The organism is Streptomyces sp. NBC_01546 (assembly GCF_045208355.1).
Taxonomy (GTDB): domain Bacteria; phylum Actinomycetota; class Actinomycetes; order Streptomycetales; family Streptomycetaceae; genus Streptomyces.
The window spans coordinates 6621746-6852431 of record NZ_CP109379.1; the positions used below are offsets into that span (position 1 = coordinate 6621746).

The 230686-nt window shown below is 70.9% G+C and carries 204 protein-coding genes, 3 rRNA genes, 4 pseudogenes and 1 riboswitch (1 of these 212 only partly in view); of the genes and pseudogenes, 102 read left to right on the top strand and 109 right to left on the bottom strand.

Going from position 1 to position 230686, the window contains the following annotated elements:
* Together OHA89_RS30435 and OHA89_RS30440 are read left to right on the top strand one after the other, a co-directional pair.
* On the top strand, positions 1-710 hold the 3' portion of the coding sequence (locus tag OHA89_RS30435; RefSeq protein WP_215150585.1) for a hypothetical protein. It extends 193 nt beyond the left edge of the window; the window shows 710 of its 903 coding nt (coding positions 194-903); its start codon lies off the left edge, out of view; its stop codon occupies positions 708-710.
* A gap of 63 nt (positions 711-773) precedes the next feature.
* Entirely contained in the window at positions 774-5435 is a 4662-nt protein-coding gene (locus OHA89_RS30440) for a hypothetical protein (RefSeq protein ID WP_406367538.1), read from the top strand.
* Between the two features lie 84 nt (positions 5436-5519).
* Here the strand turns inward: OHA89_RS30440 and OHA89_RS30445 are convergent, their stop codons facing one another.
* Complete coding sequence (locus OHA89_RS30445) at positions 5520-5948, bottom strand: hypothetical protein (RefSeq protein ID WP_406367539.1); 429 nt, start codon at positions 5946-5948, stop codon at positions 5520-5522.
* Positions 5949-6333: 385 nt separating this feature from the next.
* On the opposite strand from OHA89_RS30445, the gene OHA89_RS30450 reads away from it, so the two are divergent.
* The 4 genes from OHA89_RS30450 to OHA89_RS30465 are packed head-to-tail and all read left to right on the top strand — an operon-like array spanning position 6334 to position 10552.
* Positions 6334-9060 carry a nitrate- and nitrite sensing domain-containing protein gene (locus tag OHA89_RS30450; RefSeq protein ID WP_406367540.1) on the top strand — a complete coding sequence of 909 codons (2727 nt, stop codon included), beginning with the start codon at positions 6334-6336 and terminating at the stop codon, positions 9058-9060.
* Entirely contained in the window at positions 9057-9494 is a 438-nt protein-coding gene (locus OHA89_RS30455; protein ID WP_215149340.1) for a roadblock/LC7 domain-containing protein, read from the top strand. The genes OHA89_RS30450 and OHA89_RS30455 overlap by 4 nt, the downstream gene beginning before the upstream one ends.
* A gap of 10 nt (positions 9495-9504) precedes the next feature.
* Positions 9505-9945, top strand: a complete 441-nt coding sequence (locus OHA89_RS30460; protein WP_215149339.1) for a DUF742 domain-containing protein — start codon at positions 9505-9507, stop codon at positions 9943-9945.
* Complete coding sequence (locus OHA89_RS30465) at positions 9926-10552, top strand: ATP/GTP-binding protein (protein WP_215149338.1); 627 nt, start codon at positions 9926-9928, stop codon at positions 10550-10552. The genes OHA89_RS30460 and OHA89_RS30465 overlap by 20 nt, the downstream gene beginning before the upstream one ends.
* 170 nt (positions 10553-10722) lie before the next feature.
* Here OHA89_RS30465 and OHA89_RS30470 read toward each other — a convergent pair whose 3' ends face one another.
* The 3 genes from OHA89_RS30470 to OHA89_RS30480 form a co-directional block, all read right to left on the bottom strand.
* Positions 10723-11913 (bottom strand): lipid-transfer protein, encoded by a 1191-nt coding sequence (locus OHA89_RS30470; protein ID WP_406367542.1) that lies wholly within the window; start codon positions 11911-11913, stop codon positions 10723-10725.
* Positions 11910-12371 (bottom strand): Zn-ribbon domain-containing OB-fold protein, encoded by a 462-nt coding sequence (locus OHA89_RS30475; protein ID WP_406367544.1) that lies wholly within the window; start codon positions 12369-12371, stop codon positions 11910-11912. The genes OHA89_RS30470 and OHA89_RS30475 overlap by 4 nt, the downstream gene beginning before the upstream one ends.
* Positions 12372-12433: 62 nt before the next feature.
* The gene (locus tag OHA89_RS30480; RefSeq protein WP_251065480.1) at positions 12434-12772 is read right to left on the bottom strand and encodes a DUF962 domain-containing protein; all 339 of its coding nucleotides are present in this window, start codon (positions 12770-12772) and stop codon (positions 12434-12436) included.
* Between the two features lie 99 nt (positions 12773-12871).
* Between OHA89_RS30480 and OHA89_RS30485 the strand changes: the two genes are divergently transcribed.
* Entirely contained in the window at positions 12872-13384 is a 513-nt protein-coding gene (locus tag OHA89_RS30485) for an NUDIX domain-containing protein (RefSeq protein WP_266610916.1), read from the top strand.
* Here OHA89_RS30485 and OHA89_RS30490 read toward each other — a convergent pair.
* The gene (locus tag OHA89_RS30490; protein ID WP_266610917.1) at positions 13381-15771 is read right to left on the bottom strand and encodes a glycoside hydrolase family 31 protein; all 2391 of its coding nucleotides are present in this window, start codon (positions 15769-15771) and stop codon (positions 13381-13383) included. The genes OHA89_RS30485 and OHA89_RS30490 overlap by 4 nt on opposite strands.
* Before the next feature lie 267 nt (positions 15772-16038).
* On the opposite strand from OHA89_RS30490, the gene OHA89_RS30495 reads away from it, so the two are divergent.
* Together OHA89_RS30495 and OHA89_RS30500 are read left to right on the top strand one after the other, a co-directional pair.
* Positions 16039-18015, top strand: a complete 1977-nt coding sequence (locus OHA89_RS30495) for an acetoacetate--CoA ligase (RefSeq protein WP_406367546.1) — start codon at positions 16039-16041, stop codon at positions 18013-18015.
* Positions 18016-18078: 63 nt separating this feature from the next.
* Positions 18079-19002 carry a hypothetical protein gene (locus OHA89_RS30500; RefSeq protein ID WP_406367547.1) on the top strand — a complete coding sequence of 308 codons (924 nt, stop codon included), beginning with the start codon at positions 18079-18081 and terminating at the stop codon, positions 19000-19002.
* A 74-nt stretch (positions 19003-19076) separates the two neighbouring features.
* Here OHA89_RS30500 and ptsP read toward each other — a convergent pair whose 3' ends face one another.
* Both ptsP and OHA89_RS30510 read right to left on the bottom strand, forming a co-directional pair.
* Entirely contained in the window at positions 19077-20747 is a 1671-nt protein-coding gene (gene ptsP, locus OHA89_RS30505; RefSeq protein ID WP_266610920.1) for a phosphoenolpyruvate--protein phosphotransferase, read from the bottom strand.
* A gap of 75 nt (positions 20748-20822) precedes the next feature.
* Positions 20823-21272: a PTS glucose transporter subunit IIA gene (locus tag OHA89_RS30510; protein ID WP_215149330.1), complete on the bottom strand. Its 450-nt coding sequence runs from the start codon at positions 21270-21272 to the stop codon at positions 20823-20825.
* A gap of 737 nt (positions 21273-22009) precedes the next feature.
* Here OHA89_RS30510 and OHA89_RS30515 point away from each other — a divergent pair.
* The 13 genes from OHA89_RS30515 to OHA89_RS30575 all read left to right on the top strand — a co-directional run bounded on the left by OHA89_RS30515 (position 22010) and on the right by OHA89_RS30575 (position 37325).
* Positions 22010-23533: ribosomal RNA gene (locus tag OHA89_RS30515) — 16S ribosomal RNA — on the top strand.
* A 284-nt stretch (positions 23534-23817) separates the two neighbouring features.
* Positions 23818-26940: ribosomal RNA gene (locus OHA89_RS30520) — 23S ribosomal RNA — on the top strand.
* 77 nt (positions 26941-27017) lie between these two features.
* Positions 27018-27134: ribosomal RNA gene (rrf, locus tag OHA89_RS30525) — 5S ribosomal RNA — on the top strand.
* Together the 16S, 23S and 5S rRNA genes form the textbook arrangement of a ribosomal RNA operon.
* A gap of 138 nt (positions 27135-27272) precedes the next feature.
* Positions 27273-27863 (top strand): CDP-alcohol phosphatidyltransferase family protein, encoded by a 591-nt coding sequence (locus tag OHA89_RS30530; protein WP_406367549.1) that lies wholly within the window; start codon positions 27273-27275, stop codon positions 27861-27863.
* 99 nt (positions 27864-27962) lie between these two features.
* Positions 27963-30458, top strand: coding sequence for a mannose-1-phosphate guanyltransferase (locus OHA89_RS30535; RefSeq protein ID WP_266610922.1), 2496 nt, complete (start codon positions 27963-27965; stop codon positions 30456-30458).
* A gap of 102 nt (positions 30459-30560) precedes the next feature.
* The gene (locus OHA89_RS30540; RefSeq protein ID WP_266612517.1) at positions 30561-31466 is read left to right on the top strand and encodes a DUF881 domain-containing protein; all 906 of its coding nucleotides are present in this window, start codon (positions 30561-30563) and stop codon (positions 31464-31466) included.
* Complete coding sequence (locus OHA89_RS30545; protein ID WP_007262894.1) at positions 31463-31795, top strand: small basic family protein; 333 nt, start codon at positions 31463-31465, stop codon at positions 31793-31795. The genes OHA89_RS30540 and OHA89_RS30545 overlap by 4 nt, the downstream gene beginning before the upstream one ends.
* 5 nt (positions 31796-31800) lie before the next feature.
* Positions 31801-32652 (top strand): DUF881 domain-containing protein, encoded by an 852-nt coding sequence (locus tag OHA89_RS30550; RefSeq protein ID WP_406367551.1) that lies wholly within the window; start codon positions 31801-31803, stop codon positions 32650-32652.
* A 486-nt stretch (positions 32653-33138) separates the two neighbouring features.
* A complete protein-coding gene (locus tag OHA89_RS30555) occupies positions 33139-33681 on the top strand; it encodes an FHA domain-containing protein (protein ID WP_285444627.1) in 543 nt (180 codons plus the stop codon).
* 48 nt (positions 33682-33729) lie between these two features.
* Entirely contained in the window at positions 33730-34503 is a 774-nt protein-coding gene (locus OHA89_RS30560; RefSeq protein ID WP_266610925.1) for a MerR family transcriptional regulator, read from the top strand.
* 52 nt (positions 34504-34555) lie between these two features.
* Positions 34556-35029: a bifunctional nuclease family protein gene (locus tag OHA89_RS30565; protein ID WP_030009777.1), complete on the top strand. Its 474-nt coding sequence runs from the start codon at positions 34556-34558 to the stop codon at positions 35027-35029.
* Between the two features lie 189 nt (positions 35030-35218).
* The gene (locus OHA89_RS30570; protein ID WP_215149695.1) at positions 35219-35857 is read left to right on the top strand and encodes a MerR family transcriptional regulator; all 639 of its coding nucleotides are present in this window, start codon (positions 35219-35221) and stop codon (positions 35855-35857) included.
* A gap of 43 nt (positions 35858-35900) precedes the next feature.
* On the top strand, positions 35901-37325 hold the full coding sequence (locus OHA89_RS30575) for a DNA polymerase IV (RefSeq protein WP_266610927.1): 1425 nt from the start codon (positions 35901-35903) through the stop codon (positions 37323-37325).
* Here the strand turns inward: OHA89_RS30575 and OHA89_RS30580 are convergent.
* On the bottom strand, positions 37322-37687 hold the full coding sequence (locus OHA89_RS30580; RefSeq protein WP_215149697.1) for a PRC-barrel domain-containing protein: 366 nt from the start codon (positions 37685-37687) through the stop codon (positions 37322-37324). The two genes, OHA89_RS30575 and OHA89_RS30580, sit on opposite strands and share 4 nt — an antisense overlap.
* A gap of 112 nt (positions 37688-37799) precedes the next feature.
* Positions 37800-37898: riboswitch (glycine riboswitch) on the top strand.
* Positions 37899-38094: 196 nt separating this feature from the next.
* Here OHA89_RS30580 and gcvP point away from each other — a divergent pair.
* Positions 38095-40980 carry an aminomethyl-transferring glycine dehydrogenase gene (gcvP, locus tag OHA89_RS30585; protein ID WP_406367553.1) on the top strand — a complete coding sequence of 962 codons (2886 nt, stop codon included), beginning with the start codon at positions 38095-38097 and terminating at the stop codon, positions 40978-40980.
* Between the two features lie 79 nt (positions 40981-41059).
* On the opposite strand, the gene OHA89_RS30590 is transcribed toward gcvP, so the two are convergent.
* Both OHA89_RS30590 and OHA89_RS30595 read right to left on the bottom strand, forming a co-directional pair.
* Positions 41060-41266: a DUF5999 family protein gene (locus OHA89_RS30590; RefSeq protein WP_285444628.1), complete on the bottom strand. Its 207-nt coding sequence runs from the start codon at positions 41264-41266 to the stop codon at positions 41060-41062.
* Between the two features lie 272 nt (positions 41267-41538).
* Complete coding sequence (locus OHA89_RS30595) at positions 41539-42159, bottom strand: hypothetical protein (protein ID WP_257557391.1); 621 nt, start codon at positions 42157-42159, stop codon at positions 41539-41541.
* Positions 42160-42653: 494 nt separating this feature from the next.
* Between OHA89_RS30595 and OHA89_RS30600 the strand changes: the two genes are divergently transcribed.
* Complete coding sequence (locus OHA89_RS30600) at positions 42654-44177, top strand: glutamate-cysteine ligase family protein (protein ID WP_266610931.1); 1524 nt, start codon at positions 42654-42656, stop codon at positions 44175-44177.
* Positions 44178-44277: 100 nt separating this feature from the next.
* A complete protein-coding gene (locus OHA89_RS30605) occupies positions 44278-45081 on the top strand; it encodes a CPBP family intramembrane glutamic endopeptidase (RefSeq protein ID WP_215149702.1) in 804 nt (267 codons plus the stop codon).
* Between the two features lie 10 nt (positions 45082-45091).
* On the opposite strand, the gene OHA89_RS30610 is transcribed toward OHA89_RS30605, so the two are convergent.
* Positions 45092-45913, bottom strand: coding sequence for a PhzF family phenazine biosynthesis protein (locus OHA89_RS30610; protein WP_406367554.1), 822 nt, complete (start codon positions 45911-45913; stop codon positions 45092-45094).
* A 189-nt stretch (positions 45914-46102) separates the two neighbouring features.
* On the opposite strand from OHA89_RS30610, the gene OHA89_RS30615 reads away from it, so the two are divergent.
* Positions 46103-46723, top strand: coding sequence for a PadR family transcriptional regulator (locus tag OHA89_RS30615; protein WP_257557406.1), 621 nt, complete (start codon positions 46103-46105; stop codon positions 46721-46723).
* 94 nt (positions 46724-46817) lie between these two features.
* Here the strand turns inward: OHA89_RS30615 and OHA89_RS30620 are convergent, their stop codons facing one another.
* Positions 46818-47246, bottom strand: coding sequence for an SRPBCC family protein (locus tag OHA89_RS30620; protein WP_406367556.1), 429 nt, complete (start codon positions 47244-47246; stop codon positions 46818-46820).
* Between the two features lie 171 nt (positions 47247-47417).
* Here OHA89_RS30620 and OHA89_RS30625 point away from each other — a divergent pair, with 171 nt between their 5' ends.
* Together OHA89_RS30625 and OHA89_RS30630 are read left to right on the top strand one after the other, a co-directional pair.
* Positions 47418-48407, top strand: a complete 990-nt coding sequence (locus OHA89_RS30625; protein WP_406367557.1) for an EamA family transporter — start codon at positions 47418-47420, stop codon at positions 48405-48407.
* Positions 48408-48573: 166 nt separating this feature from the next.
* Positions 48574-49572 (top strand): DMT family transporter, encoded by a 999-nt coding sequence (locus OHA89_RS30630; protein ID WP_406367559.1) that lies wholly within the window; start codon positions 48574-48576, stop codon positions 49570-49572.
* Here the strand turns inward: OHA89_RS30630 and OHA89_RS30635 are convergent.
* Positions 49554-50261: a pyridoxamine 5'-phosphate oxidase family protein gene (locus OHA89_RS30635; RefSeq protein ID WP_266610940.1), complete on the bottom strand. Its 708-nt coding sequence runs from the start codon at positions 50259-50261 to the stop codon at positions 49554-49556. The two genes, OHA89_RS30630 and OHA89_RS30635, sit on opposite strands and share 19 nt — an antisense overlap.
* Before the next feature lie 37 nt (positions 50262-50298).
* On the opposite strand from OHA89_RS30635, the gene OHA89_RS30640 reads away from it, so the two are divergent.
* Positions 50299-51633, top strand: a complete 1335-nt coding sequence (locus OHA89_RS30640; RefSeq protein WP_266610942.1) for an aminotransferase class I/II-fold pyridoxal phosphate-dependent enzyme — start codon at positions 50299-50301, stop codon at positions 51631-51633.
* A gap of 93 nt (positions 51634-51726) precedes the next feature.
* On the opposite strand, the gene OHA89_RS30645 is transcribed toward OHA89_RS30640, so the two are convergent.
* Complete coding sequence (locus OHA89_RS30645; protein ID WP_406367561.1) at positions 51727-52695, bottom strand: DMT family transporter; 969 nt, start codon at positions 52693-52695, stop codon at positions 51727-51729.
* A 74-nt stretch (positions 52696-52769) separates the two neighbouring features.
* Here OHA89_RS30645 and OHA89_RS30650 point away from each other — a divergent pair, with 74 nt between their 5' ends.
* Positions 52770-53669: a LysR family transcriptional regulator gene (locus OHA89_RS30650; RefSeq protein ID WP_215149710.1), complete on the top strand. Its 900-nt coding sequence runs from the start codon at positions 52770-52772 to the stop codon at positions 53667-53669.
* A gap of 56 nt (positions 53670-53725) precedes the next feature.
* On the opposite strand, the gene OHA89_RS30655 is transcribed toward OHA89_RS30650, so the two are convergent.
* Positions 53726-54199, bottom strand: coding sequence for a pyridoxamine 5'-phosphate oxidase family protein (locus OHA89_RS30655; RefSeq protein ID WP_266946912.1), 474 nt, complete (start codon positions 54197-54199; stop codon positions 53726-53728).
* A 76-nt stretch (positions 54200-54275) separates the two neighbouring features.
* Between OHA89_RS30655 and OHA89_RS30660 the strand changes: the two genes are divergently transcribed.
* The 12 genes from OHA89_RS30660 to OHA89_RS30715 all read left to right on the top strand — a co-directional run bounded on the left by OHA89_RS30660 (position 54276) and on the right by OHA89_RS30715 (position 79559).
* Positions 54276-54890, top strand: a complete 615-nt coding sequence (locus tag OHA89_RS30660) for a cysteine hydrolase (protein ID WP_257557420.1) — start codon at positions 54276-54278, stop codon at positions 54888-54890.
* An 18-nt stretch (positions 54891-54908) separates the two neighbouring features.
* A complete protein-coding gene (locus OHA89_RS30665; RefSeq protein WP_302061780.1) occupies positions 54909-55034 on the top strand; it encodes a hypothetical protein in 126 nt (41 codons plus the stop codon).
* Positions 55035-55538: 504 nt separating this feature from the next.
* On the top strand, positions 55539-57488 hold the full coding sequence (locus tag OHA89_RS30670) for a P-loop NTPase fold protein (protein ID WP_406367563.1): 1950 nt from the start codon (positions 55539-55541) through the stop codon (positions 57486-57488).
* A gap of 306 nt (positions 57489-57794) precedes the next feature.
* A complete protein-coding gene (locus OHA89_RS30675; protein WP_406367564.1) occupies positions 57795-58202 on the top strand; it encodes a hypothetical protein in 408 nt (135 codons plus the stop codon).
* A complete protein-coding gene (gene qatC, locus OHA89_RS30680; RefSeq protein WP_406367565.1) occupies positions 58199-59533 on the top strand; it encodes a Qat anti-phage system QueC-like protein QatC in 1335 nt (444 codons plus the stop codon). Before OHA89_RS30675 ends, qatC begins: the two co-directional genes overlap by 4 nt.
* Entirely contained in the window at positions 59530-60279 is a 750-nt protein-coding gene (locus OHA89_RS30685; protein ID WP_406367566.1) for a TatD family hydrolase, read from the top strand. Before qatC ends, OHA89_RS30685 begins: the two co-directional genes overlap by 4 nt.
* A 267-nt stretch (positions 60280-60546) precedes the next feature.
* The gene (gene pglW / locus OHA89_RS30690; protein WP_406368646.1) at positions 60547-65214 is read left to right on the top strand and encodes a BREX system serine/threonine kinase PglW; all 4668 of its coding nucleotides are present in this window, start codon (positions 60547-60549) and stop codon (positions 65212-65214) included.
* Between the two features lie 63 nt (positions 65215-65277).
* A complete protein-coding gene (gene pglX / locus OHA89_RS30695; RefSeq protein WP_406367568.1) occupies positions 65278-69036 on the top strand; it encodes a BREX-2 system adenine-specific DNA-methyltransferase PglX in 3759 nt (1252 codons plus the stop codon).
* 24 nt (positions 69037-69060) lie between these two features.
* Entirely contained in the window at positions 69061-72954 is a 3894-nt protein-coding gene (locus tag OHA89_RS30700) for a phage resistance protein (RefSeq protein WP_406367569.1), read from the top strand.
* A complete protein-coding gene (gene pglZ, locus OHA89_RS30705; protein WP_406367571.1) occupies positions 72954-75872 on the top strand; it encodes a BREX-2 system phosphatase PglZ in 2919 nt (972 codons plus the stop codon). The genes OHA89_RS30700 and pglZ overlap by 1 nt, the downstream gene beginning before the upstream one ends.
* Positions 75873-75993: 121 nt before the next feature.
* Positions 75994-77346 carry a BREX system ATP-binding protein BrxD gene (gene brxD, locus OHA89_RS30710; RefSeq protein ID WP_406367573.1) on the top strand — a complete coding sequence of 451 codons (1353 nt, stop codon included), beginning with the start codon at positions 75994-75996 and terminating at the stop codon, positions 77344-77346.
* Positions 77347-77399: 53 nt separating this feature from the next.
* Entirely contained in the window at positions 77400-79559 is a 2160-nt protein-coding gene (locus tag OHA89_RS30715) for a DEAD/DEAH box helicase (RefSeq protein ID WP_406367574.1), read from the top strand.
* Positions 79560-79584: 25 nt separating this feature from the next.
* Here OHA89_RS30715 and OHA89_RS30720 read toward each other — a convergent pair whose 3' ends face one another.
* The 3 genes from OHA89_RS30720 to OHA89_RS30730 form a co-directional block, all read right to left on the bottom strand.
* Positions 79585-82269: an RNaseH domain-containing protein gene (locus OHA89_RS30720; RefSeq protein WP_406367575.1), complete on the bottom strand. Its 2685-nt coding sequence runs from the start codon at positions 82267-82269 to the stop codon at positions 79585-79587.
* A 76-nt stretch (positions 82270-82345) separates the two neighbouring features.
* Entirely contained in the window at positions 82346-85777 is a 3432-nt protein-coding gene (locus tag OHA89_RS30725) for a hypothetical protein (protein ID WP_406367576.1), read from the bottom strand.
* The gene (locus OHA89_RS30730) at positions 85774-86970 is read right to left on the bottom strand and encodes a hypothetical protein (RefSeq protein WP_406367578.1); all 1197 of its coding nucleotides are present in this window, start codon (positions 86968-86970) and stop codon (positions 85774-85776) included. Before OHA89_RS30730 ends, OHA89_RS30725 begins: the two co-directional genes overlap by 4 nt.
* Before the next feature lie 805 nt (positions 86971-87775).
* On the opposite strand from OHA89_RS30730, the pseudogene OHA89_RS30735 reads away from it, so the two are divergent.
* Positions 87776-88274, top strand: a pseudogene (locus tag OHA89_RS30735) (transporter); the annotation flags it as partial.
* 145 nt (positions 88275-88419) lie between these two features.
* Here OHA89_RS30735 and OHA89_RS30740 read toward each other — a convergent pair.
* The 8 genes and pseudogenes from OHA89_RS30740 to OHA89_RS30775 form a co-directional block, all read right to left on the bottom strand.
* A protein-coding gene (locus tag OHA89_RS30740) for an IS5 family transposase (RefSeq protein ID WP_406367579.1) occupies positions 88420-89228 on the bottom strand; the annotation gives its coding sequence in 2 pieces (ribosomal slippage) (positions 88420-88908 and positions 88911-89228; 807 coding nt in all).
* Positions 89229-89527: 299 nt separating this feature from the next.
* Positions 89528-89896: pseudogene (locus OHA89_RS30745) on the bottom strand (PIG-L deacetylase family protein); the annotation flags it as partial.
* Positions 89897-89929: 33 nt separating this feature from the next.
* Positions 89930-91090 (bottom strand): bifunctional class I SAM-dependent methyltransferase/NUDIX hydrolase, encoded by a 1161-nt coding sequence (locus tag OHA89_RS30750; protein WP_398430025.1) that lies wholly within the window; start codon positions 91088-91090, stop codon positions 89930-89932.
* Between the two features lie 32 nt (positions 91091-91122).
* On the bottom strand, positions 91123-91707 hold the full coding sequence (locus OHA89_RS30755) for a class I SAM-dependent methyltransferase (protein WP_398430023.1): 585 nt from the start codon (positions 91705-91707) through the stop codon (positions 91123-91125).
* An 11-nt stretch (positions 91708-91718) separates the two neighbouring features.
* Positions 91719-93002, bottom strand: coding sequence for an MFS transporter (locus tag OHA89_RS30760; RefSeq protein ID WP_406367581.1), 1284 nt, complete (start codon positions 93000-93002; stop codon positions 91719-91721).
* On the bottom strand, positions 92999-93475 hold the full coding sequence (locus tag OHA89_RS30765) for an NUDIX domain-containing protein (RefSeq protein ID WP_398429972.1): 477 nt from the start codon (positions 93473-93475) through the stop codon (positions 92999-93001). The genes OHA89_RS30760 and OHA89_RS30765 overlap by 4 nt, the downstream gene beginning before the upstream one ends.
* Complete coding sequence (locus OHA89_RS30770; RefSeq protein WP_406367583.1) at positions 93472-94356, bottom strand: phosphotransferase enzyme family protein; 885 nt, start codon at positions 94354-94356, stop codon at positions 93472-93474. Before OHA89_RS30770 ends, OHA89_RS30765 begins: the two co-directional genes overlap by 4 nt.
* 143 nt (positions 94357-94499) lie before the next feature.
* Positions 94500-96269, bottom strand: a complete 1770-nt coding sequence (locus tag OHA89_RS30775; RefSeq protein WP_406368648.1) for an ATP-binding cassette domain-containing protein — start codon at positions 96267-96269, stop codon at positions 94500-94502.
* A gap of 412 nt (positions 96270-96681) precedes the next feature.
* On the opposite strand from OHA89_RS30775, the gene OHA89_RS30780 reads away from it, so the two are divergent.
* The gene (locus tag OHA89_RS30780; protein ID WP_398429968.1) at positions 96682-97233 is read left to right on the top strand and encodes an NUDIX hydrolase; all 552 of its coding nucleotides are present in this window, start codon (positions 96682-96684) and stop codon (positions 97231-97233) included.
* Positions 97234-97248: 15 nt separating this feature from the next.
* Here OHA89_RS30780 and OHA89_RS30785 read toward each other — a convergent pair.
* From OHA89_RS30785 to OHA89_RS30810, 6 genes are all read right to left on the bottom strand, one after another.
* Positions 97249-98078, bottom strand: a protein-coding gene (locus OHA89_RS30785; RefSeq protein WP_326750623.1) for an IS5 family transposase whose coding sequence is annotated in 2 segments (ribosomal slippage) — positions 97249-97748 and positions 97748-98078 — 831 coding nt in all. Because the reading frame shifts where the segments join, the coding sequence is not laid out codon by codon here.
* Between the two features lie 67 nt (positions 98079-98145).
* Positions 98146-98406: a hypothetical protein gene (locus OHA89_RS30790; RefSeq protein WP_326750530.1), complete on the bottom strand. Its 261-nt coding sequence runs from the start codon at positions 98404-98406 to the stop codon at positions 98146-98148.
* Positions 98403-98711, bottom strand: a complete 309-nt coding sequence (locus OHA89_RS30795; protein ID WP_326750531.1) for a DUF6247 family protein — start codon at positions 98709-98711, stop codon at positions 98403-98405. The genes OHA89_RS30790 and OHA89_RS30795 overlap by 4 nt, the downstream gene beginning before the upstream one ends.
* Before the next feature lie 137 nt (positions 98712-98848).
* Positions 98849-99010 carry a hypothetical protein gene (locus OHA89_RS30800; protein WP_398431373.1) on the bottom strand — a complete coding sequence of 54 codons (162 nt, stop codon included), beginning with the start codon at positions 99008-99010 and terminating at the stop codon, positions 98849-98851.
* 451 nt (positions 99011-99461) lie between these two features.
* Positions 99462-100004 (bottom strand): hypothetical protein, encoded by a 543-nt coding sequence (locus OHA89_RS30805; protein ID WP_266479119.1) that lies wholly within the window; start codon positions 100002-100004, stop codon positions 99462-99464.
* 696 nt (positions 100005-100700) lie between these two features.
* Complete coding sequence (locus tag OHA89_RS30810) at positions 100701-101681, bottom strand: winged helix-turn-helix domain-containing protein (RefSeq protein WP_406367586.1); 981 nt, start codon at positions 101679-101681, stop codon at positions 100701-100703.
* 89 nt (positions 101682-101770) lie between these two features.
* Here OHA89_RS30810 and OHA89_RS30815 point away from each other — a divergent pair, with 89 nt between their 5' ends.
* Positions 101771-103087, top strand: coding sequence for an MFS transporter (locus tag OHA89_RS30815; protein WP_406367588.1), 1317 nt, complete (start codon positions 101771-101773; stop codon positions 103085-103087).
* A 378-nt stretch (positions 103088-103465) separates the two neighbouring features.
* On the opposite strand, the gene OHA89_RS30820 is transcribed toward OHA89_RS30815, so the two are convergent.
* Complete coding sequence (locus tag OHA89_RS30820; RefSeq protein WP_326750535.1) at positions 103466-103726, bottom strand: hypothetical protein; 261 nt, start codon at positions 103724-103726, stop codon at positions 103466-103468.
* The gene (locus OHA89_RS30825) at positions 103723-104031 is read right to left on the bottom strand and encodes a DUF6247 family protein (RefSeq protein WP_326750536.1); all 309 of its coding nucleotides are present in this window, start codon (positions 104029-104031) and stop codon (positions 103723-103725) included. Before OHA89_RS30825 ends, OHA89_RS30820 begins: the two co-directional genes overlap by 4 nt.
* Before the next feature lie 238 nt (positions 104032-104269).
* Here OHA89_RS30825 and OHA89_RS30830 point away from each other — a divergent pair, with 238 nt between their 5' ends.
* Together OHA89_RS30830 and OHA89_RS30835 are read left to right on the top strand one after the other, a co-directional pair.
* The gene (locus tag OHA89_RS30830) at positions 104270-104515 is read left to right on the top strand and encodes a hypothetical protein (protein ID WP_326750537.1); all 246 of its coding nucleotides are present in this window, start codon (positions 104270-104272) and stop codon (positions 104513-104515) included.
* Positions 104516-104999: 484 nt separating this feature from the next.
* Positions 105000-105389 carry a cold shock domain-containing protein gene (locus OHA89_RS30835; protein ID WP_326750538.1) on the top strand — a complete coding sequence of 130 codons (390 nt, stop codon included), beginning with the start codon at positions 105000-105002 and terminating at the stop codon, positions 105387-105389.
* Positions 105390-105581: 192 nt separating this feature from the next.
* On the opposite strand, the gene OHA89_RS30840 is transcribed toward OHA89_RS30835, so the two are convergent.
* Both OHA89_RS30840 and OHA89_RS30845 read right to left on the bottom strand, forming a co-directional pair.
* Positions 105582-106130, bottom strand: coding sequence for a GNAT family N-acetyltransferase (locus OHA89_RS30840; protein ID WP_326750539.1), 549 nt, complete (start codon positions 106128-106130; stop codon positions 105582-105584).
* A gap of 376 nt (positions 106131-106506) precedes the next feature.
* Complete coding sequence (locus tag OHA89_RS30845) at positions 106507-107268, bottom strand: class I SAM-dependent methyltransferase (RefSeq protein WP_398431362.1); 762 nt, start codon at positions 107266-107268, stop codon at positions 106507-106509.
* A gap of 377 nt (positions 107269-107645) precedes the next feature.
* On the opposite strand from OHA89_RS30845, the gene OHA89_RS30850 reads away from it, so the two are divergent.
* Positions 107646-107924, top strand: a complete 279-nt coding sequence (locus tag OHA89_RS30850; protein ID WP_406367590.1) for a hypothetical protein — start codon at positions 107646-107648, stop codon at positions 107922-107924.
* A gap of 51 nt (positions 107925-107975) precedes the next feature.
* Here the strand turns inward: OHA89_RS30850 and OHA89_RS30855 are convergent, their stop codons facing one another.
* Positions 107976-108548, bottom strand: coding sequence for a dihydrofolate reductase family protein (locus OHA89_RS30855; protein ID WP_331723336.1), 573 nt, complete (start codon positions 108546-108548; stop codon positions 107976-107978).
* A 1424-nt stretch (positions 108549-109972) separates the two neighbouring features.
* On the opposite strand from OHA89_RS30855, the gene OHA89_RS30860 reads away from it, so the two are divergent.
* The gene (locus tag OHA89_RS30860; protein WP_326750543.1) at positions 109973-110536 is read left to right on the top strand and encodes a DinB family protein; all 564 of its coding nucleotides are present in this window, start codon (positions 109973-109975) and stop codon (positions 110534-110536) included.
* A gap of 11 nt (positions 110537-110547) precedes the next feature.
* Here the strand turns inward: OHA89_RS30860 and OHA89_RS30865 are convergent, their stop codons facing one another.
* Positions 110548-110892 (bottom strand): transposase family protein, encoded by a 345-nt coding sequence (locus tag OHA89_RS30865; RefSeq protein WP_398431359.1) that lies wholly within the window; start codon positions 110890-110892, stop codon positions 110548-110550.
* Between the two features lie 168 nt (positions 110893-111060).
* Between OHA89_RS30865 and OHA89_RS30870 the strand changes: the two are divergent.
* Positions 111061-111919 (top strand): annotated as a pseudogene (locus OHA89_RS30870) (IS5 family transposase).
* A gap of 59 nt (positions 111920-111978) precedes the next feature.
* A complete protein-coding gene (locus OHA89_RS30875; RefSeq protein ID WP_398429748.1) occupies positions 111979-112749 on the top strand; it encodes a transposase in 771 nt (256 codons plus the stop codon).
* A gap of 217 nt (positions 112750-112966) precedes the next feature.
* Here the strand turns inward: OHA89_RS30875 and OHA89_RS30880 are convergent, their stop codons facing one another.
* The 13 genes from OHA89_RS30880 to OHA89_RS30940 all read right to left on the bottom strand — a co-directional run bounded on the left by OHA89_RS30880 (position 112967) and on the right by OHA89_RS30940 (position 122974).
* A complete protein-coding gene (locus tag OHA89_RS30880; RefSeq protein WP_398429750.1) occupies positions 112967-113599 on the bottom strand; it encodes a disulfide bond formation protein DsbA in 633 nt (210 codons plus the stop codon).
* A 55-nt stretch (positions 113600-113654) separates the two neighbouring features.
* Positions 113655-114317, bottom strand: a complete 663-nt coding sequence (locus tag OHA89_RS30885; protein ID WP_383858251.1) for a PolC-type DNA polymerase III — start codon at positions 114315-114317, stop codon at positions 113655-113657.
* 88 nt (positions 114318-114405) lie between these two features.
* Positions 114406-115374, bottom strand: a complete 969-nt coding sequence (locus OHA89_RS30890; protein ID WP_398429752.1) for a phosphoribosylaminoimidazolesuccinocarboxamide synthase — start codon at positions 115372-115374, stop codon at positions 114406-114408.
* A gap of 28 nt (positions 115375-115402) precedes the next feature.
* The gene (locus OHA89_RS30895) at positions 115403-116104 is read right to left on the bottom strand and encodes an HAD family hydrolase (RefSeq protein WP_406367593.1); all 702 of its coding nucleotides are present in this window, start codon (positions 116102-116104) and stop codon (positions 115403-115405) included.
* Positions 116101-116865: a dTMP kinase gene (locus OHA89_RS30900; RefSeq protein WP_398429755.1), complete on the bottom strand. Its 765-nt coding sequence runs from the start codon at positions 116863-116865 to the stop codon at positions 116101-116103. Before OHA89_RS30900 ends, OHA89_RS30895 begins: the two co-directional genes overlap by 4 nt.
* A gap of 74 nt (positions 116866-116939) precedes the next feature.
* Positions 116940-118052, bottom strand: a complete 1113-nt coding sequence (locus tag OHA89_RS30905) for a DegT/DnrJ/EryC1/StrS family aminotransferase (RefSeq protein ID WP_406367594.1) — start codon at positions 118050-118052, stop codon at positions 116940-116942.
* Positions 118049-119083 (bottom strand): radical SAM protein, encoded by a 1035-nt coding sequence (locus OHA89_RS30910; protein ID WP_398429759.1) that lies wholly within the window; start codon positions 119081-119083, stop codon positions 118049-118051. Before OHA89_RS30910 ends, OHA89_RS30905 begins: the two co-directional genes overlap by 4 nt.
* On the bottom strand, positions 119073-119798 hold the full coding sequence (locus tag OHA89_RS30915) for a thymidylate kinase (protein ID WP_406367596.1): 726 nt from the start codon (positions 119796-119798) through the stop codon (positions 119073-119075). The genes OHA89_RS30910 and OHA89_RS30915 overlap by 11 nt, the downstream gene beginning before the upstream one ends.
* Positions 119795-120616 carry a class I SAM-dependent methyltransferase gene (locus OHA89_RS30920; RefSeq protein WP_398429763.1) on the bottom strand — a complete coding sequence of 274 codons (822 nt, stop codon included), beginning with the start codon at positions 120614-120616 and terminating at the stop codon, positions 119795-119797. Before OHA89_RS30920 ends, OHA89_RS30915 begins: the two co-directional genes overlap by 4 nt.
* The gene (locus OHA89_RS30925) at positions 120603-121136 is read right to left on the bottom strand and encodes a phosphoribosyltransferase family protein (protein WP_329283969.1); all 534 of its coding nucleotides are present in this window, start codon (positions 121134-121136) and stop codon (positions 120603-120605) included. The genes OHA89_RS30920 and OHA89_RS30925 overlap by 14 nt, the downstream gene beginning before the upstream one ends.
* 34 nt (positions 121137-121170) lie before the next feature.
* Positions 121171-121794, bottom strand: coding sequence for a GTP cyclohydrolase I (gene folE / locus OHA89_RS30930; RefSeq protein WP_383858226.1), 624 nt, complete (start codon positions 121792-121794; stop codon positions 121171-121173).
* 41 nt (positions 121795-121835) lie between these two features.
* Positions 121836-122567, bottom strand: coding sequence for a 7-carboxy-7-deazaguanine synthase QueE (locus OHA89_RS30935; RefSeq protein ID WP_383858223.1), 732 nt, complete (start codon positions 122565-122567; stop codon positions 121836-121838).
* A complete protein-coding gene (locus OHA89_RS30940) occupies positions 122564-122974 on the bottom strand; it encodes a 6-pyruvoyl tetrahydropterin synthase family protein (protein ID WP_383858220.1) in 411 nt (136 codons plus the stop codon). Before OHA89_RS30940 ends, OHA89_RS30935 begins: the two co-directional genes overlap by 4 nt.
* A gap of 333 nt (positions 122975-123307) precedes the next feature.
* Here OHA89_RS30940 and OHA89_RS30945 point away from each other — a divergent pair, with 333 nt between their 5' ends.
* Positions 123308-124717, top strand: a complete 1410-nt coding sequence (locus OHA89_RS30945) for a Twin-arginine translocation pathway signal (protein WP_383858217.1) — start codon at positions 123308-123310, stop codon at positions 124715-124717.
* Positions 124718-125016: 299 nt separating this feature from the next.
* On the opposite strand, the gene OHA89_RS30950 is transcribed toward OHA89_RS30945, so the two are convergent.
* The 8 genes from OHA89_RS30950 to OHA89_RS30985 all read right to left on the bottom strand — a co-directional run bounded on the left by OHA89_RS30950 (position 125017) and on the right by OHA89_RS30985 (position 131709).
* Positions 125017-126321 carry a M14 family zinc carboxypeptidase gene (locus OHA89_RS30950; protein WP_406367599.1) on the bottom strand — a complete coding sequence of 435 codons (1305 nt, stop codon included), beginning with the start codon at positions 126319-126321 and terminating at the stop codon, positions 125017-125019.
* Complete coding sequence (locus OHA89_RS30955; RefSeq protein ID WP_383858211.1) at positions 126318-126638, bottom strand: hypothetical protein; 321 nt, start codon at positions 126636-126638, stop codon at positions 126318-126320. Before OHA89_RS30955 ends, OHA89_RS30950 begins: the two co-directional genes overlap by 4 nt.
* Positions 126635-127552, bottom strand: coding sequence for a hypothetical protein (locus tag OHA89_RS30960; protein ID WP_390755988.1), 918 nt, complete (start codon positions 127550-127552; stop codon positions 126635-126637). Before OHA89_RS30960 ends, OHA89_RS30955 begins: the two co-directional genes overlap by 4 nt.
* Positions 127549-129372, bottom strand: coding sequence for a glycoside hydrolase family 15 protein (locus tag OHA89_RS30965; protein WP_398429842.1), 1824 nt, complete (start codon positions 129370-129372; stop codon positions 127549-127551). The genes OHA89_RS30960 and OHA89_RS30965 overlap by 4 nt, the downstream gene beginning before the upstream one ends.
* A 62-nt stretch (positions 129373-129434) precedes the next feature.
* A complete protein-coding gene (locus OHA89_RS30970) occupies positions 129435-129632 on the bottom strand; it encodes a DUF5999 family protein (RefSeq protein ID WP_121827709.1) in 198 nt (65 codons plus the stop codon).
* A gap of 50 nt (positions 129633-129682) precedes the next feature.
* Positions 129683-130483, bottom strand: a complete 801-nt coding sequence (locus tag OHA89_RS30975) for a hypothetical protein (RefSeq protein WP_398429771.1) — start codon at positions 130481-130483, stop codon at positions 129683-129685.
* Entirely contained in the window at positions 130480-131052 is a 573-nt protein-coding gene (locus OHA89_RS30980; RefSeq protein ID WP_406367601.1) for a GntR family transcriptional regulator, read from the bottom strand. Before OHA89_RS30980 ends, OHA89_RS30975 begins: the two co-directional genes overlap by 4 nt.
* Positions 131053-131124: 72 nt before the next feature.
* Positions 131125-131709 carry an anti-sigma regulatory factor gene (locus OHA89_RS30985; protein WP_121827706.1) on the bottom strand — a complete coding sequence of 195 codons (585 nt, stop codon included), beginning with the start codon at positions 131707-131709 and terminating at the stop codon, positions 131125-131127.
* A gap of 584 nt (positions 131710-132293) precedes the next feature.
* Between OHA89_RS30985 and OHA89_RS30990 the strand changes: the two genes are divergently transcribed.
* The gene (locus tag OHA89_RS30990) at positions 132294-133376 is read left to right on the top strand and encodes an XRE family transcriptional regulator (protein WP_390755986.1); all 1083 of its coding nucleotides are present in this window, start codon (positions 132294-132296) and stop codon (positions 133374-133376) included.
* Between the two features lie 33 nt (positions 133377-133409).
* Positions 133410-134312 (top strand): phosphotransferase family protein, encoded by a 903-nt coding sequence (locus tag OHA89_RS30995; RefSeq protein ID WP_383858195.1) that lies wholly within the window; start codon positions 133410-133412, stop codon positions 134310-134312.
* A 21-nt stretch (positions 134313-134333) separates the two neighbouring features.
* Here OHA89_RS30995 and OHA89_RS31000 read toward each other — a convergent pair whose 3' ends face one another.
* The 3 genes from OHA89_RS31000 to OHA89_RS31010 form a co-directional block, all read right to left on the bottom strand.
* Positions 134334-134483, bottom strand: coding sequence for a hypothetical protein (locus tag OHA89_RS31000; protein WP_398429777.1), 150 nt, complete (start codon positions 134481-134483; stop codon positions 134334-134336).
* Between the two features lie 119 nt (positions 134484-134602).
* Positions 134603-135049 carry a MerR family transcriptional regulator gene (locus OHA89_RS31005; RefSeq protein ID WP_406367602.1) on the bottom strand — a complete coding sequence of 149 codons (447 nt, stop codon included), beginning with the start codon at positions 135047-135049 and terminating at the stop codon, positions 134603-134605.
* Entirely contained in the window at positions 135046-135378 is a 333-nt protein-coding gene (locus OHA89_RS31010; RefSeq protein WP_383858188.1) for a hypothetical protein, read from the bottom strand. The genes OHA89_RS31005 and OHA89_RS31010 overlap by 4 nt, the downstream gene beginning before the upstream one ends.
* Positions 135379-136001: 623 nt before the next feature.
* Between OHA89_RS31010 and OHA89_RS31015 the strand changes: the two genes are divergently transcribed.
* The 9 genes from OHA89_RS31015 (at position 136002) to OHA89_RS31055 (ending at position 143708) form a co-directional block, all read left to right on the top strand.
* Positions 136002-136304, top strand: coding sequence for a helix-turn-helix transcriptional regulator (locus OHA89_RS31015; RefSeq protein WP_383858186.1), 303 nt, complete (start codon positions 136002-136004; stop codon positions 136302-136304).
* A 191-nt stretch (positions 136305-136495) separates the two neighbouring features.
* Complete coding sequence (locus tag OHA89_RS31020; protein WP_406368651.1) at positions 136496-137623, top strand: tyrosine-type recombinase/integrase; 1128 nt, start codon at positions 136496-136498, stop codon at positions 137621-137623.
* Between the two features lie 76 nt (positions 137624-137699).
* Positions 137700-138539, top strand: coding sequence for a HipA family kinase (locus OHA89_RS31025; RefSeq protein WP_406367604.1), 840 nt, complete (start codon positions 137700-137702; stop codon positions 138537-138539).
* Positions 138536-138919, top strand: a complete 384-nt coding sequence (locus tag OHA89_RS31030; RefSeq protein ID WP_215149714.1) for a DUF3037 domain-containing protein — start codon at positions 138536-138538, stop codon at positions 138917-138919. Before OHA89_RS31025 ends, OHA89_RS31030 begins: the two co-directional genes overlap by 4 nt.
* 121 nt (positions 138920-139040) lie before the next feature.
* The gene (gene fabG / locus OHA89_RS31035; RefSeq protein WP_266610951.1) at positions 139041-139802 is read left to right on the top strand and encodes a 3-oxoacyl-ACP reductase FabG; all 762 of its coding nucleotides are present in this window, start codon (positions 139041-139043) and stop codon (positions 139800-139802) included.
* A 28-nt stretch (positions 139803-139830) separates the two neighbouring features.
* A complete protein-coding gene (locus OHA89_RS31040; protein ID WP_215149716.1) occupies positions 139831-140595 on the top strand; it encodes an SDR family oxidoreductase in 765 nt (254 codons plus the stop codon).
* Between the two features lie 152 nt (positions 140596-140747).
* Complete coding sequence (locus OHA89_RS31045; protein WP_266610953.1) at positions 140748-142331, top strand: ABC transporter substrate-binding protein; 1584 nt, start codon at positions 140748-140750, stop codon at positions 142329-142331.
* 100 nt (positions 142332-142431) lie between these two features.
* On the top strand, positions 142432-143100 hold the full coding sequence (locus tag OHA89_RS31050; RefSeq protein WP_030722329.1) for a uracil-DNA glycosylase: 669 nt from the start codon (positions 142432-142434) through the stop codon (positions 143098-143100).
* Between the two features lie 95 nt (positions 143101-143195).
* The gene (locus tag OHA89_RS31055) at positions 143196-143708 is read left to right on the top strand and encodes a hypothetical protein (protein ID WP_215149727.1); all 513 of its coding nucleotides are present in this window, start codon (positions 143196-143198) and stop codon (positions 143706-143708) included.
* 43 nt (positions 143709-143751) lie between these two features.
* On the opposite strand, the gene OHA89_RS31060 is transcribed toward OHA89_RS31055, so the two are convergent.
* Entirely contained in the window at positions 143752-144291 is a 540-nt protein-coding gene (locus OHA89_RS31060; protein WP_406367607.1) for a hypothetical protein, read from the bottom strand.
* A gap of 139 nt (positions 144292-144430) precedes the next feature.
* The gene (locus OHA89_RS31065; protein ID WP_257557432.1) at positions 144431-144958 is read right to left on the bottom strand and encodes a DinB family protein; all 528 of its coding nucleotides are present in this window, start codon (positions 144956-144958) and stop codon (positions 144431-144433) included.
* Between the two features lie 84 nt (positions 144959-145042).
* Here OHA89_RS31065 and OHA89_RS31070 point away from each other — a divergent pair, with 84 nt between their 5' ends.
* Entirely contained in the window at positions 145043-145948 is a 906-nt protein-coding gene (locus OHA89_RS31070) for a Gfo/Idh/MocA family protein (protein ID WP_257557433.1), read from the top strand.
* Here OHA89_RS31070 and lnt read toward each other — a convergent pair.
* From lnt to OHA89_RS31095, 5 genes are all read right to left on the bottom strand, one after another.
* Positions 145872-147458, bottom strand: a complete 1587-nt coding sequence (gene lnt / locus OHA89_RS31075) for an apolipoprotein N-acyltransferase (RefSeq protein WP_266610957.1) — start codon at positions 147456-147458, stop codon at positions 145872-145874. The genes OHA89_RS31070 and lnt overlap by 77 nt on opposite strands.
* A 44-nt stretch (positions 147459-147502) precedes the next feature.
* A complete protein-coding gene (locus tag OHA89_RS31080) occupies positions 147503-147970 on the bottom strand; it encodes a nuclear transport factor 2 family protein (RefSeq protein ID WP_266610959.1) in 468 nt (155 codons plus the stop codon).
* Between the two features lie 70 nt (positions 147971-148040).
* Positions 148041-148217: a hypothetical protein gene (locus OHA89_RS31085; protein WP_215149723.1), complete on the bottom strand. Its 177-nt coding sequence runs from the start codon at positions 148215-148217 to the stop codon at positions 148041-148043.
* 124 nt (positions 148218-148341) lie between these two features.
* Entirely contained in the window at positions 148342-149220 is an 879-nt protein-coding gene (locus OHA89_RS31090) for an undecaprenyl-diphosphate phosphatase (protein ID WP_266610961.1), read from the bottom strand.
* 48 nt (positions 149221-149268) lie between these two features.
* Positions 149269-149997 (bottom strand): TVP38/TMEM64 family protein, encoded by a 729-nt coding sequence (locus tag OHA89_RS31095; RefSeq protein ID WP_257557438.1) that lies wholly within the window; start codon positions 149995-149997, stop codon positions 149269-149271.
* A gap of 49 nt (positions 149998-150046) precedes the next feature.
* Here OHA89_RS31095 and OHA89_RS31100 point away from each other — a divergent pair, with 49 nt between their 5' ends.
* The 4 genes from OHA89_RS31100 to OHA89_RS31115 all read left to right on the top strand — a co-directional run bounded on the left by OHA89_RS31100 (position 150047) and on the right by OHA89_RS31115 (position 154063).
* On the top strand, positions 150047-150763 hold the full coding sequence (locus OHA89_RS31100; RefSeq protein WP_406367609.1) for a DNA alkylation repair protein: 717 nt from the start codon (positions 150047-150049) through the stop codon (positions 150761-150763).
* Positions 150764-151087: 324 nt separating this feature from the next.
* A complete protein-coding gene (tuf, locus tag OHA89_RS31105) occupies positions 151088-152269 on the top strand; it encodes an elongation factor Tu (RefSeq protein ID WP_215145919.1) in 1182 nt (393 codons plus the stop codon).
* An 89-nt stretch (positions 152270-152358) separates the two neighbouring features.
* Positions 152359-153204: a patatin-like phospholipase family protein gene (locus tag OHA89_RS31110; protein WP_266610966.1), complete on the top strand. Its 846-nt coding sequence runs from the start codon at positions 152359-152361 to the stop codon at positions 153202-153204.
* Between the two features lie 67 nt (positions 153205-153271).
* The gene (locus OHA89_RS31115; protein WP_266612519.1) at positions 153272-154063 is read left to right on the top strand and encodes a spermidine synthase; all 792 of its coding nucleotides are present in this window, start codon (positions 153272-153274) and stop codon (positions 154061-154063) included.
* A gap of 18 nt (positions 154064-154081) precedes the next feature.
* On the opposite strand, the gene OHA89_RS31120 is transcribed toward OHA89_RS31115, so the two are convergent.
* Positions 154082-155356, bottom strand: coding sequence for an MFS transporter (locus tag OHA89_RS31120; protein ID WP_406367611.1), 1275 nt, complete (start codon positions 155354-155356; stop codon positions 154082-154084).
* A gap of 70 nt (positions 155357-155426) precedes the next feature.
* Complete coding sequence (locus OHA89_RS31125; protein WP_266610968.1) at positions 155427-156437, bottom strand: hypothetical protein; 1011 nt, start codon at positions 156435-156437, stop codon at positions 155427-155429.
* Positions 156438-156533: 96 nt separating this feature from the next.
* Between OHA89_RS31125 and OHA89_RS31130 the strand changes: the two genes are divergently transcribed.
* The 4 genes from OHA89_RS31130 (at position 156534) to OHA89_RS31145 (ending at position 160581) form a co-directional block, all read left to right on the top strand.
* Positions 156534-156986 carry a DUF4442 domain-containing protein gene (locus tag OHA89_RS31130; protein WP_257557443.1) on the top strand — a complete coding sequence of 151 codons (453 nt, stop codon included), beginning with the start codon at positions 156534-156536 and terminating at the stop codon, positions 156984-156986.
* A 51-nt stretch (positions 156987-157037) separates the two neighbouring features.
* A complete protein-coding gene (locus OHA89_RS31135; RefSeq protein ID WP_215145956.1) occupies positions 157038-157238 on the top strand; it encodes a type II toxin-antitoxin system VapB family antitoxin in 201 nt (66 codons plus the stop codon).
* A 120-nt stretch (positions 157239-157358) separates the two neighbouring features.
* Positions 157359-159854 carry a beta-glucosidase gene (locus OHA89_RS31140; RefSeq protein ID WP_406367613.1) on the top strand — a complete coding sequence of 832 codons (2496 nt, stop codon included), beginning with the start codon at positions 157359-157361 and terminating at the stop codon, positions 159852-159854.
* A 58-nt stretch (positions 159855-159912) separates the two neighbouring features.
* On the top strand, positions 159913-160581 hold the full coding sequence (locus OHA89_RS31145) for a DedA family protein (protein WP_257557445.1): 669 nt from the start codon (positions 159913-159915) through the stop codon (positions 160579-160581).
* 39 nt (positions 160582-160620) lie between these two features.
* On the opposite strand, the gene OHA89_RS31150 is transcribed toward OHA89_RS31145, so the two are convergent.
* Complete coding sequence (locus OHA89_RS31150) at positions 160621-161172, bottom strand: gamma carbonic anhydrase family protein (protein WP_266610971.1); 552 nt, start codon at positions 161170-161172, stop codon at positions 160621-160623.
* A gap of 131 nt (positions 161173-161303) precedes the next feature.
* Between OHA89_RS31150 and OHA89_RS31155 the strand changes: the two genes are divergently transcribed.
* Positions 161304-162050, top strand: coding sequence for a DapH/DapD/GlmU-related protein (locus OHA89_RS31155; protein WP_257557446.1), 747 nt, complete (start codon positions 161304-161306; stop codon positions 162048-162050).
* Positions 162051-162062: 12 nt separating this feature from the next.
* On the opposite strand, the gene OHA89_RS31160 is transcribed toward OHA89_RS31155, so the two are convergent.
* Positions 162063-162467, bottom strand: coding sequence for a CoA-binding protein (locus OHA89_RS31160; RefSeq protein WP_266610972.1), 405 nt, complete (start codon positions 162465-162467; stop codon positions 162063-162065).
* A gap of 97 nt (positions 162468-162564) precedes the next feature.
* Between OHA89_RS31160 and OHA89_RS31165 the strand changes: the two genes are divergently transcribed.
* The 3 genes and pseudogenes from OHA89_RS31165 (at position 162565) to OHA89_RS31175 (ending at position 167450) form a co-directional block, all read left to right on the top strand.
* Positions 162565-163191, top strand: coding sequence for a YigZ family protein (locus OHA89_RS31165; RefSeq protein ID WP_257557448.1), 627 nt, complete (start codon positions 162565-162567; stop codon positions 163189-163191).
* Between the two features lie 84 nt (positions 163192-163275).
* Positions 163276-164445 (top strand): exonuclease SbcCD subunit D, encoded by a 1170-nt coding sequence (locus OHA89_RS31170; RefSeq protein ID WP_266610974.1) that lies wholly within the window; start codon positions 163276-163278, stop codon positions 164443-164445.
* A pseudogene (locus OHA89_RS31175) lies at positions 164442-167450 on the top strand (AAA family ATPase). Before OHA89_RS31170 ends, OHA89_RS31175 begins: the two are co-directional and overlap by 4 nt.
* Here OHA89_RS31175 and OHA89_RS31180 read toward each other — a convergent pair.
* Positions 167440-167886 carry an Lrp/AsnC family transcriptional regulator gene (locus OHA89_RS31180; protein WP_266610978.1) on the bottom strand — a complete coding sequence of 149 codons (447 nt, stop codon included), beginning with the start codon at positions 167884-167886 and terminating at the stop codon, positions 167440-167442. The pseudogene OHA89_RS31175 and the gene OHA89_RS31180 sit on opposite strands and share 11 nt — an antisense overlap.
* 94 nt (positions 167887-167980) lie before the next feature.
* Here OHA89_RS31180 and OHA89_RS31185 point away from each other — a divergent pair, with 94 nt between their 5' ends.
* A complete protein-coding gene (locus OHA89_RS31185; protein ID WP_215141242.1) occupies positions 167981-168493 on the top strand; it encodes a rhodanese-like domain-containing protein in 513 nt (170 codons plus the stop codon).
* A gap of 75 nt (positions 168494-168568) precedes the next feature.
* On the opposite strand, the gene OHA89_RS31190 is transcribed toward OHA89_RS31185, so the two are convergent.
* From OHA89_RS31190 to OHA89_RS31205, 4 genes are all read right to left on the bottom strand, one after another.
* Positions 168569-170272 (bottom strand): DUF885 domain-containing protein, encoded by a 1704-nt coding sequence (locus OHA89_RS31190; RefSeq protein WP_406367617.1) that lies wholly within the window; start codon positions 170270-170272, stop codon positions 168569-168571.
* Positions 170273-170458: 186 nt separating this feature from the next.
* Entirely contained in the window at positions 170459-171883 is a 1425-nt protein-coding gene (locus OHA89_RS31195; protein WP_406367618.1) for a GNAT family N-acetyltransferase, read from the bottom strand.
* Positions 171884-172031: 148 nt separating this feature from the next.
* Positions 172032-173600 (bottom strand): alkaline phosphatase D family protein, encoded by a 1569-nt coding sequence (locus tag OHA89_RS31200; RefSeq protein WP_406367619.1) that lies wholly within the window; start codon positions 173598-173600, stop codon positions 172032-172034.
* A gap of 106 nt (positions 173601-173706) precedes the next feature.
* Positions 173707-174561 carry an alpha/beta fold hydrolase gene (locus tag OHA89_RS31205; RefSeq protein ID WP_406367621.1) on the bottom strand — a complete coding sequence of 285 codons (855 nt, stop codon included), beginning with the start codon at positions 174559-174561 and terminating at the stop codon, positions 173707-173709.
* Positions 174562-174858: 297 nt separating this feature from the next.
* Between OHA89_RS31205 and OHA89_RS31210 the strand changes: the two genes are divergently transcribed.
* Complete coding sequence (locus OHA89_RS31210) at positions 174859-175641, top strand: GntR family transcriptional regulator (RefSeq protein WP_266610985.1); 783 nt, start codon at positions 174859-174861, stop codon at positions 175639-175641.
* A gap of 95 nt (positions 175642-175736) precedes the next feature.
* Here the strand turns inward: OHA89_RS31210 and OHA89_RS31215 are convergent, their stop codons facing one another.
* From OHA89_RS31215 to OHA89_RS31225, 3 genes are all read right to left on the bottom strand, one after another.
* On the bottom strand, positions 175737-176894 hold the full coding sequence (locus OHA89_RS31215) for an ROK family transcriptional regulator (protein ID WP_257557457.1): 1158 nt from the start codon (positions 176892-176894) through the stop codon (positions 175737-175739).
* 102 nt (positions 176895-176996) lie between these two features.
* Entirely contained in the window at positions 176997-177647 is a 651-nt protein-coding gene (locus OHA89_RS31220; RefSeq protein WP_215141230.1) for a response regulator transcription factor, read from the bottom strand.
* Between the two features lie 4 nt (positions 177648-177651).
* Positions 177652-178830, bottom strand: coding sequence for a sensor histidine kinase (locus OHA89_RS31225; RefSeq protein ID WP_266610987.1), 1179 nt, complete (start codon positions 178828-178830; stop codon positions 177652-177654).
* Between the two features lie 108 nt (positions 178831-178938).
* Here OHA89_RS31225 and OHA89_RS31230 point away from each other — a divergent pair, with 108 nt between their 5' ends.
* Genes OHA89_RS31230 through OHA89_RS31240 form a run of 3 tightly spaced genes read left to right on the top strand, consistent with a single transcriptional unit; the run spans position 178939 to position 181105 of the window.
* Positions 178939-179850, top strand: coding sequence for an ABC transporter ATP-binding protein (locus OHA89_RS31230; RefSeq protein ID WP_406367623.1), 912 nt, complete (start codon positions 178939-178941; stop codon positions 179848-179850).
* 27 nt (positions 179851-179877) lie between these two features.
* Entirely contained in the window at positions 179878-180627 is a 750-nt protein-coding gene (locus OHA89_RS31235; RefSeq protein ID WP_215141217.1) for an ABC transporter permease subunit, read from the top strand.
* A gap of 40 nt (positions 180628-180667) precedes the next feature.
* Positions 180668-181105: a hypothetical protein gene (locus OHA89_RS31240; RefSeq protein ID WP_257557460.1), complete on the top strand. Its 438-nt coding sequence runs from the start codon at positions 180668-180670 to the stop codon at positions 181103-181105.
* Here the strand turns inward: OHA89_RS31240 and mug are convergent.
* From mug to OHA89_RS31265, 5 genes are all read right to left on the bottom strand, one after another.
* On the bottom strand, positions 181102-181647 hold the full coding sequence (gene mug, locus OHA89_RS31245; protein WP_215141251.1) for a G/U mismatch-specific DNA glycosylase: 546 nt from the start codon (positions 181645-181647) through the stop codon (positions 181102-181104). The genes OHA89_RS31240 and mug overlap by 4 nt on opposite strands.
* Positions 181644-183077 carry an adenylosuccinate lyase gene (purB, locus tag OHA89_RS31250; RefSeq protein ID WP_257557461.1) on the bottom strand — a complete coding sequence of 478 codons (1434 nt, stop codon included), beginning with the start codon at positions 183075-183077 and terminating at the stop codon, positions 181644-181646. Before purB ends, mug begins: the two co-directional genes overlap by 4 nt.
* Before the next feature lie 71 nt (positions 183078-183148).
* Entirely contained in the window at positions 183149-183940 is a 792-nt protein-coding gene (locus tag OHA89_RS31255) for an SGNH/GDSL hydrolase family protein (protein WP_266610992.1), read from the bottom strand.
* 58 nt (positions 183941-183998) lie between these two features.
* Positions 183999-185024, bottom strand: coding sequence for a hemolysin family protein (locus OHA89_RS31260; RefSeq protein ID WP_257557463.1), 1026 nt, complete (start codon positions 185022-185024; stop codon positions 183999-184001).
* Complete coding sequence (locus OHA89_RS31265) at positions 185021-186364, bottom strand: hemolysin family protein (RefSeq protein ID WP_266610994.1); 1344 nt, start codon at positions 186362-186364, stop codon at positions 185021-185023. Before OHA89_RS31265 ends, OHA89_RS31260 begins: the two co-directional genes overlap by 4 nt.
* Positions 186365-186578: 214 nt before the next feature.
* On the opposite strand from OHA89_RS31265, the gene OHA89_RS31270 reads away from it, so the two are divergent.
* The gene (locus OHA89_RS31270) at positions 186579-187013 is read left to right on the top strand and encodes a GNAT family N-acetyltransferase (RefSeq protein WP_266610996.1); all 435 of its coding nucleotides are present in this window, start codon (positions 186579-186581) and stop codon (positions 187011-187013) included.
* Here the strand turns inward: OHA89_RS31270 and OHA89_RS31275 are convergent.
* The 4 genes from OHA89_RS31275 to bioB form a co-directional block, all read right to left on the bottom strand.
* Positions 186985-187638: a class I SAM-dependent methyltransferase gene (locus OHA89_RS31275; RefSeq protein ID WP_266610998.1), complete on the bottom strand. Its 654-nt coding sequence runs from the start codon at positions 187636-187638 to the stop codon at positions 186985-186987. The two genes, OHA89_RS31270 and OHA89_RS31275, sit on opposite strands and share 29 nt — an antisense overlap.
* A 206-nt stretch (positions 187639-187844) precedes the next feature.
* Positions 187845-188564: a dethiobiotin synthase gene (gene bioD, locus OHA89_RS31280; protein WP_266611000.1), complete on the bottom strand. Its 720-nt coding sequence runs from the start codon at positions 188562-188564 to the stop codon at positions 187845-187847.
* A 1-nt stretch (position 188565) separates the two neighbouring features.
* Complete coding sequence (locus OHA89_RS31285; protein ID WP_257557468.1) at positions 188566-189888, bottom strand: adenosylmethionine--8-amino-7-oxononanoate transaminase; 1323 nt, start codon at positions 189886-189888, stop codon at positions 188566-188568.
* Positions 189881-191134, bottom strand: coding sequence for a biotin synthase BioB (gene bioB, locus OHA89_RS31290; RefSeq protein ID WP_406367626.1), 1254 nt, complete (start codon positions 191132-191134; stop codon positions 189881-189883). The genes OHA89_RS31285 and bioB overlap by 8 nt, the downstream gene beginning before the upstream one ends.
* 156 nt (positions 191135-191290) lie before the next feature.
* Between bioB and OHA89_RS31295 the strand changes: the two genes are divergently transcribed.
* Positions 191291-192463 carry an 8-amino-7-oxononanoate synthase gene (locus tag OHA89_RS31295; RefSeq protein ID WP_266611006.1) on the top strand — a complete coding sequence of 391 codons (1173 nt, stop codon included), beginning with the start codon at positions 191291-191293 and terminating at the stop codon, positions 192461-192463.
* Positions 192464-192467: 4 nt separating this feature from the next.
* Here the strand turns inward: OHA89_RS31295 and OHA89_RS31300 are convergent, their stop codons facing one another.
* Both OHA89_RS31300 and OHA89_RS31305 read right to left on the bottom strand, forming a co-directional pair.
* The gene (locus OHA89_RS31300) at positions 192468-192689 is read right to left on the bottom strand and encodes a DUF397 domain-containing protein (protein ID WP_215141189.1); all 222 of its coding nucleotides are present in this window, start codon (positions 192687-192689) and stop codon (positions 192468-192470) included.
* A 12-nt stretch (positions 192690-192701) separates the two neighbouring features.
* Positions 192702-193586, bottom strand: coding sequence for a helix-turn-helix transcriptional regulator (locus OHA89_RS31305; protein WP_266612523.1), 885 nt, complete (start codon positions 193584-193586; stop codon positions 192702-192704).
* Positions 193587-193783: 197 nt separating this feature from the next.
* Here OHA89_RS31305 and OHA89_RS31310 point away from each other — a divergent pair, with 197 nt between their 5' ends.
* The 8 genes from OHA89_RS31310 to OHA89_RS31345 all read left to right on the top strand — a co-directional run bounded on the left by OHA89_RS31310 (position 193784) and on the right by OHA89_RS31345 (position 200907).
* Entirely contained in the window at positions 193784-194233 is a 450-nt protein-coding gene (locus OHA89_RS31310) for an ATP-binding protein (RefSeq protein ID WP_406367627.1), read from the top strand.
* A 288-nt stretch (positions 194234-194521) separates the two neighbouring features.
* On the top strand, positions 194522-194824 hold the full coding sequence (locus OHA89_RS31315) for an urease subunit gamma (protein WP_215141183.1): 303 nt from the start codon (positions 194522-194524) through the stop codon (positions 194822-194824).
* Between the two features lie 15 nt (positions 194825-194839).
* Positions 194840-195151 carry an urease subunit beta gene (locus OHA89_RS31320; RefSeq protein ID WP_069919100.1) on the top strand — a complete coding sequence of 104 codons (312 nt, stop codon included), beginning with the start codon at positions 194840-194842 and terminating at the stop codon, positions 195149-195151.
* The gene (locus OHA89_RS31325) at positions 195144-196865 is read left to right on the top strand and encodes an urease subunit alpha (RefSeq protein WP_257557475.1); all 1722 of its coding nucleotides are present in this window, start codon (positions 195144-195146) and stop codon (positions 196863-196865) included. The genes OHA89_RS31320 and OHA89_RS31325 overlap by 8 nt, the downstream gene beginning before the upstream one ends.
* A gap of 15 nt (positions 196866-196880) precedes the next feature.
* Positions 196881-197555 (top strand): urease accessory protein UreF, encoded by a 675-nt coding sequence (locus OHA89_RS31330; RefSeq protein ID WP_257557476.1) that lies wholly within the window; start codon positions 196881-196883, stop codon positions 197553-197555.
* 22 nt (positions 197556-197577) lie between these two features.
* Positions 197578-198273, top strand: a complete 696-nt coding sequence (gene ureG / locus OHA89_RS31335) for an urease accessory protein UreG (RefSeq protein ID WP_266611013.1) — start codon at positions 197578-197580, stop codon at positions 198271-198273.
* A complete protein-coding gene (locus tag OHA89_RS31340) occupies positions 198270-199061 on the top strand; it encodes an urease accessory protein UreD (protein WP_406367629.1) in 792 nt (263 codons plus the stop codon). Before ureG ends, OHA89_RS31340 begins: the two co-directional genes overlap by 4 nt.
* A gap of 247 nt (positions 199062-199308) precedes the next feature.
* On the top strand, positions 199309-200907 hold the full coding sequence (locus tag OHA89_RS31345) for an alpha/beta hydrolase (RefSeq protein ID WP_406368655.1): 1599 nt from the start codon (positions 199309-199311) through the stop codon (positions 200905-200907).
* 28 nt (positions 200908-200935) lie between these two features.
* Here the strand turns inward: OHA89_RS31345 and OHA89_RS31350 are convergent, their stop codons facing one another.
* The 6 genes from OHA89_RS31350 to OHA89_RS31375 all read right to left on the bottom strand — a co-directional run bounded on the left by OHA89_RS31350 (position 200936) and on the right by OHA89_RS31375 (position 206267).
* Positions 200936-201646, bottom strand: a complete 711-nt coding sequence (locus OHA89_RS31350) for a 1-acyl-sn-glycerol-3-phosphate acyltransferase (protein WP_215142226.1) — start codon at positions 201644-201646, stop codon at positions 200936-200938.
* Between the two features lie 146 nt (positions 201647-201792).
* Entirely contained in the window at positions 201793-201951 is a 159-nt protein-coding gene (locus OHA89_RS31355) for a hypothetical protein (RefSeq protein WP_215142228.1), read from the bottom strand.
* Positions 201952-201983: 32 nt separating this feature from the next.
* Positions 201984-202940 carry a cytochrome c oxidase assembly protein gene (locus OHA89_RS31360; protein WP_215142230.1) on the bottom strand — a complete coding sequence of 319 codons (957 nt, stop codon included), beginning with the start codon at positions 202938-202940 and terminating at the stop codon, positions 201984-201986.
* 89 nt (positions 202941-203029) lie between these two features.
* Positions 203030-204055, bottom strand: a complete 1026-nt coding sequence (locus tag OHA89_RS31365; RefSeq protein WP_215142232.1) for a 6-phosphofructokinase — start codon at positions 204053-204055, stop codon at positions 203030-203032.
* 216 nt (positions 204056-204271) lie between these two features.
* Positions 204272-205000 (bottom strand): type 1 glutamine amidotransferase, encoded by a 729-nt coding sequence (locus OHA89_RS31370; protein WP_215142234.1) that lies wholly within the window; start codon positions 204998-205000, stop codon positions 204272-204274.
* A 28-nt stretch (positions 205001-205028) separates the two neighbouring features.
* A complete protein-coding gene (locus tag OHA89_RS31375; RefSeq protein ID WP_030029096.1) occupies positions 205029-206267 on the bottom strand; it encodes a MurT ligase domain-containing protein in 1239 nt (412 codons plus the stop codon).
* A gap of 123 nt (positions 206268-206390) precedes the next feature.
* On the opposite strand from OHA89_RS31375, the gene def reads away from it, so the two are divergent.
* Positions 206391-206945, top strand: coding sequence for a peptide deformylase (gene def / locus OHA89_RS31380; RefSeq protein WP_266611023.1), 555 nt, complete (start codon positions 206391-206393; stop codon positions 206943-206945).
* 100 nt (positions 206946-207045) lie between these two features.
* On the opposite strand, the gene OHA89_RS31385 is transcribed toward def, so the two are convergent.
* Positions 207046-207690, bottom strand: coding sequence for a TetR family transcriptional regulator (locus tag OHA89_RS31385; RefSeq protein WP_266611025.1), 645 nt, complete (start codon positions 207688-207690; stop codon positions 207046-207048).
* 206 nt (positions 207691-207896) lie between these two features.
* On the opposite strand from OHA89_RS31385, the gene OHA89_RS31390 reads away from it, so the two are divergent.
* Positions 207897-209126 (top strand): acyl-CoA dehydrogenase family protein, encoded by a 1230-nt coding sequence (locus OHA89_RS31390; RefSeq protein ID WP_215142240.1) that lies wholly within the window; start codon positions 207897-207899, stop codon positions 209124-209126.
* Positions 209127-209189: 63 nt separating this feature from the next.
* On the opposite strand, the gene OHA89_RS31395 is transcribed toward OHA89_RS31390, so the two are convergent.
* Both OHA89_RS31395 and OHA89_RS31400 read right to left on the bottom strand, forming a co-directional pair.
* Positions 209190-209945, bottom strand: a complete 756-nt coding sequence (locus OHA89_RS31395) for a hypothetical protein (protein ID WP_266611027.1) — start codon at positions 209943-209945, stop codon at positions 209190-209192.
* Between the two features lie 51 nt (positions 209946-209996).
* Positions 209997-210434 (bottom strand): SRPBCC family protein, encoded by a 438-nt coding sequence (locus OHA89_RS31400; RefSeq protein WP_266611029.1) that lies wholly within the window; start codon positions 210432-210434, stop codon positions 209997-209999.
* Positions 210435-210589: 155 nt separating this feature from the next.
* Here OHA89_RS31400 and OHA89_RS31405 point away from each other — a divergent pair, with 155 nt between their 5' ends.
* Complete coding sequence (locus OHA89_RS31405) at positions 210590-210775, top strand: DUF5999 family protein (RefSeq protein WP_215142251.1); 186 nt, start codon at positions 210590-210592, stop codon at positions 210773-210775.
* Between the two features lie 159 nt (positions 210776-210934).
* On the opposite strand, the gene OHA89_RS31410 is transcribed toward OHA89_RS31405, so the two are convergent.
* Together OHA89_RS31410 and OHA89_RS31415 are read right to left on the bottom strand one after the other, a co-directional pair.
* Positions 210935-213037 (bottom strand): ATP-binding protein, encoded by a 2103-nt coding sequence (locus OHA89_RS31410; RefSeq protein ID WP_406367633.1) that lies wholly within the window; start codon positions 213035-213037, stop codon positions 210935-210937.
* Between the two features lie 62 nt (positions 213038-213099).
* Positions 213100-214056 (bottom strand): fibronectin type III domain-containing protein, encoded by a 957-nt coding sequence (locus OHA89_RS31415; RefSeq protein WP_266611034.1) that lies wholly within the window; start codon positions 214054-214056, stop codon positions 213100-213102.
* 182 nt (positions 214057-214238) lie between these two features.
* Here OHA89_RS31415 and OHA89_RS31420 point away from each other — a divergent pair, with 182 nt between their 5' ends.
* The 7 genes from OHA89_RS31420 to OHA89_RS31450 all read left to right on the top strand — a co-directional run bounded on the left by OHA89_RS31420 (position 214239) and on the right by OHA89_RS31450 (position 221402).
* The gene (locus OHA89_RS31420) at positions 214239-215867 is read left to right on the top strand and encodes an ABC transporter substrate-binding protein (RefSeq protein ID WP_266611036.1); all 1629 of its coding nucleotides are present in this window, start codon (positions 214239-214241) and stop codon (positions 215865-215867) included.
* A 46-nt stretch (positions 215868-215913) separates the two neighbouring features.
* Positions 215914-216879 carry an ABC transporter permease gene (locus OHA89_RS31425; protein WP_406368657.1) on the top strand — a complete coding sequence of 322 codons (966 nt, stop codon included), beginning with the start codon at positions 215914-215916 and terminating at the stop codon, positions 216877-216879.
* The gene (locus OHA89_RS31430; RefSeq protein ID WP_257557490.1) at positions 216872-217738 is read left to right on the top strand and encodes an ABC transporter permease; all 867 of its coding nucleotides are present in this window, start codon (positions 216872-216874) and stop codon (positions 217736-217738) included. The genes OHA89_RS31425 and OHA89_RS31430 overlap by 8 nt, the downstream gene beginning before the upstream one ends.
* 47 nt (positions 217739-217785) lie before the next feature.
* Positions 217786-218736 carry an ABC transporter ATP-binding protein gene (locus OHA89_RS31435; protein WP_406368659.1) on the top strand — a complete coding sequence of 317 codons (951 nt, stop codon included), beginning with the start codon at positions 217786-217788 and terminating at the stop codon, positions 218734-218736.
* Entirely contained in the window at positions 218729-219388 is a 660-nt protein-coding gene (locus OHA89_RS31440; protein ID WP_266611038.1) for an ABC transporter ATP-binding protein, read from the top strand. The genes OHA89_RS31435 and OHA89_RS31440 overlap by 8 nt, the downstream gene beginning before the upstream one ends.
* A gap of 98 nt (positions 219389-219486) precedes the next feature.
* Positions 219487-219681, top strand: a complete 195-nt coding sequence (locus tag OHA89_RS31445; RefSeq protein WP_215142255.1) for a hypothetical protein — start codon at positions 219487-219489, stop codon at positions 219679-219681.
* Between the two features lie 152 nt (positions 219682-219833).
* The gene (locus tag OHA89_RS31450; protein WP_406367634.1) at positions 219834-221402 is read left to right on the top strand and encodes a hypothetical protein; all 1569 of its coding nucleotides are present in this window, start codon (positions 219834-219836) and stop codon (positions 221400-221402) included.
* Between the two features lie 144 nt (positions 221403-221546).
* On the opposite strand, the gene OHA89_RS31455 is transcribed toward OHA89_RS31450, so the two are convergent.
* From OHA89_RS31455 to OHA89_RS31470, 4 genes are read right to left on the bottom strand one after another with little or no spacing between them, the layout of a single operon-like run.
* Entirely contained in the window at positions 221547-222656 is a 1110-nt protein-coding gene (locus OHA89_RS31455; protein ID WP_266611040.1) for an aryl-sulfate sulfotransferase, read from the bottom strand.
* Positions 222657-222707: 51 nt separating this feature from the next.
* The gene (locus OHA89_RS31460; RefSeq protein ID WP_266611042.1) at positions 222708-223703 is read right to left on the bottom strand and encodes an ABC transporter substrate-binding protein; all 996 of its coding nucleotides are present in this window, start codon (positions 223701-223703) and stop codon (positions 222708-222710) included.
* Between the two features lie 39 nt (positions 223704-223742).
* Entirely contained in the window at positions 223743-224462 is a 720-nt protein-coding gene (locus tag OHA89_RS31465) for an ABC transporter ATP-binding protein (RefSeq protein WP_266611044.1), read from the bottom strand.
* Positions 224459-225238, bottom strand: coding sequence for an ABC transporter permease (locus OHA89_RS31470; RefSeq protein ID WP_266611046.1), 780 nt, complete (start codon positions 225236-225238; stop codon positions 224459-224461). Before OHA89_RS31470 ends, OHA89_RS31465 begins: the two co-directional genes overlap by 4 nt.
* Positions 225239-225372: 134 nt before the next feature.
* Here OHA89_RS31470 and OHA89_RS31475 point away from each other — a divergent pair, with 134 nt between their 5' ends.
* A complete protein-coding gene (locus OHA89_RS31475; RefSeq protein ID WP_257557496.1) occupies positions 225373-225945 on the top strand; it encodes a helix-turn-helix domain-containing protein in 573 nt (190 codons plus the stop codon).
* Here OHA89_RS31475 and OHA89_RS31480 read toward each other — a convergent pair.
* Both OHA89_RS31480 and OHA89_RS31485 read right to left on the bottom strand, forming a co-directional pair.
* Positions 225942-226793, bottom strand: coding sequence for an NlpC/P60 family protein (locus OHA89_RS31480; RefSeq protein WP_406367636.1), 852 nt, complete (start codon positions 226791-226793; stop codon positions 225942-225944). The genes OHA89_RS31475 and OHA89_RS31480 overlap by 4 nt on opposite strands.
* A gap of 150 nt (positions 226794-226943) precedes the next feature.
* Positions 226944-230633, bottom strand: a complete 3690-nt coding sequence (locus OHA89_RS31485) for a helix-turn-helix domain-containing protein (protein WP_406367638.1) — start codon at positions 230631-230633, stop codon at positions 226944-226946.
* Positions 230634-230686 lie beyond the last annotated feature (53 nt).

Below are 230686 nucleotides of genomic sequence, written 5' to 3' on the forward strand. Positions count from 1 at the left end.
GCGAGGACCCCGCCTTCGGCCGCCTCGCCGACGCCGTCGCCACCGGCCTCGGCCTCGTCGTCCTGGAGGTGTCCCCGCGCGCCGGAATGGCCGTGGCCGCCGGTGAGGACTCCGTCTTCGCCGTCCGCATGGGCGACTACGCCCGCCGTACCGCCGCCGACTCCGCCGACCGCTTCCTGCACGGCCTCGCCCACCTCGCCGTCGCCGCCCTCGCCTTCCCCCGCCCCGAGGACCTCGCCGACGACGGCTACATCGGCCGCATCACCGTCAACGGCGTCGACGCCTTCGTCCGGCAGACCTGCCGCCGCCTCGAGGAGCGGGCCGAGGAGCTCGGAGAGAACACCGACCCCGCCTCCGACGCCCCCGGCCTGGAGGCAGCCTGGCGCGTCTACGCCCGCCGCAGCGCGACCGGCGCCACCAAGGACGCCCGCCGCCTCGCCGGTTCCACCACAGGCATCGTCGGCAAGGCCGCCGCCTTCCTCACCGAGTCCGGCTTCCTCCAGCGCACCGGGGACGACGCCGGAGGTACGTACCGCACCACCCCCCGCTACCAGCTCCAGGTCCGCGACATGGCGGGCAGCGCGGCCATGGCCGAACTCCTGGAACTGGGCGTGGTCCCCGTCAGCGACGGCTCCGCCACCCTGCTGCCGCCGCCCGAGGGCGACGACCTGGAGCTCGCGGCCGACGCCGGCCTGCCGTTCCACGCCTGAGCCACCTGCCCCGCGTACCGAGAACGCACCGAGTACACCGAGAAACAACGAGAGTCCCCCGCCATGTACGAGCTGTCCCGGATCCGCCTCTACTCCATCGGGCCCGCCGGTGCGCGCTACGCCGACACCGTGCTCGACCTGCGCGGAGTCGGCGAGCCGGTGCCCCACCCGGCACCCGCGCAGGCGGAGTTCTTCGAGGACGAGCCCACCGGCCCGCCGCGCCGCCCGGCGCCCGCCGGCGTGCTCTTCCTGGAGAACGGCGGCGGCAAGTCCGTCCTGCTCAAGCTGATCTTCTCGGTGATGCTCCCCGGCCACCGCAACACCCTCGGCGGCGCCAGCTCCGGCGTACTGCGCAAGTTCCTGCTCGCCGACGACTGCGGCCACGTCGCCCTGGAATGGCAGCACACCCAGACCGGCGAGTGCCTGGTCGTCGGCAAGGTCAGCGAATGGCGCGGCCGCCAGGTCTCCAACGACCCGCGCAAGTTCGCCGAGGCCTGGTATTCCTTCCGCCCCGGCCCGGGCCTCGGCCTCGACAACCTGCCCGTCGCCGAGGCCACCGCCGTGCGCCCGCCCGTCGAAGGCGCCTCCGGCGCCCAGGGCCGCCGCCGCACGATGAAGGGTTTCCGCGACGCCCTCACCGAGGCCGGCAAGGCCTACCCACACCTCGAGGTCTGCTTCGAGGAGATCCACGACCGCTGGAACGAGCACCTCACCGAACTCGGCCTGGACCCCGAACTCTTCCGCTACCAGCGTGAGATGAACGCCGACGAGGGCGAGGCCGCCGGCCTCTTCGCGGTCAAGAAGGACTCCGACTTCACCGACCTGCTGCTGCGCGCCGTCACCGACACCCGCGACACGGACGGCCTCGCCGACCTCGTCCACGGCTTCGGCAACAAGCTCGGCCGCCGCGCCGAGCTGATGGCCGAACGGGACTTCACCGCGGGCTCGGTGGACCTCCTGGGACGCATCGTCGAGGCCACCGGGACCCGCTCCCGGCTGCGCGACGTCCACGCGGGCGCCGAGCGCCGCACGCGCACCCTCGCCCGGCGGCTGTCCGCCCGCGCCACCGAGGAGCGCGGCCGCGCCGCCGACCTCGCCCAGCGCGTCACCGGCGCCGCCCACGAGGTCACCGCCGCCGAATCCGCCCGCGCCCGCAGCGCCGCCGTCTCCGCCGAACTCGCCTACCGGCACGCCTCGCTGGCCCTGACCGTCGCCGACAAGGCCGCCGCCGCCCAGCGCCGCGAACTCCTCGAGGCGCGCACGCTGCACTCCGCATGGCAGACCGCCGAGACCGTACTGCGCCACCGCGCCGCCGCCGACCGCTCCGCCCGGGTCGCCGCCGCGATCCTGGAGGCCGAGCGGGACGCCGCCCCGGCACTGGCCGCGCGCGCCACGGCCGCCACCGACCTCGTACGGGCCCTGCACACCGCCGCCGAGCACGGCGAGCGGGTGGCCAACGAGGAGGAAGAACGTTCCGCGGTTCTCCAGGCCACCGGCGAGGCCGCGCACCGCGACGCCACCGCCGCCGCGACGGCCGCCCAGCGGGCCCGCAGCGAGGCCGAACACCTCCGCTCGCGCCTCGGGGAGGTCCAGCAGGAGACCGCCGAGGCCGTCCGCGCCGGCTGGCTCGACGACTCCGCGCCCGACGCCGACCCGGCCCGGGCCGCGCTGGCCGCCACCGACGCCGAGAAGACCGCCGTCGCCGCCTGGGACGAGTCCCGCGAGGCCGCGCGCGCCGCCTCCGACGCCGCCCGCGAGGCCGCCGCCGCGGAAGCCCGCGCCGAACTCACCGCCGCCCGCGCCGCGGACGCCGCCGATGCGGCCGAAGCCGCCCACGACGGCGAACGCCGCACCGCCACGGCCCTCGCGGCCGCACCGCGGCTGGCCGAGCTCCTCGGCCTCCCCGCCGCCGCGGACGCCGAGGTCCCCGGCCCGCGCACGGGCGACGCCTCCGTCGGCGGCACGTCCGCCGTGCGCGGGCAGCACCACCCCGACAGCCCCTCCGGAGGGCTCTCGGCCGAGGACCTCGACCGGGGCGCCGACGAGCTGCGCACCCTGCTCACCGACGGGGTCGCCGCGGCGGAACGGCAGTTGTTCGAGCTGCGCACCGCCGCCGCCGACGACGCCCGCATCCTCGGCGCGCTCGGCGACGGCGGGCTGCTGCCGCCCGGCCCCGACGTCCTCGCCACCGTCGAGTACCTCGGCGAACACGGCATCCCGGCCCTCCCCGGCTGGCGCTACCTCGCCCAGTCCGTGGACCCCGCCGACCACGCGGCCGTCCTCGCGGCCCGCCCCGAACTCGTCGACGGCGTCGTCATCACCGACCCCGACACCCACAGCCGCGCCCGCGAGGTCCTCTCCGGCGCCGCCCTGCTGCCCCGCTCCACCGTCGCCGTCGGTACGGCCGCCGCCCTGCTGGCGCCGGTGGCGCCCGTGGACGGCGATTCGGCGGTGTCCAGCATTTTCATCGTGCCGCCGAACCCGGCCATGCACGACGAGCACGCCGCCGACGAGGAGCGCCAGGCACTGCGCACCCGCGCCACCGCCCGCGACACCGAGATCCGCGAGCTGGCCGCCCGCCTCGCCGGGGACCGCGAGCTCGCCGCCCGCCTCGCCTCCTGGCGCACCGGCTGCCCGCCCGGCCGCCTCGCCGAGCTCGCGCAGCAGGCCGAGGCCGCCCGTGCGTTCGCCGAGGAGGCCGACGCCGAGCTCGCGGAGGCCCGTACCGTACGCGCCGAGGCCGACGAGGCCGCCGCCGACGCCGCCCGCGTGCGCGACGAGCGCCAGGACACCGCCCAGCGGGCCCGCCGCGTCGCCGACGCCCTCGCCGGCCTCGCCTTCCGCCTGCGCGAACGCGCCGGCTGGCAGGCCCGGCTCCGCGAACTCGCCGACGACGCCGCCGAGTCCGAGGCGCGCGCCGAGGTCTGCCTGGACCGGGCCCGCGCCGCCGACGAGGACCGCCGCGCCGCCCAGCGCGCCGCCGACGACGCCCGCCGCACCGCCCGCGCCCTGCGCGCCGAGCGCGCCGACATCGCTGGGGCCCCCGAGCCGCTCCCCGAGGACGACGGCACCGCCAAGGCGCCGCTGCCGGACCTGCGCGAGGCCTACCGCGCCGCCTCCCAGCTCTACGAGAAGGTCGGCGTCGGCGCCGACCTGCGCGCCGAACAGGCCCGCGCCGAGAGCGACGAGAGCGCCGCGCTCGCCGAACTCGACCGCCTCACCAACAAGGTCCGCACCCGGGCCGCCCAGCTCCTCGAGAGCCCGGACGGCGCCGACGGGCCCTCCCGCCAGGCCGCCGCGGCCCGCGCCGAATCCCTCGTCCAGATGCTGGAGACCAGGGCCTCCACCGCGAGCGAGCAGCTCGGCCGGCTGCGCGGCGAGGCCGAACGCCTCGCCCCCGCCGAGGGCGAGGCGCACACCGAACTGCCCGAGGACCTGATCCCCGAGCACGTGGAACACGCGCAGGTCCTGCTCCGTACGGCCACCGCCCAGCTCGCCGCGCACAGCGCCGCCGTGGAGAGCGCCCGGGCCGCCCACGCGGACCTGCTGCGCGCCCACCGCGCCGCCGAGGACGGCGCCGGCGGCTTCGACGAGACCGCTGCCCTGCTGCGCGACCTCCTGCGCGACCACACCCACGCCGACGACGAGCAGGAGCCCGCGCCCCACGCCGGCACCCTGGAGGAGGCCCGCCAGTCGGCCACCGAGGCCCGTCGCGCGCTGCGCGGCTGCGCGGCCGACCTCTCGGCCGCCGAGTCCGCCGTGCGCGAGGCGAGCGACATCCTGGTGCGGCACGCCAACGCCACCCGTTACGAGCAGGTACGCACTCCCGCGCGCCAGCAGATCCGGGAACTGCCCGCCTCCGCCCTGCCCGAGCACGCGGCGGCCTGGGCCGCGGCCTTCGCCCCGCGACTGCGGGTCCTCACCGACGAACTGGCGCAGCTGGAGCGCAACCGCGACAGCATCGTCGACCGGCTGCGCGGCCTCGTGGAGTCGGCCCTGGCCACGCTCCGCTCGGCGCAGCGCCTCTCCCAGCTGCCGGAGGGCCTGGGGGAGTGGTCGGGCCAGGAGTTCCTGCGGATCCGCTTCGAGGAACCGGACCAGGCCACGCTCTCCGAGCGGCTCGGCGAGGTCATCGACGAGGCCACCCGTGCGGCGGTGAAGAAGAACAGCACCGCCTCCTTCGGCGAGGGCCGCCGCGACGGCATGTCCCTGCTGCTGCGGGGCGTTCAGGCGGCGCTGGAACCCAAGGGCATCTCCGTGGAGATCCTGAAGCCGGACGCGGTGCTGCGCGCCGAGCGCGTGCCGGTCGGGCAGATGGGCGACGTCTTCTCCGGAGGGCAGCTGCTGACCGCCGCGATCGCCCTCTACTGCACGATGGCGGCGCTGCGCAGCAACGACCGCGGCCGCGACAAGCACCGCCACGCGGGCACGCTGTTCCTCGACAACCCGATCGGCCGCGCGAACGCCACGTACCTGCTGGAGCTCCAGCGGGCCGTCTCCGACGCCCTCGGCGTCCAGCTGCTCTACACGACGGGCCTGTTCGACACCACGGCCCTCGCCGAGTTCCCGCTGGTCATCCGGCTGCGCAACGACGCGGACCTGCGGGCGGGCCTGAAGTACATCAGCGTCGAGGAACACCTGCGCCCGGGCCTCCCGCAGCAGTCCCCGGAGCAGGAGACCATCCACGGCGAGATCACGGCGACCCGCATGTTCCGCCGGAGCTGACGCCCATCTGCCGGAGCTGATGCCCATCTGACGGACTCCGTCCGCCGGGTGGGCGAGCCGTACTCCCGGCAGGCGCCCGGCCGGTCAGCGCCGGCCGAAGGCCGCGAGGGGGCCGTCCTCGCGGGATATTCGGGCCGGGTCCGCCTTGCGCGCCGCTCGGGCGGCCTTGGCGGCCCGGCGCGCCTCCCGGCGGCGGCTGCGCGCCGTGCTGCTCGGCTCCGACACCACCCCGTACCGCTGGTTCCACGTCTGCCGGGTGATCCACACGTCCAGCACGCCCCAGGTGGCCACGATGGTCCCCGCGACCGCGCCCAGCGCCATCGGGAAGGCCAGCCAGGACCCGGTGAGCGTGAGGAAGAAGGTGACCGTCGCCTGGGTGAGGGTCAGCGACACGATCAGCACCGCCCGCACCGCGGACGTCCGCACCGGGTCCGGCATCCGGCGCCGCCGGGCCGGTTCCTCCACCCACAGCCCGCGCCGGCCCGCGTCGCCGCCGTCCTCGTACCTGCCCATGGTCCGCTCACTCCCCACCGCGCGGTCCGCAATGCCTACCCCACACGTCTACCCCGACGTGCCCCCGTGAACAGAAGACGTACGGCGCCGCCGAGAGATTCCCGGATCGCGGATCCGTCCCCTCGCCCCTTGGATCGCGGAACGAATAATTCCAGCCATCCATCCTGTTGCGGGAACTGACGCCCCACCAAGTGTCATGTGCCACATATCGGGCCGCTCTTGACCGGAAGTATCGGACAACTCGTGATCTTCGTCCAGGGGTCCGGCCGAAAACGTCCGGACACGCCTTCGAAGCCGCTGCACGGCAGTAGTAGGCTCACGCCGTTTAAATGTCGGAACACCGACCCCCGACTTCGGGGCTGAGCTGGGGGAGGCTGGGGAGGCCATGCGCTTTCGCGGGAAGTCCATCCGCCGGAAGATCGTCGCGTTGCTCCTTGTGCCGCTCGTCTCCCTGACCGCACTCTGGTCCTTCGCCACGGTCATCACCGGTCGTCAGGCCGTCCAACTCCTGGACGTCGCCTACGTCATCGACAAGGTCGGCTACCCCATCGAGGACGTCGTCCGCGTCATCCAGAAGGAACGCCGCCAGACCCTCGTGGTCATCGGCGACCCACGCGCCTCCACGGCGACCACCGAACTCGCCAAGCGCCGCGCCGCCACCGACGAAGCCGTCGAGCAGATCAGCGCGAACGCCCGCGACCCCGAGGTCGTCGGCCAGCTGAGCCCCCAGAACGCCCAGCGCCTGCGCTCCATCCTGGGCGCCGTCCACGGCATCAGCGCCCTGCGCCGCTCGGTCGACCAGAACACCCTCGACCCCAGCCAGGCACTGGACCTCTACAGCCGGCTCGTCGACCCCTGCTACGAGTTCCTCATGAATCTCCACGCGCTGGAGAACGTGGAGATGGACAAGCAGGGCCGCGCCCTCGTCGGCATCACCCGCGCCCGCGAGACGCTCTCCCGCGAGGACGCCGTCGTCGCCTCCGCCCTCGCCGCCCGCAACGTCAGCACCATCGACATCCGGCACGTCTCCGACTTCGTCGCCAACCGCAAGCTGCTGTACGACTTCAACCTCGCGATCCTCCCCGCAGCCGACCGCCAGCGGTTCGAGCAGTACTGGGGCGGCCCCGACAGCAAGATGCTGCGCGACACGGAGGAACGGTTCCTGAACGGCGGCCCGGGCAAGAACCCGCGCGTCACCGCCGCCCAGTGGGACGAGGCCGCCACCAAGGTCCTCGACGAGCTCGCCGCCATGGGCACCGACGCCGGCGACCGCTACCAGAAGCGCGTCGAGCCCGTCGCCATGGACGTGCTGGTCCAGGCCGCCGTCGCCGGCATCCTCGGCTTCATCGCCCTCGTCGTCTCCCTGGTCCTGTCCGTACGCATCGGCCGCGACCTGGTCCGCGACCTGTCCCGGCTCCGCAAGGAGGCCCACGAGGTCTCCGGGGTCCGCCTCCCGAGCGTGATGCGCCGCCTCGCCGCGGGCGAGCACGTGGACGTGGAGACCGAGGCGCCCCGCCTGGAGTACGAGAAGGACGAGGTCGGCCAGGTCGGCCTGGCCCTCAACACCCTCCAGCGGGCCGCCGTCGAGGCCGCCGTGAAACAGGCGGAGCTCCGCCGCGGCGTCTCCGAGGTGTTCGTCAACCTGGCCCGCCGCAACCAGGTGCTCCTGCACCGCCAGTTGACCCTCCTCGACACCATGGAGCGCCGTACCGAGGACACCGAGGAGCTCGCCGACCTCTTCCGCCTCGACCACATGACCACCCGCATGCGCCGCCACGCCGAAGGCCTGGTGATCCTCTCCGGCGCCGCCCCCTCCCGCCAGTGGCGCAAGCCCGTCCAGCTGATGGACGTCGTACGGGCCGCCGTCGCCGAGGTCGAGGACTACGAGCGCATCGAGGTGCGCCGGCTGCCGCGCCTGGGCATCGCGGGCCCCGCCGTCGCCGACATCACCCACCTCGTCGCCGAACTCCTGGAGAACGCCACCGTGTTCTCACCGCCGCACACCGCGGTCCAGGTGCACGGCGAGCGCGTCGCCAACGGCTTCACCCTGGAGATCCACGACCGCGGCCTCGGCATGAACCCGGAGGCGCTGCTCGACGCGAACCTCCGCCTCGCCGAGACCCCCGAGTTCGAACTCTCCGACACCGACCGCCTCGGCCTGTTCGTCGTCAGCCGCCTCGCCCAGCGCCACAGCGTCAAGGTCGTCCTCCAGCCCAGCCCGTACGGGGGCACCACCGCGGTGGTCTTCATCCCGGTGGCCCTGCTGACCGAGGCCCCCGAGACCAACGGCACCGGCATCCGGCTGGACGACGGCCCGGCGGGCAAGGCGGCCGCCGGGCGGACCGGCGCGATCCCCTCCGCGCGGTCCGCGACCGCCGCCGTCCAGCGGGCGGTCCCCGCCGGCTCCGGCCGCTCGCTGCCGGTCGCCGAACTGCGCGGCCCGGTCGAGCTGGAGCCCCCGATCGACGTCCTCGGCCTCGACCCGGTGGAGGGCCTCGACGGGGACCCGGCCGCCCGGGACGGCATCGGCGGCCGTCCGGTCATGGCCACCCTGGACGACGAGACCCCGCCCAACGGCACCCCGCGCAGCGCCCTGCTGGGCCTGCGCCCGGCGGACGGCAAGCACACCGACCGCCACCGGGACCGCCCCACCGGCCCGGTCCGGCTCGACGCCCAGCGGGTGGAGACCCCCCGACCCGACGGCCCCCGCTCCCCGGGAGCCGTACCGCCGCCGCGCCGCCGGCCCGCCCCGACCCTGGTCGCCGAGCACGGCCGCCGGGTGGATCCCCGCCCGGTGTCCGCGGTCCCGCAGCCCGCACCCACGCCCGCACCCGCCTCCGGGGTCGCGCCGGCCGGCGCCGGGCTGCCCCGCCGGGTCCGCCAGGCCAGCCTGGCACCGCAGCTCAAGAACGCCGCGGCCGCGGCCGCCGACAACGCCGACACCGCCCCCGTCAGGGACCGCGACGCGGAGGACGTACGCACGCGCATGTCCGCTCTCCAGCGAGGCTGGACCGCGGGCCGCAACCAGCACGCACAGCAGCAGTCCGAGACCGGGGCCGGCACCCCCGCCGCCACCGGTCCCGCGAACGAGAACGAAGGGGACGGTCGATGACCGCACCGCAGACCGGCAACGACACCAGGGGCCGCGGCTCCGGCCCGCTCAACTGGCTCCTCGACGAGCTCGTCGACAAGGTCGGTTCCATCCGCAAGGCGGTGGTCCTCTCGGGCGACGGCCTGCCCACCGGCAGCTCCAAGGACCTGACCCGCGAGGACAGCGAGCACCTGGCGGCGGTCGCCTCCGGCTTCCACAGCCTGGCCAAGGGAGTCGGCCGGCACTTCGACTCCGGCCGGGTCCGCCAGACCGTCGTCGAGCTCGACGAGGCCTTCCTGTTCGTCATGGCCGCCGGTGACGGCAGCTGCCTGGCCGTGCTCGCCGACGCCGACTCCGACGTCGGCCAGGTCGCCTACGAGATGACCCTGATGGTCAAGCGGGTGGGCGACCACCTGGCCACCGCCCCGCGCACCGGGCTGCCAGCCGGAGGGTGAGTCGTACGGCATGAGCGATCCAGGCCAGGACCACCCCGCCACCACCCCGGCCGGAGACCCCGTCCCCGCCCCGGACCACGCGCACTGGTTCGACGACGACGCGGGTCCGGTCGTCCGCCCGTACGCGATGACCCGCGGCCGGACCAGCCACGCGGGCCAGCACCGACTGGACCTGATCGCGCTCGTCGTCGCCGAACCGGCGGCCGACGATCCGGTCTGGGACATGACCCTGTCGCCGGAACACGCCCACATCCTGGGGATGTGCCGGGACCGGCCGCAGTCGGTCGCCGAACTCGCGGCGGACCTCGACCTCGCGGTCGGCGTCGTACGCGTCCTGATCGGGGACCTGGCCGACGACGAACTGGTCCACGTGACCCGGCCGGTACCGCCGGCCGAACTGCCCGATGAATCCATTCTGCGTGAGGTGATCGATGGCCTTCGGGCGCTCTAGCCGCACCGGTGCCATGCATGCCGTGTCACCGGTCGAGCCGCTGACCCTGAAGATCCTGGTCGCGGGCGGCTTCGGGGTGGGCAAAACCACCCTGGTCAGTGCGGTAAGCGAGATCAAACCCCTGCGAACCGAGGAACTGCTCTCGGAGCCGGGCGTCGGCATCGACGACACCGGGGGAGTGGAGGGGAAGAGCACCACGACCGTGGCCATGGACTTCGGGCGCATCACGCTGCGCGAGGACCTGGTCCTGTACCTGTTCGGCACGCCCGGACAGGACCGGTTCTGGTTCCTGTGGGACGAGCTGGCCCAGGGCTCGCTCGGCGCGGTGGTCCTCGCGGACACCCGCCGGCTCGCCGACTGCTTCGCCGCCGTCGACTACTTCGAGCGGCGCGAGATCCCGTTCGTCGTCGCGGTCAACTGCTTCGACGGCGCGGACCGGCACCCCGTGGTGACCGTACGGGAGGCTCTCGACCTCGATCCCGGGGTGCCGGTGCTGCTGTGCGACGCGCGGGACCGGGAGTCGGTGAAGGACGTGCTCGTCGGCGTCGTGGAGCACGCGATGTCGGTGGCACGGGCACGGCGCCGGAGCCTGACGACGGGCACCTGACCCAGCGGGGACGACATGGAGGCGGCCCGTACCCCCGCCGACTGGGGTACGGGCCGCAGCTCTCATGGGGGGATTCGGAGCCCCGGGCGCCGCACGGGACTGTGGAGCGAGTGTGAACCTGCCGCCGGGGGTCGTCAAGCGTTCCGACAACACCCGCCGGTCAGGGCCCCTCAGCGCACCGCGACCACGGCCGACCCGTGGCCGAACAGCCCCTGGTTCGCGGTGATCCCGGCCCGTGCCCCCGGCACCTGCCGCTCCCCGGCCGTACCGCGCAGCTGCCAGGTCAGCTCGCACACCTGGGCGATGGCCTGCGCCGGCACCGCCTCCCCGAACGAGGCCAGCCCGCCACTGGTGTTGACGGGTATGCGCCCGCCGAGTGCCGTCGCCCCCTCCCGTACGAGCTTCGCGCCCTCGCCCTCCCCGCAGAGGCCGATGTCCTCGTACCACTCCAGCTCCAGGGCGGTGGACAGGTCGTACACCTCGGCGAGCGAGAGGTCGTCCGGGCCGAGGCCCGCCTCCTCGTAGGCGGCGCGCGCGATCGAGGCCCGGAAGGAGCCGGCCGCGGGCCGCACGGCCACCGCCGAATCGGTGGCGATGTCCGGGAGGTCCAGCACCGTGCGCGGATAGGTGGGGGTCACCGTCGAGACCGCCCGGATCCGCACCGGGTCGGCGATCCCGCGCGAGCGCGCGAAGTCCATGCTGGTGAGCACCAGCGCCGCGCCCCCGTCGGAGGTGGCGCAGATGTCGAGCAGCCGGAGCGGATCGGCGACCACCGCCGAGGCCGCCACCTCCTCGGCGGAGACGGCCTTGCGGTAGCGGGCGTTCGGGTTGAGCGTCCCGGCCGCCGCGTTCTTCACCTTGACCTGGGCGAAGTCCTCCGGGGTGTCCCCGTGCACGGCCATCCGGCGGCGTGCGTACAGGGCGAAGTACGCCGGGTTGGTGGCGCCCAGCACGCGGAAGCGCAGCCAGTCCGGATCGTCGGGCCGGTCGCCTCCCGCCGGGGCGAAGAACCCCTTGGGCGCCGCGTCCGCGCCCACCACGAGCACCACGTCGGCCAGCCCGGCCAGGATCTGCGCCCGGGCCGTCCCGATCGCCTGGGCGCCGGACGCGCAGGCCGCGTACACGCTGGTCACCCGGGCCCCCTGCCAGCCGAGGGCCCGGGCGAAGGTCGCACCGGCCACGTAGCCCGGATATCCGGAGCGCACGGTGTCGGCGCCGACGATCGACCCCACGTCCGTCCAGTCCAGCCCGGCGTCCGCCAGCGCGGCCCGGGCGGCGGCCCGCCCGTACTCGACGAAGCTGCGGCCCCACTTGCCCCAGGGGTGCATCCCGGCCCCGAGGACGGCGATGTCGGCGCTCACGCGTCCCCTCCCACCGGCTTGAACTGCCAGGTGGTCCAGGCGGTCCCGGCATCCGCGTCCTCGTTCAGCACGCCGCCCACCACCTCGACCTCCATCCCGACCGCCAGGTCGGCGACACCCACCCCGGGCACCGCCTGCCCCAGCACCACCATCCCCTCGGCCTCCAGCTCCACCGCGACCAGCGTGTACGGCTCCCAGGGCGCGGCCGGGTCGGACACGTACGGCGCGGGCGGCCGGTAGCGCCCGTCGGTGTAGGACCAGACCCGCCCGCGCGGGGACAGCGGCAGCTCGGCGAGCTCCCCGCCGCCCGGGCACTGCGGATTGCGGCAGTACGCGTCCTCGCGCGGGAAGAACACCGCGGTACAGGCCGAGCACCGGGTGCCGAGCAGCCGGAAGCCGCCGTCCGCCGCGGTTTCGGTGAACCACCCGCTCACGACGGGTGTACGTGTGAGTGCCAAGACCCCTCCCATGCAGAAACCTGACGCATCGTCAGGAGTGTGTCACGGGTGGGCGGGCCGGGTCACCGGTTCTCGGCGAGCCACTTCTCCGCGATCTCGGCCAGCTCCGCGTCCCGCCCGGCCAGCATCATCCGGATCATCTGCGCGTCCCCGCGCAGCGACCACCCCGGATGGCCGAAGGTGGCCGGGTTGTTCTTCTCGATGAGGAAGTGCGCCGGCCACGCGGTCCCGTACCCGATGAGCGGGAGCGCGGCGAGGTAGCGCTTGCGGCCGCGCGCCAGCCCGTAGGCGGTCACGGCGAGGCCTGTGAGGGTCCCGGTGAGATGGACCCAGCGGGTGGCGGCGCGGGAGTGCATGGCGACGTAATACGGCCAGAACTCCTCGTACGAACTGAAAGTCATGCCCGGCACGGTACTCACGGCCGCGCGGACGCGACAGACGTCACCGCCCCCGACCCGCAACAGCCGCGACACACCCGCCCCTTGGCCTACCATCACGGGATGACGGCACAGCTCAGGGACTCGCACTGCTCCACCTGCGGAGCGCCCTACGCCACCACCACCTGGCCCCGCACCTGCACCTCGTGCGGCGCCACCGCCTACCGCAACCCGCTCCCGGTGGCCGTCACCCTCCTCCCCGTCGAGGACGCGGACGGCACCGGCCTCGTGGTCATCACCCGCACCATCGAACCGGCCCTCGGCGGCATCGCCCTGCCCGGCGGCTTCATCGACTTCGGCGAGGACTGGCGTGACGCGGTCGTCCGCGAACTCCGCGAGGAGACCGGCATCACCGCACCCGCCTCGGAGGTGGCCCTCGCCGACGCCCTCAGCTCCCCGGCCGGCCACCTCCTCCTCTTCGGGCTCCTCCCGCCCCGCCCGGCCGCCACCCTCCCCGCCTCGGCACCGACGGACGAAACCACGGGCTGGCACATCCTGCGCACCCCGACCGACCTGGCCTTCCCCCTCCACACCCAGGCAGCGGCCGCCTGGTTCGCAGGCAAGTACAAGGCCTAAGCCCTGTCCGGGGATTGGAGCCCCCGCACCACCACACCCTCCACCGCGGTCCCCGCCTCCGTCTCGACCACCACCGCCTCCCCGGCCCACCGCACGGTGTACCGCTCGACCGTGCCCGCCTCGAAGCCCGGGCCCGGGTCCCGGATCACCACCCCGCCGCCCGTGCGGCCCCGCGCCGGAGCCCAGACCTCCAGCTCCACATCGCCACCCCCGGCGGAGCGGACCGGCAGCACCGCGCCCGCCCGCGCCAGCACCGGGATCCGGCCCGGCGGCGCGTCCAGCAGGATCTGGCCCGGGCCCTCGTACGCCGCCCCCGTCGCGGTGTCGTACCACCGCCCCCGCGGCAGCCGCACCGCCCGCCGGTCCGCCCCGCACTCCAGCACCGGGGCGACCAGCAGCGCATCGCCCAGCAGGAACGCGTCCTCGCAGTCCCGCAGCCGCCGCTCCTCCGGAGTCCCCCACCACAGCGGCCGTACGTACGGGGCCCCGGTCCGCCGCGCCAGGTGCGCCAGCGTCACGAAGTACGGCCGCAGCCGCTCCCGCTCCGCCATCACCGCGCGGGCATGCTCCTCCGCCTCGGCCCCGAACTCCCACGGCTCCCGCCGCCCCGCCCAGATCGCCGAGTGCGTCCGGAACAGCGGGAGGTACGCCCCCAGCTGCAGCCACCGCAGATACAGCTCGGGGGAGGGCGACCCGCCGAAGCCGCCGACGTCCGGCCCCGAGTACGGCACCCCGCACAGTCCGAGCCCCAGCACCAGCGCCAGCGAGGCCCGCAGCCCGTCCCAGCCGGTCTCCACGTCCCCCGACCACGTGCCCCCGTACCTCTGCATCCCCGCCCACCCCGACCGGGAGAACAGGAACGGCCGCTCGGCGGGCCGCAGCCGGACCAGCCCCTCCCAGCCGGCCCGCGCCATCCCCAGCGCGTACACGTTGTGCCCGGCCCGGTGGTCCCCGCCCGCGCCGTCCATCGAGTGCCGCGCGGAACGGGGCAGCGTCATGTCCCCGAACGGGGTGAAGGACACCGGCTCGTTCATGTCGTGCCAGAAGCCCGCGAAGCCCTGCGCGAGCCGCTCCTCGTACAGCCCGCCCCACCACTCCCGTACCGCCGGATCCGTGAAGTCCGGGTACGCGCACTCGCCCGGCCACACCTCGCCGCGCACCTCCGCGCCCTCCGCGTCCCGTACGAAGGCACCCTCGGCCCCCACCGCGCGCCCCGCCGCGTGCACCGGGTCGCCCGCCTTCACCGCCGGATCGACGATCGAGACCAGCCGCACCCCCTGCTCGCCCAACTCCCGCGCCAGCCCCGGCAGATCCGGGAACCGCCCGCGGTCCACGGTGAACACCCGGTGCCCGTCGTAGTGGTCGATGTCCAGATGCACCGCCGACAGCGGGAACCCGCGCTGCGCATAGCCCCCGACCACCCGGCGCACCTCTTCCGCGCTCCCGAAACCCCACCGCGCGTGCTGGTAGCCCAGCGCCCACTCCGGCGGCACAGCCGCCCCGCCCGTCAGCCCCGACCAGCCCTGCAACACCCGCGCCGGCGTCCCCACCAGCACCCAGCACCTCAGCGGCCCGCCCTCCATGCGCAGTTCGCTCACCCCCGGGCGGTCCACCCCCGAACCCGCGCCCTCCTCGCCCTCGCGCAACACCACCCGGCCGTCCCAGGAGTTGTCGTGGAACACCAGGTGCGTCCCCGCGTCCGCCACCACCATCTGCACCGGCATCGTCACGTACAGCGGATCGTCACCCGGCCCGAACCCGCCCCTCGGGTCCGTGTTCCACAGCCGGTACACCCCGTCCCGCAGCCTCGGCCCCGCCGCCCGCCCGCCCAGCCCGAAGAACCGCGCGTCCGCCGCCACTTCGCTCCGCTGCAGCCACCGCGGCCCACCGCCTGACCCGGCCTCCTCGGCCCCCTCGCCGCCGGACACCGGCTCCCACCAGCGCGGCGGCAGCTCCCGCCGCAGCACCGTCCCGCCCGGGGTGCGCACTTCCACCGCCCCGTGCCGGGACACCGCCACCGTCACCCGCTCCGACACCACCCGCCAGCCGCCCCCCGTGTCCGGCTCCAGCGAGGCCCGCGGATCCGGCTCCGGTCCCGCGCCCACCACCGCGTACGACGGCATCGGCCCGGCCCCGTCCCACCCCCAGAACACCGCGCCGCCCGCGGTGACCCGTACCAGCAGCTCCGAGCGCGCGAACCGCAGCACGCCCCCGCCCGGCCGCGGCTCCGTACCGGTCAGCAGCCCCGGCACCCGCGCCCGCTCCGCGCCCCGGCGCGGGAGCCCCACCGCGTCCGCGCGCCGGTGGCGCCACGCCGAGAGCCAGGCGCGCCGTCCGCGCTCCGTACCGATGTCCTTCACCGCACGCACCAGATCACGACCGTTCATGGAGATCACCCTGCCACCGGCCCCCGCGCGCAGGTGCTGCGTTCAACTGCCGTTCACCCACGGGCGACCGTCCCCGCACCCCCGCGCGTGACCGCCGGCGACTGGTGGCCGACCACATGCCGCCGACCTCGTGAGCGGTGATGGCGACTCTGGTGCGGATGTCGATCACATGGCATGGTCCCTGTGAGCCGCCGCGCACCCACCCCCCGCGCGATGGCACCGTACGCACACGAAGCGCGAGCCGCAGACTTGACCGGGAGCCGACCCATGACCTCAGCCACGCAGCCGGAACCCCTCTGGGCCCCCGGCCCCGACCGGATCGCCGCGGCCCGGATCACCGCCTTCCAGGCCTGGGCGGCCGAGCGTTTCGGAGCCCCGGCCGACGGCGGCTACCCCGCCCTGCACAGCTGGTCCGTCGACGAGCTCGACACCTTCTGGCAGGCCGTCGCCGAGTGGTTCGACGTCCGCTTCACCACCCCGTACACCTCCGTCCTCGCCGACCGCTCCATGCCCGGCGCGAGCTGGTTCACCGGAGCCACCCTCAACTACGCCGAGCACGCCCTGCGCGCCGCCGAGGACCCGGCCCGCGCCGACGACGCCGCCCTGCTGTACGTGGACGAGACCCACGAAGCCACCCCCGTCACCTGGGCTGCGCTCCGCCGCCAGGTCGGCTCCCTCGCCGCAGAGCTGCGCGCCCTCGGCGTACGCCCCGGCGACCGGGTCAGCGGCTACCTCCCCAACATCCCCGAAGCGGTCGTGGCCCTGCTCGCCACCGCCGCCGTCGGCGGTGTCTGGACCTCCTGCGCCCCCGACTTCGGCGCCCGCAGCGTCCTCGACCGCTTCCAGCAGGTCGAGCCGGTCGTCCTGTTCACCGTGGACGGCTACCGCTACGGCGGCAAGCAGCACGACCGCCGCGACACCGTCGCCGAGCTGCGCGCCGAGCTCCCCTCCCTGCGCGCGGTCGTCCACATCCCGCTCCTCGGTACGCCGGCCCCCGCGGGCGCGCTCGCCTGGTCGGACCTGACCTCCGCGGACACCGAGCCCGTCTTCGAGGCGGTCCCCTTCGACCACCCCCTCTGGGTCCTGTACTCCTCCGGTACGACAGGCCTGCCCAAGGCCATCGTCCAGTCCCAGGGCGGCATCCTCCTCGAACACCTGAAGCAGCTCGGCCTGCACTGTGACCTCGGCCCCGAGGACCGGTTCTTCTGGTACACCTCCACCGGCTGGATGATGTGGAACTTCCTCGTCTCCGGCCTGCTCACCGGCACCACCGTCGTCCTGTACGACGGCAGCCCCGGCTACCCCGACACGGGTGCCCAGTGGCGGATCGCCGAGCGGACCGGGGCCACGCTCTACGGCACCTCCGCCGCGTACGTCATGGCCTGCCGCAAGGCCGAGGTCCACCCCTCCCGCGACTTCGACCTGTCCAGCGTGAAGTGCGTGGCGACCACCGGCTCCCCGCTCCCGCCCGACGGCTTCCGCTGGCTCCACGACGAGGTGGCCGAGGACCTCTGGATCGCCTCCGTCAGCGGCGGCACCGACGTGTGCAGCTGCTTCGCCGGAGCCGTCCCCACCCTCCCCGTCCACATCGGCGAACTCCAGGCCGCCTGCCTCGGTACGGACCTCCAGGCGTGGGACCCGTCCGGCAAGGCCGTCGTCGGCGAGGTCGGCGAGCTCGTCGTCACCAACCCCATGCCGTCCATGCCGGTCCGCTTCTGGAACGACCCGGACGGCAGCCGCTACCGCGAGAGCTACTTCGAGATGTTCCCCGGCATCTGGCGCCACGGGGACTGGATCACGATCACCGACCACGGCTCGGTGATCATCCACGGCCGCTCCGACTCCACCCTGAACCGCCAGGGCGTCCGGATGGGCTCCGCCGACATCTACGAGGCCGTCGAGCGCCTCCCCGAGATCAAGGAATCCCTGGTCATCGGCCTGGAGGAGCCGAACGGCGGCTACTGGATGCCGCTCTTCGTCCACCTCGTCCCCGGCGCCACCCTCGACGACGACCTCCGCGCCCGGATCAAGGCGACGATCCGCGAGGAACTCTCCCCGCGCCACGTCCCCGACGAGATCATCGAGGTCCCGGGCATCCCGCACACCCTCACCGGCAAGCGCATCGAGGTCCCCGTCAAGCGGCTCCTCCAGGGCGCGCCGCTGGCCAAGGCCGTCAATCCGGGCTCCGTCGACAACCTCGACCTCCTCCACTTCTACGAGGAGCTGGCCCGCACCCGCGGCTGAGGCCACTGTCAGTGGCGATGATTACTCTGAGTGAGCAAGTGATCGCGCCGCTCAGGGGGAGCCATGCCACAGAAGAACAACAGCACGAGGACCAGCACGACCACGCGGACCGTCGGCACCGACCGGCGCCGCAGGCTGCGCCGCGAGGTCCCCAGCACCGTCGGCCTCCTGGCCGACGCCGGGGACTTCGCGGCCATGCGCGACTACCGGAGCTTCGTCTTCGACGATCACCGGGACTACCTCCGCCACGTGGAGGGCCTGCTCCGGTCCCTCGCGGCCCAGGGCATCCACACCACGGTCGCCCTCTTCGACCCCGAGGAGTACGCCGACTTCTGTGCGGAGTCCGGCCACGACCCGGACACCGCCGAGGCCCGCACCCGCTTCACCGCGGAACTGGCGGGCAGCGGCGCCGTCCTGCCCTACGCGGGCCAGCCCATCGACGATCTCGTCCCCCTCCTCGTGGACGAGGCCGTCCGCCAGGCCACCTGGGAGTACGCCACCATGCTCCTGGCCGAAGCCGGCACCTGCGCCGACTGCGGCGAGGACATCGGCCACGCCTCCTTCGAACGCGCCGCCGCCGCGCTCCGGCGGCTCATGGCGGGAGCCGGCCCCGGCCGGCACCACCTCGTCTGCAGCGTCCCGACCGAGGCGGAACAGCTCGTCGCCGTCCTCCACGCCGAGACCGGGACCGACCCCGAGGCCCCGCCCCGCATCGAGGGCCGCGACGGCCTCGACTTCGTGACCGTCCTGGCCGCCGGACTCGCCCTCGGCGGATCAGGGGGACTGGTCCTGCGGAGCACCACCGAGGACCACCGCGACCGGGTCCACGGCTGGCGGCTGGACCGCGGCCGCCTCACCGTGCTCTCGGCCGCGGCCGTGTTCAACGCCTACTGCACGGACGCCGACACCGGGGAGCCCGTCGCCCCCGAACCGGGCGTCGAGTACTGCCCCGGCTTCGAGGTGGACGGCCCCGGCCCGCACCACTGAGCGGTCGAACCCGGAACAGGAAACGGCCGAGGGGCCCTCGCCGCCGGCGAAGGCCCCTCGGTCGAACACACCGGCTACTCGCCGGACAGCACCGCCTGGGCGGCCACGCGGGCCTCCTCGGCGCTGTCGCACGCACGCGCCGCGGCAGCGGCACGCTCGCACTGGGCGAGGGTGTACTTGGCGAGCGTCGACCGCACGTAGGGAATGGAAGCGGCACCCATTGAGAGAGAGGTGACACCCAGACCCGTCAGCACACAGGCGAGCAGCGGGTCGGAGGCGGCCTCACCACAGACGCCGCAGCTCTTGCCCTCGGCCTTCGCGGCCTCCGCCGACATGGCGATCAGGTCGAGCAGCGCCGGCTGCCACGGGTCCTGGAGCCGCGAGACCGCACCGACCTGACGGTCGGCGGCGAAGGCGTACTGCGCCAGGTCATTGGTGCCCAGCGACAGGAACTCGACCTCCTGGAGGATCGAGCGCGCCCGCAGCGCGGCGGACGGGATCTCCACCATCGCGCCGAACTTCGCCCGGAGACCCGCCTCGCGGCACGCGTCCGCGAAAGCCTTGGCGTCGATCCGGTCCGCCACCATCGGGGCCATGACCTCGAGGTAGACCGGCAGCCCCTCGGCGGCCTTGGCCAGCGCGGTGAGCTGCGTACGCAGCACGTCCGGGTGGTCCAGCAGGGAGCGGAGACCGCGCACACCCAGCGCCGGGTTCGGCTCGTCGGCCGGGGTCAGGAAGTCCAGCGGCTTGTCGGCACCGGCATCGAGCACACGCACGACGACACGGCCCTCGGGGAAGGCCTCGAGCACCTTGCGGTAGGACTCGATCTGCTTCTCCTCGGAGGGAGCCTTCCTACTGTCGTCCAGGAACAGGAACTCGGTGCGGAACAGGCCCACACCCTCGGCCCCGGCCTCGACGGCGGCCGGCACGTCCGCCGGACCGCCGACGTTCGCCAGCAGCGGCACCTTGTGACCGTCGGAGGTCGCACCCGGACCGGACGACGCGGCCAGCGCGGCCTTCCGCTCGGCCGCCGAGGCCTCCAGCTCGGCCCGCTTCTCGTCGCTCGGCTCCACGAACAGGTCACCGGTGCTGCCGTCGACGGCGATGACCGTGCCCTCGGCGATCTCACCGGCACCCGGCAGCGCCACGATCGCCGGCACGCCCAGCGCCCGCGCGAGGATCGCGCTGTGGCTGGTCGGACCGCCCTCCTCGGTGACGAAGCCGAGGACGAGCGCGGGGTCGAGCAGAGCCGTGTCGGCGGGAGCGAGGTCCCGCGCGATCAGTACGTACGGCTCGTCGCTGTCCGGCACACCCGGCATCGGCACGCCGAGCAGCCGCGCCACGATGCGGTTCCGTACGTCGTCCAGGTCGGCCACCCGGCCGGCCATGTACTCACCGGCCCCCGCGAGCAGGTCGCGGTAGGAGGCGAACGCGTCGTAGATACCGCGCTCGGCGGTGCTGCCGACAGCGATCCGCCGGTCGACGTCCGCCATCAGCTCGGGGTCCGTGGCGATCATCGCCTGGGCCTCGAGCACGTGCTGAGCCTCGCCACCGGCCAGCTGGCCGCGCGCGATCAGGTCGGCCGAAACAGCCTCCACGGCTTTGCGGGCGCGCCCCTGCTCGCGCTCCGCCTCAGCCGCGGTGATCTGCTTGGCCGGCGGCTCGAGGACCGCCGTACCCATGTGCCGAACCTCGCCGATCGCCACACCGTGGCTCACGCCGACGCCTCGCAGCGTTGTCTCCATTTCACCCGTCTCCGATTGAGCGGCGGGCCCAGCCGCCGCGGTGGATGTCCGACTCGCCTGTGAGGGCGGACAAGGTCACTTCCAGCTGAAGAGGACCTCTTCGGCCTTCACGTCCCCGGACTCGACGACGTCGGAGAGGGACTCCGCGGAGGCCTCCAGCGCCACGATCGGGCAGATCGGCGACTTGCCGGCTTCTTCGACGGCCTGCGGGTTCCAACGGATGACGGCCTGGCCGCGGCTCACGGTGTCGCCCTTGTTGACGAGCAGCTCGAAGCCCTCGCCGTTGAGCTGAACGGTGTCGATCCCCAGGTGCGTGAGCACACCGTGGCCTTCGCCGTCGACTACGACGTACGCGTGCGGGTGCAGGGAGACGACCACACCATCAACGGGGGACACCGCCTCCGAGGGCTCGCGCACGGGATCAATAGCGGTGCCCGGTCCCACCATGGCGCCGGAGAACACCGGATCGGGCACTGCCGCGAGTCCGATGGCGCGCCCGGCAAGTGGGGACGTCACGCTGGTCATGGGGGCCTCCCAGGGGTGGAGCTTCTCAGTGTCGCCGTCACTACCTGTCGCGAACGGCGTACTCTTCCGAAGGATAAGTCACTAGATGTTCGGGTTCGCCCGATGTCGGTCCCGATCCGGACTGGCCCTTCGGCACGGAGACTAGTGGACTAGACCGGTGGACTAGACCATACGCCTGAATCGATTTGCTTGGGCACCGCACGGCCTGTACTGTCGTGACTCCCGCCACGGTGCTTCGTGTGAACTTTTCGCGAACGCTGGATGGACGGGACTCCTTCCTCTTCAGTCTTGATCTTGATCTCGATTGCTTCCGTCACGCCTTCCGGCAATTCGGCGAGTGGTCAGAGCGACGGAAAATCACTGCTAAGGTCGGAACCGCCGGAAAGGGAAAGCGTGAAAGCGCAGGACCTGGAAAGCGCCGAGGAAATCGGGCCCGAAAGAGTCTGATAGAGTCGGAAACGCAAGAACACAGAACGAAAGCCCGGAGGAAAGCCCGAGAGGGTGAGTACAAAGGAAGCGTCCGTTCCTTGAGAACTCAACAGCGTGCCAAAAATCAACGCCAAAAGTTGATACCCCGTCCACTTCGGTGGATGAGGTTCCTTTGAAAAAGACCTGTGAGGCTCCGTTTCGGGGTGCTTGCAGGCAATTACACAGCGAGGACGCAGTGGTCAGTCGGTCTTATTCCGACCATGACTGGCCCGCTCTACGTGATGTGTGCACCCGATTACGGGTAAACATTCATGGAGAGTTTGATCCTGGCTCAGGACGAACGCTGGCGGCGTGCTTAACACATGCAAGTCGAACGATGAAGCCCTTCGGGGTGGATTAGTGGCGAACGGGTGAGTAACACGTGGGCAATCTGCCCTTCACTCTGGGACAAGCCCTGGAACGGGGTCTAATACCGGATACCACTCCTGCCTGCATGGGCAGGGGTTGAAAGCTCCGGCGGTGAAGGATGAGCCCGCGGCCTATCAGCTTGTTGGTGGGGTAATGGCCCACCAAGGCGACGACGGGTAGCCGGCCTGAGAGGGCGACCGGCCACACTGGGACTGAGACACGGCCCAGACTCCTACGGGAGGCAGCAGTGGGGAATATTGCACAATGGGCGAAAGCCTGATGCAGCGACGCCGCGTGAGGGATGACGGCCTTCGGGTTGTAAACCTCTTTCAGCAGGGAAGAAGCGAAAGTGACGGTACCTGCAGAAGAAGCGCCGGCTAACTACGTGCCAGCAGCCGCGGTAATACGTAGGGCGCAAGCGTTGTCCGGAATTATTGGGCGTAAAGAGCTCGTAGGCGGCTTGTCACGTCGGATGTGAAAGCCCGAGGCTTAACCTCGGGTCTGCATTCGATACGGGCTAGCTAGAGTGTGGTAGGGGAGATCGGAATTCCTGGTGTAGCGGTGAAATGCGCAGATATCAGGAGGAACACCGGTGGCGAAGGCGGATCTCTGGGCCATTACTGACGCTGAGGAGCGAAAGCGTGGGGAGCGAACAGGATTAGATACCCTGGTAGTCCACGCCGTAAACGTTGGGAACTAGGTGTTGGCGACATTCCACGTCGTCGGTGCCGCAGCTAACGCATTAAGTTCCCCGCCTGGGGAGTACGGCCGCAAGGCTAAAACTCAAAGGAATTGACGGGGGCCCGCACAAGCGGCGGAGCATGTGGCTTAATTCGACGCAACGCGAAGAACCTTACCAAGGCTTGACATATACCGGAAAGCATTAGAGATAGTGCCCCCCTTGTGGTCGGTATACAGGTGGTGCATGGCTGTCGTCAGCTCGTGTCGTGAGATGTTGGGTTAAGTCCCGCAACGAGCGCAACCCTTGTCCTGTGTTGCCAGCATGCCCTTCGGGGTGATGGGGACTCACAGGAGACCGCCGGGGTCAACTCGGAGGAAGGTGGGGACGACGTCAAGTCATCATGCCCCTTATGTCTTGGGCTGCACACGTGCTACAATGGCCGGTACAATGAGCTGCGATACCGTGAGGTGGAGCGAATCTCAAAAAGCCGGTCTCAGTTCGGATTGGGGTCTGCAACTCGACCCCATGAAGTCGGAGTCGCTAGTAATCGCAGATCAGCATTGCTGCGGTGAATACGTTCCCGGGCCTTGTACACACCGCCCGTCACGTCACGAAAGTCGGTAACACCCGAAGCCGGTGGCCCAACCCGTAAGGGAGGGAGCTGTCGAAGGTGGGACTGGCGATTGGGACGAAGTCGTAACAAGGTAGCCGTACCGGAAGGTGCGGCTGGATCACCTCCTTTCTAAGGAGCACAGTACCGATTGCAGACAAATGTTCTGCACGGTCAGCTCATGGGTGGAACGTTGATTATTTGGCACCAGACGGTCTGATGGTTCTCGAGTACTGCTTCGGCGTGGAAAGAGGAGACGGAAGACTGACTGGTGCCTGGCACGTTGTTGGGTCCTGAAGGTACGGCCGTGAGGTCATGTCTTCAGTGCCGGCCCCAGTGAACTCACTAGCTTGTCTGGTGGGGTGATGGGTGGCTGGTCGTTGTTTGAGAACTACACAGTGGACGCGAGCATCTGTGGCCAAGTTTTTAAGGGCGCACGGTGGATGCCTTGGCACCAGGAACCGATGAAGGACGTGAGAGGCCGCGATAGGCCCCGGGGAGCTGCCAACTGAGCTTTGATCCGGGGGTGTCCGAATGGGGAAACCCGGCAGTCGTCATGGGCTGTCACCCATGCCTGAACACATAGGGCATGTGGAGGGAACGCGGGGAAGTGAAACATCTCAGTACCCGCAGGAAGAGAAAACAACCGTGATTCCGGGAGTAGTGGCGAGCGAAACCGGATGAGGCCAAACCGTATGCGTGTGATACCCGGCAGGGGTTGCGCATGCGGGGTTGTGGGAATTCTTTTGATCGGTCTGCCGGCCGGTCGGCGAGTCAGAAACCGTTGATGTAGTCGAAGGACATGCGAAAGGTCCGGCGTAGAGGGTAAGACCCCCGTAGACGAAACATCAGCGGCTTGCTTAAGAATCTCCCAAGTAGCACGGGGCCCGAGAAATCCCGTGTGAATCTGGCGGGACCACCCGCTAAGCCTAAATATTCCCTGGTGACCGATAGCGGATAGTACCGTGAGGGAATGGTGAAAAGTACCGCGGGAGCGGAGTGAAATAGTACCTGAAACCGTGTGCCTACAAGCCGTGGGAGCGTCGCCGTTGTTCTTCGGAACAACGGTCGTGACTGCGTGCCTTTTGAAGAATGAGCCTGCGAGTTAGCGGTGTGTAGCGAGGTTAACCCGTGTGGGGAAGCCGTAGCGAAAGCGAGTCCGAATAGGGCGATTGAGTTGCACGCTCTAGACCCGAAGCGGAGTGATCTAGCCATGGGCAGGTTGAAGCGGAGGTAAGACTTCGTGGAGGACCGAACCCACCAGGGTTGAAAACCTGGGGGATGACCTGTGGTTAGGGGTGAAAGGCCAATCAAACTCCGTGATAGCTGGTTCTCCCCGAAATGCATTTAGGTGCAGCGTCGTGTGTTTCTTGCCGGAGGTAGAGCACTGGATAGGCGATGGGCCCTACCGGGTTACTGACCTTAGCCAAACTCCGAATGCCGGTAAGTGAGAGCACGGCAGTGAGACTGTGGGGGATAAGCTCCATGGTCGAGAGGGAAACAGCCCAGAGCATCGACTAAGGCCCCTAAGCGTACGCTAAGTGGGAAAGGATGTGGAGTCGCAGAGACAACCAGGAGGTTGGCTTAGAAGCAGCCACCCTTGAAAGAGTGCGTAATAGCTCACTGGTCAAGTGATTCCGCGCCGACAATGTAGCGGGGCTCAAGCGTACCGCCGAAGTCGTGTCATTGCAGCAATAGGGCCAACGCCTGCTGTGATGGGTAGGGGAGCGTCGTGTGCCGGGTGAAGCAGCAGCGGAAGCTAGTTGTGGACGGTTCACGAGTGAGAATGCAGGCATGAGTAGCGATACACACGTGAGAAACGTGTGCGCCGATTGACTAAGGGTTCCTGGGTCAAGCTGATCTGCCCAGGGTAAGTCGGGACCTAAGGCGAGGCCGACAGGCGTAGTCGATGGACAACCGGTTGATATTCCGGTACCCGCTTTGAAACGCCCAATATCGAATCAGGCGATGCTAAGTCCGTGAAGCCGTTCCGGACCCTTCGGGGAAAGGAAAGTGGTGGAGCCGACGAACCAGACTTGTAGTAGGTAAGCGATGGGGTGACGCAGGAAGGTAGTCCAGCCCGGGCGGTGGTAGTCCCGGGGTAAGGGTGTAGGCCGAGGGGTAGGCAAATCCGTCCCTCATTAAGGCTGAGACCTGATGCCGAGCCGATTGTGGTGAAGTGGATGATCCTATGCTGTCGAGAAAAGCCTCTAGCGAGTTTCATGGCGGCCCGTACCCTAAACCGACTCAGGTGGTCAGGTAGAGAATACCGAGGCGTTCGGGTGAACTATGGTTAAGGAACTCGGCAAAATGCCCCCGTAACTTCGGGAGAAGGGGGGCCATCACTGGTGAGGGAACTTGCTTCCTGAGCTGGGGGTGGCCGCAGAGACCAGCGAGAAGCGACTGTTTACTAAAAACACAGGTCCGTGCGAAGCCGTAAGGCGATGTATACGGACTGACGCCTGCCCGGTGCTGGAACGTTAAGGGGACCGGTTAGTGCGCTTTCGGGCGTGCGAAGCTGAGAACTTAAGCGCCAGTAAACGGCGGTGGTAACTATAACCATCCTAAGGTAGCGAAATTCCTTGTCGGGTAAGTTCCGACCTGCACGAATGGCGTAACGACTTCTCGACTGTCTCAACCATAGGCCCGGTGAAATTGCACTACGAGTAAAGATGCTCGTTTCGCGCAGCAGGACGGAAAGACCCCGGGACCTTTACTATAGTTTGATATTGGTGTTCGGTTCGGCTTGTGTAGGATAGGTGGGAGACTTTGAAACCCCAACGCCAGTTGGGGTGGAGTCGCCGTTGAAATACCACTCTGGTCGTGCTGGATGTCTAACCTCGGTCCGTGATCCGGATCAGGGACAGTGTCTGATGGGTAGTTTAACTGGGGCGGTTGCCTCCCAAAGGGTAACGGAGGCGCCCAAAGGTTCCCTCAGCCTGGTTGGCAATCAGGTGTTGAGTGTAAGTGCACAAGGGAGCTTGACTGTGAGACCGACGGGTCGAGCAGGGACGAAAGTCGGGACTAGTGATCCGGCGGTGGCTTGTGGAAGCGCCGTCGCTCAACGGATAAAAGGTACCCCGGGGATAACAGGCTGATCTTCCCCAAGAGTCCATATCGACGGGATGGTTTGGCACCTCGATGTCGGCTCGTCGCATCCTGGGGCTGGAGTCGGTCCCAAGGGTTGGGCTGTTCGCCCATTAAAGCGGTACGCGAGCTGGGTTTAGAACGTCGTGAGACAGTTCGGTCCCTATCCGCTGTGCGCGTAGGAATATTGAGAAGGGCTGTCCCTAGTACGAGAGGACCGGGACGGACGAACCTCTGGTGTGCCAGTTGTCCTGCCAAGGGCATGGCTGGTTGGCTACGTTCGGGAGGGATAACCGCTGAAAGCATCTAAGCGGGAAGCCTGCTTCAAGATGAGTATTCCCACCTCCTTGAGAGGGTAAGGCTCCCAGTAGACGACTGGGTTGATAGGCCAGATGTGGAAGCCCGGTAACGGGTGAAGCTGACTGGTACTAATAGGCCGAGGGCTTGTCCTCAGTTGCTCGCGTCCACTGTGTTAGTTCTGAAATAACGAACAGCTGTGTCCATAGCCAGCGTTCAAATTTCATAGTGTTTCGGTGGTCATAGCGTTAGGGAAACGCCCGGTTACATTCCGAACCCGGAAGCTAAGCCTTTCAGCGCCGATGGTACTGCAGGGGGGACCCTGTGGGAGAGTAGGACGCCGCCGAACAATCATTGCGGGAAGCCCCGCACCAAACCCTTACGGGTTCGGTGCGGGGCTTTTCTGCGTTCAGGACACGTGTGCGGTCTCCTGTAGGGTCAAGGGACATCGAACGACCATTTCTACCGTCACAGTGGAGGCCCCCGGGTGGAGGTCCAGGAGACTCGGGTTCAGACTGACCGAATTTTCACCATTCCGAACGCCCTGAGCATGGCTCGCCTGGCCGGCGTGCCCCTGTTCCTGTGGCTGATCCTCGCCGAGTACGACGGGTGGGCCCTGGCCGTCCTCATGCTCAGCGGGATCAGTGACTACCTCGACGGGAAGCTCGCCCGGCGCTGGAATCAGATCAGCAAGCTCGGCCGGCTGCTGGATCCGGCTGCGGACAGGCTGTACATCCTGTCGACGCTCTTCGGTCTGACCTATCGCGAGATTCTGCCGCTGTGGCTCACGGGGGCCCTGCTCGCACGCGAGCTGATGTTGCTGGTCATGGTGTGGATCCTGCGCCGCCACGGCTATCCGCCGCCGCAGGTCAACTTCCTCGGCAAGGCCGCGACCTTCAACCTGATGTACGCGTTCCCCTTGCTGCTGCTCAGTGACGGCACGGGTTGGTTGGCCTGGACGGGGTCAGTTTTCGGATGGGCGTTCGCCGGATGGGGTACAACCCTCTATTGGTGGGCAGGAATCCTTTACGTGGTTCAAGTCCGCCGTCTCGTGAAGGCGGACGCCACGGCCGATTGAGCTCGTCAGGCGCCGGATGACGCGGAGGAGTTGCGGAGTCACCGTCCGAGACGGGTGGGGTCGGCTCGACCGTCATCTCTCTAGGAGGACTCTTCCGACATGAAGGCCGTCGTGATGGCCGGTGGCGAAGGTACGCGTCTTCGCCCCATGACCTCGAGCATGCCCAAGCCGCTCCTGCCGGTGGCCAACCGGCCGATCATGGAGCACGTGCTGAGGCTGCTCAAGCGCCATGGGCTCAGCGAGACCGTGGTCACCGTGCAGTTCCTGGCGTCGCTCGTCAAGAACTACTTCGGGGATGGCGAAGAGCTCGGAATGGAGCTCACCTATGCCAACGAGGAGAAGCCACTCGGCACCGCCGGCAGTGTGAAGAACGCCGAGGAAGCCTTGAAGGATGACGCCTTCGTCGTCATTTCCGGCGATGCGCTCACCGACTTCGACCTCACCGATCTGATCCGCTTCCACAAGGAGAAGGGCGCACTCGTCACGGTGTGCCTCACCCGGGTGCCGAACCCACTGGAATTCGGCATCACGATCGTGGACGAGGAGGGCAAGGTCGAGCGCTTCCTCGAGAAGCCGACCTGGGGCCAGGTCTTCTCCGACACGGTCAACACCGGCATCTACGTCATGGAGCCCGAGGTCTTCGACTACGTGGACCCGGACGTCTCGGTGGACTGGTCCGGTGACGTGTTCCCGCAGCTCATGAAGGAAGGCCGGCCGATCTACGGCTACGTGGCCGAGGGCTACTGGGAGGACGTCGGCACGCACGAGAGCTACGTCAAGGCGCAGGCCGACGTGCTCGAGGGCAAGGTCGAGGTCGAGATGGACGGCTTCGAGATCTCGCCCGGGGTGTGGATCGCCGAAGGGGCCGAGGTCAGCCCGGACGCGGTGCTGCGCGGACCCCTGTACATCGGGGACTACGCCAAGATCGAGGCCGGGGTCGAGATCCGCGAGCACACGGTCATCGGGTCGAACGTCGTCGTCAAGAGCGGCGCCTTCCTGCACCGGGCCGTCGTCCACGACAACGTGTACATCGGGCCCCACAGCAATCTCCGCGGCTGTGTCATCGGCAAGAACACCGACATCATGCGGGCCGCGCGGATCGAGGACGGCGCCGTCATCGGGGACGAGTGCCTCGTCGGTGAGGAATCGATTGTCCAGGGCAACGTTCGGGTCTATCCGTTCAAGACGATCGAGGCCGGCGCCTTCGTCAACACGTCGGTCATCTGGGAGTCGCGCGGACAGGCGCATCTTTTCGGGGCCCGCGGGGTCTCCGGAATCCTGAACGTGGAGATCACCCCCGAGCTGGTGGTCCGGCTCGCCGGCGCCTATGCGACGACCTTGAAGAAGGGCGCGACGGTCACCACCGCGCGTGACCACTCCCGAGGCGCGAGAGCGCTCAAGCGGGCGGTGATCTCGGCGCTCCAGGCCAGCGCCATCAACGTACGCGACCTGGAGAACGTACCGCTGCCCGTGGCGCGCCAGCAGACCGCACGCGGCAGCGCGGGCGGGATCGTGCTGCGGACCTCGCCGGGTGTGCCGGACTCCGTCGACATCATGTTCCTGGACGAGCGCGGGGCGGACCTCTCGCTCCAGCAGCAGCGCAAGCTCGACCGGGTGTACGCGCGCCAGGAGTACCGGCGGGCGTTCCCCGGAGAGATCGGTGACCTGCAGTTCCCGGGCAGCGTCTTCGACGCCTACACCGGCTCGCTGCTGCGGAGGGTCGACACCACAGGGATCGCCGACGCCGGGCTCAAGGTGGTCGTGGACGCCTCCAACGGCAGCGCCGGGCTCGTGCTGCCCAGCCTGCTGGGCCGGCTCGGCGTGGACGCGCTGACGATCAATCCCGGGCTCGACGAATCCAGGCCGACGGAGACCGTCGAGTCCCGGCGGGCCGGGCTGGTGCGGCTCGGGGAGATCGTGGCCTCGGCACGTGCCGCCTTCGGCGTGCGCTTCGACCCGGTCGGAGAGCGGATCTCCCTGGTGGACGAGCGCGGGCGGATCATCGAGGACGACCGGGCCCTGCTGGTGATGCTCGACCTGGTGGCCGCGGCCAAGCGCAGCGGCAAGGTCGCGCTGCCGGTGACCACCACGCGCGTCGCCGAGCAGGTGGCCGCGTACCACGGCACGCAGGTGGAGTGGACGACGACCTCGCCCGACGACCTGACCCGGGTGGGCCGTGCGGAGAACACCATCTTCGGTGGGGACGGCCGCGGCGGGTTCATCGTTCCGGAGTTCAGCAGCGTCTTCGACGGGTCCGCGGCCTTCGTGCAGCTGCTTGGGCTGGTGGCTCGTACGCAGCTCACTCTCAGCCAGATAGACGCGAGGATTCCGCGGGCGCACGTGCTCAAGCGGGACGTGCCGACGCCGTGGGCGGTGAAGGGGCTCGTGATGCGCCGCGTCGTGGAGGCGGCGGGCGACCGGCAGGTGGACACCACCGACGGGGTGCGGGTCGTGGAGGCCGACGGGCGCTGGGCACTGGTCCTGCCGGACCCGGCCGAGGCGGTCACCCACCTGTGGGCCGAAGGTCCCGACGACGCTTCGGCGCAGGCCCTGCTCGACGAGTGGGCGGGCGTGGTGGACGGCGCCGGGCACTGAGTGCCGCGCGAGGACCAAAGTCCCGCGGGCCGGGCGGGGAGGGTTCCCCGCCCGGTCTCGCGGGACGGGCGCATTCGGTGTGTGCGCCGCCGACATGCGACGATGTGCGGCATGTCGCAGCCGCCCCACAACCGGAGTTCGGCGTCTCCTGCGCCCGCGCGCCCGGACGCCTCCATGTCGCTGCTGACGCACGTGATGGACCACAGTCTCGACGAGGGCTATGCGGAGTCCGCGGCCCGGCGTGAGGCGGAGGGTACGGCGGGCCTCCCGCGCACCCTCAAGGCCAAACTGGGGCTCGCCGCCGGACTCGTGCTCGCCGCCATGGTCGTCACGCTGGGTGCCGCAGAGGCGCGGATAGCCGCGCCGGTGCTGGCCAAGGAACGTCAGGAGCTGATCGACCGCGTGCAGCGGGCCGACGAGCGCGCGGACGGTCTGGAGCGGGACATCGAGCGGCTGCGGACCGATGTCGAGGACCGCCAGCGGGCCGCGCTCAAGCAGCCCGGCAGCGGCCAGGGCGAGCTCGTCGCGTTGCTGTCCGGTGCCACGGAGGTGCGCGGTCCCGGGATCAAGCTGGTCGTGGACGACGCGAAGGGCGCCTCGTCGGGCGGCGGCGGACCGCGTGAGAGCACCGGCTTCTCGGACACCGGCCGGCTCCGCGACCGCGATATGCAGAAGATCGTCAACGGGCTGTGGCAGTCCGGGGCGGAGGCCGTCTCCATCAACGGGCAGCGGCTGACGGCGCTGTCGGCGATCAGGGCCGCGGGTGACGCGATACTGGTCGACAACAGGCCGTTGGTGCCGCCGTACGAAGTGCTGGCGGTGGGGGACAAGAAGCGGCTCGGCACCGCGTTCCAGGACTCGGCGGACGGCCAGTACCTGCACGTGCTGCAGGAGAGCTACGGGATCCGCTACACCCTGTCCGCCGCGGACGAGGTGCGGTTGCCGGCCGCGTCGAGCCTGACCGTACGTACAGCTACAGCAGCAGAGCAGCAGAAGGGTGCATCGTGATCGCGGTACTGGGCCTCTTGGCCGGAGTGGTGGTCGGACTTCTGGTCCGGCCCGAAGTACCGGCCGTGGTGGAGCCTTATCTGCCGATCGCCGTGGTGGCGGCGCTGGACGCGGTGTTCGGGGGCTTGCGCGCCATGCTGGACGGCATCTTCGTGGACAAGGTCTTCGTGGTGTCGTTCCTGTCGAACGTGGTCGTGGCCGCGCTGATCGTCTTCCTCGGCGACAAGCTGGGAGTCGGCTCGCAGCTGTCCACGGGCGTGGTCGTGGTCCTCGGCATCCGTATCTTCTCCAATGCCGCGGCCATTCGCCGGCACGTGTTCCGGGCGTGAGGCCGATGAGTACGAACGACACTCCGCCGGAGCGGTCCGAGGGGCCGACGGGGCCCGAGGGTTCCGGGACTCCCGTTCCGCCCAGCGCGCCCGCGTCGCCCGATCCGGTGGCTCCGCCCGATCCGGTGGTTCCGCCCGAGGAGACGGGCCGGCAGAGGCTCGCGGCCGGGCTGTGGCCGCCGCGGGTGAGCCGGGCCCAGTTGATCGTCGCGCTGCTGCTGTTCGTCCTGGGCCTCGGGCTGGCCATCCAGGTGCGGTCGACCAGTGACTCCAGTGCGCTGCGCGGGGCCCGCCAGGAGGACCTCGTACGGATCCTCGACGAGCTGGACGGGCGGACCAAGCGCCTGGAGGACGAGAAGCAGCGGCTGGAGGATCAGCGCAAGGAGCTGGAGAGCAGCTCCAACCAGGCCGAGGAGGCCCGGAAGCAGACCGTGGAGAAGGAGCGCCAACTCGGCATCCTGGCCGGTACGGTGGCAGCCCAGGGGCCCGGTATCACGCTGAAGATCACCGATCCCAAGGGCCTGGTGCGGTCCGACCAGTTGCTGGACACGCTTCAGGAGCTGCGGGCGGCCGGGGCCGAGGCGATCCAGATCAACGGTGTGCGCGTGGTGGCGGGCTCGTACTTCTCGGACGAGAACGGCGGGGTCGGGATCGACGGTAAGAAGATCACACAGCCCTACGAGTTCAGGGTGATCGGCAAGCCGCAGGATCTTGAGCCCGCGCTCAACATCCCCGGCGGCGTCGTCCAGACACTGGAGAAGGAACAGGCCACCGTCGCCGTCACACGGTCGGCGAAGATCATTGTGGATGCCTTGCGTGCTGCGAAGCAGCCTGACTACGCTCGGTCGTCATCGTGAGGAAGCGGAGCGGAGTGTGGAGCGGCTCACGCGGGCGGATGCCTGCGGGGGGTCGGCGCACCGAAGTCGCGGTGCGTGGTGGAAACTGTCTGGTGGTTACGGACGTTGTGAGAATGTCCGGGTCGGCAGGTTGTGCATTCGGAGTTCGTCCTGCCCCACGGGCGGGTCTGTTTCGGTCAAGGGGAATCGCCCGTGAAGTTGTTTGAGAAGTTGTTCGGCAAGAAGAACCGCGAGGAAAGCGGTCCGGCACGTCACCGTGCCGGGCACGGCGACGTGGAAGGGCAGGGCGACCGGCCGCTCTTCCGCGACGAGGTCGCGGGCGGGGGTGACATTTCGGGCGGCCACGGCGCGTCGTCTGTTGACCCTGCTGGTACCGGACGCATAGGTTTCGGTGAACCATCAACCTCAAGTACGGGTGGAGGGTTTGCCCCCGATCCGTATGCCACCAATGCCTCCGCGGGGCAGCCGCGGCGCGAGGAGCCGTCCATGTCGGCCGAGCAGGTTTGCAGCAGGTGCGGACACCGCAGCGATGCGGCCAGCCGCTTCTGCTCCAACTGCGGCGCGCCGCTGCGGGCGGGTCTGACGCCGGAGCGTGCCTCGGAGACCACGTCCACCATCTCGATCTCGGGCCTCGAGGCCTACGAGGCCGAGGTGTCCGGACAAGCGCACGTGTCGTCCTCGCTGTCCCCCGAGGCCCAGGCCGCGGTGGAAGCGCTGCCTCCGGGTTCCGCCCTGCTCATCGTGCGGCGCGGTCCCAACTCCGGTAGCCGCTTCCTGCTGGACGGTGAGCTGACCACGGCGGGCCGGCACCCGCAGAGCGACATCTTCCTGGACGACGTCACCGTCTCCCGGCGCCATGTCGAATTCCGCAGGAGCCAGGAAGGCGGCTTCACCGTCGCCGACGTCGGCAGCCTCAACGGCACGTACGTGAACCGTGAGCCGATCGACTCCGTCGCCCTGCACAACGGCGACGAGGTGCAGATCGGCAAGTACCGGCTGGTCTTCTACGCGAGCCTGCGGGGCGTCTGACCTCCCCCAGACTCCGTCCGGGGGTGCCCCCACCAAGGGAAGGTCCCCATGCTGCGTACCCCGGCCGGCGGTGCCCCGAAGAACGGCACCGCCGGCACCGTCGGCCCGGCCGGGCGGCTGGTGAGCATCGGCACGGTGCTCACCACGCTGCGTGACGAGTTCCCCGAAGTCACGATCTCGAAGATCCGTTTCCTGGAGGCGGAGGGGCTCGTCGAGCCCCGGCGCACACCCTCCGGATACCGCAAGTTCAGCACCGAGGACGTGGAGCGCCTCGCGCGGATCCTGCGTCTGCAGCGCGATCACTACCTGCCGCTGAAGGTCATCCGCGAGCAGCTCGACGCGCTGGCCCGCGGAGAGCAGATCCGCATCCCGGCGCCCACGCCGCACGGGGAGTCGGTCGATCCCGAAGGGCCCGCGGCCGTCTACGGGGAGGTGGGCCGGGAGCGGCCCACCGTGGCCCGGGTGGGTCGTGCGGAGCTGATCGCGGCCGCCGGCGCGGACGAGGTCCAGCTCGTCGAGTGGGAGTCGTACGGGCTGCTCGCCGAGGCTCCGGGCGGCGGATTCGACGCCGAAGCGATCACGGTGGCCCGGCTCGTGGCCGATCTGGGGCGGTTCGGGCTTGAGCCTCGGCACCTGCGCGCGATGAAGGCCGCCGCGGACCGGGAGGCGGGCCTGGTGGAGCAGGTCGTGGCGCCCCTGAGGCGGCATCGCAATCCGCAGACCAGGGCGCATGCCGAAGCCACGATGAAGGAGCTCGCGGGGCTTTCCGTACGGCTCCACGAGGCCCTGGTGCAGACCGCCCTCGGGGTCCGGCTGCCGTGAGGGAAAGGGCCCCGACTACCCAAACCTGCCGGGCAGGTCCTAGGGTTACTGTGTGAACGAGCTCGACGTTGTGGGTGTCCGGGTGGAAATGCCCTCCAACCAACCGATCGTGCTCCTGCGTGAAGTGGGAGGCGACCGGTACCTCCCCATCTGGATCGGTCCTGGGGAGGCGACCGCCATTGCCTTTGCGCAGCAGGGAATGGCTCCTGCCCGACCGCTGACGCACGACCTGTTCAAGGACGTGCTGGAGGCGATCGGCGAGGAACTCACCGAGGTCCGGATCACGGATCTGCGGGAGGGTGTCTTCTATGCGGAGCTCGTCTTCGCCAGCGGGGTCGAGGTGAGCGCGCGGCCTTCCGACGCCATAGCGCTGGCCCTGCGGACGGGGACGCCGATCTACGGCAGTGACGGTGTGCTCGACGACGCCGGGATCGCGATTCCGGACGAGCAGGAGGACGAGGTGGAGAAGTTCCGCGAGTTCCTCGACCAGATCTCGCCAGAGGACTTCGGTACCGGCCCGCAGTGAGACGCCGGCCGAGTCGGCCGCGTCGTCCACCGGGAACGGTCAGCCCATTCGAGTAGCCTTTCCCCGCAAAGGGATACGGGAAACCACTCTCAGGGTGATTATCACTCGGCGTGCCGAGTGTGGCGATCGTTGACGCACCCCTGGTGACTGCCTACCTTCAAGGTGGCAGGTCAAGGACGGAGGGTCGGCGTGAGGATCACGGGCGACGGTACGACCGGGGGCATCCCCGCACGGAGTGACGGTGGACCGTACCCGCTGCACGGCAGTGCGGTCGGTTCCGCGCGCCGTCAGCCGGAGTCGACGCCGGTCGGACCGGTGGGCGGCGACCCGGCGCCCGAGCAGATCGGCTACCGCGGGCCGACGGCGTGTGCCGCGGCCGGCATCACGTACCGGCAGCTCGACTACTGGGCGCGGACGGGGCTGGTGGAGCCGAGCGTGCGCCCCGCCTACGGTTCGGGGACGCAGCGGCTGTACAGCTTCCGCGACGTCGTGGTCCTCAAGATCGTCAAGCGCTTCCTGGACACCGGGGTGGCGCTGCAGAACATCCGTACGGCCGTGCAGCACCTGCGCGACCGCGGGTTCTCGGACCTCGAGCGGATGACGCTGATGAGCGACGGCGCCACGGTGTACGAGTGCACCTCGCCGGACCAGGTCGTGAGCCTGCTCCAGGGCGGTCAGGGTGTCTTCGGCATTGCCGTGGGCGTGGTGTGGCGCGACGTGGAGAACGCGCTGTCGCAGCTGCACGGGGAGCGCGTGGACACCGGCGAGACCCTGCTCGGGCACAACCCCGCGGACGAACTGGCCGCCCGCCGCAACCGGGCCGGTTGAACCGGCCCCGGAAATGTCAGTCCCGTAAGGCAGCATCGGTCATGTGAGAGCCGCGCCGACCATCCTGCATCTGGACATGGATGCCTTCTACGCGTCCGTGGAGCAGGCGTCGAAGCCGAGCCTGCGCGGCAAGGCCGTCATCGTGGGCGGGCTCGGACCGCGCGGGGTCGTCGCCACCGCCTCGTACGAGGCCAGGCGCTTCGGGGTGCATTCGGCGATGCCGACGGCGCAGGCGCGGCGGCTCTGCCCGAACGGTGCCTACCTGATTCCCCGCTTCAGCCTCTACCGGCAGGTCAGCGACGTGGTGATGGCCCTGCTGCGGGAGCTGTCGCCGCTGGTGGAGCCGCTCAGCCTCGACGAGGCCTTCGTGGACCTGGAGGCGGGCGGGGTCGCCTTCGACTCGCAGACCGCCCAGGTCACCGGGGAGCGGCTGCGGGCGGACATCAGGGCCGCCACCGGGCTCAGCGGGTCGGTGGGGCTGGCCGGGTCGAAGATGCTGGCCAAGGTGGCCTCCGAAGAGGCCAAGCCGGCCGGGCTGCTGCTGATCGAGCCGGGGACCGAGCGGGAGCTCCTGGCGCCGATGTCGGTACGGACCCTGCCCGGGGTGGGGCCGGCCACCGGCGAGCACCTGCGCCGCGCCGGGATCACCACCGTGGGGGACCTGGCGGAGGCCGGGGAGGACGAGCTGGTGCGGATGCTCGGGCGCTCGCACGGGGTGGGGCTGTACCGGATGGCGCTGGGGATCGACGACCGGCCGGTGGTCGCGGAGCGGGACGCGAAGTCGGTGTCGGTGGAGGACACCTTCGACGTGGACCTGCACGACCGGGTGCGGATCAGGACCGAGGTGCAGCGGCTGGCGGACCGGTGCGTGCAGCGCTTGCGGGGGTCCGGGCACTCGGGGCGCACGATCGTGCTGAAGGTGCGCAGGTACGACTTCTCGACGCTGACGCGGTCCGAGACGCTGCGGGGGCCCACGGACGACCCCGCGGTCGTGCGCGAGGCGGCGGCGCGGCTGCTGGAGGGCGTGGACACCACGGGCGGGGTGCGGCTGCTGGGCGTGGGGGTGACCGGTCTGGCCGACTACACGCAGGAGGACCTGTTCGCCCAGTCGCTGGCCGCTGAGCCTCAGGAGGAGGCGGGGGAGGTCAGGGAGGCCGCTGAGCCTGACGGGGCCGCAGAGCCCGGTGGGGCCCCTGTCGCGGCTCTGGAGGGCCCGGCGGGTGCGGAGGTGCCCGGAGGGCCCGGGGTCGCTCCCGAGCGGCGGTGGACGGCCGGGAGCGACGTACGGCACGCGGTGTACGGGCCCGGGTGGGTGCAGGGCAGCGGGGTCGGGCGGGTGACCGTGCGGTTCGAGCAGCCCGGATCGGAGCCCGGCCGGGTGCGGACCTTCCGGGTGGACGACCCCGAGCTGGAGCCGACCGATCCGCTGCCGTTGGTGGGGGAGGAGCCGCCGGCCGGGACGCCCTAGCCCTCGTCGCCCGCCAGGTGGCCGAAGTCGTGGTGGAAGTCCGTCGGCAGGGTCACGTCGAGGCCGTAGTGGTGGTAGAGCTGCAGCTCCTGTTCGGGGGAGAGGTGGCGGCCGACCCCGAAGTCCGGGGCGTCTTTGATCAGGGAGCGGTCGAAGGGCACCCGCAGGGTGTCGCCGACCATCTCGCTCGGCTCCAGCGGGACGAAGGCGTCCCGGCTGAACAGGCCCGTCCGGACGGCCGCCCATTCCGGGACTCCCGTGGCATCGTCGAGGTAGACCTCGTCGATGGTGCCGATCTTGGTGCCGTTGCGGTCGAACGCCTTGCGGCCGATCAGGCTGCGCGGATCGATGTCGGTCTGCACGGTCCCTCCAAATGGTCGCAACTCCTCCGTAATGACTACAGAAGTGCATTTCGGGAGCTGAGGCCACTCGGGGAGGAGCCAGATCCTCGCTGGTAGGCTGGGTGATGGCTGTCGACCCTGTGCGGGAGAGTCCTCCGAGTGATCTTGACGGAGGCGCCGAAGGAGCAAATCCTCCCCGGAATCTCTCAGGCATACGTACCGCACGGACGAGGCCACTCTGGAAAGCAGGGGCGGGTACCGGGCGCGCAGTGCCGGTTCCCCTCCTCACCGACGGTGAAAGCCGGACCTCGCGGGTGATCCCCGTGCGGCCCGGTGAAACTCTCAGGTTGAGATGACAGAGGGGGAGGCCGTCCGGGTGCCCGCGCCGTGGTGCCCCTCGCAGGTCATACGACCAGGAGGCCTCCGTCATGACCGCCAACCGCATTCCGCTCTCCCAGCTGGAGCGAGGCATCCCCTTCGAGCAGCGCCACATCGGCCCGGATGCCGAGGCGCAGGCGAAGATGCTCGCCCAGGTGGGCTACGGCTCCCTGGACGAACTGACCGCCGCCGCGGTGCCGGATGTCATCAAGACCACCGAAGCGCTGAACCTGCCCGAGGCGCTGACCGAGGCCGAGGTGCTGGCCGAGCTGCGCTCGCTCGCCGACCGCAACCAGGTCCTCTCCTCGATGATCGGGCTCGGCTACTACGGGACCTTCACGCCGCCGGTGATCCTGCGCAACGTGATGGAGAACCCGGCCTGGTACACGGCGTACACGCCGTACCAGCCCGAGATCTCGCAGGGCCGCCTCGAGGCGCTGCTGAACTTCCAGACCGTCGTCGCCGACCTCACCGGGCTGCCGACCTCCGGTGCCTCGCTGCTCGACGAGGGCACCGCGGCCGCCGAGGCCATGTCCCTCGCGCGCCGGGTGGGCAAGGTCAAGGACGGCGTCTTCCTGATCGACGCGGACGCGCTGCCGCAGACCATCGCCGTGATCGAGACCCGCGCCGAGCCCACGGGCGTCGAGGTCGTCGTCGCGGACCTCTCGAACGGCATCCCGGCCGAGATCGCCGAGCGCGGTGTCTTCGGCGTGCTGCTCCAGTACCCGGGCGCCTCCGGTGCCGTACGGGAGATCAAGCCGCTGATCGACCAGGCGCACGAGCTCGGCGCGATCGTCACCGTCTCGGCCGACCTGCTCGCGCTGACCCTGCTGACCTCCCCGGGCGAGCTGGGCGCGGACATCGCCGTCGGCACCACGCAGCGCTTCGGCGTCCCGATGGGCTTCGGCGGACCGCACGCCGGTTACATGGCCGTCCAGGCCAAGCACGCCCGCTCGCTGCCGGGCCGCCTCGTCGGCGTCTCCGTGGACGCGGACGGCAACAAGGCGTACCGCCTGGCGCTGCAGACCCGCGAGCAGCACATCCGCCGCGAGAAGGCCACCAGCAACATCTGCACCGCGCAGGTGCTGCTGGCCGTCATGGCCGCCATGTACGCCGTCTACCACGGCCCGGACGGCCTGCGGACGATCGCCCGCCGCACCCACCGCTACGCCGCTCTGCTCGCCGCGGGCCTGAAGGCCGGCGGGGTCGAGATCGTGCACGGCGCCTACTTCGACACGATCACGGCCCGCGTCCCGGGCCGCGCGGCCGAGGTCGCCGCCGCCGCCCGCGAGGGCGGGGTCAACCTGTACCAGGCCGACGCCGACCTCGTCTCCGTCGCCTGCGACGAGACCACCCTGCGCGCGGACGTCGAGGCCGTCTGGGCCGCCTTCGGTGTCACCGCCGACATCGAGGCGCTCGACGAGACCGCGGCCGACACCCTGCCCGAGGGCCTGCTGCGCTCGGACGACTACCTGACGCACCCGGTCTTCCACCAGCACCGCTCCGAGACCGCGATGCTGCGCTACCTGCGCAAGCTCTCGGACAAGGACTACGCGCTGGACCGCGGCATGATCCCGCTGGGCTCCTGCACCATGAAGCTCAACGCGACCACCGAGATGGAGCCGGTGACCTGGCCCGAGTTCGGCCAGCTGCACCCGTTCGCCCCGGTCGAGCAGGCCGAGGGGTACCTCACGCTCATCACCGAGCTGGAGGAACGTCTCTGCGAGGTCACCGGTTACGACAAGGTCTCCATCCAGCCCAACGCCGGGTCCCAGGGTGAGCTGGCCGGGCTGCTCGCCGTACGCGCCTACCACCGCGCGAACGGCGACGAGCAGCGCACCATCTGCCTCATCCCGTCCTCCGCGCACGGCACCAACGCCGCCAGCGCCGTGATGGCCGGCATGAAGGTCGTCGTCGTCAAGACCGCCGACGACGGCGAGGTGGACGCGGCGGACCTGCGCGCCAAGATCGAGCAGTACCGCGACGAGCTCGCCGTGCTGATGATCACCTACCCCTCCACGCACGGTGTGTTCGAGGAGCACGTCGCCGACATCTGCGCCCAGGTGCACGAGGCCGGCGGCCAGGTCTACGTGGACGGCGCCAACCTCAACGCCCTGGTGGGCCTGGCCAAGCCGGGTCACTTCGGCGGCGACGTCTCGCACCTGAACCTGCACAAGACCTTCTGCATCCCGCACGGCGGCGGCGGCCCGGGCGTCGGCCCGGTCGGTGTCCGGGCGCACCTGGCCCCGTACCTGCCCAACCACCCGCTCCAGCCGACCGCCGGTCCCGAGACGGGCGTCGGCCCGATCTCGGCCGCCCCGTGGGGTTCGGCCGGCATCCTGCCGATCTCCTGGTCGTACGTGCGCCTCATGGGCGGCGAGGGCCTCAAGCGCGCCACCCAGGTGGCCGTGCTCGGCGCCAACTACATCGCCAAGCGCCTGGAGCCGCACTACCCGGTGCTCTACACCGGCCCGGGCAACCTGGTCGCGCACGAGTGCATCATCGACCTGCGTCCGCTGTCGAAGGCGACCGGCGTGAGCGTGGACGACATCGCCAAGCGTCTGATCGACTACGGCTTCCACGCGCCGACCATGTCCTTCCCGGTGGCCGGCACGCTGATGATCGAGCCGACGGAGTCCGAGGACCTCGCCGAGATCGACCGTTTCTGCGACGCGATGATCGCCATCCGCGCCGAGATCGAGCGGGTCGCGGCCGGCGAGTGGCCGGTGGACGACAACCCGCTGGCCAACTCCCCGCACACCGCGGCGGCGCTGGGCGGCGAGTGGAACCACCCGTACACCCGTGACGAGGCCGTCTTCCCGGGCGGGGTCACGGCCGCTGAGAAGTACTGGCCGCCGGTGCGCCGCATCGACGGCGCCTTCGGCGACCGGAACCTGGTGTGCTCCTGCCCGCCGCTGGACGAGTACGACAACTGAGCATGGACAAGGGGCCGGTCCGGGGAGTCATCCCGGGCCGGCCCCTTCGTCGTTGCCGCGGTCGGTGTGCCGCTCGCGTCTAGGCAGCCTTCATCACCTGGGCCGCTGCGAGCGGGCGGTGCGGGGCGATGATCTGGCCGTCAGGCAGCAGCTCACCGGTGTCCTCGAAGAGCAGGACGCCGTTGCACAGCAGGCTCCAGCCCTGTTCCGGGTGGTTGGCCACCGGAAGCGCGGCCTCCCGGTCGGCGGATTCGGCTGACGGGCAGGCTGGCTGGTGCTGGCACATGGATGGGTTCTTTCGCTGCGGTGTGGTCTGCGTGCTACGGCGCGATGCGTCGTTCATGGCCGTCCCCCTGGGTCATCCCCGCACCCGCGGGGAGCGTGTCCTCAGTCTTCCCCCACGACAGCCGCTTCGCAGGTATTTCCCGCAGCTGTCCTCATAGATTGATGACGCATCACTCGTGCGGGCGGTTCAGGCCAACTCCCCTGTCATTTTGGATGGTTCGCCAGTGGCCCGAGCGGGCTAGGCCGAATGGGCAACTCGGGTCACCGGCCAGGTCAGGCCGCAGGGGCGGCCAGCGAGGGCGGGACCGGCGCCGTCGCGGGGGTCAGCCGGTGGGTCAGCACGGGCAGCAGCTCGGAGACCGGATGCGGCCGGTACGCGGCGATGCCGGGCGGGGCCGGGGCCAGCGGCACCAGCAGGTCCTCGCCGGCGGGCAGGCCGGCGGAGGCGTCGGCGCCCACCGCCCCGTGCAGCCACAGGGTCAGCATGTACAGCTCCGGTACGGACAGCAGCCGCGGCTGGTACGCCTTGCCGAGGGACTCGGCCTGGCGCAGGGCACGTTCGGTGGCCGCGACGTACGGTCCCTCGAAGAAGTGGGAGAAGGCCCAGCCGTCCGGTGTGAGCCGGGTGTCGGCGGCCGCGACGTAGCGGTCCCCGCCGCGGATGAGGAACCGCCAGCCGGTGAGGCGGGTGCGGGGCGGCCTGCCGCCGGACGCCAGGTCCGAGATGTTCAGCCGGTCGAGTACGTGGACCGGGAGGGGGAGTTCGGCGGTCACCGGCCCCTGGAGCGCGCGCAGGGCGGGAGTGTGTGCCTCGTGGACGGCGGTGGGGGAACCGAGAGCCGCGAGGACGCTGCGCAGGGCGGGCGCGGGGGCCGGAGGGACATGCAGCGGCATGGTGGGTCGCCTCTCACTTGGGAGACCGGTGGAACGGGGGCAGGTGCGGACGGCGCTGTCGCATTCTGGGGCCAGAGGGGGGCTGAGGGGCAATGGCCGCGCGCCAACTCTCTGCCTCGTTTGCGGAGTTTATACGACATGTGTTCACGCAGTGTTTCGGCTAGCTGTCCCGCCTATTGCGGACAAGGCGCTTACCGGTCCCGCTGACATGGCATTCATGCCGGATGTGCGCGAACATGTCGCGCTGACCTCGGAGGTTACCGGAAAGGGGCTCGGCTGGAAAGCGTCGGTTATCCGGAACAGGCAAAGTCGACGCGGAATTTGCATCCACCGACTTGCCAGGTGAATGTGCCAAAACGCCTGTCGGCCAAACCGGCGCACGCTCCTCGCCACGCACGCCCCCGCCGCGTTATAGATCAAGCTGCCGGGGCATCATCGACCGTACATGCGCGCCTGGGTGCATCGGGCCAGGCCCACTCGAGGAGGGACGCTCGATGGGGGAGAAGGTCGTGGCAGGCGGATTCGACCTGTCCGATCGGCAGCGGTATCGAAGGAAGCTTCACGAGTGCCTGGAGGGACTGGAGCGACTTCTGGCGGAGAAGAGGTTCGATCGCCCCAAGAACATGATGGGACTGGAGATCGAGCTGAATCTCGCGGGTGCCGACGGCTTGCCGAGAATGGTGAATGCCCAGGTACTGGAGCGGATTGCGAGTCCCGATTTCCAGACCGAACTCGGAATGTTCAACCTGGAGGTGAACGTCCTTCCGCACCGCCTCGGCGGCCGGGTATTCGATCAGCTCGCCGAGGAACTCAGCGCGGGTCTCGGTTACGCCCACCGGCAGGCCGCGGAGATCGACGCCGGGGTGGTGATGATCGGCATTCTGCCGACGATCACCCGTGAGGACCTGGTCACCGCCAACCTCTCGGCGGTCGACCGCTACTCGCTGCTCAACGAGCAGATCCTGATGATGCGCGGCGAGGACTTCACGCTCGACATCGACGGCGTCGAACGGCTGGTCTGGAACACCGGGTCGATCGTGCCGGAGGCCGCGTGCACCTCCGTACAGCTGCACCTCCAGGTGACCCCGGCGCGGTTCGCGGACGTGTGGAACGCGGCCCAGGCGGTGGTCGCCGCACAGATAGCCGTGGGCGCGAACTCGCCGTTCCTGTTCGGGCGCGAGCTGTGGCGGGAGTCGCGGCCGCCGTTGTTCACCCAGGCCACCGACACCCGGCCGCCCGAGCTCCAGGCTCAGGGGGTGCGGCCGCGTACCTGGTTCGGGGAGCGCTGGGTGGACTCGGCGTACGAGCTCTTCGCGGAGAACGTCCGCTACTTCCCCGCCCTGCTGCCGATCTGCGACGAGGAGGAGCCGCTGCGGGTGCTCGCCGAGGGCGGGGTGCCCGGGCTCCAGGAGCTGGTCCTGCACAACGGCACCGTCTACCGGTGGAACCGGCCCGTGTACGGGGTCGCCGACGGGGTGCCGCACCTGCGGGTGGAGAACCGGGTGCTGCCGGCCGGGCCCACGGTCGCCGACGTCGTCGCCAACGCCGCCTTCTACTACGGACTCGTACGCACCCTCGCCGACGAGCCGCGCCCGGTGTGGACCCGGCTGCCCTTCGCCGAGGCGGAGGCCAACTTCGACGCCGCCTGCCGGTACGGGATCGACGCGCGGCTGCGCTGGCCGCGCCGGGGGCGGGCCGGGGGGCTGGCCAGTGTGCCCGCCGTCAGGCTGGTCCTGGACGAGCTGCTGCCGATGGCGGCGGCCGGCCTGGACGCGTGGGGCATCGAGCCCGCGGACCGGGACCGCTACCTCGGCATCATCGAGGAGCGCTGCCGGCGGCGGGTGAACGGGGCGACCTGGCAGGTGGACACCTACCACCGGGCGCTCGCGTCGGGGCTGGACCGCGACGAGGCGCTCGCGGCGACCACGCGGCGCTACAGCGAGCTGATGCACAAGGGCGACCCCGTGCACACCTGGCCCGTGGGGCCGGGGGAGGAGGTGGTGCCGGCCGGCGGCTGATCCCCTGGCAGCCCCCCGGCCGCCCGGCGGCCCCCCGAGGAGGCAGTATGGGGTGGTCGCGACGGGTCGTCGCAGTGGGCTGGCAGGACGGGAGTCGGGCGTGCGTGCGGAGCCGGAGCCGGTGGTCGTGGAGCTGGGCGAAGACGCGTCGCGGCGGCGTGTGCTGCGCACCGAGACCCTGCTCGTCCTGGCGCTGTCGCTGGGCGCGAGCGGGTTCTCGGCGCTGATCAGCTTCATCGGCTCGCTCACCAAGCCGGGCGGGCTCAAGGACCAGGCCGCCACGCTCAACGGCTCGTACGCGCCCGGCCGGCCCTGGCTGGACCTGGCCTGGCAGCTGTTCGGCATCGCGACCGCCCTGGTCCCCGTCCTGCTGGTGGCGCACCTGCTGACCCGCGAGGGGGCGCCGGGGCTGCGGGTGCTGGGCTTCGACCGCACCCGGCCCGTGTGGGACCTGGGCCGGGGCGCTCTCGTCGCGGCCGGGATCGGGAGCGCGGGGCTGCTCTTCTACCTGGGGGCGCGGGCCACCGGATTCAACCTCACGGTGGTGCCGGAGGCCCTGCCCGACGTGTGGTGGAAGTTCCCCGTGCTGATCCTCTCCGCGGTGCAGAACTCCGTGGTGGAGGAGATCATCGTGCTGGCCTATCTGCTGCGGCGGCTGGGCCAGCTCGGCTGGTCGCCGATGGCCGCGCTGCTGGCCAGCTCGCTGCTGCGCGGCTCGTACCACCTCTACCAGGGCATCGGCGGCTTCATCGGCAACGTGGTGATGGGCGTCGTCTTCGTGCTGGCCTACCGCCGCTGGGGCCGGGTGGGGCCGCTCGTCGTCGCGCACGCGCTGCTCGACATCGTGGCCTTCGGCGGGTACGCGCTGCTCGCGGGCAAGGTGGGCTGGCTGCCGACGCCGTAGCCGGCCCGGTTCAGGGGGCGGTGAGGAGTTCCCCGTCCAGGACGGTGACCGCGTGGCCGGTCAGCAGGGTGCGCTCGCCCGCCAGGGTCACCCGTACGAGTCCCCGGCGCGCGCCGCCCTGGAGGCCGGTCAGTTCGCTGCGGCCCAGGCGCTCGGCCCAGAACGGGGCGAGCGCGGTGTGGGCGCTGCCGGTGACCGGGTCCTCGTCGATCCCGAAGGCCGGGAAGAAGCCGCGGGAGACGAAGTCGTACCCGCGAGAGGGATCCTCGGCGGGCGCGGTGACGATCACCCCGCGCTTGGCGAAGGCCCGCAGGGCGGCGTGGTCCGGCTGCAGTTCCCGGACGGTCCGCTCGTCGGCGAGCTCGATCAGCAGGTCCCCGATGTGGGCGGCGGTGTCGTGCACGGACAGGATCGGGGCGCCGCCCAGCGCGTGGTCCACGGCGGTCGGAGCCGGGACCGGGGTGAGCGAGGACGTCGGGAAATCCAGGGTGATGGCCCCGTCCGGGGCGGTTTCGGCCGTGAGGATGCCGCAGCGGGCGGTGAAGCGGATCAGCCCGTCGGCGAGGCCGGTCGAGGCGAGGACGTGCGCCGTGGCGAGGGTCGCGTGCCCGCACATGTCGACCTCGGCGGCCGGGGTGAACCAGCGCAGGGCCCAGTCGGCGTCCGAGCCGGGCGGCAGGGGGTGGGCGAAGGCGGTCTCGGAGAGGTTCACCTCGGAGGCGACCTGCTGGAGCCAGGCGTCCGGGGGGAACGCGGCGTCGAGGAGCAGGACTCCGGCGGGGTTCCCGTGGAACGGACGGTCGGTGAAGGCGTCGACGATTCGGATGCGCATGAACCGACGGTAGGGCGATTTCTTGATCATCGACAAAGGCCAATCGGGGGTGACTGGCCTGGTGCAGGGCTGTTCGCTGTAAAAGTTTCCGATATATCGTTGACGCATCGCGATGGGTCATCGATAGTGGAGGCATCGGACAACCGATACGAAACGACGAACTGACGAAATGACGAAAGGAGCGCAGTCATGCGTTCACACGGACAGCACGGACACGAGCACGGGCATGACCACGGCCGGGGCCACGGTCACTGCGGGCCCGATCGTCGGGAGGAGTTCCAGGGGCGGCGCGCCGCCTTCGGCCCGTTCGGACCGCCCTTCGGCGGCGGCCACTTCGGTGGGCGCGGCGGACGCGGTGGACCGCGGGGCCGGGCCCGGCGCGGTGACGTACGCGCCTCGATCCTGGCGCTGCTCGCCGACCGGCCGATGCACGGCTACGAGATGATCCAGGAGATCGGCGAGCGCAGCGGCGGGACCTGGAAGCCCAGCCCCGGCTCGGTGTACCCGACCCTGCAGCTGCTCGAGGACGAGGGGCTCATCACCAGCGAGAGCGAGGGCGGCAAGAAGCTGTTCACGCTCACCGAGGCCGGCCGCACCGAAGCCGAGTCGGGCCCCGACGCCCCCTGGGCGGATGCGGGGCGCGGCGTCGACTTCGAGGCCATGCATGAGATCCGTACGGCCGGCATCGGCCTGTGGGAGGCCTTCGGGCAGGTCTTCAAGACCGGTACCCCCGAGCAGCGGGAAAAGGCCGTCGCGGTCATCAACGACGCCCGCAAGAAGCTCTACCTGATCCTGGCCGACGAGCACTGACCGGTCGGCCCGGACGATCGCAGCGGCGCGCCCCGCGAATGACTCGCGGGGCGCGCCGTCGTGCGTACGGAAGCGTTCGGAAGCGGTCGGGAGGTCAGGCGACCAGGCCGGCCAGCTTGCGCAGCGATTCGTTCAGCGCGGCGGTGGCCGAGTCCTTGAGCTTGCCCGCCATGAGGGAGACCGCCGCTCCGGTGAACTCGCCGTCGATGCGCACTGTCGTGGCCCCGCCGTCCGCTACCAGGGTGTAGCGGGTGAGGACGGCCACGCCCATCGGGCCCTTGCCGGTGATGGCGAAGACGCGCTCGTCCTCCAGCTCCGAGACGGTCCAGACGACCTCGGCCGGGAAGCCCATCATCTTCATGTTCTCGGCGAAGGTGGAGCCGACCGCCAGGGTCTCCGGGCCACCCTTCGGGAAATTGGTGTGGGTCATGCTCCACTGGCCGTACGCGTCCCAGTCCGTCAGCTGGGACCAGAGCTTCGCGGCGGACGCCTCGATGCGTGATTCCGCGGTGACTTCGGCCATGCGACCACCCCTTCTCGTCGGGTACGTGCGGCGGAACGTAGCCCCGGTGGGCGGAACATTCAATACTGACGACCTGTCAGATATTGGAGGGGCGGGTGGCCGTGGTGTCATCTGCGTCTCAACAGGTGTCACGTCCGTGACGCTCCTGACGGGCCCTGCCATGATGGCCCGATGCAAGCGTCAGGGAAAAACGCCGGACTGGGCCTCGCCCTCGTCTCGGCGCTCGCGTTCGGTGGTTCCGGAGTGGCGGCGAAGCCGCTGATCGAGGCGGGTCTGGACCCCCTCCACATGGTCTGGCTCAGGGTGGCCGGGGCAGCGCTCGTGCTGTCGCCGCTGGCCTGGCGCCACCGTGACCTCATCGTGCGCAGGCCTGCGCTGCTCGCGGGCTTCGGACTGGTCGCCGTCGCCGGTGTCCAGGCCTTCTACTTCGCCTCGCTGTCCCGGATTCCGGTCGGCGTGGCCCTGCTGCTGGAGTACCTCGGCCCGGCGCTGCTGCTCGGCTACATCCGCTTCGTGCAGCGCAAGCCCGTGACGCGGGGCGCCGCCGCCGGAGCGGCCGTGGCCGTCGTGGGCCTGGCCTGCGTGGTGGAGATCTGGGCCGGGCTGCGGCTCGACCTGCTCGGCGTGCTGTTCGGCCTCTGCGCGGCCCTGTGCCAGGCCTTCTACTTCGTCTTCGCCGACCAGGGTGCGGACGGGGACGACGCCCCCGACCCGCTCGGGGTGATCGCGTACGGCATGCTCGTCGGTGCCCTGGTGATGACGGTGATCGCCCGGCCGTGGGAGATCGACTGGCAGGTCCTGGGCGGGGAGGCCGCCGTGGGCGGCACGATGGTCCCCGCGCCGGTGCTGCTCGGCTGGGTGGTACTGATCGCCACCGTCTTCGCGTACCTGACCGGCGTGGTCTCCGTACGCAGGCTCTCACCGCAGGTCGCGGGCGTGGTGGCCTTCCTGGAGGCGGTAGTCGCCACCGTGCTGGCCTGGATCCTGCTCGGCGAGCACCTCTCCACCTGGCAGATCGTCGGCGGCGGGCTGGTGCTGGGCGGCGCGTTCATCGCGCAGTCCTCCCGGCCGGCCCCGCCGGCCGTCCCGCCGACCGCCCCGTCCACCGCCCCGGTCGCGGGCGATCCGGCCGTGGTGGACCGCGAGACCGCGAAGGCCTAGGGTGGCGATCATGCCTTCGACCGTGCTTCCGCCTCCCGCCTCCGCCTAGCGCGGGCGGCACTTCCTCCAGCGAGACCCCCTGCCCGGGGAGTTCCCGGGCCGGTGCGCGCTGCCCGCGAAGCGATGACCTGCTTCCTTCATCCTTCACGCATGCGCGGAGAACCACGTGTCGAACCATTCGCCCGCTGCCGGGCGCAGTCTGCTGTACCTCGTCGTCGCCGGAGCCGCCTGGGGCACCGCCGGAGCGGCCGCCTCGCTCCTCTTCCTCGCCAGTGACCTCGGTCCGCTCGCCCTGTCGTTCTGGCGGTGCGCGGGCGGGCTCGTGGTGCTGCTGGGGGTGCTCGCCGTACGCCGGCCGCGCCCCGGGCTCGGGCGGGTCCGGCCGTCGGCCGGCTCGCTGATCGTGACCGGCCTGCTGTTCACGCTCTTCCAGGCCGCCTACTTCGCCGCCGTCCGCGAGACCGGCCTCGCGGTCGGCACCGTCGTCACGCTCGGCGCCGGGCCCGTGCTGATCGCGCTCGGCGCGCGGTACTCGCTGGGCGAACGGCTCGGCAAGGGCGGCGCGGCCGCCGTCGCCGGGGCGCTGGCCGGGCTCGCCGTCCTGGTGCTGGGCAGCGGGGGCGGCGAGGTGCGCCCGCTCGGCGTCGGCTGGGCACTGCTGTCGGCCGCCGGATACGCGGCGATGACCCTGCGGGCCCGCTGGCTCGGGCGGCGCGGGGCGGGCGGGGATCCGCTGGTGACCACCGCCTGGTCGGTCGCGGTGGGCGCGGTGTGCCTGTTGCCGCTCGCCGCCGCCGAGGGGCTGTTGCCGCACACCGCCGAACTCGGGCGGGTGCTCTGGCTGCTGGTGTACGTCGCCACGGTGCCGACGGCCCTGGCGTACGCGCTCTACTTCACCGGGGCGGCGGCCGTGCGGGCCGCCACCGTGTCCGTGATCATGCTGATCGAGCCGGTGAGCGCGGCCGTGATCGCCGTGCTGCTGCTCGGGGAGCGGCTGACCGGCGCGGTGGTGCTGGGCACCGTACTGCTGCTGGCGGCCGTGGGCGCCCTGATCGCGGCGGAGGCGCGGCGGCCGGCGGAACTGCCGGCGGACGGGTCGGCGGACGGGCCGGCGGTCCGGCCCGTCCGCGCTCCCGAAGTCTCGCGTCAGAGCGCCGCGAGGTAGTCCGGGGTCGCGATCCCGGCGGTCAGGCCGGCCGCCGGGATCGGCGCCCCGTACGCCGGAGCGACCGGGACCACGCCCGCCCAGTAGGGCAGCCCCAGGTCCTCGGCGTCGTCGTTCGGTCCGCCCGTACGGATCTTCGCGGACACCTCGGTCAGGTCCAGGCGGATCACCGCGGTGGCGGCGAGCTCCTTGGCGTTGGCCGGCCGGGAGTCGGCGGAGCGGCCCGGGACCACGTGGTCGACGAGGGCGTCCAGGGCCATCCGGCACTCCTCCTCGTCCGTGACCTGGTAGGCGGTGCCGTGCACGACCACCGAGCGGTAGTTGAGCGAGTGGTGGAAGGCCGAGCGGGCCAGCACCAGGCCGTCGAGGTGCGTCACGGTCACGCAGACCGGCAGCCCCGGGTCGGCCTTGCCGGCCGCGAGCAGCGGGCGGGAGCCGGTGGAGCCGTGGATGTAGAGCGCCTCGCCGACCCGGCCGAAGAGCGTCGGCAGCACCACCGGGGCGCCGTCGCGGACGAAGCCGAGGTGGCAGATGTAGGCCTGGTCGAGTATCGCGTGCACCGTCTCGCGGTCGTAGCGCGCCCGGTCGCGGGCGCGGGTCGGCACCGTGCGCTCGGTGGGCTCGTACGCGTCGGGCGAGGTGGTCGGCTCGGACGGCGCGGGCGTTTCCGTGGCGGGCGTGACGGTCATGATGCGAACTCCGTTGCACTAGTGCATACTGTCTTTTGTGCTAGGAGACTACCGGATCACCGGGCGACGTGCATCGGATATCGCGGCCAGCGTCGAAGCGGGTGTGGGAGCGGGCGCGCTGGCGCCGGGCGCGCTGCTGCCGCCGATGCGGGAGCTGGCGGGCGAGCTGGGGGTGAACCCCAACACCGTGGCGGCCGCGTACCGGACGCTGCGCGAGCGCGGGGTCATCGAGACCGACGGGCGGCGCGGCAGCCGGGTGCGCGCCCGCCCGTCGAGCGCGCCGCGGGACGCCCTGCGGATGGCGGTGCCGGCGGGCGTACGGGACATCACCGAAGGCAACCCGGACGTATCGCTGCTCCCGGCGCTGGACGGGGCGCTGGCGGCGGCCGCCCGGAGGTACGCGCAGGCGCCGACCCTCTACGGGCAGGACCCGGTCGACCCGGAACTGGCGCGGCTGGCCCGGGCCGACCTCGACGCGGCCGGGGTGCCGGCCGGGCCGGTGGCGCTGACCTCGGGCGCCCTGGACGGGATCGAGCGGGTCCTGGCCGCGCACCTGCGCCCCGGGGACGCGGTCGCCGTCGAGGACCCGGGCTGGGGGAGCGTGCTGGACCTGGTCCCGGCGCTTGGGCTGCGGGTACTGCCGGTGGCCGTCGACGACGAGGGGCCGAAGGCCGAGGCGGTGGCGCGGGCCCTGGAGGCCGGGGCGCGGGCGCTCGTGGTGACCTCGCGGGCGCAGAACCCCACCGGGGCCGCGGTGAGCGCGGAGCGGGCCGGGGAGCTGCGGGTCCTGCTGGCGGGCCACCCCGGGGTGCTGGTGATCGACGACGACCACGGGCACGCGATCGTGGACCTGCCCCTGCATCCGCTGGGCGGGGTCACCCGGCACTGGGCGCTGGTGCGGTCGACGGCGAAGGCCTATGGGCCGGACCTGCGGCTGGCGGTGCTGACGGGGGACGCGGTGACGCTGGACCGGGTCCGGGGACGGCAGCGGCTGGGCCCGGGATGGGTGAGCCGGCTGCTGCAGTACGCGGTGGTGGAGCTGTGGACCTCGGGCGCGGTGGACCGGGCCGCGGTGGCCCGCTCGTACGGGGAGCGGCGGAACGCGCTGGTCGCTGCGCTGCGGGAGCGGGGTGTACGGGCGCACGGGCGCAGCGGGATGAACGTGTGGGTGCCGGTGGCCGATGAGACGGGGGTGGTGACCCGGCTGCTGGCCGCGGGCTGGGCGGTCACCGCTGGGGCCCGGTTCCGGGTCGAGTCGGAACCGGGCGTGCGGCTGACGGTGTCGCGGCTGGCGGTCGGCGAGGTGCCGGGCCTGGCCGACGCCGTGGCCGCGGCGGTCCGGCCGGGGGCGGCGGGGGTCCGCTACGTCTGACCTCGGCCCCACCGCCTCGGTGGCGGGTCAGGCGAGTTCCGGCAGCCCGCCCAGGACGAAAACGTGTGGTGATCGCCCGGAAGGCAGCAGGCGTCACGCGGGCTTCCGTGGCCCGGGGCGGGTCTGGGTGAGGGCGGCGCCCGCCAGGACGATCGCGGCGCCGGCCGGGGTGTTCCAGTGGAGCTGTTCGCCGAGGACCAGGACGCCCGCCGTGGTGGCGATCACCGGGATGAAGTACGTGACCATCTGGGCCGTGGTCGGGCCGATCTCCGAGACCAGGCCGTACTGCATCTGGAGCGCCATGCCCGTGCCGAGGGCGCCCAGGGCGATCACCGACAGCGTCGGCCAGAGCGGGAACGACGTCGGCGCCGATGTGAACAGGGCGCTGACCAGCCCGAGCTGGAGCGTGGAGAGGATCAGCTGGCCGCCGGTCAGGGCCACCGGGGAGCCCGGGGCCCCGGCCAGCGTGCGGCGGACGTAGATCCAGCCGATGGGGTAGCAGAGCGAGGCCAGCAGGGCGAACGCGGTGCCCTTGGCGTCGACCCCGGAGAAGCCCTGCCAGGCGCCGAGGACGGTGAGGACGCCGAGGAAGCCCAGGCCCAGACCCGCGAAGCGGCGGCGGGTCGGGCGGTCCTCGGACAGCGCGACCAGGGACAGCGCCATCCCCCACAGCGGGGAGGTGGCGTTGCAGATGCCGGCCAGGCTGGAGGGGATGCTCAGCTCCGCGTAGGCGAAGAGGGAGAACGGGGCGGTGTTGAGCAGGAGCGCCGCCACACTGAGGTGACCCCAGGTCCGCAGCCCCCGCGGCAGCGGCTCGCGGCGGACCAGCAGCACGGCGACGAGGGCGAGCGCCCCGAACAGGACCCGGCCCAGGGCCACCTGGAAGGGCGCGTACGCTTCCGTGCCCACCTTGATCAGCAGAAAGCTGAAGCCCCAGACCACCGACAGGATCGCGAAGCGGACGCGCCAGTCCAGGAGGACGCCCCGCCGGGTGGCCGGGGCCGCGGTGGCGGTGAGGGAGGCCGTGGAGAGGGCCGGTCGAGGGGTGGTGGGTGCGCTCATAGCCCTTACTGTGCGCGGATCAACTTCGTAGAACAAGCGAGAGTTTCTCGGAGTGACGGCGTAGCATCGCTTACATGTTGAACCTGGAGCGCCTGCGCACCCTCGACGCCCTCGCCCGCCACGGCTCGGTCAGCGGCGCGGCCGACGGGCTCCACGTCACCACCTCCGCCGTGTCCCAGCAGATGGCCAAGCTCGAACGCGAGGTCGGCCAGCCCCTGCTGGCCAGGAACGGGCGCGGGGTCCGGCTCACCGACGCCGGGCGGCTGCTCGCCGATCACGCCGCCCGGATCATCTCCCAGGTGGAGCTCGCCCAGGCCGACGTGGAGGCCCAGCGGGGCTGCGCGGTCGGCGAGCTGCGCATCGGGGCCTTCCCGACCGCCATGCGCGGGCTGCTGCCCCGGGCCCTGTCCGCCCTGCGCGACGGCCACCCGGAACTGCGGGTGCGGGTGCGCGAGCAGGAGCCCGAGGAGAGCATGGCCGCCGTCGTGCGCGGCGACCTCGACCTGGCGCTGGCCATCGACTGGCACAACAAGCGGATGCCGGTGCCCGCCGAACTCACCCGGACGCACCTGCTGGACGACTCCGTCGACATCGCGGTCCCGGCCGGCCACCGGCTGGCCGACCGGTCGGAGATCTCCCTCGCCGAGTTCGCCGACGACGACTGGATCTCCTGGAACGAGGGGCAGTTCTGCCACGAGTGGCTGGTCTTCACCCTCCGCGGCACCGGAATCGAGCCGCGCATCGCCCACATCGCCGAGGAGCACCACACCCAGCTGGCCTTCGTGGAGGCCGGGCTCGGGGTGTGCGTGGCGCCGAAGCTGGGCCGCGGCCCGGTGCCGGGCGGGGTACGGCTGCTGCCGGTCAGCGACAGCGTGCGCCGGCACGTGTACGCCGTCTGGCGTGCGGACGCCGACCGCCGGCCCTCCATCCGCGCCGCGGTCGAGGCGCTGAAGCAGGCCGCCGCCGGCCTCTAGAGCTCCGGGGACCAGAGCTACGGGGACCAGAGCTACGGGGACCAGAGCTACGGGGACTAGAGCTTGCGGAAGTCCCACGAGACGACCGACTCCGGGGTCAGGCGGATCCAGGCGTGCCGCCCGTCGTGGGGCATCTCCTCGATGCCGAAGTTCTTGACCGGGAAGATCCGCTCGGCCTCCGCCAGTTCCGGGCAGGGTTCACCGGTGCGCGGGGCCTCGCCCACGAAGACGGCGCTGCCGGACAGTTCCACGCCGCGCAGTTCGTCGTACGCCTCGCCGGAGTCCACGACGACCGACATCCGCGGGTCCTTGCGCAGGTCGGACCAGCGCCGGCTGCGGGTGATCGAGTACAGCCACAGCGAGCTGCCGTCCCAGGCGAACCACAGGGCGCCCACGTGCGGGCGGCCGTCCGGGGAGACCGTGGCCACGCGGCAGGTGCGCTGCTCGCGGAGGAAGGCGTCCACCTCCTCGTCGGTCATCATGATCCGGCGGCCCCGCCGCTGTGTCCTCTCCGGGCGTGTCTCGTCCATTCGTCCCGCACCCCTTCACATCTGACTGTGTGTCAGGAATCATGCGGGCTCGTCGGCCGTTACGCCAGGGGGAGCCATGCCGGATCTCGATCCCGCCACCACCGCGCTGCTCACCGTCGAATGCCAGAACGGCGTCGTCGGCGAGGAGAGCGCGCTGCCCGAGCTCGCGAAGGAGGCCCGGGCCTCCGGAATGCTGGGCCGGGTGGCCGCGCTGGCCGACGCCGCGCGCGGGGCCGGCGTACAGGTGCTGCACGCCGTCGCCGAGCGGCGGCCGGACGGGCGCGGGGCCAACAGCAACGCACGGCTGTTCCGCGCGGCCGGGAAGCTGCCCGTGCGCCAGATCGCGGGGACCGAGGCGGTGCAGCTCGCCGCCCCGCTCGCGGTGGCCGAGCAGGACCTGGTGGTCCGCCGCCTGCACGGGCTCTCCCCGATGTCCGGCACCGATCTGGACGCCCTGCTGCGCAACCTCGGCATCCGCACCCTCGTCGTCACCGGGGTCTCCTCCAACATCGCCATCCCGAACACCGTCTTCGACGCCGTGAACCTCGGCTACCAGGTCGTGGTCCCGGCCGACGCCATCGCCGGGGTGCCCGCCTCCTGCACCGCCGAGGTGATCCGCAACTCCCTCGCGCTGGTCGCGACCATCACCACGGCCGAAGCCCTCTTAACGCAGTGGGCTCCCGCGACCTGACCCCCGTAACCTGGGCGGATGCTGTCCGAAGTGATCGCGACCCGTTACGTCACGCCCCTGCGTGAGGGCGGCTCGCTCCCGGGAATCGTCGAGGCCGACGACCTCGGTACCTACGTCATGAAGTTGTCTACCTGGTGGCGCTGACCTGCATCGATGCGACTGTGCCCGCCGCTGACCTGCGCGGATAGATCTTTCAGCGTCTTTCGGGATCATGCTGCGTTACGCAGCCGATTCTCCCCACGCGCTCCCCAGGCCCGTCGATACTCCCCAGCGCCTCCCCAGGGGAAACTGTTGCGGCGGGCTTGGGGGGCACGGGACGTCATGCCGCCGGAGTCGGTGTCAAGGACACGTGGAGTGACTGCCTGCGAGAGCATGGAAGGGACCTCACGCCGAGCGGGCAGGTGCAGGGCGTGATCCTGGGCGCTGGCTGAGCAGTTCGTCTGCGAGGCAGCTGGCGTGCCGATTCTGCGGTGCTGCGCGCTGATGCCCCTGCTCGAGAGGTGAAGTGCGAACCGCATCTCCGTGGCGCGAGGGCCCAGGCGACCAAAAATGCGTATCAACGATTCGGGTCCCATTTCGGCCAGCTGCCCTTATGATCACGCAAACGCAGGGGGCCGCGGCCCCTGCGGTACGTGCGTGGGAGGCGGCATGTGGTCGGACAATGAGACGGATCTGGACCTCCTCGGTTTCGACTTCCTCGTGGACGAAATGGTCGTCGCACTTACCCAGCCACGGCTACTACCGCTGACGATGGGGGTTACTGGCGGTTGGGGATCCGGCAAGAGCAGCCTGCTGAAGATCGTTGCCGCTGAGCTTGCCGGCCTTCCGGAAGGTGAGACCGGACACTTTGTCGTCGTCTCCTTCAGCCCATGGCAATACGAAGGCTACGAGGACATCAAGGCCGCTCTGACGGAGGCAGTTCTCGCGCGACTTCAACAGGAGGTCGAGGCCGATGGCCCACAGGCCGAGCAGGTGGGACGTCTCAGACGCATGGCCACGAGCTTGCGCCGGCCGGTCCAGATGCTTGTAGGAACGGCTCTCCCTGCCGGTGCCGCAATTGCCGCCGGCGCTTTGGACCCAGCCCTAGCGGATACAGCGTCCATGCTTGCGCAGGGCATGGTTGGCTCGATGGAATCGTCTCAGGGCCCCGCCGAGGATAGTCCGGACGCGGAGCCCCAGCCTGTTGCGGCGGGTGCGTTTCGACAGCAGTTCGCTGAACTGATGGAGTCCCTCCACAAGGTTCGGGCCGTGATTGTGATGATCGACGACTTGGACCGGTGTCTGCCGCACACCGTCGTGGACACTTTCGAAGCCATCCGACTCTTCCTGAATGTCGACAAGAGTGCGTTCGTCATCGCGGCCCACGCCGAAGTTGTGCAGGCAGCCATCGACCAGCGCTATCCAGGGCTGAGGCGTTCGGGGACTTCCGGGCTGGGGGCGGAGTACCTGGAGAAGATGCTTCAGGTTGAGATCAATATTCCGGCGCTTTCCGCTCCGGAGGCCGAAACCTACATGCACCTGCTCCTGTCCGAACTGTATCTGTCCCAAGATCAGTTCACGGTAGTGAAGGCAGCGGTTGACCAGCGGCGGCGCGGCAGCGCGCTCGGAGTGGCCTTGAACGTTGGCATGGCGGCGGACACGTTGGGGCCCGAGATGCCGCCGGAGCTGTACCAGGACATGATGTGGGCAGCAGCCGTCGCGCCGGTCCTCGGAAGCGGCTTGAGGGGTAACCCCCGCCAGATCAAGCGGTTCCTGAACACCTTGAAATTGCGACTGGCCAGCGCTGAGCGGCGCGGAACGACATTGGACGCAGCGATCCTCGCCAAGCTCATGGTGTTGGAAACCCAGTACCTGAGCGATTTCCAGAGGCTCTTCGACTGGCAGTCCGCTGGACCAATGAGCGGGGGAGGGAACTGGCTTGTCACAGCCGAACAGCGCTCCCGCGGTACATGGGTGGACGATGCCGATCCCGCACGGAACGAGGCGCCTCCTGGTTCCGGGGCCCGTCGTGCTGGGCAAGGTCAGGCCCGCCGCCCGTCGAGCCCGGAGATCGCACGCGCAGGCACTTTGGATGAAGAAGTGCGTACCTGGGCTGAGCAACATCACATCGACGCTTGGCTCAGGATGGAGCCAGCACTCGGTGGGAGGGATCTCGGTCCGTACTTCACTTTCGCGCGGGCCAAACTGACGCTCAGTGCCAACACGGCCCTCTTGTCGGCCCACATCCAGGAATTGCTCGGGCGCCTTCAGTCTGACGTGGCCTCGCGGCGTCGCGCAGCGGTGAGGCAGGCGGCGGAGAGCGTTGATGCGGCGGACCTCCCGACCCTCGTGGACCACCTTCTGCAGGCGGTCATGCGTGATCCCGCTGGTTCGGCCACGGACGGGGTGGCGGAACTGTGTGAGCGCATCCCCGCCGTTGCACCAGCTGTGTGTGAACGACTCAAAGTCATCCCGTTCGAGATCCTCCAGCCCAAGATCACTACTCTGGTACGTCGACTTCCGGAATCCGACCCCAATGTCAGTGCCCTTCTGGACGGGTGGCAGGCCAACCCGTCTGGGGGCTTCGTCAGGGCGGCTCGCCAGCGAGGACGGCACTGAGTGGGCACTTCCACGGACCGTACGAGTGGCTCCGGCGGGGCTTGGACGCCGCTGAAACACGCCGCCACCGCCTACACGCGTGACCTCAGCAGAGGGTCAGTGGCACGAAACCGAGCCGCGGTGGTCCTCGCTCGTCATGTGCCGGTCTTGGGTGGGGCGGCTGCCGCCTCGGCCAGTGCCACAGCTGGCCGCACCACGGCACAGCGGCTGGGTGGCCTTCTGGCAGGGGTGGCCTCCGGTGGCCTGGGTGAGGCGCTAAGACAAGCATCCCTGAGTGATTTGATCGGACGTGACCGGTTCGAGGTCGTGGACGAACTGGTGACACAACTGGCCGGGGACGGGGGCGACCTGGATGGCCAAGCGGCTCGGGACGCGGTTTGCGATGTACTGGATGAGCTCTTCAGGGACGCCGAGTCCTGGGACGAGCTGGAGAACGAGGCAACCACACGGAACGACGTGGTGCGGCTTCTCGAACTGTTCTTGACGCATTACATCTACAACAGGGTGCCAGTGGTGGCAGCACGGTTGAGCACGATCGCCGATCCTGAGGCGGCTCGCGGCGCGGACCGGCAGATGCGCCAGGTCATCGAGGACTGTGTGGCCATCAGACTGCCCGAGAAGGCGTTGAGTATGGACTGGTCGGGGCCGGAGGGGCGCGCGGTCGTCGAGGAAGTGCTGGGGTTGGCCTACCAAGCGCTGGAAGGGCTGGCATGACACAGTTCACGGTGCGTACCGAGCAGTTTGCGGAGCCAGGCCCGCCGAGTGGTCTCCTCCTCGACTTCATGCCCGGCTTGCCGGGTGCCACGGTGCAGGCCGGTCGAGGGTTCTTCCGGTCCTTCGTGCCCACCCGGCAGGCGGCAGACCTGATGGTCATGGCGTTCGGTGCCTATGTCTCGGACCGAGCGAGCGAGCGCAGTAGAGCCGACGACGCGTGGACCCGGGACTTCGCCCTCGGGTTTCCAGTACATAACGTTGCCGACTGGCCGATCGAAACCGCGCAGGACATGTTGCGGTTCCTGACCGGCGACCGATGGACCCTCCAGCCACGCCCCCAAGACGCTCCGCCATTGCCACCGTACTCGGACGGGCAGGGCCAGATTGCCGCAGACGGTGTGTGTCTGTTCTCGGGTGGCCTGGACTCCCTGTGCGGCGTGATCGACCTTCTGGAGGAAGCGCCTGAGAGGCGGTTGTGCCTGCTCTCACACTACGAAGGCGGGCAGACCTCTGCGGCCCAGACCCGGCTGTTCCGCCGGCTGAAGGCCCACTACGGGCAACGCGTGATCTCTCTACGCCTGTTCTTGCGGCCCGGACCCGCCCACCCAGTCCAGGCCAGACCTTTGTCTACTGGCCGCGAGACCACCACACGGTCACGGTCCCTGATGTTTCTGTGCACCGCCCTCGCGGTCGCCTCCTCCATTGGTCCGCACGTCCCGGTCTATCTGCCCGAGAACGGTTACATCGGCGTCAACGTGCCCCTGACCCGTGCACGGTCCGGCAGCTTCAGTACCCGTACCACCCATCCGCACTACCTAGCACTCCTTGATCAGGCCAAGCAGGCGATTGGTGTGCCCAATCCTCTCGTCAACCCTTACCGGCTGAGGACGAAGGGCGAGATGCTCACCGGTAGCCGCAACCGGACTCTCCTAAGCGAACTTGCGCCCAAGAGCATCTCCTGCTCTCACCCCGAGGTGGCCCGCTACGCGAAGAGGACGCAAGGCAACTGCGGCTACTGCTTTCCGTGTTTGATCCGCCGGGCATCGATGGCCCAAGCCGGATGGGACCGGGCTGAGCAGTACGCCTGGGACGCGCTCACCGACTCCGAACTGCTCGATCCCGACTCAGGACGCAGCTCCGATCTGCGTGCGGTGCTGGCCGGTACCCGTCCCGGCCGTCCCACCACCGACATCCTGCGCAACGGACCTTTGCCCCGTGATGAGCGGCGAGCGTACATTGAGGTCTGGCGCCGGGGCAGTGCCGAAGTCCGAACCTGGATCACCGCAGGTGCTCGTGGACAGCTCGCACAGATCCTGGAGCACACCTCGTGAACCGCCTACTGGACACCCACTGCCACTTGACGGGCTACAAAGACGCCGCCGAAGTCCTGCGCGAAGCCGCCGACGCCTCGGTCGACATCGTGGCCGTCACTGAGGACCCCGGAGAGTACCGGCTGACGCGGACCCGGCTCGGCCGGCGGCCAGGTGTCTATACCGCGCTGGGGATGCATCCACTCCGAGCCCACAGCTTCACTCCAGCGGACCTGGCCCGTTTCATGCGCATGCTGCCCGAGGCCCCTTGGATCGGCGAGATCGGCCTCGACTACTCACCCGCTGGACGCAGTACGCGCCGCGTGCAACTGAGGATCTTCGAGGCCATCCTTGCAGATCCCCGCGCCTTGTCGGTGCCTATGACGGTCCACAGCCGGGGTGCCGAAGGGGATACTCTCACCCGCCTCGCGCAAAGCGGCGCCACCGCTGCAATCCTGCACTGGTATACAGGCCCCGCAAACCTGGTGGACGACGCCCTGGCAGCCGGACTCTGGTTTTCCGTAAACCCCGCCATGTGCCACTCCGCCAAGGCGCGCCGGGTGATCGACGCGCTCCCCGTCGACCGCGTCTTGTTGGAGACCGACGGTCCGTTCGCAAGACACCAAGGGCGGTCGGCCCGCCCTGCAGACCTGTCGGCCGTCATCACTTACCTTGCTGCGCGATGGGCCCTGGCTCCCGAAGCTGTCGTCTGCCAACTCCAGGCCAACCGGCTACAGCTTCTGGAAGGGGGCGGAGGCAGGACGTGAAACGTATCGACGGCGTGGGGCGTGGGGCCTCCGCCCCCTCCGGCAGCCCCAGCTGAGCTTCCTTGCAGAGTCCGTCCTTCCGAGAGCGATCGCTCGGTTTTTGCTGGTCAGATGCCGCGCCGGCCGAAAGCACAGGTTCAATTCCGTCTCCCGCTGTCAGTGCCGCCCTCTAAGATTCATTCTGCGGGGACAGCCCCGTGTTCCTGATCGCGGCGGCAGGGTCACGGCAGGCATAAACGTGTGCAGCAGATACAGGCGGGGAGTCGCATGCGGGAAGACCGGTGGACGACGGTCACCGAGTCCGAGCACGAGCACGAGCGCCGCGGTCTGGAAGCGATCCGCAGGTGTGTGCCGGACGAGGAGCCGTGGCGCGCTTGGTCGAACTTCACGTTCACTGCGAACAGCGGCCATGTCCGCGAGATCGATCTGCTGGTGACCGCACCGGCCGGGGTGTTCCTTCTTGAGCTGAAGGACTGGCACGGCTCGGTGCACGGCGGCGGTAACGACTGGGTGCAGACCACGCCCGGCGGGACCCAGCGGCGACACGGCAATCCCCTGCACCTGGCGAACCGGAAGGCCAAGGAGCTGTCCGGCCTGATCAACGATGTCTCCGGTCGGCCCGGGGAGCGGCCGAAGATTTGGGTGGGTGAGGCGGTCTGCTTCACCGATGACAAGCTTCGGGTGAACCTTCCGGCCGCCGATCTGAACGGCGTTTTCACGGTCAAGCAGCTCGTGGACATGTTGTCCGAGCCGCCCGCGGACGCTCGGCGCCGGATAACGGCCGAGACGTCTCGCCGCGTCGACGCGGCCCTGAAGAAGCTCGGCATCGCACCGATCCGCCGCCAGCACGAGGTGGGCTCCTATCTCCTGGATGCGAAGGCGTTCGACACTGGGCCCACCTGGGCCGACTATCTGGGCCGTCACTCCCAGCTGCACGATCTGGCACGAGTGCGGGTCTTTCTCAGCGAGCGCGGTGCTTCAGACGCCGAGCGGCGTTCCGTAGAGCAGGCCGCTGCTCGCGAGGCGCTCGTGCTCAGCCGGTTCCGGCACCCGGGTGCGGTACAGCTGAAGAGTTATCTGCCGTCGGGGCATCCGGCCGGGCCCACGATCCTGTTCGATTACCACCCGGAGACTCTGCGCCTGGACGACTTTCTGGTGCAGCACGGGAAGCATCTGGACCTGCGGGGCCGCCTCGCGCTCGTACGACAGCTCGCGGAGACGGTGCGCTCCGCGCACTCACGCCGTGTCCATCACCGCACGCTGTCGGCGCACGCGGTGCACATCATTCCGCGTGATCGCGGCCCGCGCGGGCGGGAGCTCAGCGAGGAGCAGCGCTGGCTGGGCTCTTGGCCGCAGATCGCGGACTGGCAGATCGCTACAGGCCAGAGCGCCAGCCGTGGCCGGCCACTGACCCTGGCTCCTACAAATGTGTCCGGGTTCCACGTCTCGGAGCAGGCTGATCCGTATCTGGCGCCGGAGCTCAGGATCCCGAAGGCCGACCCGGTGCGCCTCGATGTGTACGGGCTCGGTGTCCTCGCGTATCTGCTGGTCACTGGGCAGGCACCAGGTGGAAGCCAGAGCGAGGTCATGGCCCGTCTGGAAGCCGGTGAGAGCCTGCGCCCGAGTGCCTTGGTCGACGGACTCAACCCGGACATCGACGACTTGGTGGAGGCAGCCACCGCGTACGAACCGGGCCGTCGCTTGTCCACGGTCGACGACTTCCTGGAGATGCTGGAGTACGTCGAGCAGGCATTCACCGAAAAGGACTCCGTCGGCCCGGCCACAGCCGCAGGCACGGGCGGGGACGGCGGGTCGGGGTCGGAAGCGGAGGAGGATCGGGGCGAGCCGGAGAAGGACCCGCTGGAGGCCGTGGCCGGGGATGTACTGGCCGGGCGCTGGGAGGTTGTTCGCCGGCTCGGCACGGGCTCGACCTCTCGGGCGTTCCTGGTGAGGGATCTCGCGGGCGAGCCGCGGCGCAGCGGCATCCTGCCGGTGGCTGTGCTGAAGGTCGCGCTGAGCGAGGCCAAGCACGCCGTCCTCGACCGGGAGGCCCAGATCTTGGGCCGCATCCACCGGGATTCCAGCATCATCGCGCTGTACGAGCGGGAGCCGATCACTCTCGCGGGACGCCGGGTGCTCGCTCTCGAATATGTCGGCGACAGCCGAGAGCTGAAGGACCAGGACCGTGGTGACGGGAAGGGACCGAGGCGGCGTGAGGACACCGTCGCCCGCCAGCTGCGGGACAACGGCCGCCTGGGCATGGATCAGCTGGAGGCGTACGGGAAGTACCTGTTCGGCGCGGTGGAGCACTTGGAGGCGGAGGGAATCTGGCATCGGGACCTGAAGCCGGACAACATCGCCATCCGGATCCGTCCCAACGGCACCCGACAGTTGGTGCTGATCGACTTCTCGCTCGCCGGATACCCGGCGAAGGAGATCGATGCGGGCACCGAGGGCTATCTCGACCCGTTCGTGGGAGTCATCACGCGCGGCTCGTACGACGGTCATGCCGAGCGGTACGCGCTCGCGGCGACGTTGCACGAGATGGCGTCGAACGAGCTGCCCCGCTGGGGTGACGGTGCTGTCACAGCCCGGCAGACCGATCCGAAGGAGTGGCCGTACCCGCAGCTCGCCGCCGACGCTTTCGAGCCGGCAGTTCGCGATGGCCTGGTCGCCTTCTTCCGCAAGGCTTTGGCGCGGGACGTGAAGGACCGGTTCTCGGACCTGAAGCCGATGGAGCGTGCCTGGCAGGCACTCTTCCTTGACGCGCAGCGGACAACGGCTCCGAGCTCCGGGCACGGTACGGCGGAAAGCGTAGGGACCAAGCAGGAAGCCGGGCCGCAGATCGGCCGGGAGGACGACGATGCGTCCGCCGAGCAGGTTCGTGACCAGCAGGCGGCCAGGGCTGACCGTACGACGCCTCTGTCCGTGGCAGGTCTGACGCTCTCCGCGCAGTCCCAGCTGTTCGCCATGGGTCTGAACACCGTTGGGGACGTACTGGACTACTCGGCGAGGAAGTTCCTCACTGCGCCGGGCATGGGCTCGCGCACCCGGGAAGAGATCCAGCGCCGGCAGAAGGAGTGGAATCTCCGACTCGGCAAAGCGGCCCCCGCACCACTCAGCGCGGAAGCCCGCAAGGCAGCCGGCCAGGAAATCACCGAGCTGGAGCAGGCGGTGGCCCAATCTGTCGCTGCCGGCGGCGGAAATGTCATTGACCCGCAGCTGCTGGGCGCACTGAGCCTGGACGCGCTGGCCGCTCGCCTCGTCCCGAAGCCATCCAGCGGCAATGCCCGATCCAACGCCAAGGAGCGCGAAGCGGTCCGGCTGCTACTGCGGCTGCCCAACGAGATCGGCAAGCTGCCCGAGGGCCTGGCATGGGTTCGGCAGCGGGACGTCGCTGACGCGGTGGGCCTGACCGCGGGCCGTATCCCGCAGATCGTGAGGAAGGCGCGCGAGCGCTGGTACGAGGACGCCGCCCTTGGACTGCTGCGCGAGGAGGTGGTGGAGCTTCTTGCCGAGCGCGGACGGGTGGCCCCGGTGATCGAGCTCGCCGACGCGCTGATCGCCCGGCGCGGCACCCAGCACGTGGAGCGTCGCGACCGGCGCGCGCTCGCATTGTCGCTCCTGCGCGCGGTAGTCGAGCGAGAGAGCTACAACAACGAGTCCCCGCCGCTCTTCCGCTACTTCCATGCCCGGATGCCCAAGGGCGCCGATCCGGTGCTCGGCCTGCTTGCCATCGATGTCCGGGAGGGCGTGGACGGCCCGGATACCCCGACGCTGCCCGCTCTGCAGGAATACGCGCTCAACCTGGGCGCGCGAGCCGACCGACTCGCGGACCTGGAATCCCTACCGACTGCCAGCACCGTCCTTACCGAGCTGGACGCGGTGCGACGGCCGCCGGGAAACCTGGGCTGGGACGAGCGGCGCACCGCCGAGATCGCGGTGGCAGCCTCCAACCGAGCCGCTCTCACCCCCCGACTGGAGATCTACCCGCGCGACCTGGACCTGGTTCGCGCACTGAGGATCACCCAGGCCGGTGTGGTCGCCGTGCAGTCCGGCGTCGAGGAGGAGCGACTGCCGGGCCTCACGGTTGACGCCCTGCACAAGCGAGTCACGACCCGCTTCCCTGACCTGGGCACAGACCCGCTGGTGCCACGCGAGTTGCCCACGGGCAGCGCACTGGTCCGCCACCTGAAGCAGGCCGGCTTCGAGCTGAAGTTGGCGACGCGTTACGACAAGGTGCTCCGTCTCATCCCGGACCGTCCGGCTGGGGACGCAACCGCCGGCCTGACCTCGGCGAGCTGGGGAGCCTCGGCGGCCCGTCGATCCGCCCCCACCCAGTACGACGCGGACGCGGCCGTCGCCACCGCAGTCAAGGCCGAACAGCGGCTCAGCCACTCGGCGCGACAGGACGGCTTCCGGGTCCTGACGGTGCCCCACCGGGGTGCTGAGGACGCGGTGCGGCACCTGGCGGACGAGCCGTACGGTGTGCAGCCGGTGTCATTGACCGGGCTCTTCGTGAACGAACTGCGCAGTGTGATCGGCGAGGCGGCCAGACCGACCTGGGAGACCGTCCTCAAGGCAGACGCTGCCGAACCCGGAAGCCGGGCTCACCAGCAGCTGCGCATCCGTACAGACAAGGCGTGGGGGCGCATCGAGCCGCAGCTGCGAGAGCGACTGCGGCAGGGGCAAGGACCGCTGCTCCTAACCGACACTGCGGTGCTCGCCCGGTACGACGCGTTGGACCTGCTTGTAAGGCTCGCGGAGGAAGCGCGGCAAGGTGGCAGCCCGCTGTGGCTGCTCGTTGCCCAGTCCGACCCGGCGAAGGCACCGCGGCTGGCAGGGCAGAGCGTGCCGTATCAGGCAGGGTTCGATGAGTGGATCGTCGTGCCCGATGCCTGGGTCGCGCGCAAACACCTCGCGCCGGACGCCTGACCCTCTTTCCCTCCTGACCCGGCCTTCTTCCGCCCTCTCCGATCTCTCTCCAGGAGCCGTTCCGTGATCGACCGCAAGAGCCTCCTCGCCGACCTGCAGAAGCAGGTCAAGGCGGCAGAGACCGACCTTGAGCAGCAGGTCAAAGCTGTCCCCGAGGTAGGGACGCGGCTGCGCGGTGAGTATGAGCAGGCCCGGAAGCTGGGCCGTACGGCGGCGACGTGGAACGCCTGGCTCGGGGAGCGGATTACTCAGGTTGCGGTGGCTTGGGTGCTCGGCACCGTCTTCGTCCGCTTCAGCGAGGACAACCGGCTGATCGCTGAGCCGTACATCACGGCGCCGGATGTGGCTGGGCGCGAGACCGCGCAGGCGCGGTACGAGGAGTACCTGGAGAAGGACGCCGACCCGACGTACCGAGGCTGGCTGGAGACGGCGTTCGCAGAGCTGGGCGCCGGGCAGGCAGGGCGGCTGCTCTTCGACTGCAAGCACAACCCGCTCTACCAGATCCCCCTTTCGCACGACGGGGCGGGCGCGCTGCTCGCGTTTTGGCGGGAGCAGCGCGCCGGCGAGGGAGAGCTCAGCGGGGACGGCGATGGCGGTGTCGGCGGCCCTGTTCTCGTACACGACTTCAGCGACCCGCTGAGCAAGGACGGCACCGAGGGCTGGGACACCCGGTTCCTTGGCGACCTGTACCAGGATCTGAGCGAGGCGGCCCGCAAGAGGTACGCGCTGCTGCAAACCCCGCAGTTCGTGGAGGAGTTCATCCTCGACCGGACCATGACCCCGGCAGTGCGGGAGTTCGGTTTCGAAGAACTGAAGATGATCGATCCGACATGTGGGTCGGGTCACTTCGTGCTCGGGGCGTTCCGACGGCTGGTGCGGATGTGGGCGTCGCAGCGACCCGAAGTGGGCCCGTACGAACGGGTGCGGGCGGCGTTGGAGTCGGTGCATGGGGTGGACCTCAACCCGTTCGCGGTTGCGGTGGCCCGCTTTCGGCTGCTGGTAGCGGCGATGGCTTCGAGCGGCATGCGGACGTTCGCAGAGGCGCGGCAGTACGAGTGGCCGGTCCAGCTGGCGGTGGGTGACTCGCTGCTGCCGACGGAGCACAGGCAGGAGGGGCTCTTCGGCGACGAGCAGCTGAGCCTTGGCGACAGTGTGGAATCGGGCGACGCCGAGGACCCGTACTACGCGCTGAGCACGGAGGACGTGTTCGAGTACCCGCAGATCCTGAACCGGGGCCGTTACCACGTTGTCGTGGGGAACCCTCCGTACATCACGGTCAAGGATAAAACGCTCAACGAGCTGTATCGCAAGCTGTACAGCGCGTGCGCGGGTACGTACGCGCTGTCGGTCCCATTCGCGCAGCGCTTCTTCGAGCTCGCGGTTCGGGGCGAGGAGAAGTCCGGGCTCGGCTACGGCATGGTCGGCCAGATCACGGCGAACTCCTTCATGAAGAGGGAGTTCGGGACAAGGCTGATCGAGAGCTTTTTCCGGGATCGGGTCGAACTGACGGAGGTCATCGACACGTCGGGGGCGTACATCCCGGGGCATGGGACGCCAACGGTCATCCTCGTCGGCCGCCCGCTGGATTACACGGGCGCTCGCCGGGCCACTATCCGCACGGTCCGGAGTGTTCAGGGGGAGCCAGCAGCTCCGGAGAGGGCGGAGGATGGACTCGTCTGGCGGGCTATCACTCGCCAGACCGACTCCCCGGGCTCCGAAAGTGACTGGATCAGCGTTCGAGACACGCGACGTGACGACCTGGCAAAGCATCCATGGAGTCTGACAGGAGGTGCCGCTCCGGACATCCTGAAGATCGTCGATAGCACAGGAAAGCGGCTGCGAACTGCGTCACAAGAACTCGGCCTATCTATCGTTACTGGTGAGGACAACGCATTTGGCTCGGTGAACACTGCTGCCGCCCGCCAGCGAGGTGCCAGACCCACCGCTGTCGCCAATGGCGACGAGGTACGGGACTGGGGACTCGCTGGCGCGACCTGGCTCACCAGCCCGTACGGCCACGACATGGAGCTCCTCGAAGGTGCAGAGATTGAGGACTTGCAGCGCTTCATGTGGCCACTTCGTCACGTACTGGAACTTCGCAAGCGCTTCAGCATCACGATGCTAGACAGGGGAATTCCTTGGATTTCATGGCGTGAGGTTTACGGCGCCCGCGTCAAGGCCCAGAAGCTGATCGTTTACGCAAAGGTTGCGACGCATAATCACTTCTACCTCCAGAACGGCCGGCTCCCCGTGAAGGACTCGGCGCAGGTAATCAAGCTCCGTGAGGACGCCACGGCGGAAGAGCATCTGGCGCTGCTTGGGTTGCTCAACAGCTCCACGGCTGGGTTCTGGCTCAAGATGGTCAGCCACGATAAGGGTAGCCAGTCAGGCACCGGTGGGTTCATGCATGACGAGTGGGAACGCTTTTACGAGTTCACTGGCACCAAGCTTCAGGAATTTCCTATCCCCGCCGAATACCCCACCGCTCTCGCCACCGAGCTCGACACCCTCGCGCAGCAGCTCTCGGCCTCAACGCCCGCCGCTCTCTCGGTCGAGGCCGCCCCCACAGCCGCTGCGCTCCGCAAAGCCAAGGACCGCTACAACGCCACCCGCGGCCGCATGATCGCGCTGCAGGAGGAGCTGGACTGGCAGGTGTACTCCCTCTACGACCTGCACCCCGAGAGCTTGCGTCTGCCCGACGTAACCGACGCCCCCGAAATCAGTCTCGGCGAGCGGGCCTTCGAGATCGTGCTCGCGCGCCGGGTGGCAGCTGGCGAGGTCAGTGAGGTGTGGTTCAAGCGGCACGGCTCCACCCCCATCACCGAGATCCCTTCCCACTGGCCTGCCGAGTACCAGGCACTTGTCCAGAAACGCATCGACGTCATCGAGTCGAACCGCGCCATCGGCATGGTGGAGCGCCCGGAGTACAAGCGGCGCTGGGCAACTGAGGGCTGGGATGCGATGCGCCAGAAGGCTCTTAAAACCTGGCTGCTCGACCGGGTTGAGGACCGTGCGCACTGGTTCGACGCGAGCGGCAACCCCACCGTGACCACCCTCGCGCGCCTCGCAGAAGACCTTTCTGCCGACGAGGATTTCGTGTCCGTTGCTGAGCTCTACGCGCCTCGGCAGGACCTCGCGAAGACCGTGCGGGAGCTGCTTTCCGAGGAGCACGTGCCGTTCATCTCGGCGCTGCGGTACAAGCCGACCGGGCTCAGGAAGCGCGCCGACTGGGAGTACGTGTGGGAGAAGCAGCGCGAGGTGGACGCCGCTCCAGACGAGCCCACCAAGCGGCAGATCCGCAAGGAGACGCCCGTGCCGCCGAAGTACACCACGGGGGACTTCCTGAAGCCGAGCTACTGGCGTGCGCGCGGCAAGCTCGACGTGCCCAAGGAGCGGTTCGTGTCGTACGGCATGGCCAACGCGCAGTCGCCAGAGCTGTACGGGTGGGCCGGCTGGGACCACTTGGAGCAGGCCCTCGCACTCGCATCCCATATTCAGCAGGCCGGGCTCGGTGACGACGGCCTCGTGCCGTACCTGGCCGGGCTGCTTGAACTACAGCCGTGGCTGGAGCAGTGGCATGGCGAGTACGACCCGGAGTTTGGGGCGTCGCCGGCTGCCGAGATTCTGGCGTTCCGGCAGCAGAGGCAGGGCGAGCTCGGGCTGACCGACGACGCTCTGCGGGCCTGGCACCCGGCCGCGGCCACCCGGGGAGGCGCGAAGAAGGCAGCTGCGCCCAAGAAGCGAACGGGCGTGAAGGCCGCCGTCCAGACGTCCGTCGCGGACACCGCTACCGATGCCGCAACCGGCGCAGAGTCCGACTGAAACAGGGCGAGGAGCAGACACACCATGGCGTTCATGAGCAGGAACAACGCTCGCCCGGAGGACCGGCCGCTTCTGCGGGAGCTGATCCACATCCCGGAGTCGGTATCCACCTCCGACTTCGTGCTGAAGCTGAACGAGGCGGTCACCCCCGAGGGGGCCGAGGCAGCCCTGAAGGACTACGTCGTCACCGACCGGCTGCTGGGTAACTTCGACGAGGCCCTTGACCTGATCAAGTCGGCGCTCGACAGTCACTCGTCGAAGGCGGCATATCTGCACGGTTCGTTCGGTTCCGGTAAGTCGCACTTCATGGCGGTGCTTTACGCGCTGCTCTCGCGTAATCAGGCCGCTCGGAACCGCAGCGAGCTCGATCCGGTGCGGGCCCGGCACTCCTGGCTGGACGCGGACGACCGCAAGTTCCTGCTGGTGCCTTACCACATGCTCGGCTCCAAGTCTTTGGAGCAGCGGGTGCTCGGCAAGTACGTGGAGCACGTACGCAAACTGCATCCGGACTGCCCGCTGCCGCAGGTCTACCGGACCGACGGGATCTTCGAGGACTTCGCCGAGCAGCGCCGCCGTAACGGCGACGACTGGGTGATCGCACAGCTCGCCGATGCCGGTGGCCAGGAGGACGAATGGGGTGATTCTTTCACCTGGACCAGCAGCCTTCTGGACGAGGCCATGGATGCGGTGGAGGAGCACGAGAACACCAAGAGCCTCGATCTGGACAATCCCTCCACGCCGAGGGACCTGCGGGCTCGCCTCGTGCAGGACCTCACAAGGACGCTGTTCCCCGCCTTCGCGCGCAATGCTTCCGAGGACGTCAGCGGCTTCATCTCCCTCGATAGGGGGCTCAGCGTTATCGCGGCGCACGCCAAGGCGCTGGGCTACGACGGGCTCATCCTGTTCATGGACGAGCTGATCCTGTGGCTGGCCACTCTCATCCACGACCAGAAGGTGCTGGGCAGGGAATCCAGCAAGGTGACGAACTTCGTGGAGGGCGGTGACGAGCGGCGTGCCATTCCCGTGGTGTCGTTCATCGCCCGTCAGCGTGATCTGCGTGAGCTGGTCGGTGAGGAGATGTCGGGTGCCGCCGAGGCGGCAGTGCAGGACACCTTGAAGCTCAACGGCGGGCGTTACGACGAGATCGTCCTGGAGGACCGCAACCTTCCTCAGATCGCGCAGGCTCGTCTGCTCAAGCCCGTGCCGGGGGCCGAGACGAAGGTGGACGCGGCGTTCGCCGAGGCCAAGAAGCTCGGCCCGGATGTGTGGGACACCCTGCTGGGCCACGACAAGTCCACCACCGGCGCGGACGAGGATGCTTTTCGGCGGACATACCCGTTCCCGCCGGCGTTCATGGACACCCTGGTGCACATCTCTGCCGCGCTGCAGCGCTCCCGCACCGGCCTGAAGCTGATGAGTCAGCTGCTCGTCGACCACCGTGACGACTGGCGGCTCGGACAGCTCGTGCCGCTCGGCGATCTGTATCCGGCGATCGCGGGCGGCGGCGACAAGGCGTTCAGCGGGGAGACCAACGTCCACTTCGAGGCTGCCGACAAGCTGTACCGGGACAAGCTGCGCCCGTACCTGCTGAAGACCAACCAGGTTACCGAGGACCAGGTCGAGGCGTACCGACGCTCTCCCGAGAGCCTGGGCGACCCGCAGCTCGCGGCCCGTTGCCGCGACTTCACCGGCGACAGCCGGCTCCTGCAGACCCTCTTGCTGTCGGCGCTCGCGCCCAGCGTGCCGGCGCTCGCCGACCTCACGTTGGCGCGGCTGCACGCCCTCAACCACGGTTCCATCACCACGCGCATCGCGGGCACCGAGGTCGGCCGGCTGGAGCAGAAGGTGAAGGAGTGGGCGGCGACCTTCCCCGAGATCAAGGTCGCCGGTACCGGGCCGGGCGCGGTGGTCCGTCTAGAGCTCACCGGCGTCGACCTGGACGCCGTCCTCGCCAACGCACAGGTCCACAACAACCTGGGCAACCGGCGCGCCAAGATGCGCAGCCTGCTGAAGGACGCGCTCGGGGTTGGCGACGGGCCCGGAGGCTTCGACGCATACGACGTGCTTGACCTTGTGTGGAAGGGCACCGAACGACAGATCGAGGTGGTCTTCGGCCACGTCGCCGACGTTGACTCGCTGTCCGAGGCGACCTTGCGGCCCAGCCAGGACGACGCCTGGCGGCTCGTCGTCGATTTCCCTTACGACGAGGGCGAGTTCGGTCCGATGGACGACCTGCAGCGGCTGCGTGCCTTGCGGGAGAAGCCGGGCGGCGACTCGCGGACCCTGGCCTGGCTGCCCACACACCTGACCGACGCCTCCCGCAGTGACTTCGAGCGTCTCGTTGTCATCGACAAGGCCCTCGCCGACGAGGCACGATTCGACTCCGAATTCGCGCGGAGCCTCAACGCTGACGACAAGGCGCGCGCCAAGAGCATGCTGCAGTCGCAGCGCAACATCCTCACCGAGCGTGTCACCCAGGCGCTGCGGCAGGCGTACGGGCTCGCGCAAAAGCAGGAAGGGGTCGTCGACCTCGGCTTCGACACGCACCTGGTCGCCCAGCAGGATGTGCCCGAGCTTCGGCTTCCGCTCGGTGCAGCGCTGGACGCTGCCGCCCGCGACCTGGTCGGCAGGCTGCTTGCCCACCAGTACCCTGCCCACCCCGACCTGGACCCCGATGGCGCCGGCAAGCCTGTGAAGCCTGCCGAGATCAGGACCGTCTTCGAGTACGTGCGCAAGGCCGCCGAGGACCGCGACGGACAGGTCGAGGTCGATGGCAAGGACCGCAAGACCATGGCGCGGATCGCGGGCGGCCTCGGCCTCGGCACCATGCGGGAGGCGTACTACCGGCAGTCCACCACCTGGCCTGACCACTTCACCAGCCAGGCCCGCCGGGACGGAACCGCCGAGCCGACTCTGGTCAAGCTCTCGGACTGGAGCGACCTTCCCGAGCCGCGCGGACTGCCCGAGCCGCTGCGCCGGCTGCTCGCAGCCGCCTACGCGGAGATGACCGACCGGGTGTGGGTACGCGGCGGTGTCCCCGTCGAACCGGCACCCGCACCGCATGAGCTGAAGCGCGACTACGCCCTGCGCGAGCAGGCGCTGCCCAGTGAGGATGACTGGACCGAGGCGCGCAAGCGGTACGAGACCGTGCTCGGGGACCGGGCGCCGCAACTGCGTCGCGGGCGGATCGTCAACCAGTTCGCTGGACAGATCAAGCAGGCTGCCGCTGTGCTCGCCCAGGACGCAGGGCGGCTCGTTGGGGAACTGGAGAAGCACCGTTCCTTCCTGCGCCTCGACGACGACTCGCCCCGCCTCGTCCTTGCCCGGCGGGCGCAGGAGCTGGTGAAGTCGGTGACGGAGGCCGGCATAGACGCCAAGGCCGTCGTTGACCGGCTCGCACGCTTCGACCTCGGTGACTTCACCGCACACCGCTACGCCATGTCCCTCAAGGGCGCGGGGAAGGTCGCTGCCGCGCTGCAGAACACCAGCTGGGACCAGCTGGGCCTGGCCGACACCCTCGGTGTGGACGGCGCGGCTGTCCTGGAGCGGGTGCGAGATGCCGCCGCCGGCGATCCGGGGGACTACCCCGACCTGCCGGGCGTGTTGCAGGCCAGTGGCCGGGAGGTGCTGTCCCTGCTGAGGTCCCGGCAGACCACGGCCGAGCGGCCCCAAGCTCCCGCCACCCCGTCGCCGAGCTCGGACGACGTGGAGCTGATCGGCGGCTCCGCTCACCCGCAGGTGCTGCCGGAGCCGGTGGCGCAGCCGGGGCCCCGTACGCAGTCTCGGTCCGTAGTCCGCTCCGGCGGTGGGCGGACCACCGCAGCGCGGGCTGCCGCCGAGTTGCAGGCGGAGATCGCGGCGCTCGCGGCCGAGAACCCCAACGCCACCGTCGAGGTCGTCTGGAAGGTTGTCGACTGATGTCCGACACCGTCACCACAGTGCCTGCGTCCGCCGGTCTTGCGCGGCTGCCGGCGGGGACCGTCCGCCAGTATCTCGCCGCCCGCAGCCGGCTCGGTGACGGCACGGTCCGCGTCTTGCTGCTGCGGGCCGATCCGGCCTGGGACGGGCCCGCCGTGCAACAGACAGCGGGCGGGCTGCGGGCGCGCGTGGCCGTCGGGCCCTCGGTATTGGCCGTACACGAGCAGATCCTGAGCCACCTCGACGCGGCAACTGCCCCCGACCCCAAGGTCCTAGTCGTCCTCACCGACCGCGAGGACACCGACCTCGACCCCGGGCTGCTCGCCCGCGCCTACGGCGGCAGGATCCGGTCCGTCGACAACTGGGAGGTCGTGCAGGAGGCGTTCGACGCACGCGGCCTCGACGGGCGACTGCGCAGCGAGACCTGGGCGGCCGAAGCGCTCCTGGACGCGGCAGCCACCCGCGGCTGGCCCTCGCTGGGCAAGGGAGTGCTCTCCCGAGACGAGGCACTCACCCGCCTGGCCAGACGCCGTCTCAGGATCGGCCGTCACGATGCGGATGCGCTGGGCGGGCCGGCCGCACACGACGACGGAGACCGCATCGACCCCGTCGCACTGTTCCGTTGGGTCCTCACCCCTGGCGGTCCCGACCTCCTGCACGACCTGCGCGGACCGGAACGGGCCGGGTTGGCCCGCTTCCTCGCCGAACCCGAGCAGGGCGGCTCCACCGGAAAGATCATCACCGCCCTGGTGAACGCCGAACACGGGGCAGACGCAGCCGCCTACGCGGTCGTCTGCGCCGCCTTGTGGGGGCACGCGGAGGCCGACCACGACCTGTACCGGGCGCGAGGGCGCGCCGAGCGGTGGCTCGGCGAACAGCCTCCAGCCCAGGGCGACGACCTCGACAGATTCCTGACCTCCTTCGGATCCAGTGGCGAGGCGTTCGTCCGCGGGCTTGTCGACCGAGGCGAGCACCGGCTCGCCGACCCGGTCCTGACTCGGGCCGCACAGCTCGTGGCACAATTCGGGGCCCAGGCTGCCGCGACTGCCAGCCCGCTACTCTCGGCCGGACTCGATGCCCGCTTCACTGCGGCTGGTCGTGCCCTTGCCGACGGCGCCACCGACACGATCACCGCTGCCGTCACCGCACTGGCCGACCATGCTCTGGCCGCCGACGGCGCCACCCGCGCGCGAATCGAGCGGGTGAGGATGGCGGCGCGCTTGCGGCAGTGGCTTGTCGGCTCGCCTGAGGCCGATATCGCCTCGGTCGCTGACGGCACCGCCCGCCAGATCTGCGAACTCGGCTGGGTAGACCGGGCCTTGGAATACCTCGAAGCAGGCGGCGACCCGGACGACGTACTCGCCGACGCGTACAGCCGGATCGGCGCGCAGGCGCGGGACAAGCGCCGCGAGCTGGACCGTGCATTCTCCGAGCGGCTTGCTGTGTGGACCGCGGATGGGACCGCCCCCGGCGCCATGCTCACCGTGGAGAGCTTGCTGGACCGCGTTGTCGCACCCGTCGTGGCCAGCCCCGGCCGACGGGTCCTGCTCCTGCTCGTGGATGGGATGAGCGCGGCGATAGCTGCGGAGCTCGGCGAAGAACTTCGGGGACAGTGGGCGGAGTTCGACCCCCTGCCTGCTGCGGCCGGAGCGCCTGTTCGGCGCGCCGTGGCTGCCGCGCTGCCCACCCTCACAGCCGTATCCCGAACCTCGTTGTTCGCGGGCACCCTGATGAAGGGCGATCAGAGCGACGAGAAGCGGCTCTTCCCCCAGCACTCCTGCTGGAACGGGGCACCGGCGGTCGTCTTCCACAAGGATGACCTGCGCGGCCCCGACACCGGCTCGCCCTTCTCCAGCGCCCTCACCGAAGCCCTCGCCGACGAGCGCACCCATGTCGCGGTCGTACTCAACACGGTCGACGACCGCCTCGGCAAGGAGCAGAAACTCGGCGACGGCGCGTGGCAGGCCAAGGAAATCGGCGGTCTGGAACCGTTGCTGCGGGCTGCCCGCGCGTTCGGCATGACCGTGCTACTCACCTCCGACCACGGACACGTAGTCGAGCGGCGCGGCACCAAGCTCGATGCGGCCAGCGGCACAATCGGCTCGGCCCGCCACCGCACTCCTGGTGGACCCGTCGCCCCGGCCGAGATCGAGCTGTCAGGACCTCGGGTGGTCTGGCCAGAGCCCGGATCCCAGATCGTCGCGCTGCGGGACCACGACACCCGGTACACCGCGCTCAAGGCTGGCTACCACGGCGGGGCAACTCTCGCCGAGTTCACCATCCCGCTCCTCGCCCTGCTTCCCTTCGGCGCCGAGCCGCCGATCGGATGGCGGGAGCTGGGCGACCCGACACCCTCCTGGTGGACGGAGGACGCCGAGGGCGGTGTCGTCGTCGAGGCCGGCGCCAAGAACGTAGCGGACGCAGGTGCCATGCCCGACGCCGCCGTCGCGAGCCCGCGCCGGAAGCAGACCAGGAAGGCCGCCCCGCCCGCGCCCGAGGGCGCCATCAGCCTGTTCGGAGAGGACGAGGTGGCGCCCCCCGTACCGCCCGAGCCCGCCGACTCCGCGGCCGAGCCCGAGACCGCATCCACCTTCAACCAGCCCGAAGACCCGGCTGTTGCCCTGGTCGAGCGGCTCATGGCCACCGAGCTGTACCAGGAACAGCTGGACCTGCTCGCCCGTAAGCCACGCGACAAGACCGTCCTTCCGAAGGCACTGGTCGCGCTTGTCGAGGCCGGCACCCTGCCGATGACCGCTCTTGCCGAGCGAGCGGGCCAGTCCGCCACCCGTGCACCCGGCTTCGCAGCGACCCTCGCGCAGCTCCTCAATTACGACGGTGCCCAGATCCTGGAGATCCTCCCTGACAACCGCACCCTGCGCCTGCACCGCGCCCAGCTGATCGACCAGTTCGGGCTGTGAACCAGTGCAGTGCGCCTGCGTCGGGCGGGCCGGTCTCCCGGCCCGCCCGGTCCGCGTGCCGGATGTCAGGCGTTGGCGTCGGAATCCGGCCAGGTGGGCGGCCGGATGGGAGACTGTTCGGGTGAACGCGTTTGGATCTTCAGCATCAGGGGCTGCCGCCCCGGTCGGCGTCGTGCGACGTCGCGCCGTGGTGGATGCGCTGCGGCGCGGCGCTGTCCCCGAAAGCGGCCTCGACCTGCTCGCGACCGGCCTGGGCCGCTTCGAAGGAGCAATCGACGAGGAACTGGACGCCGTCGCCAGCGGCGGCTCGGTGTTCAAGGCTGTGCGTGGCGAGTACGGATCCGGCAAGACCTTCTTCACACGCTGGCTCGGCGAACGCGCCAAACGACGCACGTTCGCCGTAGCCGAAGTGCAGGTGTCGGAGACCGAGACCCCACTGCACAAGCTGGAGACCGTCTACCGGCGGCTCACCGAACGCCTGACCACCGTGAGCTTCCCGCCGAGCGCGCTGCGGCCGGTCGTCGACGCGTGGTTCTACGCGCTGGAGGAGGACGCACTCGCCGACGGAGCGAGCGAGGCCGAGCTGCCGCAGGCCGTAGATCGGCTTCTCACTGCCCGGCTTGCCGAGGTCTCCCGACACGCCCCCGCATTCGCCACCGCCCTACGCGGATACAAGCAGTCCCTGGACGCCGGAGACGAGGCCACCGCCGCCGCGGTCATGGCCTGGCTCGGTGGCCAGCCACACGTCGCCGCAGCCGCCCGGCGCAGCGCAGGCGTCCGCGGCGACCTGGACCACTTCGGTGCCTTCGGCTTCTTGCAGGGCCTGCTCACCGTGCTCCGAGATGCTGGGCACGCCGGACTCGTCCTCGTCCTTGACGAAGTGGAGACCCTGCAACGGGTCCGTTCCGACGCACGCGACAAAGCACTCAACGCGCTCCGGCAGCTCATCGACGAAGTCCACTCCGGCCGCTTCCCCGGCCTGTACCTCGTCATCACCGGAACGCCCGCCTTCTACGACGGACAGCAGGGCGTACAGCGACTCGCACCACTCGCCCAGCGTCTCGCTACCGACTTCACCACCGACCCCCGCTTCGACAACCCACGGGCCGTCCAGATCCGGCTGCCCGGATTCACCGAGCAGTCACTGACCGGCCTGGGCGCCACCATCCGCGACCTGTACGCGGACGGCTCCCAGTCCCCCGACCGGATCAAGCAGCTCGCCGACGACGCGTACCTCACCGACCTGGCACGGGCCGTGGGCGGTGCTCTCGGCGGAAAGGTCGGAGTAGCACCACGGCTGTACCTGAAGAAACTGGTCGGAGATGTGCTCGACCGGATCGACCAATTCCCCGACTTCGACCCGCGCACGCACTACAAGCTCACGGTCTCCGGCGGCGACCTCACCGCCACCGAACGGAACTTCGCTGCGCCCACGCCGACCGCCTCCGCGGACGACCTCGACCTCGAGCTCTGAAGAGCCCTTCCTCGACGCCCCGACCTCAGACGACCAGCGCAGGAGCCAAAGACGTGCAGGACCAGCCGCGCGCCACCGACCCGGTGGAACGCCTCGACCCGGTAGTCCTGCACCACATCGTCAACACGCTCGGATGGCCGGACCTGCGCCCCCTGCAGAAGGCCGCCGTGCACCCGCTGATGGACGGTGAGGACGCGATCCTGCTCGCGCCGACCGCCGGCGGCAAGACGGAGGCCGCCACCTTCCCGATGCTGTCCGCAATGCGGGAAAAGCACTGGACCGGCACCTCCGTCCTCTACCTGGCCCCCCTCAAGGCCCTCCTGAACAACCTGGTGCACCGCGTCGACAGCTACGCCCAGTGGCTGGGCCGCCGAGCCGCGCTCTGGCACGGCGACACCCCCGAGTCCGTACGCCGCCGCATCCGAACAGAGTCCCCCGACTTCCTGCTGACGACGCCCGAGTCCCTCGAAGCGATGCTCATCAGCGTCAAGACCGACCACACGCACATGCTGGGCCGCGTACGCGCCGTCGTCGTCGACGAGGTGCACGCCTTCGCAGGAGACGACCGCGGCTGGCACCTGCTCGCCGTACTCGAACGCCTGGAACGACTGGCCGGCCAACGGATCCAGCGCATCGGCCTCTCCGCCACCGTCGGCAACCCCGACACTCTGCTCACCTGGCTCCAGGGCGCCAGCCCCGCCGACCGCCCCGGCCGAGTCGTCGCACCCGGAGTGACCCTGCCGGGCAGCGGGACCGCAGCAGCCGACGCCGAGAATCTCCCGCGCCCCGCAGGAGAGGTGGAACTCGACTACGTCGGATCCCTCGCCAACGCTGCCAAAGTAATTGCCGCCCTGCACAAGGGCGAAAAACGGCTCGTCTTCTGCGACTCCCGCAGGCAGGTCGAAGAGCTCGGCGCGGCACTACGAGCCCGAGACGTCACCGTGTTCCTCTCTCACGCCTCCCTCTCCACCGACGAACGTGCCCGCTCCGAGCAGGCCTTCGCCGAAGCACGCGACTGCGTCATCGTCTCCACCTCAACCCTCGAACTCGGCATCGACGTCGGCGACCTCGACCGCGTCATCCAGATCGACTCACCCAGCACGGTGGCCTCCTTCCTGCAACGCATCGGCCGTACCGGACGCCGCAGCGGCACCTCCCGTAACTGTCTCTTCCTCGCCACCCGGCCCGATGCCTTCCTCCAAGCCGCCGGCCTGCTCACCCTGTGGTCCCGAGGCTGGGTCGAACCCGTCACCCCGCCTCCCTCACCCCGTCATCTCGTCGCACAACAAATCCTCGCTGTCACCCTGCAGGAACACCGCCTCGGCGACCGCCTGTGGCCCGAACAATGGAACGGTCTGGCTCCCTTCGACCGCTCCGCTGGCCCTCTCTTGTCCCACCTCGTCGAAGGCGGCTTCCTCGACAGCGACGGCGGCATGCTGTTCATTGGCACCGAAGCCGAGAAACACTTCGGCCGACGCCACTTCATGGAGCTGACCGCTTCCTTCACGGCACCGCCTGAGTTCACCGTGCTTGCCGGACGCAAGGAGATCGGGACCACCGACCCCACCGTCCTCACCGAGGAACGCCCAGGCCCGCGACGCCTACTCCTGGCCGGCCGCAGCTGGCAGGTCACCTTTATCGACTGGGCTCGACGTCGCGCCTTCGTCGAACCCGTCGAAGACGGAGGCATCGCCAAATGGCAGGGAAGCGAAGCCCGCGGCCTCTCCTACGCCCTCACCCGCGCCATGCGCGACGTCCTCCTCGGCACAGACCCCGACGTCCGCCTCACCCGCCGCGCGACGGCCACCCTTGCCGAACTCCGCATGGACCGAGCACCCCACGAAGTACACCCGGCGGGCACCCTCCTGGTCCGCAACGCAGACGCCACCCGCTGGTGGACCTGGGCCGGCTACCGCGCCAACGCCACTCTCACAGCTTCCCTCGGAAACCTTGCTGACCCCGTTCAGCGCCCTACAGACACCCACGTCCGTCTCCGCCAGGACCTTAGGCTTGATGACTGGAACACCGCCCGCGCCGAACTCCCCAACTCTCTGACCCTGCCCACCGTCGACCCGCGTGCTGTCCGCGGCCTCAAATTTTCCGCCGCCCTGCCGCCGCCACTCGCCACCTCTACGCTTGCCGCGCGCCTGGCTGACTTCGACGGGGCCCTCGCCGCCGCCCGCGAGCTCGTGAGGGTGGAATGGGGCAGATGAACGCCCCTGCCCCTGGTCCGCCGACTCAATGTGATTCGTCGACGTCCTCCTCCTCGGCGCCTTCTTGCTCAACTGTTCGCCGGTGGTGGGGATGGTCCTCGTCCATCTTGCGGGCCAGGTGTAGTGGTGTTGGGTGGGACTGGCGGTAGTCCCAGGCTGCTGCTTGGTTGGTGAGGATGGCCGCAGCCTTCCCCATCCATTCGGGATCTTCCTCGGGGTCGAGTGCAATGGCGGTGAAATGGGTGCTGGTGTGCGCGTAAAAGATCTTACGGAGGCTGTCTTCCGCCTCAGTTGACCAGCGAGTCCAGTCACGGCCTGGGCGGTGCTTCAGTTCGGCATAGTTTTTCGGAACGTTCGGTAGGGCGAAGCTGGCGGTTCGCAGATGGTCAGGGCCAGGCGCCTGGAGTTGGAAGAGGACGCGTACGGTGTGGTTGTCCTGCTTGGCCCACTGCCCTGTGGACTTGTCCAGCACCCACCGTTCGGTACCTACAGGGCGGGCAAGGCGTCGGGAGAAGGGCAGAACGCGTACGACACCGATGGGACGTTGCGTGGAGGGCAGGGTGCCACCAGGGAGCCATCGCGGGGTGTTCAGTTCCGGGGGCTGTTCGCCGGCCAAGGACAGATCGCGAAGGCCGGTCCAGATCCGTTCCGTGGCATCGCCGTCCACGTAGACGATGTAGGGGCGCTGGTGCGGTAGCTGACGGCGGACTGCGGCGAGGGCGTTGTGGGCGGCCTGTGCAATCTGCTCCTCGTCCATCGGGATGCCGAGGTCGTCGGCGTGGAGTTGGGTGGTGGCCTGGACGTAGGGCTGCCAGCGGTCGCTGCGTGGGGACCATGCCCAGGTCTGCCAGGGCCCGCCGGCGGTGCCGTTCGCCGGACGCATGGCGGTGAAGGTGAGGGTGACGGGTGCTGGCTGCTGGTTTCCTGGGCGGCTGGCTGTTGAGCGGGTGGCGTGGCGTCGCAGCCAGAGGCCGATGTGCCAGACGTCGTTGAGTCCGATGGGCGCGAAGGCGTGGCTGAGGCGGGTGTCTACGAGGCCGTGGCGGCGTAGGAGGTCGCGGACTGCGTTGAGAGCGGTGTGCTGCTTCTTCTTCTGCCAGGCCGCGCGTCGCTTGGCCTCTGCTTGTGCCGAGGGCTTGGCTTTCGGCCTTGCCGCTTGGATGGTTTCATCGCCGGTCTCTTCGCCGACTTGCTCACCGAGCGCAGGCGGCTTCTCGGCCATGTGCTGCAGGTACTGGGTGCCGATCCCGTGCGTGGCCAGGGCGCGCTGGGAGAGGTGCTTGCCGTCCTGCCGTTCAAGCTCTTCTCGCTGGGCGTGCGGGGTGTGGGCGTTGGTCTGAGGACCTTGAGTTTCACCGAAGACGGAGACCGTCCACCCGGGGCGGGGCTGCAGCTCGGGGTGGTGGTGCAGAAGCTCTCGGCGCTGTTCCGAGGTCATCGTGCCGTGAGCCAAGATGTTGTGCTTGTCGTGGCGAAGAACGATTTCGACTCGGTCGTCAGCGCAGCGGTGGGTGGTATTGGGGCCGGTGAGGGCGTCAGCCGGTAGGCCGAACTGTGTGACGAGAGCCTGACGCATGCGGGCGCAGACACTCTCGGTATTCCAGAGCGCGACGATCTTCAGCTTTCTGATGTGTGCCGCGTCCAGGGTGATGGGAATGTCTTCCGGCTGGATGAGTCCCTTGTGGACTCGTTCACCGGGGACATGGGGCAGAGGCAGCTTGGGCACGGCAAGAAAGCGGGGCTGACGTGCCGCCAGTTCGGGATTGACAGCAGCAACCTGTTGCTCGACTTGCCGGTAGAACTCCATGCCCATGCCGCGGCCCAGCGGAGCGGACTCGGTCTTGGGCTGGATGGCCCGTAGAGAACCGAGCGCCGAGAGGCTGATGGTTTCCAGGTCATCCGGGAGGACCGATAGGCCCCTGAGGTCCCGTGGCCTAGGGAGGTCTCCTTTGCCGGCCAGGCGGCGGGCCACTGCGACCATCGGCACATTGAGGCGGGGCGCCGTACGAGGTCCGTCGGTGCGGGCGGCAAGCAATAGTGGCAGACCAGGAAGGTGATGGGTGATCGTGCGCACCTTGTACCAGGAGCGGGCCAGCAAGGTGGCGGACGCGCTGATGTTCAGGACGGGCTCGGACAGGTGACCACTGGTGCCCTGGGAGACGGCGAGGCGTGGCATCTGGTACCGACACTGCCCGTGGCGGTTGGGAGGCCCGGGGATGGTGTGGTCCCACGCATTGAGGACACCGAGGGTGTCCATGCGCCAGGTGATCTCCTGTCCGTCAAGGGTCCACGGGCTTGCTGCTAGTTGTTCGGCGAGGTTCCACGCTGCGAGTTCGGCTGCCCACCAGTGTTCCGTCTGCCCGCCGCGGATAGCTGGAAGCGGGGCCGGTCCTGGGATGGGGGCAGTGCTGGCCGCGATGTCACCCAGCAGCTGACCGAGTTGCTCTCCCGTTTGTCCGGGCAGGACGGCTTCGGCCCAGAAGGTCAGCACGTCCTGCAGGTCCTCGGGATCGATCTGAGTGCGAGCGACGATCCGGATCGTGCCGTCGCTGTGCAGCAGCCAGCGCACCCAGTCCCCGTGGACGGCCCGCAGCACGCTGTCGAGTGCTCGGTAGGGCGGTTGGACGTCCTTCTTACCGACGGTCTTCTCGTAGGCGGCGCTTAGGTCGTACCAGGCGTCGGCGGCGCGCCGGGGCAGGAGGTAGGTCACGATGCGACCGCAGACGGCCGAGGTGATGCAGTAGGCGAGGTGGCGCAGACGCTTGCCGCGGAAGGGAGGAGGTTCGCTAGAAATGACCGGCTCCTGTGGAGGTGAGTCCGCGGCCCTGGTTCAGTCGGTTGATCAGGTCAGAGCTGGCAGCCGCGTAGTGGAGGAAGCTCTCGGCCGTCCGACCATGAACGGCACCGGTCCGGAGGAGCTCGTCCTCCGTATAGGACTCGTACAGCATGCGGAGGAGGGCGGGTAGATCACTTCCCCAGCTGGTGTCATGGAAGGCGCCGTCGAGGAAGTGGAACTCGACGTCGGTCTGCCCACGGCGCCCACGGCCGGCCAGCTGGGTGATGTTTCCGACCACGGTGGCGACGAGGTCGCACTTGAGGTCCGGGTGCAGTGCGGTGAATCGCTTGGGCGAGCCGAGCAGGAGCTGGATGCGTTCAATCGCGAGGGCTCGAGCGTGGCGCAGAGCGCGGGCGAGGTCGTCGTATGGCTGCAGGTGCCGGTAGACGTGGCCCGCGATGTTGGCGGCCATGTCCGCTGGGGAATCCAGCGGCATGACGGGCCGGATAGCGAGGGCGATGAGGCCGATAGCTGATTCTCGACGGCCGTCCGATCCTTCAGCGAGTACGTTCAGGCAACGGGCGCAGCGCGTCAGGGGTGCGACCATCACGTCACCATTAAGTGCGACCAGGTCGACGAAGCGGTCGCGGGTGATGCGCCCGATCTGCTCGGGAATGCGGGGCAGCCTAGCCGTGACGCCGGGGTCGTCGGACTCGGCGGCGAAGATACTCATGCTGATGTCCTCGCGGACCAGCCCTTCGTGGAGGCCGTGGGCGAAGATGCGGTCCTGAACGTAGGAGTTGGTGGCCACCAGTCCGTGGGCACGATGACGTGTGGCGGGGTCAGCCCGTAGTCGGGCAAGCGAGACGGCCAGTTCGGGGGCCCATGCGAATGCCAGGTCGTAGACGTTGTCCTCGCGCTCGGAGAGACGCGTCCCACCCACCGCGATGGAGGACCCGTTGCGCTGCGGGGTGCTGGCGAAGAAGTCGATGCGGCCAGCGTTGTCGTCACACATCCACCAGGTCGGCGGGACAATCAGATGCGTGGCGGCGGCCCGGGGCAGGAATCCGGTAGCCGACATGCCCAGGACTGACCGCTGGTGGCCCGCGGCAGCCAGGGCGACTACGTCACCGAGGTAGGCGGTGTGAATGTGCGGGTCGCCGCGCAGCATTTCCAGGGTCAGCCGGGGCCGACCAGAGGGGTCTTCGATACCGTCGATACGGAACCCGATGATCAAGTGGCCGAGTGGGCCATAGGGAATGACGGTAGCGCCATCGTAAAGCCCGGTCTCATCTGCGAGCTTATGGGCCGAGCGCAGTCCGGATTCGCGGAGCTCATCGGCTTTGCGTGCTAGCTCGAACACGCAACGCTGGAGTGTGGACAGCCAGGTCTTCATCATCAGGCTGTGTAGGGCGCCAGCAGTCTGGATCTCAAGCCAGCGCTCGTGTTCGGCGAGGTCGTCAGGCAGGTTCTCGGCCCAGAACTCCTTGTCGTCACCGTATGCGTCCTCATCGAAGGGGAAGTTCCCCCGGAGGACCGGTAGGAGGCACTCTCGGAGCTGTGCCTTGATGGCGGACGCGTGACTTTCGGCCTGCGAGCCTTCCCGTTCGTCGAGGCTGAGCATGTCTTCCAGCAGGCGCCGAGCGGGCCGCAGGGCGGGTCGCAGTTGATCGAGCGGGACGCGGTCCTTGGGCCGTACTGCCGCGGCGGGCATGAGTGCCGTGAGCTCCTCGCGCTGAGCGGCGTCGGCCTGACTGTCGGGATCGACGCCGATGAGGAGTTCAAGCAGGTCCCGGTCGTAGCGACTGGCTTGGTACCAGTGCTGACGGTACTGGCGGCTGCGCGCCACAGCGCCGGCGTCTTTGCCCGCGGCCAGCAGGCGGGCTTCATGGGGCTCGGGGCGGATCACGGATTCCGCCACCAGGTCGAGGAACTGCTCGGCCAGGTACTTCATGCGGGTTACCGGGCGGCGGAAAGCCAGAGAGACAGCGGGTGCGACATGATCCATGTCCGCTTCCAGATCACGCAGGACCGTGGTGCGGTTGCTGTGATCGGCCAAGACCGCTTGCTTGGTGTTCTGAGTGAAACCGGCAGCCTGGAATTGATCGACCTCGTCGATCGTGACCTGATGAGAGATCCGTAGCAGCAGCTCCTGAGCGCTGATGCTGCTGCGGATGACACCGTCGATGGAGACGGGCACGGAGATACGGCCGGACAGAAGAAACGCATGGTTGGTGACGATCACCGACGCCGTGGCGGCGGCGGTGATCTGATCGAACTTTCCGCAGTCCTGGACATAGCGGCACAGATGGCGGGGATTGGGCACGTCGGGCGGAAGGCCCGGCCGCACCCATGTGCGGCAGGGCTCCTGACCACCGCGGACGCCCGGCTTCACCTCCACCATGTCGCTGACGGGGCATCCGTAACCGGCCTGGTCGATGCGATCCAAGACCTTGGGGCCAAGCAGGCTCAGAGGGACACCATCGTTGTCAGCCTTGACGCTCTTCAGCGTGAACTCATGGCGCCCGTGCGGGGAAGTGAGCGGTGTACAACGACGCCTCGGCGCATCGCCATGACTGCTGAGCCTGTTCAAGACCCCGTCGATGATGGCAGCCTCGACGTAAACGTCGTCGTTCTCACCGGCCACGAAGACGACCGTGTATCCGAGCAGGGCCAAGTGGACACACAGCACCTGGGCTAGAACGTTCTTGCCTGCTCCGGTAGGCGCACTCAGATGCAGCAGCGCGCCGGCCCGTAGACTCATCCTGCAGTGCTGGCCTTCCCGGTAGCCCATAGCGGCGGTCAACAACACCAGCAACTGTCGATGACGGTAGGCGGGGCCATCGACAGTTGAGTCCATAAGGCTCGCGGTCAGCAGCAGGGCGTCCAAGTCCACCATGAGGTCGAGACAGGCGGCCTTGGTCGTGAACTGCGGCGGGTCGTAACGGGGCTTGCCATCAGCGGTGAAATCCACCTGGATGGCACGTCCGCCCAGAGAGGCTTGCCATCGGCCGTTCCCCGCGACGCGAACCTTGGCTGAGCCTCGCTGGGCACGCTCCGCCTGATCCAAGGCGCGGTCGGCGACTTCCAACGGAGCCTGGCCGTGGATGGGCACCAAGGTGAGGAGGCGGCCGGACGTGTCCACCTTGCCAGGCCGATAGCAGGCTTTGATCAGGTTGTCGTCATCGGAGGTCAGCAGCTCCGCCACCTGCTCGCGCATGCGGCTGTAGCTCGCCAGTTCCGGCGTCCGATGACGCAGCATGCGTCCAACACGTTGCTTTTCGGGGTACAGCAGGGATGCCCAGCCCCTCCAGGCAGCGGGGAAGCGTCCGGACAAGAGCCCCGCCGCTTGGCCCAGGTCCACGACAAAGGCGGATGCCTCCTCGTCCTTCGTAGGGAAGTAGTGCTCGGCCAGGGCAAGGGCGGCGACGAGACCACTCACGCCGCAGCTACCTGGGCAAGCAGCTGGCCCTCGGTCAGCACATGCCAGCCGAGTGGCCCCACAATTCCCTCCAACAGCCCTACGTATGACTTGAGATGGTCAGGGATCACAATGAACATGCGCGGGACTGACGTCTCCTTCGCCCGCAAAGACTCAGCAAGGCCATGCGTGTCCTTCCAGACCTTTGCGTCCAGCCGCCAGGTCTGTCCCCCTTTGCTGACATGCAAGTCATAGGCGTCACCGAACGGCCACAGCTCAACGTCTGCCCCCAGACCGAGCAGCTTGTCGCGCAGCGCGACCTCGAAAAGACCCGGCAAAGTGATCCACAGCCACAGCCCGTAGGAAAGGGCAAGGTGTTCCTCAGCGAGCAGCGGCTGGGGAAGGTTCACCCGAAGCTCGCCACTGAAGGTGAGGTGTGGCCTCGCGTTTGTGATCAGCATGCCGAACTCGGCACCACGGTCCCGATGCTCTTGCCAAGCGCAGCGGAAGGTCGCCCCGCCATCACGGTCTGGGAACGCGTGCATCGTCCACTGGCAGAACGGGCAGCGCGCACACCACCCGAGGAAGCTCCGGTCAGCAGGGATCTCGGTGTAGACGCACAGCTGGCGCAGTACCTGCGGCAAGCGGGCTACGGCCCGCCGCTTCTGCACCGGCGCCAGAATCAATCGTTCGCGTCCAGCGACATACTGCTCCTGTCCAGCAGCCATCAAAGCCATAACGAGACTGTGCTGGACAATCTCTGGTGACAGTCGAGCGAGGGGCGTGCCTGGCCGATACTTTGATACGGCGCGCATCACGCTGCGCAGATGCTGTACGTCGACATCGAGCCCGGAAGCTGATCCGAGAGGGAGCTCCTCGAACGCCAGCTGCAGCAAGGCGGCAGAGGCACGGCCCTCCGCGTCAAGCAACGTAAGGCCCTGAAGATCTTTGGGAACTCGGCCTCCGGGAAGGAGCTCTTCCAGCGGACCCGACAGCCCGCGGCGAAAGGCACCGAACCGCAGCGCACCCGCGCCCGGTCCATGTGCCCGCAAGTACCTGCCGTGGCTTTCCAGCAAGACATCCAACTTGGCCCTTGCCTCCCCCTCCGCCGTGGAGAGGTTTGACGCGGCAATCACGCATGCCTCCAGTGCCAGGCGCTGGGGAGCGCTGAGTTCATGCGCGCTGACCAACACGTCAGAGCCAGGCAAGGTCATACCTAATCCTCTACAGAAGAGCGATACGCACCGTTCGGCATCGATTCCTACCGCAGTGGAGGGTGCAACTGCCGCTTCCTTCACCCAAAGAGAGCAATCCCTTCCTCCGTCATGCCCCTCCTGCACCTTCAGCGACGTACGGATGGCGAACGATTGTTCCTGATCGTGTCTCTGGGTGCGGTCCGCTCCGACCTGTGAGGTCGGAGCGCCGGCTTTCTTGCATGGAAGGCATGCGTCACCAGTCGGCCCAGTGGTGTCCTTATGCGCGTCTGTTCCAGGCGTGAGGAATCTCCCCTCGACACTCGCCTTCCGGTCGTGCGTCAGAGGTCGCGCGTAGCGCCCATCGTGCACGTAACGCACATTGACCTTGCGTCCCTTCTGCGTCTCGCGTGCCGCTGACCAGGGGTCTTCTTTAACCTGTTATGCCTAGACCTGGTTCTTGTGACCCATCATGTCGACTGCGTCGCGATCCTTGAGCCTGCTGAGAAGGGCCGTTGACCTGCAGTTTTGTTGAGTGTGCATTATGTGCGTTACGGGCGATATCTTCACGCATGTCTGACGCACGTGACGCACGTTTGACGCACGCCCGGCTTGTTTGCTGACGTGTCGTCAGCAACAGAAAGCCGCCCTCCCAACCGGTATGACATCCGGGCTGGAGGGCGGCTTTCTGCTGTGCGGATACCCGTGGTGTGCCGTCTCCCGCTGCACCCACGGCCAACGGTGAGCTGCCACGCTCTGTAATCACCTCCCGGTGAGGAAATATGCCTGCGATGCTGAGCGTTAGGGGCATCCACGGAGAGGGGAGGTGTTGGAGCTGCGGTTGTTCCAGACAGCGGACGGGAACGTGAGCGAGTTCGCACCACGGCTTGCTGAGGCCGAAGCAGACGTGCAGCGCCTCGTAGAGGCGAACATGGAGGCGCTGTTGGGGGTTCGGTTCTTGGCGTCCGAGTACGGCACAGGACCCGTCCACGCCGGCCGAATCGATTCGTTGGGCCTCGACGCGAACGGGGCTCCCGTCGTTGTCGAGTACAAGCGCGGCACGGATCCAGGCGTGATCAACCAGGGACTCTTCTACTTGAGCTGGCTCGTGGACCATCGCAGCGAGTTTGAGCAACTGGTCCGCGACAGGCTCGGATCGGACGCTGCGGCCCGGGTGCTGTGGAGCGAGCCCAGGTTGATCTGCGTGGCCGGCGACTACACCCGTTACGACCTCCACGCTGTGCGTGAGCACTGGCGCAGCATCGACCTGGTCCGCTATCGCTTCTTCGGCACCCGCCTCATCGGACTGGAGACTCTGGCTGCTGCCACCGGGCGTTCGACGCACCGCAGGCGGAAGCAGCGCACCGAGCCGGTGGGGGCGGGGTGCAAGTCGATCGTCGAGCTGGCAGCAGCGGCGGACGAGGCCCTTCTCGGCCTCGGCGACGGCATCACTAAGAGCTCGTAACACGATCATGAATCGGGCTTGGTGAGGCGTCGCCAGCAGATGAGGCTGCAGGCGAGGGAGACGAACGCGTCATGGAGCTCGGTGCGGCGTTCCCATCGGACGGCGAGGCGTTTGAACTGGTGGAGCAGGGCGAAGGTCTGCTCCACGACGTAGCGGAGCTTGCCCATGCCCTGGATGTTCGGGGATCCCTTGCGGGAGATGACAGGCAGGATCCGGCGTTTGCGCAGCTCATCGCGGTTGGGGTTGGAGTCGTAGCCCTTGTCGCCGAGCAGGGCGTCCGGGCGTCTGCGGGGACGGCCGGGGCGGCCCGCCACGGGTGGGATGCCGTCGACCAGGGCGAGGGTCTGGGTGACGTCGTTGACGTTGGCCGCGGTCGTGATGACTTTCAGTGGGGTACCGCGTCCGTCGCAGATCAGGTGGTGCTTGCTGCCCGTCTTCCGCCGGTCGACCGGCGACGGGCCGGTGTCGGTGCCCCCTTTTTCGCGCGGACGTGGGAGCCGTCCACGCACGCCCTCGACCAGTCGAGCCGGCCGGCCGCGTTCAGCTCGGCGAGCAGGATCCGGTGAAGCTGGTCGAAGACCCCGGCCTGCTGCCACCGCTCCAGGCGCCGCCAGCAGGTCTGCCCTGAGCCGAACCCCAGCTCAGGGGGGAGAAGTTGCCACGCGATGTCATTGCAGAGCACGTACAAGATGCCCTGCAGACACAACCGGTCTGCCACCGGCCGCGGCCCTGGCGACCGCGTAGGCCAGGGCGGCAGCAGCGGCTCGATCAATGCCCACAGGTCGTCGTCTACGATCCACGGCCGAGTGCTCACGCATTCACGAACGGCCGAATCATCACACCGGTTACGCCCGACCAGGACATCTCAACAAGATCCTGTTACAAGCTCTAAGCACGGCCCCCGGAACTCACACTCCAGGGGTCTCCGCAGTTTTGACCTGGATTCCGCCTCAGCGCCGCCCTCAGATGAAAGAAGGGGGAAGATACTCCTCCCCGCTACCCCCCAAAGCGTTCTCGGGGCACGCAGGCCCGCCGAGGCCGGACCCCTCGGGTCGTCACAGGAGCCGTCGGCCAGCGGTGACGAAACTCAAAAGTTGAACACATCAACTTGACAGGGAACCCGGTCAGCTGACCGTACGCGTCGTGGGTGATCAGGATCTGCGGGCGTACCGCCCTGATGTGGGAGTCGACCGCCTCGACCAGCTCGTCGATCGGCGCATCGCACAGCCGCGGCCGGCCCGGGGCTGACTCGGGGACGCGCGCATCGGCATAGCTGAGCATCCGCAGTTCCCCGGCGCCTAGAACGGTCAAGGCATCGGCCAGCCCCGTGGCTCGACGGGTACCGGAGGCCCACGTCGCAGTGACGACGGCCGTGTCCGCTCCTGCGGCGGCATGCTGCGCCAGGACGCCCCCTGCCGGGAGCGCTTCGTCGTCAGGGTGGCCGAAGACGGCGAGAAGTGAAGGGCGCGACGGTCGGGCCATGACGGAGCTCCATTCCTGAGGGTGGCCGTCGGACTAAGCGAGGTGGGTGCTGTAGGGCTGGAAGTCGGCCGGCGGGTGGTCGAGGGGGAGTTCCTGCTTCCATGCCGTCAGGCACTGGCTGCTTGGCACGGAGAGGGGCTGGGGCAGCGCGTCGAGGCTCCAGAACCGCCACGAGCCGATGGTCCTCTCCAGCTCCCGTGGTGTGCCGGACCAGCGGGTGACCAGCGCGGGCACCGTGAGTCGGAGGACGCCGCCCACATGGTCGAGAAGCGTGCCGAGCACCTGCACGTCGGCCGGATTCGCGATCAGTCCCGTTTCCTCGGCGAGCTCTCGGATCACGGCCTCGGCGAACGTCTCGCCGGGCTCCAGTGCTCCGCCGGGTACTTCCCACGTGCCGAGTCGATGGCGCCCCAGCAGGACACCGTCCGGGCCGTGCACGATGATGCCGACCCCCAGCGCTGCCTGCGGTGCGGGCGACGCCGATGTCCGGGGCCGGCTGGGGATCCGTCCGGGGCGGCGAGCCGCGTACAGCCGGTACGACAACGGCTGGTCGGCCTGCGGGGAGTCGATCGGCGTGACCGTCTCCATGACGAGACCGTTGTCGACGAGGAGGTCCTCCCACAGCTGCGGTTCGAGGACCCACATGAGTAATGGGTGTTCGGTGTCCGTGCCGGGGAGCCGCAGGATCTCGGGGCGAGCGGTGACGGAGCCGGAGGGGCTGTCGCCGTGCGAGTTGGTGTGCAGCGCGGTGAACAACAAACGCCCGCCGGGCTTGAGGCCGTTGGCCAGGGCGGGCAGCAGGCGGTGCGGATCTAGGAAGGGGACTCCGCTGACAGAATAGATCAGGTCATAGGGGTCGGTTTTCCGCAGGTGGTCGACCGCGTCGGCGCACACCAGGCGCAGGCCGGGGACGTCAGGATAGCGGGCGAGGGCACGCTGGTGCTGGGTGGGGGAGGCGTCGACGGCGGTGATGTCGGCGCCGAGGGCGGCTAGGTGAGCTGCGTGTCGGCCAACTCCGGATCCCAGGTCCAGGACGCGCAGGCCGGCGACCTCGCCGAGCACGCTGATTCCGGGCCCGGCCTGCGACAAATCCCAGGCCCATTCGCCCAGCTCCGGCAGGTCGAACGAGCGGTCGAGCTGATGGCAGCCGTAGAGGCTCCAGATCTTGCCGATTTCCTTCTCGACGTCCAGCACGATGGACTTCCTTCCGTTCGCGGGGCGGATGATCAGGGGCGCAGGGCGTAGCAGTGCAGGACGTCGAGGTCGGCGGTCCGCGCGACGGACCAGCCGGCCGTGAGCAGTTCGGCGTCCGCGGGCGAGATGCCGAGGCCGAGGAGGCTCGGGTCGGTGGTCGCGCGGCGGCCGGCGATCTCGGTGACGACCCAGAAGGTGCCGCCGGGCGCGAGCAGGCGACGGACACGGCTGAGGAAGCCGGGCTTGTCGTCCATCCACCGGTAGACCAGGCGGCAGGTGATGAGGGCGTAGGCGGCGTCCGGGAGCGTCGTGAGGTCGCCGGTGGCGATGTCCAGGCACTGCCACGTCGGTCCGGGCCCGGTGTCCTGGGCGGCGGCGAGGGTGATGGCGCTGGGGGAGCAGTCGATGCCAGTCGTGCGGTAGCCGAGCTCGTGGTGGAGGCGGCGGGCGAGGCCGCCGTCGCCGCTGCCGATGTCGAGGGCGGGGCGGCCCTCGCCGGGGCCGAGGTGCTCGGCCATCAGCTGTTTCTCGGCCTGGCACAGCGGCCGGTAGCGACGGCGGCTGTGCCAGAGCGGCTCCCAGTAGGCCGGGCTCGCGGTGGATGCGGTGGCGGTCACGAGGTTCCCTCTCAGGCGGGCGGCACGGCCGCGGGGGTGGGCAGGATTGGCATGGTTCGCAGAGCGCGTACGGGAGAGGCCAGCAGCAAGAGGACCGGCACGATCTGGAGCAGGGCACCGACGGCGAGGACGACCGGCACATCCAGGACGAGTGCGAGTGCGCCGGCGCTCGCGGCGGCCAGCGGACGGCTTCCGGCGGTCACGGTGGTGCTGACCGCCTGCATCCGCCCCTGAAAGGCCGGGGCACACAGGATCTGCCGCAAGGTTCGCTGGCTGACTCCCGCGGCCGTCGCCCAGAACAACTGGGCGGCGAGCGTCGCGGCCAGGACGATCTGCCAGCCGCGGCCGGGCCCTGCCAGAAGGAGCGGCACCTGGGCGAGGGGGCTGACCGCGAACCCGATGATGATCACCGGGCCCACGCCGAACCGGTCCGTCATCCGTGAGGTGAGCAGCGCACCGGCCAGACTGCCCATGCCTCCGGTGCCCATGATCACCCCGAACGCGGTCGGGGAGACACCGAGCGCGGTGAGCAGGTAGTACGCCCAGAAGGTGTTCATCAGCGCGAGGCCGAAGGACAGCACGGCCAGGGCCGCGATCACCGTGCGGATCGTCGGTTGCCCGATCACGTAGCGCACGCCGGCGGCGATGTCCCGGATGAGGCCGCGCGACTTCTCGGCCCCGACGGGGGACACGTGAGGCTCGGGCGCGCGGATGCGCCAGACCAGCCAGGCGGAGGCGAGGAAGGAGCCGGCGTCGACGAGGAGTGACCGCGCGGCGCCGACGGCGCCCACGAGCGCCGCACCGACGTTGCTGCCCGCGCTGTCGGCCACCGAGGAAGCCGCGCCCAGGCGGGAGTTGGCGTCGTGCAGCAGGTGCGGGGCGACGATGGCCGGCAGGAGACTGATGGCCGCGGCGTCGCGGACCACCTTGGCCGCGCCCACCGCGAGCGTCACCCCGTACAGCTGGCCGATGGTGAGCACCCCGGCCAGAGCGGCGGCCGGGATCGTAGTGAGCACCGCGGCGGCCACCAGGTCCGAGACGAGGAGCTGGAAACGCTTGGCGTGCCGGTCCGACAAGGCCCCGGCCCAGAGAGCGAGCGTGCTGGGAAGCTGGCCGAGGAACGCCAGCGTCGCCACCTGCCCGATGGTGGCGCGCAGTTCCAGGACCGCGAGCGCGGGCAGAGCGACGGCGCTCACCCCCGACCCGGCCAGGGTCACGGCCTCGCTGCCGAGTAGGTACCGGTAGGCCGGCAGCGCCCAGGCGGTCGTCTTACGGGGCCCGGCGGCGACCGTCACCGGGGTTCACCCCCCACGGCCAGCTCAGGGGCGACCACGTTGGCGTACCGGTGCCCGGCGGCGAAGAAGTGGAGGATCTCGCGGGTGAAAGGGTGGCAGTCGTCGGGCGGGCTGGCGGGATCGACCCAGACAAGCTCGCTGTGGGTGTCCGGCTCCCTGTTGTACGGCTCGCCCTCCCACTCCCTGGCCAGGAAGACGACGCCGGTCACCCGTTCCCCGTCCGCGGCGTGAAGGTGGACCAGCTGGCAGAACTCGAGACGGCCCGGGGTGATGAGGATGCCGGTCTCCTCAGCGAGCTCGCGTGCGGCGCCCTCGTCGAAGAACTCGTCGGCTTCGAGTCGGCCGCCGACGACGGTGAGTAGCCCGGGGGAGTGCCACGACCGCGGCTGGTGCCGGACGGTGAGAACCCGGCCGTCGGCTGGATGGTGCAGCAGGACCATGACGTGCGTGATGCTGCGATGGACGTTGCTCACGGCCGGTCCTCCTTCATGAGCCGCTCCAGGGTCCGCCGGCCTCTAGCGGCGACCTCGGGATGGCCGTTATCCGGGCCCCAGGCCAGGCAGTTGACCGCGTCCAGCGCGGTCAGGCAGCGCAGTACATGCCGTTCGGCGCCGGTGAGGTCGCGCCCGTACGCCCGCAGGAACGCTCTCTCGCGGTCCGGGTGGTCGAGCCACTCGGTGACGGCGAGGATGACGAGGTCCTGCACGCGGGCGGCCGGGCGGGTGCGCTCGAAGTCGACGAGCGCGAGTCCCGCCTCGGACCACAGCCAGTTCCTCGGCTGGTTGTCGCCGTGGATGTAGCCGAGCGGCACCGGTCCGACGCGGCGGAGCTGAGCCGCGTAGTCGCGGACCAGCTGCTGCTCGTCCGCGGTGAGCCGGTCCCCAGCGCGGCCCAGGTACTTCTCCGCGCCATCGGCCGCGGCCACCAGCGACGCTTCGGCTTCCGTTCGGTCGCGGGGGTCGAGCGCACCGGCGTCGTGGAGCCGGGCGCACAGCATGCCGGCCTGCGCGTGCACGGCCCGCCACTCGGCGGCGGTCAGCCCCAGCCCAGGTGCCGGGCCACCGGGCGCCACGGTGAGCAGCAGCGCCAAGTCGTCCGCGCGGCTGGCGAGGAGACGGGGCGCCCGGCTGTGCCCGAGCGCGGGAACGACTCCTCGGTAGGCCCGGGTCTCACGGGCGAAGAATTGCCCCGAGGGCGCGACCTTCACGTACCAGCGGGCCTCGCTCTCGCCGGTGAGCTCCCATACCCGGGAGCGGTGCCAGTCGTGCGAGGCGTCGCGCACGGTCACGACCGGCCCGGTGAACTGCTCCGCCCAGCGCTGCACGGCGATGGGCAGGGATTTCGTCTGCCTCACGCCGTGCACCTCGTGCTCGGGTGCGACGAGTACGGGGAGCGCAAGTCACGGGTGGCACTGGTGGCGGGGGACGGGGGCATGGGTCCTCCTTGATGTGGCCTGTCTGCCTGGCAGGGCGCGGCAGGGGGGCGCGGTGAGGTCGGTCAGCGGTCCTGGGAGAGTTCCAGGAGTTCGGCGAAGGTTCCGCCGCCCTGGGTGAGGTCGTCGTACCGGCCCTGTTCGGTGATCCGGCCGTGCTCCATCACGATGATGTGGTCGGCGATCTTGGTGTTCTCCAGGCGGTGGGTGACCACGATGGTGATGCGGTCGGCGGCGATGGCCTTGATCTGCTCGAAGATCTGGTGTTCGCCCCGGGGGTCCATCTGGGAGGTGGGCTCGTCGAGGATCAGCAGTTCGGGCCGGCGGTACAGGGCCCTGGAACACGCGATGCGCTGCCACTGACCGCCGGAGAGTTCTGTGCCGCCCCACAGGTCCCGGGCGAGGAGGGTGTCGAGACCAGCGGGGAGGTCTTCGACGGCGTCGCGCAGCCCGACCGCGTCGATGGCCTCCCACACCGGGGCGTCGTCGTGGGTACGCGGCTGGCCGAGGGTCACGTTCTCGCGCAGGCGCAGCGGCCACTGCCCGAAGATCTGCGGCACCAGGCCGGTCAGGCGCCAGACCGTGGCCGGGTCGGCGTCAGCGAGGTCGGTGCCGTTCCACGAGACCGTGCCCTTGTCCGCCAGGTAGATGCCGGTCAGCAGCCGGGTCAGGGTGCTCTTCCCGGAACCGTTCGCCCCGACGATCGCGAGGATCTGGCCGCGCCGCAGGGTCAGCGAGACGCCGTCGACGGCGGGCTTGTCCTTGCCTGGGTACTGGTAGGCGACCTCTTCCAGACGGATCTCGTCTACCGGCGCGGCCAGACGGCAAGGACCCCGCTGGGGCGCGCGGTCGGCGGCCTCGTCAAGGAAGCTCTGCATGTCGCCGAGGTACAGGCTGGTGTGGAAGACCGCGGCGCCGCCGGTGACGACCTGGGTCAAGGCGGCGAGCATGGTCTGCACCGCGATCACGGCCGTCGCGGCGACCGCGAGGTCGATCCGGCCGGAGACCGCCAGCCACGCCAGTGCACCCCACGTCGCCGCCAGGCAGATGCCGCCGGCGAGCGCGGACAACAGAGCGATCCGCAGGGTTCGTGGCGCGGCGGCCAGGGTGCGCCGATCGCACCGGTCCGACAGCGCCCGGTACCAGTAGACGAGATAGTCGACCATGGAGTTCGCGCGGACCTCGTCGCTGTACTTGGACTCGGTGGCCCACCAGCGCATCATCCCGCGTACGTTGCGATCCGCGATGTTGCCGTAGTGGATCTCGTAGTCCACCCGCGCGCTCAGCACGGCCCCGACACCGGACGGCAGCACGGCGAGCAGCAGCAGCGGCAGCATCAGCGGGTTCAGCACCGACAGCACGCCTCCGGCGGTGACCATGCGGATCACCGCCGACACGAACTGCTGCGCGTCGGCCACCATCACATGGGTGCGCATCACCCCCATCTCGGCCGCCTCACGCCGGTCGGAGAAACCGTCCTCCGCGTACGCAGCCGCCTCCACTCGGCACACCGCCTCGACCAGCGCCGAATCCATCTCCGTCGTCAACCGCGGCGTGATCCGCCGCCCCGCGTACGAGGCCACCGCTCTCGCTGTCCGAGCCACGGCGGCGGCGACCGTCACCACGAGCAGCGCCGGCAGGGCACCCCGCAGGCGGTCTCCGGCGGAACCGGCTCCGAGCACGGGTGCCATGGCGCGGGCGGTGGCCGTCAGCAGCACGGCGGCCGAGACGCCAGTGACCAGCTGGCAGCCGAGAAGCAGCTGCACGGCCCCCCGGTCGATCCGCCAGGACAGCCGCGCGATCCGGCCCAGGACGGCGGGGATCTGCGCGCACATCCGCCGGAAGGACACCTCGGCGAGCGGGTTGATGGAGTACTGCCCGGTGTAGGTGATCTCCGCCGGCGACGGAGGAGGCGGTGTGGTCTTGTGCTGATCGTTCACGGGAGTCGAGGTCAACGGCGGTTCCTCCTGGACGGTCGCGTGGGGCGGTCGGGTAGCTCAACGACCGCGCCGGGATATCGAACTGGTGTCTTTCGGTCTCAGCGGGATCCCCGAGATTCGGCGCGTGTCGGAGCGTGGCGGGTGCATCGACCCGGGTCTTCCAACGGCGCTGGCGGGTAGGGAGGTTGGCCGAATCGCCGATGGCGACACCCTTTAGCGCGAGACCGGGCGCGTTGTGGAACAACAGCCCCCGCCGGACTTGTAGAGTGCGAACCTCCCCGCACGAACACCTCGCTGGAGCCGCTTCGTGGCCATCACTGATTCCGACATCTCGGACGCTCTCGGTGCTTACCTGGAGCGCCACCCGGACGAGGCCGAGCAGCTGTCCAAGCCCCTGCAGCTCCTCGCGGAAGGCAGGAACTTCGCCTCTCGGCGCAGCTTCCCCATGCACGTGACCGTCGGAGCCCTGCTCGTCCGCGACGGCGCCGAGATCCTGCTCATCGAGCACCTCGCATACGGCCTCACCCTTCAGCCCGGCGGTCACCTTGAGCCGAACGACACCTCGCTGGTCGAGGCGGCGGTGCGCGAGCTGACGGAGGAGACCGGCATGGACCCCCGGCAGGTCTCCGTGGTCTCGCCGACGCCTGTCTACGTCGAGTACGGCAAGGTGCCGGCCCGGCCCGAGAAGGACGAGCCGGAGCACTACCACCTGGACATCGGATATGCCTTCACCACGGTCCGCGGTGATGTCGGACGCATTCAGGAGTCCGAGGTGACCGGCGCCGGCTGGTACCCGCTGGAGGTGGCCGAGCGTCTTGTCGGACACCGCATCAGGCGAGCGGTCACGGCACCGGCCTAGGTTCTGTCTCTTTGGTCAGTGTCGGGTCCAGATGAGGATGCCGGCGAGGTGGAGTGCGGCCTGGTAGGCGATGGCGAGTTTGTCGGTTCGCGTGGCCAGGCCGCGCCATTGCTTGAGGCGGTTGATGCAGCGTTCGACGGTGTTTCGTTGCTTGTAGGCCTCGCGGTCGAAGCCGGGCGGGCGGCCTCCGTGACGGCCTCGCCGTTGGCGGTGGCCGATCTGGTCGGACGGCTGCGGGATGACCGCGCGGATTCCCCGGCGCCGCAGATGGGCCCGGATCGCGCGTGAGGAGTAGGCGCGGTCGGCCAGGACGACCGCGGGCCTGGTTCGGGGCCTGCCCGGACCGGTGCGGGGCACGCGGATACGGTCCATCACCGTCTCGAAGGCAGGTGCGTCACCGGCCTGGCCTGCCGTGACGGTGAAGGCCAAGGGGCGGGCCCGGCCGTCGGCCGCGAGGTGGACTTTGGTGCTCAGGCCTCCGCGGGAGCGTCCGAGTGCGTGATCGGCCGGCTCCCGGCGTCCCGCCGCCCCTTTTTGAGTGCTCCGGCGGCGTGCTGGTGCGCTCGGACGACGGTCGAATCGACGGAGACGGTCCAGTCGATGTCGTCGGCGGCGTCCGCCGCGGCCAGGACCGAGGCCAGGATCCGTTCCCAGGTTCCATCGACGGCCCATCTGACCAGCCGTTTGTGAGCGGTCTGGAACGACCCGAGCTCGTCGGGCAGGTCCCGCCAGGGCGAGTTGGTGCGGTACTTCCACGCGATGGCTTCCAGGGTGCGCCGGTGGTCGGCCCACCGCCGTCCACGGACCGGATCGGCCGGCATCAGCGGCTCGATCCGGTCCCACATCGCATCAGTGATCACTAATCGGACAGACACATCCGATCAACTGACCAACCCATCAAAGAGACACGCGCTAGCCGAGCCAGACGATGTCCAGGACGGACAGGTGTCGCAGCATCCGGTTGGCGAAGTAGACGACGGACAGGCGGCCGGCGGACGCGATCCGGACGTCTTCACCCTCCAGATCGTCCGGGTCCCACTGGCGGAACCCCCACGGGTCGACCGCGGCGGCGTCGAGCAGGTCCCAGACCGTCTCCTCGGCGTGCTCGGGAAGTTCGGCGATGACCTTCCCGGCCGGCGTCGAGAGGCGAACCGCGTACGAGGGCAGGCTCACCGGCGCCGCCGGCCGCGGACCTCGGCCATGTCCACGAACCCCGTCTCCTCGTGGCCGGAGGTCATGAACGCGTCGACCGCGGGGGCGGAGGCGAGACGGGCCTGCCAGACGTGGACGACCTCGTAGAGGGTGTTCAAGGAGAACGTCCGGCGCGACTCCTCCAACGCGGCCGCCCACTCCCGTTCGAAGGCCGGCACCCACCGCTCCGCACGCCGGTCAGCCCGGAGCTGGGTGAGGAGTTCCGCCGGAGCACCGGGCGCGGGCGCGTACGGGGCGGCGGGTGTGTGGTCGGGCTGGGCGCTCATCGGCTCCTCCTCGGCGGGGTGCTACCGCCACCGTAGAACGACGGAAGCCGGACCGTGCAGGTTCGGGCGGACGAGGAAACCCGAACCGCCGTTGGACCGGCAGCCGTTCCCCGCTCGCCGGCGCGTCTGCGCCTGGTCTACGGGGCGGCGGGGAACTCCACGTCGGTGCCGCCGCAGCCCGCCCCGATATCCAGCAGGCGATCACGTTCCAGCTCGTCGACCACCAGGCCCCAGCGGAGCTTGGTCGCGGTCCACTCCGCGCCGTACCGGCACAGCACATCGGCGCCGGCAGCAGCCACTCCGCCGGATCCTGGTCCGACTTCGACCGGTTCGTCCGGGCCGTCAAGGGCTCCCTCGGTCACGGGTCAGCGCGTACGTGACGGGCCCGGCGGGCCGGGATCCGAGCGCGGCCGGACCGGTACACCGGTAACGGGCCCGGTGGTCGGCAGGCCACGGCCCGCCGCACGCACCACCCCGACCGGTACGCGGCTTCGTCGTCGGTAGCGCGGCGTCGGTCAAGCCTGCTGCTTCCCGCAGCACCGCACCCCCGTTCCACATACGTGTGGGCCGACGGCAGACGGGATGGGAGCTGGAGTGAGTGTGGCCCATGCCGGGGGACCGTTGGCCCAAGACCGCTCCACCGATCTCGTCACCCTTCAACGGCGCCGCAACCAATACCCCGGCGTGGGAATCCCATCCGGCGCCACGACCTGCAGGCGAAGAACGGGCTGCCAGTCCTGGCCGTGCTCGTCACCGGCCCTGACGGCCTGTGCTGTCGATCGCCGTGGAAGTGCCGTCGGCACGTCGGTGGGGGGACCGGCCGGTGTGGGTGGGGGTGCCGTGGCAGCGGACGAGTTCTCGCGTGGCCCGGTGCAGGGCGAGCTCCATGGCGCGGGGTGTTGTCAGGGCGCCGCTTCCGTCGGGCGGTACAAGCCATCGCAGGTCTCCCCAGCGGCAGTGAGGGGCAGGGGCGGCGATCCATCCTCCCTGGGTGATGTGGCGGGTGCCGTCACCGACCCAGGTGGCCCCGGGGTCGGGTGGCAGGAAGAAACCGACCTCACGCCGCCGGCCGTCCAGCAGTACAGGGCCGGGACCGACGCGAGGAAGGTCGTCGAGCATGTCCGCAGCGCGCAGGCCCAGGCAGGCGGGAACGATCAGCACGTCCCATAGACGTCCGGCAGCTAACAGATGGATGCCGGCGCCGCCGCGGCGGCAGTCACGCTCGTAGGCTTGCGGGTCGTCGGCGGCGGCTGCCAGCCACTCCATCGCCTTCGTCCACCGTGTCAGCGCCATCACAAACCTCCAGTGTGGGCGGGCCTTGTGAGCCCGGTAGTCAACGTCAGGTCCGCCCACCCTGGCGCTCTGCCGGAAGGCCGGGAAGGGAGGCGGAGGACGATACGTGATGTTTCGGCGCACTCAAGGGGCAGGCATACGCCGAACGCACACCAGAACATTCATTCCCCGGCGATTGCTCACCGAGCCACGGCCGACGCCCCTACCAGCCCGATCCATCCGACCCGCGGTGCAGAAGACCGGGCCGGCTGGTAGGTGCAGTTCCCCTATCTGGCGGAGCCGCCCAACATTCATGGTTTAGCCGGTCGGCTTCCGGCCGGCGGACACGTTGTACATGTCGGCGACGGCTGAACCCAGACCCCTCTGACAGCACATCAAAAGTGACCCACTTGGTGATCTTCATCCGACTCCGGCCTTGGTGCTCAAGGTCGTTGCGGTCTGCCGGGGCGGGCCGTCGTCGAGCGGCTGCCCGACGGCACCGAACAACGCACCGGCATTGGATCGGCAACCAGAAAACTCGCCGCGACCGGCTCGACGCGGCGCAGCTCGCCGCGCTCGCCGACCTCGGTGTGGACTGGGCTGCTGGATAGTGGTGGGGGCGGCCCGTAGGCGGGCCGCCCCCACGCTCAACGCGGTCTGATCAGCTGCCGGGAGACACCTCCCCGGATACCTACAACTGCGTCTGGAGCTGGACTACTAGCCACCCGTACCGGCGACCAGTGCCTCGCCGAGCGGGGTGCGCCGGTAGAGCACCGAACGTCCGGACCGGGCGCGGACGAGCAGCCCCGCGTCTCGCAGGATGGCGAGGTGGTCGCCTACCGCGCCGGGTGCCATGGCGAGGCTTCGGGCGAGGTGGCTGGTACTGGCCGGGGCGTCCAGCGCCAACAGCAGCCGGGCTCGGGCCCGGCCGACCAGAGCGGTCAGCGCGTCCGGTTGGGGGACGGTCTCCTGTTCGTCCCACAGGGCGGCGGTGCCGCGGGCCGGATAGACCAAGGTCCTGGGCCAGGGGTCTTCCAGGTGGGCGGCGATATGCCCGACGAAGACCGAAGGGATCAGCAGGAGCCCGTCGCCTGCGAGGCGGACCGTTCCGCCTCGGAAGAAGCCGATCTCGATACCGCCGGCGCGCCAGGCGATGCCCGGGTGCAGGCTCTCGATGGTCGTGGCCCACCCGTGTTCGCCGATCACACCCACCCGGTGCACGACGTCGCGCTCACAGATCGCGCGTAGTTGCGGCCAGTCCGGGGCGAGCAGCTCGTGCCACGCCCGGTCCATCGCCTCGGCGATCCTGGAGACGGCGTCCGCCGAGTCCAGCACCGCGCGTACGTGGGGATCACGGGCGGACGGGCCGGTCGCGGTGGTGGCGAATTCATGGCGGGCCGCTTCCAGCGGTGTGGCCCGGATCACGGCCAGGTCGTCCGCCCAGGTCTGCTTGAGGCCGCGCGGCGGCGGGGCGACGAAGTTCGGCCCGCCTTGCGGGGCCTGCAGCGCGAGGGCGGCGTCCAGTTCGGTCTCGCGGCGAAGCCGTTCAAAGGCCGGCAGGAGCCGGGCGGCCCAGGCTCGCGGCAGCGGCTGGCCTTGGCCGGCGAGCGAGCGCAGCAGCAAACAGAGGTCCAGTGCGGGCGACAGTGCGAAGCGGCTGCGCAGCAGGTCCTCGACGGAGACTTCGAAGCGCAGCACCCTGCCATGCTACCCCGGGACGTCCGTTCCGATTCGTCCAGCGACGAATCATTGGTGAGTGGTGTGGGCGCACGGCGAGGCTGGGCGTCATGACCCCAACCGCCGAACCCGCGCAGGTCAACCACCGTGCCACCTACCGGGAGGTGCTGGCCGAGCCGCGATTCCGGCTGCTCTTCTCGACCCGCACCGTCGCGATCACTGCGGACGCGATGCGGATCACCACGTTCTCGGTGCTGGTCTTCTCGGCCACCGGCTCCGCGCTGTTGAGCGCACTGGCCTTCGGCATCGGCTTCATCCCGCAGCTGTTCGGCTCGCTGCTGCTGGGCTCACTGGCCGACCGACTGCCGCCCCGCGCGCTCATCACCGGCGGCTACGCCTTGACGTGCGCCGCCGCCCTGCTGATCGCCCTGGTGCGGATGCCGGTCGCGGCAAGCCTCGGTGTCGTGGCGCTGGTCGCCCTCGCCACACCGGTGTTCAGCGGCGCGTCGAGTCGGCTGGTCGCGCAGTGCCTGGAGGGCGACGCCTATGTACTGGGCCGTTCACTGAACAACATCGCCTCCTCCGGCGCGCAATTGTTCGGTCTGGCGCTGGGAGGTGCGGTCGTCGCGGTACTCGGCCCGCATCGGGCGCTCGCGGTGAGCGCCGCCCTCTACCTCGGCTGCGCGCTCGCTGTCCGCATCCGGCTACCCCGGCTAAAGCCGGAAGAGTCCGGCGGCACACCCGGCGGCGCTCGGGGCGATGGCGGGGCCGTCCGGGCAAGCCTGCACGGTGCCGGCCTGCTGCTGCGCGGACGCACGGTGCGACGACTGATGCTGGCCCAGTGGCTCCCGCCCGCGTTCGTAGCAGGCGCGGAAGGCCTGGTCGTCGCCTACGCCGGAGGACACCACTTCGCGCCCGGCTGGTACGCGGTGCTGATGGGATGTCTGCCGGTCGGCATGCTTGTCGGTGACCTTCTGGTGGGTCGACTGCTACGGCCACCCACCCGGGAGCGCCTGGTAGTCCCGTTGATTGCGCTGATGGGACTGCCGCTGGTCGGCTTCGCTGCCGAGCCCGGAGTGGGCGTCTCGTCCTGTCTGCTGCTGCTCTGCGGCTTCGGATTCGCCTACGGTCTCGGCCTGCAACGGCCGTTCCTGGACGCCCTGCCGCAGGACGGCCAAGGCCAGGCCTTCGGCCTGCTCGGCTCCGGCGGCATGACGCTGCAGGGCGTCGGGCCGGCCTGCTTCGGCTCGGTGGCCGCAGGCATCGGAACAGGCGGCGCAATCGCCCTGGCAGGCGGCGCGGCGGCACTTACCGCCGGCTGGATTCTCACCTGGCAGCCGCACGCCTCCCCGGTCCCCGTCCCGAACTGCTCGACGGGATCGGAGAACGACACCGAACAGCATGCCTGTAGTTCTCCCGCGCAGTAACCGGCCGCCGGTCGAGTCGGCCGCGAGCCGTCACGCACCCCAACCCCACCACGCCTCTCTGACAGACAATCATTCCACCAATCGGAATCAGCCGGAGAGCCGACCGGGGAATCGGTTCTCACAAACGGGGGGATCTCCAGAAGGAACCGCCCGGCGGCGTCTTCGTCGAGCCGGCCGACCAGGGCTAGGCGGCCTGCCCAGCAGAATCCACCTCGCCGTCGAGCAGGGGCAAAAGCCCCTGTCCGTTGTGAGCACGGCGGGGCGGTGAGGTGACTCGCCGCAGATCGAGCCCGTCCTGGAAGCGATCCGGGTGCCCCGGCTCGGGCTCGGGCTCGGCAGGCCGCGCCGGCGGCCGGACCGGGCACGGGCCGACAAGGCCTATCCGAGCCAGACGATGTCCAGAACGGACAGATGGCGCAGCGGTCGGTTGGCGAAGTAGATGACGGACAGCCGGCCGGCGGACGCGATCCGGACGTCTTCGCCTTCGGGATCGTCGGGATCCCACTGGGCGAAGCCCCACGGGTCGGCCGCGGCTGCGTCGAGCAGGTCCCAGACCGTTTCCTCGGCGTGCTCGGGAAGTTCGGCGATGACCTTCCCGGCAGGTGTCGAGAAGCGGACCGCGTACGAGGGCAGGCTCACCGGCGCCGCCGGCCGCGGACCTCGGCCATGTCCACGAACCCCGTCTCCTCGTGGCCGGAGGTCATGAACGCGTCGACCGCGGGGGCGGAGGCGAGACGGGCCTGCCAGACGTGGACGACCTCGTAGAGGGTGTTCAGAGAGAAGGTCCGGCGCGACTCCTCCAACGCGGCCGCCCACTCCCGTTCGAAGGCAGGCGCCCACCGCTCCGCACGCCGGTCCGCGCGGAGCCGGTCGAGGAGTTCGGCCGGCGCACCGGGCGCGGGCGCGTACGGGGCGGCGGGGGTGTGGTCGGGCTGGGCACTCATCGGCTCCTCCTCGGCGGGGTGCTACCGCCACCGTAGAACGACGGGAGCCGGACCGGGGGACGGCGTCGGCTTCTGCGGTGTGCGGGTGCTCAAGTCAGCACCGCAGCCGCCACGGGCCTTGGGCGTAAAGGGCTGACGTACCCGGCAAATGGGCATGACTCGCTGAACCGAAGACACAACGCCCCCGGCGCCTCAACACCCACGCCTACCACGAGAGGTCAGCAGCATCGTGTACGAGATGACCCACACCGAACGTATCCGGTACAAGCGGCGCCAGGACGCCGCCTACCAGGCCGGCGAAGATGCCGTCACCAGCCTTCAGGCGGCGCTCGCGCTCGCGGGCATGACACTTCCCTCCCTGAGCAACGACGGGCCGGTGGCCGGCCACGGCTTCGTCCGGCTCGGAGGATGCAACGCGGCCTTCGCCAACCGGCTCGCCGAAGTCATCGCCGCCGGTGCCGATGCTCTGCAACACCAACGGTGAAGTGCCGACAAGGTGGAACGCCCTCAGGCCGCGTCGTGGCGAACGCCGACGCGGCCCGGCCGACCCCGGGGGCTTCCGAAGGGCGAGGTCGAAGCACGCTCCGGGGGTCAGGGCACGGCGCCCGCGTTCCGGCGGCAAGGGGGCTCACGGGGTCGGAGACCCTGCTCCACTCCGCCGCCCGACGTATGCCGGTGCCGGGCACCTGGCACCAGAATGCCCTGGTGCGTCTGATCGGTGACGGCTGAGGAACGGCGAGAGCATCGGCCAGGCCCGGCACGCCCGGCTCGCCCCCATAGGACGACCGGGCCGAAGCGGCGTTGTCGGCGAGAGTGCGCCGCTGCTGCGCGTTGTTCGCCACAGGCGCCCGCAGGCTGCCGTCACGCCGGGCTCCGCTGCTTCACGCCCCTGCTCAAGCCCTCCCCCTCGGTGAGGATCGAGCGGACAGTGACGACTTCCGAATCCGACCCGAGAGGAAAGGGGAAGCGTGTCGCCCTGCGGTGTCGTGAAGTGGTTCGACCCTGACCGAGGCATCGGTCTCATCAGCCAGAAGGGCGCCGGACCGGACGTCCAGGCGGAAGCCTCGGCCATCCATGGAACGGATGGCCGCCTCCGCCCGGGCGAGGAAGTCCTCTTCGACGTCACCCTCGACAGCGCGGGACTACGGGCCGACAACATCCACCGTCCGATCCGCACCGAGACCCAGCCCCCCAACCCATCGCACACGGTGACCCTGCACAAGGGAGTCTTCCGCCCCTGGCCGGCGGTGTCACGCGTCCCAGAGGTCCTCCAGCGCGAACGCGGTCCGGGCACCTGCCCGGAGCCGTGCCGTGATCTGCGGGCACAGGACATCCAGGAAACAGCGGGACGACCGTGACGCCGCCGTGGGACGCCGTGAGGCAACTGCGCCTCGGCGGCCGCGACCAGGCCCTGACCATCCTCCTGGTCAGCCACTGCCGGCAGCCCATCCCCATGCTCTTGCCCTCCGACGTGTTCCACGAGGCCCAGTGGCGCGCCCAGGCCGGCGATCGATCAGTGCCCTCGTGGATCCGCGCTGCCGAGCGAGAGCTCAGCCGGACGGCGTGCCCGGGAACCACACGCCGAGCCACTGCTCCGCGCCATAGTCCTCGAACCGCTCCACCTCGGTGAACCCCAGCTTCGCCGCGACGCGCATCGAGGCCTCGTTGGCAATCTGGGTGGAGAGCACCACCGGCTCGCCGGGATGCGCGTCGGCGAACCAGTCGAGCGCCGCCGCGCTCGCCTCGGCGGCGTACCCGCGTCCCCATGCCTGCGGCAGGAACATGTAGCCGAGCTCGGGCTCGCCGCCTTCCGGACGTATGTGCCCCTTGCGCTCCGGGTCGCGCCGATCGAGCGTGATCATGCCGATCGCTGTTCCGTCGTGCTCGACCACGAAGAAGCCGAAACGCTGCCCGGGCACCTCGGGCATCGTGCGCTCGAGCTCGTCGCGCGGACGAGCGCCGCCGACGTAGGTGCCCACCTCGGGCGAGGCGAACAGCTCGATGAGCGCCGCACGGTCCCGGGCGTCGGACTCTCGGAGCAGAAGCCGCTCGGTCCTGATCGGGGCTGGTGGCCAGGTGATGGTTCCAAGATCATTCATAGCGGGAAACCTATCGGCAGGCGCCTCAGCGGCGCTGCCGGGCGGCATACGCGCGTACGGAGCCCCCGCGTAGACCTCACCCGCCTGCCTCGACGCTTCTGGTCGCCTCTACGCGCCCCGCCGCGCGATGCACGCTGCCCCGGAATGGTTACCTAGACCAAGTCGAGCCGGTTGGTCATGGCGGGTTCGAACCGACCGTAGGGGTTGACGTGGGTCCAGAAGGCGGGGACAGCGCCCGCCGGTCGGCGTCGGTGAGCCTGTCGATCCACTTCGGTTCGGCCAGCACCTCCTGCAGCAGCACGGTGCGACGCGCACCAGGGGGGCTTGCAGCAGGTGCAGGACGAGCGGCGGCCCCTGAGCCGACCGCAGGTGCTCGTTACTCGGCCGAGCCGGTAGCCGGGGGCACCTCCAGAACGAAGAACAGGTAGCACATCGTGGTCGAGAAGCGTTGGAAGTCGTCGGGGTAGAGCTCGCGGGCGGCCGGATCGGGCTGGGGCTCGCTGATGACGGCCAGACGGAAGCCGGAGGCGGAGAAGGCGTCGGTCATGGCGTGCAGCGGCCTGCGCCAGAAACTCATCCGGGCGTTCTGCCCCACCAGGTCGGTCCATTCCTGGGTGTAGCTGGTGGTCGCGTGATAGTCGGGCCGAGGGTCCTGGATGGCGTAGTCCACGAAAGGATGCTGCACCGACGCGATCAGGCGACCGCCGGGCCTGAGCACTCGCCGCATCTCGGCCAGCGTCGGCCCCCAGTCCTCCAGGTAGTGCAGCACCAGCGAGGCGAGGACATCGTCGAACGCACCGTCGGCGAACGGCAGCGGGTCACCCAGGTCGGCCACATGCAGGGCCGCGTCGGAACCCAGCCTCCGCCGTGCCAGCTCCACCATTTCGGCGCTGGAGTCGAGGCCGGTGACGAGAGCACCCCGATCGCGTAGGGCACCGAACAGGGGACCGGAGCCGCAGCCGGCGTCAAGGATCCGCCGGCCGGCCACGTCCCCGGCGAGGGACAGCATCGCGGGCCGCTCGTAGTAGGCGTTCAGGAGACTGGTCTCGCTCAGGGCCGAGTACGCCTCGGCAAAGCTGTCGTAGTCGTTCACCCTGGCCGCAAGTGCGGGCTTGGCATGGTCTTCGGCGGTAGGCATGCTGCGGTCTCCGTCGTGTCTTCTCGGCATATCGCACCGGTGTGTCGTTCTGATGATCGACGTGGATGCAGCGCGCCCTGGTTCCGGTGTCGGAGACGACTGGATCGTTTCGTCTGGATCACCCGCCCCATGGCCGAAATACGCCGTTGCCTGAAGTTCAGTGGACGCGGATCGAGCCGCGCCCATCTGACCCGACGCGGAGTGGGGCCCTGGTCACGCGGCGATCCGACGCGACCACCGCGACCGCCTCCCAGCGCGCCGGCCCATCCTGCCTCCTCTCTTCGTGAGGTTCTCGGCCATGGACGGGGGTTGAGGGTCCTCGGCCTTCCCCCTTTCGGGGAGATGACGCCAGTCCCCTGGGGTCGTTGAATGCGGGGATGTCTTCCGAGCGGACGGATCCGGACGTGCCGGACGGCCGAGACGACCATGGTTGGGCCCCGTCTCGGCCGTCGGCCGTACCGCAGGGCAGCGAGTTGCTCATCGACCGGATGGTCCTGGCGGTCAGGGCCGGCGACGATCCAGCGATCCGGGGCTTGCTGGCCCGCCTCGCCCAAGTTGCCGATGTCGCGGTGCTGCTGCGACTGCGTCAGCGCCTCGATGAGGACGTCCATGGCCGACCGGGTTCGGACGGACAACGCACCCCGGTCGAGCGGTGAGCCACCGCGTGCCGGCCAGGACGAGTGCCGCGCCGGCGGAGGCGCGGGAGGTCAGCGGACGACGTCGAAGACGTTCTTCTGCAGCCCGTTGGCGTAGGCCTCGTGCTCGACGAGCTTCAGCTTCTGGGTGTCCTTGTCGGTGGCGCTGAAGAGCCGCTTGCCCGCGCCGAGCAGCAGGGGGAAGACGACCAGGTGGTAGCGGTCGATCAGGCCTGCGTCCGAAAGGGCCTGGTTCAGGGAAGCGCTGCCGTGGACGATGATCGGGCCGCCCTCGGTCTCCTTCAGCGCGGCGACCTCGTCGAGCGAACGCAGGATCGTCGTCTCGCCCCAGTTCGACACCAGGTCGTCCTCGGTGAGGGTGGTGGAGACGACGTACTTCGGCATCACCTTGTAGTCGGCGAAGTCCGCCATGTCGGGCCACACCTGGCTGAACGCCTCGTAGCTGGTCCTGCCCAGCAGGATCGCGGAGGCTTCCTTCTGCTCCCGGCCCTTGATCTCGAACGCCTCGGGGAGGAACTCGACGTCCTTGAAGGTCCATCCGGAGTTCCGGTACCCGGGCTCGCCGCCCGGGCCCTCCACGACGCCGTCGAGCGATATGAAAGCGGTGCTGATCAGGGTACGCATCTCAAGTTCCTCGGTGTCTCGTGTCCGGTTCTCGGCGGGTTCGGCCGGGTCCACACTTCGACCCCACCCGTGGCCGCGGTGCAGCAATCATGATCTATGACTGTGGATCACGGGGAAACTCATCGGTCGTGGCCCACCCGTTCAGACGGCATCGGCCATCCGGCTCACCTTTGAGCCAAACACGTGCCCGGCCCCGCCCCACGCCCCGGGTAGGACGGCATCCTCGCCGGCACGCCCCGGCGCGCGATCTGCCGCAGGAAGATCGCACAGCGACTGACGGGCGCCGGATCCCTCGCGGCGCGCGACGAACACGGCAGCCGGTGGTTCCTCCACCCCGGCAGCAGTTGCCCGACCACGCCGACCTGTTCGCCGTTGGAGGCCCTGGCCCGAGGCGCAGGCAGGACGCCGCGAACTCCTCGAGCGTGGCGAGCACCTGACGCCGGTGGGCGGTGTACCGGCGGACGATGCGGATGAGCGCGCGGCACCTTCGGTCTGCGCGCCCGCGCCCGCGTCCGTGCCGGACCCCTGCGCGGACGGATCGCTCCAGGTCCTCCGGGCGTAGGGGATGCAGGCAGGGGAAACAGTCGGCGCCGACAGCCCGCAGGCATCCGGCCGGGGTTCACCAGCCGTGCTCCGGGGGGTGGCGGGGCAGGGGCCGGAGCGGGCTGGATGCTGTCGACCGGGACGGTGACCGGCAACGTGTGACGGCAGCCGGGGTCCTGCCCGCGGTCGACAGCGCCACGGGGCCGGGAACAGCCCGTCCGAGGGCAGCTCCCCGCAGTGGCCATTGCACCCCGCATCCCAGTGGGTTCTGCAGTTGACGCGCTCGAACGAGGCGGCGTCCCACCCGGACAGGGCGCTCGCGTCCGGGTGCGCCTCGGCGGGAATCGACAGGAGGGGTCGAAGCAGTCGATGTGGGTGAAATCGACTTCGAGCTGGTCGGCTCGGTTGCCGCCGTCCTTGAAGCAGATCTCCTGCAGTCCCTCGGCGACGATCGCGCGCAGTTCCCGCTCGTCGGCGCGCACCCTGGGCCCGGGCGTCGAACAGTGGGTGTAGGCGGCGGGGAGGTGAACGGTGAAGCGGCGCCGGCGGCCGCCGGCCCCAGGCGCGCGGCCTCGTCCGCGCCCAAGTTCCAGCGCGGGTGGGCGAATGCCTGCGCTGAGTCTTCGCCATCTTCGAACATGCAGGTCGGAAGCCCTGGCGTGGCGCTCGCTCGGGATACTCATGCTGATCTCGGGCGGGAGTCTGCGGTCTTGATCATCCGTCATGTCATCGGTCGAGGCTGAGCCGCTCGCGGCGGCGCGGCCCGAAGGGCACATCAGGCCCCAGCGTCACCTCCCGGTGCGGTACGTCTCGCGGCCCACGGCCGGCGACGGCGTCCGCGAGGGGCGCAGCCAGGTCTCCGTTGTATGTAGTGTGCGGAAATGACAAGAAGCGAGCGACTCGCGGACCAGTTGGACTGGTACTGGCACAAGAACCTGCGGCCACGGCTGGAGGGTCTTACCGACGAGGAGTACTTCTGGGAGCCGGTGCGCGGCTGCTGGAGCATCCGCCCACGTGGCACGTCGGCCGCACCGATATCGGAAGGTTCGGGGGAATGGACGATGGACCTCGCCTCCCCAGCCCCGGTGCCTGCGCCGGTGACCACGATTGCCTGGCGGCTGGGGCACATCATCGTCTCCTGCCTGGGCTATCGGGTCGGATGGTACTTCGGCGACCAGGACCTCGAGCCCCAGGCAATCGCCTACGCGGGGACCGCTGACGAGGCGCTGAAACAGCTCGATGAGATGTACGGGAGATGGAACGCAGGGGTCCGCGAGCTCTCGGACGCCGACCTGGACAATCCGCCCACGCTGGGTCCCGAGCGGTTTCCCATGGAGAACAGGGTCCTGCACGTCAACAGGGAGCTGATCCATCACGGCGCCGAGATTTCCCTGCTGCGCGACCTCTACCGCTGGCAGGACGGAGCCGTACCGCGCCGAATATGACTGATCGTCTGTCAGCTTGAGAGCTCGAGGTTCGAGAGGACCAGGAGAGCGCGCAAAGTTCGGTGGGGCGAGCGGGCTCGGTGCGGAGTTCGGGTGAGGATGCGCCAGGTCTTCAGGTGCGCGCAGCCGTGTTCGACGGGAGCGCGTGCGGCGGCCAGGACCCGGTTGGCCTGCTTCTCGCCGGGGGCGAGCTTGCGGGCGCGGGTGGCCTTGAAGCCGGTGACGATCACCGGGTCGTCGCTGCCGTCGGTGAGGCCGAGGAAGCCAAGGTCGGCCAAGGCGCTGAGGCCGGCCGCGCGCAGGTGGGATCGGGCCGAGGAACGGGTGCGTGCCACGCTGTAGAAGGAACTGGACATGTCCCAGGAGTACCTTCGCCAGGCACACGAGATACTCGCGCATGCCCGACGCGCCGAGGAGAGGGCTCACCAGCTGTGTCTGGCCGCAGAGGCGAGGGTGGTCCGCGAGCATGCTGCTGTCCGTCGACTAGCGCGTGTCTCTTTGATGGGTTGGTCAGTTGATCGGATGTGTCTGTCCGATTAGTGATCACTGATGCGATGTGGGACCGGATCGAGCCGCTGATGCCGGCCGATCCGGTCCGTGGACGGCGGTGGGCCGACCACCGGCGCACCCTGGAAGCCATCGCGTGGAAGTACCGCACCAACTCGCCCTGGCGGGACCTGCCCGACGAGCTCGGGTCGTTCCAGACCGCTCACAAACGGCTGGTCAGATGGGCCGTCGATGGAACCTGGGAACGGATCCTGGCCTCGGTCCTGGCCGCGGCGGACGCCGCCGACGACATCGACTGGACCGTCTCCGTCGATTCGACCGTCGTCCGAGCGCACCAGCACGCCGCCGGAGCACTCAAAAAGGGGCGGCGGGACGCCGGGAGCCGGCCGATCACGCACTCGGACGCTCCCGCGGAGGCCTGAGCACCAAAGTCCACCTGGGGCCGACGGCCGGGCCCGCCCCTTGGCCTTCACCGTCACGGCAGGCCAGGCCGGTGACGCACCTGCCTTCGAGACGGTGATGGACCGTATCCGCGTGCCCCGCACCGGTCCGGGCAGGCCCCGAACCAGGCCCGCGGTCGTCCTGGCCGACCGCGCCTACTCCTCACGCGCGATCCGGGCCCATCTGCGGCGCCGGGGAATCCGCGCGGTCATCCCGCAGCCGTCCGACCAGATCGGCCACCGCCAACGGCGAGGCCGTCACGGAGGCCGCCCGCCCGGCTTCGACCGCGAGGCCTACAAGCAACGAAACACCGTCGAACGCTGCATCAACCGCCTCAAGCAATGGCGCGGCCTGGCCACGCGAACCGACAAACTCGCCATCGCCTACCAGGCCGCACTCCACCTCGCCGGCATCCTCATCTGGACCCGACACTGACCAAAGAGACAGAACCTAAAGGGTGTTGCAGAAGGCTCAGTTTCGGGCATTTCCCTTGTATGGGTGGGGTGTTGCGGGCTGAGCCGGTGTGGGTGGAGACGTTCACGGGCTTGCGGATCGACCGGTTCGCGAAGCTGGTGAAGGCGGTGCGCGAACGCGGTGGGAACGGGCCTGGTGGTGGCCGTCCGTGGTGTCTGCCGCTGCCGGACCGGGTCCTGCTGGGGGCCGTGTACTACCGCACGAACCTCACCATGCGGCAGCTCGCGCCGCTGTTCGGCATCTCGCCGGCGACGGTGTGCCGGGTCGTCCAGCGACTCCGTCCGCTGCTGGCGCTCGAGCGGGCTCCGCGGCCGGTGGCGGACACCGAACGGTTGTGGATCGTGGACGGCACCCTGATCCCGGTCCGCGACCGGAAGGTCGGCGCCTCGTCCCGCAACTACCGGTTCTCGGCGAACGTGCAGGTCATCATCGACGCAGACACCCGCCTGGTCATCGCGGCGGCCCGGCCGGCGCCGGGCAACAAGGCCGACGCACATGTCTGGCGCGAGTCGGACCTGCCCACCCTGGCGGCGAGTACGACAGTGATCGCGGACGGCGCCTACCTCGGCACCGGCCTGATCGTCCCGCACCGCAAGAGAGCCGGCCGCCCCCTCCTGCGCGGGCAGGAGGAGGACAACGCCGAGCACCGACGCGTCCGTGCCCGCGTCGAACACACCTTCGCCCGGATGAAGAATTGGAAGATCCTGCGCGACTGCCGCCAGCGAGGCGACGGACTGCACCATGCCGTCCAAGCCGTCGCCACCATGCACAACCTCGCCATGACACGGTGAACCAGCAGCTCAAACGCCAATCAGGCCTGCCCGAAGCGGACCTTCTGCAACACCCTTTAGTCGGGCTGTACCGGAGCACCGGTGGTCCCGGGCTCTCGTGCCAGAGGCGCACCAGTCAGCACGCCGGCGGCCCTGCTCGCCTCGGTGCCGGACCACAGGTGTCAGCCTCCGTGCTTGGGGACGGTCGGGGTGTGGTTCCTGCAAGGGGCGGATTCGCTCATTCGAAAGAGGGCTTGCTGTCCCGGCTTCGCTTGAGCTCGTAGAACCCGTCCGTCGCTGCGACGTGGAGCAGGCCGTCCCAGAGCTGGCCGGCGGCCTCGCCGCGGGGGGCCTGCCGGAGCACCGGGCCGAACAGGGCTGTGCCGGCGATGCGGAGGACGGGGGTCCCGACATCGAGGCCGACCTCGTCGAATGCCTGGTTGTGCGAGTCCTTGATCAGGCGGTCGAACTCCGTGCTCGTTGCGGCGGAGGCCAGTGAGGTGGGCAGGTGCGTTTCGGCGAGCGCCTCCGTGATCACGGTGGGGTCCTCGCGGCGCCGCTGGTTGTGCAGGCGGGTTCCGATGGCGGTGTACAGCGGGCCGAGGATGTCCTGGCCGGCGTGCTCGGCGGCAGCCGCGCAGACCCGGACCGAGCCCCATGCCTTTTCCATCAGCGCGCGGTAGTCGTCGCTGAGTCCCTTCCCCTCGCGCTGTTCGAGGTTGAGGTAGGCCAGCGACATGATCCGCCAGTCCGCGCGTACGGGCCGGACCGTCTCGACCTCCAGGAGCCATCGGGAGGTCACCCACGCCCAGGGGCACAACGGGTCGAACCAGAAGGGCACTTCGGTCAGTCCTTGCTCTTTCTTCGTCATCGAGTTGAGCACGTCCTTTCTTGGATCGGTCGTACGGCGGTTCGTGTACCGGGGGTCAGACGTCGAAGAGACCGGCCTGCACAGGGAAGTTGGCCTTGGCGGTGCGGCCGGCGGTCTTCACGAGTGCCGCGAGGCTGGCGACCCGCGGGTCTTCGTCCGCGGCGCTGATGAGGCGCAGGAAGACCTTCGCGGTGACGTCGACGTCGGCCGGGGCGCGGTGCCGGTCCGTGGGTTGCGGGATGCCGAAGTGGGCCAGCAGCGTGTCGAGTTTGTAGTTCGGCAGGTTCGGGATCAGGCGTTTGGCCAGCGGGATCGTGTCGAGTAGGTCCGTCCTGGCCAGCGTCGGGCTGTGTTCGGCCTGGTTGTGGAGGACGTTCGCCTCGGTGGCCGCGTGCTGGGCCACCAGCAGATACGGGGTGCCGGCCGTGAGCCGCTGGTCCAGCGCCCCCAGTGCTTCGGCCGGGGTGGGAGCCTGCTGGAGCTGCTCGGCGGTCAGCCCGGTCTGAGCGGTGTCCGCCGGGGTCACGGGGGCGAACTCGGGCGGCCGGATCAGGGACGTGTAGCGCCCAGTCTCCGTCCACGCGCCGTCCTCGAACCGCAGGGCGAGCGCGGCGACCTCGATGGGCTGGGCCGGGTAGCCGGTGGGGGTCGTCGTCTCGAAGTCGATGACGACGAACGTCGTGGCCCGGAAGGCGGGGTCCTGGGTCAAGCCGCCCATGAGTTCTCCCTTCGCGTACGTCCCGTGCTGCCCTGACCTGCGGCTGCGGTGAGGAGACGGCTGGGGTTCCGGCCGCAGTGGCGCGCGGTCATCGGCCGACGAGGTCGGTGACGGCCCGGGTCGCGGTCTCCAGATCCGGTGCGCTCCAGGGCCGCTCTCCCGTCCAGGTCTCGCTCAGGGACTGGTAGAGGTCCGTCATCACCGCCACGTACTCGGGCGGCAGCGGCGCGGGCTGCGGCCACCGGTTCCTGGGCACACCGGCGGCGATCAGCCTGCCGACCGGCACCTCGTTGCCCGTGTTGACGTACCAGTCGCGCAGGATCTGCTTGCCGCAGTGGACACCGGCGAACATCAGGCGGCTCTCGTCCGGCGTGCCGGGGCTGTCGGCGAGTACCAGCTGCTGGTCGCTGGTCACCAGGTACTCGGCCTTGCCGTCGCAGTGGCTCAGTCCGACCTTGGCGGCGTGGTTGGTCAGCACCGCGTTGACCTTCCAGGTGATCTCCCGCAGGGCCGCGAACTGCTCGTCGTCCAGACCCGCGAGGCGCTGGGCCTCGCCGGGGGCGATGAAGCGGTTCACGTCTTCCCGGGTCGTCGCGTACTCGATGAGCGGTCGCTCCAGCTTCGCGCCGACCGCGGGGACAGCGTCGAGTCCGACGTCGGCCGGGGCGAGATCGCCGGTGGCGAGGCGCCGGTGGACGGAGCTGCCCGGCGGGAGCTCGTTGCGGAAGAGCACCTGCAGGGGCAGCAGGTAGCCGCCGCCAGCAGGCGTGAGGGGCTGGCGGACCTGCTCCGGAAGGCGCGCGAGGGTGAACTCGATCCGGTTCGGTGCGATGAACCGGCGGAAGTGCGTCCGCACTCCGGCCTCCTCCAGCAGCGCGAAGTTGAAGGCGGCCATCCGGCAGGTCGCCTCGCCCTTGCCGGGGATCGGATCCGGCATCCGTCCGTAGTGGAAAACGGTGTAGTGGTCGGTGTACTCGAAGACGCCGACGCCTTCACGCGTCGCGGTCGGCTCCTCGATGACGTGCAGGTTCTTGGTCGAGTGCAGGACGGGCATCATGCTCCCGGGGTCGGACGGCGTCGTGCCGTCATCGGATGGGCTCGGTCTGCTGGCGCGATGCGACGGGCTGCGCCGGCTGTCCGCCGACGGGCGCCAGGTGGCCGCCGACCACCGTGATCACCTGCATGCCGGCGGCGCGGGCGGAGGCGATGCCGTCGGGAGCGTCGTCGACCGCGAGGCAGCGGTCCGGCGCGACGCCCAGGCGGCGGGCGGCGGTGAGGAACAGCTCCGGATCCGGCTTGCCGTGGACGACGTCCTCACGCCGGACCACGGACCCGAACGCCTCCTTCAGGCCCAAGGCGTCGAGCCCCGGATCGACGAGCAGCCGGCTGGCGCCCGACGCCACGGCGCACGGCACCCCGGCACGCAGGGCCTGACCCAGCAGCTCCACGACGCACGGGATCGGCGTGATCGTGTGCACCGAGGCCAGCAGATGACCGCGGCTGCGCTGGACGATCTCGTCGTGAGGCAGCGACCGGCCACCGGGCAGCGCCGCCAGGAGGTCATGGATGGACAAGCCGACGCGGTGGCTGTACCAGCCGGAGTCCAGGGCGACACCGTACGGCTGCAGGGCCGCGCGCAGAGCGGCCTCGTGCCGGCCGACGGTGTCGGCGAGGACGCCGTCGAAGTCGAGGACCAGAGCCTCCACCCCCTCGGGGACCGTCGGGGAACACCGGTTACCTGCGGACCGGTCGGCCGGGCAGAGCGGCAGACGGGCAGCCGTGCTCACGCCGCCTCGGCCTTCGTGGGCTGCCCGCAGCACATGCAGCCCGCGCCCGGCCCCTGCCACGGCTCCACCAGACAGGCGAGATCACCACCGGCGCCCTCGATCCACTCCCGGATCAGGTCGGCAGCCTCGTACTCGTCGACGTGGCGCCGGTCCACGACCCGGTAGCGGACCGGATCGGTGGCGGCGAGACGCTCGAAGAGCACGCACGCCTTGCGCATGAACTCCGCCTGCTCATCGGTGAAGACGCACCTGTCACGCCACTGCGCACGCTCCAGGGCCTTCGAGGCGTCGTCGGTGACGAGGATCGTGAGGTCGGGCAGCGGCCGGTAGGAGGCCGCGAGGCCCAGCAGGTCGACCGCCGTCTTCAGGGCCGCGTCCGGGGCGTCGGGGTGCAGCAGCAGCGCCTGGCACACGGCGGTGGTGTCCACGCTGCGGCCCTCGACCACCGTCCGCCCGTGGACCAGGTCGGGCAGGACGGTGTCGAGGTCGTGCCGCTTGATGGCCATGAGGAGCAGAGCCTCGGCAATCGGGGTGCCACCGCGCAGGAACGGGTCCCCGGCGCTGGCCTCGCGCAGGGACTGGAGGAGCGCTTCACCCAGGCCCGGGCGTCCGTTCGCCCGCTGGGAGAACTCGTCCAGCATCAGCGGCTTCGTCTCGATGGCTTCGACGGCGCGGTTGGTGAGGTAGGTCTTGCCGACGCCGTTGAGGCCCTCGGCGGAGATCAGCGGGCCACGGCTGCACAGCGAGCGTGTGGTGGTCATGCGGTTTCCGTTCGCAGACGAGGACGGAGGGCCGCCGGCGGGAATGCCGCCAGCGGATCGGTTCGGGGCGCCGGTCATGAGCGCCATGCGGCAGCCTCCCGGGTGGTGACGGTGGCGTAGTGGTCGAGGACCGTTTCGTCGTCGCGCTCGGTGAGAACGAGGGCGAGGGTGCGGTCGAGGATCTGGGCGGTCCCGCGGCACGGAGTCCGGTCGCTGGCGGCGAACATGGGCCGTGTGTCGCACGGCACGAGCCGGAAGGTGCCGGTGGAGCTCGGCACTCCCTGCCGGGCGAGGTGCTCGGCGAAGGCCCGTGGCTCCGGCAGGCTGATGTGCAGGAGCGGGGCGTAGTGGTTCCACACCTCGTCCTTCGCCGGCGTCAGCGGCGTGAGACCCCGGACACCGGCCAGCGCCTGGAGCAGGTACCCGGTTTGGGTACGGCGGCGCTCCAGCAGGTCCGGGAACCTGCGCAGGTTGGCCCGCGCGAGAGCCGCGAGCGGCTCGGCCAGGCGCCCGTTGACCGCGAGCCGTTCTTGAGGGCGGCCACCGGGAGGGGGCGTCAGCCAGTGGCCGCGGAAGGCCCGGACATGGGAGGCGAGAGCCGAGCCGTCGGTCAGGACGTACCCGCCCTCCCCGCTCCAGAGGATCTTGCCGTCCTTCATGCTGAAACACCCGGCTTCGCCGACCGCGCCGGCCGGAACGCCGCCGCGCGACGAACCGGCGGCCTGGGCGGCGTCCTCGACCACGGCCAGCCCGTGCTGCGCGGCGAACGAGCGGAGGCCGACTGGGTCGCCCATCCTGCCCCACAGGTGGACCGGGACGATCGCTTTCGTCCGGGCCGTCACCATCGCGGTGACGTCGTCGTAGTCCAGGTCGAGGGTGTCGGGGTCACTGTCGACGAAGACCGGGGTGGCGCCGAGCTGGGCAATCGGCGAGGCGGTCATGACGACGGTCAGGGCCGGTACCAGGACTTCGTCGCCCGGCCCGACGCCGACGGCGGACAACGCGGCGTGCAGCGCCGTCGTGCCGGAGGACACCGCGACCGCGTGCCGGCGGGTGAACCTCTCGGTGAGGTCCTGCTCGAACCGGTCGGCGAACGACGCTCCAGCGGGGTCCGGCATGCTGGCCAGCGCGGCCAGCATGCCCTCGCCCAGACCTTCCGTCGCAGGGACCGGTGGCAGGGCGGTCACGTTGCCTCCCGGGCGAGGAGGCGCGGCATGCCGAGCACGAGCGGGCCCATGTTCACGCAGTCCCTGGAGAAGTGCGAGCAGTCCGTGCACGCCGGGCGGTTGGTGAACAGGGTTCGCGCGTCGGCGCCGACGATGCTGCGCTGTTCGGAGGCGGCGGTGGCGGCGATCCGGCGGTCCGAGGGGCAGTCCCACAGCGAGCCGTCGGGCTGGATGAAGAACAACTGCGCCCCGCCGAAGCAGTCCTCGACCCGACCGCTGTCCTGGGTGGCGATCGAGGCGAGGAACTGCCGCGTGTAGGAGGGGCCCGGGAGGGTGAGCCCGCGCGGGTCCTCCTGGAGGCGACGCAGCTGGTCCTCGACGGCGGGGACATCCTCGGCGGTGTGACAACGCTCGGCGAAGAGCTTGTGGTCGGCCGGGAGGGAGATGGGCTGCGGCACGTAGTAGTCGACGCCGGTGTCCGCCGCGAGACGGGCGACGTCGGTGATCTCCTGAGGGCGGTCGCGCATGACCACGGTGTAGATGCCGACCCGCGGGCCCTGACCGGAGCCGCGCTCGTCGAGCAGGGTGCGGATGCCGGCCAGGACCTCGCGGTGTCCGACCCGCCCGGACCGCGAGGGCCGCAGCCGGTCGTTCGTGGCCGCATCCGCGCTGTCCAGGGAGACCGAGACCCCGTCGACGCCGAGGGCGACGAGCCGTCGGGCGATGCCGGGCCGGGTCAGCGGCACGCCGTTGGTCGCCACGACGACCTCACACCCGGCGTCCTTGATCGTCTTGATCAGGCTGAGGGTGGGCAGCCAGTCCAGCGGCTCGCCGCCGGCGAGGACGACCCGCTCGACCGGCGAGTCGGCCAGGGTCCGCGCGAACGCCTCCAGCACGGTGCGGTCGAGGTCGCGGACGGGGATGTGGGACAGCACGCCGAGTCCCTCGGGCAGGGCCTTCTTGTGCTCGTCCAGCTCCCCGAAGTAGCAGTGCGGGCAGGCGAACGAGCAGGGGGAGCGCAGCGCCCACAGCAGGGTGATGTCACGAGGCACGATCGACCTCCCGGTGCTCCACGATCGCGCGGACGGCGTCCTCGACGGCCTTGCCGGTCTCGTCCGGGGCGTAGCCGGTCACGTCGATCACCGTGTACCGCTCCGGCTCGGCGGCGGCCAGCTCCCGGTAGAGGTGCTCGGTCTGCTCGATGATCTCCCGGGCGTCGGCCGGGACGGCGCGGCCGATCCGGGCGGCGAACCGGGCCAGGCACGTCTCCCTGTCGCCGGTCAGCAGGATCGTGGCGTCCGGCATCGGGCGCCAGCGGCGGGCAGTGGCCAGGATCTGGTCGGCTACCGCCCGAGCGGGCGTGGCCGGGTGCTCGGTGTGCAGGATCGCCCCCTGGCACACGGCCACGCTGTCCACGCCCCGGTCCTCGACGATCACGTCGACGCCGGCCAGCAGCTCGGGCGTGAGGTGCTCGACCTCCCGGAACTTCAGCGCCAGCAGCGCAAGCGTCTCCACGACCGGGTGCCCGGTCCGCAGGCAGACGTCCTCCGCTGCAGAGAGGGCCGTGATCACCCGGCCGGGCAGCGTGTCGGCGGCCTGGTCGGTCAGCTCGTCCAGCAGCAGGCACCGCGCACCGAGCGCGGCGGCCGTGGCGCGGGCGGCGGTGGTCTTCCCGACCCCGTTGATGCCCTCCACGCTCACCCACAGCGGCCGGCCCCGCTCCTCCCCGGCCGCCTGTCGGGGCCCCGGAACCGTACGGGCGGTCATGCCGGCCTCCGGCAGACGAAGAGCAGCTCGGTCGCCCGGTCGGGCACCATCATGGACGACACCGTGTCCAGCAGCGCCTTCGGCACCCGGGCAGCCAGGTCGCGGTACCAGTCGACCGCTCCGGTCCCGTACCGCTCGGCGAGCTCGGTGGCCACCTCGTCCGGCTCGGGCGGCAGCAGCCCCATCACGTCGTCCACGATCAGGCCGGCGTCCTCGACCGCGCTCACGACTTCCTCGCACGACCACTCGTAGACGTGGACGCGGTACTGCAGCGGACGCGGCGGCGGGCCGAACGCCTGCGGGGTCGACAGGTACAGCACCCCGCCCGGGGCGAGCGCGGCGCCGGTGGCGGCCAGGCTCTTCACCCCGAGCTCGTACGGCAGGTGCTCCAGCGCGGAGGTGTAGATCGCGACGTCGAACGGCGGCAGCTGCGGCCACGGCTTGGACACGTCGCACTCGACGAATTCGAGCGGGAACAGGACGCCGTACTCCCTCCGCAGCTCGACCAGCCGCGAGCGCGCCTCGGCGAGGTTGGCCGAGCTGATGTCGAGGCCGACGTAACGGCCGATCTTCGGCGCGTAGCGGTGCAGCAGCGGGAGGGCCAGCCCGCGCCCGCAGCACACGTCGAGCACGTTCGCGCCCTCCGCGCACCGCTCGGCGGCGATGAGGTGCTGCATCAGGTTCATCAGACCGGACGGCGTGGCCTCACCGCGGGCGAGCGCGGCGTAGAAGTCGTCCATCTGGTTGGTGCTGTACGGGCCGATCATCGGGGTGCTGGGCCGCGTACGGTACTGCTCGTCCAGGTCAGAGCTGGTCATGCTGTTCCTCCCAGGGGAAGACGACCCAGGTGGTCGTCAGTCGGGCGATGTGGTCGATCCGGTCGTGGGGCTCGGACCCCGCGGGCCAGTTGGCCCGGTTCACGGCGAGCACCGCGGTACGCACCCGGGCGGGCCCGAGGTCGCGAACCATCTGGGCCGTGTGGGCGAGGGTGGTCCCGCTGCCGGCGATGTCGTCGACGAGCAGCACGTCCAGGCCGGTGAGGTTTCCGATCGACGCGGGGTTCCGGACGGTCGGCAGGGGGGTCTTGGCGGCGTTGACGGCGTCGCTGGTGGTGCGGGTGACCTCGATCGTTCGGACGTCGTGGACGCCGAGCCGGTGGGCGATCCACACGGCGGGGATCAGACCGCCGCGCACGATCCCCACCACGGCCTGCGGCACACCGGCGGCCAGGGTCTGCTGGGCGAGCTCGGTCGTCGCGAGGCCGATGTCGTCCCAGGTCAGGTACAGCGGGCCCGCTTGGTCGGCGCCCTCGGGCGTCGGCGCGGGGGATGCACTCATGGCTTACACCTCCTTCTAGGTCCGCTCGCAGGGGTCAGGCCGCGTGCAACTGGTTGGTCGCGAGGAGGAGGAACTGCTGGCTGAGGATCGGGTCCGTGGCGAAGCGCCCGCCGGAGTGCAGGGTCGTGGTGCGGGCGTCCTCCATCCGCACCCCGCGCATGCTCATGCACAGGTGCAGGCCCCGCACGGCGACCGCGATGTCCTCGCTGCCGATCACCCCGGCGAGGTGCTCGGCGACCTCGTGGGTGTAGCGCTCCTGGACCTGCAGCCTGCCGGCGAAGTGCTGGGCGACGCGGCCGAACTTGGACAGCCCCACCACCTCGCCCGCCGCCAGGTAGCCGACTGCGACCTGCAGGTTCATGGGGATCATGTGGTGCTCGCAGAGCGACCAGACGCTCATGCCGCCCACCACGACCAGCTGGCCACCCAACTGCGACTCGGTAAAGCGGGTGGCCGCCGGCGCGCTGCCCGGGGAGAGGAAGTCGTTCCACCAGGCTGCGACCCGCTTCGGCGTCTCGGCCAGACCGTCCCGCTGCGGGTCCTCGCCCAGCTCGACCAGCAGCTGGCCGATGAGGTCGGCGACCCGGTCGGTGTCGATGCCGGGCCGCTGCTGGCGGGGTACGGCCGGCGTCGGGCGGGCGACGGTGGTACTCGTCATGTGAGATCTCGCTTTCGCAGGGGAAGAGGGGGGCCGGGCGGTCAGCGGCCCTTGGGATCGGCGAAGGCCAGGACGTGGAGCCTGGTGGTGAGGTGCCAGTGCCTGGAGGCGACCGCGTCCGCGAGGACCCGGGTCGTCGACGTGATCGCCTCGGCGGTCGTGCCCTCCGGCATCACCCACACCGGCGCCAGACCGTGCTGGTCCGCCAGCTCGGCGATCCGGTCGATGTCGGCGACGGAGGAGGCGACGAACTTGAACGCGGCCCGCCCGGAGGAGGCGAAAACTCGGAGCGCGGACGGCACGATGCTCTCGGCCTCGTCCATCCCGAAGCTCGCCAGCTTCGGCGATACGTTGAACCGGACACCGTCGACCAGCAGCGCGGGGTCGGGCATGAACGTGCCGTTGGTCTCGAACTCGACCCGTCGGCCCTCATCCAGCAATCGCCGCACCAGGGGGACCAGGTTCCGCTGCTGGATCAGCGGCTCTCCGCCCGTGATGACCACGAGCTCGACCGGCGACTGCAGCGCCCACGCCACGAGGTCCGACACGGACTGGCGCGTCGAGACTTCCTGGGGCTTGAACTGGCTCCAGTCCCACGTCTCCTTCGTGTCGCACGCCGTACAGCTGAGGTTGCAGCGGGACAGCCGGATGAAGATCGCCGGGTGGCCACAGCTCGGTCCTTCGCCCTGGACCGTGGGCACCTCGACACCGAAGCGCTCGGCGACGATCAGCTGCCCCAGAGGCGCGCGCGCGGTTGCAGCGGTGCCGGTCACGTGGCAGCCACGTCGAACCGGGCCCAGCTCCGCTGGGTCTCGCGGACGCGGACGGCGGCCAGCTGCCCAGCGATCCCCGGCGGCATGTTCGCGATGAACCAGCCCGCCAGGTACTGCGCGAGCAGCTCGGACGTCGGTTCGAAGTCGAAGACCTCGTGCAGGTTGTGGTGGTCGAGCTCGCTGTCGAGGTACCGCTTGAACGGGCTGAGGTCACCGAAGTCCTTCACGAATCCCGGCCCCTGGAGGGAGGCGGCGGAGAGCACGACCTCGACCTGGTAGGTGTGACCGTGCTGCCGGGAGCACTTGTGCTCGGGCGGGAGGGTGGCGAGGCGGTGACCAGCCTCGAAGTCGAACGTCTTGCCGATGCTGAACCTGCCGGAAGGCAGCGGAACAGGGGCAGTCTCCACGGAGTCCCTTTCTCGTGACGGAGGGGGCGAGGGCGCCTGCAGCCCTCTCTGACGCCTTGCTCGGGAAGCGCTACGGATTCCTGGGGGCGCCGGTGGACCCCGCGCGGGCGGCAGACGCGTCCCGACGATTGCGGCCAGCACGATCCGCCTGCGGCCATGGGCTGGTTCGGCGAAGTGGTGTCGTTCAGGGCAGTTGGAGCGCTGGCTCCTACGATGCGCCTCGTGCTGAACTAGCGTCATTGACCGTGTGCTGTAGGAACATTGACTGCTGCGGTCAATTCCTGTCCGCATCCCAAGGGCTGCGGACGTGGCAGAGCGACGAGGGGGCGGACGGTGGGGAAGGTATCGCGAGCGCGTCGTGCGGAGATCCAGCGTGAAGCGATCCGGCTGCGGGCTCAGTGCCAGCGGGCCAGCGACAGCCAGGAGCGGACCGTCACCGTGCTCCGGGCGGCGCTTCCCGAGCTGACGGCGCTGGAGGCTTGGCGCTTGGCTCTGGGGTGGTCCCGAGCGCAGGCGATCCGGGAGGTCGCCCAGGTCTACCTGGCTGACGGCCTGCTGCCGCCGGCCCTGTCGCAGGCCCTGCTGTGCCGGTACGAGCACGGGCAGGCGCACCCCGGCGACGAGTACAGGATCATGATCTGCCGGGCGTATGGGGCAGACCCCGAGCAACTCGGGCTCGCCACGACCCACCTCTGGTGCAGTACGTGCGCGGCCCCACTGCCTGTCGACTACGGTCGGCGGCAGCGCGAGGAACAGGGCATCGAACGAAAGGCATCCATGACGACCGCGAGCGGACTGCCCGCCATCCGTGAATCCGTTCAGTGGGCCGTCCAAGACGCGCCCGAGGGCTCGCCGTCGCTCGTGGCACTCGCCGAGGCGGCAGTGGAGCACTACGCCCTCAACTACAGCAAGCACCCTCCGGCCAGCTTGCACGACGAGGTGCGCGCGACCCGTAACCTGCTCTCCACCGTGGTGCCCGCCGCTGACCGCGCCACCGCACGCGACCTGCGCCGACAGGTCGGATGGCTCTCCGCGCTCCTCGGAAACCTCGCCTTCCACCTCGACGACCGCGCCGGAGCCCGCGCCCACCTGACCCTGGCCGGAGCCATCGGCGACTCCACCGGAGAGGCCGCCCTCACCGCCTGGTCCAGCGGCGCCCTGGCCATGGTTGCTACCGCCCGCCAGGACTGGGACCACGCCCGCGGACACGCCGAACACGGACTCCAACACGCCCTCGCCGGCCTGCGCCGCGCTCAGCTCCTGGGCTGGGCCCTGCTGCCCACACTCGCCGCTCTCGGACACGCTTCCCGGGCGGACGACGTCGTCAGCGAGAGCGACGAGATCATGCAGTCCGCCACCGAACTGCCCGGACGCTTCGGCTACGACCGCGCCGAACACCGCCTCCACGTCGCAGAGGCCCACTTGACCCTGGAGCGCTACGATCGCGCCGCCGAAGTCGCCCGCACCTCCATCGCCGCAGCACCCGAACACACACCGGGATGGGTGGCCGCCACCCTCGTTCTCGCCCTCGCCGAGGCCCGCGACGCTCCCGAGCAGGCCGCCGACCGCGCGCTGGGCGTCCTGGACCTCATCCCGCCCGCACGACTTCGCGCCACGGCACGCACCCGCCTCGCTCGTCTCGCCCGCGGTCTCGACCAGGCGGCGAACGGGGCGGGCGCCGAGCTGGTCGAGCGTCTGCGCGTTCTGCCCGCGCCGATTCGCACAGACGGCACCGCTGCGTAGGCATCCGGCTGGCGAAACCCTCCACCGTTGAGAGGCGTTGCCTTTCACTGGGCCCCCTCGTTCATGGCGGGCAGGCGCAAGACGGGGGAGCGCCACAGTGTCCACACGGGCATCGGGAGGATGAGGACGCCGACCGCCATGACGGTGGGGATGCTGAGCACGGCCGAGGAGAGGCGGTCTCGGATGGATCTCGGGTGCCGCTGTCACAGAAGGAGCTCCGGGAGAGATGGGGGTGGTCAAGGGCACAGGCAGGCCAGCCCCGGTGTGAGCCGGGCACCGGTGAGTGGTGCGGCGGCGGGTCAGCGGGTGGCGCTGCTGGCCGCGTCGATGCCGGCCGCACGCCCCGGCAGAAGCGTCCTGGCCATGGTCAGGACGAGGTCCGCCTGGTAGCCGGCAGTACGGAACAGCGGCAGGGGCTGGGGACGGAGGGCCTTCTCAGCACGGTGGCACCAGGCGAGCAGGACGGCTTCGGTCTTCGCTCGCGTCTCGTGCAGCCGGTCGCTGTACGGGTTGGCCGCGAGGAGCTGGTCATAGTGCCGTAGGAGCATGCCCGCGGCGCGTACCGGGACGAGGAGGACGAGGTCCTGTCCGCTTCCGGATACGGGCTGGTGCTGGACGTTCCTGATCATGACGGGAATGATCGAGCGGATCTCTTCCGCGGCCGTCAGGAATCTGGCTTCTACGTTCGGGGCATGGGTGTGTTCGGCGATGAGGTCGCCGAGCACGTGCCGCGCGTCCTCGAGGACGCCGATGGCTTCCTGGGGCGAGAGCCTGAGGGGAGTGGACGCCCATATCGGGACCTCTGGGAAGAGGCCGAGGCCGTGCTTGGCGGTGTAGTGGGCGCTGCTGGCTCCGGCCGGCTTCCACTCGTGCTTGCTGTCCACGCCACTGTCTCCGACCGCTTCGGCGTCGAGAGGAGGTGCCAGGAGGTAGGTGCCGGTCCCGATGGAGGGGAGACCGATGCAGTCTGAGGGCGTCTCCTCGACGGGCAGGCCGTATCGGGCTGCGATGTCCGCCATGACTGGGGCGAGAGCGGGCTCGTCGTGGGAGGCCATCGCCCACACCCCGCCGGTGTCGCTCCCGTGGAGCGAGACGGTCAGTGCTGGCCGCACATCGTCGATCACTCCCATAAGGGCACGGGTCTCCGGCAGGGTCGCGGTGAACGACTTCGTGGGGAACGTCCACTCGGGCTGCTCGGCGGCCGGGGGACGGTACATGCCGCGGTGGTACGACTCCATCGTCGGCGGCCATGTCGACGACCACCAGTCCTCGTTGGCCGCGACGCCGTCGGGGTCCGCGCATCCTACGAGGTGCCAGGAGAGTGTCGCGCGGTCCTCGGGGTGTTCGGCGAGGTACCGGGCGAGCGCGGGGATCACCGCGAGGCCGATCGGTTCGTTCGGGTGTGGGGCGCCGATGACGAGGACGTGCTTGTGGCCGCCGGGGATGGTCAACATGGTCATGGGGCGGCCGGCGCGGGAGCGGCCGATCTCGCGCAGCGTGGAGACCTGTGGGTGCTCGGCGGCGATCTTGCGCAGCTCCCGCTCCAACTCGTCCAAGGTGGGCGGCCGGTCGCCGATGAACGGGGCGAACGTCTCCGGGGTCACGACCAACCCTCCTTGCCGTGGCCGGGACCGGTCAGCGGGTCGGTCTGGGACGGGTCCGGCGTGTGGGGCGCGTAACGGTAGGTGTGGGTGCTTGCCGTGGCGATGGCTGCGTCGTGCAACTGCTCTTCGGCCTGCTTGTCCAAGTCCGGAACGGAGACGGCGGCGAGTCCGCGGGTGCTGTCGAACTCGTCGGTGACCAGGGTTCCGGTCAGGACGAGGCCGGTCGCGTTCATGCCGAGGAGCACGAGGCCCGGGATGGACTCGGCGTCGAAGCGCCCAAGTCTGAAGGGGGCGGGTAAGCGTGCCTTGCGGATCACGTCTGCTCCTTTGCGATGGCGAGGCTGGTGAGGGTGGGCAGGAGGCCCCAGGCGGCTGCCAGGGCGATGAGATGCGCGTCGGTCCGGGCGGCGCACCGCTCCCGGAGTTCGTCCACGCGGTCGAGGAATGTGCCGGTCGGCCGCAGTTCGACGGGGAGTTCGGCGTCCCGGCTGACGCCGGCGAGAACGCGCAGCACGGCGAGGTCGACCGGGGCGAGGTCGGGGGCGGTCATCTGGACCGCTGGCGGCGGCAGATGACCGCCGGCGAGCAGAGCGGCGGCCTTCAGAGCCTGGTTGGGGGCGTTGAAGAGGTTGCCGATCTGCCGCAGATTTGTCCGAACCGTGGTGACGGTCCGGGACAGCTCCTTGGCGATCTGTGCGTCTGAGTGACCGGTGAGGAAGAGTTCGCCGACATTCAGCAGGGCCGGGGACAGCGGACGCGGGCGTCGAGGCGGGGCCGAGGCAGGGCTGGTGGCGGAGGATTGTCCGCCGGACCCGTGCGCCGGAGCGGTTGGCGGAAGAGGGCCGGTCAGGATCCGTTTCAGGTCGTCGGCGTAGGTGGTGCCCTGGCCCGGGGGTACGGCCCAGTGGATGTCCCGGCCGCCGGTCGCTCCGATCGGGGGGATGCCTATGGCCGCGCCGCGAGGCATGACCCGCACTCCCAAGGCCCACCGCCCGGGCGGTGCGGAGCCCGGCGGTACCAGGAAGACCCAGGTACGCGTCGTGTGGTTGGCGAGGACCGGTCCCGTGTACGGCCCGAGGGCGGCCAGCGCCGGCGCGGCCAGGTCGGCAGCGACGCGGACGGCGTCGAAGTCCTCACCACAAGCGCGGCGGACGGTCTCGCCGTTGGTCGGCATCCAGTGCGGCGTGTCCCAGTCGCCCGGGACGGATCGGGTGCGTGTCCTGGCAGTCACGATCCCGCTCCCGCCAGGCGGAGCGTGCTGAAGGCGTTGGGGCCCGCGATTGCGGCGGTCGCGCCCAGGTGACCGACGTGGCTGAACCCCTGCGGGAAGTTTCCGAGGTGGCGGCCGGTTCGCGGGTCGTACTCCTCGGCGAGCAGGCCGAGGCCGGTACGGATGGCGAGAAGGCTGTCGAGGACGGTGCGAGCATCACCGGGACGTCCAATGAAGACGAGGCCCTCGACCAGCCACCCGCTGCAGAGCAGGAACCGTCCTTCGTTGCCCGGAAAGCCGTCGAGCCCGATGTCGTGACCGGCGGTGCAGTATCTGAGGACGAGCCCGTCGTCGGTGGTGAGTTCTCGCTGGATGGCCTCCACCGTGCCGATGACCCGCTTGTCATCGGCTGGCAGGAATCCGGAGAGCAGGGCGTGAAGGAGGGAGGCGTCGAGCTGCTGCGACCCGTAGGACTGGGTGAAGGAGTTGAGGTCGTTGTCGAAGCCGTTCTCGCACACCTCGGCGTGGATGGTGGCGCGCAGAGTCCGCCACCGCTCCAGCGGCCCGTCGGCGTGGCCGGCCTCGATGGTGCGGATGGCCCGGTCGATGGTGGCCCATCCCATGATCTTGGAATGGACGAAGTGGCGGGCGGGACCGCGGATCTCCCAGATGCCCGAGTCTGGCTGATCCCAGACCTGCTCCAGCTCCTCGGCGAGCGCGACGATGACCGGGCCGAGCCGCCGGGCGGAGCTGCTGTCCGCCTGGATGAGGTCGTAGAACTCGATGGCGAGTTCGCCGTAGATGTCGACCTGGAGCTGGTCTGCGGCGGCGTTGCCGATGCGGACCGGAGCCGACCGCTCGTATCCGGGCAGCCAGCCCAGTTCCATCTCCGGGAGCTCGGTTTCGCCGCCGACTCCGTACATGATCTGCCGCCGGCCTGTCCCGCTGTGGCTGGCCTGCACCGCCCAGCACGCCCAGGCGATCGCCTCACGAAGGTAGCCGTACTTGCGCAGGACGCCGGCGGTGAGGGCGCCGTCCCTAAGCCAGGCGTAGCGGTAGTCGTAGTTGCGGACGCCGCCGATCTCCTCGGGCAGTGAGGTGGTCGGCGCGGCCACGATGGCGCCCGTGGGTACGTAGATGAGGGCGCCCAGGGTGAGCAGGGAGCGGACGACCGCCTCGCGGTCCGGACCGGTGTAGGTGCAGCGGGCCGCCCATGCCTCCCAGAAGTCCAGGGTGAACTTCAGCAGACCGTCGTCGATCGGCCTGGGCGGTGGGCTGTCCACGCCCTCCCGCCAGGAGAGGGCGAAGGCGACAGTCTGTCCGGCGGTGACGGTGAAGTCCGATACGAGGTCAGCCCACTCGAGGTGCACGGGGGTGTCGGCGTCGAGCCACAGCCTGCCGCCGTCGCCCTCCGGGAGGTCGATCGCGTGGAGCCGGTCGACCTTGGTGATCCGGGGCACGGTGCTTCCGTAGTCGGGGCGGGCCCGCAGCAGCGACCGCATGGTCATCGTGCCCGAGAGCCCGGTCACGACCCGCACCAGGCGCGGAGCACCACCGCCGGGCACCATGAAGTCCCTGACGACCGCGCTGTCGTTGCCCCAACTCCACGCGCTCTGAAGGATGAGCGAGTCGCCCGCGTACTGGCGGCCGGAGGCGGGGACGGCGATGCCGTCCATGAGCATCGTGGGAGCGATCTGCCAGAACCCGTGCTGCTCGGTACCCAGGAGACTGGTGAAGACGGCGGCGGAGTCGAACCGCGGCAGGCACAACCAGGGAATCGAGCCGTCGCGGCGGACCAGGGCACCACCCCTTTGGTCGCCCACGTACCCGTGATCCTCGATCCACGGGCCGGCGGCGGGTGCGCGGTCGGCCGTGTGCTGCTGAAGGGGGGTGGGGAAGAGGGTCACGCTGCCACCGCCGCGGGGGTGGGGCGGTGCGGGGCGATGATCTGGCCGTCGGGCAGCAGCTCACCCGTGTCCTCGAAGAGCAGGATCCCGTTGCACAGGAGGGACCATCCTTGCTCGTAGTGGGAGGCGGTCGGCTTGGCCGCCTCCCTGTCAGGGGAGTCTGCGCCCGGGCAGGCGATCGGGTGCTCGCACATGGTGGAGTCCTCGCTGGAGATGTTGGGGAAGGGATGCGGCCGGGCGTCGGTCAGGCGCGTTGGGTGAGACAGAACTCGGCGTCCCTCGACGGCGGGATGGGCCCGGCGCTGGGCCGCGAGCGGAGTGCCGAGTGCGGTCGGCCCCAGCTGACGCGGACCGGGTCGCCGGGTTTCGCGGGCTGGGTGATCCACAGCGGTGCGAAGCCCGGACGGCCGGAGATGAACCTGCCAGCAGCGTCGGCCGCCTCCTGGTCGGGGACATCGAGGTGCCTGGTGGGCTGGGGGCCGCCGGCCGGGGCTGCGAGGCGGTAGCCGCTCAAGAGCGGCACGATGACCCATCGCCCCGCTTCCGGCGGCTGGGGGCCTTCGACGTGCAGGCCGGCCAGGTCCATGGCGAACTGCGTCGGTCCCAGGATCTGCCGCTGCCACGCCCGCCGAATCATGGAGGCCCGCGACGTGGCATTCAGCCTGGCCCGGGTCTTCTTCAGCAGGTACTGGGCCTGGTAGGGCTTCAGACCCAGGAGCCGGGCATAGGCGTTGACCGGCCTGCCAGCGGCGAGCGTGCGGACCAGGCCGTACGCGTTCGCCTCCAGAAGTAGTGGATGGAGAACGGCGGGAGCAGCCAAAGCGCCGTGGGTGTACGCGTGGTCCACGAGCTGAGGCCGGACGACAGCACCGAGCCGGAAGCGGCGCGCGATCCGGGCCAGCCGGTACTGCACGTGCCTGTCGGTGCCCAGGCCGAGCCGGGATGCGATCTCCGGATCCTCGTAGCCCTCAGCAACGAGCTCCAGGACCTGTTGCTCCAGATGGGGCAGCGGCACCTCGGAGAGCGCGGGTACGCGGGCGCTCATGCGGCACGCGTCTCGGTCGAGCATACGGTGATCGCCTGTTGCTGGCCGTGCCGACTCACGTGTGCACTGACGGCCACGACGGCGAAGCATCCGTTGGCGCTGACCTCTACCAGCCCGGTCGTGGCGAGGTCCGCGAGCGCCAGGCGGACGGACGAGGCCGGTACCCGCAGAGACCTCGCCAGCCTCCGCCCGCGGAGCCGGGAAGACGGGGCCAGGGCGCCGCTCGCGATGCGCTGCTGGATCTCCTGGGAGACAGAGCCGACCGAGCGGCCGGGCACGAGGGCCTCAATCAAGGCCCACAACATGTCGCGGCCCTGGCCGGCGAGGAGACACGCCTGGGCCCAGGTGCCCCGGATCCCGTGGGGAGACGGGGTGAGGGCCGCGATCCACACTTCCCATCGGAGCTGATCGGCCGGGGAGTCGCTCGCGGTGCGTTGTGTTCGGGCAAGGCCGAGCCACGGCTGGGTGGAGGAGTACACGAGGTGGTATGCGTCCTCGACGGACTTGCCCGGCACCACGGTGCGTCGGGCCTTGAGTGACTGCAGCCTGCTGATGTCCCGCTTCAGCATGCTTGCGGTCCGTGAGGCAGAGGCTGCCGGAGGACGGCGGCGGATCAGGAGGAAGGCGGTCCTATCCACGGTTCAAAGCCCCCTCACGCCGACAAGCACTCGGCCGAGGAGAGTGGGGTCGACCTCACTCGTGCGGGGCAGCGCACTGCGTACGGTCTCCGAAGGCTGAGCAGGACGCGACTGAGCCCGTTCGTGCCTCCGGGGTTCGGCCGCAGGCGCGAGGCTGACCTGGGCCCACACGACCTTTCCGGTCTTGTTGCCGTTGCGGACGGGGTAGTGCCCCCACCTGCTGCTCACGGCAGCGACGAGGAGAATCCCCCGGCCGCTCGTTGCGTCGGCCCCGGGCTGCTTTAGGACGGGCGCCTGCTCGTCGTTGTCGAACACCGACACACGGACCACCCCGTTGCCGACCTGAAGCACCAGATCGAAGGTCCTCAAGGTCGACAGAGAGGAGTACGGCGAGACCCGCTCGCCCTCCTCGGAGTGCTGCACCGCGTTCGTGGTCAGCTCGGAGACGATGAGTTCCGCCGTCTCGATGACCTTGGCCGGCACCCGCCATCGAGAGAGGACGTCGGTGGTGTGCAGCCTCGCCCAGCGCACGGCGTTCGGCGTGGTCGCCAGCGTGAGGCTGTCGCTCAGGGGTGGTGCCTGGGACACGATGTGCCTCCCGAGTTGGGAGAAGGGACCGTCGAATGGCCGGGCCGACGAGCAGCGTGTGAGCTCGGGGCCGCGGGGAGGGCAACGTTCGCTCTCCGAGCCCAGGAGCAGCAACCGCGACGGCGCACGTAAACGTGACGGGCGTACGTGACCCTTCACGTATTTCCAGGCCCTTGGCCGATGGAGTCACGCTTTTCTCTCACCGGCCGGTTGGCTGGTCAGTACGCTGGCGACCGAGTCGGAAGGGGATCGTCTTCATGAGAAGTGGCCTTGAACCTCACGGCCCGTCCTGCGCACGTCGGTTACGCGAGAACGGCGTCGAGCGAGGACGCTCAATCGGCGAAATCGCCCACTCGATTCATACACATTGCTCGGTCTCTCAACTGCGTTCGCAGCGTCTGGCCAGGGGCCTCACCCTTGTCGACGCTGCGGAGCAGCTGCGCCGTCTTGTCACCGAGCGGGACGGAGCCCCGCGGGTCACCGTGGAGCAGCTACGCCTGTGGGAGACAGGAAAGCACCGGCCACTTCGCTCGACAGTTCTCGTGCTGGCCGCCTTCTACGCCTGCTCACCAGACGATTTGGACTTGGACGACACCCGGGCGGTCGAGGGAATCGTTCTTCAGGTACGGCCCCCGCACACGCCTCGCACCGATCAGTACAGCGTGCCCGATCTTTCCGAGCGTGTTCCGACTGCTGCTGGATCCCTCGTCGACAGGGTCGATGTCGTACGCCAAGCCGTGGACCGCACCCTTGCCTCGGCCACGGTCACCCCCACCCAGCTGGACCACATTGAGGAGATGGTCCTGTGGGCCAGCCAGGAGTACGTCTCGACGCCGCCGACCTTGATGCTCAGCCGTCTTCTGGACCTGCTCTCGGAGGTCCAGGGGTTGGCCGCGTCCCGGCAGCCGGCAGCCGTTCAGGTCCGCCTCTCTGAACTGTCCGCCATGATCTCCACGTTGACAGCGGACGCGCTCATGAAACTTGGCGACCTGGCGCGGTCACGCTCCTGGTACGCCACGGCACGCACCGCCGCGGATGACAGCGGGAACGTCGAGCTTCGCGCCCGTGTCAGGGCTCAGGCCGCGATGCTGCCCTTCTACTACGGTCCGATCACCAGCGCGGTGAGCCTCTGCAGAGAGGCCAGGGTGATCAGCAGCAGAGTCCGGGCTTCTGCCACGCATGCCTTCGCGGCAGCAGCGGAAGCGCGGGCTCTCGCCAAGCTCGGTGCCCAGACCGAGGCCGAGGAGGCGCTGCGGTACGCGGCCAAGGCGTTCGAGCACTTCGGAGGGGACTCGTCCAATGACGCCTTCGCCTTCCCGGAGCGCCGCTATCTGCTCTACAAGAGCGGCACGTTGACAGCACTGGGACGCACCCGTGAGGCACGCGTGGTCCAGGAGGAGGCTCTTGCCCTGTACCGAGACAAGAGCGGAATCGACCCGGCGCTCCTCCGGCTTGAGGCCGCGATCTGCTTCGCGCGGGATCGCAGTCCTGCCGAAGCCTGCCAGCTGGCCGGCACCACCTTCCTGCGGATGGACCCCGCCCACCGCACGCCCATCGTGGAGGAAAGGGCCCGTGAGGTCGTAGAGGTCCTTCCGCCGGCGATACGTACAGGCCGGGCGGCACGCGAGCTTCTTGAGATCATCGAGCTTCCGCCCGGACGGATGTGACAGGACGGGCCTTCGTCGGTCAGCCTGTGTGGCATGACAATCACGCCGGCCCCCGGTGGGTTCGACGATTTCGAGATGTACCAGGTGCTGGAGCGGGCCTGCGAGAAGGCCGGCCTCGACAGCCGAGACGCGCGTCTCCTCCGCGGCCACACCAATGCGGTCCTCCTTCTGGAGAAGGAGCAGGTGGTAGCCAAGATTGCGCGGAAGGGGACGGACGTCGATAGCGTCATGCGCACGGTTTCCTTCGTTCGCTGGCTGATCGAAGCAGACTTCCCCACAGTCCCTCTTCACCCTTGCGATCAGCCGCTGATCATCGACGGACACGCTGTCACCTTCTGGACCTACCTGCCACAGCCGGAGAGCCCGGTGCCGGCATGGCAACTGGCAGGGCCCCTCAAGGCGCTCCACACCCTGCCTCGACCCCCGATCGCCCTAGCCGAGCACAACAACATCCGCGCGATCCGCCGCTCGCTGAGCGCGATCACCTGCCTCCCTGTCGCTCGAGTCCGCTATCTGGAACATGAGGCGGACCGGCTCGAAGAGGCGCTGGAGGGAGTCCCGTTTGCCCTGGATCCAGGACTGATTCAGGGCGACCCGCAACACCGAAACGCGCTGCACACTGCCGATGGATCTGCGGTGCTGTGCGACTGGGACACGATCGCCCAAGGCCAGCCGGAATGGGACCTCGTCACCGTCGAAGTCCACTGCCGGCGGTTCGGGTACGGCGAAGCCCACTACCAAGCGTTCGTGGACGCCTACGGGTTGGACATTAGGGAAAGCGCTGGCTACTCGGTTCTACGCGACATCCGCGAACTGCGCATGGTTACGACAAATGCCCGGAAGGTTCGGCATGCCCCCGAATCTCTGAGTGAGATCCAGCGCCGGGTTGACGGGCTCCGGAGGCGAGACGGGCAGCTTCGCTGGAATATTCTCTAGATGTAATGTCCCGCTATGTCTTCAGCGGTGCGCCGACGCCTTGCAGTCGCAGGTGTCCCCGCCGGCGGTCTTCGACCCGCAGGTACAGGGGGCGCGGCGCTGTCCGAGCCACCAGGTCCCGGGGGCGAGCACGGCCAGGACCACGGCGAGCGCGGGCAGCCAGCCCGCCACCGTCCCGGCGCCCGTTGCCGACGATGCCGACAGTGATCAAGACGGGCAGCGCGCAGCACGCGACACAGGCAAGAGCGCCAGCCCGCCCAGGGGCCTTCGGGGTGCGGTGGGGGTGGGGGTCAGCAGCAGGGCCCGGCATGGCGGTTCTCCTCGGCGAGGTCGGTGAAGGGGATGGGGCAGTAGGCGCTTCCGGTGCAGGCGGTCAGGTCGTCGCACCCGGCCTCGGTGGCCGCGGCCAGGGCGGTGCGGATGGTGGTGAGGTCGGAGATCTTTGCGTCGATCTCGGCGAGCTTCACGCGCGCCCGCTCCTGGAGACCGGCGACGGGACGGCCGTGCCGGTGACGTCCCGCCTCCAGCAGCTCGGCCACCTCCTCCAGCGTGAACCCCAGCCGCTGCGCCGCCTTGATCACTCGCAGCGCGGTCACTGCGTCCTCGCCGTAAAGGCGGTGGCCGCCGATGCTGCGCTCCGGTTCGGCCAGCAGGCCGCGCCGCTCGTAGTAGCGCAGGGTCTGGACGTTCACCCCGGCCGCCTCGGCAACCTGCCCGCTGCGCAGCCCCGCGCTCACCGCCGGCCCCCGGCGGCGGTCCGCTCGGCCAGGGCATCCAGGACCGCAGCGTGCTCGTGGTCCACCGCGATGTCGAGGCCGACCAGGGCCTCGCCCGGGGTGACGGTGAAGGTGAAGAACGAGCAGCAGCCAACCTCTCGGTCCGCCAGGTCCCGCATACGCTCCTCGACATCGGGTCCGCCGGCCAGGTCCAGGCGCAGCCGCAGCGGCCCGGACCGTGACACCGCGGTCAGCCGCTCGGCGAACAGGCCGTCCCACTCCGCGACCCGCAGCGGCTGGGCTTCGGTAGGCAGCGTGCAGGACTGCGGCACCCACGCAAGATCATTCATCGCGCTCACTCCCGTCGTCGCATCCCCAGAAGGGGGACACCTCCGACGGTAAACCTGTACCTAGGTACCGGTTGCAAGTCATCCTGTGCGACTGGCCAGGCCATGACCCGGACTGATCGTCGGACGCTCCACCCGAGAGTCGTATCCGCACGTGGGCTGGAGCGTCGTGTGGGGAACCGACGTGAGCAGCTCTGGCGAGCTGTGGGTACCGGGTGGGGACAGGAACAGTAAACGAGCCTCATCACCCCGGGCGAGAGATTTCGGGCGGGAGGCTGGTCGGCTAGCGTCCTTCGGCCTCCAGGGGCTCTCCGCCCCTGTGCCCTTCTCGGCTGCGTAGAGCTGCATTCGCCTAGGGCAGACAACAGAATCCGGCTTATGGCTGGAGACTCGGCTGCACGGCATGTCAATCTTCAACGTCCCGCAAAGATGTCAGGGACGGCGTGCAGGGAGAAAGAGGTCGAGGAATCGAGCGCAACATAGCCCATCATCGCCGGTTAGCCTAACCGGCGATCGCGTGGACCATTGACCTGTTCGTGTGCGACTGCGCTTGGCGGTGGAGTCGTCGCGAATCGGGCTGTACATGCCCTAACCCTTTGGTTCCCGCAGAGAGCACCCTCATACCCATGCCGCGATCGCAACGCGCTCCTCTGGCTGAATCGGCCCCGACGGGCGCAGCCCGAACGTCGTTCCTCAACGTCAAGGATGCCGCTGAGTACCTTGGCCTCGCATCACAAACACTCTATGTCTGGCGCCATCGACGGCAGGGGCCTCCCAGTTTTCGCATGGGCCCCCGTGGGCGCGTCATGTACCGACGCGAAGCCCTGGACGCCTGGATCCACGAGCAAGAATGCGCAGACTCCCGTTCCAACCCTGCTTTGGACCCGTTGAACGCGCAGCCGCAGCGACGCGTGAGCTCCGGCGCATGATGCTCCGGATTCACCGCGCGGCATTTACATCCTTTTGAAGGGGGGCTGGATTGGCCGGCTATATCGAGGACCGTTGGATCAGGAAGAAGAAGGATCCCGTCACCGGGAGGAGGGAGAAGACCGCTCGCTACGGCAAGGGCAAGCGGTACAAGGTTGCTGGCATACCGGGGGTGCGGGACCGATCCTTCGATGTGCTTGAGGACGCGAAGGCGTGGCTTCGTCGCGCAGCCACGGACGAGGAGCGAGGCGAGTTCGTAGACCCGCGTGATGGATCTATCACGCTGGCCGACTACATCGCGGCGCACTGGGCGCCGGGGCGAGGGGGTGCTCCGAAGACCCAGGACAGCCAGGAACGAAGAACGCGTCTCCATATCGTCCCGCACCTGGGCCAGCTCCCGCTCCGCAACATCGCGGCGACGGACCTAAGGGCGTTCATAACCAAGCTGGGGTCAACAGTCTCGTCGATCGACTATCAACGTGGCATCCTTTCCGAGCTTTCCTCCATTCTGGAAGCGGCTGTTGACGACAAGCGTCTTGTCCGCAACCCGATGCATGCTAAATCTGTGCGGTGGCCAAAATCGCCACGGGAGCGGCGCGATGCGTGGCCGATGAGTACGGCACTTCGAGTCCGTGACGTCATCAATCCGCGAAATAGGATCGCCGTCGTAGTCGGCCTGGGGTGCGGACTTCGGCAGGGCGAGGTGTTCGGGCTCAGTCCAGAGGATATCGACTTTGAACGCGGAGTGCTTTACGTCCGGCGACAGGTTCAGGCTATCCACGGAAAGCTGTACTTCGCCCTGCCGAAGGGCAAGAAGGTCCGCACTGTAGATATGCCCCGGTCGGTCGCCGAGGAATTGAGGCGTCACGTGGAGGCGTATCCGCCTGTAGTGGTGGAGCTTCCATGGGGAAGGCCAGATGGAGATATGAAGAAGGTTGCGTTGCTGCTTACCACGCGCTTCGGGAATGCCGTCGCGGTGAACACATGGAACACCTACACCTGGAAGCCCGCACTGGCCAAGGCGGGCGTCATACCGCCACGCGCCGAGGGGGCGAAAGCGTGGCAGTGGGCCGCGGCCCCTAAGGACGGTTTCCATGTGCTCCGGCACACCTACGCCTCGATCATGCTGGAGGCCGGGGAGTCCGTCGTGACCCTGGCTCGGTGGCTCGGGCACTCTTCGCCCGCGATCACCCTCGGTTACTATGCTCACTTCATGCCGGAAGCTGGCGCTAAGGGGCGCGGCACCATCGACGGGCTGCTGGGGGAGCAGGAGGGGCGGCTCGCCGGCCGGAACTCCCCAGATTCTCCCCAGCCCACTTGATCGGCGATTCCCGCCTCTACGTCTTGCTGAAGTCGTTCGTGGATTCTAAGGCAAAAGAGATGGGTGGCCTGGGAAAGTGTTGAACGAGGTCGTAGCGACCCGCTATGTCACACCCTTGCGTGAGGGCGGCTCGCTACCGGGGATCGTCGAGGCCGACGACCTCGGTACGTACGTCATGAAATTCACCGGAGCCGGCCAGGGCCGCAAGACCCTGGTCGCCGAGGTCATCTGCGGCCGCCTGGCCCAGCGGCTGGGCCTGCGGGTCCCGCGGCTGGTGCAGATGCAACTCGACCCCGTCATCGGGCTCGGCGAGCCCGACCAGGAGGTCCAGGAGCTGCTCAAGGCCAGCGGCGGGCTCAACCTCGGCATGGACTACCTGCCCGGGTCGATCGGCTTCGACCCGCTCGCCTACCAGGTGGACCCGGTCGAGGCGGGGCGCGTGGTCTGGTTCGACGCCCTGATCAACAACGTCGACCGGTCCTGGCGCAACCCGAACATGCTGGTCTGGCACGGGGACGTGTGGCTCATCGACCACGGCGCCACCATGATCTGGCACCACAACTGGCCCACCGCCCAGGCCGCCGCCGCCAAGCCCTACAACGCCTCCGACCACGTACTGGCCCCCGTGGGCCCGGACATCGCGGCCGCCGCGGCCGCGCTCGCGCCGCTGGTCACCGAGGAACTGCTCACCGAGGTCGCGGCCGACGTGCCCGACGAGTGGCTGGTGGACGAGCCCGGTTTCGACTCCACCGACGCGCTGCGCCGCGCCTATGTGGAGGCGCTGCTGCCGCGCGCGGCCACGATCCACGAGAGGATCTCGATGGCGGCCGAGGTGAAGGCCCGGTCGGGTCCCCCCGGCTGGCTGGCCGACCGCCTCGACCCCCGCCCCCGGAAGAACAAGAGCGACGACGAGTGACCAAGCGGGACGTGTTCGAGTACGCGCTGGTGCGTGTGGTGCCCCGGATGGAACGCGGCGAGTGTTTCAACGCCGGCGTGATCGTCTACTGCCGGGCCCGCTCGTACGTGGCCGCGCGCACCCACCTCGACGAGGCGAAGCTCCTCGCCCTGGACCCCGGAGCCGACGTGGCCGGGGTGCGGGCCGCCCTGCGCGGGGTGGAGGGCCTGTGCACGGGCGGCGAGTCCGCCGGTCAGGCGGCGGGTGATGACCCGGGGCGGCGGTTCCGGTGGCTGATCGCCCCGCGCAGCACGGTGGTGCAGCCGGGTCCGGTGCACACCGGCCTGACGGCCGACCCGGCCGCCGAGGTGGAGCGGCTGCTGGATCTGCTGGTCCGCTAGCGCGCCGGGCCGGGGCTCCCGTTGACACCGGGTGCCAGGGCTCCTAGCGTCTCCTCAGCTGAAGCTACTAAGCGGTTGCTCACCTCTGGGCGGCCGCCTCTCAAGGGCGAGGAGATCCAGCATGTCCACCACCGAGCAGCGCGTCGCGATCGTGACCGGGGCGGCCCGGGGCATCGGCGCGGCCACCGCCGTGCGCCTGGCCGCCGAAGGCCGGGCCGTCGCCGTACTCGACCTCGACGAGGCGGCCTGCAAGGACACCGTGGAGGCGATCACGGCGGCCGGCGGCAAGGCCCTCGCCGTCGGCTGTGACGTCTCCGACGGCGCGCAGGTGGAGGCGGCCGTCGCGCGCGTCGCGAGCGAGCTGGGCGCCCCGACCATCCTGGTCAACAACGCGGGCGTGCTGCGCGACAACCTGCTCTTCAAGATGAGCGAGACCGACTGGGACACGGTCATGAACGTGCACCTGCGCGGCGCCTTCCTGATGTCCAAGGCCTGTCAGAAGTACATGGTGGAGGCCAAGTTCGGCCGCATCGTGAACCTCTCGAGCAGCTCGGCGCTCGGCAACCGCGGCCAGGTCAACTACTCGGCCGCCAAGGCCGGTCTGCAGGGCTTCACCAAGACCCTGGCCATCGAGCTCGGCAAGTTCGGCGTCACCGCCAATGCCGTCGCCCCCGGCTTCATCGTCACCGAGATGACCGCCCAGACGGCCGCCCGCGTCGGCATGGGCTTCGAGGACTTCCAGGCGGCCGCCGCCACCCAGATCCCCGTCCAGCGCGTCGGCCGTCCGGACGACATCGCCAACGCCATCGCCTTCTTCACGGGCGAGGCCGCCGGCTTCGTCTCCGGCCAGGTCATGTACGTGGCCGGCGGCCCGCTCAACTGACGAGCTCACGAGAGGCAGGGCATACGCCATGACGACGTACAACGGCATCGACAGCGGCAAGGTCGCGCTGATCACCGGAGCGAGCCGGGGCATCGGCTACGGAATCGCCGAGGCGCTGGTCGCCCGCGGCGACCGGCTTTGCATCACCGGACGCAACGAGGACGCCCTCAAGGAGGCCGTCGAGCGGCTCGGCGCGGACCGGGTGATCGGAGTGGCCGGCAAGGCGCACGACGAGGCCCACCAGGCCCATGCCGTCGAGCGCACCATGGAGGCCTTCGGCCGGGTCGACTTCCTGGTCAACAACGCCGGCACCAATCCGGTCTTCGGCCCGATCGCGGACCTGGACCTCGGGGTCGCGCGCAAGGTCTTCGAGACGAACGTGATCTCCGCGCTCGGCTTCGCCCAGCGGACCTGGCACGCCTGGCAGAAGGAGAACGGCGGGGCGATCGTGAACATCGCCTCGATCGCCGGGGTCTCCGCCTCGCCCTTCATCGGCGCGTACGGGATGAGCAAGGCCGCCATGGTCAACCTCACCCTCCAGCTCGCCCACGAGATGGCGCCCGGGGTCCGGGTCAACGCGATCGCCCCCGCGGTGGTCAAGACCAAGTTCGCTCAGGCGCTCTACGAGGGCCGGGAGCAGGAGGCCGCGGCCGCCTATCCGCTCGGCCGGCTCGGGGTCCCGGAGGACATCGGTGGCGCGGCCGCTTTTCTTACATCTGCACAAGCGGAATGGATCACAGGGCAAACTCTCGTCGTTGACGGCGGAATGTTCCTCAATGCCGGAGTGCACTGACCGATAATCGGACGCATTTGCCACCGAAAGGGAGGCAAATGCGTACCTAATGTGCACGGAACCGGTCAAGTGCCCCACGAAACCTACCCATTGGATTCGTGGGGCACTGCGGTAGGGTCTGCCGCACCCCTGGCTGATCGAGGAGCGTGCACGTGTTCAACCGGACCAGATGCCTGCAGATCACTGCGGCCCTTGCGTCCATATCCCTGCTCGCCGGTTGCGGCCTGCTTTCGGACGACAGTGCCGCCGACACGAAGCCGATCATCGTCGGCACGACGAGCGCACCGAGCACCCTCGACCCGGCAGCGGCATGGGACGGCTCCTGGGAGCTGTACCGGAACGTCTACCAGACTCTGCTGGCCTTCCCCACGGGCTCCACCAAGCCCCAGCCGGACGCCGCCCAGAGCTGCGAGTTCACGGACGCGGCGAACGAGTCGTACCGGTGCACCCTGCGCAAGGGCCTGAAGTTCTCCAACGGGGAGCCGCTCGACGCCAAGGCCGTCAAGCACTCCCTGGACCGGATCCGGACCATCGGCTCCAAGGTCGGCCCGAAGGACCTCTTCGGCTCCCTCGACAAGATCGAGGCCGCGGACGAGCTGACCGTCGTCTTCCACCTGAACACTCCCGACGCCACCTTCCCCTTCGTCCTCGGCTCGCCGGCCGCCTCGCTGGTCGCGCCCAAGGACTACCCGGCCGACAAGGTGCGGGAGGACGGCAAGGTCACCGGCTCCGGCCCGTACGTGCTCGACTCGTACAAGGAGGGCAACGAGGCCGTCCTCGGCCGCAACGAGGGCTACACGGGCTTCGCCAACCGCCGGAACAACGGCGTGACCATCCGCTACTTCACGGACTCCGCGAAGATGGTCGCCTCCCTCAAGGCCAAGGAGATCGACGCCACCTACCGAGGCCTGTCGGCCCCGGAGGTCAAGGACCTGCAGAGCCCCGACGCGCACGGTCAGGGCGTCCAGGTCGTCGAGAACGTCGGCGCCGAGATCCGCTACCTGGTCTTCAACCCCAAGGACCCGGCGGCCAGCAAGGCCCCGGTCCGCCAGGCCATCGCCCAGATCGTCGACCGCGGGGCGCTCGTCTCCAAGGTCTACCAGGGCACCGCCGAGCCGCTGTACTCGATGGTTCCCAAGGGGGTCGTCGGTCACAAGACGCCCTTCTACGACAAGTACGGGCACGCGGACGTCAAGAAGGCCACGAAGATCCTCAAGGACGCCGGGGTCCCCACGCCGGTCGACCTGACCTTCTGGTACACCACGGACCGGTACGGCTCCTCCACCGCCGAGGAGTTCACCGAGCTCAAGCGCCAGCTGGACGAGAGCGGCCTCTTCAGGATCACCCTGCGCAGCCAGCCCTGGAAGGCGTTCCAGGAGGGCTACAAGGGCCAGGAGTACCCGGTCTTCGGCCGAGGCTGGTTCCCCGACTTCCCGGACCCGGACAACTTCATCGCGCCGTTCGTCGGCAAGGAGAACGCGGTCGGCACCCCGTACGAGCCGGCCGAGATCCTGACCGACCTGCTGCCCAAGACCCGGCGCGAGGGCGACCGCGCGGCCGGTGTCCACGAGTTCGAGCGGGCCCAGCAGATCTTCGCCGAGGACGTCCGCCTGCTGCCCCTGTGGCAGGGCAAGCTGTACGTCGCCGCGCGTGACGACATCGCGGGCGCCGAGCGGGCGCTGGACCCGCAGACCGTCATGCAGATGTGGGAGTTCTACCGCAAGACCAGCTGGTAGCGGTGGCGGCGATGCGGGCGGCTGAGGCGTTGTCAGTGGCCCCCGGTAGGTTCTGGAGCAGTTGCACGAACATGTACCGGAGGTTGTCGCCGTGACCCAGATGCTGCCCGAGTCCTGGCTCCCCGTCCTCGGCGGGGAGCTGGACCAGCCCTACTTCAAGGAACTCACGGAGTTCGTCGAGAAGGAACGGGCGAACGGGCCGGTCTACCCGCCCCGCGAGCAGGTTTTCGCGGCCCTGGAGGCCACTCCCTTCGACCAGGTGAAGGTGCTGGTCCTCGGCCAGGACCCCTACCACGGCGCCGGCCAGGGACACGGCCTGTGCTTCTCCGTGCAGCCCGGGGTCAAGACCCCGCCCTCGCTCCGCAACATTTACAAGGAGATGAAGGAGGAGCTCGGCCTCCCGGTCCCGGACAACGGGTACCTGATGCCGTGGGCCCGCCAGGGCGTCCTGCTGCTCAACGCGGTGCTCACCGTCCGCGAGGCCGAGCCCAACTCGCACAAGGGCAAGGGCTGGGAGAAGTTCACCGACGCGGTGATCCGCGCGGTGTCCGAGCGGCCCGACCCGGCCGTCTTCGTGCTCTGGGGCGCCTACGCCCAGAAGAAGATCCCGCTGATCGACGAGGAGCGGCACGTTGTCGTCAAGGGAGCCCACCCCTCCCCGCTGTCGGCCAAGAAGTTCTTCGGCTCCCGCCCCTTCACGCAGATCAACGAGGCCATCGCAGCGCAGGGCCATGAGCCGATCGACTGGCGGATTCCGGACCTGGGCTGACGGCCCACCGCGCCTCGGCGCCATTGCCGGTGCCTCCGGCTAGCTTCTTGATGATCAGACCGGAGCAGGTCTGGCGGAACAAGCCGGAGGCCGCGGTGACGGAGCAGCAGGAGGCGTCGGAGGACGCCGTCATGACCAGGATCGGCCAGGCGGTCATCCTGCTGCACGCCGGAGACCGCGAGGAGGCCCGCAACCGGCTCGGTGCGATCTGGTCCGAGATCGGCGAGGAGGGCGACTCCCTCCACCGGTGCACGCTCGCCCACTACATGGCCGACGCCCAGGACGACCCCGCCGACGAGCTGGCCTGGGACCTGAGGGCCCTGACCGCCGCCGAGGCGCTCAGGGACGGGCCGCCGGCACCCCGGGAGCAGCATCCGGCGATGCGCGTGTTCTACCCGTCCCTGCACCTCAGCCTGGCCGCCGACTACGTGAAGCTCCAGCGGCCGGAGGCGGCCCGGGTCCACCTGGCACGGGCCCGCGCCGCCACCGGCGCGCTGTCCGACGACGGGTACGGGAACGGCGTACGGGCCGCCATCGCCCGGCTGGAGCGGCGGCTCGCCGCGGAACCGGGCACCGGGCCCCGGCCGTTCCCGGAGCAGTCCCCGTGAGCGCGTAGGGGGCGGCTGAGGGCGTCCTGCCGGCCAGGCCGGATCATTCCCCCGTGACGCCCCCGCAGATGCGGGCCTCCGGGCTGTCCGGGTGCCATCCTCCGTGCCGCCGGCCCAGCGCGCACACGTCGGCGGGCCGTACCGGCAGCTCCTTGATCAGCTCCCGCTCCGCCTTCGCATCGGACCGAGGGCGGTGCGGGCGGCCGCCGCTCTCACGGCCGGAGGACGCTTGTGACGGCCTGCGCGGCTCCGGGATGTCCGGGACCGGCGGCGGTGCCTGCGCGGGCCCGCCGGAGGCGCCCTGCGCCGTGGGCTCGGCGGACCGGCGGGCGGGGGCGGAGGCAGCGGGCCGTGCCGACTGCTCCGGGACCGCTTTCAACGCCTCCAGCGCGGGCGCCTGGACGACCACGGGGGCGGACCCCGGCCCGCCGCGCGGCTCGTGGTGCGGCGGCAGTCCGGCGGAGGGGGCCCCGCCGGACTGTCCGGCACCGGGGCCGGGGCTCACGTTCACGCAGCCGGAGACGGCCGAGACGGCACAGGCGACTCCGAGCAGCAGCTTTGTCGTGGTTCGGGTTGGATGCACCCGCGCAACTCTGCTCCGCGACGACCGCGTTGTGAAAACCCGGAGCCCATATTGACCCCGCACGGGTGACGGGTAGGGGCTATCCGACCCCGACCCCGATCCGGATCCCGACCCGGATCCGCGCGGCGCCCGCACGGGCTTACTCGCCGGTGGCGCCGTCGATCTGCTCGCGCAGCAGGTCCGCGTGGCCGTTGTGGCGGGCGTACTCCTCGATCATGTGGGTGTAGACCCACCGCAGGCTGAACACCTCGCCGCGGTGGTGGCTCTCGGCCTCCGACACCAGGTCCAGCGAACGGCCCGCGGCGGCCTGGCGCGCCAGCTCGACCTCGGTCTGCCACACCTGCTCGGCCTCGGCCCAGGTGGCCTTCTCGCTGAAGTGGAAGTCGCCGTCCACGTCTTCGCGCGTGGAGTACAGCTCGGGCAGGTCCTCGCCGAGCATGATCTCCCGGAACCAGTACCGCTCCACCTCGGCCATGTGCCGTACCAGGCCCAGCAGGCTCAGTTCGGAGGGCGCCAGCGGCGTGCGGCGCAGCTGCTCGTCGGCGAGCCCCTCGCACTTCCAGGCGAGGGTGGCGCGGTGGTAGTCGAGCCAGCCGTCCAGCATGCCGCGCTCGTCCGCGGTGGTGGAGGGCTCTGTGCGATGTGATCCGGAACTCGTGGTCGTCATGACCGCCATCCTCAGCGAACAAGCCCCCCACCACCAGGGATTAAGCTGCGAGCGTCCCACAAGGAACGAACCAGGAGGCTCCCGGTGAAGGTCGGCTGCATCGGACTCGGCGACATCGCGCAGAAGGCGTACCTGCCCGTCCTCACCACCCGCCCGGAAATCGAGCTGCACCTGCAGACCCGAACCCCGGCCACCCTCGAGCGGGTCGGCGCGATCCACCACGTCCCGGCCGGGCGCCTGCACACCGATCTCGACGCGCTGCTCGCCGAAGGGCTCGACGCGGCGTTCGTGCACGCCCCGACCGCCTCCCACCCCGAGATCGTCACGCGGCTGCTGGAGGCCGGCGTGCCGACGTACGTGGACAAGCCGCTCGCCTACGAGCTCGCCGACTCGACGCGGCTGGTGGAACTGGCCGAGGAGCGCGGGGTCTCGCTCGCCGTCGGCTTCAACCGCCGCTACGCGCCCGGCTACGTGCAGTGCGCCGACCACCCGCGCGAGCTGATCGTCATGCAGAAGAACCGCGTCGGGCTGCCCGAGGACGTCCGCACGCTGGTGCTGGACGACTTCATCCACGTCGTCGACACCCTGCGCTTCCTGCTGCCGGGCGAGGCCGACCACATCGACGTCCGGGCCGTGGTGCGCGAGGGACTCATGCACCAGGTGGTGCTCCAGATCTCCGGAGGCGGCTTCACCGCGCTCGGCATCATGAACCGGCTGTCCGGTTCCACCGAGGAGATCCTCGAGGTGTCCGGGCAGGACACCAAGCGGCAGGTCGTCAACCTCGCGGAGGTCATCGACCACAAGGGCCAGCCGACCGTGCGGCGCCGCGGGGACTGGGTGTCGGTCGCCCGCCAGCGCGGCATCGAGCAGGTGGTGGACGCCTTCCTGGAATCCGTGGAGACGGGCAAAACGCTCAGCGCACGCGACGCGCTGCTGACCCACGAGCTGTGCGAGCGGGTGGTGGGCTCGGCTCTGGGGCAGGCCTCCTGAGCGAGCGGAGGCCTTCCACGACGCAGTAGGCCGCCAGGGCGGCGAGCGCCGCGGCCACCGGCCAGTCCCCGTGGCGGACGTAGAAGGTCGTGCCGCCGGCGAGCGGGACCTCGTACACCCGCGCCGTGCTCGCGGAGGTGGGCAGGGCGGGGCCGATCCGCTCCCCGGAGGGGCCGTGCACCGCGCTGACACCGGTGAGGGTGGCGTGCACCATCGGGCGGCCGGTCTCGGCCGCCCGCAGCGCGGCCAGCGAGGCGTGCTGGGCCGGGGCCCAGCTGTCCTGGAAGCTGGAGGTCGCCGACTGGGCGACGAGGAGGGCGGCCCCGTCGCGGGCGAGGTGCCGGCTCATGTCGGGGAAGGCCGACTCGAAGCAGACCAGCGGGCCGAGCCGGACCCCGGGCCGGCCGTCCGGCCGCCCGGGCAGGTTCATCAGCACCGGGGTGTCACCCGGCACGCGGTCCTCGGCGGCCGCCTTGCCGACGGAGGTGGCCCAGCCGAGCAGGGCCCGGGCCGGTACGTACTCGCCGAAGGGGACCAGCCGCATCTTGTCGTACCGGTCGCCGGTCAGGCCCTGAGGGCCGACGAGCACCGCGCTCTTGCGTATCCCGGGGCTGTCGGCCGCGCGGGCGTCCACGTTGACCAGCAGCGGAGCCCCGACCTGCGCGGACAGCGAAGCCAGCCGCCCGGCCAGGTCCGGGCGGGCAGTCAGGTCCCCGCCGACACTGCTCTCGCCCCACACCACCAGGTCGACGGACTGTCCGGCCAGGCCCCGGGTGAGCCGTTCACCGGCGGCGAACCGCCGCTCCGCACTGTCCGGGCCGTCGGCCACCAGGCCCGGCTGTACGACGGCCACCCGCAGTTCGCCCGACGGCTGCGAGCGAGGCGCCCACAGCCACACCAGCCCCGTCAGCACCGCGCATCCCGTCACCCCGGCCATCGCGGGCACCCTGGCCCGGGGCACGGCGATCAGCAGCACCAGCGCACAGTTCACCGCCACGACCAGGAGGCTTACCAGCCACACCCCGCCCACCGAGGCCAGCCGCAGCGCGGGCGGCACCTGCCACTGGCTGGCCCCCAGCAGCCCCCAGGGCCCGCCGAGCCCCTGCCAGGACCGGGCCAGCTCCGACAGCAGCCATCCAGCCGGTACGAGGACCAGCGCGGCCGCCGCCCGGCCCGCCGCCGGGATCCCGCCGAGAAGTTCCCGCACCAGGAGTGCCCAGGGGATCCAGAGCAGGCCCAGCAGTGCGGCCACCGGCACCAGGAACACGTGCAGGCTCGGCAGCAGCCAGTGGTGGACGGCCAGGATGAAGGCGGCGCCGCCCAGCCAGCCCTCCAGCACGGCCCGCCGCCCGGTGGGGGCGGACCTCAGCAGCAGCATCCAGGGCACGAGCGCCACGTACGCGAACCACCAGAGCGCGGGCGCGGGGAAGGCGAGGGCCGGCAGTGCCCCGGCGGCGACGGCGGCCGGCGCACGCCAACGCGGGAACCACCCAGCCCGGATCGAGACCATGGCGCGCCTCCGCTTCCAGTGTGGGACAGACGGGGTGGAGCGGCTCAGGCGGACATGTGCCGCCACTTCTCGTGCACGGTGACGCGGGTCAGCCGCCAGCCGTCGTACGTGCGGGCCAGCACGAAGGAGTAGCGCCCTGCGGCGACGAAGTTGGGGGCCGTGACCGTCCCGTCGAGCTCGTCCCCCGCCAGCCGCATCGGATTGAGGAAGTCCGCCCGCACCTCGGCCCGGTCGCCCGGGGAGCCGCCCAGGTCCTCCAGCCGGATCAGCCGGTTGACGATCAGGTGCTGACGCACCGGGAAGAGCTTCATGGTTTCCGCGAGCCAGTCGGCGACCTCCCCGGCGGGACCCTCGATCCCGCCCGCCGAGCTGTAGTCGGCCCGCCCCGCCGAGGTGAACAGGGCGCGGTAGGCCGCCCAGTCGCCGTCGTCGACGGCCACCGCGTACCCCGTGACCACCTCGTCGATCGCCAGCCGGTCCATGACCGTGGCGAGGTCCACACGCTGCGTCATCGGGCAAGTGTGGGGCTGCGGGGGCACCAGGCCAAGGGTCGTGCGCCCACCGGATCTTCTTGCGGGCCCGTCAGTGACCGGAATACGCCTCCCGCTGCCGGACCACGACGAGGAACGCGTCGCTGTCCAGATCCATCACCACCTCCGCCGGCACGCCCTCGCGCAGGCGCTGCGCCGCATACTCCTCGGCGGGCCAGCTTCCCCGCGGGCTTCCGGCCGGAAAACGCTCCAGAACCACTCGACGCATGGGACACCCCCTGCTGCTTGCCTTCACGTCTCTCCACGCACAATGACGCGCAGGCCGCCCGGGAACGTTCCCGAACGGCCTGCGGTTCACGCGAAGCGGTGAGTGCGGCCGGCTTCGACCGGCTTTAACCGGCGGACTCGCCGGCGTGCGGGCTCAGCACGCCCATGCCGACCAGAACGAACAAGGCGATGCCGAGCACGATGCGGTAGACCACGAAGGGCATGAAGCTCTTGGTGGTGATGAACTTCATGAACCAGGCGATGACCGCGTAGCCGACGAAGAAGGCGATGACCGTCGCGAAGATCGTCGGACCCCAGGAGATGTGACCCGGGTCCTCGACCACGTCCTTGATCTCGAACAGACCCGAGGCCAGCACGGCCGGGATGGCGAGGAGGAAGGAGTAACGGGCCGCCGCCTCGCGCGTGAAGCCCAGCAGCAGACCGCCGGAGATCGTCGCACCCGAGCGGGAGACGCCCGGGATCAGGGCCATCGCCTGGCAGAGGCCGAAGATCAGGCCGTCCTTGACACCCAGTTCCCTGAGGGTCTTGCGCTCGCGGATGGCGCGGTGCCGGCCGCCCTCCTCGTCGCGGGCGGCCAGCCGGTCGGCGATGCCGAGGATGATGCCCATCACGATCAGAGTGGTGGCGATCAGGCGCAGGTCACGGAACGGACCCTCGATCTGGTCCTTGAACGCGAGGCCGAGGACGCCGATCGGGATCGAGCCGACGATGACCAGCCAGCCCATCTTGGCGTCCTGCTCGGAGCGCAGCGCCTTGGTGTACAGCGAGCGGAACCAGGTGGAGACGATCCGCGCGATGTCCTTGCGGAAGTAGATCAGTACGGCGGCTTCGGTGCCGATCTGCGTGATGGCGGTGAAGGCCGCTCCCGGATCCTCCCAGCCGGCGAACGCCGCGGTCAGCCGCAGGTGCGCGCTGGAGGAGATCGGGAGGAACTCCGTAAGCCCCTGGACGAGACCGAGGATTAGGGATTCGAACCAGCTCATGTCGGGGTGCGCTCGTCCTTGTGATCGTCGGGCAGTTCGGGTCCGATGCTAGGGCCCGTGCGAAGCGCCGGTGACCACAGGGGGGTGCTGGGGCGCCAGTTCGCACGGCGCCTGGGGGATTCGGGCCGGTGCCAGGCGGTGCCGCTTGCGCCAGGCGACCACCCCGGCGGCCACCACGGAGACCACGATGAAGCCGAACGAGACGAGGAACGCGGGCGATCCGGGGGAGGAGGCGCTGGCCCCCGCGATCACGTACGCGGTGGTGTTCGGGACGACCCCCAGCGCCGTGGCGCACAGGAAGGGCAGCCACCCGCAGCGGGACACCGCCGCGCAGTAGTTGGCGACCACGAAGGGCACCCCGGGGAAGAGCCGGACGGCGAGCATCGACCGGAAGCCGTGCCGGCTGAGCTGACCGTCGGCCGCCTGGAGCCAGCGGCCGCGCAGGAACGGGCGCAGGGCCTCCTGCCCCATGACGCGGCCCAGGCCGAAGGCGATCCCGGCGCCGAGCACGGTGCCGCCGACCGCCGCGAGGAGGCCGGACTGGGTGCCGAAGACGGCTCCCGCGGCCAGATTGAGCAGGGGGCGGGGCACGAAGGCCGCCGCGCAGACGCCGTACCCGGCGGCGAACAGCACCACCGCCGTGCCCACCGGGAGCCCCGGGGGCCAGCCCTCCGACAGCACGCGCTGGGGCTCGAACAGCAGCACGCACACGCCGGCCGCCACCAGCAGCACGACGAGCAGCGACAGCCGGGTCCGCGGCGCGAGGAGGAGGGACATCCCGGGAGACTAGCCCACGTATGCGGCGGTGCGCCGTAATCTGGGCCTCATGCTGTCGAACGACCGGCGACCTCCGAGCGTGCCGCGCAGCGCCCTCGCGGACACCCTCCTGGAGCGGCTGACCGGGACGTACGCGGGGGCGGCCGACCCCGTCCGGGCCCGGGCCATGACCGCGTACATGAAGGACGTCGCGCCCTTCCTCGGCATCCCCACCCCCCTGCGCCGCGAGCTGTCCAAGGCAGTGACCAAGGACACCCCCCGGCCGGCGGAGGCCGACTGCGCGGCGCTCGCGCTGCGCTGCTGGGGGCTCCCGGAGCGTGAGTACCACTACTTCGCGGTGGACTACCTGCGCCGGCACGTCTCCCGGTGCTCCTCCGGCCTGCTGCCGGCGGTCCGGCACCTGATCACCACCGTCCCCTGGTGGGACACGGTCGACCTGCTGGCCGCGCACACGGTCGGCCCGCTGGTGGCCGCCGACCCCGCGACTGCGGCGGTGACGGACGAGTGGATCGGCGACGAGGACCTCTGGCTCGTCCGCACCGCGCTGCTCCACCAGCTCCACTACAAATCCGCCACCGACACCGACCGCCTCTTCGGCTACTGCCGGCGGCAGGCGGGCCACCCGGACTTCTTCGTGCGCAAGGCCATCGGCTGGTGCCTGCGGGAGTACGCGAAGACGGACCCGGACGCGGTGCGCGCGTTCGTCGAGGCCGAACGGTGCTCCCTGTCCCCGCTGTCCGTGCGCGAGGCGCTCAAGAACCTCTGAGCGCGCGGACGTTCACCCGCGGACGTTCACGCGCGGACGGTCAGGCGTCAGGCGCGTTCGCGCGCGGCGTTCCGGGCGGTAATTCATTCGACGGGCCGGGGGCCGTCCGGCAGGATCAGGGGCATGTCCCGGTACGCCTTCCCCGTCGCATCGTCCGCAGTCGCGGACGCGCCGAAGGCTGCCGTCCTCGCAGAGGAATTCCCCTTCGCCGCATTCGACGGCGCACGAAGCTGACCCTTCCCGGATCGTCCGGCGGACCCCACAGGGGGAGGGTCGGCTCGACTCAGGGGTCCCGTTCCGGCTTCGAACATACGGGAAGACATCATGGCCAAGACGGCCTTCGTGCGGACCAAGCCGCACCTCAACATCGGCACCATGGGTCACGTCGACCACGGCAAGACCACCCTCACCGCCGCCATCACCAAGGTCCTCGCCGAGCGCGGGGGTGCCTCCTTCGTGCCCTTCGACCGCATCGACCGGGCCCCCGAGGAGGCCCGGCGCGGGATCACCATCAACCTCACGCACGTCGAGTACGAGACCGACACCCGCCACTACGCCCACGTGGACATGCCCGGCCACGCCGACTACATCAAGAACATGGTCACCGGAGCCGCGCAGCTCGACGGGGCGATCCTCGTCGTCTCCGCGCTCGACGGGGTCATGCCCCAGACCGCCGAGCACGTGCTCCTCGCCCGGCAGGTCGGCGTCGACCACATCGTGGTCGCGCTCAACAAGGCCGACGCCGGGGACCCCGAGCTCACCGACCTGGTCGAGCTGGAGGTCCGCGAGCTGCTCAGCTCGCACGGCTACGGCGGCGACAGCGCGCCGGTCGTACGGGTCTCCGGGCTCGGGGCGCTGGAGGGCGACCCACGGTGGACCGGGGCGATCCAGGCGCTGCTGGACGCGGTGGACACGTACGTGCCGACGCCCCAGCGGTACACGGACGCGCCGTTCCTGCTGCCGGTGGAGAACGTGCTGACCATCACCGGCCGCGGGACGGTCGTCACCGGCGCCGTCGAGCGCGGCACCATCCGGCTCGGCGACCGCGTGAGCATGCTGGGCGGGGACGGCACGTCCGACCCCGTCGTGGTCACGGGGCTGGAGACCTTCGGCAAGCCGATGGAGTCCGCCGAGGCCGGCGACAACGTCGCGCTGCTGCTGCGCGGGGTGCACCGTGACCAGGTGCGCCGCGGCGACGTGGTGGCCGCGCCCGGCAGCGTGACGCCCAAGCGGCGCTTCACCGCGCAGGTCTACGTGCTCTCCGCGCGCGAGGGCGGTCGCAGCACCCCGGTCGCCACCGGATACCGGCCGCAGTTCTACGTCCGTACCGCCGACGTGGTGGGGGACGTGGACCTCGGCGAGGCGGGCGTGGCCAGGCCGGGGGAGACGGTCACCATGACCGTCGAGCTCGGGCGCGACGTCCCGCTCGAGTCGGGGCTCGGCTTCGCGATCCGGGAGGGCGGGCGGACCGTCGGCGCGGGGACGGTGACCGCCGTGCTCGGCTGATCCGAGGGACCCTGACCCCGCCGTGGTGACGGCAGTCCGCTTGCGCGAGACTGCCGTCACCACAGGCATGCGCGGAGGGGCGGGCGGACATGGGCGGCGACACGGCACTGGTGCTGGGCGGCGGGGGACTGACCGGCGTCGGCTGGGAGAGCGGCATCCTGTACGGGCTCGCCCGCGCGGGAGTGGACCTCACCACCGCCGACCTCGTCGTCGGCACCTCGGCGGGGTCGGTGGTCGGCGCCCAGCTCACCTCCGGGCTGCTCACCCCGCAGGAGCTGTACGAGCGCCAGCTCGGCGACGCCACGGGGGAGATCGCGGCGAAGCTGGGGGCGGGACTCATCGCCCGCTACGCCATGGCGATGGTGCGCTCCCGCGACTCCACGGCCTATCGCAGGCACGTCGGCGCCCTCGCGCTCGCGGCCGACACGGGCGAGGAGGCGCAGCGGCGCGAGGTGCTGGCGGCCCGGCTGGTCTCGCACGAGTGGCCCGGGCGCCGGTTCGTCGTCACCGCCGTCGACGCGGTCAGCGGTGAACCGGCCGACTTCGACCGGGAGAGCGGGACCGGACTGGTCGACGCGGTCTCGGCGAGCTGCGCGGTGCCGGGGGTCTGGCCGCCCGTGACGGTCGGCGGCCGGCGGTACATCGACGGCGGGACCCGCTCGGCGACCAACGCGGACCTCGCCGCCGGCTACGCGCGGGTGGTGATCCTCGCGCCCATCGCGCTCGGTTCGCGGCTCGTCCCCTCGCCCGCCGCACAGGCGGCGAAGCTGCGGGAGGCGGGCGCCCGGGTGCTGCTGATCACCCCGTCGGCCGCGGCCCGCAAGGCCTTCGGGCGCAACGTGCTGGATCCGGCCCGGCGGGACCCGGCCGCGCGTGCCGGGCTGGCGCAGGCCGCCGAGCACGCCGCCGACGCGGCCGCCGTCTGGTCGGGCTGACAATGGTGCGGTGAGCGACGAACAGATCCCGGTGATCCGGGACGTGGACCAGGGCACCGCCAAGCTGATGCCGGACGTGGACCGGGAGCGGGCCTGGCTGCTGACCGTCGACGGGGCGCCGCAGTCGTACGTGGACCTGGACGATCCGGAGCACCTGGAGTTCGAGTACGTACGCCGCCTCGCGCACGTCCTGGACTGCGTGGCGCAGCCGGGGCTCGCGCTGGACCTCCTGCACCTGGGCGGCGGCGCCCTGACCCTGCCGCGCTATGCCGCGGCGACGCGCGCCGGGTCCCGGCAGACGGTCGTGGAGTTCGACGCGGGTCTGGTGGAACTGGTCGCCGAGCACCTGCCGCTGGCGGCGGGGTCGGGTGTCACCGTGCGGGCCGCCGACGCCCGGGCCTGGCTGGCGGCGGCGCCCGCGGGGAGCGCGGACGTGGTCGTGGCCGACGTGTTCGGCGGCTCGCGGGTGCCGGCGCAGCTGACGTCGGTGGAGTACGCGCGGGAGGCGGCGCGGGTGCTGAGGCCCGGCGGGGTGTACGCGGCGAACCTGGCCGACGGGGCGCCGTTCGGCTTCCTGCGCGCCCAGCTGGCCAATTTCGGCGCCGTGTTCGGGGAGCTCGCGCTGATCGCGGAGCCGGCGGTGCTCAGGGGACGGCGGTTCGGGAACGCGGTGCTGTTGGCGTCCGACGCCGAGTTGCCGGTGGCGGCGCTGGCCCGGCGGTGCGCCGCCGACGCGTTTCCCGCCCGGGTGGAGTTCGGGGATTCGCTGGCGCGGTTCATGCGGGGGGCCGTGCCCGTGGCAGACGCGGATGCCGCTCCGTCACCGGCTCCGCCGGAGGGGGCCTTCAGCCTGGGGTGAGCGGCCGGCCGCTGCGCCTCACATCTTGGCCGGGCCGGGGGCGGGCTTGCGGGTCATGCGGCGGACGTCCGGGATCAGGAGGACCAGGGCGGTCGCCAGGACCACCAGGGCCGCGCAGCCCCACAGGGCCCCCGTGCGGCCGAAGGCCGACTCGGCCGGACCCGCGAGGGCGGTGGCCAGCGGCAGCATCGACACCGAGCCGAACCAGTCGTAGGCGGAGACCCGGGAGAACTTCTCCTCCGGGATCTCCTGGTGCATCGTCGTCATCCAGCTCACGCCGAACACCTCGATGGCCAGCCCGCTGATCAGCATCACCACGCACAGGCCCCAGACGGGCAGCGGCACGGCCAGTCCCGCCGACGGCAGCGCCAGCGGGAACACGCACAGGGTGCCGACCAGCAGCAGCCGGCGCGGCTTCCAGGCCATCATCAGCACGGCGCCCGCGATGGTCCCCGCGCCGAAGAAGCCCAGGGCCAGACCCCACGGCGCGGGCCCGCCCAACCGGTCCCGGGCGACCAGCGGACCGTACACCGCCTCCGCGGCGCCGACGACGGCGACCACCACGGAGAACTGGAGCACGATGCTCCACAGCCAGGGCCGGGTCCTGACCTCCACCCAGCCTTCGCGCAGGTCGGCCAGGAGGCCGCCGCCGGGGGCCCGGTCGGGGACGTGGCTGACGTCGAGGAAGGCCCGCAGGGCGCCCGCGATCGCGAAGGCGGCCGCGTCCACGGCCAGTACCCAGCCGGGGCCGATCGCAGCGATCATCGCCCCGCCGAGGGCCGCGCCGCCGATGCCGGCGCCGTTCATCGCCATGCGGAAGAGCGCGAAGGCGCGGTTGGCGTGCTCGCCGGAGACGGTGGACAGCAGCATGCCCTCGGCCGCCGGGTTGAAGAAGGCCGTACCGGTGCCGCACAGCGCGGTCAGCAGCATCATCTGCCACAGCTGGGGGTCACCGGCGAGGACGAGCAGTGCGAACGCGGCCTGGGACAGGCAGTTCAGGGCATTGGCCGCGACCATCACGCGGTGGCGCGGCAGCCGGTCGGCGAGCGCGCCGCCGATGAGCAGGAAGAGGACGAGCGGCAGGGTGCGGGCGGCCGCGACCAGGCCGACGTCGGCGCCGGAACCGCCGGCCTCCATCACCGCGAACGCGGCGGCGATGAGCGCTCCGTGGCTGCCGAGGTTCGTCACGACCGCCGCACCCGTCAGCAGGGTGTAGTTGCGGCCGGCCCAGGCGGGCCGGCGGCGGCGTACGGGCGCGGGCGTGTGGGGCGGGGCGGCGGGGGGAGAACTCACCCCCGGACTATCCCCGCCCCGGGCCGAGAATCCAAACGGATTGTCGGCCCGGAGGGAGAGGGAAAGGAGATCAGCCGCCGGACAGGCGGACCGAGCTGAGGATCTTCTCCATCGTCTCCTTGCTGACCTCGTCCGGGACGCCCGCGGCGCTGTAGAGGATCCAGCTGGCGAAGTCACCCTTGGCGTTCTTGAAGCTGAAGGCGATGGACTTGCCGTCGGAGGAGCACTTGTTCTCCTTCGGCAGGCCGGTCACGCTCGCCGTCGCCATGTGGCCCTTGAGGCCCGAGGAGGTGGTGTACTCCTTCGGCTCGGAGACCTGGGTGGTGCCCTTGGGCCCCTTCTGCGCGTAGCCGGCGAACGCCCAGTTGCCGGCCTCGTTGCGCACGGCCTCGGCCGTGTCCTTGGCGCCCTGGCCGCCCTTGGTGCCGGTGCCTGCCAGCGAGGTCGTCTCCTCGCTGCCGTTCTTGTCGGAGTCGACCTTGCACCAGTCCTCCTTGAGGTAGGCGGGGGCCGACATCATCACGATCGAGGAGCCGTCCTTCTTCGCCTCGTCCTCGAAGCCGATGGCCACGCCGGAGCCCAGCACGTTCCACTCCGGCGGGACGTCGAAGGCGGTGCCGTGCTTGGGGTTGATGACCACCTTCCAGCCCGCGATCACCGGCTTCACGTCGCCCTCGGCCCGCGGGTTCGCGCTGCTGCCGGCCGGGGCGGGCGCGGCGGAAGCCGAGGCGGAGGCGGTGGGCTTGTCGTCCGCCTCGTTGGTCTTCTTGTCGTCCCGGGTCAGGACGAACGCGCCGGTCGCGGCGGCCGCCACGACCACCGCGGCCGCGGCGACGATGGCCACGGTCTTGGTCTGGAAGGGGCTCCCGCCGCCTCCCGGCCGCTGCTGGGGCTGCTGAGGCGGCCCCCACTGCTGGCCGGGAACGGTCGGGGGCTGCTGGTGCCCCGGCTGCTGCGGATATCCGTAACCGGGCTGCTGCTGGTACGGGTTCGGCTGTGCCGGCTGCTGCTGGTACGGGTTCTGTTGCGCGTCCTGGGGGTTCTGCTCGCCCCCGGGCGGCTGCTGCTGTCCTGGCCACATGGCCGGTAACGATAGTGGGAGCGGGAGCCGGGAGCCACGGCCGCCCCCGTGCAGGCTCTGGCCAAGCGCATCTACTCGTGGGTAACATCGCGTTCCATGAGCGCAGATCAGATGAACGTGGGCGAACTGCTCGCCGCGACGGTGCCGATGGCCCGGACCCTGAACCTCCAGTTCCTGGAGACCACCCCCGAGCGCGCGGTCGTCCGCCTCCCGGACCAGCCCGACTTCCACAACCACGTGGGCGGCCCGCACGCCGGCGCCATGTTCACCCTCGCCGAGTCCGCGAGCGGCGCGATCGTCCTGGCCGCCTTCGGCGACCAGCTCTCGCGCGCCGTGCCCCTCGCGGTGAGGGCCGAGATCGGCTACAAGAAGCTCGCCAAGGGCGTCGTGACCGCCACCGCCACCCTCGGCCGCCCGGCGGCGGAGGTCGTGGCCGAACTCGACGCGGGCGGCCGCCCCGAATTCCCGGTCACCATCGCCATCCAGCGCGAGGACGAGGCCGTCACCGGCGAGATGACGGTCGTGTGGACCCTGCGCCCCAACGCGTGAGCGGGCGCCGCCACGGCTAGAGTCCCTCGCACGACGATGGAGGGGGTACCCGTGGCCAAGGTCAACATCAGCCTCGATGCCGAGCTCGTGGTGGAGGTGATGGTGCTCGCCGGGGTCGGATCGCCGCAGGACGCGGTGGAGGCCGTCGTACGCGACTACATCGCGCGGGGGCACCGCACCGAGGCACGCGTCCAGGTACAGGACGAGCCCCAGCGGGAGGCCGACGGCCTGCCGCAGCCGCCGCAGGGCTGAAACCGGGCGTCGCGGTGGCGCGTCTCGCCCGGGCCCCCGGGCGCGCGGCGCACAGTGGGCGGGGGAGCGGTCCGGCGCGGGCCGCTCCCGCCGTCCCACCCCCGCCCGCAGGGAGCGCCCATGAGCGAGGCCGTGTCGAGACGTTCAGCGATGCGGCTGCTCGCCGCGGTGGGCCTGGGCGCCGGCGGGTGCGTCGCCACCGTGCCGCCGGGCGCCGGACTGCGTACGGGAGCCCCGGCCCCCGCGGCCGCCGCCGAGCCCGCGAGTCCCGCCCGGATCGACTCCCTCGTCGAGCGGCTCACCCTCGACGAGAAGACCGCCCTGCTCCACGGCGCCCGGGACCCGGCCCCCCTCGGCCAGGCCGGATACGTACCCGGCGTCCCGCGCCTGGGCATCCCCGCCCTCCGCCTCGCCGACGGCTCCGCCGGGGTGCGGGTCGCGAGACCCGCCACCGCCCTGCCCGCGCCCGTCCTGCTCGCCTCCGCCTTCGACCCGGCGCTGGCCCGCGAGTACGGCCGCGTCATCGGCCGCGAGGGCCGCGCGCTCGGCCAGGACGTCGTCCTGTCGCCCATGGTCAACCTCATCCGCACCCCGTACGCGGGCCGGAACTTTGAGACCTTCGCCGAGGAACCGCGCCTCACCGCCGACCTCGTCGCCGAGATGATCCGCGGGATCCAGGACGAGGGGCTCATCGCCACCGTCAAGCACTTCGCCCTCAACAACCAGGAGCACGGCCGCGACACCGTCGACGTCGTCGCCGACGAGCAGACCCTGCACGAGACCGAGCTCCGGGGCTTCGAGGCCGCCGTCACCGCCGGCGCGGGCGCCGTGATGGGCGCTTACAACAAGGTCAACGGCGTCCATGCCTGCGAGAGCAAACCGATGCTCGACGACGTGCTGCGCGGCGGCTGGGGGTTCGACGGCTGGGTGATGTCCGACTGGGATGCCACCCACAGCACCGTCGCCGCCATCGGCGCCGGACTCGACATGGAGATGCCCGGCGGCACCCACTTCGGCGGCCCGCTGCGCGAGGCGGTGCGCGGCGGCTCCGTCCCCGAGAGCGCCGTCGACCTCGCCGTACGCCGGATCCTGGGCACGATGGACCGGTTCGGGCTGCTGGCGGCCCGGCCCGCCGCGCGGCCCGCGCGCGACGCGGCCGCGGGGGCGCGGGTCGCCCGCAAGGTGGCCACCGCCGGGGCGGTGCTGCTGCGCAACGAGCACGACACCCTGCCGCTGACCGGCGCCGCCGCACGCTCGATCGCGGTGATCGGACCGACCGGCCAGGTCCCCTTCGTCGGGGGCGGCGGGAGCGCCCACGTGATCCCCGACGGGGCGGCCGCCCCGCTCACCGCCATCCGGCAGCGCGCCGGGAACGGCTCGACCGTGCGCCACGCCCTCGGCGAGGACCTGTACGGCCGGGCCCTGCCGGCTGCCCTGCTGACGCCACCCGCCGGTCTGGACGACCGGGCGGTGGACGCCGGGCGCGAGTGGAGCCACGAGGGGGAGTTCCGGCTCGCGGCGGACGACGAGTGGACCCTGCTCGTCCACTACACCGGGCAGCGGCCGGTCGTGCGCCTCGACGGGGAGGAGCTGTTCCCCCTCCGCCAGGGCGTGGCCGAGGTCTTCGCGGGCGGACTGCTCGGCTCCGCGCCGGACGGGATGACCGTCCGGCGCCGCACGCTCGCCCTCAAGGCGGGTGTCCACCGGCTCGCCGTGACCGCCCGGGGCGGGGACAAGGGCCAGCGCTTCCGGCTGCGGCACACCACGAAGGCCACCCGCGCCGCGGATCTCGCCGAGGCGGTGAAGACCGCGAAGGAGGCCCGCAGCGTGATCCTGTTCGCCTACGAGGACGCCACCGAGGGCACCGACCGGACCACGCTGGCGCTGCCGGGCGGGCAGGCCGCGCTGATCGAGGCGGTCGCCGCCGCCAACCCCCGCACCACCGTCGTGCTCAACACCTCCTCGAGCACGACCATGCCCTGGCTCGCCCGGACCGGGGCGGTGCTGCAGATGTACTACCCCGGCCAGGAGGGTGCGGGCGCCACGGCCGACATCCTCTTCGGGGACGTGGACCCGGGCGGCCGGCTCACCCAGACCTTCCCGGCCGACGAGCAGGCGACGCCGGTGGGCGGGGACCCGCTGCGCTACCCGGGCGTGGGCGGACGGCAGGAGTACCGCGAGGGCATCCACGTCGGCCACCGCTGGTACGACGCGCAGCGGGTGGCCCCGCTGTTCCCCTTCGGGCACGGGCTCTCGTACACGACCTGGCAGTACGAGAAGCTGACGGTCCGGCCGGAAGGCGGCGGCCTGCGCGTGGAGTTCACCGTCCGCAACACCGGCCGCCGCAAGGGCACGGAAGTGGCGCAGGTGTACGTGGGCCCGTCCGCGGAGCTCGACCTCGACCAGCCGGTGCGCGCGCTGGCCGGCTACCGGCGGCTGACCCTCGCGCCCGGGGAGGCGCAGCGGGTCGTCCTCGACGTCGACGCCCGGACGCTGTCGTCGTGGGACCCGGAACAGCACGCGTGGGTGCTGGGATCCGGCCGCCGCGAGGTGTTCGCGGGCCGTTCCTCGCGCGAACTGCCACTGAGGTCAAAGGCCGTGGTGGGGAGCCGATAGGCTGCCCGTTCGGCGTGTCACAGGGGGCGCGCCGGGGACGACTCGGGAGGACGTACCGGTGCACATCCAGGAATGGCTGGAGACGATTCCGGCGGTCAGCATCTATCTCCTCGTGGGTCTGGTCATCGGCCTGGAGAGCCTCGGCATCCCGCTGCCGGGCGAGATCATCCTGGTCAGTTCGGCACTGCTCGCCTCGCAGCACGGGGAGATCGACCCCGTGGTGCTGGGCATCTGCGCGACCACCGGCGCGATCGTCGGCGACTCGATCGGCTACGCGATCGGGCGCCGGGGCGGCAAGCCGCTGCTGGAGAAGCTGGGCCGGCGCTTCCCCAAGCACTTCGGGCCGGACCACGTGGCGCTGGCGGAACGCTCCTTCGAGCGGTGGGGCATGTGGGCCGTCTTCTTCGGGCGTTTCGTGGCGCTGCTGCGGATCTTCGCCGGGCCGCTGGCGGGTGTGCTGCACATGCCGTACTGGCGCTTCCTGATCGCCAACATCCTCGGCGGGATCCTCTGGGCGGGCGGCACCACGGCCGTCATCTACTCGGTCGGAATCGTCGCCGAGCCGTGGCTGAAGCGGTTCTCCTGGCTGGCCCTGGGACTCGCCGTGCTGTTCGGGATCACGGTGACGCTGGTGGTGCGCAGCCGCATGAAGAAGGCAGCCGCGGCCGCAACGGCCGAGGCCGCGGTCCCCGCGCAGCCGACGGCCCCGGTGCCGGTCTCCGAATAACGGTGAAGCGGCCGGCACCGTGTCAGACCGGGCGGCCCGCTAGACGCCCGGCGTCACCGCGGCTCGGTGCTGCTTGGCCAGGTCCACGTACATCGCGGCGTTGACCTTGATGCCCTCGCGCTCCTCCTCGGTCAGCTCGCGCCGCACCTTGGCCGGGACGCCCGCGACCAGGGAGCCGGGCGGGACCACCATGCCCTGCGGGACCAGTGCCTGGGCGGCGACCAGCGAGCCGGCGCCGATCACCGCGCCGTTCAGGACCGTCGCGCCCATGCCGATCAGGCAGTCGTCCTCGACGGTGCAGCCGTGCACGACGGCGTTGTGGCCGATGGAGACGCGCTCGCCGATCGACACCGGGAATCCGGGGTCCACGTGGAGCGTGCAGTTGTCCTGCACGTTGCTGTCCGCGCCGAGCGTGATCGGGCCGCAGTCGGCGCGCAGCACCGCGGAGTACCAGACGCTCGCGCCGGCGGCCAGGGTGACCTCGCCGACCACGACGGAGGTGGGTGCGGCGAAGGCGGTCGGGTCGACGGACGGCTGCTTGCCGCCGACGCCCGCGATGAGTGCCTGGCCCTGCGTCGCCTGCTGCGTCATGATCATTTCCTCTGTTTCCGTGAGCCGCGCTACCGGCACGGTAGGGCACGCGCCCGGCCCGCCCCGCGATGGGGTGAAGATCACAGGATGGTGGTCCGGACGACCGGCTCCCGGCGGACTACCGTGGCCGGGTGCCGAAGAACCAGAACACGTTCTCATCTCTGACGGCCCTGCGCCGCCGGCTGGCGAGCCGCGCGGTCCACACCGCCTGGCGCTGGATGCAGCAGGCCGGCGCGGTCACCGCGCAGACCCCGGGGCGGCTGCGGTTCGGCGCGATCGGGCCGAACACCCGGCTCGCCTTCCCGCAGGGCACGATCTTCGGCGAGCCCTGGATCCGGCTCGGTGACCACTGCATCATCGGCGAGCAGGTCACCCTCACCGCCGGGATGATGCCGGATCTCGACCTCGGCACGGAGCCGATGCTCGTCCTCGGCCACGGGGTGGTCATCGGCCGGGACAGCCATGTCATCGCCGACGCCCGGATCACCATCGGGAACGACACCTTCTGCGGCCCCGGGGTGTACATCACCTCCACGAACCACAGTTACGACGACCCGCACCAGCCCGTCGGCAAGCAGTGGCCGCGCAGCGCGCCGGTCGAGATCGGCCCGGGCTGCTGGCTGGGTACGGGCGCGGTGATCCTGCCGGGCGCGCGGCTGGGCCGCAACGTCGTGGTCGCCGCGGGCGCCGTCGTACGGGGCGAGGTCCCGGACCACGCCGTGGTGGCCGGGGCCCCGGCGCGCGTCGTGCGGCGCTGGGAGCCGGACACCGGCTGGCAGCCCCCGCTGCGCACGCCGGCGCCGGTCCCGATCCCCGACGGCATGACCCCGGAACAGCTCCGCGGCCTGGCGCAGCTGGCGGAGGCCGAGCAGTCCTAGGCCGCGGGCGGTCTAGAGCGCCGGGATCTCGATCGCCGGGCAGCGGTCCATGACCATGGACAGCCCGGCCTTGCGGGTGCGCTCGTAGGCGGCCTCGTCGACCACGCCCAGCTGGAACCAGACGGCGTCCGCTCCGACCGCCACCGCCTGGTCGGCGACCGGCCCCGCCAGCTCGCTGTTCACGAAGACGTCCACCACGTCCACCTTGAAGGGGATCGCCTCCAGCGAGGCGTACCCGGGCTCCCCGTGCACCGTCTCCGCCTTGGGGTGTACGGGGATCACGCGCTTGCCGAACTGCTGGAGGACCCGGGCCACCCCGTAGGCCGCCCGGTCCCGGTTGTTCGAGAGGCCCACCACGGCCCAGGTGTCGCCCAGTTCGGTGAGGATCTTGCGGATGGTTGCCGGATCGCCGTACACGTGTGCCGCCTCCTGCTGCTCGGACTCTGCTCTTCGCGCTCTGCGCTCTCCGGATCAACCGAAAAGACACATGTCCGATTCCCCGTAGGGTGGAGCGGTGAAGGCAGACCAGTACGTGACGGTGTCCCGCGAGGGTGTGCACGAGTCCGAGATCAACCGCTCGCGCTTCCTGTGCTCGCTCGCGCCCGCCGCGACCGAGCAGGAGGCGCAGGACTTCGTCGCGCGCGTCCGCAAGGAGCACCCCACCGCCACGCACAACTGCTTCGCCTACGTGATCGGCGCCGACGCGGCCGTCCAGAAGGCCAGCGACGACGGCGAGCCCGGCGGCACCGCCGGGGTACCCATGCTGCAGATGCTCATGCGCCGGGACATCCGGTACGCGGTCGCCGTCGTCACCCGCTACTACGGCGGGGTGAAACTCGGCGCCGGCGGTCTGATCAGGGCCTACGGCGGAGTCGTCGGCGAGGCCCTCGACGCACTCGGCACCGTCACCCGGCGCCGCTACCGGCTGGCCACCGTCACCGTCGACCACCAGCGCGCCGGCAAGACCCAGAACGACCTGCGCTCCACCGGCCGGACCGTGGTGGACCTGCGCTACGGGGCCGCGGTCGAGATCGAGGTCGCCCTCCCGGAGGCGGAGCTGCCCGCCTTCGAGGCCTGGCTCGCCGACAGCACGGCGGGCAGCGCCACCCTCACCCTCGGCGGAGAGACGTACGCGCCCTGAGTGACGGGCCGGACGCGTTAGCGTAGAGGGGTTCACGAGCGGGAGACCAGCAGGGGGAGACGGTATGTACGGCGAGGCCGGCGAGTGAAGTTCCTGCACACCTCCGACTGGCACCTCGGCCGGTCCTTCCACCGCGTGAACCTGCTCGGCGCCCAGGCCGCCTTCGTCGACCACCTCGTCGAGACCGTCCGGGAGCACGAGGTCGACGCCGTCCTCGTCGCCGGGGACGTCTACGACCGTGCCGTGCCCCCGCTGCCCGCCGTCGAGCTGTACGACCGGGCCCTGCACCGGCTCGCCGAGCTCGGGGTGCCCACCGTGATGATCTCCGGCAACCACGACTCCGCCCGCCGGCTCGGGGTCGGGGCCGGACTGATCGACCGCGCCGGGATCCACCTGAGGACCGACCCGGCCGGCTGCGCCGACCCCGTGGTGCTGGCCGACGTACACGGCGAGGTGGCGCTGTACGGGCTGCCCTACCTGGAACCGGCCCTGGTCAAGGACGAGTTCGGCGCCGAGAAGGTGAGCCACGAGGCCGTGCTCGGCGCGGCCATGGACCGGATCCGCGCCGACCTCGCCGCCCGCGCGCCCGGTACCCGCTCCATCGTGCTCGCCCACGCCTTCGTCACCGGCGGGCAGACCAGCGACAGCGAGCGCGACATCTCCGTCGGCGGGGTCGAGGCCGTGCCCGCCTCCGTCTTCGACGGGGTGGACTACGCCGCCCTCGGCCACCTGCACGGCTGCCAGACGATCAGCGAACGGGTCCGCTACTCCGGTTCCCCCCTCGCCTACTCCTTCTCCGAGGCCGACCACCGCAAGAGCATGTGGCTCGTCGAACTGGGCCCGGAAGGCGAGATCGCCGCCGCCGAGCGGATCGACACCCCCGTACCGAGGGCCCTCGCCCGGCTGCGCGGACCTCTCGAAGCCCTGCTCGGGGACCCGGCGCACGCCCGGCACGCGGACTCCTGGGTCGAGGCCACCCTCACCGATCCCGTCCGGCCCGACGACCCTATGGCCCGGCTCGCCGCCCGCTTCCCGCACACCCTCAGCCTCGCCTTCGACCCCGAGGGCCGCGAGGAGGAGACCGGCGCCTCCTACGCCCAGCGGCTCAAGGGCCGCAGCGACCAGGAGATCGCCGAGGACTTCGTCGCCCACGTACGCGGCGGCGGCCACCCCGACGAGGCCGAACGGGCCGTCCTCCAGGGCGCCTTCGACGACGTGCGGGCCGACGACAGCCGCCAGGAGACCCACCGATGAGGCTGCACCGGCTCAAGGTCACGGCCTTCGGACCCTTCGCCGAACCCCAGGACATCGACTTCGACGCGCTCTCCGGAGCCGGGATCTTCCTGCTGCACGGGCCCACCGGCGCGGGGAAGACCTCCGTCCTGGACGCCGTCTGCTACGCCCTGTACGGATCCGTCCCCGGCCCCCGCCAGGCACCCGGCACCAGCCTGCGCAGCGACCACGCGGCCGGCGGGACCCCCACCGAGGTCACGCTCGAACTCACCGCGGGCGGCCGCCGCCTGGAGATCACCCGGCGCCCCGAACAGGACCGCCCCAAGAAGCGCGGCACCGGCACCACCAAGGACAAGGCGCAGAGTTGGCTGCGCGAGCACACCGGTGAGGGCTGGCAGGCACTCAGCCGCTCCCACCAGGAGATCGGCGAGGAGATCGAGCAGCTGCTCGGCATGAGCCGGGAGCAGTTCTGCCAGGTGGTGCTCCTGCCGCAGGGCGAGTTCGCGCGGTTCCTGCGCGCCGACGAGGCAGCCCGCGGCCGGCTCCTCGGGCGGCTCTTCGACACCCGCCGCTTCGCCGCCGTCGAGGCCCTGCTCGGCGAACGCCGCCGGGCCGCCGAGGCCAGGGTGCGCGCCGGGGACGAGAAGGTGCTGCACACCGCGCAACGGCTCGCCCAGGCCGCCGGGGACAGCTCGGACCTGCGTGCCTGGCCGCTGCCCCGGCACCAGCCCGGCGACCCCGGTCTCGCCGCGGCCGTCCGGGCCTGGGCGGCCGTCGCCCGCTGCTCGGCGCGCGAGCGGCTGGCCGTCGCCGAGTACGCGCTCGCCGCCGTCGAGGGCCGGCACGCCGCCGCCCGGCGGGCCGCCGAGGACGCGCGGGAACTCGACCGGCTCCAGCGGCGGCACGTGGAGACGTCCCGCCGGGCCGCCGTCCTCGCCGAGGCGGCCCCCGAGCGCGAACGGGTGCGCGCACTGCTGGACCGGGCCGCCGCGGCGCCCTGGTCGCCCCCGCCCTGGAACTGCGCGGCGCGGCCTCCGCCGGGCACCTGGCCGCCGCGCACGCGAGACGGCCGCCCGCGCCGAACTCCCGGCGGCGCTGAAGGAGTCCGGCACCGAGCACCTGGCCGGCGTCGAGCAGCGGCTGCGCGAGGAGCTCGGCGCGCTGGGCGCCGCCCACCGGGCCGAGCAGCGCAGCGCCGACATCGGCCGCGAGCGGGCCAACCTGGAGCAGGAGGCCCGGGCCGCCGAAGAGCAGCACCGGGAGTCCGCCGAGTGGCTCGAGCGCTGGGAGGCCACCCGGGCCGCCCTGCACGCCCGCGCGGACGCCGCCCAGCAGGCCGCGACCCTGGCCGAGCAGCTCGCGGGCCGGCTCGAGCCCGCCCGGCTCCAGCTGAACGCGGCCCGGCGGCGCGATGAACTGGCCGCCGCCGCGGAACGCGCCGCGGGCGAACTGCTCCGCGTACGCGAGGAGTCGGCCGCCTCCCGGGAGCGCTGGCTGGAGCTCAAGGAGGCCAGGCTGCGCGGGATCGCCGCCGAGCTCGCCGAGGCACTGGTCGCGGGAGAGGCGTGCGCCGTCTGCGGATCGGCCCGGCACCCCGCTCCGGCCCGCCCGGCCCCCGGCCACGTGGACCGCGCCGCCGAGGACGCCGCCCACGCCGTGTTCGAGCAGGCCGAGCAGGCCAAGGCCGCCGTCGAGCGCCGACTGGCAGCCGACGAGCAGGCCCGCGGCGAGGCCGCGGCCGCCGCCGGAGAAGCCACCACCGCCGAACTCCTCGCCCTGACCGCGGACCTGAGCTCCGGCACGCCGCCGCGCACGCCGCGGCCGCCGGACTGCACGCGGCCCGCGAGCGGCTCGCCCGCGCCGAGCGGGAGCACGCAACGCGCAGCGCCGACCGGCTCGACGCCGAGCGCCGGGCCGCCGCCAGGGCCTCCCACCGCGAGCAACTGGACCGGGAACAGGCCTCGCTGGAGGCAGAGCTCGCGCTCGTACGGGCCGACGCGCCGACCGTCGCGGCCCGCGCCCGGACCCTGGAGGACCGGGTCCGGATGGTCTCGGCGGCCGCGGCCGCGCTGCGCCGGGCCGAGACCACCGCCGCCCGGCTGAAGGAGGCCGACGACCAGCTCGCCGACGCCGCCTTCAAGGCCGGCTTCGACACCATCGAGGCCGCCGCCGACGCGGTGCTCCCCGAGTACGAACGCACCGCGCTCCAGCGCCGGATGGACGCCTGGCAGGCAGAGGAGGCGATGCTGGCGGACCGCCTCGGCGAGACCGACACCGCCGCGGCGGCAGCACTGCCTCCGGCTGAACCGGAGCAGGCCGAGGCGTACGCGGCCCAGGCCGCGGCGAAGCTTCGTACGGCCGGGTCGGCCTTCGACGCCGCCCGGGTCCGCTGCGCCGAGCTGGACCGGCTCTCCCGGCAGGCCGAGCAGGAACTGCGCGCCCTGGGCCCGCTGCGCGAGGCCTACGAACGGGTGGCCCGGCTGGCCGGACTCACCGCCGGCACCTCCGCCGACAACGAGCGCAAGATGCGGCTGGAGGCGTACGTACTGGCCGCCCGCCTGGAGCAGGTCGCCGCCGCCGCGACGGTACGGCTGCTGCGCATGTCCGGCGGCCGCTACACCCTGGTCCACTCCGACGCGCGGGCGAGCGGACGGGGCCGGTCCGGCCTGGGGCTGCACGTGGTCGACTCCTGGACCGGCAGCGAACGCGACACCGCGACCCTGTCGGGCGGCGAGACCTTCTTCGCCTCGCTCGCCCTCGCGCTGGGCCTGGCCGACGTGGTCACCGACGAGGCGGGCGGCATGCGCCTGGACACCCTCTTCATCGACGAGGGCTTCGGCAGCCTCGACGACCAGGCGCTGGACGAGGTGCTCGACGTGCTGGACTCGCTGCGCGAGCGGGACCGCAGCGTCGGCATCGTCAGTCACGTGGCCGATCTGCGGACCCGGGTGCAGGCGCAGTTGGAGATCGTCAAGCAGCGCGGGGGCTCGGTGGTGCGCCACCGCACCGCGGCGCTCACGGACTGAGCGGCCTGCGGGGCAGCGGCGACGAGTACACGATGCTGGTGGTCACCGGGCCGAGGCCGGAGATCCGGCCGGTGACCTCCTCCAGGTGCGCCATCGAGCGGGCGGCGACCTTGAGCACGAAGCAGTCGTCACCGGTGACGTGATGGGCCTCCAGGATCTCGGAGGTGGAGTCGAGGAAGTCGTGGAACGGCTTGTAGTTGCCGTGCGGATAGCGCAGCCGGACCAGGGCCATGATCGACTTTCCGAGCTTCTCCGGGTCCACCACGGCCGTGTAGCCGGTGATGATGCCGAGTTCCTCGAGGCGGCGGACCCGCTCGGTGACGGCGCTCGCGGACATCGCCACGGAGCGGGCGAGCTCGGTGAAGCTGGCGCGGCCGTCCCGCTGGAGCGCTTCGAGGATCCGCCAGTCGGTGGCGTCAGGGGAATAGTCGGTCACATCGCAGGTCTAGCAGGGGATTCCCCGGTTGGACAAGGGAAAGGCCGGGGAAAACCCCTTCCGGGGTTGATCAACAGATCGTAGATTTTGAGCCATGACGACGACGCAGAACACCTCGACCGCACCCGCCGCCAACCCCGTACTGAGGGTGGCGCCGGCCTCTCCGGCCGCGGCCGCCGCCTACTTCGCGGCGAGCCTCGCCTTCCACGCCGACGTGTCGGATGTCGCCGCCGCCGTCAAGACCCACCGCGAGCAGGGCACCGAGCTCGGCTTCCAGCTGATCGACTCCCGCTCCACACCGTCCTGGGACCAGGCCCACGTACCCGGCGCGATCCACCTGCCCACCGCGCTCATCCCCGAGCAGGCCGAGCGGCTCCTCGACAAGAACGTGCCCGTGGTGACCTACTGCTGGGGCCCGGGCTGCAACGGAGGCGCCCGCTCCGCACTGGCCCTGGCCGAACTCGGCTTCCAGGTCAAGGAGATGCTCGGCGGCATCGAGTACTGGATCCGCGAGGGCTTCGAGGTCGAGACCTGGCAGGGCAGCCGGCAGCGTGCCGAGGCCGACCCGCTGACCGCCCCCACCGGCTCGGACGACTGCGGCTGCTGAACCGGCCGGGCCACGCGGACGGGCCGCACCCCTCGAGGGTGCGGCCCGTCCGGGTGGCCGTCCGGGTGGCGGGGATCAGAGCTTCGAGAGCTCGTCCACCAGGTCGTCCAGCCCCAGCGAACCCTGCGACAGCGCCGCCATGTGCCAGGCCTTCAGGTCGAAGGAATCGCCGTGCGCGGCCCGGGCGTTGTCCCGGCCCAGCAGCCAGGCGCGCTCGCCCAGCTTGTACCCGATCGCCTGACCGGGCATCGACAGGTACCGGGTCAGCTCGCTCTCGACGAAGTCCGCCGGCCGGCCGCTGTGCAGGCCGAAGAACTCCTGCGCGAGGTCGGGAGTCCACCTCTCGCCCGGGTGGAACGGCGAGTCCGCCGGGATCTCCAGGCCCAGGTGCATGCCGATGTCCACGATGACCCGCGCCGCCCGCATCATCTGGCAGTCCAGGTAGCCCAGACGCTGCTCCGCGTCCTTGAGGTAGCCCAGCTCGTCCATCAGCCGCTCCGCGTACAGCGCCCAGCCCTCGGCGTTGGCACTGACGATGCCGACGGTGGCCTGGTAGCGGGAGAGCTGGTCGGCGACGTGCGTCCACTGCGCGAGCTGGAGGTGGTGACCCGGAACGCCCTCGTGGTACCAGGTGGAGACCAGGTCGTACACGGGGAACCGGGTCTGGCCCATGGTGGGCAGCCAGGTGCGGCCCGGACGGGAGAAGTCCTCCGAGGGACCGGTGTAGTACGGAGCCGCGGCGCCGCCCGGCGGGGCGATCCGGGACTCCACCTTCCGTACCCGCTCGGCGAGTTCGAAGTGCGTGCCGTCGAGGTTCTCGATGGCCTCGTCCATGATGCCCTGCAGCCAGGCCTGGACCTCGTCCACGCCCTCGATGTGGGTGCCGTGCTCGTCGAGGTGGCGCAGTGCGTCCCAGGGGCCGGCGCCGGGCAGGATCTTGGCCGCCTCGGTCTTCATCTCGCCGAGCAGCCGGTGGTACTCGGACCAGCCGTAGGCGTACGCCTCGTCCAGGTCCAGGTCCGTGCCGTTGAAGTACCGCGACCAGCGGGCGTACCGCTCGCGGCCGACGGTGTCCGGCTTGCCCTCGACGGCCGGGGCGTACACCGACTCCATCCAGTCGCGCAGTTCGGCGACGGAGGCGGTCGCGGCGGTCGCGGCCTCGTCGAGCTCGGCGCGCAGGGCTTCCGGGCCGGCGGAGGCGAAGTCCTCGAAGAAGGCGGGCTCGTCGCCGTTCTGGCCGGCCCAGGCGGCGAGCTGGCCGATCATGGTGGCGGTGGCGCGCGGGCCGCCGTACAGGCCCCGCTCCAGACCGAGGCCCAGGCTCTCCCGGTAACCTGCGATCGCGGCCGGTACGGCGCGCAGCCGCTCGGCGATCGCGGCCCAGTCCTCGTCGGTGTCGGCGGGGGTCAGCGTGAAGACCTCGCGGACGGAGTGCACGGGGCTGTGGATGTTGCTCACCGCGCACAGGTCCTCGTCGGCCTCGTGGACGGCGAGTTCGGCCGTGAGGCGCTCGCGCAGCAGGCGGGCGCAGCGGCGCTCGGCGTCGCTGTCGGCGCCGGGGAGGCGCTCTGCGGCGTCGAGGCGGGCGAGGGTGGTGCGGGAGAGTTCGGCGACGGCAGCGCGGCCGGCCGGGGAGAAGTCCGGGAGCTTGCCGGAGCTCGCGGCGACACCGAGGTAGGTACCGGTGATCGGGTCGAGGGTGATCAGGTCGTCGACGTACGCGTCGGCCACCTGGCGGGGCAGCCTGGTGTCGCTGCCGTTGTGGAGGGTCTCTGACATGGGGCCATCTTCGTATGCGAGACGGGGCCACGTCATCACCGTTTGACGCCGGCCTGCTGACGTGAGAAGGCGGGCGGCACCTCCGGGCGGCCCGGTCCGCCCCGGTCCGCCCCGGTCCGGGCGAGGGGGACCGGGGCGTGCCGCTCGGAGCCGGCCCGTCGGGGTCGGTGCCGGTACGGCGCGGGGTCAGTGGCCGTGGCGGGGGCTCTGCTGCTCGCGCGGGAGCTCGTACGGGAGCTCGTACGGGAGCCGCGAACTGACCGGGGTGGCATCCAGCCGGGCCGTGATCACCAGCGTGCCCTCTTCGATCTGGTAGTCGAGGGGCAGGCCCAGGCCGCGCATGGCGGCGACCATGCCGGTGTTGGAGGCCCGGGTGACGGCGTACACGCTGTCGCAGCCGGCCTCGATGGCCATCGAGATGAGCCGGCGCAGCAGTTCGGAGCCGACGCCGCGGCGCTGCCACTCGTCCTCGATCAGCAGCGCGATTTCGGTCTCGTCCCCGTCCCAGAGCAGGTGGCCGAGGGCGACGAGCTTGCCGGAGGCGGTGGTGGCGGCGAGGGTGCGGCCGAAGCGGGGGCTCAGCAGGTGGCCGAGGTAGCGGTCGGCGTCGGCGACGGGGCCGTGGTAGCGCAGGCCGAGGGTGCGCTCGGAGCAGCGGTCGTGCATCGCGCGGGCCGCCGCCTGGTCGGAGCCGTCGGCGCGGCGCACGGTGATCTCGTTGCCCTCGGGCAGGGTCAGCACGTCCTGGCTGCGGGGCACGCGCGGGCCGAGGCGGGCGTCGAGCTCGACCAGGGCGCGGGCGCGGGCGAACTCGGTCGGGGTGAACGGCAGGTAGGGCCGTTCCACGGTGATCGCGCCGCCCGAGGGGTCGCGCAGCCGCATGACCGTGGCCTCCAGGACCCCCTCGACCGGGGCGTCGGCGCCGGAGTTGGGGCGGCCGGAGAGGGTGGTCGCCGGGATGGAGTGGATGGTGCAGCGGCCCAGCAGCTGGCGCAGTGCGAGCGGGAGCTCGGCGGCGTCCAGGGCGGTCCGGGTGGCCAGGCCCAGTACGCGGGTCGGGGTGTCGACCAGGTCGTGGGCGTCGGCGCGCTCGATCCAGGTGCTGTGGCCGCCGGCCCGGGAGATGGCGCGGCTGAGATCGGCGGAGGCCAGCTGCTGCGGAGCGCGCAACAGGAACTCGTCGACGGTGCCGCCCTCGGGGAGCGGGTGCGTCTGGAGGGTGAGGATGTCGACGCCGTTGCGGGCGAGGGCGGTGCAGAGCGCCGCCAGGGAGCCGGGCTCGTCACGGACAGTGGTGCGCATCCGCCACAGGGCGGCGGTGGCCACGGTCGCGCCGGGGGCGGTGGCCGGGGGCGTATCGCTGGGCGCTGTGCCGTCCGGCGGGGGCGCATGGCTGTGGCGCCGTGCCCACCAGGTGTGGAAGGCCGCGGTGACCAGGAGTGCGACGGCCGAGGCGACCAGCAGGATCGGGCCCCTCGGGCCGTGCACGACGAGATTGGCGATGGCGTCGGCGACCGCGACGGCGCAGAAGAGCGCGGCGAGTTCGACGACGTCGCGACGCCAGTGGTGCCGGTGGAGACGCTGGGCAGGGGCAACATTACGGTCAGTCATGCACACCACTGTGACGTAGGGGTGTTGCGTGATCACGAACGATCTGTGACCGATGGGTTAAGTGTCCATCTGGTCGATTTCACCCAGTTTTCCAGGTTATTTCCGACACTCGGAGGGGGTGGGTGGGGTGGGTCGGCGCTTCGTGTGCTCACTGACCCACGCGGCCGGGCTGGAGCGTCCTGGTGAACAGGACGCCTCCTCCTTGGCGCCGCAGCCGGACGGTGAGCTCTCCGCCGGTGCCGTCGATGTCGACCTCGCCGTAGTACGGAGGGTTCTCCGAGGGTGACATGTTGGCGAGCGGGGCCGACTGCACGTACGCCGTCTCCGGGCCGAAGGTGGCGTCGAGCCGCCCGGCGGGGAAGCCGCCCGCGCCGATCGGGCCGGAGACGAACTCCCAGAACGGTGCGAAGTCGGTGAAGGCCGCCCGCTCGGGCGCGTAGTGGTTGGCGGCCGTGTAGTGGACGTCGGCGGCGAGCCACACGGTGCCGGTGATGCGCTGGTGCTTGATGTGGCGCAGGAGTTCGGCGATCTGGAGCTCGCGCCCCAGCGGCGCTCCGGGATCGCCCTGGGCCACGGCCTCGAAGTTGGCCGCCCCGTCGGCGACGACGATGCCCAGCGGCATGTCGGCGGCGATGACCTTCCAGGTGGCGCGCGAGCGCGACAGCTCGCGCTTGACCCAGGCCAGCTGCTCGGGACCGAGGATGCCGATGGGGTCCTCGGTCTGGGTGCCGGGGGAGTTGGCGTTGCGGTAGGTGCGCATGTCGAGCACGAAGACGTCGAGCAGCGGACCGTAGCGCATCACGCGGTACATCCGGCCCTCGGCGCGGCCGCCGCGCAGGTCGGTGACGGGGAAGTACTCGCCGAAGGCCTGGCGGGCCCGGGCGGCGAGGACGTCGGCCTCCCGGACGGTGTAGCGGGGGTCCTCGATCAGCTGGCCCGGATACCAGTTGTTGCGCACCTCGTGGTCGTCCCACTGGGCGAGGACCGGGACCTGGGCGTTGAAGTCGCGCAGGTTGCGATCGAGCAGGTTGTAGCGGAAGTTCCCGCGGAACTCGGCGAGGGTCTCGGCGACCTTCGACTTCTCCTCGGTGGTGACGTTGCGCCAGACGCTGCCGTCGCGCAGCGGGACGGAAGGCTGGATCGGCCCGTCGGCGTAGATCGTGTCCCCGCTGAAGAGGAAGAAATCGGGGTCGCGCAGCCGCATTTCCTCGAAGACGCGGTAGCCGCCGAGGTCGGGGTTGATGCCCCAGCCCTGGCCCGCCAGGTCGCCCGACCACAGGAAGCGCACGTCGTGGCGGCGGGAGGCGGGGGTGGTGCGGAAGGTGCCGCAGACCGGCTCGCCCGTGCGGCGCGGGTCGTCGGGGTCGGCCAGGACGACCCGGTAGTGGACCTGCTGTCCGGGCGGCAGGTCGCGCAGGACGGTGGTGCCGGTGAAATCGCCGGACGGGCCGAGCAGCGGGCCGCGGTGGCGGCGTACGGCGTAGCGGAACGCCTCGCTCGGGGAGGTGTCGACGTACATCCGCGCGGGGCGGTCGGAGCGGGTCCATACCGTGGCCGAGTGCGCGGTGATCTCGCCGGACTGGACGCCCCAGAGAGCCTGCGGCCGCCCGGAGCGGGCGAAGGCGGGGGCGGCGAGCGCCGGGGCGGCGAGCAGCGCGGTGGACAGGGCGAGGGAACCGCCGAGGAGGGTCCGTCGGGTGTGCGGGTTCGGTGCCATCGGTGTGTCTCCAGGGGGCGGCGAGATCGGGCCGGACCAGCGTGCCGCCGCACACCGGCCCGGCCGCGTCTCCCACGCGAACCTCGGATGAACAGCCGTCAGCGGCTCAGGCAGCCGTACGAGTTGCCGTGCTACGGGCCGTGTCCAGGACGACCCGGGCGACCAGCGCGGGATCGTCGCTCATCGGTACGTGGCCGCAGTCCGGGAGTCGCACCAGCCGGGCGCCGGGGACGGTCTGCTTGGCGCGCACGCCCTGGCGGCGCAGGAGCAGCCGGTCGCGGGTGCCCCAGGCGATGGTGACCGGCAGGCCGGGAACGTCGTCGGTGAACCGTACGGAACCGCCCGCGGCCAGGGTCTTCTCGAAGCCGGTGGCATCGCGCAGGGCGAGGGTCTCGGCGACCACGGCCTCGGGCGAACGGCGGGCCGGGCGGGCGTAGATGGTGCCGGTGAGCGCGGTCCGGCCGGCGGCGGTGCGTGAGAGCCGCTCCAGCGCGGGGCGGGGCAGTGCCTTGGCGCCGGCGCGCATCGCGAGGAGGGTGGCGAAGGCGTAGCGGCGTTCGCCCTCGGTCCAGAACCCGGCGGGGGAGAGCGCCGTGACCGAGCGGGCCAGGCCTATCCGGCCCATCTGGAGCGCGAGCAGGCCGCCGAGCGAGTTGCCCGCCACGTGCGGGCGCTCGACGCCGAGCGCGGCGCAGAGCGCCCCCAGGGCCGGGGCGACGGTACCCAGGTCGTACGGGACCCCGTCGGGCAGCGGCTCCGAGACGCCGAAGCCGGGCAGATCGACGGCGATCACGTCGTGCTCGGCGGCCAGGATGTCGGTCACGGGGTGCCAGGCCTGGAGGTGGTGGCCTATGCCGTGCAGCAGAAGAAGCGGTTCGCCCGCGCCCTTGCGCTCGTAGGCGACGTTGGCGTTGCGCGGGCCCAGCGGCGAATCGATGGTGAACGAGACCGTGGCGGTCATGCTGCTCCTCGTCGGGTGGACGCGTACGAGACAGGCTGTCAGTAGTACCCACCGCCATGATTACCGCCCGGTAGGCCTTGACTACAAGCCTTTGGGACGTTCCGGGTGCACGAGAACATCCCGTGAACGGCTTGATACGTATGCCCGGTCTGCCCGGCAAAGGCATGAGCATTGGTCTTGACCAAGGGGGTGCACCGTCCTATCGTCGCAGGGATAGTGCAGGAACCTTTAATAAACAAGGGCGCGGAACTGCCGCTGGAACACACGGCGAGTGCAGCGATGGCAGGAGGATTCAGGGTGGGGACCACGCAGCTCGAAACGGTGCCGGAGCCGAAGTACTGGCACCTCAAGACCGTCCTCAGCGAAGCGCTCGACCAGGACTTCGCCGTCGGCGAGGTGCTGCCCAACGAGCGTGAACTCGCAGCCCGTTTCGGAGTTGCCCGCGCGACCCTGCGTCAGGCGCTGGAGCAGCTCGAGCTCGAAGGCCGCCTGCAGCGGCGCCGCGGCGTCGGTACCACGGTCGCCCCGCCGCGCGTCGGCGTCGCCGTCGGCAGTGCGCAGCACAGCTGGCCCGGTGAGGCCGTCGACGGCTGGGAGCCGGTGGACGCGGGCGAGGGCCTGCCGTCGGCCGCGGTCCTCAGGCTTCTCGTCGCGGGCGGGGGAACGGGTGGGGGCTTTGCCGCCGACCAGCCCGTCCACACGGTCCGCCGGACCCGGGTCACCCAGGGCCAGGTCGTCGCCGCCGAACTGCTCTACGTCCCGGCCGCCTCCGTACCCGGACTCACCGGCATCGAGGCCCCGGCCGGACCCGCCCGCGCCCGAGCCGTCCTGCGCGAGCTCCAGCGGCTGGTCCTGGACGGCCAGGACCGCTCCGTGGAGCTCGGTTCCGCCCGGGCCGACGACGCCAAGGAGCTGGACCGGCTGCCCGGCGCCCCGGTCCTCCTGGTCACCACGCGGTACTTCACCGCCGCGGGCACGGCCGCCGTCTCGGTGGCCACCTACCGCGCCGACACCTGCCGCCTGACCTTCGGCGACTCGGGTGACGTCGAGATCACCCACGAGCCGCGCGTCGCCTCCTGAACGAGCCCGACAACCAGCCCGACCCGGCCTGAACCAGCCCGACCCACCCTGAGACACCCCCCGCCGGCAGCCCCTGCCTCCCGGCCGGCGGGTCGTCAGGGGCGGCGGGCCGTGACCGTCTTCTCCACCGCGAAGAGCTCTTCCTCGACGTGGTCGAGCGCGAGCCGCAGCGCCCCGGTGGCCACCGCGGCCTCGCCGAGCAGCGAGAGGGCCACCCTGGGCGGACGCAGGCAGTAGCGTTCCAGCTCCTGGCGGAGGGGGTCCAGCACCCCGTCCAGGCCGGCCGCCCAGCCGCCGACGACGACCAGCTCCGGATCCATCGCCAGGACCAGCGCCGCCACATCGTGGACCAGCCGCTGGATGAACCGCTGCACGGCCGCCACCGCGCGCTCGTCGCCCCGCCGGGCCATCGCGAAGACCTCGGCGACGGCGGGTTCGTCCAGCGGGTGCAGCGGTTCGCCGGTGGTGGACAGCAGCCTCTCGGGAGTGACCTCCCGGCCCAGCAGGTGCAGGGCGCCGATCTCACCGGCCGCCCCGCCGAAGCCCCGGTGCAGCCGGCCACCGATCAGCGAGCCCGCGCCCGGGCTGAGCCCCGCCATCACGAACACCATGTCGTCGGTGTCCCGCGCGGCCCCCTTCCAGTGCTCGGCGACCGCCGCCGCGTTGGCGTCGTTCTCCACATGCACCGGGCAGCGGAACGAGCGCCGCAGCCGATCCCCGAGCGGAAGCCCGGTCCAGCCGGGCAGCGCGGTGCCGAGGCGGACCGTGCCGTCCGCCTCCACGATCCCGGGGCTGCCGACGCCGACCGCCCGCAGGGAGTCGCGCGGCACGCCGGCGCGGCGCAGCAGGTCCGCGACCGCCGCCCGTACCCGTTCCAGCCGTTCGTCGGCCGAAGCCGCCTCGGCGACCTCCTTGGTACCGGCGCCGATGACCCGCCCGTCCAGCCCGGACAGCAGTACCGCGACCCGGTGCGAGCCGATCTCGATGCCGAGCAGGTGGCCCGCCTCGGCCCGGAATCGGAACCTTCGCGCAGGACGCCCCTGCCGGCGCGCGCCTTCCTCGGCGTCTGCCTCGACGACGAGTCCGGTTCCGATCAGCCCTTCGACGACTCCCTCGACGGTGGGCCGGGAGAGCCCGGTCACCCGGGTGAGATCGGTGAGGGTCGGCGATTCGGCCGCGCGCAGTGCCCGAAGCACCACGGCGGAGTTGATCCGCCGCAGCAGGGAGGGGTCCCCGCCGGTCAGCTGCCCCAACGTGTGTCCTCCCAGCCGGCGAGCCTGTCAGCCGGATCGTACTGCGCACCCGCCACGGCGGCGAGAAGTGGCCCCTTCATCGGCCGGAATGTGCCCTTCCTCTCAGGCCGGGGCGACGAAGCCCGACTCGTACGCCGTGATCACCGCCTGGGTCCGGTCGCGCGCCCCCAGCTTCGCCAGGATCGCGCTGACGTGTGACTTCACCGTCTCCGCACCGATGATCAACTCGCCGGCGATCTCCACGTTGGTCAGCCCCCGCGCCATGAGCCGCAGCACCGACTCCTCCCGCTCGGTCAGGGCCGCCCGCTCCAGCGCGGCCCGGGCCTGGCGGTTGCCGTACTCCGCGGCCAGCGCCCGCACCGCGGCCGGGAAGAGCAGGGTCTCGCCCTCCGCCACCAGCCGTACCGCGTGCACGATCTCCGAGGGGCGCGCCCGCTTGAGCAGGAACCCGTCCGCGCCGGCCCGCAGCGCCTGGTAGACGTACTCGTCGTTCTCGAAGGTCGTGACCACCAGGATCTTCGGCGGGGAGTCCACCGACCGCAGGACCGCCCGGGTCGCCTCGATCCCGTCGAGCAGCGGCATCCGCACATCCATCGCCACCACGTCGGGCCGCAGCTGCCGTACGAGCGGGACGACCGAGGCGCCGTCGGCCGCCTCACCCACCACTTCGATGTCGGGCTGAGCTTCCAGGACGGCGCGCAGACCCGCGCGCACCAGGGGTTCGTCGTCGACGAGCAGTACGGTAACCGGCATCCGGTCAGCGTATTCGCTCCAGCGGAAGCCGGGCGCGCACCCTCCAGTTGCCCTCGTTCGGCCCGGTCTCGGCCTCCCCTCCCAGCAGTGCGGCACGCTCCCGCATACCGCGCAGTCCGCTGCCCTTGCCCGTCATCAGCGCGGGACCGTCCGGCAGCGGATTGACGACCTCCAGTTCCAGTCGCCCCACAGCCGCCTCGATGCGCACCCGGACCGGCACCGGGCCGCAGTGCCTCAGCACATTGGTCAGCGCCTCCTGAAGGATCCGGTATCCCTCGCGGGTCACGGGACCCGGCAACTGCTCGAGCGGACCCGACAGTTCGGCGTCCACCGGGGAACCCGAGGCCCGCGCCGAGTTCAACAGCCGGTCCGCGTCGGCGAGGGTGGGCCGTTGCGAGGGGGGCTGAGCGGACTCCCGGAGCACCAGCAGCACCCGCTCCAGATCCTCCAGCGCGGCCCGGCCGGTCTCCTCGATCGCGCACAGGGCACGGTCGGTGAACTCCGGGTTGCCCGCGGCCCGGGCGGCGCCCGCCTGGACGACCGCCACGGTGAGCGCGTGCCCGATGGAGTCGTGCAACTCCCTCGCGATCCGCGTCCGTTCCAGCAGCTGCTCGGTACGCGCCTCCAGCGCGGTGAGCCGCTCGGCGGCCGAAGGCCCCAGCAGCCTGGCGGCGATGGCCGTGACGGCCTCGCCGAGCAGGACCACCACGACCAGCAGGAGGACCACCGGTACCGGCACGAGGAGGATGGCCAGCCAGCGGGGCGGGACGATGGGCAGGATCACGTCATCCCCGGCAAGGGACTGCCCAGCACCGGTGAGGACGAGCTCCACCGTGATGACCGGGAGCCACACGGAGGCCATCATCGCCACGCCGGCGAGCACGAGACGTATCTCAAGCCACGCGACCGTCCGCCAGCGATCCCCCCACCGGGCCGACGGCACAGTGCTGATGGACCCGTCGTGCCGGCCGCGCTCGTGCGGGGTCAGCAGGAACTGGGCCTGCAATCCCTCGGCCAGCCGCACCCACGGAAGCAGCCCGAACGGCGCGACGATCAGGGCAGGCATCCACGGCCAGGCCGGCTCTATGAACAGCCAGACGGCCACGATGAGTACGGGCACGAGCAGGTGCAGCCAGCGGGTGTACGTGACCCCGCGAAGGGGCGCACGAAGCAATCGGTACATGTCCTCATCGTGGCAGTTGGCTGTCGGGTCACGTCTCCCCCGTGCGGGGGAGACGATCCCCCCGCGTGGGGGAGGGCAGGGGGTGGGGCCGGCGGCGAATCTTGAGGCATGAACACGATCGAGATCCGAGAACTCACCAAGGAGTACGGCACCTACCGTGCGGTGGACGGCCTCACCTTCGACGTCCTGCCGGGGCGGGTCACCGGATTCCTGGGCCCCAACGGCGCCGGGAAGTCCACCACGATGCGCCTGCTGCTGAGCCTGGACCGGGCCACATCCGGCACGGCCACCATCGGCGGCCGGAGCTACCCGGACTTCCCGGACCCGCTGCACCGGGTCGGCGCGCTCCTGGACGCGCAGGCTGCGCACGGCGGGCGCACTGCCCGCGACCACCTCCGCTTTCTCGCCGCGGCCGGCGGTGTGCCGATGCGCAGGGTGGACGAGGTCCTGGAGCAGGCCGGGATAGCCTCCGTGGCCAAGCGGCGGATCAAGTCCTTCTCGCTCGGCATGCGCCAGCGACTCGGCATAGCCGCAGCGTTGTTGGGCGACCCCGGGGTGCTCCTGCTGGACGAGCCGACCAACGGCCTCGACCCCGAGGGCATCATCTGGATCCGTGAGCTGATGCGCGGTCTCGCCGCCGAAGGACGCACCGTCCTGGTCTCCAGCCACCTGATGTCGGAGACCTCGGCGCTCGCCGACCACCTGGTCGTGCTCGGCAATGGCAGGCTGCTGGCCGATACCTCGATGGAGGAGTTCATCGACGCCCGCAGTACCCAGCGGGTGCGCCTGCGCACGTCCGACCCGATCCGGCTGCGGGCCGCACTGGCCCGCGACGGCTTCGAGATGGTGACCGCGGACGACGGGCGTTGGACCGTCGAAGGCATACGGGCGGAACAGCTCGGCGGCCTGGCCGCCCGCGAAGGCATCCCCATGCTGGAACTCTCCGACGAGCGCGCCTCGCTGGAGCAGGCGTACCTCGATCTCACAGCCGATCACGCGCAGTTCACCGCAACCCGCTGACTTTCCCTACCTTCAGGAGGCATCGCCATGCGCGCCGCTCTGCCCACCGTCCCCGCCCTGCACTCGGAATGGATCAAGATACGATCCCTGCGCGGCAGCTTCGGGGCGCTGATAGCCATCTTCGCCGCCACCTCGGGCATCCAGGTCCTGACTGCCGCGGCGATCGGCCAGGCCGAAGCAGGCAGCATGGGACCGGACCCGCTCTACGCGGCCTACTACGGACTCGTCTTCGGACAGATCGCCGCCATGACCTTCGGCGCGGGCGCGCTGTCGTGCGAGTTCCAGAACGGCGCTCTGCGCACCTCGCTGGCCGCCGTGCCGAACCGCACCCGGTTCTACCTCTCGAAGATGGCGATGGTAGGCGGACTGGCCCTGCTCATCGGTCAGATCACCGCGCTGGTCACCTTCCTCGGCGGCCAGGCGTTCATGGGTCCCTACGCCCTCGAGCTCGGCGACCCGGGCACCTATCGCGCCATCGTCGGCTGCGGGCTCTACCTGGCGCTGATGGCCCTGTTCGCGGCCGGACTGGCCGCGGTGCTGCGGAGCGGAACGGCCGTGCTGAGCCTGCTCATACCCTTCGTCCTGCTGGTCTCGTTCATCGTCGGCGAGGCTTCGGGCGGCGTGGCCCAGTTCCTGCCGGACCGTGCCGGGCAGATGGTGATGCACTCGCAGACGCAGGACGGTCTCGGTCCCTGGACTGGCCTCGGCGTGATGGCGCTGTGGGCCGCTGCCGCGGTGTTCGGCGGCTGGCTGGCGGTGCGGCGCCGGGACGCGTGACCGCGGGCCAGTTGTCAGTGGCGGTCGGGATACTGACGGTATGACCACGGCAGAGCATCTCGACACGATCGACCGGCTCCGGGCGAGGGAGTTCCCCGCCGAGCCGGTCTGGTCCGGCGGGCAGAGCAGCGGCCCGGGTTACCACCTGGTCCCGGTCGGCCGGACCGCGGACTTCTGGGAGGACGGCGGCGCGGGCCGGACCGAGGCGGCAGACCAGATCAACGCCGAGTACGGGGCGCTCACCCAGGCCCTGACCGACCGGTGGGGAGATCCGCAGATCTTCAGCCTGGGATCGCTGAGGGACCGCGGGTTCGACGGCGAGGAGATACCGGAGCCCTGGGACGAGCTGAGCAACAGCACCGACCATGTGCACCTGTGGCGGGCCGGCGACCACTGGCTGGTGGCCTACGTGGCGCAGTGGGACGAGGGCGACCCCTACCTGTTGATGGCAGGGGTCACGGTCATCGACCCGCCCTAGGCTTCGGGGGCTTCGGCGGCCGCGCGGAGGCGGGCGTATTCCTGGGCCATGGACTCGGCGGTCCAGTGGGCGTTGAGACCGCTGGGGTTGGGGAGGGCCCAGACGCGGGTGGAGCCGATGGTCCGCTCCTGAGGGCCGATCTGTGCCTTCCGCTCGCCGAAGGCGGTGCGGTAGGCGGTGACGCCGACCACCGCGAGCCATTGCGGGCGGAGCAGTTCCACCTTGGCCGTCAAGATGCGGCCGCCCTCGCGGAACTCCTCGGCGGTGAGCTCGTCGGCACGGGCCGTGGCGCGGGCCACGACGTTGGTGATGCCGAGGCGGTAGGTCAGCAGTTCTTCCTGCTCCGCGGGGTCCAGGCGGCGGGGAGTGAAGCCGGACAGGTGCAGGACGGGCCAGAAACGATTGCCGGGGCGGGCGAAGTGGTGGCCCGTCGCGGCGGAGAGGAGACCGGGGTTGATGCCACAGAAGAGCACGCGCAAACCGCCCGCGACCACGTCCGGGAGGACGCGGTCACGGGCGGCGTTCAGCTCGTCGGGGGTCAGAGGATCGACCCCGGCGCGTACCCGGCGGCCTCCGGGTGCTGCTTGGCGATCGCCTCGATACGGGAGACCACCGCCGCGACCTGGTCACCCGCGGCGCCGGTGAAGGACAGCTTGTCGGCCATCAGGGCGTCGAGCTGGGCCCGGTCCAGCGGCATCCGCTCGTCGGCGGCCAGCTTGTCCAGCAGCTCGTTGCGCTCGGCGCCCTGCTCGCGCATGGCTAGCGCGGAGGCGACCGCGTGCTCCTTGATGACCTCGTGGGCGGCCTCGCGGCCGACACCGGCCCGCACCGCGCCCATCAGGACCTTGGTGGTCGCGAGGAACGGCAGGTAGCGGTCCAGCTCGCGGGCGACGACCGCCGGGAAGGCGCCGAACTCATCGAGGACCGTAAGGAAGGTCTCCAGCAGGCCGTCGAAGGCGAAGAACGCGTCCGGCAGGGCCACGCGGCGGACCACGGAGCAGGAGACGTCGCCCTCGTTCCACTGGTCGCCGGCCAGCTCGCCGGTCATCGAGGCGTAGCCGCGCAGGATGACCATCAGGCCGTTCACACGCTCGCAGGAGCGGGTGTTCATCTTGTGCGGCATCGCGGAGGAGCCGACCTGGCCGGGCTTGAAGCCTTCGGTGACCAGCTCGTGACCGGCCATCAGGCGGATCGTCTTGGCGATCGAGGACGGAGCCGCGGCCAGCTGCACCAGGGCGGTGACCACGTCGTAGTCGAGGGAGCGCGGGTAGACCTGGCCGACCGAGGTGAAGGCCTGGGCGAAGCCGAGGTGGGAGGCGATCCGCTGCTCGAGGTCGGCGAGCTTGGCCGCGTCGCCGCCGAGCAGGTCGAGCATGTCCTGGGCGGTGCCCACCGGGCCCTTGATCCCGCGCAGCGGGTAGCGCTCCAGGAGGTTCTCCAGGCGGTCGTAGGCGACCAGCAGCTCGTCGGCTGCCGTCGCGAAGCGCTTGCCCAGGGTGGTCGCCTGCGCGGCGACGTTGTGCGAGCGACCGGCCATGACCAGTTCGGCGTGTTCGCCGGCCAGCTTGCCGAGGCGGGCCAGGACGGCGACCGTCCGGTCACGGGCCAGTTCCAGCGAGAGCCGGATCTGGAGCTGCTCGACGTTCTCGGTGAGGTCGCGGGAGGTCATGCCCTTGTGGACGTGCTCGTGACCGGCGAGGGCGTTGAACTCCTCGATGCGGGCCTTCACGTCGTGCCGGGTGACCTTCTCGCGCTCGGCGATCGAGGCGAGGTCGACCGTCTCCAGGACGCGCTCGTAGTCGGCGAGGGCCGCGTCGGGGACCTCGATGCCGAGGTCCTTCTGGGCGCGCAGCACGGCGAGCCACAGCCGCCGCTCCAGCGTCACCTTGTACTCGGGGGACCACAGGACGGCGAGCTCCGCGGAGGCGTAGCGGCCGGCCAGGACATTGGGGATGCGGGGCTTGGCAGTCACGTGGATGGATTCTACTTGGGCTGCCGCTGTGTGTTTACGCAGGTAGGGACACCGGCCCCGATTGTGCCTTGCTACGAGAGACGATCCCGTGCCACGGGCTCGTACGGGAGCAGTTCCGGGCGCTTGGCCGGGCGGCCGTCCCCGGAGGAGCGGCCCGTCAGGCGGCGGCCGACCCAGGGGAGCAGGTGCTGCCGGGCGAAGCTCAGGTCCTGGGACCGGCGTACCGCCCAACCCGGGGGCGCCGCGGCGGGCAGTTCCGTGCGCCAGTCCTGCTCGGCGGGCAGGCCCAGGGTCTGCCAGACGGCCTCCGCCACCCGGCGGTGGCCCTCGGCCGTCAGGTGCAGCCGGTCGACGTCCCACATGCGGGGGTCGCCGAGCGCGGGAGCCCCGTACAGGTCGACCACCAGGGCACCGTGCCGCGCGGCGAGCTCCTCGATGAGGACGAAGAGCTCCTCCATGCGCGGACGGAAGCGTTCCATGACCGGCCCGTTGCGCCCCGGGGAGCGCATCAGGACGAGGTGCTTGCAGGAGGGGGCGAGGAGTTCCACGGCCGCCTCCAGGTGGCCCCGTACCCGGCCCATGTCCACCTTGGGGCGCAGGGTGTCGTTCAGCCCGCCGACCAGCGTGACCACGTCGGCGCCCATGGCCGCCGCGGCCGGAGCCTGCTCCTCGGCTATCTGCCCGATCAGCTTCCCGCGGACCGCGAGGTTCGCGTAGCGGAAGTCCGGCTCGCGCGCCGCGAGGCGGGCGGCCAGCAGGTCGGCCCAGCCGCGGTAGGAGCCGTCGGGGAGCAGGTCGGACATCCCCTCGGTGAAGGAGTCGCCGACCGCGACGAAACTGGTGTAAGACGCATTCATCTCCATGGCGGGAGCGATGCTACCGCGCAGTACCCCGGCCCCGCAGGGCCGGGGACCACATCCGTCAGGTGGAAGCCGGCCTGCCGAACAGCTCGCGCAGCACGTCCTCCATGGTGACCAGGCCCGTCATGGCGCCGTCCGGTCCCAGCACGGCGGCCAGGTGCGTACGGCTGCGCCGCATGGCGGTCAGCACGTCGTCCAGCGGGGTCTCCGCCCGCACCTGGGCGATCGGCCGCAGCGACGACACCGGGAACGCCTCGTCCCGCTCCTCCGCCTGCGCGTCCAGGGCGTCCTTGACGTGCAGGTAGCCCAGGATCCGGTGCTGGGCGTCGATCACCGGGAAACGGGAGTACCCGGTCTCCGCCGACAGCCGCTCCAGGCTCGCCGGGGTGATGCCCTCCCGCGCCGACACCACCTGGTCCGCCGGCAGCACCACATCGGTGACCGGCCGCCGGCCCAGTTCCAGGGCGTCGTACAGGCGCTCGCTCGCCCGGTCGTCCAGGAGTCCCGCGTTGCTGGAGTCCTTGACCATCCGCGCCAGCTCGTCGTCCGAGAAGGTCGCCGCGACCTCGTCCTTCACCTCGACCCGCAGCAGCCGCAGCAGGGCGTTGGCGAAGGCGTTGATCGCGAAGATCACCGGCCGCAGCCCCCGCGTCAGGGTCACCAGCGGCGGCCCCAGCCGCAGCGCGGTGCGCACCGGCTCGGCCAGCGCCACGTTCTTCGGCACCATCTCGCCGAAGAGCATGTGCAGGTACGTCGCCAGCGCCAGGGCGACCACGAAGGAGATGGCGTGGGTGACGCCGGCCGGTACCCCGACCAGGTCGAACAGCGGGGTCAGCAGATGTGCGATGGCCGGCTCGGCCACCACACCCAGCACCAGCGTGCACAGGGTGATGCCGAGCTGGGCCGCCGCCATCAGGGCCGATAGGTGCTCCAGGCCCCACAGGACCGCGCGGGCCCGCCGGTCGCCCTGCTCGGCGTACGGCTCGATCTGGCTGCGCCGGACCGAGATCAGCGCGAACTCCGCGCCGACGAAGAAGGCGTTCACGACCAGGGTCGCCAGGCCGATCAGCAGTTGGATCGCGGTCATCGGCCCTTCTCCCCGTCCTTGTTCTCGGCGCCCGGCTCGGGCGGTACGTGCAGCAGTACGCGCGCCGCCCGCCGCCCGCCGGCGTCCTCCACGTCCAGCTGCCAGCCGTCCAGCTCCAGGCTGTCGCCGACGGCCGGGATCCGGCCCAGCTCGGTCGCTATCAGCCCGGCCAGAGTTTCGTACGGGCCTTCCGGCACGCGCAGTCCGATCCGCCGGAGCTGGTCGGTGCGGACCGCCCCGTCGGCGGAATACAGCAGGCGCCCGTCCTCGTCCGTACCGGCCGGGGCCAGGTCCGCGGTCTCGTGCGGGTCGTGCTCGTCGCGGACCTCGCCGACGACCTCCTCGACGATGTCCTCCAGCGTCGCCACTCCCGCGGTGCCGCCGTACTCGTCGATGACCACGGCCATCGTCTGCTTGCCGGACAGCCGGTCCAGCAGCCGGTCAACGGTCAGCGACTCCGGTACCAGGAGCGGCTCGCGCAGCAGCTGGGACACCGGGCGGTGGCGGCGCTCCTCGGCGGGCAGGGCCAGTACGTCCTTGATGTGGACGGTGCCGACGACGGTGTCGAGGCTGCCCCGGTAGACCGGGAAGCGGGACAGGCCGGTGGCCAGCGTCGCGTTCGCCACGTCCTCGGCCGTCGTCTGCAGGTCGAGGGCGGTGACCTGGACGCGCGGGGTCATCACGTTCTCCGCGGTCAGGTCGGCGAGGTTCAGGGTCCGCACGAACAGCTCGGCGGTGTCCTTCTCCAGCGCGCCCGCCTTCGCGGAGTGCCGCGCCAGGGCGACCAGCTCCTGCGGGGTGCGCGCGGAGGCCAGCTCCTCGGCTGGCTCCAACCCGAACCGGCGCACCATGTGGTTCGCGGTGGTGTTGAGATGGCTGATCAGCGGCTTGAAGGACCGGCTGAAGACCCGCTGAGCCGTCGCCACGCGCTTGGCGATCGCCAGCGGGGAGGAGATCGCCCAGTTCTTGGGCACCAGCTCGCCGACGACCATCAGGACGACGGTCGACACGACCGTGCTGAGCACCAGGGCGGTGGAGGAAGCGGCAGCGGCCGACAGCCCCATGGCCTCGAACGGGCCCTGGAGCAGGGCGGCGATCGATGGCTTCGAGATCATGCCGATGACCAGGCCGGTCACGGTGATGCCGAGCTGGGCGCCGGAAAGCTGGAACGTCAGGGTCCGGACGGCGGCCAGCGCGCTGTCAGCTCCGCGCTCACCTCGCTCGACGGCCTGTTCGAGCTCGCTGCGCTCGACCGTGGTCAGCGAGAACTCGGCCGCGACGAAGACCCCGCAGGCAAGGCAGAGCAGCAGTGCCACGACGAGCAGGAGCACTTCGGTCATCGGTCGATCACCTCCGTCCCAGGATCGGCCAGGAGGCGGGGTGTCGCGCGATGTCGCGAACGGGGGGAGCGGGTATGTCGTGGACTGGGGGGCTCGCCCATGGGCGGACGCTCACACCTTTCAATCAGGAGGATCTTTGCCCCCATGGTAAAGGACGGGCAAAGAGGGAGGATCATTCTTTTGGCGGAGCGGGCTCGGATGATGGGATCCGGGCATGAGCGATCTTCGTATCGGCCCTGCTTCGGCGGCCGATCTCACCGCGGTACTGGACTTCTGGAAGGCCGCCGCCGAGGGAACGAGTATCAGCGACGATTTCGCGGGGGTCGAGCGGCTCCACGAGCGCGACCCGCACGCCCTGCTGCTCGCCCGCCGCGACGGGGAACTCGTCGGCACCGTGATCGCGGGCTTCGACGGCTGGCGCTGTCACCTGTACCGGCTCGCCGTGCACCCCGGACACCGCAGGCAGGGCATCGGGACCGCCCTGCTGGCCGCGGCCGAGGAGCACTTCGAGGCGCTCGGGGGGCGGCGCGGGGACGCGATGGTGCTCGACCGGAACGAATCGGCGCACCGGGCGTGGGACGCCGCCGGCTACCACCCGCAGGAGCAGTGGACCCGCTGGGTCAAGCCACTCGGCGTGCCGACCCGATGACGCAGTAGGACGTGGGCAGGGCCGGGCCGCGCTCGGGCAGCCGGAAGCTGCGCTGCGAGACGATCCGGAACCCGGCCGCCTCCACCGCGGCGAGCGGGTCGCGGGCGGTGTGGCAGCCGCCGAAGAGGAACGGCCACACGGTGCGGTCCAGGGCGCGCTGGACGGCGGCCATGCCGGGGCCGGGTGCGAGGCCGTGCTCGAAGAAGCGCAGCTCGGCGTCGGGGCGCAGTACGCGGTGCAGTTCGGCGAGCGAGCGGGGCAGGTCCCGTACGGAGCACAGCACCAGAGAGGCGACGGCGGCGTCGAAGGCCTCGCTCTTGACCGGAAGGGCCTCGGCGGCGCCGGGTACGACGTCCACCGGGACCTCGACGCGCTGGGCCGTCTGCGTGGCCAGGCGGCGCAGGGTGCGGTCCGGTTCCACGGCGACGACCTCGGAGACGGCGCGGGGATAGTGCGGGAAGTTCAGGCCGTTCCCGGCGCCGATCTCGATGACGCGGCCGGACACTCCGGCGAGGAGCTCGCGGCGCAGGGCGGCGATGCCGCCGCGGGTCTCGGCCGTTTTGCTCGCGCGGGCGTAGAAGCGGGCGAAGAGGGGGTGGTGGACCGGGTCGCGGCGTGGCGGCATGGCAGACCTCCCGGGCGGTGGGGGGCGTACGTGCCCGTACCTCCAGGGTGCCCGGTCCGCTGGCGCTCATCCCTGCCGCTGTGGATGCCGTGCCGCGGGTGCGGCGCCGTTGCCGGGGCTCCGCCCCGGACCCTCCCCCAGACTCCGTCCGGGGGGACCCCCATCTCAAACGCCGGCGGGGCTGGATGGGGCGGCGGGGACAGCCGTTACGCCGGCCACGTGTTCAGGAAGGAGTCCGCCGACCAGGTGCCCGAGAGGGTGGGGGAGAGCCAGGTGGGGGACGAGGTGCGGAAGAGGGGCGGGGAGAGGGTGCCCGAGCCTTCCGGGATCGCGCCCAGGAGGGGGGCGCCGGAGGACTTCGGGAGGTCCGCCAGGTTGCAGCGGGCGGCCAGGTCCGGGGACGAGGGCCAGCTGCCGACCACCACGCCCAGCGCCGTCAGGCCCCGCGCCCGCAGGGCCTCCGCCGTCAGGGTCGTGGAGTTGAGGGTGCCGAGGCCCGCCGCGGCAACCACCAGCACCGGGGCGCCCAGCAGGACGGCGGCGTCGGCCAGGGTGTGGCCCGCCTCGTCGAAGCGGACCAGCAGCCCGCCCGCGCCCTCCACCAGGACCAGGTCGTGGTGGAGGGACAGCTTCCGGGCCGCCTCGGCGATGTCGGACGGGGAGAGCGTGGGCAGCCCGGACCGGCGGGCCGCCGTGTCCGGGGCCAGCGGCTCCGGATAGCGGGCCAGTTCCACCGCCGTGACGGTGGGTCCGGCCAGCCGCACCGCTTCCGCCGCGTCCCCGGGTTCGTCCGGGCCGACACCCGTCTGGGCGGGCTTGAGCACCGCCACCGAGCGGCCGGCGGCCACGGCCGCGGCCGCGATCGCCGACGTGACCACGGTCTTGCCGATTTCCGTGCCCGTACCGGACACGACCAGTACGGACATCTCAGCCTTCCCGCGCCGCGGCGCACACCGCACGGCAGATCCGGGCGACATCCGTGTCGCCCGTGACGAACGGCGGCATGGTGTAGATCAGGTCCCGGAACGGGCGCAGCCAGACGCCCTCCCGGACCGAGGCCGCGGTGGCCGCCGCCATGTCGACCTCGTGGTCCAGCTGGACCACGCCGATCGCGCCCAGGACCCGTACGTCCTTGACGCCGGGCAGTCCGGCCGCGGCCGCGAGGCCCTCGCGCAGACCCGCCTCGATCCGCTTGACCTCGGTCGCCCAGTCCTGCCCGAGCAGCAGCTCGATCGAGGCGAGCGCCACGGCCGTCGCCAGGGGGTTGCCCATGAAGGTCGGCCCGTGCGCGAGCACCGGGACCTCGCCCTGGGAGATCCCGTCGGCCACCCGCTCCGTGCACAGGGTCGCCGCCAGCGTGAGGTAACCGCCCGTCAGTGATTTGCCCAGGCACATCACGTCCGGGGTGATCCCCGCGTGGTCGGCGGCGAAGAGCGCGCCGGTGCGGCCGAAGCCCGTCGCGATCTCGTCCAGGATCAGCAGGACCCCGTACTCGTCGCACAACTCGCGCAGCACCCGCAGGTGGTCCGGGTGGTGGAAGCGCATGCCGCCCGCGCCCTGCACCACCGGCTCCACGATCACCGCTGCCAGCTCGTCGGCGTGCGCGGCGATCAGGGAGCGCAGGTGGTCCGCGTACGCCGGGTCCACGGGGGTGTCGAAGCCGCCGCGCGGTGCGTCCGCGAAGACCTGCCGCGGCAGGTGGCCCTGCCACAGCTCGTGCATGCCGCCCTGGGGGTCGCAGACGGCCATCGGCTGCCAGGTGTCACCGTGGTAGCCGCCGCGCCAGGTCAGCAGCCGGGTCTTGCCCGTCCGGCCCAGCGAACGCCAGTACTGCAGGCACATCTTGACCGCGACCTCGACGGACACCGAGCCCGAGTCGGAGAGGAAGACGTGCTCCAGCCCCGGCGGGGTGATCTCGACGAGCTTCGCGGCGAGCCGGACGGCGGGCTCATGGGTGAGCCCGCCGAACATCACGTGCGACATGCGGCCGAGCTGGGTGGTCGCGGCCTCGTTCAGCACCGGGTGGTTGTAGCCGTGGATCGCAGACCACCAGGAGGACATGCCGTCGACCAGCTCCTCGTGGCCCTGCCCCTGGGACGGGTCGGCGAGCCGCAGGCGCACCCCCGAGGCGGAGGCGATGACCAGCGGCTCCTGCCGCCCGGGCATCGGGCCGTACGGGTGCCAGACGTGCTGCCGGTCCAGGGCGAGGAGTTCCGCGCCGGCCGACAGCGGAGGAACCTGATCAGGCATTGGGAGCGATGTCCGTCCCCGCGCCACGACGGCGTACCGCCACCAGGTCCGACCGGACCTCGCCGGCCTCGGCCTGGGCCGGTACGGGCGTCGCGTCCGCGTGCCCGTGCCCGGAGCAGCCGCCGCACGCCGAGCTGCAGCCCGCGGTCGGGGCGTCGTCGGCCGCACCCGCGCCCGAACCGCAGAGGGAGGCGCCGCCGTTGGAACCGCAGCCCCCGGAGCCGGCCGCTTCCGCCACGTCGGAGCGGTGCGCGGGAAGGGTCGACGTACCGGCGCCCTCCACCTCGAAACCGGCGTCCGCGATCATGTCGAGGTCGGTCTGACCGGCCTGGCCCTCGCTGGTCAGGTAGTCGCCCAGGAAGATCGAGTTGACCACGTGCAGAGCCAGCGGCTGCAGCGAGCGCAGGTGCACCTCGCGCCCGCCGGCCAGCCGGACCTCGACGTCGGGGCAGACGAACCGCGCCATCGCCAGGATCCGCAGACAGCGCTGCGGGGTGAGGTTCCACTCCTTGGCCAGCGGGGTGCCCTCGAAGGGGATCAGGAAGTTGACCGGGACCGAGTCCGCGTCCAGCTCACGCAGCGAGAAGACGACGTCGACCAGGTCCTCGTCGGTCTCGCCCATGCCCGCGATCAGACCGGAGCACGCGGACAGGCCGGCGCCGTGCGCCTTCTGCACGGTGTCGACCCGGTCGGCGTAGGTGTGGGTCTTGGTGATCTGCCCGTACGTCGCCTCGGAGGTGTTGAGGTTGTGGTTGTAGGCGTCCGCGCCCGCGTCCCGCAGCCGCTCCGCCTGGCCGTCCGAGAGCAGGCCGAGGCACGCGCAGACCTCGATGCCCTCGTTCTGCTCCTTGATCGCCGCGATCGTCTTGCCGACCCGGTCCACGTCCCGGTCCGTCGGCCCGCGGCCGCTCGCGACCAGGCAGACCCGCTTCGCGCCGCCCGCGACACCGGCGGCGGCGGCCTGGGAGGCCTCCTCCGGCTTCAGCCACGTGTACTTGAGGATCTCGGCCTTCGACCCCAGGCGCTGGGAGCAGTACGAGCAGTCCTCGGGGCACAGGCCCGACTTCAGGTTGACCAGGTAGTTCAGCTTGACTCGACGCCCGAACCACTGGCGGCGCACCTTGCCGGCCGCGGCCACCACGTCGAGCAGTTCGTCGTCGGAAGTCGCCAGTACGGCGAGCGCCTCTTCGCGGGTCGGCAGCTCGCGCCGCAGCCCCTTGTCCACCAGGGTGTTCAGCAGGTCCATGACGCCGATCCTGGACCACACCACCACTCCCGGCCAAGGAGAGATCGCACAACATGGCCGGATGGGAGTGTGTGTATCACCACACCTGGCACTCAAGTCACGCCAGCTAGGGTCGGGCAGGTCTGTGGACTGCCGACAAAACACGAGGATCTGCCGATGCCCCAGCACACTCCCGATCCGGTGGACGTCTTCGCCTGGATCGATGACGCGGAACGCGCCCGGGAAGAGGCGGGGCTCGTCCGTACGCTGCGGCCGCGGCCGGCGCTCTCCCCGCTGCTGGACCTCGCGAGCAACGACTACCTCGGGCTGTCCCGGCATCCGGAGACCGTCCGCGGCGCACGGGAGGCGGCCGAACGGTGGGGCGGCGGAGCCACCGGCTCCCGTCTCGTGACGGGCACGACCGAGCTTCACGCGGAGCTCGAGCGGGAGCTCGCCGCCTTCTGCGGATTCGAGGCCGCGCTGGTCCTCTCCTCCGGGTACGCGGCCAACCTCGCCGCCGTCACCGCGCTCAGCGACCGGGGCACGCTGGTCGTCTCCGACGCCGGGAACCACGCCTCGATCGTCGACGGCTGCCGCCTCTCGCGCGCCGAGACCGCCGTGGTTCCGCATTCCGACCCGGACACCGCGCGCAAGACGCTCGCCGCGCACGAGGGCCGGGCGCTGCTGGTCACCGACTCGGTGTTCTCCGTCGACGGGGACGCCGCCCCGCTCGCCGGCTACGCGGCCGCCTGCCGTGACGAGGGCGCGGCCCTGCTCGTGGACGACGCGCACGGCCTGGGCGTGCTGGGGGAGGGCGGCCGCGGCGCGCTGTACGCCGCCGGACTCGCGGGCGCGCCCGGGGTGGTGGCCACGCTCACGCTGTCGAAGTCCCTCGGCAGCCAGGGCGGCGCCGTGCTGGGTCCGGCAAAAGTCATCCGACACCTGGTCAACACCGCGCGCACCTTCATCTTCGACACCGGGCTGGCCCCGGCCGCCGCGGGCGCGGCGCTGGCGAGCCTGCGCCTGCTCCGGCGGGAACCGGAGCGCGCCGCCCGCGCCCGCGAGGTGGCCGACCGGCTGTACGGGCGGCTCACCGCGTCCGGCCTGACCGCGGCCCGGCCGGACGCGGCCGTGGTGTCGGTACGGGCCCCGTCGGCCTCGGCGGCACTGCGCTGGGCCGCCGACTGCCGGGAGGCAGGTCTGTCCGTGGGGTGCTTCCGGCCGCCGTCGGTACCGGACGGCATCTCCCGGCTGCGGCTGACCGCCCGGGCCGATCTCACGGGGGACGAGATCGATCAGGCGGTCGGGACGATCCTGCGGACCGCTCCCGCCGGAGCCACGGACCGGTAGGAGGTCAGACGGGCACGTCCGTTCGTACGCTCGCGAGGAAGCCGTCCCAGGCCGGCCCGGTGAAGAGTACGGCCGGGCCGTCCGTCCGCTTGGAGTCGCGGACGGCCAGCAGGCCGCCGCCGAGGACGGCAGCTTCCACGCAGTTGTTCATTCCGGTGCTGCGGCTGCTCCGCCGCCACCGCGCGCTGATCAGAAGTCCGCTGATGGATAAGGGGGTTGCGGACACGGGGGTGCCTCCTTACGCGTCGTCAGCAAGTGAGCTGATGAGATCCGACGAGTCCTGGGGCGGGAGTGCGTGCGCCTGGATGGTGCGGAACGCGGCGCTGTACGCCTCAAGGTCTTCCTTCCGCTCCAGATAGAGGCTACTCGTCAAATGGTCGAGTACCACCACATCCAGATCGGCGATGTTCGGAAATGAGAAAATGACGAACGGACCGGTGAGGCCGAGATGGCCCCCTACGCTGAACGGCAGTACCTGTAGCCGCACTTGAGGCAGTCGCCCCACCTCCACCAGGTGTCGCAGCTGCCCCGCCATCACCCCGGGTCCGCCGATCTGCCGGCGCAGCACCGCCTCGTCCAGTACGGCGCTCAGCTCCAGCGGCGGATCGGCCCGCAGCACCTTCTGACGCGCCAGCCGCACCTCGACGAGCGCGTCCACCTTCGGCTCCGGCAGCCCGCCCAGCGCGGCCCGGGTGACCGCCCGCGCGTATCCGGGGGTCTGCAGCAGCCCCGGAACCACGGACAGCTCCACCGTGCGCGCCGACCGGGCGCCTGCCTCCAGGCTGATGAAGTCCCGGTACTCCTGTGGCAGCAGCCCCCGGTAGTCGTGCCACCACTGGCGGCCGCGCCCGGTGTCGCCGCCCGGACCCGGACCGGCCGCGGAGGCCGACAGGGCTTCCAACAGCGCACGCTGTTCGAGGCTCACGATCTCCCCGTAGACGTCGAGGAGCAGGCGGATGTCCTCGGGCTTGACCCCGCTGCGCCCCGTCTCGATGCGGCTGATTTTCGATTGGTGCCATCCCGCGATCCGGGCCGCCTCACCACTCGTGAGACCGGACCGGTCGCGCAGGGCACGCAGTTCCTCGCCGAGCTTGCGCCGACGCACCGCGGGACCGTGCTGCACACCCGCCTCCTTCCACCGGCACAGCTCGCACCAGTCTGCCGTCCAAATACGCTCTTCCGTAGCAGAGTTCACCGCATTGAGCGACAGATATATGCATATCTTGGGGGAACGGGAGAAACGCCGGGACGATGGGTGGCACTCTGGCGTCCAGCACAGATCCGGGGCGGCTTGACCCCGGTGGGAAAGGGACCGTCGCCATGGCAGATCACCAGGAAGCATCCGTCACTCTGCCGAGCGATCCCGCTTCGGTCGCCACTGCCCGACGCTACGTCGCGGAGGTCCTGGGTGAATGGGGACTTTCCGATGACGACATCACCGCCGACAGTGTCCGGCTGATCGTCTCGGAGCTCGCCACCAACGCCGTGCAGCACACCTTCGGCCAGTCGCCCACCTTCACCGTCGACATCAGGCTGGAGCGCGAGGAGTGGCTGCGCATCGGCGTGACCGACAGCCATCCCCGCTGGCCCAAGCGGCTTCCGGCCGCCGTCCAGCAGGACAACGGCCGGGGCATGGTCATCATCCGGTGGCTCACCGCGGAAGCGGGCGGCCGGCTCTCGGTCAGGCCCACCGAGGACGGGGGCAAGACGGTCTGGATCGCGCTGCCCTGGACGGTCGGCACGCCGGCGAGGACCGCCACCGGCTGCTGACACCGGCCGTATACGGAATCAAGTTTCAGGGGCCTGTGAGTTGAACCGGGTGCCTTCCCGAAACGTGGGTTAACTCAACGGAAAAGCGCGGCGCCTAGCGTGGCACCACGTTCGTCCGCCAAAGATCACCCATGATCCGGTAAAGCGGCGGTGGTCGGGACGGAAAGCCTTTCTCTGCGTTGGGCAAGACTTGCTTGGCTCTGATATTCGCAGGTCAACAGGGTGTTGACGGTCGATAGGGTCGCCCCGGCGCGATGTTGATCTTGTCCCGGAAACTTGGTGATACGTGTGCAACTGACACCGCACGAGCAGGAAAGACTGCTCATCCACGTGGCCGCTGACGTGGCGGCGAAGCGCAGGGCCCGCGGGGTCCGCCTCAACCATCCCGAGGCGATCGCTCTGATCACCTCGCACATCCTCGAAGGCGCCCGCGACGGGCGGACCGTGGCCGAGCTGATGACCTCCGGCCGTACCGTGCTCGGCCGCGCGGAGGTCATGGAGGGGATCCCCGAGATGATCCACGACGTGCAGGTCGAGGCCACCTTCCCGGACGGCACCAAACTCGTCACCGTCCACGATCCGATCGTCTGAGGGGGAGTACCCGCCATGATCCCCGGCGAAATCGCCTACGGGGACGGTCCGGTGCGCCTCAACGAGGGCCGCCCCGTCACCCGTCTCACCGTGCTCAACGCCGCCGACCGGCCCGTCCAGGTCGGCTCCCACTACCACTTCGCCGAGGCCAACCCCGGTCTCGACTTCGACCGGTCCGCCGCCCGCGGGCTCCGGCTCAACATCGCAGCCGGCACCGCCGTGCGGTTCGAGCCGGGCATCCCGGTCGCGGTGGAACTCGTACCGCTGGGCGGACTGCGCACCGTACCGGGACTGCGCGGGGAGACCGGAGGGCCGCTCGATGGCTGAGATCTCCCGCCAGACGTACGCCGACCTCTTCGGGCCAACCGCCGGTGACCGGATCCGGCTGGCCGACACCGACCTCTTCGTCGAGATCGAGCAGGACCTCGGCGGCGGCCCCGGCCGCGCCGGCGACGAGGCCGTCTTCGGCGGCGGCAAGGTGATCCGCGAGTCCATGGGGCAGGCCCGAACCACCCGGGCCGAGGGCGCGCCCGACACCGTGATCACCGGGGTCGTGATCCTCGACCACTGGGGCATCGTCAAGGCCGACCTCGGCATACGCGACGGCCGTATCTGCGGCATCGGCAAGGCCGGCAACCCCGACACCATGGACGGCGTGGACCCGGCCCTGGTGATCGGCCCCGAGACCGAGATCATCGCGGGCAACGGGAAGATCGTCACCGCCGGCGCCATCGACGCCCACGTGCACTTCATCTCCCCGACGGTCATCGAAGAGGCGCTCGCCTCCGGCATCACCACCCTCGTCGGCGGCGGCACAGGACCGGCCGAGGGCACCAAGGCCACCACCGTCACCCCCGGGCCCTGGCACCTGGCCCGGATGTTCGCGGCGCTGGAGGCCTACCCCGTCAACATCGGCCTGCTCGGCAAGGGCAACACCATGTCCACCGAGGCCATGCACTCCCAGCTGCGCGGCGGCGCACTCGGCTTCAAGCTCCACGAGGACTGGGGAACCACCCCGGCCGTCATCGACGCCTGCCTGAGCGTCTGCGAGGAGACCGGGGCCCAGGTCGCCATCCACACGGACACGCTCAACGAGGCCGGGTTCGTCGGCGACACCCTCGCGGCCATCGCCGGGCGGACGATCCACTCGTACCACACCGAAGGCGCGGGCGGCGGGCACGCCCCCGACATCATCACCGTGGTCTCCGAGCCCAACATCCTGCCCAGCTCCACCAATCCGACCCGGCCGCACACCGTCAACACCGTCGAGGAACACCTCGACATGCTGATGGTCTGCCACCACCTGAACCCGGCCGTCCCCGAGGACCTCGCGTTCGCCGAATCCCGGATCCGGCCCTCGACCATCGCCGCCGAGGACGTCCTGCACGACCTCGGGGCCATCTCCATCATCTCCTCCGACTCCCAGGCCATGGGCCGGGTCGGCGAGGTCGTCCTGCGCACCTGGCAGACCGCCCACGTGATGAAGAAGAGGCGCGGCTTCCTCCCCGGCGACGGACCGGCCGACAACCAGCGCGCCCGACGCTACGTCGCCAAGTACACGATCAACCCCGCCGTCGCCCAGGGACTGGCCCGCGAGATCGGCTCGGTCGAGACCGGCAAACTCGCCGACCTCGTCTTGTGGAACCCCGCCTTCTTCGGGGTCAAGCCCGAACTGGTCATCAAGGGCGGCCAGATCGCCTACGCGCAGATGGGCGACGCCAACGCCTCCATCCCCACCCCGCAGCCCGTGCTGCCGCGGCCGATGTTCGGCAGCCACGGGCGCGCGCCCGGCCTGAACTCGCTCAACTTCACCGCACAGGCCGCGCTCGACGACGGACTGCCCGAGAGGCTCGGCCTCGGCAAGGCCTTCGTGGCCATAGAGAGCACCCGCAAGGTCGGCAAGGCGGACATGCGCAACAACGACGCCATGCCCAGGGTCGAGGTCGACGCCGACACCTTCACCGTCACCATCGACGGGGAGGCCGTGGAACCCGCGCCCGCCGCGGAACTGCCCATGGCGCAGAGATACTTCTTGTTTTGAAAGGGGCCTCTTCTGATGAGCCTCGCCGCGCTGCTCGTCCTCGCCGACGGCCGCTTCCCCGCCGGGGGCCACGCCCACTCCGGCGGGGCCGAGGCCGCCTGCAAGGCGGGCCGGATCCACGACGCCGCCACCCTGGAGGACTTCTGCCGGGGCCGGCTGCACACCGCCGGGCTCACCGCGGCCGCCCTCGCCGCGGCCGCCGCGCTCGGCCTCGACCCGGCGGAGCTCGACGCCGCCGCCGACGCCCGTACCCCGTCGCCCGCCCTGCGCGCCGCCGCGCGGCGCCTGGGCCGCCAGCTGCTGCGTGCCGCCCGGGCCACCTGGCCCGCCGCCGAACTGGAAGCGCTGGCGGCCGCGTTCCCGCGCGGGGCCCACCAGCCCGTCGTACTCGGCCTCACCGCCCGGGCGGCCGGGCTCGGGCCGCTCGATGCCGCGCACGTGGCGGCGTACGAGAGCATCGGCGGGCCCGCGACCGCGACCGTGCGGCTGCTGGGCCTGGACCCCTTCGAGGCGAGCGGGGTGCTGGCCCGGCTCGCCCCCGCGCTCGACGCCGTCGCGGCCCAGGCGGCCGAGGCCGCGCACCGGGCCCGCACGGAGGGCACGGAGGCCCTCCCCGCGGCCTCCTCGCCCCTGCTGGAGATCGCGGCAGAGGTCCATGCCGACTGGCCGGTACGCCTCTTCGCTTCCTGACGACCCCCCTAGGAGACCCCCCATGCACCTCGACCACGCGGTGACCTACCCCCATCGCCACACGCACGGCGCCGAACCGCTGCGCGCCGACGGCACCCGGCGCGCCCTGCGCATCGGACTCGGCGGACCCGTCGGTTCCGGCAAGACCGCCACCGTCGCCGCCCTGTGCCGCGCCCTGCGCGCCGAACTCTCCATGGCCGTCGTCACCAACGACATCTACACGCGCGAGGACGCCGAGTTCCTGCTCCGCGAGGCCGTCCTGCCGCCCGAGCGGATCGCCGCCGTCGAGACCGGGGCCTGTCCGCACACCGCCATCCGCGACGACATCTCCGCCAACCTGGAGGCCGTCGAGGAACTGGAGGAGGCCTTCCGGGAGACCGGCCCGCTCGACCTGATCCTCGTCGAGTCCGGCGGGGACAACCTCACCGCCACCTTCTCCCGGGGGCTCGTCGACGCCCAGATCTTCGTCATCGACGTGGCCGGCGGGGACGACATCCCGCGCAAGGGCGGCCCCGGCGTCACCACCGCCGACCTCCTCGTCGTCAACAAGACCGACCTCGCCCCCCACGTCGGCTCCGACCTCGGGCGGATGGCCCGCGACGCCGCCGAGCAGCGCGGTGAACTGCCCGTCGCCTTCCAGTCGCTGCGCGGCCCGGACGGCGTGGCCCCGGTGGCCGCCTGGGTGCGCGAGCGGATCGCCGCCTGGGTCGTACGGTGACCAGCGCGGCCCCCGTCACCCCCGCGGGCGTGCGGGCCACCGCCCGCGTCCACGCCGTCGCCGACGGCCGGGGCGGCACCGCCCTGCCGCTGCTGGCCGGGGACGGGCCGCTCGCATTGCGCCGCACCAGGGGGACCGCCGCCGAGGCCGGGGTCATGCTGGTCGGCGCGATGAGCGCCCCGCTGGGCGGCGACCACCTCACCGTCGAGGCGACCGCGGGCGCCGGGGCGCGGCTCGCCCTCGCCTCGGCGGCGGCCACCCTGGCCCTGCCCGGCCGGGGCGGCGAGCCCGCGCGGTACGACGTACGCCTGACCCTGGAGGACGGTGCGTCGGTGCGGTGGCTGCCGGAGCCGCTGGTCTCCGTGCGCGGCAGCGACCTGCGGGTGCACACGCGGGTCCGACTGGCACCCACGGCCCGGCTGCTGCTGCGCGAGGAACAGGTGCTGGGCCGCTGCGGGGAGGCCTCCGGCCTGCTGCGCAGCCGGCTCACCGCCACCCGCGGGGGCCGCCCCCTGCTGGATCAGGAGCTGACCTGCGGACCCGGTGCGCCCGGCGGCTGGGACGGTCCCGCGGGGCTGGCGGGGCACCGGGCGCTCGGCCAACTCCTCGTCGTGGACCCGGCCTTCGCCCAGGCCCCGCCCGCGGCCGGGGTGCTGGGCGAGTTCGCCGCCGTCACTCCGCTGGCCGGCCCGGCCGTCCTCGTGACCGCCCTGGCCCCCGACGCCCTGCGGCTGCGGGAACTGCTCGACGCGGCCGCCCGGACCTACGGCCCGCCGCCCCAGGCGTAGTTCGGACGAATCGGGCACCGCTCAGCGGTACACACCTCTCCGGTTATCGGGTTGGCAAAGAACTCGACCCTGCTCTGTTGCCGGGTCGTGGTAAGGCGCAAGGATCCCCCTGCACGCCGACGACCGAAACCGACCGAACCCGGCCGCCCACGGCGGCGACTGACGCAGGGGGAACAACCACGTGATACGCAACGCGGCGCTGGGGAGCGCCGCCACACTGATCACCGGCACACTGGCGGCGGGCCTGATGCTCGCCCCGTCCGCCACGGCGGCCTCGGCCGGCCGCGACAACGGGGCCGCGGAGGCGGTGGGCGTCCAGATCGCCGCCGCCCGCGCCGCCCGCACCGGGATCGAGTGGAAGGACTGCCCCGCGGACTGGGGCTTCGAGAAGCCCATCCAGTGCGGCTGGGTGAAGGTCCCGCTCGACTACACCAAGCCGTTCGGCAAGACCATCGACATCGCCGTCGACCGGATCGGCAGCACGGGCACCAAGGAGGAGCGCCAGGGCGCGCTCATCTACAACCCCGGCGGTCCCGGCGGTTCCGGCATGCGCTTCCCGCGCCGGGTCACCACCAAGAGCCCGCTGTGGGTCAACGCCTCCAAGGCGTACGACTTCGTGGGCTTCGACCCCCGCGGTGTCGGCCACTCCGCGCCGATCTCCTGCATCGACCCGCAGGAGTTCGTCAAGGCTCCCAAGGCCGACCCGGTCCCGGGCTCCGAGGCCGACAAGCGCGCCCAGCGCAAGCTCGCCGCCGAGTACGCGGACGGCTGCAAGGAGCGCAGCGGCGAGATGCTGCCGCACATGACCACGCCGAACACCGTGCGCGACCTCGACGTGATCCGCGCCGCCCTCGGCGAGCAGAAGCTGAACTTCCTCGGCGTCTCCTACGGCACCTACATCGGCGGGGTCTACGCGACCCTGTTCCCGACGCACGTGCGCCGCATGATCGTCGACAGCGTGGTCAACCCGGACACGGACAACATCTGGTACGAGGCCAACCTCGGCCAGGACGTGGCCTTCCAGACGCGCTGGAACGACTGGCAGGACTGGGTCGCCAAGAACGACGCGGTCTTCCACCTCGGCGACACCCGCGCCAAGGTCGAGGCGAAGTACCAGGAGCTGCGCGCCAAGGCCAAGGCCAACCCGATCGGCGGGGTCGTCGGCCCGGCCGAGCTCATCGGCTTCTTCCAGGGCGCCCCGTACTACGACTCCTCCTGGGTGCCCGTCGCCCAGACCTTCGCCGCCTGGGCGGCCGGTGACGAGCAGGCGCTCGTCGACGCCATCGCCCCGGACATGTCGGACACCAAGGGCAACGCGGCGTCCGAGAACGGCAACGCCGTCTACACCGCGGTCGAGTGCGCCGACGCCAAGTGGCCCACCAGCTGGGCCAAGTGGGACCGGGACAACACCAAGCTGCACGAGAAGTACCCGTTCCTGACCTGGTCCAACGCGTGGATGAACCTGCCCTGCGCGACCTGGAAGTCCAAGCAGAGCACCCCGATCGAGGTCGGTGCCAAGCGCGGTCTGGCGCCGGTGCTGATCGTCCAGTCCGAGCGGGACGCGGCCACGCCGTACGAGGGCGCGGTCGAGCTGCACCGCCGCCTCGCCGGCTCCCGTCTGATCACCGAGCAGAACGCCGGCTCGCACGGTGTCACCAGCCTGGTGAACCCCTGCATCAACACGCGGGTCGACACCTACCTGCTGACCGGAAAGGTCGACGCGAAGGACGTGAAGTGCGCTCCGCACGCCACTCCTGTCGCCCCGGCCCCGACCGCCGCGAAGTCGCTCGCCGAGGCTCCTGGCGCCGACCTCCCGGCCCGTGAGGAGCTCCCGGCCGTCCGCTAGGACCCGGGGAACACCAGCGGGAGAAGGCTCAGCGCGACCTGCGCCGGGCCTTCTTCCGTTCCTCCTCTTCCTCGGCCTTGACCTCGGCCGCGTACCGGTCGACGTACTCCTGGCCGGACAGTTCGAGGATGGCGTACATGATCTCGTCGGTGACGGCCCGCAGGACGGCCCGTTCGCCCTCCAGCCCGGCGTACCGGGAGAAGTCCATCGGCTCGCCGAAGCGGATCGTCACCCGCCGGATGTTCGGGATCTTCTGCCCGGGGGGCTGGATCTCGAAGGTGCCGACCATCGCGCACGGCACGACGGGCACCCCGGCTCCCAGGGCCATCGCGGCCACGCCCACCTTGCCCTTGTACAGCCGCCCGTCGTGCGAGCGCGTGCCCTCCGGGTAGATGCCCAGCAGTTCGTCCTTGGCCAGCACTCCCAGCCCCTCGCGCAGAGCCGCCTGGCCGGCGTCCTTGCCGGAGCGGTCCACGGGGATCTGCCCGGCGCTGCGGAAGAAGGCGGCGGTGAGCCGCCCCTTGACCCCCGGGCCGGTGAAGTACTCGGCCTTCGCGAGGAACGTGATCCGCCGCTTGAGGATCGCGGGCATCAGGAAGTGGTCGGAGAACGACAGGTGGTTGCCCGCGATGATCGCGGCCCCCTCCGCCGGGATGTTCTCCAGGCCCTCGATCCGCGGCCTGAACAGCAGCCGCAGCAGCGGACCGAGCAACACGTGCTTGAGCAAGTGGTAGAACACCAGGCCGCTCCCAATTCCTGGGGCGGCCCAGTGCCGGCCGCCGCCGGACATGGCGAAAGGAACCAGTCTAGGTGCGCTCACACGCACCGTCACGACCTGGCACGCACAGTCGGGCGAAACGGTTCAGCGGCAGGGGCCGCAGTGGCTCACGCGCCGCGTGAGGCGGCCATTCCAGCGGTCAGCAGCCCCAGTACCACCCAGCCGAACCACAGCCAGCCGTTGCTGCCGAGGGCCACGGAATACGCGGCGACGGCCACCAGGGCGGCGAAGGTCATGACTGCCATCGCCTTAACGGATCCGGTCATGCTCCATGGTGGCCCGCAAAGGCCGTACTCCGCTACTGGCCACGCGCCTGGAGCGAGGCCAGATACGAGTTGTACGCCTCCAGCTCCTGGTCGCCGTCGCGGTCCGCGGCCCGGTCGGAGCGCTTCGCCGCCCGCTGCTCGGAGTGGTACCACTGGTAGACCAGCGCGATCAGCACCAGCACCGAGGGGATCTCACTGAAGGCCCACGCGATGCCGCCGCCCCACTGCTGGTCGAGCAGCGGATCGATGTCCAGGGAGGCCGCCGGGTTCGCGTACGTCTTGATCATCGGCTCGCTGGCCATCATCACGGCGATCCCGAAGAAGGCGTGGAACGGCATGCCGGCGAAGAGCTCCAGCATTCGCATCACGTAGCCGGGGCGGTGCGGCCCCGGGTCGATGCCCATGATCGGCCAGAAGAAGATCAGGCCGACCGCGAGGAAGTGCAGCATCATCGCGATGTGCCCGGTCCTGGACTCCATCAGGAAGTCGAAGAGCGGGGTGAAGTACAGGCCGTAGAGGCTGGCGATGAACATGGGGATCGTGAAGGCAGGGTGGGTGATGATCCGCATGTAGCGGCTGTGCAGCAGCATCAGCAGCAGCTCGCGCGGGCCCTTGTGGCCGCGCGCGGCGGGCGGCAGCGCGCGCAGCGCCAGCGTCACCGGAGCGCCCAGCAGCAGCAGGATCGGGGTGATCATGCTGATCACCATGTGCTGGACCATGTGCACGCTGAACATGACCATGCCGTAGTCGTTCAGCTTGGTGCACGTCACCAGCACCACGGTCAGCACGCCCAGGGTGAAGGCGACGGTCCGGCCCAGCGGCCAGGAGTCCCCGCGCCGGCGCAGCCGCAGCACGCCCCACCCGTACAGCGCGAGCCCCAGCAGGGACCCGAAGAGGAAGAAGGCGTCGAAGGAGAATTCCAGCCCGCGCCCGAGAGTGAAGGACGGCAGGTCCATGTTCATGTCCATGCCGTGCCCGCTGTGATCCATCTCTTCACTCCCTTGACCGTGGCGCCCCACCACAGTAGTGCCGCCCCCGTACGCTCCTGCGCGCGGGGGCGGCCTTAACGGGCATACGGTTACAGAACCGTCTGGGCCTCGTCGTAGCGCTCGGCCGGGACCGTCTTGAGGGTCGAGGTCGCCTCGGCGAGCGGCACCATCACGATGTCCGTGCCGCGCAGTGCGGTCAGCATGCCGAACTCGCCGCGGTGGGCGGCCTCCACGGCGTGCCAGCCGAAGCGGGTCGCCAGCACCCGGTCGTACGCGGTGGGCGTGCCGCCGCGCTGCACGTGGCCCAGGATCACCGGCCGGGCCTCCTTGCCCAGGCGGTGCTCCAGTTCCACCGCGAGCCGGTTGCCGATGCCGGCGAACCGCTCGTGGCCGTACATGTCGGTGCCGCCCTCCTCGAAGTCCATCGAGCCGGCGCGCGGCTTGGCGCCCTCGGCGACCACGACGATCGCGAACCGCTTGCCCGCCGAGAACCGCTCGCCGACGATCGCCGTCAGCTCGTCGATGTCGAAGGGGCGTTCCGGAACGACGATCGCGTGCGCGCCGGCCGCCATGCCCGAGTGCAGGGCGATCCAGCCGGTGTGGCGGCCCATGACCTCGACGACCATCACGCGCTGGTGGGACTCGGCGGTGGTCTTCAGCCGGTCCAGCGCCTCGGTGGCGACCCCGACGGCGGTGTCGAAGCCGAAGGTGACGTCGGTGGACGCGATGTCGTTGTCGATGGTCTTGGGGACGCCGACGATCGGCAGACCCGCCTGTGAGAGCAGGTTCGCGGCCTTCAGCGTGCCCTCGCCGCCGATCGGGATGATCGCGTCGAGGCCGAGGTCCGCGACGTGGCCGCGGGCGCGCTCCACGCCGTCGCGCAGGTGCGCGGGCTGCACCCGGGAGGAGCCGAGGATGGTGCCGCCGCGGGCGAGGATGCCGCCGACGGCGTCGAGGTCGAGCTTGCGGTAGTCCGCCTCCAGCAGGCCCTTCCAGCCGTCGTGGAAGCCGATCACCTCGTCACCGTGGTCGACGACCGCGCGGTGCACGACGGAGCGGATGACGGCATTCAGGCCGGGGCAGTCGCCACCGGAAGTGAGCACACCAATGCGCATGGCAGGAAGAGACCTTTGCAACGTGGGCCGGCGACCGGACCACGTCGTCCGGTTGGAACTACACGTCACCCTACAAGCGGAAGGCGGGTGGACTGAACCATCCTCCACATGCTGGTCGCACCGGTGGTGCGAACGCACGTCGGCCCGGTTCCCCCTAGGGAAAACCGGGCCGAACACATGATGACGGGGCCGCCCCGATGAGCGGCCCGCAGGGCGCTACGCGGGCTGCGTGGCGGCCGCGATGCGCTCCGCGCGCAGCGCCTCGTACCACCGGTCGTCTATGGCCGGCAGCGCGTTCACGTCGAGGGCCAGCTTCAGCAGCAGGTCCGCGATCTGCGGGTTGCGGGCCATCACGGGACCGTGCATGTAGGTGCCGAACACCGTGTCGTTGTACGCGCCTTCGGTGCCGTCGCCGGTGCCGTTGCCGCGGCCCATGCTCACGCGGGCGAACGGCCGCGCCGTCGGCCCGAGGTGGGTGACGCCCTGGTGGTTCTCGAAGCCCGTCAGCTGCGGCAGGCCGAGCCGCGGGTCGATGTCGGCGAGCACGTCGCCGACGCACCGCTCGCCCTCACCGCGCACCGTGACCACGTCCAGCAGGCCGAGGCCCTCCTGGCGCTCGCCCTGGTCGTTGACGAACTCCTGGCCGAGGATCTGGTACCCGGCGCAGACGGAGAAGACGATCGCCCCGTTCGAGACGGCCCGCTCCAGACCGCCGTCGCGCAGCAGGCGCTCGGCGGCCAGGCGCTGCGGCCGGTCCTCGCCGCCCCCGATCAGGTAGATGTCGCCCGAGGTGGGGATCGGCTGGTCGCTGCGCACGTCCACGCGCTGTACGTCCAGACCGCGCTGGCGTGCCCGGCGCTCCACCACGAGGGCGTTGCCCTGGTCTCCGTACGTGCTGAGCAGGTCGGGGTAGACCCACACCAGACGCAGGCTGTTGTCGCTCATGCTCTTGTCCTCTGCGGTTCTGAGGGGGCTAGTTGCCGACGCGGCGGCGCACGTCCTGGAAGGCGGTGTAGTTGGCGATCAGCTCGATCTGCCCGGGCGGCGCGAGCTGCACGGCCTCGTCGAGGGTCTCGCACACCCGGAAGTCCAGGCCCGCGACCTCGAGGCGGACCGCGAGGTCCAGCTTGCGGTCGCCGATCACGAAGATCGGGTGGCCGGCCAGGCGCGGGTAGTCCACGTCCCACAGCCAGGAGGTGTCGGTGCCGTCGGCGCCGCGCGCGTTCACCGAGAGGATCACCGGGGTGGGCGGCGGATCGATCAGAGAAAACGTTTCGAGCCAGCCCGCCGGGTTCTTCGCCAGCAGCAGCCGCAGCTCACGGCCCTGGAAGTTCACCACGTCGTAGCGGCCGGCGACGGCCTGCACCTGGTACATCCGCTCCAGCGCGACCTGCGGCGGGACGCCGAAGACGGCGGCGACGGCGGCCGAGGTGGCGGCGTTGGCCTTGTTGGCGCGGCCCGGCAGCTGGAGGTGGATCGGCCAGGCCGAACCGTGCGGGTCCAGGACGTGGTCACCGGAGAGCACCCAGGTCGGCGTGGGGCGGCGGAAACCGCACTCGCCGCAGAACCAGTCGTCGCCCGGGCGCTGCATGACACCGCCGCAGGAGGGGCACGACCAGGCGTCGTCCTTCCACTCCTGGCCGGCCGCGACCCACACCACGTTCTGCGAGGAGGAGGCGGACCAGACGATCAGCGGGTCGTCGCAGTTCGCGACGATGACCGCCTTGGATCCCTGGAGGCCCTCGCGCCACTTCTCCGCGAGCATGCGGGTCTCGGCGGCGCGGTCCAGCTGGTCGCGGGAGAGGTTCAGCAGGGCGATCACCTTGGGGGTGACGTCCCGGGCCACTCCGGCCAGGTACTTCTCGTCGACCTCGATGACGCCGTACTTGGCGTCCGAGCCGCCGGCCAGGGCCGAGGTGATGCCCGCCGGCATGTTCGCGCCGAGGGCGTTGGAGACGACCGGACCGCTGGCCCGCAGGGCCTCCGCGATCAGCCGGGTCGTCGTGGTCTTGCCGTTCGTCGCGGAGACGAGGACGACATCGAGATGCTGCGCCAGCGCGCCGAGGAGATCGGGGTCGAGCCTGAGTGCGACCTTGCCACCGATCACCGATCCGCTTCCGCGTCCCGCGGCCCGCGACACCGCCGCCGCGGCCTTGCCCGCCGTCACGGCCAGCTTGGCCCGCGGCGAAAGCGGCTCCGTGTTGCCTGCCATCGTCCCTTGTCCTCCTTGCGTCGGTCGGCCCCAGCCTATCCAGTACCGGCCGGGGCCTTGACCGCGGCGCCCCCACACCACGGCAGATCTCCTCATATATTCGCCCGTCGTAGGCTTACGGCCATGCGACAGCGCCCCATCCCCGGTACCACCGGCCTCGTCCGCACCATGAGCCTGCTGGGCGATCCGGTGCTCCATTCCGCTTGCGCGGAAGTCACCGATTTTGGACCGGACCTCGACCGGCTCATCGAGGACATGTTCGCGACGATGTACGCCGCCGAGGGCGTCGGCCTCGCCGCGAACCAGATCGGCGTCGGGCAGCGGGTCTTCGTCTACGACTGCCCCGACGACGAGGACGTCCGGCACGTCGGACACATCGTCAATCCGCGGCTGGTGGCCGCCGACGGGGACGAGTTCACCGGCCCCGAGGGCTGTCTGTCGCTGCCCGGGCTGGAGGCGGGGACCGCGCGCTTCGACCGGGCGGTCGTGGAGGGCGTCACCGCCGACGGGGCCGCCGTGCGGATCGAGGGCACCGGGTTCTTCGCCCGGTGCCTGCAGCACGAGTGCGACCACCTCGACGGGACCGTGTACGCGGACCGGGTTACGGGGCTGCGGGCCCGCCGCCTGCGGCGGGCGATCCGCAAGACCCCGTGGGGCGCGGGGTCGCTGCGCGGCTGAACAGCAGCCCGGCTCCGCCGGGACCTGGGGCTTTGCCCCAGACCCCACGCCTCAAAAACGCCGGCGGGGCTGAGTTGGGCCTCGGTGGGAAAGGGGCGGGTCAGAAGCCCGGGCCGTCGGCGCGGTTGCCGGCCGTGGCCAGGCGGCCCCACAGGAGGTCCGTGAGGCCGGCGACCAGGTCCGCGCGGTCGCAGGGGCGTTCGCCGAGCCACCAGTCGCCCGCCGCGTGCATCATGCCGACGATGCCGTGGCCCCAGACGCGGGCGAGGCGTTCGCCGCCCGGGCCGAGGTCCACGCGCTCGCCGATCACCTTGGCCAGCTCCTCGCCGAGGCGGCGCAGCAGCGGGGCCGAGTGCAGGCCCACGTCGAAGCCGCGCTCGGGGCTCTGGGAGTCCTCGGCCGGATGCATCAGGAAGCGGTAGACCTGGGGGCGGGCCTCGATGGCGGCGAGGTAGGTGTCGAGGGTGGACTCCACCCGGCTGCGGCGCTCGGCCGGGGCGTCGAGCGCGGCCCGCAGCGAGTCGAGCAGCGCGTCGGTGTGCCGGACGGCGAGGGCCTGGTAGAGGCCCGCCTTGTCGCCGAAGTGCCGGTAGAGGATCGGCTTCGTGATGCCGGCCTCGGCCGCGATGGCGTTCATGGAGGCCTTGGGGCCGTCCCTGAGTACGACCCGGTCGGCGGCTTCGAGCAGCTCCCGGCGCCGGCGCTCGCCCGCTCCCGGTTCGCCTGCCTGCTGCGTGGTCTCCATGATGTGTTTCTCTCCCCGCCCTTGCGATGTGCGTGACGCCCACGCAACGTAACACCCTGCACACCCTGGCGATCGAATCGGCGGCGGCCGCCGCCCTCGTACCGTCCGAGCTTGACACTGCTTACTGACCGGTAACACACTGTGGTCCACGTGTGGGTTACCGCTAGTAACACATGCATGGACGAGCACAGACAGGTGGAGGGGACATGGCGGAGTTCACCATGGAGCTCAACGACGACCAGAAGCAGGTACGGGACTGGATCCACGGCTTCGCCGCCGACGTGATCCGTCCCGCGGCCGCGGAATGGGACGAGCGCGAAGAGACTCCCTGGCCCGTCATCCAGGAGGCCGCCAAGGTCGGCATCTACTCGCTGGACTTCTACGCCCAGCAGTTCTTCGACCCTACGGGCCTCGGCGTCCCGATGGCCATGGAAGAGCTCTTCTGGGGGGACGCGGGCATCGCCCTGTCCATCGTCGGCACCGGGCTCGCGGCCATCGGCGTCCTCGCCAACGGCACCGAGGAGCAGATCGGCACCTGGATCCCGCAGATGTACGGCGACCAGAACGACGTGAAGGTCGCCGCCTTCTGCTCCTCCGAGCCGGACGCGGGCTCCGACGTCGGCGCCATGCGCACCCGGGCCGTCTACGACCAGGCCAAGGACGAGTGGGTGCTCAACGGCACCAAGACCTGGGCGACCAACGGCGGCATAGCCAACGTCCACATCGTCGTGGCCGTCGTCGACCCGGACCTCGGCACCAAGGGGCACGCATCCTTCATCGTGCCGCCGAACACCCCGGGCCTGAGCCAGGGCCAGAAGTTCAAGAAGCACGGCATCCGCGCCTCGCACACCGCCGAGGTGGTGCTGGAGGACGTACGCGTGCCCGGCTCCTGCCTGCTCGGCGGCAAGGAGAAGCTGGACGAGCGGCTCGCGCGGGCCCGCGAGCGGGCGCGCAGCGGCGGCGGCGAGCGCGTGAAGAACGCCGCCATGGCCACCTTCGAGGCCTCCCGGCCGGCGGTCGGCGCCATGGCCGTGGGCACGGCGCGCGCCGCGTACGAGGTCGCGCTGGACTACGCGAAGACGCGGACGCAGTTCGGCCGCCCGATCATCGACAACCAGGGCGTGGCCTTCCAGCTCGCCGACATGCGGACGCAGATCGACGCGGCCCGGCTGCTGGTGTGGCGGGCCTCCTGGATGGCGGTCGCGGGCCGGCCGTTCACCTCGGCGGAGGGGTCCATGTCGAAGCTCTTCGCGAGCGAGGTCGCCAAGAAGGTGACGGCCCAGGCGGTCCAGATCCTCGGCGGCAACGGCTTCACCCGCGAGTACCCGGTGGAGCGCATGCACCGCGACAGCGCCATTTACACGATCTTCGAGGGGACCAGTGAGATCCAGCGGCTGGTGATCGCCCGCACCATTTCGGACATGCCGATCCGCTAGGCCGTCTTCACGCGCCGGGCATCCCTGAGGTGGGGGTGCCCGGCGAAGTGCGTCTTGGGGCGGCTAGCGCAGCGGCAGCGCCCGCAGGCAGGAGGACGCCAGGCCGTCCGGGCGCTCCCGCAGGTGGGTGATGTACTCGCCGTCCGCGCAGTGTGCGCCCGTGTGGTCCAGGTGTCCGGTGACCTCGTACTGGGCGAAGCCCGCCTTGCAGTCCGTGACCACCAGGGCCTCGTGCTTCCCGTCGCCCTCGTTGCGCACGCACTGGCCCACCTGCAGGACCGCCTCCTTGTCGTCCCCGTTCAGCGCGGAGACGAGGATGAGGGTCGGAACGGCGAGGACCGCGAGGAGCAGCGGCACGAGGAAGGCCAGCGCGGGCGGTCGCAGCCACAGGGACTTGCCGGGGTTCAGCGGGGGCATGACCCCGCCCGTCGGAGGGCCGAGCCTGCACAGCTTCCCCCACGGGCCGAGGTTCGCCAGCAGGGTGATCGGCGTGATGAACACCGACAGCGGGCCCCACCAGCCCTGCCACAGGGTCTGCGCGGACATCTCGCGGACGGTGGCGACCCCGCAGTCGCGGCAGAACGGACCCTTGCGGCTGCGGAACCGCATCAGCACGATCATGCCCTGGTGGCCGTAGACCGTCGTGTCCGCGACGGGCAGCGACCCGCAGACGCGGCAGCCGTACGCGCCCTGCTCCGGCGTGAGGGCGTGCGGGGCCTGCCGCCCGTACGGAGGGTGCGGGGCCTGCGGGACGTACGGGGTGTGCCCCGGGTACGGGCCGACCGGCTGGTGCGGGTACGGCGGTGGCGGGGTGGCCACGGAGATCCCCCTCGGTTCTCGCGGTCGTCACCGGTCGGTGACGGAGGAACCCTAACCGCGCAAAAGCCCGCGCAGGGCGCGGGAGAAGACCAGCCGGGCGGCCAGCGCGACCGCGGGGTCCAGCGCGCCGGGGAGGCCGCGCAGGCGCAGTTCCTCGCGCCAGTGGATCTCGCTGCCCCCGGCCGGGAGGGGGCGGATCTCGATCTCCGCCCAGCCCGTCACCGCCCGTCCGCGCTTCTCCAATCGGACGAACCCGTCCTTACCCTCCGCGGGAGGCCGCCAGACGACGATTTCCATCGGGTCGTCGCATGTGACCCTGCCCACTCCCGTGCGCGCCGTGAAGACCGTTCCGACGTCCGTCGGAGGCGGCGTTTCGATGATCGTCCGGGTGAGGGGGACCCGTTCCCCGTGGCGTTCCCAGTCCGTCAGCCGCGACCACGCCTCGGCCGGCGCGAGAGGCGTACGGTGAACGATCCGGATACCGGGCATGAGCGCATGGTAATCGGGCATACACACCCTGAACTGGACCGCGAATATGGGTTCCGTCCAGGGGTGGCGATCAGTAATACTCACCGCCACCGTGGATCGCGGATTCGACCGGGTGACCACCGGCCCTCCCGCCCCACTCTGCGAGGAGGTGCGCCATGTGCTCCCACCAGCCCCCCTGCCCGCCCGCCGACAGCGCCGATCGCGACGCCGCCCGCACCGTGGCCTTCCATCCCGAACAGGGATGGAGTCTGCTCTGCAACGGCGTCATGATCTTCGACGATACCGGCGAACTGCTCCCCGACGGCCAGACGGTGGAACCCCGCCGCCCGGCCCTGGTCTGAGCGAGGAGGCAGCATGCGCCAGCAGCTGATCCGCAAGCCCGTCCCCAAGCCCGCTCCCCGAGACCTGGATCTGCGCACCCCGTCGGGCAGGCCCCTCCCGTACTGACGGGAGCCCCGGCCGAGTCGATCCACTACGCCCAGCCGTCCACCGGCCGCAGATCAGCCGGTGGACGCCGCCGCGCCGCCCCGGAACGCCGTCTCGTAGGCGGCGTCGCCGATCGCCGCCCTGGCCTGCCGCTCGCCCTGGTCCCGCAGGGCCGTCAGCGAGGGTGAGCCGCCCATCTGCGGCCGGCCGACCGTGCGCCACCAGGCGTGCCCGGTGCCCAGCAGCCGCGCCGCCAGCTCGCCGTCGCCCAGCCCCGCCACCGCCGCGGCCAGCAGGTCCAGGCCCAGCGCGATCCCGAAGCGGTCGCCGAGCAGCCGCTTCCCGGACAGCATGGCCCGCACGTGCCGCGCCGCCTCCCCGTGGTCGCCCAGGCCCAGCGCGGCCAACGCCAGCACGTAGTCCGCGTACGCCCGCAGCCAGCGCTCGCCCAGCTCCGCACAGGTCTCCCGCAGGGACCGGGCCTCCGCGGTCGCCTCCTCGAAGCGCCCCAGGTCGCACAGGGCGTAGCCGGTGGCCAGCTTGCACAGCAGCCAGCCCGGGGCGCTGGTCCGCCCGCCGTGGCCCGCCCGGGCCCGTGGACCGGCTAGCTCGAGGGCCCGTACGGGGTCGCCCGGCATCAGCACCGACACGGCCTGCAGATAGGCCGCGCGCAGCTCCCGCTCGGGGTCCGCGAGATGGGCCGCGCCCTCCGTGCACTGCTCGCCGATCCGCCGGGCCGTCTCCAGATCGCCCTGGAGCAGCGTGGTGAGCCCGAGGGCCCACAGCGCCTGGTTGTAGGCGGCTCCCGTGGGCGGGGCGGAGTCCAGGGCCCGTTCGAGGAAGGCCCGGCCCTCGTGCACGTGCCCGCACGCGAACCAGTAGAACCACAGCGCCCCGGCCATCTCCAGCGCCGCCGTCGGGTCGGAGCCGAGCAGGTGCTCCAGGGCCGTACGCAGCTGCGCGTGCTCGGTGGTCATCCTGCGGTACCAGTCCACCTGGCCCGGGCCCAGCCAGCCCTGGCCGGCGGCCTGGGAGAGCGCCGCGTACCAGTGCGCGTGCCGGTCGGCGATGATCCGTACCTCGCCGAGCTCGCCGAGCCAGTCGTGCCCGTACTCGCGGATCGTGTCCAGCATCCGGTAGCGGGCCCCGGCGCCCCGCTCCTCGGTCCGACGGACCACCGACTTGGCTACCAGGCCCGCCAGGACCCGCTCCACGCGTGAGGCGGCCATAGGGCCGCCCGCGCACACGGCGCGGGCCGCGGCGACGTCGAAGTCTCCGGTGAAGACCGAGAGCCGGGCCCACAGCAGCCGTTCCAGCGGCTCGCACAGCTCGTGGCTCCAGCCGATCGCGGTCCGCATCGTCCGGTGCCTGGACGGCAGGGTGGCGGCCCGGGTGTCGGCGAGCACGTCGAAGCGCTCGCCGATCCGCTCGGCCATCTGCTCGAGCGTCCACAACCGCATCCGGGCGCCGGCGAGTTCCAGGGCGAGGGGGATCCCGTCGAGGCGGCGGCACAGCTCGGCCGCGATCGCGGTCCGGCCGGCGTCCTCGAAGGCGACCGCCGCCCGCGGGGTCGCGGAGAGGGCGCGGGCGCGGAAGAGCGTGAGGGCGTCGCTGTCGGGCCCCGCGCAGGGCAGCGGCCGTACCTCGACGACCTCCTCACAGGGGGAGCCGAGTGGCTCCCGGGAGGTGATCAGGACCGTCAGGCCCGGTGCGGACTGCAGGAGTTCACCCACCAGATGGCGGCACGCGGCCACCAGGTGCTCACAGGTGTCGAGGACGAGGAGGAGCTCCTTGTCGGCCACCCACGCGCACAACTCCTCGTCGAGGGAGCGCGCGGAGTGGTCGGCGAGGCCGACGACGTGGGCGACGGTCGTGGTGAGCAGGGCGGGGTCGCGCAGCGGTGAAAGCTCCACCCACCACACGCCGTCGGGCCGTGCCCGGCCGGCCACGGCGGCGGCGCGGAGGGCGAGCCGGGACTTGCCGACGCCGCCCACCCCGGTGAGGGTGATCAGTCTTCGTTCGCTCAAGAGACGGTCGAGGAGGCCGAGTTCGGGCTCCCGGCCGACGAAGCTCGCCGATTCCGGCGGCAGGTTTCCCGGCACGGCGCCCGAGTCTGGCTCAGCGCCGCCGCCCGTGGACCCTGCCTGATTGTTGTTGACCGAGTACTCACCGAACACGGATGTATTGTGCGTGATCTTCTTTCACGGCAGTGCCGTTCAGGCCGGTTCGTTGCCGGAATTCACGCCACGAGGGTGACGGTCCGCTCCGCCGAGAAGGCGCCCCAGTTCCCGTCGGGCAGCCGGGCGCGCAGCTTCACGGCCCATACGGTACCGGCCGGCTCGGTCACCGTGATCCGGTGTTCCGCGCGTCCGCTGGGCACCGCACCTTTGCCGAACTGGATGACGGTGGTGGGCCGTCCGTTGACGTACAGCTCGTACTCGCTCGTCTCGCGGCCGGTGTCCGGCGGGGTCCAGGTGAGGGTGACCGCGCCCGGTGAGGCGGCCGCGGTGAACCCGGCGGGCGAGGTGCCCGGTCCTTCGCCGGAGGCGGGCGGGGTGGTCACGTCCACCGCGGGGGAGTCGGAGGAGGAGTTGTCCGCCCCGTCGCGGGCCCGCACGGTGAAGGTGTACACGGTGTCCGGCTGGAGGCCGCTCAGCGCCGTGCCGGTCTCGGCGGGGCCCGCGGTGTGGATCCGGACCCCGCCCTGGTAGACGTCGTACGCCGTCACGCCCGTGTCGTCCGTCGCGGCGGACCAGGACACCCGGGCGGTGCGGGGCCCTGTCGCCTGGCCATTGGCGGTCGCCGGGGCGGTCGGCGCCCGGAGGTCCTCGGCCTTGGCCGCCGGGGTGGTCGCCGCGACGGCCGGGCCCGATCCGGAGAGGTTCCCGGCGGCGTCCTTGGCGCGGACCGTGAAGGCGTAGCCGGTCTGCGGGGTGAGGCCGGTGATGTCCACCATGGTCTTCTCGGCCGGGAGTTCGCGGACCAGGCGGCCGGCCTCGAAGACCTGGTAGCCGGTCACCCCGTCGCCCTCCGCGGCCGCCTCCCACATGACGTGCACGGTGGTGGAGCTGGCGGCCTGCGCGGTGAGCCCGGCGGGGGCGGGTGGCGGCTCGGTGTCGGGTGCGCTGCACCCGGCGCACGCGGCCAGGCCGCCGAGGGTCAGGCAGAGGACGAGCAGGGGGGCGGTGCGTCGCACGGGGTGCCTTCCTCCGCTTCCGCGTAAAGGTCTAGACATATATGGCACGCGGGGTGCCGGCCGGGCAAGACCCGTGCGGCGACGGCCGCCGATGTGACCCGGTTCGTCTTCTTCTGATCTCCTCTGGCATTATTGCGACCTCTTTGCAATTACAGATGATCATGAAAAGGGGTGTGCAGAGCATGACGGCCCGGACCGTACGGGGAATGGCCACGGCGACACTGGCCGCCGCACTCATCACGGGCCTGGCGGCCTGTTCCAACCCCGGAGGGGGCGCCGCGGCCGGGCCGGGCGGCGCGGACTCCGTGGTCGTCGGCATCGCGACCGAGCCGGAGAGCCTCAGCCCGCTGCTGGGCTACGGCAAGGACGGCAACTCCAAGATCTTCGACGGGCTGCTCACGCACGACGCGGACATGAAGCTGAAGCCGGCGCTCGCCGAAGCCCTGCCTGAGGTCTCCTCGGACGGGCTCACCTACACCTACAAGCTGCGCCAGGGCGTGAAGTTCAGCGACGGCGCACCCTTCTCCGCCAAGGACGTCGTCTTCACCTACCGCACGATCCTCGACGCGAAGACGAACAACGCGTCCAAGACCGAGCTGGACGCCATCGCGGGCGTCGATGCGCGCGGCGAGGACACGGTCGTCTTCACGCTGAAGTACCCCTACGCGCCGTTCGCCGAGCGGACCGTGCTGCCGATCGCCCCCGAGCACATAGCGGGCGGACAGGACGTCAACAGCGGCGAGTTCACCACCCACCCCGTCGGTACCGGCCCGTACGTGCTCACGGCCTGGTCCAAGGGCGAGAAGCTCGGCTTCAAGGCCAACCCCGGCTACTGGGGCGGCGAGCCCGCGGTGAAGAAGTTCACCATGGCCGTCATCAAGGACGACGACGTCCGCGCCACCCGGCTGCGCTCCGGCGAGCTGGACGGGGCGATCCTGCCGCCGAACCTCGCCGGAGCCCTCGGCGATCAGCACGGCGATCAGCACGGCGAGGCGGACGAGGGGCGCAGGACGTACGCCGCCAAGACCTTCGACTACCGCAACGTGACCCTGCCGACGCACCACAAGGTCACCGGTGACGTGGCGGTCCGCCAGGCGCTGGACATCGCCGTGGACCGCAAGGCCATGGTCGACAAGCTCCTGGACGGCGCGGGCAAGCCCGCCTACGGGCCGGTCCCGACCGAAAGCCCGTGGTTCACCGCCGGCACGGAGCGTACGCACGACCTGGACACGGCGAAGAAGATCCTCGACGACGCCGGCTGGAAGGCCGGCGCGGACGGCATCCGCGTCAAGGACGGGGTCCGCGCCTCCTTCCCGCTCTGGTACACCTCCGGCGACAAGATCCGCCAGGACCACGCGCTCGCCTTCGCCTCCGACGCCAAGAAGGCCGGCATCGAGGTCAGGACCGAGGCCGGGACCTGGGAGGTCATCGAGCCGCGGATGAAGACCGAGGCCGTCCTCGCGGGCGGCGGTTCCCCGGCCGACCCGGACTTCGACCAGTACCAGCTGCTCACCTCCTCGCTCGGCGGCGACGGCTTCAACAACATGGCCCGGTACGACAACCCGGCCGTGGACGCCGCCCTCGTCGACGGGCGGCGCGGCGGTGACCAGGCCGCGCGCAAGGCCGCGTACGACAGCGTGCAGCGCGAGCTCATGAAGAACCCGGGCTACGTCTTCCTCACCCACATCGACCACCTGTACGTCGTGAACGACAAGTGGGAGGGGCTCACCACCCAGGTCGAACCGCACGACCACGGCCTCGGCTCCGGCCCCTGGTGGAACGTCGAGAGCTGGAAGCCGAAGCAGAAGTGAGCCGAGCCAAGTGACCACCCGCTCCGTCCGCCTGCCCTGGGGGAGGATGGCGCGCATGGCCGGGCGGCGGACCCTGTTCGCCGCCCCCGTCCTGCTCGCCGTCACCTTCGGGGTCTTCGCCATCGCCGCGATGTCCCCCTTCGACCCCGTCAAGGCCTACGCGGGCACCGCAGGCCTCACCGCCTCGCAGGAGCAGCTCGACCAGCTGAGGGACAACCTCGGCGTGGACCGGCCGTTCGTCGCGCGCTGGTGGGACTGGCTCACCTCGGCCCTCACCGGCGACCTCGGCACCTCCTCCGTGATGCGCCAGCCCGTCGCCGACGTCATCGCCGAACGGGTGGGGTGGTCGGCGCTGCTCGCCGGCTGCGCCTTCGCGGTCGCGGTCCTGGCGGGCACGGCGCTCGGGGTGCTCGCCGCGCGCCGCCAGGGCGGGTGGCTGGACCGCTGCGTCTCCTCGCTCGCCTACACGCTGGAGGCCGCCCCGGCCTTCTGGCTGGGGCTGCTGGCCATCTGGTTCTTCTCCGTCCGGCTGGGGGCGCTGCCCTCGGGCGGCCTGACGGACGCGGGCAGCGACACCGTCGCCTTCGGGCAGGTCGCCTCGCACCTGGTGCTCCCCGCTCTGGTGCTGGGCATCTCCCAACTCCCCTGGTTCTTCCTGTACGTACGCCAGGGCGTCGCCGACGCGCTCGAGGAGGACCCCGTACGCGGCGCCCGCGCGCGGGGGCTGGCGGAACGGACCGTCCTGCTCGGGCACGGGCTGCGCTCCGGCATGCTGCCGATGCTGACGCTGATCGGCTCACGGGTACCGGAGCTGATCACCGGCGCCCTGCTGGTGGAGACCGTCTTCAGCTGGCCGGGCATCGCGGCGGCCACCGTCCAGGCCGCCACCTCGGTGGACTTCCCGCTGCTGGCCGCGCTGACGGTGCTGGCCACCGCCGCGGTGCTGGCCGGGAACCTGCTGTCCGACCTGCTGTACGGGCTCGCGGACCCGAGGGTGGGCTTCGATGGCTGAGGTGACGTGGCGCTCGCACGGGCGGGCCCGGCGTTCGACGCGCACCCTGCGCGTACGTGCCTCGGCGGCGGTCGTGGCGCTGATCGTACTGGCGGTGCTGCTGGTCCCGCCCCTGGCACAACTGGACCAGCAGGCAGTCGACTTGTCGGCAAAGCTCCAGGCGCCGTCGTGGGCCCACCCGTTCGGGACGGACGACGTCGGGCGCGACCTGCTGCTGCGCTGTGTGTACGGGCTGCGGGTCTCCCTGCTGGTCGGCCTGGTGGCGGCCCTCGTCGCCACGGTGATCGGCACGGCCGTCGGCGCCGCCGCGGGGGCGCTGGGAGGCTGGACGGACCGGGTGGTCATGCGGGCCGTGGACACGCTGTCCTCGATCCCGCACCTGCTGCTGGGGATCTTCATCGTGGCGATGTTCCGCCCGGGCGTCTGGCCCGTGGTCGTCTCCGTGGCCGTGACCCACTGGCTGTCCACGGCCCGCATCGTCCGCGCGGAGGTGCTGTCCCTGCGCGGCCGCCCCTTCGTGGACGCGGCCGTGTCGGGCGGCGCCTCGCGGTGGCGGGTGGCCGTACGGCATCTGGTGCCGGGCGTCCTCCCGCAGGCGGGCCTCGCCGCGGTGCTGATGGTCCCGCACGCGATGTGGCACGAGTCGGCCCTGTCCTTCCTGGGCCTGGGGCTGCCCTCCCACCAGGCCAGCCTGGGCAACCTGGTGCAGACCGCGCGCGGCTCGCTGCTCGCCGGGGACTGGTGGCCCACGCTCTTCCCCGGCCTCCTCCTGATCATCCCGACGCTGGCGATCGCCGGCCTCGCGGGTGCCTGGCGGGACCGCCTCAACCCCCGGCGCCGCTCGGAGCTGACCCTGTGACCTCCCCGCCCGTGCTCAGCGTCGAGCAGCTCTCCGTCCGGTTCCGCATGCCCGGGGGCCGGCACGTCGAGGCCGTCACCGACGCCCGCTTCGACCTCGCTCCCGGCGAGTGCCTCGCCCTCGTCGGCGAGAGCGGCTGCGGCAAGTCCGTACTCGCCTCCGCCCTGCTCGGTCTGCTCCCAGGCAACGCCGAGACCGCCGGGGCGGCCCGGCTCGCCGACGGGCTGGACCTGCTCGCCGCCGACGAGCGCACCCTGGCCAAGGCGGTACGGGGCCGCCGCATCGGTCTGGTGCCGCAGAGCCCGGCCGCGCACCTCACGCCGGTCCGCACCGTAAGGGCCCACCTGGAGGAAACCGTCCGGGCACTGGCCGGGGTCCCGCAGGCCGCCCGGCGCAAGGCCGCTCTGGGCAAGGCCGCTCTGCGCAAGACTGCTCTGCGCAAGACTGCTCTGCGCAAGGCTGCCGAGGCGGCCGCCGAGCGGGCCGCCTTCCCCGCGAGCCATCTCGACCACCACCCGCACCAGCTCTCCGGCGGACTCGCCCAGCGGGCCGCCACCGCACTCGCCCTCGTGGGCGACGCTCCGCTGCTCCTGGCCGACGAACCGACCACGGGCCTGGACCGGGACCTCGTCCACCGCACCGTCGACGAGCTGCGCGCCCACACCCGCGACACCGGCCGGGCACTGCTGATGATCACGCACGACCTCGCGGCGGCCGAGCGGATCGCCGACACCGTCGCCGTCATGTACGCCGGCCGGATCGTGGAACTTGCCCCGGCCGAGGAGTTCTTCGGCCGGCCCGGACCCCGCCACCCCTACTCCCGGGGCCTGCTCGACGCGCTCCCCGAGCGCGCCTTCGCCCCCATCCCCGGCGCCCCGCCCGAGCTCGGCGCACTGCCGTCCGGCTGCGCCTTCGCCGCCCGCTGCCGGGCCGCCGACCGGGTCTGCCGCGCGGAGCGGCCCGTGCTCACCGAAGGGGTGGCCTGCCACCATGCTTGAGCTCAAGGACATCACCGCGGGCTACGACCGCCGGGCCCCCGTCGTCCGCGGGGCGCACCTGACCCTGCGCCCCGGCGAGTCCCTCGGCCTGCTGGGGCCGAGCGGCTGCGGCAAGTCCACCCTCGCCCGGGTCGCCGCCCTGCTGCACCGCCCCGACCGCGGGACCGTGGCCCTGGACGGCCGCGCCGTGACCGGCTTCCGCCATCGGGCCCCGCGCTCCCTGCGCGTCACCGTGGGGTTCGTCTTCCAGCAGCCCCGGCTCTCCGCGGACCCCCGGCTCCGGTTGCGCGAGCTCGTCGCCGAACCCCTCCGGGCCACTGGCCGTCGTAAGGAAGTGGAAACGCGGGTCGCCGAGTTGACGGAACGTGTCGGCCTCGGCCCCGATCTGCTCACCCGGCGCCCCCACGAGGTCAGCGACGGCCAGCTGCAACGCGCCTGTCTGGCCCGGGCCCTGGTGCTCCGGCCGCGCTGGCTGGTGTGCGACGAGATGACCGCGATGCTGGACGCCTCCACCACGGCCGCGCTGGTCAGGGTGGTCGAGGAGTACCGCGCCGAGACCGGGGCGGGCCTCCTCGCCGTCGGCCACGATCCGGTGCTCCTCGAGCGCTGGTGCGACCGTACGACCCACTGGAGCGAGATCGTCAAGGACTGACCGCCCGTCACGGACGGTCAACACCCGTACGGCGGACACGTCTTTCGCCCGGCGACACCCCTGCCTGCGCCACCATGGCGGCGAGTAAGGAGGTTTCGATGGTGATTTCCCTCTCCGTGGTCGTCCTGCTCCTCATCCTCGCCTGGATCTTCCTGCGCAGCGGCGGTCTGAAGTTCTCCCACGCCGTCGTCTGCGTGCTGCTCGGCTTCTACCTCGCGAGCAGCAGCATGGCGACGACCATCCACGACGGCCTGACGGCCACCGCGAACGTGGTCTCCAGCCTCAAGCCCTGAACCCCGTCCGGGAGCTGTTCGATCAACTGTTGCGCGTACGTGAATCATCCGGCTCTTCCATGGACTCTTCGGGCACTGCGATCTAGCGTCTGGCGGCGGCGCGATGTCAGACGCAATGTCAATAGAGCCGAAGAGACACGGAGGAAGTCCGGATGTTCCGAAGAGCGCTGAACTGCGCTGTGGTACCGGTCCTCGCCGCATTCACGGTGATGTACGGCGTCACGCCCGCCCAGGCCGACGAGATACCCAAGGCCCCCGGTCACCGCCTGATCAGCCACTACGACGGCGCCCCCGCGGCCGCCGCACCGCTGCCCGGCCAGGCGCCGCCGCAGCACCCCTTCCTCGCGCCCAACGGCCGCAGCGGCATGCACTCCGACGCGGCCGGCAGCGCCACGGCCCCCTGGTCCGGGCCGCTCGGCAAGAACCCGCAGGTGACGAGCGAGAAGATCGCCGCCCTCGGCGGCGAATGCGCCACCGCCACCTTCGACACGGGCGGCCGGCTCGTCACGGTGTGCGGCACCTTCTCGGGGTTCAAGGTCAAGCTCCTGGAGCCCCGCACGCTCGCCACGCTCGCGGAGTACCAGCTCCCGCAGCGTTCCTCGACGGTCGAGGCGATCACCTCCCTCGACTTCTCGAAGATCTTCAAGGACACCTCGGGCGGCGCCTACTTCTACCTGGACAACCAGGACCGGGCCGTGCTGGCCGACTCCCGCCAGCACATCCTGCGCCTCGCGCACTCCCAGAGCCCGGACGGAAGCTGGAAGTTCACCGTCGACGACGACTGGGACCTCACCGGCCAGGTGCCGCACGACTGCGTCACCTGGACCAACCTGTGGCCCAGCGGCACCTGTGACCCCGTCACCTCCGTGATGCCCGACTGGAGCGGCCGCATCTGGTGGGTCACCCGCCAGGGCCGCGTCGGCACCGTGGACCCGGCGACCTCGGGCATCCGCTCCATCCGGCTGGACGGCGAGGAGATCCAGAACTCCTTCTCGGTCGCCGAGGACGGCGTCTCGATCGTCTCCGACCACGCGCTCTACAGCTTCCGCGCCGCCGCCGACGGCACCCCCGAGGTGCAGTGGCGCCAGACCTACGACCGCGGAACCGCCGCCAAGCCCGGCTCCGTGAACCAGGGTTCGGGCACCACCCCCGACCTCTTCGGCGAAGGCTACGTCGCCATCACGGACAACGCCGACGACCGGATGAACGTCCTCGTCTACCGGCGGGGCGTGGACGTCCCGGCCGACCGGCGGCTGGTCTGCAGGGTGCCGGTGTTCGGTTCCGGTGCCTCCACCACCGACAACTCCCTGATCACCTGGGGCAACAGCATCGTCGTCGAGAACAACTACGGCTACGAGAACCTCACCACCCTGCTGCTGGGCAAGTCCGTCGTCGGGGGCGCGACCCGCATCGACGTGCGCGCCGACGGCAGTGGCTGCGACACGGTCTGGGAGAGCCAGGTCCGCGCGCCGTCCGTCGTCCCGAAGCTCTCCACCGCGAACGGGCTGCTCTACTTCTACGAGAAGGAGCCCAACTCCTGGGGAATCGACGCCTGGTACCTCACCGCGGTGGACTTCCGCACCGGTGAGCGCCGCTGGCGGCAGCTGACCGGAACCGGTCCGCTGTACGACAACAACTGGGCCCCGATCACCCTCGGGCCCGACGGCACCGCGTACGTCGGCGTCTTCAACGGCATCGTCGCGGTCCGCGACGGCGGCTGATCCCCCCGGGAGGAGGCCGGTCGGCACGCGATCCGTGCCGACCGGCTCTCCCGCGTGATCAGCGGCGCCGCCACTCCTCGGCCGGCAGCCGGCGGCAGTGTTGCCCGGCTCCCGGCGCGGCCCGCTACCGCACGTTGCGTCGCGCTACAGCCAGGGGAGTTGGCCGGCGGCGTACCGGTAGGCGCGGAAGACGGAGTTCTGCGCGCCGGCCGAGGACTCCAGGCCCACGCCCTCGCCGAAGGAGCGGAACTGCGGGACCACGAACTCCCAGACCACGTCCCCGCCGCGGGTCACCTCGAAGAGCCGGCCGAAGGAGCCCTCGGCGATGAAGGTGTTTCCGTTCGGCAGGCGCTGGGCGCTGGACATGTAGGGGCTGAAGAAGTTCTGCGGCGGGTTGTCCTCGTACGCCCACACCTCCTTGCCCGTGTGCGGGTCGAGTTCCAGCACCCGCGAGTACGGCACGGAGGTGGTGTCGCGGTAGGTCCCGTTGTCGAAGACCAGGATCGTGCCGTCGGCCAGTTCGTGCGGATGGTGCTGCTGGGCGAGTACGTCGGGGCCGATGCGCCAGCGGACGGAGCCGTCGGCCCGGTCGACGGCCACGGTGGTGGAGGCGCTGCGGAAGCCCACCACGATGGAGCCGTCGGCGAGTTCGTTGACGGTGTTGGCCATCGGCCAGTGCTCGCGGGCGAAATGCGGGTTGAGGGGGAACTCCTCGGGGTCGAGGTGCTCGATGGCGGCCCAGCGCCACACCGCTTCCCCGTCCCAGGTCAGTTCGTACACCACGTCCCCGTAGATCACCCCGCCCGGGGCCTCGGAGCCGGGGATGCCGCCCCGGATGCGGGCCGCGTCGGCCGGGGCCAGCGGTTCGACGACGGTGACGATGAGGTTGCCGTTGCGCAGGACCGAGGCGTCGTGGTGGTGGAAGGGGTGCCGGGCCTCGCGCAGGACCGTGGAGTCCGGGGCGAGTTCCTGGAAGATGCCGCCGTGGTAGACGTCCCAGATGGGGAAGAGGGTCGGGCCGCTGGTGTCCTTGGCCGCGTAGAAGAGGTTCCCGTCGGGAAGGAGCTGCGCCTGACGGCCGGGCGGGTGCGGGGAGTTCCACGTGTGGACGGGCCGGCCCTCGATGTCGACGAGGTGGATCTCGCCGGCGCTGGTGATCGGCGTGTAGAGGGTGTAGCCGCCGTAACTGCGGGCGGGGTCATGGGCGATCAGGCCGACGCCGCGGCGGCGCAGGGTGTTCTGGTCGACGGTCATGAGGATCTCCTGGATCTCCTGGATGGCCTGGGTGGCCTGGATGGGTGTGGTTCAGCGAACGGTGACGGCGGCCGGGTCGACTGCCGTCAGGGGCGCGGTGTGCAGATGGCGCAGCAGCGCGGTGCGGTCGGCGGAGCCCGGCAGGCTCTGGGCGGCCTTCGCCCAGGCGGCCTCCTGCTCCAACTCGGCCAGCAGCTCGGGCGAGAGGGTCGCGCCGTAGCCGTAGCGGGGCTGGAAGGCGTCCACGTAGCCGGCCTGGAGCGCGCCCTTGGACTGGGCGAGTACGGCCCTTCGCGCGGCGGCCGGGTCGGCGGCGATCTCGCGCTGGGCCTTCAGCAGTGCCCGGAGCACGGCCGTGATGGCCTGCTCGCTCGCCTCCGGTCCGGCGACGAGCAGGGTCCGGGCCGTGTAGCCGGTGAAGGGGAGCTCGGCGTAACGCTCGCCGAGGGTGGTGCGGGCGGAGTCGTAGAAGCTGGGGAAGGTGACCCCGGCGTCGATGTCCCCGCGGGCCAGCGCCGGAGTCACCTGGTTCGGGGCGAGGTTGACCACCGTCACGTCCGCGGCGGTCAGCTGCGCCGAAGCCAGCATCCGCGACAGCGCGTACTCCACGTTCGTGCCCTGCGGGACACCGACCTTGCGGCCCTTCAGCGCGGCGAACCCGGTGATCTGCCGGTCGGTCCGGGTGAGCAGGCGCCAGTCGTCGAACCGGGACAGGTCGGCGACGATCCGCAGGTCCCGCCCGCCCAGCGCGGCCGTCACCGCGGGCAGGTCGCCCACGACGCCGAGCCGGGCCTGGCCGCCGAGCACGGCGTTGAGGGCCTCCCGGCCGGTGGGCTGCGTGGTGACGGCGACCTCGATGCCCTCGGCCGCCCACAGCGCGTGCTCCTGGGCCACGTGGACCGGCGCGCCGCCGAGGTGATCGCTCGCCGCGAGGGTGACGGCCGGGCGCCCGGCGCCCGCCGGGGCGGCCGGTCCGGCGCAGGCCGTGGTGAGCGCGGAGAGCAGGGCGGCCAGCAGTACGGCGGCCACCGCGCGGGATCTGGGCATGACGGAGGGTCCTTTCACGGAAGGGTTGGGGCTTCGGGTTCACTCGGAACCGAGGTGACGGGCGATCAGCGCCCGCAGGTCCGGGTCGGGCGGCGGCCCGGCGGGCACCGGGTGGTCGGCCAGGACCCGCCCGGGAGACCCGCCGAGTACGACCACCCGTTCGGCGAGGGCCAGGGCCTCGTCGATGTCGTGCGTGACGAACAGGACGGTGGTGCCCCTGCGCTGCCACAACTCCCGCAGCAGGGCTTGCATCCGGGTGCGGGTCAGCGCGTCCAGCGCCCCGAACGGCTCGTCCATCAGCAGCACTTCCGGCTCGGCGGCCAGGGCGCGGGCCAGGGCCACCCGCTGCTGCATCCCGCCGGACAGCTGCGCGGGGTACTTGTCCGCGCCGTCCGAGAGGCCCACCTCGGCCAGGGCGGCGAGGGCGCGGCGGCGGCGCTCCGCACGCGGCAGGCCGAGGCGCTTGAGGGCGAACTCCACGTTGCCGCGCGCCGTGCGCCACGGGAAGAGCGCGTAGTGCTGGAAGACCACGCCCCGCTCGGGGCCCGGTCCGCGCACCGGCTCGGATCCCGCCGTCACCCGCCCGGCGGTGGGCCGCACGAACCCGGCCACCGCGTTCAGCGCGGTGGACTTCCCGCACCCGCTCGGCCCCAGCAGGGCCGTGAACGACCCCGCCGGGAGGTCCAGGTCGGTGCGCTCCAGTACCGCCGTGCCCCCGTACCCGACGGTCAGCCCCTCCAGTCGCACCCGTCGGCTCATGACGCGCTCCAGTGCACGAACCGGCGGCCGATCGTGGCCAGGACGAGGTCGACGGCCACGCCGAGCAGCCCGAGCACGAGCAGCCCCGCGAACATCCGGTCCACGCGCAGGAACTGGCCGTCCACCTGGAGCCGGTACGCCAACCCGCTGTCCGCGCCGCCCAGTTCCGCCGCCACCAGGGCGAGCAGCGCCACCGAGGCGCCGTAGCGCAGTGCCGCGAGCAGGGCGGGAGCGGCGGCGGGCAGCAGCACCTCGGTGAACCGCCGGTGCAGCGGCGCCCCGAGCGACCGGGCCGCGCGCAGGTGGGACACAGGCACCCGGGAGACCCCGTCGTGGACGTACAGCCAGACGGCGAGCAGGACGGCGTACGCGATGAGCAGGCGCTTGGCGGTCTCGCCGATGCCGAACCAGGCGGTCGCCAGCGGCACCAGCGCGATGGCCGGTATCGGGCGCAGGAAGGAGATCACCGGGGTGACGGCGGCGGAGAGCGCCGGCAGGTAGCCGGTGGTGAAGCCGAGCGCGCTGCCGAGGACCGCGCCCAGGGCGAAGCCCTGCCCCGCGCGGGTCAGACTGGCTCCGAGGTCGGTGGCCAGGGTGCCGCTGCGGACGCTGTCCGCCAGGGCGGCCGCGGTCTGCCCGGGCGTCGGCAGCAGCCCCGGGGCCACCCCGCCGGACCGGGCGAGCAGGTACCACAGGGCGAGCACGGCGCCGGCCGCGCCCAGGGCCGGACCGAGCCGGCCGAGGGTCCGGCCGGGCGGGGAGGGGGTGGCGTGCACGGGGTGGCTCCTCGTTCGTCCTCGTCGATAAGTGAGGTCAATAATTGACCACGCTTATGAAGGGCGTGTTGCAGCCGTGCGAAGCCTGCCGGGGCCACCCGGCCCGCCCGGCGCGATGAGGTACGTTCGCCAGCGTGTCTCGCCCCGAACCCACGCCCGAAGCGATCGAGGTCGGACGGGTGATCCGCGGCTGCCGCAAACAGCGCGGGGTCTCCATGGCCGTGCTCGCCACCCGCTCCGGTCTCTCCCAGCCCTTCCTGAGCCAGCTCGAACGCGGACTCGCCACGCCCAGCCTCAGCTCGATCTACCGGATCGCCGAGGCCCTGGACGTCGCCCCGGGCACCTTCCTCCGGCCCCCCGCCCGACCGGGCACGGTCAGCCACGAGAGCGACCCCCAGGTGATCCGCGTGAACGAGGCCGCGGGGCAGGTGGCGCAGGTGCTCATCCCCGGCGGGCGCAGCGGGCTGATGGAGGCCTACGAGCACCACTTCGAGCCCGGCCAGGGCGAACGCGGCTGGTTCGAGCACCCGGGCGAGGACTTCCTCTACGTCCTGGAGGGCGAGATCGTCCTGGAGGTCGAGGGCGAGGAACCGCTGACCCTGCGCGCCGGACAGAGTGCCCACCACCGCGGCGAGGTCCCGCACCGCTGCCGCCTCGCCGGCCCGTCCGCAGCCCGCACCCTGCTCGTCATCGCAGGCGGTTCCTAGGGCTTGTCAGGGGAGCAGGTGGGCACACCGTCCAGCCACTCGGGCCCCTGGACGTAGATGTTGGTGACCCAGGCCCCGTAGTCCGGCAGGTAGGACCAGGCGTCGTTCGTGTAGCCGTCGGAGGTGACCTTCTCCGCGTGCTTCTGGCACTCCACGCGGATCGTCGTCGGACCGGGGAAGGCGTAGACCCGCGCCGCCTTGGTGGAGGGCTGGGCCTTGGTCCACACGCCGGAGCCCCACGTACGGAAGACGTGCCCGGTCACCGGCCCGGGGTCGATGCGCACGGCCCCGTAGTAGTCGCCCCCCAGCCGGACGTCACTGACCATCAGCTTGGTGCCGGACTGCCGGGCCTCGGCCATCTTGCCCGCGCCGAGGTGGATCGCGATGTGGTGCACATGCTGCGAGGTGCCCCAGACCAGCAGATCGCCGGGGAGCAGCGGGCCGAGTCCCTGGGCGGCGGTGAAGCGGCCGGCGGCGCGGTGCGTGTAGAACTGGGCGCTCGCCACGCCGTCCAGGATGTCCGCCCCGGCTGCCTCGGCGTAGGCGTACCGCACCAGCCCCGAGCAGTCGAACCCGAGCCGCTCGGGATCGTGCTCGCTGGCCGGGTCGGTCGGGTCGACCTGCCCGTAGGTGGGGCCTGGCCGGGGCCCGTGGCCGCCGCCCCAGGTGTACCAGACGTCCGCGGCGACCTGCGCGCAGGCGGCGGCGACGGCCCGCTCGGCCGTCGCGGAAGCCCCCGGCGCCCGTACGGAACAGGTGTCGTCGGCCGCGGCCGACGAGGCGGGAGCCCACAGGAGGAAGGCCAGTAGCCCGACGACCGTGGCCAGGAGAGAGGATCGGCGACGCATGCGAGGACCTCGATTCGTGATGCCGTGAATGAGAGCAGCCTGCTGGCCGGGGCCCCGCCCGGGGAGGCCCCGGCGCCGCCCCGTTGCGACGGGCAACGGGAAACACCCCGGGAAACCCCCTCCCAGCTGGGGCGCTTCGCCGCCCGCACGTCAGGTACGGGGACAGGCCGGGCCGGGGGAGAGCCGGCAGATCTCCGCCAGCCGCGCCCCGACGTCCACGCTCCACAGCCGTACGGTGCCGTCGGTGCTGCTGCTGGCCACCGTCCGCCCGTCGGGGGAGAAGGAGACCCCCCACACCGCGCTGGTGTGACCGGACAGCGCGGCCACCGGACGGTGGCCGGCCACCTCCCACAGCCGCACCGTACGGTCGTTGCCGCTGCTCGCGAGCGTCCGCCCGTCGGGGGAGAAGGCGATGCCCCGCACGGAGCCGGTGTGGCCGGTGAGCGCCGCCTCGAAGCGGTGGCGGCGGGCGTCCCACAGCCGTACGGTCCCGTCGTTGCCGCTGCTGGCGAGCGTCCGGCCGTCCGGGCTGAAGGCCACGCCCCGTACCGCCCCCGTATGGCCGGTGAGTTCGGCCAGCTGCAGGCGCGCGGAGACGTCCCACAGCCGTACGGTCAGATCGTCGCCGGCGCTCGCCAGGGTGCGCCCGTCGGGGCTGAACACCACGTCGTTGGCGAAGTCCGTGTGGCCGGCGAGCACGGCGAGCTGGCGGCGCTCCGCCACGTCCCACAGCCGCACCGTGCCGTCCGAACCGGCCGAGGCCAGGGTCCGCCCGTCCGGTGCGAAGGCCACCGAGAACAGGGTGCCGCCCTGGCCGGTGAGGGTGGCGGCGGACCCGCGCGCCGCGATGTCCCACAACCGGATCGTGCCGTCGGAGCCCGCCGAGGCCAGCGTCCGCCCGTCGGGGGCGAAGGCCACCGCGAACACGGTCTCGGTGTGCCCCGAGAACGTGGCCACCACCCGGCGCCCCGCCACGTCCCACAGGCGCACCGCGTGATCCGCTTCGGCGGTGGCCAGCAACTTCCCGTCGGGGCTGTACGCGGCGTGCCAGACCTCGGTGAACGGACGCGAGGTCAGCACCGGGCCGCGCAGGTCCCACAGCACCACCGACTGGTCGAACCCGGCGGTGGCCAGCACCGCCCCGGCCGGGTCCACCGCCACCCCGAGCACGTAGTCGGTGTGTCCGGCGAGCGTCGCCGTCAGCCGGCCCGCGCGCACGTCCCACAGCCGGGTCGTACCGTCGCCGCCCGCGCTGACGACCGTCGTCCCGTCCGGGGTGAACGCCACGCCGTTGACGTCGTCGCTGTGTCCCGTCAGAGTCGCGGTCGTCCGGCGCCCGGCCACGTCCCACAGCCGTACGGTCCGGTCGACGCCCCCGGTGGCGACGCTCTGCCCGTCCGGTGCGAACGCCGCCCCGAGCACCTCGTCCGTGTGCCCGGCCAGGACGGCCAGCGGATGGGCGCCCACCGGATCCCACAGCCGTACGGTCCGGTCGGCTCCGGCCGACACGAGCGTGCGGCCGTCCGGCGCGTACGCCAGGGCGTTGACCCTCCCCTCGTGGCCTTCGAGCGAGGCCACCGCCCGGTGCTCCCCGGTCGCCTCCCACACCTGGACGGTCCCGTCGGCGCCCGCGACGGCCAGGGTCCGCCCGTCGGGCGCGAAGGCCACGGCCCGGGCGCCGGTGGTGTCCGGCGAAAGGACCGCGGCCGTACGGTGGCCGGTCAGGTCCCAGAGCCGCGCCGGACCGTCCGTGGAGGTGGCCGCGAGGGTGCGGCCGTCGGCGCTGAAGGCGACGGCGCGTACCCGCCCGGGCAGGGTGAAGGAGGCCGTCGTGCGGCGGTCGGCCACCCGCCGCAGGGTCACCGTGCCGTCCGAACTGGCCGTCGCCAGCTCGCCGTTCCCCGGGGCGAAGGCCACCGCGTTCACGGGACCGCCGTGCCCGCCGAGCCGGGCGATGAACGGCTGGGACTGGGTGCTCAGCAGCGCCCCGCGGGCCTCGGTCGTGGCCGCCGTCCCGTAGGCCTCCGCGGCCAGCCGCATCGACCTCTCGGGCTGGCCCGCCGCCAGCGAGGCCGACTGCAGGGCGAGCGCCCGCGAGCGGGCGACGCGCTCCTGGCCGAGCGCGCCCGCGCGCTGCTCGTACGCCAGCCCGCCGGCGCCCACGGCCAGCACCAGCAGGACCACGAGCGTGGCCAGCATCCGCTGCCGCAGGCGCACCTGGCGCCGGGCCTGCCGCCCCCGGCCGTCCTCCCCGTCCTGGCTGGCCCGCAGGAAGTCCTCCTCGCGCGGGCCGAGCCGGCTCCTGCCGTCGAGCTCCTCGGCCCACGACCGGGCGTTCTCCAGCCGGGTCCCGCGGTAGAGGGCCGACGGATCGCGGCCCTCGCGCTCCCATTCGGCGGCGGCGTGGGCCAGCTGCTGGTGGATCAGCAGGCCGGCCCGGTCGGCGTGGATCCAGCCGCGCAGCCGCGGCCAGGCGTGCAGCAGGGCCTCGTGGGTGATCTCGACCGTGTCGCTGTCCATGGTGACCAGCCGGGCCCGGACGAAGGTGTCGAGCGCCGCAGCGGCCCGGTCCGCGTCGGCCAGCTGCTCCATCAGCGCTGTGCGGCTCATCCGGCGGCGGGTCGCCCCCGCGCCGTCGGCTACGTGCACCAGCCGCATCAGGACGCGGCGGATCGTCCGCTGCTCGGCCGGGTACAGACGGGCGAAGACGGTCTCGGCGCTCCGCCCGATCGCGCCCTGGATGCCGCCGGTCCGCTCGTACCCGGCGACCGTGAGGGTGGATCCGGTGCGCTGCTGCCAGGTGGCCATCAGCGCGTGGGAGACCAGCGGCAGCACACCGGAGGGGGTGTGGCCGGGGGTGTCCTCGCGCAGACCGGCGTCGCGCAGCAGCAGGGGGACCAGGCCCGGTTCGAGGGTGACTCCGGCAAGCCCCGCCGGGCGGGTGATCGATTCCCGGAGCTCCGCCAGGGACATCGGGGGCAGCACGAAGAGCCCCGAGGCGAAGACCGAGGCCAGTTCCGGCAGGTCCAGACAGCTGCCGGTGAAATCGGCCCGTACGCCGAGCACCACGACGGCCGGGTCGGGCCCGTCCCCCGCCGGCCGGGACGTGGACACGGCCGACAGCACCCGGGCGAAGGCGTGCCGCTCGTCCTCGTCGGAGCAGAGGGTGAACAGCTCCTCGAACTGATCGACGATCAGCACGAGCCGGACCGGCGGGGGCTCCCCGTCCCGTGGCCCGGTCGCTTCCGAGGCGGTGTCCGCCGGTGTGCGGACGGCTTCGAGCAACGCGAGCGGCCGCTCCCGCAACTCCTGTGCGCCGATGCCGAGATCGCTGCCCAGGACCTTCGCGGTGCAGTCCAGCAGCTCCTCGAGCGGATGCGCGGTGGGAGTGAACCGCACCACCGGCCACGCGTCGGCGCCCGGCATCGGGAAGCCGCCACCGCGCCGGAGCGCCGGGACGAGGCCGGCGTTCAGCAGGGAGGACTTGCCCGCGCCGGAGGGCGCGACCAGCATCAGCGGCCCGCTCCCGATCCGTTCGAAGACCCGCTCGACCAGCTCGGCCGTGGCCCGCTCCCGGCCGAAGTACCATCCCGCGTCCTGCGCGGTGAAGGCCGGCAGCCCTCGGTACGGGCACTCCCCGCCGTCCGGCCGCCCGCCGGGCCCGGGGACGGGGTCGGGCGGTCCCGTCTCCGGGACCATCCGCAGCAGTTCGCCGCCCGCCCGCAGCACGTCGTCGCAGCGGCGGGCGACATCCACGGTCGCGCGCTTCGAGCCCGTCTCGATCTTGCTGAGGTAGCCCTTGCTGTAGTGCGTCCGGCGGGCCAGGTCGGCCAGCGACATGCCCCGTTGCATCCGCAGACGTCTCAGCTGCGCGGGAAACGGCAGGGTGCCGG

Bases quoted from the DNA above. Each gene is read 5' to 3' on its own strand.
- OHA89_RS31400 (WP_266611029.1), bottom strand. From the start codon at position 210,434: ATGCCCGGTATCCGGATCGTTCACCGTACGCCTCTCGCGCCGGCCGAG.
- OHA89_RS31480 (WP_406367636.1), bottom strand. From the start codon at position 226,793: ATGCGTCGCCGATCCTCTCTCCTGGCCACGGTCGTCGGGCTACTGGCC.
- OHA89_RS30815 (WP_406367588.1), top strand. From the start codon at position 101,771: ATGACCCCAACCGCCGAACCCGCGCAGGTCAACCACCGTGCCACCTAC.
- OHA89_RS31310 (WP_406367627.1), top strand. From the start codon at position 193,784: ATGGCAGATCACCAGGAAGCATCCGTCACTCTGCCGAGCGATCCCGCT.
- OHA89_RS30635 (WP_266610940.1), bottom strand. From the start codon at position 50,261: ATGACCGTCACGCCCGCCACGGAAACGCCCGCGCCGTCCGAGCCGACC.
- OHA89_RS30840 (WP_326750539.1), bottom strand. From the start codon at position 106,130: ATGAATGATCTTGGAACCATCACCTGGCCACCAGCCCCGATCAGGACC.
- OHA89_RS30915 (WP_406367596.1), bottom strand. From the start codon at position 119,798: ATGACCGCCCGTACGGTTCCGGGGCCCCGACAGGCGGCCGGGGAGGAG.
- bioD (WP_266611000.1), bottom strand. From the start codon at position 188,564: ATGTCCGTACTGGTCGTGTCCGGTACGGGCACGGAAATCGGCAAGACC.
- OHA89_RS31150 (WP_266610971.1), bottom strand. From the start codon at position 161,172: ATGACGCAGCAGGCGACGCAGGGCCAGGCACTCATCGCGGGCGTCGGC.
- OHA89_RS30535 (WP_266610922.1), top strand. From the start codon at position 27,963: ATGAAGGCCGTCGTGATGGCCGGTGGCGAAGGTACGCGTCTTCGCCCC.
- OHA89_RS30550 (WP_406367551.1), top strand. From the start codon at position 31,801: ATGAGTACGAACGACACTCCGCCGGAGCGGTCCGAGGGGCCGACGGGG.
- OHA89_RS31320 (WP_069919100.1), top strand. From the start codon at position 194,840: ATGATCCCCGGCGAAATCGCCTACGGGGACGGTCCGGTGCGCCTCAAC.
- OHA89_RS31185 (WP_215141242.1), top strand. From the start codon at position 167,981: ATGACGACGACGCAGAACACCTCGACCGCACCCGCCGCCAACCCCGTA.
- OHA89_RS30510 (WP_215149330.1), bottom strand. From the start codon at position 21,272: ATGACCAGCGTGACGTCCCCACTTGCCGGGCGCGCCATCGGACTCGCG.
- OHA89_RS31010 (WP_383858188.1), bottom strand. From the start codon at position 135,378: ATGAATGATCTTGCGTGGGTGCCGCAGTCCTGCACGCTGCCTACCGAA.
- OHA89_RS30460 (WP_215149339.1), top strand. From the start codon at position 9,505: ATGAGCGATCCAGGCCAGGACCACCCCGCCACCACCCCGGCCGGAGAC.
- OHA89_RS31425 (WP_406368657.1), top strand. From the start codon at position 215,914: ATGGCGCGCATGGCCGGGCGGCGGACCCTGTTCGCCGCCCCCGTCCTG.
- OHA89_RS30730 (WP_406367578.1), bottom strand. From the start codon at position 86,970: ATGACCTTGCCTGGCTCTGACGTGTTGGTCAGCGCGCATGAACTCAGC.
- OHA89_RS31050 (WP_030722329.1), top strand. From the start codon at position 142,432: ATGCTGCCCGAGTCCTGGCTCCCCGTCCTCGGCGGGGAGCTGGACCAG.
- OHA89_RS30610 (WP_406367554.1), bottom strand. From the start codon at position 45,913: ATGCGCATCCGAATCGTCGACGCCTTCACCGACCGTCCGTTCCACGGG.
- OHA89_RS30825 (WP_326750536.1), bottom strand. From the start codon at position 104,031: ATGAGTGCCCAGCCCGACCACACCCCCGCCGCCCCGTACGCGCCCGCG.
- OHA89_RS31345 (WP_406368655.1), top strand. From the start codon at position 199,309: ATGCTCGCCCCGTCCGCCACGGCGGCCTCGGCCGGCCGCGACAACGGG.
- OHA89_RS30440 (WP_406367538.1), top strand. From the start codon at position 774: ATGTACGAGCTGTCCCGGATCCGCCTCTACTCCATCGGGCCCGCCGGT.
- OHA89_RS30455 (WP_215149340.1), top strand. From the start codon at position 9,057: ATGACCGCACCGCAGACCGGCAACGACACCAGGGGCCGCGGCTCCGGC.
- OHA89_RS31240 (WP_257557460.1), top strand. From the start codon at position 180,668: ATGACCACGGCAGAGCATCTCGACACGATCGACCGGCTCCGGGCGAGG.
- OHA89_RS31435 (WP_406368659.1), top strand. From the start codon at position 217,786: ATGCCCGGGGGCCGGCACGTCGAGGCCGTCACCGACGCCCGCTTCGAC.
- OHA89_RS30615 (WP_257557406.1), top strand. From the start codon at position 46,103: ATGCGTTCACACGGACAGCACGGACACGAGCACGGGCATGACCACGGC.
- tuf (WP_215145919.1), top strand. From the start codon at position 151,088: ATGGCCAAGACGGCCTTCGTGCGGACCAAGCCGCACCTCAACATCGGC.
- OHA89_RS30495 (WP_406367546.1), top strand. From the start codon at position 16,039: ATGACCTCAGCCACGCAGCCGGAACCCCTCTGGGCCCCCGGCCCCGAC.
- OHA89_RS30975 (WP_398429771.1), bottom strand. From the start codon at position 130,483: ATGAGCGCCCGCGTACCCGCGCTCTCCGAGGTGCCGCTGCCCCATCTG.
- OHA89_RS31295 (WP_266611006.1), top strand. From the start codon at position 191,291: ATGCCCCAGCACACTCCCGATCCGGTGGACGTCTTCGCCTGGATCGAT.
- OHA89_RS31450 (WP_406367634.1), top strand. From the start codon at position 219,834: ATGTTCCGAAGAGCGCTGAACTGCGCTGTGGTACCGGTCCTCGCCGCA.
- OHA89_RS30485 (WP_266610916.1), top strand. From the start codon at position 12,872: ATGACGGCACAGCTCAGGGACTCGCACTGCTCCACCTGCGGAGCGCCC.
- OHA89_RS30885 (WP_383858251.1), bottom strand. From the start codon at position 114,317: ATGGGCGGCTTGACCCAGGACCCCGCCTTCCGGGCCACGACGTTCGTC.
- pglZ (WP_406367571.1), top strand. From the start codon at position 72,954: ATGTCCGACACCGTCACCACAGTGCCTGCGTCCGCCGGTCTTGCGCGG.
- OHA89_RS31365 (WP_215142232.1), bottom strand. From the start codon at position 204,055: ATGCGCATTGGTGTGCTCACTTCCGGTGGCGACTGCCCCGGCCTGAAT.
- OHA89_RS31270 (WP_266610996.1), top strand. From the start codon at position 186,579: ATGAGCGATCTTCGTATCGGCCCTGCTTCGGCGGCCGATCTCACCGCG.
- ptsP (WP_266610920.1), bottom strand. From the start codon at position 20,747: ATGGAGACAACGCTGCGAGGCGTCGGCGTGAGCCACGGTGTGGCGATC.
- OHA89_RS31200 (WP_406367619.1), bottom strand. From the start codon at position 173,600: ATGGCACCGAACCCGCACACCCGACGGACCCTCCTCGGCGGTTCCCTC.
- OHA89_RS31440 (WP_266611038.1), top strand. From the start codon at position 218,729: ATGCTTGAGCTCAAGGACATCACCGCGGGCTACGACCGCCGGGCCCCC.
- OHA89_RS31125 (WP_266610968.1), bottom strand. From the start codon at position 156,437: ATGTGGCCAGGACAGCAGCAGCCGCCCGGGGGCGAGCAGAACCCCCAG.
- OHA89_RS31485 (WP_406367638.1), bottom strand. From the start codon at position 230,633: ATGTCGCTGGCCGACCTGGCCCGCCGGACGCACTACAGCAAGGGCTAC.
- OHA89_RS30795 (WP_326750531.1), bottom strand. From the start codon at position 98,711: ATGAGCGCCCAGCCCGACCACACACCCGCCGCCCCGTACGCGCCCGCG.
- OHA89_RS31195 (WP_406367618.1), bottom strand. From the start codon at position 171,883: ATGACTGACCGTAATGTTGCCCCTGCCCAGCGTCTCCACCGGCACCAC.
- OHA89_RS30880 (WP_398429750.1), bottom strand. From the start codon at position 113,599: ATGACGAAGAAAGAGCAAGGACTGACCGAAGTGCCCTTCTGGTTCGAC.
- gcvP (WP_406367553.1), top strand. From the start codon at position 38,095: ATGACCGCCAACCGCATTCCGCTCTCCCAGCTGGAGCGAGGCATCCCC.
- OHA89_RS30920 (WP_398429763.1), bottom strand. From the start codon at position 120,616: ATGACCAGCTCTGACCTGGACGAGCAGTACCGTACGCGGCCCAGCACC.
- OHA89_RS31465 (WP_266611044.1), bottom strand. From the start codon at position 224,462: ATGAGCCGACGGGTGCGACTGGAGGGGCTGACCGTCGGGTACGGGGGC.
- ureG (WP_266611013.1), top strand. From the start codon at position 197,578: ATGCACCTCGACCACGCGGTGACCTACCCCCATCGCCACACGCACGGC.
- OHA89_RS31015 (WP_383858186.1), top strand. From the start codon at position 136,002: ATGCCGCGATCGCAACGCGCTCCTCTGGCTGAATCGGCCCCGACGGGC.
- OHA89_RS31190 (WP_406367617.1), bottom strand. From the start codon at position 170,272: ATGTCAGAGACCCTCCACAACGGCAGCGACACCAGGCTGCCCCGCCAG.
- OHA89_RS31420 (WP_266611036.1), top strand. From the start codon at position 214,239: ATGACGGCCCGGACCGTACGGGGAATGGCCACGGCGACACTGGCCGCC.
- OHA89_RS30650 (WP_215149710.1), top strand. From the start codon at position 52,770: ATGTTGAACCTGGAGCGCCTGCGCACCCTCGACGCCCTCGCCCGCCAC.
- OHA89_RS30775 (WP_406368648.1), bottom strand. From the start codon at position 96,269: ATGTGCGCGCAGATCCCCGCCGTCCTGGGCCGGATCGCGCGGCTGTCC.
- OHA89_RS31225 (WP_266610987.1), bottom strand. From the start codon at position 178,830: ATGTACCGATTGCTTCGTGCGCCCCTTCGCGGGGTCACGTACACCCGC.
- OHA89_RS30995 (WP_383858195.1), top strand. From the start codon at position 133,410: ATGACAATCACGCCGGCCCCCGGTGGGTTCGACGATTTCGAGATGTAC.
- OHA89_RS30600 (WP_266610931.1), top strand. From the start codon at position 42,654: ATGGGGGAGAAGGTCGTGGCAGGCGGATTCGACCTGTCCGATCGGCAG.
- OHA89_RS31375 (WP_030029096.1), bottom strand. From the start codon at position 206,267: ATGGCAGGCAACACGGAGCCGCTTTCGCCGCGGGCCAAGCTGGCCGTG.
- OHA89_RS30500 (WP_406367547.1), top strand. From the start codon at position 18,079: ATGCCACAGAAGAACAACAGCACGAGGACCAGCACGACCACGCGGACC.
- OHA89_RS31275 (WP_266610998.1), bottom strand. From the start codon at position 187,638: ATGCCGCCACGCCGCGACCCGGTCCACCACCCCCTCTTCGCCCGCTTC.
- lnt (WP_266610957.1), bottom strand. From the start codon at position 147,458: ATGGTCTCGATCCGGGCTGGGTGGTTCCCGCGTTGGCGTGCGCCGGCC.
- qatC (WP_406367565.1), top strand. From the start codon at position 58,199: ATGACACAGTTCACGGTGCGTACCGAGCAGTTTGCGGAGCCAGGCCCG.
- OHA89_RS30480 (WP_251065480.1), bottom strand. From the start codon at position 12,772: ATGACTTTCAGTTCGTACGAGGAGTTCTGGCCGTATTACGTCGCCATG.
- OHA89_RS30595 (WP_257557391.1), bottom strand. From the start codon at position 42,159: ATGCCGCTGCATGTCCCTCCGGCCCCCGCGCCCGCCCTGCGCAGCGTC.
- OHA89_RS30490 (WP_266610917.1), bottom strand. From the start codon at position 15,771: ATGAACGGTCGTGATCTGGTGCGTGCGGTGAAGGACATCGGTACGGAG.
- OHA89_RS31330 (WP_257557476.1), top strand. From the start codon at position 196,881: ATGAGCCTCGCCGCGCTGCTCGTCCTCGCCGACGGCCGCTTCCCCGCC.
- OHA89_RS30890 (WP_398429752.1), bottom strand. From the start codon at position 115,374: ATGATGCCCGTCCTGCACTCGACCAAGAACCTGCACGTCATCGAGGAG.
- OHA89_RS30830 (WP_326750537.1), top strand. From the start codon at position 104,270: ATGACCCACACCGAACGTATCCGGTACAAGCGGCGCCAGGACGCCGCC.
- OHA89_RS30555 (WP_285444627.1), top strand. From the start codon at position 33,139: ATGTCGGCCGAGCAGGTTTGCAGCAGGTGCGGACACCGCAGCGATGCG.
- OHA89_RS31110 (WP_266610966.1), top strand. From the start codon at position 152,359: ATGGGCGGCGACACGGCACTGGTGCTGGGCGGCGGGGGACTGACCGGC.
- OHA89_RS31255 (WP_266610992.1), bottom strand. From the start codon at position 183,940: ATGGAGATGAATGCGTCTTACACCAGTTTCGTCGCGGTCGGCGACTCC.
- OHA89_RS31405 (WP_215142251.1), top strand. From the start codon at position 210,590: ATGTGCTCCCACCAGCCCCCCTGCCCGCCCGCCGACAGCGCCGATCGC.
- OHA89_RS31100 (WP_406367609.1), top strand. From the start codon at position 150,047: ATGCTGTCGAACGACCGGCGACCTCCGAGCGTGCCGCGCAGCGCCCTC.
- OHA89_RS31430 (WP_257557490.1), top strand. From the start codon at position 216,872: ATGGCTGAGGTGACGTGGCGCTCGCACGGGCGGGCCCGGCGTTCGACG.
- OHA89_RS31260 (WP_257557463.1), bottom strand. From the start codon at position 185,024: ATGACCGCGATCCAACTGCTGATCGGCCTGGCGACCCTGGTCGTGAAC.
- OHA89_RS31095 (WP_257557438.1), bottom strand. From the start codon at position 149,997: ATGTCCCTCCTCCTCGCGCCGCGGACCCGGCTGTCGCTGCTCGTCGTG.
- OHA89_RS30925 (WP_329283969.1), bottom strand. From the start codon at position 121,136: ATGAGTGCATCCCCCGCGCCGACGCCCGAGGGCGCCGACCAAGCGGGC.
- bioB (WP_406367626.1), bottom strand. From the start codon at position 191,134: ATGGACCTGCTGAACACCCTGGTGGACAAGGGGCTGCGGCGCGAGCTG.
- OHA89_RS31230 (WP_406367623.1), top strand. From the start codon at position 178,939: ATGAACACGATCGAGATCCGAGAACTCACCAAGGAGTACGGCACCTAC.
- OHA89_RS31370 (WP_215142234.1), bottom strand. From the start codon at position 205,000: ATGAGCGACAACAGCCTGCGTCTGGTGTGGGTCTACCCCGACCTGCTC.
- OHA89_RS31325 (WP_257557475.1), top strand. From the start codon at position 195,144: ATGGCTGAGATCTCCCGCCAGACGTACGCCGACCTCTTCGGGCCAACC.
- OHA89_RS31065 (WP_257557432.1), bottom strand. From the start codon at position 144,958: ATGACGACCACGAGTTCCGGATCACATCGCACAGAGCCCTCCACCACC.
- OHA89_RS30645 (WP_406367561.1), bottom strand. From the start codon at position 52,695: ATGAGCGCACCCACCACCCCTCGACCGGCCCTCTCCACGGCCTCCCTC.
- OHA89_RS31140 (WP_406367613.1), top strand. From the start codon at position 157,359: ATGAGCGAGGCCGTGTCGAGACGTTCAGCGATGCGGCTGCTCGCCGCG.
- OHA89_RS30660 (WP_257557420.1), top strand. From the start codon at position 54,276: ATGCCGGATCTCGATCCCGCCACCACCGCGCTGCTCACCGTCGAATGC.
- folE (WP_383858226.1), bottom strand. From the start codon at position 121,794: ATGACGAGTACCACCGTCGCCCGCCCGACGCCGGCCGTACCCCGCCAG.
- OHA89_RS30875 (WP_398429748.1), top strand. From the start codon at position 111,979: ATGGGTGGGGTGTTGCGGGCTGAGCCGGTGTGGGTGGAGACGTTCACG.
- OHA89_RS30980 (WP_406367601.1), bottom strand. From the start codon at position 131,052: ATGCTGAAGCGGGACATCAGCAGGCTGCAGTCACTCAAGGCCCGACGC.
- OHA89_RS30670 (WP_406367563.1), top strand. From the start codon at position 55,539: ATGTGGTCGGACAATGAGACGGATCTGGACCTCCTCGGTTTCGACTTC.
- fabG (WP_266610951.1), top strand. From the start codon at position 139,041: ATGTCCACCACCGAGCAGCGCGTCGCGATCGTGACCGGGGCGGCCCGG.
- OHA89_RS31130 (WP_257557443.1), top strand. From the start codon at position 156,534: ATGAGCGCAGATCAGATGAACGTGGGCGAACTGCTCGCCGCGACGGTG.
- OHA89_RS30970 (WP_121827709.1), bottom strand. From the start codon at position 129,632: ATGTGCGAGCACCCGATCGCCTGCCCGGGCGCAGACTCCCCTGACAGG.
- OHA89_RS30860 (WP_326750543.1), top strand. From the start codon at position 109,973: ATGACAAGAAGCGAGCGACTCGCGGACCAGTTGGACTGGTACTGGCAC.
- OHA89_RS31460 (WP_266611042.1), bottom strand. From the start codon at position 223,703: ATGCCCAGATCCCGCGCGGTGGCCGCCGTACTGCTGGCCGCCCTGCTC.
- OHA89_RS30540 (WP_266612517.1), top strand. From the start codon at position 30,561: ATGTGCGGCATGTCGCAGCCGCCCCACAACCGGAGTTCGGCGTCTCCT.
- OHA89_RS31235 (WP_215141217.1), top strand. From the start codon at position 179,878: ATGCGCGCCGCTCTGCCCACCGTCCCCGCCCTGCACTCGGAATGGATC.
- OHA89_RS31085 (WP_215149723.1), bottom strand. From the start codon at position 148,217: ATGCGTCGAGTGGTTCTGGAGCGTTTTCCGGCCGGAAGCCCGCGGGGA.
- OHA89_RS30560 (WP_266610925.1), top strand. From the start codon at position 33,730: ATGCTGCGTACCCCGGCCGGCGGTGCCCCGAAGAACGGCACCGCCGGC.
- OHA89_RS30625 (WP_406367557.1), top strand. From the start codon at position 47,418: ATGCAAGCGTCAGGGAAAAACGCCGGACTGGGCCTCGCCCTCGTCTCG.
- OHA89_RS30665 (WP_302061780.1), top strand. From the start codon at position 54,909: ATGCTGTCCGAAGTGATCGCGACCCGTTACGTCACGCCCCTGCGTGAG.
- OHA89_RS30465 (WP_215149338.1), top strand. From the start codon at position 9,926: ATGGCCTTCGGGCGCTCTAGCCGCACCGGTGCCATGCATGCCGTGTCA.
- OHA89_RS30845 (WP_398431362.1), bottom strand. From the start codon at position 107,268: ATGCCTACCGCCGAAGACCATGCCAAGCCCGCACTTGCGGCCAGGGTG.
- OHA89_RS30865 (WP_398431359.1), bottom strand. From the start codon at position 110,892: ATGTCCAGTTCCTTCTACAGCGTGGCACGCACCCGTTCCTCGGCCCGA.
- OHA89_RS30850 (WP_406367590.1), top strand. From the start codon at position 107,646: ATGTCTTCCGAGCGGACGGATCCGGACGTGCCGGACGGCCGAGACGAC.
- OHA89_RS30450 (WP_406367540.1), top strand. From the start codon at position 6,334: ATGCGCTTTCGCGGGAAGTCCATCCGCCGGAAGATCGTCGCGTTGCTC.
- OHA89_RS30655 (WP_266946912.1), bottom strand. From the start codon at position 54,199: ATGGACGAGACACGCCCGGAGAGGACACAGCGGCGGGGCCGCCGGATC.
- OHA89_RS31390 (WP_215142240.1), top strand. From the start codon at position 207,897: ATGGCGGAGTTCACCATGGAGCTCAACGACGACCAGAAGCAGGTACGG.
- OHA89_RS31355 (WP_215142228.1), bottom strand. From the start codon at position 201,951: ATGACCGGATCCGTTAAGGCGATGGCAGTCATGACCTTCGCCGCCCTG.
- OHA89_RS31040 (WP_215149716.1), top strand. From the start codon at position 139,831: ATGACGACGTACAACGGCATCGACAGCGGCAAGGTCGCGCTGATCACC.
- OHA89_RS31205 (WP_406367621.1), bottom strand. From the start codon at position 174,561: ATGACCGCCACGGTCTCGTTCACCATCGATTCGCCGCTGGGCCCGCGC.
- OHA89_RS30620 (WP_406367556.1), bottom strand. From the start codon at position 47,246: ATGGCCGAAGTCACCGCGGAATCACGCATCGAGGCGTCCGCCGCGAAG.
- OHA89_RS31455 (WP_266611040.1), bottom strand. From the start codon at position 222,656: ATGACCGTCGACCAGAACACCCTGCGCCGCCGCGGCGTCGGCCTGATC.
- def (WP_266611023.1), top strand. From the start codon at position 206,391: ATGCGACAGCGCCCCATCCCCGGTACCACCGGCCTCGTCCGCACCATG.
- OHA89_RS31115 (WP_266612519.1), top strand. From the start codon at position 153,272: ATGCCGGACGTGGACCGGGAGCGGGCCTGGCTGCTGACCGTCGACGGG.
- OHA89_RS30805 (WP_266479119.1), bottom strand. From the start codon at position 100,004: ATGGCGCTGACACGGTGGACGAAGGCGATGGAGTGGCTGGCAGCCGCC.
- OHA89_RS31285 (WP_257557468.1), bottom strand. From the start codon at position 189,888: ATGCCTGATCAGGTTCCTCCGCTGTCGGCCGGCGCGGAACTCCTCGCC.
- OHA89_RS30445 (WP_406367539.1), bottom strand. From the start codon at position 5,948: ATGGGCAGGTACGAGGACGGCGGCGACGCGGGCCGGCGCGGGCTGTGG.
- OHA89_RS31080 (WP_266610959.1), bottom strand. From the start codon at position 147,970: ATGACGCAGCGTGTGGACCTCGCCACGGTCATGGACCGGCTGGCGATC.
- pglW (WP_406368646.1), top strand. From the start codon at position 60,547: ATGCGGGAAGACCGGTGGACGACGGTCACCGAGTCCGAGCACGAGCAC.
- OHA89_RS31445 (WP_215142255.1), top strand. From the start codon at position 219,487: ATGGTGATTTCCCTCTCCGTGGTCGTCCTGCTCCTCATCCTCGCCTGG.
- OHA89_RS30855 (WP_331723336.1), bottom strand. From the start codon at position 108,548: ATGCGTACCCTGATCAGCACCGCTTTCATATCGCTCGACGGCGTCGTG.
- OHA89_RS31265 (WP_266610994.1), bottom strand. From the start codon at position 186,364: ATGACCGAAGTGCTCCTGCTCGTCGTGGCACTGCTGCTCTGCCTTGCC.
- OHA89_RS31360 (WP_215142230.1), bottom strand. From the start codon at position 202,940: ATGGATCACAGCGGGCACGGCATGGACATGAACATGGACCTGCCGTCC.
- OHA89_RS30700 (WP_406367569.1), top strand. From the start codon at position 69,061: ATGGCGTTCATGAGCAGGAACAACGCTCGCCCGGAGGACCGGCCGCTT.
- OHA89_RS30900 (WP_398429755.1), bottom strand. From the start codon at position 116,865: ATGACCACCACACGCTCGCTGTGCAGCCGTGGCCCGCTGATCTCCGCC.
- OHA89_RS31220 (WP_215141230.1), bottom strand. From the start codon at position 177,647: ATGCCGGTTACCGTACTGCTCGTCGACGACGAACCCCTGGTGCGCGCG.
- OHA89_RS31090 (WP_266610961.1), bottom strand. From the start codon at position 149,220: ATGAGCTGGTTCGAATCCCTAATCCTCGGTCTCGTCCAGGGGCTTACG.
- OHA89_RS30590 (WP_285444628.1), bottom strand. From the start codon at position 41,266: ATGTGCCAGCACCAGCCAGCCTGCCCGTCAGCCGAATCCGCCGACCGG.
- OHA89_RS31385 (WP_266611025.1), bottom strand. From the start codon at position 207,690: ATGGAGACCACGCAGCAGGCAGGCGAACCGGGAGCGGGCGAGCGCCGG.